This window comes from Streptomyces europaeiscabiei, from assembly GCF_036346855.1.
Classification (GTDB): domain Bacteria; phylum Actinomycetota; class Actinomycetes; order Streptomycetales; family Streptomycetaceae; genus Streptomyces; species Streptomyces europaeiscabiei.
Genome location: NZ_CP107841.1, coordinates 4,018,730 through 4,249,415 on the forward strand (window position 1 = coordinate 4,018,730; position 230,686 = coordinate 4,249,415).

Genomic DNA, 230,686 nt, shown 5'->3' on the forward strand with positions numbered 1-230,686 from the left:
GCGCGTAGTCGTCCGTGATCGACGCGCCCACGCGCGAGAAGCCCTTGGCAGTCCAGGCGGCGTCCGCGCTCTCCGCGTTGTCCGAGAAGAGGACGGAACCGTCGGCGGTCACGGCGATCGAGTCGGCCGCGAAGCCCTTCGGGGCCACGCCGCCGTCCGTCGCGTAACGGAAGCGGAGGTCGAACTTCTTGCCCGCGTAGGCGTTCAGGGAGTACGACAGCTTCTTGTACGTGGCGGAGGAACCGGTCAGCGCGGGCTTGCCGCTGGCGTCGCGCGGGATCGCCGCGCCGTCCACCGTGCCGTCGATCGTGGTCCAGTTGGCGCCGCCGTCGGTCGACACCTCGGTGTAGAGGTAGTCGAACTCGGCCTCGATGTCGTACCAGCCGTCGAGGGTGAGCGCAGCGGACGACTTGCCCGTGAGGTCCACGGAACGGGTCAGCGTGTTGGAGAGGTTGTCACCGCTGCCGCTCCACCACTGGGTCGAGCCCTGCGCCGGCTCGACGATCTCGGTGGCGACCTTCTTCTTGGGCAGCTCGACCACGAGGGCCTGCTTGTCCTTGCTGTTGTACTCCGCGACCCCGAGCTTGTGCCGCGACTTCGTCGCCGCCTTCGCCGTGTCGTAGTCGAGCCAGCCGAGCTGCAGCTTGTCCCAGGCGGTCATGTCGCCGGGCAGGTCGCCGATGGCGTCCTTGCCGGTGCCGAGCCAGGAACCGGACGACATCAGCGTCCAGAAGCCGGTGGAGTTGTCACCGCCCGCGGTGTCGTAGTGGTCCGGCAGACCGAGGTCGTGACCGTACTCGTGGGCGTAGACACCGAGTCCGCCGTTCTCCGGCTGGACGGTGTAGTCGCCGACCCAGATGCCGGTGTCGCCGATCTTGGCGCCGCCGAGCTTGTTGTCGGCCGGGCCCGTCGCGCCCGCGTTGGTGCCGAACGCGTACCAGCGGTGGGCCCAGATGGCGTCCGTGCCCTGCGCGCCGCCGCCGGCGGACTCGTCCTCACCGGCGTGCACGACCTGGAAGTGGTCGATGTAGCCGTCGGGCTCGTTGAAGTCGCCGTCGCCGTCGAAGTCGTAGCGGTCCCACTGGTCGAACTCGGCCACGTCCGCCTTGATCTCGGCGTCGGTGCGCCCCGCTGCCTTCTGCTGGGCGACCCAGGACGTGACACCGTCGCTGACGATGTTCCACACGCTGGAGCAGTTGGTCTGACCGCAGGCGTTGTTGCCGTAGCGGGCCTCGTTGTAGGGGACCTTGACCCAGTCGGAGACCTCGCCCTCGACCGAGTAGCGGCCCGAGGACTGCTTCTCGTAGTACTTCTTGACCGACTCGTCGTTCTTGCCGGTGCCGAAGTAGAGGTCCTGGAAGTACTTCTGGTCGTAGTCCGCCTGCCAGGCCGTGGAGTTGTCCTTGGCCCGGTCCGGCTCGGCGATCTGGTTGTGCAGCGGGCCGGCGGTGCCGCCGTAGCGGCTGTCGATCTGGTCGCCGAACTCGACGAGGATCGTGAAGATCTTGTCGGTCTTCTCGCGGCCGAGCTCGACGTACTTGCTCTTGCCCTTCTTGCTGTCCAGCTTCACGACCTGCGAGCCGTCACGGTCCTTGACCGTGGCGTCGCCGGATATGACCTGCTGCAGGGCCTCCTCGCGCTGGGCCTCCTGAGTTTTGCTCAGGGGGCCGTCGAGGTTGTGCTCGTCGGCGTGCTCGTGGTCCGCCGGGTCGTGCCGGTCCACGGACGCCGCCGGTGTGGCGTCCGCTGCCTGCGCCACCGTGAGGGCCGACATGGTCGCCGCCGCAGTGGCGACCGCGACACCGATGGCGGCCGCTCTGAACGTCCAGGGTCTACTGGTCACTTGAGGTCCTCCCCCGCGTCCGTTCGCGCGGACGGGGATGGTCCTGTGTGGAGGAATCCGCGCGCGGTATACGCGTGTAGTCAAGTGACGTCATTCGATCGGAGTTTCGAGATAAAAGACAGATCTTGACTTGAACAGGTCAAGTGCATTAATAGGCGTCTACAGGAAGCGCTTGTTCGTTATGCGGACGTTATGTGTATCGCTCACATGTCCCTCGAACCGGCGCGCATGCGCGGCCCGTTGCCGAACCCCATGAATCCGTGCGCCCCCTGTGCACCCGGCACCGTGCGTCAGGTCACGCTTACCCGTCGTTCCACTCGGGCACCCTGGCGAATAGAGTCGATTGGCGGAGCGCCGGACGTCGGTGAAAGCCAGCCGACGGCACTGCTTCACCTTTGATTCGTATCCGCAACCTCCCCTTCATCGTGAGAGGCACGGGGAGACCCCACCCGAGGACACGATTGCCATGCCTCGTCCGACGACCGCACAGCTCGCCTACGGCTCCTGCACCGTGATCTTGTCCACCCTCGCCATGCTGCTGCTGTCACAGACGAGTTCCGGCGCGGGCATCGCGGTGATCGCCCTCTCCGCCCTGGCCCTGGGCCTGCTCGTCGCGCTGACCGTGCCGCTGCCCAAGCCCGCGCCCGGCGCCGCCGCGCGCCGCCCCCGCGCATCCGTCGTCGCCGCGGCCCCGGCCCCGGCGGCCGTGGAGTCCCCGATGGTCCGGGAACCGGTGCACGAGTCCACGGGCTCCTGAACCGGCACTCGGTGACAGCTTGCTGAAACGCTTCGGCGGGCCCGGGGACCAAGATCCCGGACCCGCCGTCGCCGTGCCGCCCGCCGTCGCCGTGTCACCGCCGTCGCCGTGTCACCGCCGTCGCCGTGCCGCCCGCCGTCGCCGTGTCGGCGCGCGCGCTGCAGGCGCCTCCGCTCAACCGGTGCTGACCACCACCGTCTTCGCCGCCTTGTCGTGCAGACCCTGCTTGTAGGGCTTGTCGAAGAAGCTCCAGCCGCCGGCGATCGCCGTCCAGATACAGGCGCAGCAGAAGGCGAAGGGGATCCACAGCACGGCCGCGCGGATCAGCGCGGTCTGTGTGGAGGGCGTGGAGCCGTCGTTGAGGTTCGCCACCCGCAGCTTGAACAGCTTCTTGCCGAGGGTCTGGCCGTTCCTGACGGTGAAGAACGTGTCGTACGCGATGTAGAGGATCGCGGCGAGCGCCTCCTGGGCCAGGGACTTGCCGAACTCGAAGTCGTCCGAGTCCACCGAGTACTGGCTGATCCTGAACGCCCACGCCAGCAACCCCACCACGATCGCCACCAGGATCATGTCGAGGATCCGGGCCAGCACCCGCTTGCCGCTGTCGGCGAGCGGCGGCATGCCCGAGAGCGGGTCGTTGGGGTACTGCCCGCCTCCGTAGGGGTCACCACCGTAGGGCGGGGGCTGACTGCCGTACGGCGGCGGCTGGCTTCCGTAGGGCGGCTGCTGGCCGCCCCCGTACGGCGGCGGCTGCTGGGGCGGGGGGTCGTACGGAGAGCCGCCGCCCTGGTGCGGAGGGGGCTGCTTCCTGAACTGGTCGTCGTCCGGGGACTGACCGGAGCCGAAGGGCGGCGGTTCGGTACTCATGGCCCGAGTCGACCGCGAACCCCCCGGCTCCGCATCCGGCACGGGGCCGTACGGGGTACGCGGTTCCGTACGGGCCCGTCCCGCCCGTAACCGCTACCTGCCCGCCACGAACGTGTGCGCCGCCTTGTCGTGCCAGCACTGGCGCCACGGCTTGTCCCACACGCACCACAGGACACCGATCACACCGATGCCGAGCAGCCCGGAGACGGTGTGGACGAGCCAGCGGCGCAGGGAACTCCCGAACGACGGGGGCTCGTGGCCCTCGATGTCCCGGACGTCGATGCCGAGCAGCCTCTTGCCGAGGGTGCGGCCCCACTTGGCGGTGGGCAGCACCTCGTAGAGGGCGCTGACGACGAACAGGACGCCGAGGACGATGCCCAGGTAGACGGAGGTCGTGCCGTCGACCAGCCAGACGGTGACCTTCTCACCGGAGAGCTTGGCCGCGTCGATCTTCTCGTCGATGTGGTCCATCGCCTTCGTGCCGAACGGCACGGCGGCCGCGGCCGTGACGGAGCCGACGACCAGAGTGTCCACGAGCCGGGCGGCCAGCCGTCTGCCGAGGCCCGCGGGCCTGGCCTCCGACTGCCGCCGGGCGGCCGCCTGGAAGGGGTCCTCCACCACCGGCTTCCACGGCGCGACCAGCTGCTCCTCCTCGCCCCCGGCCAGCCGGTGCACCTGCTGGGCCCAGGAGGGCTGCCCACCGCCGATGCCGACGGCCATGGGAGCCTCGGCCGACTGTCGGGCGGCGGCCTGCTGGGGCAGGCCCGGTGCGGGCTGGGCGGTCTGCGGGGCGGGCACGGCCGACTGCGACTGCGGGGCCTGCTGGGCCTGCTGGGCCTGCTGAGGGAAGGCGCCGCCGAACGGGACCTGCTGCGGCTCCGGTTGCGGCGGGCCCGGGGAGACCGGGGCGGCCGGAGCGACCGCCGCCGGAGCCGGAGCCGCCTGGGCCGTGCCGCCCGCCTGCGGACCCTGCTGCGGAGACTGCGGCCCCTGCTGGGGGCCGGACGGTGCCGGCGGCGTCGAGGGCGTGGCGGACTGCGGGGCGAGGCCCAGTGCCTGTTGGGCGGCGACCTGGGCAGGGGTCAGGGGCGCGCCGAAAGCGGCGGGGGACGCGGGCGCGCCCCCGTCCTGCTGTCCCGCGCGCGAGGCGGACGGACCGAACGCCATGGTGCCGTCCGACTGCAGGGGGTCCACTCCCTCGGCGGACTGAGGCCGGCGGAACACCACCGTGCCCTGCGGGGCCCCTGCTTCCTCGTCGGCCGCCGGCGGGATCGTCGCCGTACCGTCCGTGCTCGCCGTGCGCCCGGGGTCGCCGCCGTCGGCGAAGCCGTCGCCCGCGTCCGCCGCGAGGGAGACCCGGGGGTCGCGCGGGTCCGCGCCGGCGGTCGAGCCCCAGGACACCCGGCGGTCCTTGTCGCCACCGAAACCGGTCTGGCGGGAGCGGTCGGCGCCCCACGCGGAGGCGGGCTCGGGGCGGATGCCGTGCAGGGCGTTGCCGGAGGCCGAGCGGGCCGCTTCGCCGTCGGGCGCCGGGTCCTCGTCGAAGAAGTGCGGGCCCGTCTCCTCCATGGCACCGGACGGGCCGGAGCCGGACGGCGGAGCGAGCGGCTCGCCGTCGGAGGGAGCCGGACGGCTCGTACCCGGAACCCAGGCCGCACCGTTCCAGTACCGGACATATCCAGGAATGGACGGGTCCGGGTAATACCCTTCGCGGGGCCTGTCGTCGCCGGGGGCCGGGGTTGGGGCGCTCATGTCCGTCGTCCCGTATCTGCTCGTGGGTTTGGTGGAGGGCATCCACATCTACCAGACGCCGGCCCGTCCCATGACCGCTGCCTCCGGACCCGCCCCATTCACGCACGGATCTGCTACGGGCGAAGAGGGCCGCCGGTCACCGGGAGCCGCTCGGCGAACCCGTCGGAAAAAAGTTTCGCGAACCCGCGTAATGCTTCGGGGCCCTGGCCCCTCTCACTCGTACGGGCCCGCGCACAGGGCCCCTCTACGAGAGAGGAACGATCACCATGCGGCACACCGTCGTGGAGCGCGAACTGGAGCTCGGACTCGTCCTGTCGCCCGAGCGCAGCATCCCCGTACCGGCCAAGCTCGGCTTCCGCAGCGACGACCCGTACGCCGTCCACATCACCTTCCACGTCAACTCCGACCGCCCGGTGCACTGGACGTTCGCGCGGGAACTGCTCGTGGAGGGCGTGTTCCGGCCGTGCGGGCACGGCGACGTGCGGGTGTGGCCGACGAAGGTGTCGGGCCGGAGCGCCGTACTGATGGCGCTCAGCTCGCCGGACGGGGACGCGCTGCTCGAAGCGCCGGCCGCCGCCGTGTCGGCCTGGCTGGAGCGGACCCTGCGGGTGGTGCCGCCGGGCTCGGAGTTCGACATGCTGCGCATCGACGACGGCCTGGCCGAACTCCTCGCCCAGTGAGGCGCGTGCCTCGGAACCGAGGGAATCGGCACCGAGGGGGTCAGAACAGTTTGCCCGGGTTGAGGATGCCCAGCGGGTCGAAGGCCGACTTCACCGCCCGCTGCATCTCCATGCCCACCGGGCCCAGCTCCCGCGCCAGCCACTCCTTCTTGAGGATGCCCACGCCGTGCTCGCCGGTGATCGTGCCGCCGAGTTCCAGGCCGAGGGCCATGATCTCGTCGAAGGACTCGCGGGCGCGCCGTGACTCGTCGGGGTCTGCCGCGTCGAAGCAGACGGTGGGATGCGTGTTGCCGTCGCCGGCGTGTGCGCAGACCCCGATGGTCAGGTCGTACTTCTCTGCGACACGCTCCACGCCCTCGATCAGCTCGCCGAGCTTCGAGCGCGGCACGCACACGTCGTCGATCATCGTCGTGCCCTTCACCGCCTCCAGCGCGGTGAGCGACAGCCGCCGTGCCTGGAGCAGCAGTTCGGACTCGGCCGCGTCGTCCGCCGGTACGACCTGGGTGGCGCCCGCGGCCTCGCACAGCGCCCCGACGGCGGCGAGGTCGGCGGCCGGGTCCGGGGTGTCGAAGGCGGCGAGGAGCAGCGCCTCGGTGGTCTCCGGCAGGCCCATGTGCGCGAGGTCGTTGACGGCCTTCACCGTCGTACGGTCCATGAGTTCGAGCAGTGAGGGGACGTGCCCGCCGGCCATGATCCGGCACACCGCGTCGCAGGCGGCCGCCGCCGACGCGAACTCCGCGGCGAGCACCAGTTGCTCGGGCGGCTGCGGCTTGAGCGCCAGGGTCGCCCGTACGACGATGCCGAGCGAGCCCTCCGAGCCGACGAAGAGCCGCGTGAGGTCGTAGCCGGCGACGCCCTTCGCGGTGCGCCTGCCGGTGGACATCAGCCGGCCGTCGGCGAGCACGACGTCCAGGCCGAGGACGTATTCGGCGGTCACCCCGTACTTCACACAGCACAGCCCGCCGGAGGCCGTACCGATGTTGCCGCCGATCGTGCACATCTCCCAGCTGGAGGGGTCCGGCGGGTACTGGAGGCCGTGCTCGTTGACCGCGCGGGAGAGCGTCGCGTTGATGACGCCGGGTTCGACGACGGCGATGCGGTCGACGGGGTTGATCTCCAGGATCCGGTCCATTTTCGTCAGGGACAGCACGACGCAGCCCTCGGAGGCGTTCGCGCCGCCGGACAGGCCCGTGCGGGCGCCCTGCGGGACCACCGGGACGCGCAGTTCCGTCGCGACCCGCATGACGTGCTGCACCTGTTCGACGGTCCGGGGCAGCACGACGACCGCCGGGACGCCCGCCTCGCAGAAGCTCGCCATGTCGTGTCCGTACGAGGCCGTGACGTCCGGATCGACGAGGACCGCCTCCGGCGGCAGGCCACTCAGCAGACGGTCGACGAGGTTGCCGGTCGTCTCGTCGCTCGGGGCTTGGATACGGCTCATCGAGATCCCTCCGTGGATACCCCGGCCTTCGAGGCGGGGGCGGAAGTCAAGATCCAAGCTTCACACTCGCAGCCATCGGTGTGAACCCGTCGGCGCGAGCGTTCGGGGGTACGGGATGTGGTCGTCGTATTGACGCACAGTGGGCGGCATGGCTGTGGAGAACGAGCGGCGGGCGGCGTGGCGGTGGGTCGCCGGGTGGGCACAGGGGCCCGGGCGGGGGCCAGGGCCGGGGTGGAGGGTGGCCGCGGCTGTCGTCGGGTGTTTCGTGCTCGGGGGTGTGCTGATGGTGGTGCCGCCGGACGGGGGTGGCGCCGGCGGCGGGCGGGCGGCACGGGTGGTGGGTGCGGCCGGGCCCGAGGGGCGGCGGGCGGGGGCCGCGATGGCGGCCGGGGTGCCCGCCGCTCTGCCCGAGGTCGTCGCGACCGTCCGGGAACGTGAGGCCCGGGTGCGGGCCCGTCCGCGTGACCACGCCTCATGGGCGGTGCTCGGCGTGGCGTACACCGAGCGGGCCCGGCGGACCGGCGTCGTCGCGGACTATCCGAGGGCCGGACGCGCCCTGCGCACCTCGCTGCGTCTGCGGCCGAACGGCAACGCGGACGCCGTCGAAGGCCTGGCCGCCCTCGCGAACGCCCGCCGCGACTTCCGGACGGCGCGACGCTGGGGCGAGGAGGCCGTACGGGTGTCGCCGGCCCGCTGGACCTCGTACGCCCTGCTCATCGAGGCGTACGACGGGCTCGGCCGGTACAAGGCGGCCCGCGCGACCCTGGACAGGATGCTCGCCGTGAACTCCGGGCCGGCGGCTCGGGCGCGGGCCGCGCAGGTCTACTGGGACCAGGGGGCGCGTGAGGACGCGGCCGCGGCGATCTCGGACGCGGCGGCCGCGGAGACGACGGCGGCGGGACCGTCGGCCGCGGGTGCCGTGTGGTGGGCGCTGGCCGGGGAGCTGGCCTGGGAGCGAGGGGAGGCGGAGGAGTCGTTGCGGTACTGCGCGGCTGCCGGGAGCGAGCCGGAGGCCGACGCGTGCCGGGGGCGGGCGCTGGCCGCGCTGGGGCGGACGGCGGAGGGGGTGCGGGCGTACCGGGTGGCGCTGTCGCGGCGGCCGTCGGCGCGGGTCGCGTTGCGGTTGGGCGAGTTGTACGCGTCGCTGGGGCGGGCGAAGGAGGCGCGGGAGCAGTACGGGGTGGTGCGCACGCTGGTGGCGCGGTCCGCCGCGGCCGGGGTGAACGAGTCGCTCGTCCTCGGGGCGCTGGAGGCGGACCACGGTGATCCGGAGGAGGCGGTGCGGGTGCTCCGTGCGGAGTGGGAGCGACAGCCGAGTCCGCGGGTTGCGGACGCGTTGGGGTGGGCCTTGCACCGGGCGGGGGAGGACGGGGAGGCACTGGGGTTCGCACGGCGGGCCACCGACCGGGCGCGGGGCGGGGCCGTGCGCAGTGCGGCTTACGCCTGTCACCGGGGGGCGATCGAGCGGGCCTTGGGCCTGGCGGCCCCGGCCCGGCGGCATCTTGCCGAGGCTCGGCGGCTCAATCCGTATTTCTTGGGGAGTGGAGGGTGGTTCGCGTGAGGGGGTGGGGGGGGCCGGTTCGTTGGCGGGTGCGGGTTCGGTGGGGGCTGGTCGCGCAGTTCCCCGCGCCCCTGAAAGATCAGGCCCTGCGGGCCTGAAAGGGCGAGGAGACGGCGGGGCCTGGAAGGCTAGGGGTCTGCGGGCCTCGAAGGCGACGAGACGGTGGGCCCCGAAAACAACAGGCCCGCAGGCCCGGAAAGCGACCAGACAGCGGGCCCCGAAAACAACAGGCCCGCAGGCCCGGAAAGCGACCAGACAGCGGGCCCGAAAGCGACGGGGCCCTCAGGCCTGGACAGCGACGGGCTTGCGGGCTGCCTGGGAGACGGCGGGACGGTGGGCCTGGAAAGCGTGGGGCTCAGCCCCTGCTTTCCAGGGGCGCGGGGAACTGCTTTTCAGGGGCGCCGGGAACCGCGCGACCAGCCCCCACCGGACCCGCAGTCGCCCGATCACAGTCAGCCCCGACCTGTTGGGCGCCCGGTCACAGATTGCCCCGACCTGTTGGGCGCCCGGTCACAGATTGCCCCGCTTCTCCTGCTCCCTCTCGATCGCCTCGAACAGCGCCTTGAAGTTGCCCTTCCCGAACCCCATCGATCCGTGCCGCTCGATGATCTCGAAGAAGACCGTCGGCCGGTCCTGGACCGGCTTGGTGAAGATCTGCAGCAGATACCCGTCCTCGTCCCGGTCCGCGAGAATCTTGAGCTCGCGGAGCGTGTCGACCGGTACGCGGGTGTCGCCGACCCACTCTCCCAGCGTGTCGTAGTACGAGTCGGGCGTGTTCAGGAACTCGACGCCGGCCGCCCGCATCGTCCGTACCGTCCGGACGATGTCGTTCGTGTTGAGCGCGATGTGCTGGACGCCCGGGCCGCCGTAGAACTCCAGGTACTCGTCGATCTGGGACTTCTTCTTGGCGATGGCGGGCTCGTTGATGGGGAACTTGACCTTGAGGGTGCCGTCCGCCACGACCTTCGACATCAGCGCGCTGTACTCAGTGGCGATGTCGTCGCCCACGAACTCCTTCATGTTCGTGAAGCCCATGACGCGATTGTAGAACTCCACCCACTCGTTCATGCGCCCGAGCTCGACGTTGCCGACGCAGTGGTCGATGGCCTGGAAGGTGCGGTGGGCGGGCGGCTCGACCATGGGGTCGGCGGCGACGTAGCCGGGGAGGTACGGGCCGTCGTAGCCGGAGCGGTCGACGAGGGTGTGCCGGGTCGTGCCGTACGTGGCGATCGCGGCCAGGACGACCGTGCCGTGCTCGTCCTTCACCTCGTACGGCTCGGTGACGCTGCGGGCGCCGTGCTCGATGGCGTAGGCGTACGCGCGGCGGGCGTCCGGGACCTCGATGGCGAGGTCGACGACGCCGTCGCCGTGCTCGGCGACGTGCTCGGCGAGGAAGTGGCCCCAGGTGGTGGCGGGTTTGACGACCGAGGTGAGGACGAACCGGGCCGAGCCGTTCTCCAGGACGTAGCTCGCCGTCTCGCGGCTGCCGGTCTCGGGGCCGGAGTAGGCGACGAGGCGCATGCCGAACGCGGTGGAGTAGTAGTGGGCGGCCTGTTTGGCGTTGCCCACGGCGAAGACGACCGCGTCCATTCCCTTGACCGGGAAGGGGTCTGCCTGCCGTGCGGTGTCGGGGACGTGGTCTGTGTGCGCGGAGGTGGCTGCCATGGCCGCAGACTCCTCCCGTATCCACAAGGTGCGCAACAGTTCGTGATTCTGCTGGACAATCTGCTCAGCGGAGAACCCATACTCCCGCTTGTTCTGTACAGGGTGACCATCCCGGGAGGTCTCATGGCGATCGATCATCTGGACGGGCGGCTGATCGTCCTGCTCGCGCGCGAGCCGCGGATCGGGGTCCTGGAGATGTCACGGCGGCTGGGGGTCGCGCGGGGCACGGTGCAGGCCCGGCTCGACCGGCTTCAGTCGAATGGCGTCATCCGCGGATTCGGGCCCCAGGTGGATCCGGCCGCACTCGGCTACCCGGTCACGGCGTTCGCGACGCTGCAGATCAGGCAGGGTCAAGGGGCGGACGTACGGGCCCACTTGGCGACCGTGCCCGAGGTGCTGGAGCTGCACACGACGACCGGCAGCGGGGACATGCTGTGCCGGCTCGTGGCCCGTTCGAACGCCGATCTCCAGCGGGTGATCGACCGGGTCGTCGGTTTTGATGGCATCGTCCGGGCCGCCACGGCGATCGTCATGGAGAACCCCGTTCCACTGCGGATCATCCCGCTGGTGGAGCAGGCGGCGCTCCGCGAGTGAACAGCGCAGGGGCCCCGGAGATGACGATCTAGCCGACCCTGGGGGTACGTGCCGGTGAGCTTCTGGGAGTACGTCGGCAGCTACCACGAGAAGCTGCTGTTCGACGCGTACCAACACGCCAGTGCGGTGTTCCAGTGCATGGTCGTGGCCACGGTCGTCGGGGTCCTGATCGGTGTCGTCACGTACCGGCGGGAGTGGGCCGCCGGGCTCGCCACGACCACCACCGCCACCCTCCTGACCATCCCCTCCCTCGCCATGATCGGCCTGCTGATCCCGGTGGTGGGTCTCGGTGTGGCCCCGACGGTGATCGCCCTGACGCTGTACGGGCTGCTGCCGGTCGTGCGGAACGCGATCGTGGGCCTGCGCGGGGTCGATCCGGCGCTGGTGGACGCGGCGAAGGGCATCGGGATGTCCCGGCCCCTGCGGCTGCTGCGGGTCGAACTGCCGCTCGCCTGGCCGCCGATCCTCACGGGGATCCGGGTCTCCACACAGATGCTGATGGGCATCGCCGCGATCGCCGCGTACGCCTCCGGGCCGGGCCTCGGCAACGAGATCTTCCGCGGTATCGCCTCGCTGGGCAGCGCGAACGCCCTCAACCAGGTACTCGCGGGCACGCTCGGCATCGTCGCCCTCGCACTAATGTTCGATGCCGCGTATGTGCTGATCGGGCGGCTGACGATTCCGAGGGGGATCCGTGGCTGATGACGGCACGGCGAAGGTGGCGGGCACGGCGAAAGTGACGGGCGCTGCGAAAGCGGCGGGCACTGCGAGAGCGGCCGGTACGGCGAGAGCGGCCGGTACGGCGAGAGCGGCCGGTACGGCGAGAGCGGCCGGTACGGCGAGAGCGGCCGGTACGGCGGGGGCAACGGAGGCGGCTGGGGCCACGGGTACGGCTGGGGCAACGATCGAGTTGGTCGACCTCAGCAAGCGGTATCCGGGCAGCCGTCACCCGTCCGTCGACAGCGTGACCATGCGGATCGGCGCGGGCGAGACCGTGGTCCTCGTCGGGCCCTCCGGGTGCGGCAAGTCGACGACGCTCAAGATGATCAACAGGTTGATCGAGCCGTCCAGCGGCTCCATCCGGATCAACGGCGAGGACGTCACCCGTATCGATCCGGTCGGGCTGCGGCGCACAGTGGGCTATGCCATCCAGTCGTCCGGCCTCTTCCCGCACATGACCGTCGCCCAGAACATCGCGCTCGTGCCGAGGATGGTCGGCTGGTCCGCGTCGCGGGTGAAGACCCGGGTGACGGAGATGCTGGACCTGGTGGGCCTCGACCCGGGCGAGTACCACGACCGGTATCCGCGTCAGCTCTCCGGGGGCCAGCAGCAACGAGTGGGCGTGGCAAGGGCGTTGGCCGCCGATCCGCCCGTCCTGCTGATGGACGAGCCGTTCGGGGCGGTGGACCCGATCACCCGCGGCCACCTCCAGGACGAACTGCTCCGGCTCCAGCGCGAGCTGCGCAGGACGATCGTGTTCGTCACCCATGACTTCGACGAGGCGATCAAGCTCGGCGACCGGATCGCGATCCTGCGGGAGCGGTCGCACATCGCGCAGTTCGACACCCCGGAGGCGATCCTCGCCGGCCCGGCCGACGACTTCGTCTCCGGTTTCGTGGGCGCGGGCGCCGCCCTGAAGCGGCTCCACCTGACGCGCGTACGGGATGTCGAGGTGACCGGCTGTCCGACGGTCACCCCGGGCGAGCCACTGCCACAGGTCCTCGACCGGCTGCGGGCCGACGCCACCGACGAGGTGCTGCTCCTCGACCGGAACGGACGGCCCTCCAGGTGGCTGCGGCGCGACGACCTGTTGCGCGCCAAGGGGTCGCTCGCGCGGGCCGGGACCCCGGTGCGCACCACCGTGACCGGGGACGCCACCCTGCGGGACGCCCTGGAGGCCGTGCTGACCGACAACACGGGACGGGTCGCCGTCACCGGGCGGCACGGGGAGTACACCGGCGTCGTGGACATGGAGACCCTGCTCGGCTCCGTCCGCGGGCTCATGGAAGCCGACCGGCTGGACGCACTGGAACGCCATCACCGACTGGAGGAGACCCGCACCGGGCGGAAGCCCTCCGAGCGGACGCCCGCCGACGGGGAGAGCGACGGAGGGGAGGGGGCGCCATGACCGCCGCCGAGATGGGCTCCACCACCGGGGAGGCCACGTCCGGAGAGGCGGGCTCCGCGCTGGAGGCCGACGCCACCGCAGACGAGGCGGACTCCGCGATCAGGGTCGACGCCACCACCGAGACCGACTCCGGCATCAGGGCCGACGCCACTGCCACCGAGGCGGACTTCGCGTCCGCGCCGGGCTTCGTGTCCGCACCGGACGACGTCTCCGCACCGGACGACGTCTCCGCTCCGGACGGCGTCTCCGCACCTGGCCGGACCTCCAGGCCGGCCGCTTCACCCGCGACGGGAGCGGTACCTCCCGCCGACGGGACTTCACCCACCGACGAGACCCCTCCGCCGGACACGGCCCCCGCCCCCAGGGTGACCTGGCAGAAGCTGACACTGCTGCCCTCCGTCCTCGTGGTCGTCCTGCTCACCACCTGGATGTGGTTCCAGCAGGCCGAACTGGACGCGATCTCCTCGAACGCCCTGTCGAACGGGCAGGTGTGGCAGGCCCTGTGGCAGCACATCCAGCTGACCGCGATCTCGACCTTCTTCGTGCTGATCATCGCGATCCCGCTGGGCGTCCTGCTGACCCGGGACGCGTTCCGGAAGGCCACCCCGGTTGCCATGACCGTCGCCAACACCGGTCAGGCCGCCCCGGCCATCGGCCTGCTCGCGCTGCTGGTGATCTGGCTGGGCATCGGCCGGGAGGCGGCCCTGATCGGCATCGTCGTCTACGCCGTCCTGCCCGTCCTCTCCAACACGATCGCCGGCCTGAAGGCGAACGACCCGACCCTCCTCGAAGCAGCCCGGGGCATCGGCATGTCCCCGGCGGAGGTGCTCGCCCGCGTCGAACTCCCCCTGGCCGTACCGCTGATCCTCGCGGGCGTACGGACGGCCCTCGTCCTGAACGTGGGCACGGCGACCCTCGCCACCTTCGGCGGGGGCGGCGGCCTCGGCGTACTGATCACGACCGGGATCACCAACCAGCGCATGCCCGTCCTCGTGCTCGGCTCGATCCTCACGGTCTGCCTGGCCCTGCTGGTCGACTGGCTCGCCTCGCTGGCCGAACTGCTGCTCCGGCCACGGGGGCTGGAGGCTGATTCGTGAGCCGGCGGACACCTCTCCTGCCGGCGCTGCTGCTGGTGGCCGGCTGCGGGCTGACCAGCGGCTCCCCCATGACCGACGACGTCCTGCCGGGCTCGGTCGGGCAGGGCCGGCCTCTCGACGACGCCGACCTGACCGTCACCTCCAAGGACTTCACCGAGAACCTGATCCTCGGCGCCGTCATGGGCATCGCCTTCCAGGCGGCCGGCGCGGAGGTGCTCGACCGCACCGGCATCCAGGGGTCGTTCGGCGCCCGGGAGGCGGTGCGGAGCGGGGACGCGGACGCCATGTACGAGTACACGGGCACGGCCTGGATCACCTACCAGGGCAACAGCACCCCCGTCACCGACCCGCGACGGCAGTGGGAGGCGGTGCGCGACGCCGATCTGGAGAACGGCCTGACCTGGCTCCCGCCCTCCGCGCTCAACAACACCTACGCCCTCGCCCTGAACCGCGCCCACTCCGCCGAATACGGCACGAAGACCCTCTCCGAAGTGGCCCTGCTGGCGGCGAAGGAGCCGGGGGCCGTCACCCTGTGCGTGGAGAGCGAGTTCGCCAACCGCGCGGACGGACTGCCGGGCATGCAGAAGGCGTACGGGATGAGCCTGCTCACCCGGAACATCACCCAGATGGACAGCGGGATCATCTACACCCAGGCGGCCAAGGGGAGTTGCCTGTTCGGGGAGGTCTACACGACCGACGGGCGCATCGCGTCGATGAAGCTGACCGTGATGGACGACGACCGGAAGTTCTTCCCCAACTACAACGCGGCCCCCGAGATCAACTCCGCGACGCTGAAGGAGTGGCCGGAGATCGCCGACGTCCTCGCGCCCATCACGAAGAAGCTCGACAACGACGTGGCACGCGAGCTGAACGCCAGGGTGGACGTCGACGGGGAGGATCCGCACCGGGTGGCGTTGGAGTGGATGGTGGCGGAGGGGTTCGTGCGGGAGGGGTGAGTTGGTGGAAGCTCCGCCGGTCGGCGGCTGTCGATCAGCGGCCGGGATCAGCCGCTGGATCGGCGGATTGATTCAGCAGTTGGATCCAGGAATTGGATCCAGGAGTCTGATCGAGCGGTCTGACCCAGCGGTCTGATTCAGCGGTCTGATTCAGCAGCTGGGTACGGAGCCCTTGCCCGTCTCCAGCGCCACGAGCGAGCCGACCGCACCCTTCAAGGTCGTCACCGGGATGAGCCGCAGCCCCTTGGGCAGTTCGGCCTTCGCGTCCGAGCACTCGGCCTTGGGTACGAGGAAGACGGTGGCGCCGTCGCGACGGGCCGCCTGGGTCTTGAGGGTGACCCCGCCGACCGCGCCGACCCGGCCGGCCGTGTCGATGGTCCCCGTCCCGGCGATGACGCGACCGCCCGTGAGGTCGCCGCCGCTGCCGTCGCCGTCGAGTTTGTCGACGATGCCGAGGGAGAAGAGCAGGCCCGCGCTGGGACCGCCGACATCGGCGAGCCGCAGGGTGACCTCGATGTCGCCGGAGTCCTCGCCGAGGTAGGCGAGAGCCGCCTCGGTGGCCGTGTCCTGGGACTCCTTCATCTCGGCCGCGTTGTACTCCTGGATCTCCTCTGCGGTGTCGCCGCTGGGGTAGACCGCCTCGCGCGGCATGACGGCCTGGTCCGTGCGGAACCAGCCGTCGAGCACGTCGCCGAGCCCGACGCGGGTGTCCGGTCCCGTCGCCTCGATCGTCGTCATCCGCAGCTGCCCACTGGTCTTCCGGGCCTCCGCGCCGCTGATCGTGATCACCGGATCGCCCTTGTTCTCGCCCAGCACGTTCGCCGTCATCCCCGGCTGCGCCACGGAGAACGGCAACGGCGCGAACACCGCCGTGGCGAGCAGCCCCACCACGGGCAGGGCGCATACGGCTACGGCCACGGGACGCGAAAGGCTGGAGAGACGAGAGAGCACGGGGTCAATCTAACGTGAGGGGCACTTCCGGCCAGGGGGCGGTGGCACCCGCGGGCGGGAGCCGGCACGGTGGGCCGGCGGGTCTCAGTTGACGTCCACGTCCTCGAAGAGTCCGAGGAGATGCGTCAGCACCCGTACACAGGCGTCGACGTCGGCCCCCGTCAGCTCACCGCTCGCCTGCTTCAGCAGCACGCTCTCCCGGGCCACCAGCGCGTCGATGGTCGTACGGCCGACGTCGGTCAGCCGGATCAGGGAGGAGCGCTGGTGCGCGGGGTTCGGGATGGCCTCGACGAGGTCCCGCCCCGCTGCCTCGTTGACCATCCGCTGCACGAACTGCCTGCTCAGCGCCAGCGTCCGGCCCATCTGCGGCACCGTCATCGGCCGCCCGCCCATGCGCAACAGCTCCAGCACGGCACGTACACCGACGGGGAACCCCTCCTTCCGCTCCTTCAGCTCCAGCGCGCGGGTCGTCCGCCGGTAGAGGGGGCCCAGGACGGCGAACACCTCGGACAGCCGCCCGGCGAGCACGTCGGGCGGCAGCGGCTCATTGTTCTCTGTCACGGGGTCATTCTCTTCCACGCTCCACCACCGAGCAGAATGACAACCCAGTTGTCATCACCTCCTCATTATGACACCTTAGTTGTCATGACTGATGTCTCACAGGTACCCACGCGCACGTTTCAGTCCGACGACGGTCCGCTCGCCTACCTGGACGTCGGTTCGGGCACCCCGCTCGTACTGCTGCACGGCAGCTTCACCGATCACCGCATGTGGCACGATCTGGTGCCCGCCCTCGCGGCCGGTCACCGCGTCATCGCACCGGACGCCCGAGGGCACGGCGCCTCCGCCAACGCGAGCATGCCGTTCCGCCTCACCGACGACCTCGCCGCGCTCCTGCGCCACCTGGAAACGGGCCCGGTGGTCCTGATCGGCATGTCGATGGGCGGAGGCACGGCCGTCGACACGGCACTGGAGCATCCCGGACTCGTACGCGCCCTCGTCGTCAGCGGTGTCGGCACCAGTGAGCCCGAGCACACGGACCCGTGGACCAAGGACAGCGTCGCCCGCTACTACGGCACGCTGATGTCCGGCGACATCGAGGGCTGGCTCGACGTGGTCGGTGAGGCAGTCGCCGGCCCGCACCGCGCGGTCGACGACGTGGACCCCGAGATCGTGCGGCGCGTACGGGAGATGAGCCGCGCCACCGCCGCCAAGCACACCGTGGGCGAGACGGACTGGCACGTCCCGGTGACCGACACCTGGGCCCGCGCCGCCACCATCACCGCCCCCACCCTCGCCATCAACGGCGCCCTCGACGCCCCCGACCTCATCGCCATGGCCGAACGCCTGACCAGGACCGTCGCGGGCAGGGGCCGTGCAGTCTCGATCGAGGGCACCGCCCACTACGCCAACATGGAACAGCCGGACACGTTCAACAAACACCTGCTGGACTGGCTGAGCACGCTGGACACCGAGACGGAGTGACCGCGGCGGCCGAGCCGCCCCGCGTCACCGCAGCGCGTCGGCCACCTCTCGGGCCGCGTCCATGACACGCGGCCCGACCCGCTCCGGCACCGCGTCGGCCAGCATGACGACTCCCACGCTGCCCTCGACCCCCGTCACCCCGAGCAGGGGCGCGGCGGCCCCGCTGGCCCCCGCCTCCAGCTCCCCGTGCGTGAGCGCGTACCCGGGCCAGTCCCCCGGCTGCAGCCGACCCGACAGGATCGCCCGCCCCGCGGCGCCCCGGTCCAGCGAGTGGCGGAAGCCCGCCCGGTACGCCACGTGGTAGTCCGTCCACGTCGGCTCGACGACCGCGACGGCCAACGCCTCGGTCCCGTCGACGAGAGTGAGATGGGCGGTCGCCCCTATGTCCTCGGCCAACGACCGCAGGGCGGGCAACGCGGCCTCCCGCACCAACGGGTGCACCTGCCGCCCGAGCCGCAGCACCCCCAGCCCGACCCGGGCACGTCCGCCCAGGTCACGTCGTACGAGGGAGTGCTGTTCCAGGGTCGCGAGCAGACGGTACACAACAGTTCGGTTGACCCCGAGCTTGTTGGAAAGCTCGGTGACGGTCAGCCCGTGATCGGTGTCGGCCAGCAGCTTGAGGACACGCAGTCCCCGATCAAGCGTCTGAGAAGTCTCCGCGGTCACGACGCCCACTCCTTCGTGGTGAGGGCGGCGACCCCTGTCACGGCTGATGCGTCACCGGTCCCGTTCGGCGTCGCGCTACAGAGGCCGCCGATCGGCTGAACCCGGATGATCCGGGCGGAGTCGCTTCACGGCTGCGCTCCGCGGCGGCGCTGCCACGGGGCGTATGCGTAGCGGGACAGTAGACGAGCGGGTTCGCTGAGCGGAAGACTCCGTCCAGAATCCGGGCAGTGTCCGGTACGGACTACTTCGATTTGTCGCACTATGTACGGGCGCACCACCCGAGGCGCACCACCCGGGGCGCACTCCCCCGGAACTCAGCGCGGACTCCCCCGAAGCTCGGAGCACACTCCCCGGCCTCGGAGCACACTCCCCGAAGCTCGGAGCGTCCTCCCCGGCCTCGGAGCGTCCTCCCCGGACGTCACTTCATCCGGGTGGCCCACTCCTGCACCTTGGCGATGCGCTGCCGCAGCTGCCCCGCCGTGGCCTCGGCACTCGGCGGTCCACCGCACACACGCCGTACCTCGGTGTGGATGACACCGTGCGGCTTGCCGGTCTGATGGGAGTACGCGCCGACCATGCCGTTGAGCTGTTTCCGCAGCTCAAGCAGCTCCTTGTGGGTGACGACGGGCCGCCGTTCGGCCGGCAGCTCCACCAGGTCGGCCTCGGAGTCCGGCCTCTTGCGGCTGTGCGCGATCTGCCGGGCCTGCCGCTTCTGGAGCAGCAACTGCACCTGGTCCGGCTCCAGCAGCCCCGGAATCCCGAGGTAGTCCTGCTCCTCCTCGCTCCCGGGGTGGGCCTGCATACCGAACTCGGCGCCGTTGTACATGACCCGGTCGAACACGGCGTCGGACTCCAGCGCCTCGAACGGCAGCATGTCCTGGTCGCCGGTGTCCTCGTCCTGCTCCCTCTCCGCCTCCGCCAGGAGCTTGTCCTCCTCGGCGTACGGGTCCTCCTCGCCCTCCTTCTTCGGTTTGTCGAGGGCGTGGTCCCGTTCCACCTCCATCTCGTTGGCGAAGGTGAGCAGGTCGGGGATGGTCGGCAGGAACACGGACGCGGTCTCGCCGCGCCGCCGGGACCGTACGAAACGTCCGACGGCCTGGGCGAAGAAGAGCGGGGTGGAGATGGTGGTGGCGTAGACCCCCACGGCCAGCCGGGGCACGTCGACGCCCTCGGACACCATCCGCACGGCGACCATCCACCGGTCGGTGCCGGCACTGAACTCGTCGATACGGTTCGAGGCGCCCGAGTCGTCGGACAGGACGACCGTCGCGCTCGTCCCCGTGATCTCGCGGATCAGCTTGGCGTAGGCGCGGGCGGAGTCCTGGTCGGTGGCGATGACGAGCGCACCGGCGTCCGGGATGCCCTTCCTGACCTCGGTGAGCCGCTGGTCGGCGGCGCGCAGCACACTCGGCATCCACTCACCGCGCGGATCGAGGGCCGTACGCCAGGCCTGGCTGACCGCGTCCTTGGTCATGGGCTCGCCGAGGCGCGCGGCGATCTCGTCGCCCGCCTTGGTCCGCCAGCGCATGTTGCCGCTGTAGGAGAGGAAGATGACGGGCCGCACGACGTTGTCGGCGAGCGCGTTGCCGTAGCCGTAGGTGTAGTCGGCGGACGACCGCCGGATCCCGTCCGTCCCCTCCTCGTAGGCCACGAAGGGGATGGGGTTGGTGTCGGAACGGAAGGGTGTACCGGTGAGCGCTAGCCGCCGGGTGGCGGGCTCGAAGGCCTCCAGGCACGCTTCGCCCCAGGACTTGCTGTCGCCCGCGTGGTGAATCTCGTCGAGGATGACGAGGGTCTTGCGCTGCTCGCTGCGATTGCGGTGCAGCATGGGCCGCACACCCACACCCGCGTAAGTGACGGCGACCCCGTCGTACTCCTTGCTGAGCGGCCCCGCGCTGTACTCCGGGTCCAGCTTGATCCCTATCCGCGCCGCGGCCTCGGCCCACTGCTTCTTCAGATGCTCCGTGGGCGCCACGACCGTCACCTGCTGCACGACGTGGTGGTGCAGCAGCCAGGACGCGAGCGTCAGCGCGAAGGTGGTCTTCCCGGCGCCGGGGGTCGCGACCGCGAGGAAGTCCCGCGGCTGCTCCTGGATATACCTCTCCATCGCCCCCTGCTGCCAGGCGCGCAGCTTGCTGGCCGTACCCCATGGGGCGCGGCCGGGAAAGGCGGGAGAGAGGTGGTGGTTCGAGGAGGAGGTGGCGGTGGTAGTCACGGTCTCCGGTCTGGGGGTCGAGCGGCTCGGCGGGTAGCCCCGGGCGACTCGCGCAGCGACCCACCCGCCTCGGCTACGTATGACAACCGGGCCACCCTACCGGCGCCCCGCTTCCGCCAACGCGCGAACGGGACCGGGTCGGCCGCAGATGGGACTCAGCTCACATCGGCTGCTCGGCAAGCTCCCGCAGAGCCTCGGAGATGACCTTGACCTCGTCCATGTCACCGGTGGCCACGGCGATCACAAGCCGTTCGGCGGCGTCGATGTCCGGCCGGAGCTGCACGTCGTTCATGGCGAGGAAGACGACACAGGATGTCCAGGCCGTGCGCTTGTTCCCGTCGACCAGGGGATGGTTGATCACGAGCGACTGCAGGAGTGCCGCCGCCTTACCGAACGCGTCGTTGTACGCCTCCTGCCCGAACATCGAGGCCGAGGGGCGGTGCACGGCGGACTCCAGGAGACCCACGTCCCGTACGACGACGTTCTGGTCATCGACGGCAAGCTCGGCGATGGCCAGGACGTCCTCGGCCGACAAGTAGACGTATGTCACTTGAGCCGCTCCAACAGCTCGGCCCACTTGACGGTCTGCTCCTTGGCGGCCTTGCGAACGAGGGCCTCATGAGCCGTCCTTGCCAGGTAGTCATCCACCGCCTTGAGCAGTATGGCGTGCATGCTTGTTCCCTCCTCCTCGGCACGCAGCTTCAGAGCTTCCGTCTGATCGTCACGAAGGCGCAGGTTCATAGCCATACCAAAACGGTACCACTGGAGAGGGGTCAAAGTGGTACCACTCTCAGGTGGAAGTGGCCCGCAACCGCGTAGTCACCCAAGCCCCCACCAGCGCCACCCCCGCCATCGGCAGGAACACCGCGACGAAGGCGGCCGGGTGCGAACCGGCGCCGGAGGCCGTGGTGCTGGTCGTGTGGGCGACCGTGCCGCCGCCCAGCGCGGCGAAGGCGGCGCCTCCCCCGGCGAGGAGGAGCGCGTTGGAGAGGCCGTCGGACATCTGGAGGGCGGCGGAGTTGGTGCCGGCCTGTTCGGGGGCGGAGAGCTGGAGCAGAAGGACGCTGGTGGAGGAGATGACGAGCCCCATCCCGAAGCACCCGAAGGCCCACGCGACGGCCACGGTCCACACGGGCACGGAGTGGATCAGCGCACCCGGCAACGTGGTGATCGCCGCCGCGACCAGCACCATCCCCACCGTCATCAGCCGCTCCCGGTACGGCTCCACCCCAGCACGCGCCTGCAGCCACGACCCCAGCGCCCAGGTCCCCCCGCCCGCCGCGAGCGAGAACCCGGCGAGCGTCGGCGACAACCCCCGCTGTGTGACCAGCATCAACGGCACGAACGACTCGGCCGCCACGAACGACCCCGCGGCCACCCCACGCAGCAACACCACCGACGGCAGCCCCCGCACCGCCCGGTACGTCCCCCGCGGCAACAGCCCCAGCACGGCCGGCACCAGCAGCCCGGCCCCCACCACAGCCGGTACCAACGACCACCACCGCAGATCCTGAGCCGCGTACTGCAACAGCCCGGCCCCGAGCGAGATACCGAAGGCGAGCCGGATACGGCGACGGCCGACGGAGGGGGCGTCGGCGACCCGCGCCGCCGCCCCCTCGGTCGTCACCGGACCGGAAGCCCTCCGCCGTATCTGGGGCAGTGCCAGCCCCAGGGGCAGGACGACGAGCACCGGAATGCCCACGAACACCCAGCGCCAGCCCAGCTGTTCCGTCACCGCGCCCGAGACGAGGGGGCCGACCACGGACGGGACGACCCAGCTCGCCGCGAAGGCCGCCATGATCGACGGCTGCAGCCGCTCCGGGTACGCGCGCCCGACCACCACGTACAGTGCGACGATCACCAGCCCGCCGCCGAGCCCCTGCACGGCCCGCCCGAGGACGAAGAGCCACATCGCCCCTGCGGTCCCCGACAGCATCAGACCGGCCGCGAAACCACCGATCCCTGCCGTCAGCGCCCCCAACGGCCCCCGCCGGTCAGCCCACTGCCCCGCCAGCACCATCCCGAACAGGCTCGTCGTGAAGTACGCCGAGAACGCGAACCCGTACACCGCGATCCCGTCCAGCTCCCGCGCCGCGACCGGCATGGCCGTGCCGACCGCCATGGCCTCGAACGCGATCAGCAGCACGACCGAGACGATCCCGATACTGAGCCCCCGGTAGGAGCGGCTCAGCACGCTTTCCTCACCGTCGGGAACAGTGGGCGGGACAGGGGTCAACGTGACGGCTGTGCGACGCGGTTCGAGGTCGGCCATGCCCGCCAGCGTAAGAGGCAACACCGACATTCGCCCCTGTCCGAAGTCCCCCACCACCCGGGACCTTCGTCGTACGCCCCGCCGTTCATGAACGGCGTGTGGCAGTCCCGTTGCAGCACCTCCGCGCCCCTTGAGCCCTCCCCCGGGACCCGCCTACGGTCTTCACATCGAGTCCGGAGCGACAGGCACGACAGCCCTGACGCTTTCGACCCGGCCGTGTGCCCGAGTGGTTTAGGGACTCGCCTGCAAAGCGAGTTACGTGGGTTCGATTCCCGCCACGGCCTCCAGCACGATGTGACGGCCGACCGCTGTTCAGTGGTCGGCCGTCTTCGTGTGCCCGCGGTCTCAGAGGCCCGCGCAGGCCTTGTTGCGCAGCGTCTCCACCCAGCAGCCCGTGGCTGTCCCCTCGCGCTTCTCGCGGTGGAGGAGCCAGAGGGTGAAGGCGAGGGTGGAGATGTCGGCGCCGAGGGGGCAGAGCGCCGACTCGGGCTCGCTCCAGTTGAGGATCGCGCCTGTCGTGCCGTCGACGACGAGGCTGTCGCCCTCGACGAAGTGGCCGAGGCGGATCAGGTGGGCGGCGCCGGCCGGGAGCCGCTCGGGGGTGGACTCACCGGGGCGTTCGTTCGCGTGGTACTCGGCGAGGGTCTGCAGCGGGATGTCCGTGTCGAGCTGGAAGAAGCCGTGGTTCTCGGGCAGGCCCATGTTCCGCAGGAAGCGGCGGGTCGGCTCGTGGGTGAGCGTGGCCGGGAAGTCGAAGTCCTCGAAGCGCCACACCGCGCTCTGGCCGAACTCCTCGTCCAGCAGCCGGGCGGGCAGGTCCAGCTCCAGTCCGGAGTGGGTGACCGGTCCCCCGGTCAGCACCGCCAGGTCGTTCAAGTGGTTCAGATTGTTCAGGTCGTTCAGGTCGTTCAGGTCCGTCAGGCCCATTGTCCCCATCGTCATTGTGCTCATGGCTCCCCCCGGCACATGGTCCGCAGCGTGCTTCCCCCGTGGGGATGCGGCGCCGCCGAGCGGTCGTTCTCCCCACTGCCGAGAACCATACGCCGCCCCACTGACAACGCCCGACGTACACGCGAACACGCACCTCAGGGGCTACGCGGGGATCCGCTCACGCACCCCTACGCGCCCGTCACCACCACCGCCGCCTGCGGCCGGATCGGGAGGCGGTTCACGGGGCGCCCCGTGGCCGCCCGGACCGCCGCCGCGATGGCCGCCGGAGACGTGACCACCGGTACCGCGCTGGCCGCCTTCGCGCCGAAGGGGGCGATGACGTCCCGCTCCTCGACCAGTTTGACGATCTGGATGTCGGGGGTGTCGAGGGCGGTGGGCAGGGCGTAGCCGGTGAGGTCGGGGTGGCGGATGAGGCCTCGGGGGGTGCGAAGGTTCTCCGTGAGGGCCACGCCCACGCCCTGGGTGACACCCGCCTCGATACGCGCGGCGAGCTGCGTCGGGTTGAGGATCCGGCCGACGTCCTGGGCGACGGCAAGCTCCACGACCCGTACGGAGCCGAGCTCGATGTCTACGTCCACGACCGCGCGGATCGCGCAGAACGCCAGGCCCACGAACGCGTCGCCCTGGCCGGCGCCGTCCAGCGGTTCGGTCGGATGGGGGCGGCACTGGGCGGTGGCCCAGAGTTCCTTGCCGTCCAGTGCCTCCGCGACCGTGGTCGACAGCACACCGTCGTACGACGTGATCTTGCCGTCGGTGATCTGCAGCAGCTCCGTGGACATGCCGAACTTGTGCGCCAGGGGCTGGAGCAGCTGTGTGCGGACCATCTTGGCCGCCCGTTCCACCGCGCCGCCCGAGACCCAGGTGTGGCGGCCTCGGCAGCTCGGGCCCGCCGGGGGCTGGTCGGTGTCGACCTGGGCGATGTGGACCTCGTCGATGCCCAGGGTCTCCTGGACGATCTGCCGGGCGAGGGTGGAGAAGCCCTGGCCGGTGTCGACGGCCGCGCACAGGACGGTCGCGATGCCGTCGTGGACCTTCACGGTGGCCGTGGAGACCTCGTCCGCGCCCTCGGCGCCGAGCATGTGGACCATGCCGAGGCCGTAGCCGACGCCGCGCCGGACGGCACCCGGCTCGCCCGCGCCCTCGGGACCGCCCGGGAGCAGCCACTCCTCCTCGGGGCTGTCCTTGGGGAGGGCCGGCAGCGGGAACTCCTGGACGGCCTGGAGGAGTTCGGCGACCGGGGCCGGGCAGGTCACCGACTGGCCCGTCGGCAGCACGTCTCCCGTGGACATCACGTTGCGCATGCGCAGCTCGGCCGGGTCGATGCCCAGCTTCTTCGCCAGCTTGTCCATCTGGGCCTCGTACGCGGCGCAGACCTGCATGGCGCCCTCGCCGCGCACATGGCCGGAGGGCGGGTTGTTGGTGCGTACCGCCCAGCCCTCGATGAAGGCGTTGGGGACGACGTACGGGCCGCAGGCGAACGAGACGGCGGCTGCCAGCGCCTCCGACGAGGTGTCGGCGTACGCGCCCGCGTCGAGGAGGATCTGCGCCTCGACCTTGACCAGCCTGCCCTCGGCGTCCGCGTGGTGCCGGTATCTCAGCAGGGTGGGGTGCCGGTGGGCGTGGCCGAGGAAGGACTCCTCGCGGGTGGCCGTCAGCTTGACCGGGCAGCCCGTCTTCAGGGCCAGCAGCCCCAGCGGGAGTTGGAAGCCCTGGTCCTCGCGGTCGGCGGTGGCGCCGGGGACACCGGTGACGACGATCTTGACGCGGTCGGGGACCAGGCCGTAGCAGGCGGCGGCCGCGTCGCGGTCGGTGTGCGGGTCGGTGGAGGCCACGTACAGCTCGACGCCGCCGTCGGGACGGGGCACGGCGAGGCCTGCCTCGGCGCCGATGGGGGCCGGGTCCGCGCGGCCGATGCGGTACTGGCCCTCGACGACGATCTCGCCGGCCGCGTCCGGGTCGCCGTGGCGCAGCGGGATGTGGCGGATGAGGTTGCCGTCGGGGTGCAGGGGCTCGGCCTCGAAGGCCTGCTCCGGGTCGATCACCGGGTCGAGCACCTCGTACTCGACGATGACGGCGGCGGCGGCCATGCGCGCGGTGTCGGGGTGGTCGGCGGCGACGGCCGCGATGGGCTCGCCGTGGTGGCGTACGACCTCGGAGGCGAACAGGGGCCGGTCGGCCTTGCCGCGGCCGTGCAGCGAGACTCCCGGCACGTCCTCGTGGGTGATGACGGCCCGTACGCCGGGCATCTCGCGCGCGTGGGACGTGTCGATCGACACGATGCGCGCGTGCGGGTGCGGCGAGCGGAGCACGGCGGCCCACAGCAGGCCCTCGGCCCACAGGTCGGCCGCGTAGGGGAAGGTGCCCTCCGACTTGGCGCGGGCATCGGCGGACGGCAGGTTCGCGCCCAGGCCGTGCGGCAGCTGCTCGGGGGGCTCGGCCTCGCCGGAGCCCGCGGACGTCGCGATGACGGTTTCGTTGCTCACGCCTGGCCTCCGTCCTGGCCGAACGACCGGCCCTGACCGCCGTACGAGTCGTCCGGGCCGCCGAAGGACTGCCCTTGGCCGCCGTAGGTGTCGCCCTGACCGCCGCCGAACGACTGGCCCTGGCCGCCGTACGAGTCGTCCGGGCCGGTGAACGACTGGCCCTGACCACCGTAGGTGTCGCCTTGACCGCCGCCGAACGACTGGCCCTGGCCGCCGTACGAGTCGTCCGGGCCGCCGAAGGACTGCCCCTGGCCGCCGTAGGTATCGCCTTGACCGCCGCCGAACGACTGGCCCTGGCCGCCGTACGAGTCGTCCGGGCCGCCGAAGGACTGGCCCTGACCACCGTAGGTGTCGCCCTGACCGCCGCCGAACGACTGCCCCTGACCGCCGTACGAGTCGTCCGGGCCGGTGAACGACAGCCCCTGACCGCCGTAGGACCGGTCCGGGTCGTGCGGTGGCGATGCTCCCTGGGAGTCGTACGCCGCCGTGTTGACGCCGCCCGCGCCCGGGCCCGCCTGGTGCGGGATGCGTGCCTCGTCGGTGTCCGCGGCGGCCTCGTTCTCCGCGGCCGAGTGCGCCTCGCGTTCGGCGACGACGTCGCGGACGGCCGCCAGGACGCCCCGGTAGCCGGAGCAGCGGCAGAGGTTGCCGCAGAGCGCCTGGCGGGTCTCCAGGTCGCTGGGGGCGGGGTTGCCCTCCAGGAGGTCGTGCAGGGTCATCGCCATGCCGGGCACGCAGAAACCGCACTGCACGGCACCGCACTTGGCGAGGGCCCGCTGCACGTCCGAGGGCTGCCCGTCGGCGGCGAGGCCCTCGACGGTGCGCACCTCGCTGCCCGCGGCGGTGACGGCGGGAACCAGGCAGGACGCCACGAGCCGGCCGTCGACCTGGACGTTGCAGGCGCCGCACTCGCCCTGTGAGCAGCCGTCCTTGGCGCCCGCGAGGCCGAGCCGCTCGCGCAGCACGTAGAGCAGCGACTCGCCGATCCAGGCGTCGCTGACGGGCCGCTCCGTGCCGTTGACGCGCAGGAGGAAGGAGGCGAGGGGGTGGTCGTCGTGCGGGGGCGGGGCCGGGGCGGGCTCGTCGGCCGACGCCGGGTCGCCCTCGCTGGTCCCGGCGGCAGTGGCGGCAGCGGCCCCGGACGTCTCAGGAGCCGTCTCCGGTGCCTCGGGCCGTTCGCCGCTCTTCGTCTCCGCGTCGGCCTCGCCGATCGGCTCAGCGGGCTCCTGGGCGGCTTCCGGGGTCTGCCCGGCGGTCTCGGGGGCGGGGTCGGCGTACGCCTCTCCAGGGTCCGCGGAGGGCTTCCCAGGGGCCTCCGGGGCCACGCCTGCCGCGCTCTCCCCCGGCGTACGGCTGCCGGTCGCGTGCTCGTCGGGCCGGTGCTCGTCGGCCGGGGGCGGCGGCGCGGTCCACGCCGTGCCGATCTGTTCGGTCGCCCAGGGCGCGGCGGCGCCGCCGGGAAGCGTGGCGGGCGGGTTGCCGCCCCACTGCTCGACGAGGGCCGATGTGCTGAACTCACCGGATTCGTCCGGAAGATCACCCCCCGCGACCGGAATCGACCACTCGCCGGTCACATCGTGACCGGGGGCGGTGCCTTCCTGTGCGGCCGGCTCCTCGAACGTCCACTGCCCGGTCGAGCCCGGGTTGTACGTGAAGCCGTCCTGCGTCGGGGGCTGCGGCTGCCCGGCGTTCGGGTCGTGCCACTGGTCGCCCCCGGCCGGCATCGCCCACGTGCCCGGAACGGACGGGTCGGTTCCGGCGGTGTGGGCCGTGTCCCCCACGTGCGCGGTGTTCGCAGCTATCTGCGGCGGCACATAGCCGTGGCCGGGCGCGGCCAGCGGGCTGTCGGCGGCGAGCAGCGCGTCGATGCCCCCCTCGGGGAGCTGTACGAAGGTGGTGGCGCCGTCGTCGTAGTCGCCCTGCGGCAGCCGTTCCCAGCCGCCCTGGCCTCCCTGCTGCGGGGTGCTCTCTCCGTGCTGGTCGTCGCTCACGACAGTGCCCTCCCCAGTGCTCGTCGGGCCAGCGCGGCGACGGTGCGCCGCAGGTGCAGTACGGCGGGCGGAAGCGGTGGTACGGAACCGTCGACCTCGGGGGCCGGGTCCGGGATGCAGGCGGCCGCCACGTACTCACCGAAGGCCTGCAGCGCCTCGGGGACGAGGGTGCGCTGGCCGTCCCAGTCGATCAGCCGACCGACCCACGCCTCGGCGTCCAGGGGGCGCAGCGGCATCGGTGCTATGGCTCCGACGGCGCACCGCACCCCGCGCCGGGCGGGGTCGAGGACGAGAGAGACGGAGGCGACCGCGCGGCCGGGGCCGGTGCGGCCGGTGGCCTTCAGGAAGACCTGGGGCGCGTGCAGCAGCGGCACGCGCACGAAGCCGATGAGTTCACCGGGTCGCAACATTTCCATGCCGGCCAGCAGGTGCGAAACGGGCATCTCACGGCGGGCCCCGCCCGGGCCCGCGATGATCAGCGTGGCCTCCAGGGCGGCCAGCACGGGCAGCGCGTCCCCGGTGGGGGCGGCCGTCGCGATGTTGCCGCCGAGGGTGCCGGCGTTGCGGATCTGCGGTGGTCCGGCGGCGCGCGCGGCTGCCGCGAGCGCCGGAATGAGCGCCGCGAAGTCCGGGCGCCCCATCCGCGCGTGCGTCAGTCCGGCACCCAGCAGGGCGTGTCCGTCCTGGTACTGCCAGCCGCGGATCTCGCTGATCTTGCCGAGGCCGACCAGCGCGGCGGGCCTGAGCTGCCCCGAGTTGACCGCGGCCATGAGGTCCGTGCCGCCCGCCACCGGAACCGCCCAGGGCATGGCGGCGAGGGCCGCCACGGCCTCGTCCAGCGAGCCGGGCAGGGTCACGGCCTGCGCCGCCTGCGGTGCGTGCGTGGTCAAACCGGCTGCCCCTTCCCGCTGCCCCACCTGGTCCGCCTGTGTTGCCGTACGGTACGTGCTGACAGGGCGGACGTGGCAACTCTGGCACATTCTCGCGAGGCCCGAACGCGGGGGTCCGCCAGGAGGCGTTCGTCCACCTCGCCCGGGAGGTGGTCCGTTTTGGCCAGGCATCACCCATAGGCGCGAATTAACACACATGGCGCCACTTTCACCTCTTGCGCCTCTTGTTCCCACTGCGGTCACCGTCGCAGGGCACGCGCTTTCGGTCCTACGGGTTCGCGGTCGCCTCACACGTTCGGGGGCCTTCCCTCGATCGGACGTCCGAGCACGCCGGGTCTCCGCTGCCATGGACGCGGACCCGAGGGCGGCCGATATCCGACCCCCAGGGCGTCAAGTCGCAGGTAGTGGGCCGTCATCCGGCGCTCGAAGTCGGCGAAGTCACGCTCAGCGGGTTCCGGCAGCCGGCTCCAGGCCACCTCGGCGAAGGCCACCAGGCGCGGGAACGTCTGGTAGTCCACGCGCGCGGGGTCCTCCATCACCTCGGTCCACACATTCGCCTGGGTGCCCAGCACATGCCGTGCCTCGTCGGGCGTCAACTCCGGTGGTACCGGCTCGAACCGGAAGACGTCCTCCAGGGTGCGTACGAAGCCGATGGGCACCGGCTCGTCGGGGCCGCCGTCCTGACGGTGGTCCAGATACACCTGCTGCTCGGGGCACATGACCACGTCGTGGCCCGCGCGGGCCGCCGTGATACCGCCCGCGTAGCCCCGCCAGGACGACACGGCCGCCCCCGGCGCGAGGTTGATTCCTGTCGCCTCGCCTCCGGGTGCTCTGATCCCCTGTCGATTCCCCCGGCCCGAGGCCGGGGGCGCCCCCACCTCGTCGGGCGGTCGTCTCGCTGCCTCTTCCTCGTCGTCGTCGCTTTCGGCAGGGGCGCGCCCTTCGGCTCGGCTCCCGCCCTGCAGGATCTCGTCCCATCCGATCAGGCGACGCCCTCGCGCGGTCAGCCAGTTGCCGAAGTGCCGGACGAACCACGACTGCAACTCGTCCTCGTCCGCGAGCCCCAGCTCCCGGATGCGGGCCTGTGCGGTGGCCGACTCCTTCCACTGGTCCTTGGCGCACTCGTCGCCGCCGATGTGCACGAACGTCGACGGGAACAGCTCCAGGACCTCCTCGAACACCCCCTCGTAGAAGTGCAGGGTGTTGTCGGTGGGGGCGAGCACGTTCTTGCTGATGCCCCAGGTGTCCCAGACGGTGAGGGAGGTCGTGTCGATGACATCGGTGTTGCCGAGTTCCGGATACGCGGCGATGGCGGCCTGGCTGTGTCCCGGGATGTCGATCTCGGGGACCACGGTGATATGCCGCTCGGCCGCGTAGGCGACGATCTCGCGGATGTCGTCCTTCGTGTAGTGACCGCCGTGCGGTTTCTCCTCCCAGAGGGGTGATGCGCGATGGCCGGATTTCGTGCGCGCCCGCCAGGAGCCGACCTCCGTCAGCCTCGGGTATCGCTCGATCTCGATCCGCCAGCCCTGGTCGTCCGTCAGGTGGAAGTGGAGGACGTTGAGTTTGTGCGCGGCCATCAGGTCCAGATAGCGGAGGATCTGGTCCTTGGGGAGGAAGTGCCGGGCGACGTCGAGCATGAGACCGCGCCAGCCGAAACGGGGGGCGTCCTCGACGGTCTGGTGCGCGATGCCGTACGTGATCCCCGGGCGGACCGGGGCGCGCCGGAACGCCTCGGGGCCGAGGAGTTGACGCAGGGTCTGGGCGCCCCAGAAGACCCCCGCCGGGCCGCCGCCCCGGATCTCGATGCCCCAGTTGGCGACGACACCGAGCTTGTACGCCTCCGGCTCCAGGCTCTCGTCCAGGCGCAGCCGCACCGCGTCGCGCGCGTCCTCGGGGCCGGGCGGCAGCGACAGCCCGAGGGCCGCGCCGAGGGTCGAGCGCAGCCAGCGCTGCGTCCCCTCCGTGCCCGGTGCCCCCCACAGGGTGGTGTTCTCGTCGAGCGATACGCCGCAGCGCATGGGCCCCTCGACGGCGAGGGGCGCCGGAATCAGGTCCGTTTTCGTCACGTCAGTCCTTGACCGCGCCGCCCAGTCCGGAGACCAGTCGTCGCTGTACGAGTACGAAGAAGATCAGCACCGGAACGGTCATCACCGTGGACGCCGCCATCACGCCGCCCCAGTCCGGCTCTTCGGGCTTGTAGAACACCAGGAGGGCCATCGGCAGGGTCGACTGGGAGGTGTCGCTGATGATGAACGACTTGGCGAACAGGAAGTCGTTCCAGGCGGAGATGAACGAGAAGACGCTGGTGGCCACCAGCCCCGGGAAGACGAGGGGGAAAAGGATCTGCCAGAGGAATCGGGAACGGCTCGCCCCGTCGAGGTGGGCCGCCTCCTCCAGCGCCTGGGGTACGGCCTTCACGAAGCCGCGTAGCATCCAGATCGCGAACGGCAGCGAGAAGGCGATGTGGGGCAGGATCAGCGCGCCCAGGGTGTTGAGCTGGCCGAAGTCCCGCATCTGGAAGAAGAGCGGGATGGTGAGCGCCTCCACGGGCACCATCTGGGCGACCAGGAACATGATGAGCAAGGTGGTCCGGAAACGGAAGCGGAATCGGGTGACCGCCGTCGCCGCGAGAAACGCGATCAGCGCCGAGACGACCACCACCGTGCAGGCGACGACAAGGCTGTTGACGAAGTAGCGACCGAATTCCTGCTGCCCGAAGACCCGCCGGAAGGCATCAAGAGTCGGCGCGAGGGTCCAGGGCCGCGGCTCGGCCGACTCGATCTCACCCGCCGGCTTGAACGCGCTCAGCACCATCCAGTAAAGCGGGAACGCCACCACGACCGCGATGACCAGGGCTGATGCCTCCGCCGCGAGCCGCCAGGGCCGCCGTACGAAACCCGACGAATTCACAGCTCCTCCCGTTGTCCGCGCAGCAGTCGCAAATACACCAGGGTGACCGCCAGCAGAATCACCAGCATCACCACGCCGATCGCCGAACCGAGGCTGTACTGGGAGGACGCGAAGGCCTTCTGGTAGGCGTACACGTTCAGTACGAGGTTCTGGCCCGCGATACCGCCGCCGCCCGTCATCACATAGATCTGGGTGAAGACCTTGAAGTCCCAGATGATCGACTGAATGGTGACGACGACGAGGATCGGCCGCAGCATCGGCGCGAGGACCGACCGCCAGATCCGCCACTGCGAGGCACCGTCCAGGGCCGCGGCCTCCAGGACCTCGGAGGGTACGGAGCGGATGCCCGCGTAGACGGTCACCATCACGAACGGGAAGGAGCACCACACCACTTCGAGCAGGACGAGGAAGAAGGCGCTGTAACGCCCGTACGTCCAGGAGTGGTCGCCGAGGCCCAGGATCCGGTTGACCGGGCCGAAGTCCGGGTCGAACAACAGCAGCCACACCGTGGAGCCCGTGATCGCCGGGGTCGCCCACGCGCCCAGCGCCGCCAGCATCAGCGCGAGGCGCGGCACGGCCCGTACTCGTGTCAGCAGCACGGCGAGCGCGCACCCGACGGCGAGCGTGGAGACCACACAGGCCGCCGCGAACACGACCGTGGTCAGCAGGACCTGCCAGAACTGGGGATCGCCGAACAGTTCGGCGTAGTTCCCGAAGCCCTGGAAGGAGGTCGGTTCGCCGCCGCTGACCTGGGCCTGGGTGTATTCGAGGAGCGAGATCAGGCCGAGCTGATAAACGGGGTAGACAAGAAGCCCACCAAGGACGACAAGGGCGGGGGCGAGATAGAGCCATGGAGTCCACCCACCCCCGCCCCGCAAGGGGCGCGGGGAACTGCGCGAGAAACCACGACCCACCCGAGGCCGCCCACGCTCAGCACCCCCCACCCCAGTGGGCGCCCCCCGCTCAACCAGCGGAGCTGAACGCATCGTTCATCTGCTTCGCCGCGTCCTTCGACGCCTCAGCCACGTTCTTCTTGCCGCTGACGACCTCCTGGAACATCGTCGGCAGCACCAGCGACGCGTCGATCTGCGCCCACGCCGGGGACGCGGGCACGAACTTCGTCCCGGAGGACAGCGTCCTGACGAACGGCTCGATGAACGGCTCCTCCTTGGCCGCCTCGGCGCGTACGTCGGTGTACGTCGGCAGGAAGCCCATCGCGTCGAAGAGTTCGCCCTGGGTCTCCTTGGACGCCAGCCGCTTCATCAGGTCGACGGCGAGGGTGCGGTGCGTGGTGCTCTTCAGGACGCCGACGTTGTTTCCGCCCGCGAACGCGGGGGCCACCGAGCCGGGCTTCACTCCCGGCAGCGGTACGACGGCGTACTTGCCCTTGACCTTGCCGGCCTCCACGGCCGCGTGGCTGAAGTCGCCGCCGATCGCCATGCCCGCCTTGCCGGCCGCGAACGCGGTGACCGTGTCGTTGCCGCCCATGCTCGCGCACTTGGCGGCGGGACAGTTGTCGTCCCCGAACAGCGAGGTGTACGCCTCGATGCCCTTCCGGGCGGCCGCGCTGTCGATCGTGGAGGCGTACGAGCCACCCTTGCCCTCGGCAATCTCGCCGCCATTGGCCCAGACGAAGGGCATCGCGCCGTAGGTGTAGGCGCCGCCGACGACGAGCCCGTACAGGTCGGGCTCGGCGGCGCGGATCTTCTTCGCGGTGGCGGTCAGCTCATCGAGGGACTTCGGGGCTTCGAGACCGAGTTCCTCGAAGACGTCGGTGCGGTAGTACAGCGCGCGCACGCCCACGAAGAAGGGCGCCCCGTAGACCTTGCCGTCGACCGTCACGGAGGTCCTGGCGGTCGGGTCGGAGTCCTTGGCGTCGGACCAGTCGTTGAACTCCGTGGTGACGTCGGCGAGTCCGCCGTCCTTCACATAGCCGGCCGTGTCGGTGTTGCCGAACTCCATGAGGTCCGGGGCGCTCTTCGGGTCGTTGAAGGCGGCCTTGATGCGCTGGGCGCGGGTCTCGACGGGGATGTACTCGACCTTCACCTTCGCGCCGTCGTGCGCCTCCTCGAAGGCGGAGAGCACCTTGTCGACGACCTTCTGCTTCGGCTCGTTGCTCACCTCCTGGAAGAGCCAGACCCGGAGGGTGCCGGTCGTCTCGTCCTCCCCGGAGGACGAGTTGTCGGAGGTCTGGGGGGCGCAGGCGGTCAGCCCGGCGAGGGCCAGGGCCGCTACGGGCGTGGCGAGTCTGGCGGCGAACTTCATGAGCGGGTCCTCCGGAGGGGGGAGCGGAGCGTTGCAACATGTGCAACGTGCGTTTTGCTCTCTACAACACCTCGGAGGCTAGGGAGTACATGACAATGCCCACAAGAGGTCTCAACCACCTTGTGACCGGCAGAAGCACTCCGTGCAACGCAACGATGGCCGCGCGGGGCCGGGAATGGGGGAATTCAGTGATCGACGGCCGAAAACGAACAGCGGCCGGCACTCGTCGCGCCGACCGCACCCACACACACCGAAAACCGCACCCAGGCATGACAAGACCGCGGCACCCGCACCACAGGCACCGCGGCCTTCACCCGAACGATCCGGCGCACCGCACCCGGGGGTACGGCCGGACCTCCGGCTACTGCTTGCCGTCGCCCTTGCCACCCTGGTCGCCGCCGGCGCCGAGGGACTCGAAGATCTCCTTGCACATGGGGCACACGGGATACTTCTTCGGGTCACGGCCCGGGACCCACACCTTGCCGCACAACGCCACGACGGGCGTGCCGTCGAGGGCGCTCGCCATGATCTTGTCCTTCTGGACGTAGTGGGCGAAGCGCTCGTGGTCACCGTCACCGTGCGACGTCTGCGGCGTCGGCTCGACGAGGGTCCCCGTACCAGTACCGCGCTCGGGCTCAAGAGTGCTCATGACTGCAAGGGTAATCAACTGCCGGGGAGTGTGGGTCCCTGGCTTGCACAACGGGCGTCCCTGATGGTGACGCCGTGTTCGCGGCCGGCCCCGACCCGTCGGCGCGATGGCGCGGCAGGGGCCGGCGACTCGGCCCCCCGTCGCCACAAACCCCACGCGCGGACACGGATGTTGCGGGAGCTGCTCCCGGTCCGCATGATCAACGAATCCACAGGACCGGCGCTCGATGTCGCGTACGCGTCGCAGCGGCCTCCGTAGCAAGCACGCAGGGCCGCCGCCGGTGCGACATCCGCACAGAACCGCCGCCAGTACCGACACCCACACAGAACCGCCGCCGGTACGGCATCCGCACAGAACCGCCGCCAGTACCGACACCCACACAGAACCGCCGCCGGTACGGCATCCGCACAGAACCGCCGCCAGTACCGACACCCACACAGAACCGCCGCCGGTACGGCATCCGCACAGAACCGTCGCCAGTACCGACACCCACACAGAACCGCCGCCAGTCCCGAAGCCTGCGCGGGGTCGTCCCGGTGCGACGTCCGCACCGGTTTCGGCTGCAGCCGACCTCCACCACCAGATTCATGCCCGAGCCGCTGAAGAGAGTGGTCCATGGCCATATTCGCTCTTCGCACCCGTGCCGGACCCGTATCGGTGGCGAAGGCCCTCTCAGTTGAGCGAAGCGTCGTCCGGGTACGTGGCCACCATCGCGAGTTCGCTGCGCTGGCGGCGCAGGACCTCGCGCCAGAGTCTCTCCGGGCAGGGCGAGGAGACGTCACCGGGTTCGGACTCGACGACGTACCAGGCCCCCTCCACCAGTTCGTCCTCCAACTGGCCGGGGCCCCAGCCCGCGTACCCGGCGAAGATGCGCAGCGAGCCGAGCGCGGACGCCAGCAGCTCCGGCGGGGTCTCCAGGTCGACGAGGCCGATCGCGCCGTGCACGCGCCGCCAGCCGAGCGGGGCCCGGTCCGCGGAGCCGCCGCCGGGTATCACCGCCACCCCCAGCGCCGCGTCCAGCTGCACCGGGCCGCCCTGGAAGACGACCCCCGGTTCGCCGGCGAGTTCCGCCCAGCCCTCCAGGATGTCGGCGACGCCGACCGGCGTCGGCCGGTTCAGGACCACGCCGAGCGAGCCCTTCTCGTCGTGGTCGAGGAGCAGCACGACAGCGCGGTCGAAGTTCGGGTCCGCCAGGGCGGGCGTGGCCACGAGCAGCCGCCCTGTGAGCGAGGACACCTCGGTCATGCCAGACATGATCCCGCATCCTGCCCGCGCGTGGGGAGCCAATGCCGGTAGCGGTGTGAACGCAGCTCACGGCAGGGGGAAGCAGGCGGGGCGCACGGCCGCGACGGTGACCCCGTGTGGCCGGTGGTGAACGGTTCGTGTTGTGGCAAACCCATGACGTGGCTGAGAGGTCCTTGGGCTTACGGAAGGGGGGTGGGCGGCGATTACGCTAGCTCTCCGGCCCACGCCGCGCCGGTCCCCGCACAACGGGTCCACCGGCCGTCCGTCCACGCCGGAAAGCCTCTGCCCAACTCCACGGAACGCGAGATCCATGACCGTCAACGGCTCTGACGACGTACTGCTTGTACACGGCGGCACCCCGCTCAGTGGCGAGATCCGTGTCCGCGGTGCGAAGAACCTCGTACCCAAGGCCATGGTCGCCGCGCTGCTCGGCAGCGGTCCGAGCCGGCTGCGCAACGTGCCCGACATCCGCGACGTGCGGGTCGTGCGCGGGCTGCTGCAGCTGCATGGCGTAACGGTCCGCCCGGGTGACGAGCCGGGCGAGCTGGTGATGGACCCGACGAACGTGGAGAGCGCGAACGTCGCCGACATCGACGCCCACGCGGGCTCGTCGCGCATCCCGATCCTGTTCTGCGGCCCGCTGCTGCACCGGCTCGGCCATGCCTTCATCCCCGGTCTCGGCGGCTGCGACATCGGCGGCCGGCCGATCGACTTCCACTTCGAGGTGCTGCGGCAGTTCGGCGCGAAGATCGAGAAGCGTGAGGACGGGCAGTACCTGGAGGCGCCGCGGCGGCTGCGCGGCACCAAGATCCAGCTGCCGTACCCGTCGGTGGGCGCGACCGAGCAGGTGCTGCTCACGGCCGTCCTCGCGGAGGGCGTGACGGAGCTCGCGAACGCGGCGATCGAGCCGGAGATCGAGGATCTCATCTGCGTCCTGCAGAAAATGGGCGCCATCATCGCGATGGACACCGACCGCACGATCCGCATCACCGGTGTGGACTCGCTCGGCGGCTACAACCACAAGGCGCTCCCGGACCGCCTGGAGGCCGCCTCCTGGGCGTCCGCGGCGCTGGCGACCGAAGGCGACATCTACATCCGGGGCGCCCAGCAGCGCTCGATGATGACGTTCCTGAACACCTACCGCAAGGTGGGCGGTGCCTTCGAGATCGACGACGAGGGCATCCGCTTCTGGCACCCCGGTGGCCAGCTGAAGTCGATCGCGCTGGAGACGGACGTCCACCCCGGCTTCCAGACCGACTGGCAGCAGCCCCTGGTCGTGGCCCTGACGCAGGCCACGGGCCTCTCGATCGTCCACGAGACGGTCTACGAGTCCCGCCTCGGCTTCACGTCCGCGCTGAACCAGATGGGCGCGCACATCCAGCTCTACCGCGAGTGCCTCGGCGGTTCCGTCTGCCGCTTCGGCCAGCGCAACTTCCTGCACTCGGCCGTCGTCTCCGGCCCCACCCGCCTCCAGGGGGCCGACCTGGTCATCCCCGACCTCCGCGGCGGCTTCTCCTACCTCATCGCCGCCCTCGCCGCCCAGGGCACCTCCCGGGTCCACGGCATCGAACTCATCAACCGCGGCTACGAGAACTTCATGGAGAAGCTCATGGAGCTGGGCGCGAAGGTCGAACTGCCGGGCAAGGCACTCGGCTGAGCAGTGCCCCGTGAGGGGCGGGGGGTGTGACACCGCGGGGCGCGGCCGGCTGTGGCGCGCCCCGCAGCCGCGTCACGGCGCGTCTCCCGCACGACGATGGGGGCGGCACCTGGTTTCCCAGGTGCCGCCCCCATCAGGCGTTCCACGCGCCGTACGCCATCCCGTGGGACGGAGACGGCAAGGTTACTTGCCCTTGGCCGCTTCCTTGAGCTTGCTGCCCGCGGAGACCTTCACGCTGTAGCCGGCCGGGATCTGGATCGGGTCGCCGGTCTGCGGGTTACGAGCGGTGCGAGCGGCACGGTGGGTGCGCTCGAAGGTCAGGAAGCCGGGGATGGTGACCTTCTCGTCGCCCTTGGCGACCACGTCGCCGCAAACCTCGGCGAACGCGGCCAGCACGGCGTCGGCGTCCTTGCGAGTCACCTCGGCGCGGTCGGCCAGCGCGGCCACCAGCTCACTGCGGTTCATGTTGTTACTCCCGTGTTCTTCTTGCCGTTGAGGCGGACCGGGTCCGTCGTCAGACCCTCGCGCCCAGAAACGCATCCTGCACTCACCTGCGGCGGGAAAGCCAATCCAGCACCCCTGGGAGTCACACGACCACCCTTGGGAGTCGCGACAGGCCTGAGCTTGGCCGCCACACTAAAGGGCGGCACAAGCCCTCCGGCCCCGCGACGCGCCGATGGGGCGGGGCGTGGCAACCGTCACAGCGCGGGCTCAGGCCGACGCCGCCGCCTTCGCGGCCTCGCGCACCGCCCCGGCGACCGCGCCCGCGACCTTGTCGTTGAAGACGCTCGGGATGATGTAGTTCGCGTTCAGCTCGTCCTCGGTGACGACGTTCGCGAGGGCGGTCGCCGCGGCGAGCATCATCTCGGTGTTGACGGTGCGGGACTGGGCGTCGAGAAGACCGCGGAAGACGCCCGGGAAGACCAGCACGTTGTTGATCTGGTTCGGGAAGTCCGAGCGGCCGGTGGCCACGACAGCCGCCGTCTGCCGGGCGACAGCGGGGTCGACCTCGGGGTCGGGGTTCGCGAGCGCGAACACAATCGCGTTGTCGGCCATGGCGGCCACGTCGTCGCCGTCGAGGACGTTCGGGGCGGAGACACCGATGAACACGTCGGCCTCGCGCACGGCCTCCTTGAGCGTGCCCGTGAGGCCCTCGGGGTTGGTGTTGTCCGCGATCCAGCGCAGCGGCGAGTCGGCGGCGGCGTCGACGAGGTCGGCGCGGTCGCAGTGCACGACACCGTGGATGTCGGCCACGACGGCGTTCTTCACACCGGCGGCGATGAGCAGCTTGAGGATGGCCGTACCGGCCGCGCCGGCGCCCGACATGACGACGCGGATGTCCCCGATCGCCTTGCCCGCGACGCGAAGTGCGTTGGTGAGGGCGGCGAGGACGACGATCGCCGTGCCGTGCTGGTCGTCGTGGAAGACGGGGATGTCGAGGGCCTCGCGCAGGCGGGCCTCGATCTCGAAGCAGCGGGGCGCGGAGATGTCCTCGAGGTTGATGCCGGCGAAGCCCGGGGCGATCGCCTTGACGATCGTGACGATCTCGTCGGTGTCCTGGGTGTCCAGGCAGATCGGCCAGGCGTCGATGTCGGCGAAGCGCTTGAAGAGGGCCGCCTTGCCCTCCATGACCGGCATGGCGGCCATCGGGCCGATGTTGCCGAGGCCGAGGACCGCGGAGCCGTCCGTCACGACCGCAACGGTGTTGCGCTTGATGGTCAGGCGCCGGGCGTCCTCGGGGTTCTCGGCGATCGCCATGCAGACACGGGCCACGCCCGGCGTGTAGATCATCGAGAGGTCGTCACGGTTGCGGATGGGGTGCTTCGACGCCATCTCGATCTTGCCGCCGAGGTGCATCAGGAACGTACGGTCGGAGACCTTGCCGAGCGTCACGCCCTCGATGTGGCGCAGCTGCTCGACGATCTCGTCGGCGTGCGCGGTGGAGGTGGCGGCGATGGTGACGTCGATGCGGAGCTTCTCGTGGCCGGATGCGGTCACGTCGAGGCCGGTCACCGAGCCTCCGTGGGACTCGACGGCTCCGGTGAGCTGGGAGACCGCGGTTCCGCTCGCGGGCACCTCCAGCCGGACCGTCATCGAGTAGGAGACGCTGGGCGCCGTTGCCATGGCCGACTTCCTCTGCTTTCGCTGCTACTGCGTTTGCTGCGTTTTGCGGTCCGATCGTCGCACCTACCGTCGGGTAGGCGTTAGCCGTCCGGGGTTGAGAACGTTTTGTTCTCAACGAGAAGAGGTCCACGTCACATTCGACGTGGACCTCTCTCGCTGTTCAGTGGCACCGACCCGCCATGCTCGCCTCGCGGCAAGTGGTCGCTCTGAGCGACGAAGGTTGGGCCCGGGGGCTTGGATCGAGCCGGTGCCACACCCAGGCTAACAAACAGATCCCGTAAGGCCATTCCCGTACGGCAAGTTGTTTTTGGGGCGCCTTGGAGCCCGGGAGGCAGGGGGTGCGTCGGCGGGTGCGGGTTGCTCGCGTCGGTTCCCCGCGCCCCCGAGAACGCCGGGTGCGACCCAGGTCGTTCTCGGGGGCGCGGGGAGCCGCGCGACCAGTCCTCACCCGGCCGCAGCCGCAATCAGTCGCGCAACAGGTCGGGGACGCCCTTCTCGTCCGGGTCGTCCCGCTCCCCCGACACCAGCGTCAGTTGTTGCGTCGCACGGGTGAGGGCCACGTACAGCACCCGTAGCCCCGCAGGGGACTCGTCGGCGATCTCCGCCGGGGAGACGACCACCGTGGCGTCGTACTCCAGGCCCTTCGCCTCCAGGCTGCCCAGGGCGACGACGCGGTCGCCGAGGCCGGCCAGCCAGCGGGCGGCCTCGTCGCGGCGGTTCATGGCGACGACGACGCCGACCGTGCCGTCGACGAGGTCCAGCAGGCGCGCGGCCTCCGCGCGGACCGTGCGGGCCAGGGATTCCCGTACGGCGGTGACGAAGCGCGGCTCGACGCCCGTGGAGCGGACCGCCGACGGGGACTCGGAGCCCGGCATGGCCAGCGCGAGCACCTTCGCCGCCAGTTCGGCGATCTCGGCCGGGTTCCGGTAGTTGACCGTCAGGGTGAAGCGGCGGCGCGGGCGGCTGCCCAGGGCCTCGTCACGGGCCTCGGCCGCCTCGTCCGGGTCGGACCAGGACGACTGGGCGGGGTCCCCCACGACCGTCCACGTGGCGTGGCGTCCGCGACGGCCCACCATCCGCCACTGCATCGGGGTCAGGTCCTGCGCCTCGTCGACGATGACGTGCGCGTACTCGGTCCGCTCCTGCGCCAGCCGCTCGGCCCGCTCCCGCTGGGTCTCCTCGCGGACGGGCATCAGCTCCTCCAGGCCCGTGAGCTGGTCCAGGGGATCGAGATCGCGCTTCCTCCTGGGGCGGGCCGGGAGGCCGAGGACGGCCTGCAGTTCGTCCAGCACGGCGACGTCGTGGACCGAGAAGCCGTCCCGTTTCAGGGAGCGGGCGACCCGGCGGACCTCACCCGGGTTGAGGATGCGCCGGGCCCAGCGTCCGAGGCGGCGCTCGTCGGCCATGGCCGCCAGGACTCCGCGCGGGGTCAGCTCGGGCCACCAGGCGTCGAGGAAGGCGATGAAGTCGTCCTCGCTCGTGATGTCCTCGTCGAAGGAGGAGCGCAGTTCGGCGGCCAGTTCCGGGTCGCTGTGGCGGCCCTGCGCCCCCGACCGGGCCCACAGGGCGTCCAGGAGGAGCTTGCGGGCGCGGGGGCGCAGGAGGTTGACGGGGGCCGTGCCGCCGAGCGCGTTCTGGCGGATGCGGTCCAGTTCGGGCGCCTCCAGCTCGATACGGCGGCCGAAGGCGACGACCCGGAGGCGGGTGGGCACGTCGCCCGACTCCAGCGCGCCCCGCGCGGCCTTCCGCAACACCTTGAGCATGCGGTACGAGCCCTTGGCGCGGGCCACGGCCGGGGAGTCGTACAGCGTGGCCTCGGCGCCGCCCGTGTCCTCGGCCAGTGAGCCGATCGCGCGGATGGCGACCTGGCCCTCCTCGCCGAGGGACGGCAGGACGCCCTCGGTGTACGCCACCAGCAGCGGGGTCGGGGAGACGATCAGGATGCCGCCCGCGTACCGGCGCCGGTCCTGGTAGAGCAGGTACGCGGCGCGGTGCAGGGCGACGGCCGTCTTGCCCGTCCCCGGGCCGCCCTCGACGTACGTCACGGAGGCGGCGGGGGCGCGGATCACCAGGTCCTGTTCGGCCTGGATGGAGGCGACGATGTCGCGCATGGTGTGGCTGCGGGCCTGGCCGAGGGCGGCCATGAGGGCGCCGTCGCCGATGACGGGCAGCTCGCCGCCGTCGAGGAAGGCCTTCAGCTCGGGGCGCATCAGGTCGTCCTCGACGCCGAGCACCTTGCGGCCCTTGGAGCGGATGACCCGGCGGCGTACGACCCGGCCGGGGTCGACCGGGGTCGAGCGGTAGAAGGGTGCGGCCGCCGGGGCCCGCCAGTCGATGACCAGCGGCGCGTAGTCGGAGTCCAGGACGCCGATACGGCCGATGTGGAGGGTCTCGGCGATGTCGGCCGTGTTGTCGGGACGGACGGTGCCCTCGGCCGGTTCGACGGCGGTGTACGCGCCGTCCGGGCCCTTCTTGCCGTCCTTGCCGAGCAGCAGGTCGATACGGCCGAAGAGGAAGTCCTCGAACTCGTTGTTCAGGCGGTTGAGGTGAATGCCCGCCCGGAAGACCTGGGCGTCCCGCTCGGCGAGCGCGCCGGGGGTGCCGACCTGACCGCGCTGGGCCGCGTCGTTCATCAGGAACTCGGCCTCGTGGATCTTCTCCTCAAGACGCCGGTACACCCGGTCCAGATGTTCCTGTTCGACGCCGATCTCCTTCTCACGTACCGAATCGTGAGCGGAGTCGAGCGTTTCCTGCTGAACCTGAGCGGCCACCCGGGCCCCCTTCTGACGTGCTGGGCAGCCGTCTACCGTACGCGAAAAGGACCCCGACAGGCTATGTGCCCGACCGGGGTCCGTTCGCCGCTTGTCTCAATGTGTCACGCCTTGACCGAGACGAGCTTCTTCCCACTGAAGGTCAGGACCTCGAAGTGGTCGATCTGGTCCGGGGTGAAGGCGGCACCGCCGTGGGTGTAGAGCGGGTTTCTGGCCTGCTCCGTCTTGGCGTTCTTGATGCCGTAGCCCCACTTCGGGACGGACCAGGAGGTGACTGTCTCGCGCTCGCCGTTCTTGCCGACGGCGATGAGCGAGCACTTCTCCGGACCCTTGACGTTCTTCAGCTCCAGGACCGCGTGCGTGCCCCAGGCCTTGGACTCCATGCCGATCGTGGCACTGACCTGGGTGGACGCGTCGGTCCCCGAGACCTTGTCCGCCGCCGACATCTTGATGAAGGCCTCCTGGGCCGGGCCGGACGCCACCGGCGGCTCCTCGTCCCCGCCGCCCGTCGTCGCGAACACCGCCGTCGGACCGCCGACGATCAGGGCCACGCCGGCCGCCAGCATGAAGAAGTTGCGTCGGGTCTTCTTCGCGCGGTGCTGGACGACCTCGCCGACCAGCCGGTCCGCGAGTCCGGTGGTCGGTTTCGCGGACAGGGACTCGCCGATCGCCGGTGTGCCCTGGGAAGCGGGCAGGTCCGCGAGCGCGGCCAGCATCGGTTCCATACCGGCCAGCTCGTCCAGCTGCTGGCCGCACCATTCGCACGTGGCGAGGTGCATCTCGAACTGGGTGGCCTCGGTGTCGTCCAGTATCCCGAGGGCGTACGCGCCGACGGTTTCATGGATGTTGTCACCGGAACCTTGGGCTCCTTGCACAGACCCGGGCATTCCCGGTCCATACCCCCCGTAGATGTTGCTCATGCCGTCACCCCGCGCTCCTCTAGAGCCAGCTTCATCGACCGCAGGGCGTAGAACACCCGGGAGCGGACGGTGCCACTGGGGATGCCAAGCGTCTCGGCCGCCTCATTGACCGTACGCCCTTTGAAATAGGTCTCGACCAGGACCTCCCTGTGGGCAGGGGTCAGGTCGTCCAGCGCGTCCGACAGTGTCATCAGCCACAACGCCTTGTCGATCTCGTCCTCCGCGGGGATGACCTCCAGCGGCGACGGGTCGACCTCCTGCGGCCGGGCCTGCCGGCTGCGGTGGCCGTCGATGACGATGCGACGTGCGACCGTCACCAGCCAGGGGCGTACCGATCCGGTCGCTCGATTGAGCTGACCGGCGTTCTTCCAGGCCCTGATGAGAGTTTCCTGCACAACGTCCTCGGCACGCTGGCGATCGCCCGCGACCAGACGCAGCACGTACGCGAGCAAGGGTCCAGCGTGCTCGCGGTACAGCGCGCGCATCAGCTCCTCGTCTGGCTCTGAGGGCTGTGATGCGCGATGACGGGCCCTGTGCGGGCGTTCATCGGCCACAGCGGAATCCTTGCGCACGGCTACCTCCGGTGTCCGGGGGTTCCCCCAGTCGGTCGCTCACATCGGGATACGTAGGTAATCAGTTGTGTGTTCAGAGTTGAGCCACAACTTTCTCGATTCAACTGGGTGCGGGCGGGGCAGGTGGGGGACAAGTGCGTCCATATCCGTTGTTAAACCGGCACGCATGGACGGGAATTGTGAAGGCACCCAAGTCATGATGTGAAAAACAGCACTGCTGCTTCTTTACGGAGGTAGGGGGTTTGACCAACTGGCGCGCCGGGTAAGGCAGATGGGCATTTCTGCGCCAACGGGGAGAAGTAGGGCGCGAGAGGCGTGCCTTGAGGTGGGCTAGGCGCGGGCCAGGGCCGCTCGGCGGCGGTGGCGGGCCACGCGTTCGCGGTTGCCGCAGATCTCGCTGGAGCACCAGCGGCGGCGTCGGCCGCGGGAGGTGTCGACGTACACGATGGGGCAGTTGTCGCCCGCGCACCTGCGCAGGCCTGCGCACGCCACGGGGTCGGTGAGCAGCTCCACGGTGTCTCTGGCGATCAGGGCGAGCAGGGCGGCGCAGTCGGGGGTGTGGTCCAGGGCGCGGGTGAGCGTGCCGTCGTCCGTGCGGACGGCCCGCAGGGCCGGGGTGGCCGCGCGGGCCAGTTCGTTGACCCTCGCCAGGGAGATGTCGAAGGGGCGGGAGTCGGGCTTGCGGTCCGGTTCGCCCCGGACCAACTGGCCGATGTGCCCGCGGAGTTCCCGGAAGCCGACGAGCCAGGGCGGGGCGATGTGGTCGAGGGGGGTGCCTTCGGGGACCAGGCCGGCCGCGGTGATCCACCCGCGCAGTCGGTCCGCCGAGTCGAGTTGTTCCTCGGGGTGGGTGGTCGCGAGGAAGTCCAGGCAGAGGTGACCGCAGTCGAAGCGGGGGTCATGTGCCATGCGCCTGTCACCGCCTTGGGGTGCCGACCGGCAGGGGTGCGTCTGAGGGGTACGTACCCCTTACCTTGCCCGGCCGCGCCCGAGGGTGGAACCCTCCGGGGGGTGGCTGGATCCGCTCGCCCCCGCCGCCCCTGCCCGTCCCTCCCCCACTCTCGGCTTCGCCCGAGCGGGAGGTGCCCGCATCCAGGGGCTGCGCCCGTTCGACCCCCAGCCGCGGGTCCGGGGGGCCGGTCGGGCAGTTTCCTCGCGCCCCTTGAGGGCCTACGGCCCCTCAGGCGCGAAGAGCACGGGGCGCAGCGCCTGCTTCTCGGGGGCGCGGGGAACTGCGCGACCAGCCCCACGAACCCGCGGACGAACAACCCTCACGCGTCGTACTTCGTGTCCGCTGCCGGGTCCAGGGCCAGGCGGTAGCCGCGTTTTACCACGGTCTGGATCAGTTTCGGGGTGCCGAGGGACGTGCGGAGGCGGGCCATCGCCGTCTCGACGGCGTGTTCGTCGCGACCGGAGCCGGGGAGTGCCCGCAGGAGGTCCGAGCGGGGGACGACCCAGCCCGGCCTGCGGCACAGCGCCCGCAGCAGGGACATACCGGCCGGGGGGACGGGGCGGAGGTCGCCGTCGACCAGGACCGCGTGGCCGCGGATCTCCACACGGTGGCCGGCGATGGGCAGGGTGCGGGCGCGCCCGGGAAGTTCCTGGCAGAGGAGCTGGACCAGGGGGCCGAGGCGGAAACGCTCGGGCTGGACCGTGTCCACGCCGTGGGCCTGGAGTGGGAGGGCCGTCACCGGACCCACGCAGGCGGGGAGGACGTCGTGGTTGAGGGCGTTGAGCAACTCCGGGAGCAGGCCCCGGTCCTCGGCGCGGGAGAGCAGGGACGCCGCCGCCGGGGCGCTGGTGAAGGTGAGGGCGTCGAGGCCGCGGCCGACCGCCGAGTCGAGGAGGCGGTCCATGGGGGTGATGTCCTCGGGGGGCATCCAGCGGTAGACGGGGACCCCCACGACCTCCGCTCCGGCGGCGCGCAGGGACTCCACGAAGCCGGGGAGCGGTTCACCGTGGAGCTGGATGGCGATACGGCGGCCTTCGACACCCTGCTCCAGCAGCCGGTCGAGTACCTCGGCCATGGATTCGGAGGAGGGGGACCACTCCTCGGTGAGGCCGGCGGCCCGGATCGCGCCCTTCACCTTCGGCCCGCGTGCCAGGACTTCGACCCCCCGCAGCCGGTCGAGGAGGGCCTCGCCCAGGCCCCAGCCGTCCGCCGCCTCGATCCAGCCACGGAATCCGATCGCGGTCGTCGCCACCACGATGTCGGGTTGCAGGTCGAGCAGGTCCTTGGTCGCGGCGAGCAGTTCGCTGTCGTCGGCGAGCGGCACGATGCGCAGGGCGGGGGCGTGGAGGACGGCGGCTCCGCGGCGCTGGAGGAGCGCTCCGAGTTCGTCGGCCCGGCGGGCGGCCGTGACCCCCACGGTGAACCCCGCGAGTGGCCCGTGTTCCGTCTGCACTGTCCGATCCATCCGATCCATCAGAACCGTCCTGTCCGGTCGATCGGCTCGATCTGATCGCTGGGTCGCTGCTGTTCGTCGTACATGGCTCTCGTCCCGCAGTCGAGTCGTTGCACTCAGTCGATGCACTCGGTGATGCACCGATTGGTGCGCCCACATACCGAACGAGCCTGTCAACGGCGCGTGACAGGCTCGGTTCGGGTTGATGTCGCTGGTGTTACGTCACTCGTGTCAAGGCATGGGCGATGTCACACCTCGGCGTAGCTGAGCTGCGGCTTCGCCTCCGTCGTGGCCGTCTTCGCGGAGGTGTTCGAGGCCGGGCGCCGAAGGTATACGGCCCAGGTCACCGCGAAGCAGACACCGTAGAAGGCGAGGAAGCTGACGAAGGCGCCGGTGCCGGAGCCGACCGTGAGGAAGGACTGGCGGAAGGCCAGGTTGATGCCGAGGCCGCCGAGTGCGCCGACCGCGCCGATGATGCCCATGGTGGCTCCGGAGAGGCGGCGTCCGTAGGCCGCGGCCTCCTCGCCCTCCAGCCCCTTGGCGAGGGCCTTGGCCTGGAAGATGCCCGGGATCATCTTGAAGGTGGAGCCGTTGCCCAGACCGCTGAGGACGAAGAGCACGATGAACGCGGTGGTGAACAGCGGCAGCGACTTCTGCATGGAGGCGATGACGATGACGCCGGTGGCGCCGGCCATGGCGACGTAGTTCCACAGGGTGATCTTGGCGCCGCCGTACTTGTCGGCGAGCGCGCCGCCCACCGGCCGGATCAGCGAGCCGAGCAGGGGGCCGATGAAGGTGACGTACGCGGACTCCAGCGGCGTACGGCCGAACTGGGTCTGCAGGACGAGGCCGAAGGCGAAGCTGTAGCCGATGAAGGAGCCGAAGGTGCCGATGTAGAGGAAGGACATGATCCAGGTGTGGGCGTCCTTGACGGCTTCCTTGGCGGCGCCGGTGTCGTTCTTCAGCTCCGCGATGTTGTCCATCTTGACCCAGGCCAGGACGGCGGCGATCACGATGAAGGGGATGTAGACCCCCAGCAGGACGCGCGGACCGCCGCCGGCCCCGATGACGGCGAGACCGATGAGCTGCACGACCGGGACGCCGATGTTGCCGCCGCCCGCGTTGAGGCCGAGCGCCCAGCCCTTCTTCCGCAGCGGGAAGAAGGCGTTGATGTTGGTCATGGAGGAGGCGAAGTTGCCGCCGCCGATACCGGCGAGCATCGCGCAGATCAGGAACGTGTTGAACGAGGTCCCCGGCTCCATCACGAGGAACGCCGCGACCGTCGGGATGAGCAGCAGGCTCGCGGAGACGACCGTCCAGTTGCGTCCGCCGAAGAGCGCCACCGCGAAGGTGTAGGGGATGCGGACGATGGCGCCGACCAGCGTGGCCATCGAGACGAGGAAGAACTTGTCGGCCGGCGTGAGCCCGTACTCGGGGCCCATGAACAGCACCATCACCGACCAGACGGTCCAGACGGAGAAGCCGATGTGCTCCGAGAGGACCGAGAAGATCAGGTTGCGGCGGGCGACCTTCTCGCCGGTCTCGTTCCAGAAGGCCTCGTTCTCGGGATCCCAGTGCTCGATCCAGCGGCCTCCCCTGCTTGGTGCGGGGGCAGTGCTCGGGGCTGTCATGACGCCTCCACGTTCTCCGGACTCAGGTGGTGCGATGCGGTGATGAGGGGTGATGAGTCCCGAAGGTAGGGAGGGCGCGTTTCCTGTTCTGTGGCACCGGGTGACCGGAAAGGAACTTCGCTCTCACGTATGCGCGGACCGGCCGGTGAGGAATCGGTGAGCAGGGCGTCATACCTCGTGGTCACGCCACCTTCGGCGCGGCCCTCATGCCAATGTAGGCGCACCGCGTGCCGTCGCTCAGCGTGGCGAAGACCACAGGCATCCAGTCCTCCGCGAACGAGGCGCCGCCGCCCGACCCGGCGAACACCGTGTCCGACAGGGGTACGAGGTCCATCTCCAGGTCCGGCGAGTAGCCCACCATGCCGTCGACGAAGGCGTAGGTGAGATGCGGTGTGCCGTTCCTCTCGCCGATCGTGATGACGACCCCCTCCCTCTTGTACGTACCGGCCCAGGGCGTGATGTCGACGGCGGGCGGCTCGGCGGCCGGGGCGAACGGCGCGGGCATCGTGATCCCGGCCAGCTCCGCCATCAGCTCGCGCAGCAGGTCGGCGTAGAGGAGACGGGACGAGCCGCCGTTGGTGAGCAGCGCGACGGCGACGCCCTCGGTCGGCACCACCCGGAGGAAGGCGTACTGCCCGGTCGCGGCGCCGTCGTGCCCGTAGCCCGGGACACCGTCCCAGTCGTACAGCGTCCAGCCGAGCCCCCAGCCGTCCGCGCTGACCGTCCACTTGTCGGGTACGTCGGTCTCGCGGGCCTGCATGGCCGCCACGGTCCGGGGGCGGAGGATCCCGCCGCCACCGTCGAGGTGGGCCTTCGCGTACCGGACCACGTCACCGGCGGTGGCGAGCACCCGGGCGCCCGGACCGGCGGCGCGCGGCATCATGTCCCAGACCGGTGCCGGGACCTGGGTCCCGCCCTCCCCCGCCATGTGCCCCATGGCCGCGCGGAACGGCAGCGCCTCCTCCGGCAGCGTCATGGTGTGCGCGAGCCCGAGCGGCGCGAACACCCGCTCCTTGAGTGCCTGGTCCCAGGTCAGGCCGGTCAGCACCTCGACGATCCGGCCGAGCACGACGTACCCGATCCCGCTGTACGACACCGCCGTACCCGGCGGGCAGTCCATCGCCACGCCCTTCGCGGCCTCGACGTACCTGGCGATCGCGTCGTCGCCACGCCCGGTGTCGATGTGGAAGTCGCAGGTCAGGCCGCTGGTGTGAGACAGCAGCATGCGGGGTGTGATGACCTCGGTGGCCGCCGGGTCGACCGTCGCGAACTCCGGCAGCACCCGCACCACCGGGACGTCCAGGTCGAGTTCACCGGACTCCACCAGCTGCATGACGAGTGCGGCCGTGTAGACCTTCGCGATCGAGCCGAGCTGGAAGACCGAGTCCGTGGTCGCCTCGACGCCGGTCGCCCGGCTCAGCACACCGCTGGCCAGCTCGTGGACCTCACCGTCGACGAGGAAGGCGAGGGTCGCGCCGGGCACGTCGTGGGTGGCGCGGAGGGTGTCGAGGCGGTGCTGCCAGTGGGCGAGGTCGGGGGTGGCCTGCTGGGACATGGCGTTCTCCTTCGGGTGGCAGGGAATCGGAGCCGCCGCCGTACGCTGTGCGGCGACAAGGAACACTGTACGCACTGCGAACACTGTGCGCAAGGCCGTACGGCGTTCCTTCCCTGGCACGGAAAAGGGCCGCGCACGACTGCTGTGCACGGCCCTCGAGCGGGGGGTGTGTCAGAGGCGGGTCGCGAGGCCGTCCAGGATCCACTGGAGGCCGTGGTCGAAGTTGTCCTGGACGACGTCCGCCGACTCGGCTCCGGCCTGTTCCGCGTACCGGCGGCTCAGGTGCGGGTGGTCGCGGGTGGCCCGCTCGATGGCCGGGCCCACCTGCCGGGTCCAGTCCTCGGGGCTCCGTCCGCTGCGGGCGAGCATGGTCAGCCAGGCCGCCTCGGTGGTGGTCATGCCGAGGACGTACGCGAAGAGGATGCGTACGGCGTGGTCCGCGCGGTCGAGCGTGAAGCCCGCCGTGTGCAGCATGGCGAGCATGCTCTCGGTGAGCCGCAGGGAGTTGGGGCCCAGGGAGACGCCGACCTCGCCCAGCATCGGGGCGATCCAGGGATGGCGCAGGATCGTCGCGCGGATGCCGTGCGCACAGCGGGCGGCGGCGGCCCGCCAGTCCTGGGCGGCCTCCGGGCCCGGTACCTCCATCTCGCCGTAGATCCGGTCGACGAGCAGTTCGATCAGCTCGTCCCTGCTCGCCACGTGCGAGTACATGGAGGTCGCGCCCACGTTCAGCCGGGCACCCAGGCGGCGCATGCTCAGCGCGTCGGCACCCTCCTCGTCGAGCAGCCGGACGGCCTCGGCGACGATCAGATCCCGGGTGAGCGCGGGCCGCTCACGCCCGGGGCGTCGGGGGCGGGCCCAGACGGAGGGGATGACCGCGGCGGTCGGATCGGCGGGGGTCTGCGGGTTCTCGGGCATGACGGCGCCACCTCCCGGCTTCGACGGACATGACGGTGCGTGCAGCGTACGTCCCCCCGCACGCTGTACGAGTGCCACGCGCACCTGCGGCAGCTGATCGGCGACCGGGGCATCGCCGGGCAGGCGAGGCCGGGCAGACGAGGCCGGGCGAGCTGGGACAGGCTGCGCGTCCCGCGCGTCTGAACGGAGGCTGAGGACAACGATGACGATGACCGACTCGAAGACCGACTCGAACCGCAGAGCGGTACGTACGGCGATCCAGGCCCTGTTGGCGGTGGCGACCGCCCTCCCGCTGCTCGCCGACACCCCGGGAGTGGCCGATCTCCCCGGCTACTCCACGCTGGTGGTCGCGGCCACCGCGCTGAGCCGGCTGATGTCCATGCCGTCGGTGGACCGCCTTCTCCCACCGTGGCTCAAGGCCGGATCCGGAGGGGCCGTCGATGGTGGGCAGTGATGAACGGGCCTCCGTGGCACTGGAGTTGGAGCGCCTGCGCAGAGCCGTGGACGTCGGCTTCGCCACCACCCGCGGCGACCTCGCCCTCCTCCTCCAACGCGCCGACCAGACCGACAAGACCCTCTCCGAGCACGAGGACCGCCTGGACGCCCTGGAACGCTCCCGCTGGCCCCTGCCGTCGCTGGCCGCGGTGACCTCGTGCGCGGCCCTGGCCGTGACGGTGTGGTCGACGACGAGCGGAAAGTAGACCCACAGCAAGGGGGTGGGCCGGTGACTCCGGCCCACCCCCACTTGGTCGTGGAAGCGTTCAGCCGTGTTGCCAGGGCCGGAGCGCGCAGACGTCCCAGGAGAAGCGGCGCAGACGCGCCTGCTCGACATGCGTGGCAGTGTCGCCGTAGGTGGTGTTGAGATGGCGCCCGAGAACGACGACGGCCACACTGCCCGCACCGGAGGACTTCAGAGCTGCCGCTGCGGACTGAACGTGGTGGCCGGTGGCCCAGGTGTCGTCGATGAGCAGGACGTTCTCACCCCAGAGCGCCGACGCGATGTAGCGCGACGGGGAAGCCGTGCGGCCGAGGGTGGCCGCGTCCGGCGTCGGGGTCAGCAGGTCTCGGTGGCGGTCGCGGGTGACGCCGACGACATCGGCCACCATGGTGCGCAGGGGATGGCCTTCGCGCCCGCTGGTGCTGGGAACAGTGGTGACCACGCTGAAGCCGGGGACCGCGCAGTGGGCCGCGACGCAGACTTCGTGCAGAGCGAGGAAACGCCACAGGACGGCCGCAAGGCCCATCTGGAAGTACTGCCGCTGGGGCCCCGTGGTGTTCTTGTACGCCACAGCTCATTGGCGTACTGCTCGTTCTTGAGGGCCCCGGCTCACCGGGACCACGGCGTCGGCAACCCCCACACCGAGGATCTTTCTGACCTTGCCACACTGCCAGCAGGTGGGATAGCCAGGTTTCGCAGGACCTCGGCATACCTGACACACACTCGTGTCCGGCAGTAAGGGGTGAACCAGGAAGTTGGCGTAGCGGGCGGACAGCCCTTCAACGGTTGCCACCCGGATCCGCCGCCTACGCCCAGGTCAGCTCGCCCGTGGCGGGGACGAGGGAGTCGAGGTGGTCGAAGACGTCGGCCGGGCCGTCGACGACGGTCGTGTTCGGTCGACTCGCGTACTCCCTGGCCCATTCATGAGTCATGAGAGAGCGCATGAGGAAGACCCTGCGGCCGTGCTCCAGGGCGAGACGGGCCTGCATGCGAGCCCCGCTGCGGTACGCCGCCTCGACCACCACCGTGGCCAGGCTGTAGCCGCTCATCACAGCGTTGCGCATGGGGAACGACGCCTTCGAGGGCGGCGCGGAGGGCCAGAACTGGGAGAGCACCAGTCCTCGCTCGGCGATCTCCCGCTGCAGGCCGGCGTTCTGCGCCGGGTAGGCGTGGCGCAGGCCGGTGCCGACCACCGCGACCGTCCGGCCGCCGACCGCGAGTGCGGTCCCGTGTGCCGCCGTGTCGATCCCGGCGGCCAGGCCGCTGACCACCGTGACTCCGCGTTCGGCAAGTCCTCCTGAGATGGCGCGAGCGTGGGCGATTCCCTCGGGCGTGGGGGTGCGAGTGCCGACGACGGCGACCCGCAGGTCGTCCTCGACAGCGGTGCCGCGCAGGAACAGGAACGGCGGCCGCTGGTGGACCAGCCGCAGGTAGAGCGGATAGCCCTCGTCAAGGATCGTCACCAGGCGCATGCCCTCGCGCTCCCATGCGGCGATCTCCGTGGCGACGGCTTGCAGATCCACGGTGGGCTCGGTGTCGAACAGAGCACTCTGGCCCGAGGCGTCGAGCGCGCTCTCCAGGACCTCGCGGGCACTACCGACGGTCTCGATCTGGTCGGTGAGCTCGGGCCAGGGGCGGTCGCCGCGCCGCAGCAGTGCGACGAGGGCGGCTCGCTCCAGGTCCTGGTCCATGGCCCGAGTATAGGGACGGCTTCCTGACCGCACGCCCGGCGGAGGAGGGGCGCCGCACCGGCCGAGGGTCACTCCTACGACGCACGCGGCGCGGTCCGTAGTCAGACGGCTACGCATCCGGACTCCACCCCTGCCCCACCCAGCTCGAACCACATCAGCTTCCCCCCACCCCTCCCGAGGCTCCCGCCCTCCACCGGCCAGCACCCCCATCGGTCGGCGCACTGGCGGATGAGGAAGAGGCCCCGGCCGTGGTCGATGTCCGTCGAGGGTGAGCGTGGGACCGGCGCGGCGTCCGGGTCGTCGAACGGAGGTGGGACGTACGCGCTGTGGTCCCAGACGAAGACGCGCAGGCGCCCGCCGCCGAGGGCGACCAGGCGTACGGAGGAGGGACCCTTCGTGTGCTGGTACGCGTTGGTGACCAGCTCCGAGGTCAGCAGCTCGGTGACGTCGACGATCTCGTGAAGGCCGTGACTCGACAGGATCGCCCGCACGGTCACGCGGGCGATACGGGCGGCCCGGGGGTCGCAGGGCAGACGAAGGGCGTACTTCCAGCATTCGGGCGAACGGGAGTCGAGCGGGGATACGGTGACCATGAACGCCTCCGGGGAGGAAGGGGACTTGGGCTCGCTCAACGGCCGCGGCTCAGCGGTGGCAGTGCCTGGGGTGGTGCGCTTCCGGCTTACGGACGGGGCCAGTTGGGCGGTACGTGTCCACCGTAGGACAGATGGTTAGATGGATCTAACCAAAACAACTGAAAGCATCAGCGCTTCACTCTTGTGAGGGATGCACACCGCTGAGGGGAGACGTCTTGCCGCCCACGAACAGTCCGACGCTGCGCCAGCGGAGACTGGGCGCCGAGCTGCGCAAACTCCGCGAGCGCGCGGGACTCACCGCGACCGGTGCCGCCACACTCCTTGGGGTCAACCAGGCGCGCGTCAGCATGATGGAGACCGGCCGCACCCCCATCAGCGCCGACCGAGTGCGCTCCATGGCCCGGGCTTACGACTGCTTCGACGCGGCGTACGTCGACGCGCTGGCAGCGATGACCGGACGGCGGACGCGTGGCTGGTGGGAGGAGTACCGCGAACACCTCCCGGCCAACTTGGTCGACCTCGTGGAGCTTGAGCATCACGCGGCCTCACTGCGGGTGGCCCTGTTCGTCCATGTTCCCGCGCTGCTCCAGACCACCGAACACGCCCGGGCGCTCTTCCGGACAGTGGTCCCACCACTGCGGCAGTACGAGATCGAGCACCGTCTGACTCACAGGATCAAGCGACAGGGAATCCTCTACCGGAGCAACCCCACCCCGTATCTGGTCACCATCCACGAGGCGGCTCTGAGGATGGGATTCGGCGGCCGAGCCGTGGCCGTCGAACAGCTCAGGCACCTTGTCGACATGAGCGAACTCCCCCATGTCACCATCCGGGTCATCCCCTTCGGCGATGCCAGCTTCCCGGGCGCGGGGCAAAGCATCACCTACGCCGCCGGACCCGTTCTCCAGGTTGACACTGTGCAGTTGGACAGCCACCACGGTTGCGAGTTTCTGGACAGTGAGGCCCAGCTCGCCAAGTACCGATCAGTGATCGACGGCCTGGAGGCTTGCGCCCTCGCGCCGGAGAAGTCGCGAGATCTGATCCACAGCATCGCGAACGACCTGTGAAAGGCACCGGCATGTCCAGACTTCACTGGCAGAAGTCCACCTATTGCGGCGACGCCTCCAACTGCGTCAACCTCGCCGCCGCCCCCACCGGACACATACTCCTCCGCGAGAGCGACACCCCCACCACCATCCTCACCACCGCCCACGCCCCCCTCCGCTCCCTCATACAGACCCTCAAGGGAGCGGAGGCGCAGAAGAAGGGTCAGCCCGACGCATCGCCCACATAGCTGAGCGTGTCCGTGCCGCCGGCCTCCCAGGTGATGACCACGTCGTTGCCGGAGCGGCGGACCGTGGCGAAGGTGATGTCGTCGTCACCGACGTCCTTCGAGGCCAGGGGGGCGAGGGCCATACGGAAGTTGTTCTCGTCACGGTAGGTGCCGACGCCCGACATCATGCCCTTGCTGCCGACCATGTCGATGTAGGAGAGGAGGTGCTGGCCCTTGTTCTCCCCGGTGGTCTCCTCGGCGCGGATCGTCAGGGTCCTGAGCTCGTCGTCCTGCCACTGGCCCTCGACGCCCGTTGCGGGGGCAACGCTCGAACCACCGTCGTCCAGACCGCCGTCGGGCGTGTCACTGGCCTCGTCCGTGGCCTCGTCGGTGGCCTCCTCCGTCTCCGACGGGCTCTCGGACTCGCCCGCCGACGCCGACACGCTCTGCCCGGGCTTGGCCGTGTCGTTCTCGTCCCCGTCGCTGGTGAGGAGGAAGATGCCACCGCCGATCACCGCGAGCGCCGCCACGGCGGCCACGATGATCAGCGCGACTTTGCCTCCGCTACCACCGGAGGGCGGAGGCGGCGGATAACCCCCGTACTGCGGGCCGTAGTTGGGCGCCCCCGGCATGCCCGGCGCCCCGTACTGCTGTTGCGGAGCCGTCGGGTACGGCTGCTGCGGAGCCGCCCCGTACGGCTGCTGAGGAGCCGTGGCGTACGGGTTCGGCGGCTGGCCGGGGACCTGGCCCTGGACCGGCGGGGGCCCACCGGGCGCCGGCGGGGGCGTGTAAGGCCCCGGGTACGGCTGCTGCGGCGGCTGGGCGCCGTAACCGTCGTACGGCGGCTGGCCGGGGGGCTGAGTCATCGGCGGGTGTCACTCCTTGAGTCGCTTCGGCGAGGCAAGAAGTGCGAGAACGCCTGCCTCCAGCCAGCCCAACATCCACCACCCGCCGAGTCGTACGCAAGTGCGTATCCCGGTTGGTTACGCGGTCAATACATGACCGACCACCCGCAAGTGACCGCCCGCGTCAGGGCCTTCCCCCGGCCCTCCCAGGATCCGCACTCTTCGGCCACAGTCGAGGCCTGCGCCGGGCGGCCAGATCCTCCGCCCAGCCGAACGCGACGACGCAAGCGACGACCAGCAGCCAGGTCAGGACCAGTACCGGCCAGACGCTCTCCAGCAGCCACGGGGCGTTCTGTTCGAGGAACACCACGTCCCACAGCCGGTCCCACTGGGTCTCGGCGATCATGATGCAGGTGGTGTGCCAGAGATAGATCGTCACCGCGCGGGAGTTGAGGAAGGTGACCACCCCGTCCCAGCGGCGCAGCCGGGGCGGCCACTGCGGCCACGACGGGCTGAAGTGCAACAGCAACGCCACCACCGCGACGGACCACAGGGACTGGGCGAACGGCATGTCGTCCAGGTCGTTGCCGGCGCCGTAGTCGTGGCGCAGGGCGTACCAGAGGCCGATCAGGGCGACCACCGGGGCCACGGACGGCACGACGTACCTCGGGAGGCGCTTGAGGGTCCCCTCGTGGTGGGCCATGCCGAGGATCCAGCAGGCGCCGAAGGTGGTGAAGTCCGTCAGCCCCGAGGAGATCCGCTCGCCCGGCAGCTCCAGCAGGCCCAGTTCGAGCACCCCGGCCAGCGCGATCGGCGCGAGGACCGTCACCACCGGCACCTTCCGCAGCGCGCGAAGCAGCACCGGGGAGAGGACGACGAACCAGATGTAGGTGCGGACGTACCAGAGGGGTCCGGCCAGTTCCACGGCCCAGTCGGCGCCGATGAAGCCGTGCACCCCGGGCAGGCCGTCGGCGTACGGCGGCTCGCTGACCGGGAGGATCCAGAACGTGAGGTGGAACCACCACCAGAGGGGATGCCAGTACGGATCCGGCCCCCAGCCCTGGGCCACCATCCCCGTCACGCCGACGACGCCCAGCAGCCACACCGGCGGCAGCAGCCGGCGGAGCCGGCCCCTGACGACGTCCAGTGCCGGGCGCTTGAGCGAGCGCGCCATGAGGTTGCCGGCGAGCGCGAACATCACGCCCATGGAGGGGAAGACGAGCGGCAGCCAGCTCCAGCCCGCGAGGTGGTAGAGCACCACCCGGAAGATGGCGAGGCCCCGGAGAAGGTCGAAGTAGCGGTCCCGGCCGGGCGCGGGTGGCGCCGACGGGGTCTGCGGGGTGGAATCCTGCGTGAGCGTGCTCATCCGACCGGCCTCCGCTCGCCGCCTGCCCGCTGTTGAGGCAGAGACGGCTCCTGCGGCGCACCGGGCAGCCCCACGGCCCCCGTCCGCCGCAGCTTCTGCCAGCGCAGCCGGCCGCCGATCAGTGCCGTGATCCACGACTGCAGCAGGACGACGTACATGAGCTGGCGGTAGAGGATCTGCTGGAGCGGGAGCGAGATCAGATGGGTCATGCGCTCCTTGTCGAGGTGGAACGCCAGCGCGGCGCACACCACCTGGACGACCAGGACGCCCAGCCAGGCGCCGATCGTCTTCTCCGTCGGCCCGAAGATCAGCCCGTAGAGCAGGAACACGTCGATGAGCGGGGCCAGCAGGGGCGCCACGACCATGAACAGCGACACCAGCGGCAGGCCCACGCGCCCGAAGCGTCCCGACGCGCCGCGGTCGAAGATCGCGCCCCGGTGCTTCCAGATCGCCTGCATCGTGCCGTACGACCAGCGGTAACGCTGCGACCACAGCTGCTGGACGGATTCCGGGGCCTCGGTCCAGGCCCGCGCGTTCTCGGCGTACACGACGTGCCAGCCGTCGCGGTGCATGGCCATGGTGATGTCGGTGTCCTCGGCGAGGGTGTCCTCGCTCATGCCGCCGACGCGTTCGAGGGCCTCGCGCCGGAACGCCCCGACCGCGCCGGGGATCGTCGGCATGCAGCGCAGGATGTCGTACATCCGGCGGTCGAGGTTGAAGCCCATCACGTACTCGATGTGCTGCCAGGCGCCGATCATGCTGTCGCGGTTGCCGACCTTGGCGTTGCCCGCGACCGCGCCGACACGGGGGTCGGCGAAGGGCTGGACCAGCTCGCGGACGGTGGACTGTTCGAAGACCGTGTCGCCGTCCATCATGACGATGATCTCGTGCCGGGCGTTGGCGATGCCCCGGTTGAGGGCGGCGGGCTTGCCCGCGTTGAGCTGGCGTACGACGCGGACGCCCGGCAGGTCCTTGCCCAGCTCCTCGACGATGCCGGCCGTGCCGTCGCTGGATCCGTCGTCGATGACCAGCACCTCGATGGGGTGGTCGCTCGCCACCAGCGAACGGACCGTCTTCTCGATGCACTTGGCCTCGTTGTACGCCGGGACGAGCACCGACACCGGTTCCGTGACGGGCCCGTTCGGACCCCAGCGGAAACCGCGTCGCCTGACCTTGCGGGCGTGCGCGATCGACAGGATCAGCATCAGGCCGAAGCGGGCGAGGACGAGGACGCCGACGACCGCGAGGGCGACCACGAGGACGCTCGTCGTCTTCTCCGAGACCTGCACCAGCGTCACCCAGACCTTGCCCTTCACCAGGCCGAGGCCCGTGACCGGGGTGTGTGCGCTGGGCGCCTTCAGGGCGCCGGTCAGGGTGTCGAACTTGTAGCCCTTGACCTGGAGTCCACTGATGTACCGGTCCAGCGCGGCGACGGTCTGCGAGCGGTCGCCGCCTGCGTCGTGCATCAGCACGATGTGCCCGTCACCGAGCTCGGGCGTGGCCCGGCGGATGATCTCGTCGACTCCGGGGCGGGCCCAGTCCTGGCTGTCGGTGTCGCTGACGACGGTGATGTAGCCGCGGCTGCCGATGTACTGCGTGACCGGCCAGGTCCGGTTGTCCATGCGCGCGGAGAACGAGGAGTACGGCGGCCGGAACAGCGAGGTGCGGATGCCGGCGGCGCCCGCGAGCGCGAGCTGGTTCTGGGACAGCTCCCAGTCGATGCGGTCCTTGCCCTGGAGCGAGAGGTCCGGGTGGTTGAAGGTGTGCAGGCCGATCTCGTGGCCCTCGTCGACCATCCGCTGGACCAGGTCCGGGTAGCGCGAGGCCATCGTGCCGGTGATGAAGAAGACGGCCTTGGCCTCGTGCTTCTTCAGCATGTCGAGGACCTTGGGGGTCCACTGGGGGTCGGGCCCGTCGTCGAACGTCAGGACCAGCTCGTAATCGGGGATGTCGAGGCTGATCTGGCGGCCCGAGCGGGTGTCGATCACGGGCCCGCCCTTCAGTATCTTCTTCGGCACCCGGTCGTTCGCCACCGGCGGCCCGACCCGGTGGTCCGCGAGGATCTCGCTGTGCACGTATCCGCGCAGCATCAGCATGGCCATCAGGGCGAGGAGCAGCACACAGGGCAGCAGATGGCGCAGCGGCACCCGCCGCCCGGAACGCTTCTGCCTGCTCTTGCGCGGGCTCTTCCGCGAGCGCTTCGAGGAGCCGTTCGCCGAGCCGCCGGCCGTGCTCGCAGCCGTACTGCCGGGCGGGTTGTCCACCGTGTCGCCGGCCGTGCCGCCCTCGGGGCTCTTCGGTGAACGCGGTGAGCGGGTAGGGCGCTTGGCGGCACGCGAAGGCGTGCCGCCGCGCTTGGAGCGGGTCATCAGGCGGGGCTCTCCGGGTTCTGCGGGCTCTGCGGGCTCGACGGCTCCTGCGGGCTCGACGGTTCCTGTGGGCTCTGCGAGGTCTCCGGCGTCGACGGGGCGGGCTCGACGGGCGCCGGGGACGCCGGACCGTCGGCGACGGTGTCCGTGCCGGAGTCCGGAGCGGAGCCCGGGCCGGGGCCGCCGGTCTCGGAGGGCGAGGGTGAGGGCGGGGGCGAGGCAGAGGGGCTGGGGTCGACCTTCGGCGGCTCGGGCGCGGAGGGGGACGGCTCGGGGTTTTTCACGCCGTCGCTCGGCTTCGGCTTCGGCGTCACCCCGGCACTGGGCCCGGCCGACGGCTTGGCACTGGCCGACTTCTCCGGCTGCTTGGCCCTGCCCGACGAGCCGGTCGGGGACTTGGCGGCGGGCGAGGACGTCGCCCCCGTACGGCCTCCGCCCGGACCCGCGTCCGGTGCGAAGCCGTCCGCCTCGTCGGACCGGTCGTCCGACTCGGCAGGCAGCGGAGGTGTGTCCACCTTGCCCGCCGGCTTGTCGTCCTTCTGCATCGGCACCGGCAGCCAGGGGGCGTCCGAGTTGCCCGACACCAGCGTGCCGACGATGACCACGGCGTACGCCGCGCAGGCGGTGCCGACGGCGATACCCAGCCGCCGGTACATGTTCCTGCGCCGGCCCGACTCGTCGACGAAGACCGGCCCGTCGGAGTCCTGCCCGGCACCCGCCGCGTCCCCGTCCTTGCCCGCGTGCCTGCCCGGTCCCTCGTCCACTTCGCGCCCCACGCCGTCGAGTTGCACGGTCACCTCGTGCGGATCGTGATTGCGTCCCGGCTGGTCGGGCTGCTCCCAGGGCGCCGGGACGACACCCGGCCGTCCCGCCGCGTCCGGGGCACCGGGGGCCCCGGAGGCGGTCGGCTGCCGAGGCACTCCGGTGCCCGGCTGCCCGGAGATCCCCGCCTGGCCGGAGGTCTCCCTCCCGTGGCCCCGCTCCGTCCGGGACACCGCTCCCGTTCTGTCGGCGGCCTCGGGCCAGACCACCTCGCTCCCGGAGCCACTACCACCACGGCCTCGACCGAGGCCTTCGACTTCGCCATCGGTCCGCTTCGGCTGAAAGCCCTTCGGCTGAATGCCCTTGGGCCAGTTCTCGACGTGCACGCACTTCCCCCCACGGGATCGTTCAGGTGCGTGTTCGATGCCGGACTGTCGCACTTTCCTGTACCGGACCGGACCCCCACCCGATCCGGGGCGCCCCGCCCATCACACACACCCGGGCCCCGAATGTAGGGGTGGGAGAGATGTATATGTGTGTGATGTCAGGTGAAGGTCATCATGATGAGTGCATCTGTGACCGGAATCCACCCGTCCTCCTGATATGACAGCCATACTTCCGCCCCCGCCAACTCGGCGGCGGCCCGCCGCAACGCGTCGAGCCCCGGATGCGCGAACCCCTTCCGCCACACCAGCGAGACGGGCGACAGCGGTACGGGGTCGACGAGCGGCCGCGCCACCGTGCCGGGCATGGACGGGAAGTCCACCACCGCCAGCACCGGTGACCTCGTCCTGGCCATGATCCGCTGGAACTCCTCCTCTCCCACGGCCAGCGGGGCGGGCGCCGCGACCTCGATCCCCCGCCCCTCGAACAGCCGCCGCGCGAGCTCCGTCCACTCCGGCGTACGCGGATTCCCCGCGCCCGCGTACACCCGCTCACCCGCGAGTTCCGCCAGTGGTACGGCGTCCAGCCCGGCCAGCCGGTGATCCTCGGGCAGGATCACCGTCATCGGCTCGTACCGCACCGGCTGCTGTGCGAGCCGCGCCCGCACCGCCGGTTCGAGCCCCGCGAACCTCCCGAACGACACGTCCAGCCGCCCCGCGAGGATCTCTGCCGCCGCATGGGTCAGCCCGCTCTCGTACCGCGCCATCAGCTCCAGCTCCGGCACGATCTCCCGGGCCCGGCGCAGCACCCGCGCCCCCGTGGCCAGTCCCGGCGAATTCAGATCCACCAACAGGGGCCGCACCGGCCGGAACGCCGCCACCAACTCCTCCTGTGCCTCCAGCACGCGCCGTGCATGAGGCACCAGTCGCTCCCCTTCCCCCGTCAACGCCACCTGCCGGGTACTCCGCAGAAACAGCTCCACCCCCAACTCCCGCTCCAGCCGCCGGACATCCCGGCTGAGGGCCTGCTGGGCGACATACAGCCGAGCAGCGGCCCGGGTGAAGTGCAGCTCTTCGGCGACGGCGAGGAAGGCACGGAGGAGGCGGGGATCGATGGCCTGGGCGGCAGCGGACATCCGGCGAACTTACAACCGGGGTGCGTGAATGGCCACGGAGTAGGTGTTGGACGGTGGATCAGGGGCCGGGCGACCGTAAGGGCATGCCCACTCCCCCGCCCGAAAGGGCCCACTCCTCAAGACCCCGCCCAAGGGGCGCAGCCCCTGCCCTTCAGGGTCGCGGGGAACCGCGCGACCAGCCACAACCGACCCGCACCCGCCGACGAACCCGCACCCCCACCCCCTCACGCGCCCCTACCCCCTACCGCACCCTGTTCCGGACCGACGGCACCCGCGGCCCCTACCGCACCCTCTTCCTGACCCCCGGCGCCCGAGCCTTCACCCTCGGCAACCTCATAGCCCGCCTCCCCATGGGCATGTTCAGCGTCAGCGCGATCCTCATGATCGCCGCCTCCCGGGACTCCTACGCCCTGGCCGGCGCGGTGGTCGCCACCGGCCTCGCCGCCACCGCCCTGGTCGCCCCCTGGACCGCCCGCCTGGTGGACCGTTACGGACAGGCCAGGATCGCCGTCCCCGCCACCGCCCTCGCGTCCCTCGGCAACCTCTCCCTGATCGCCTGCGCCCACTGGAACGCCCCCGCCTGGACCCTCTTCGTCTCCTACGCCGCCACCGCCACGGTCCCCAACACGGGCGGCATGTCCCGAGCCCGCTGGGCCCACCTCCTGAAGGACGACCCGGCGGCCCTGCACACCGCCAACTCCTTCGAACAGGCGGCGGACGAACTCTGCTTCATGCTCGGCCCGGTCCTCGCGGCCTTCCTCTGCACCACCCTGTTCCCCGAGGCCGGCACCCTCGTCGGCGCCGTCCTCTGCATGACCGGCGTACTGCTCTTCGCCGCCCAGCGCACCACGGAACCGCCCCCCACCGGCCGGACGACCGCGAGGTCCCCCCTCCGCAGCCCCGGCATCCCGCCCCTCCTCGCCGTCTTCCTCGCCACCGGCGCGGTCTTCGGCTCCCTGGAGGTCGTCACCATCGCCTACGCGGACGCCCGGGGCCACGTCTCGGCGGCCGGCGTGATCCTCGGCCTCCAGGCGGCCGGCTCCTGCGTGGCGGGGCTCGCCTACGGCGCCCTGCGCGTGACGGGCCCAGCGCCACGCCGGTTCCGCCGCTGCCTGGCCGCGATGACCGCCCTGATGGCCCTCCCCTGGCTCACCGCCACGGCCACCGGCTCCCTCCTGCTTCTCGCCCCGGCCCTCCTCCTCGCCGGCATGGCCACCGCCCCCACGATGGTCACCGCCATGGCCCTCGTCCAGCACCGCACCCCCGCAGGCCGGTTGAACGAGGGCATGACCCTCGCCGTCACCGGCCTGCTCGGCGGCATAGCGGGCGGATCGGCGCTGGGCGGCTGGGTCGCGGAGCACATGCCGGGAACCGGCACGGCGGGCTTCGCGGTGCCGGTGGCCGCGGCGGCCTCGGCACTCCTGATCGCCTCGGCGCAGCGCCCGACCGTACGCCCCGGTGTTCGACGATCCGAACATCGCACGAATTCCCGTCCGCCCCATTGACGCACCCGCAGCCCGCCCATACCTTCCGTCGAAGCGCTTCGACGTCGGTCATCGAAGCGATTCGACTACACCTTTCGACGATCCATCCGACTCCCCCGGAGGCACTGGATGTTGACGGCACGAAGGCGTACGGCAGCGGCTGCGGCGGCTCTCGGCGGAGCCCTGCTCCTGACCTCCTGCGGCGGTTCGGAGAGCGGCGACGACGGCGGGACCCTCCGCCTCTGGCACTACGAGGGCCCCGACAGCGCGATGGGCGTGGCCTGGAACGCGGCGATCGAGGAGTTCGAGAAGACCCACCCGGGTGTCGAGGTCGAGTTCGAGGAGAAGGGCTTCGAACAGATCCGCAAGACCGCCCCGATGGTCCTCAACTCCTCCGACGCGCCCGACCTCATGGAGTACAACAAGGGCAACGCGACCGCCGGACTCCTCTCCAAGCAGGGTCTTCTCACCGACCTCACGCCGGAGGTGAGCGAGCGCGGCTGGGACAAGAAGCTCAGCGCGGGCGTCCGTACCACCAGCCAGTACGACGCCGACGGCGTCATGGGCTCCGGCAAGTGGTACGGCGTGCCGAACTACGCCGAGTACACGATGGTCTTCTACAACAAGGAGCTCTTCGACAAGCACGGCATCGCCGAGCCCACCACCCTCGCCGAACTCACGGCCGCCATGGACGAGTTCGTCGACGCGGGCATCACGCCACTCGCCAACGCCGGCGCCGAGTACGTGGCGCAGCAGTACCTGTACCAGCTGGCGCTGAGCAAGGCGGACCGCGCCTGGGTGGACTCCTACGAGCTGTACAAGGGCGAGGCCGACTTCCATGACGCCGCGTGGACGTACGGGGCGGAGACCTTGGCCGAGTGGGTGGAGAAGGGATACATCAGCGAGAAGTCGACCGGGACGAAGGCCGAGGACGCGGGCGTCTCCTTCATCCAGGGCAAGGCGCCGATCCTGTTCTCGGGGAGCTGGTGGTACGGCCGGTTCAAGGCGGAGAACCAGTTCGACTGGGGCACGTTCCTGTGGCCGGACACCAACCTCACCCTCGGCTCCGGCGGCAACCTCTGGGTCGTCCCGAAGGGCGCGAAGAACAAGGAACTCGCCTACGACTTCATCGACATCACCATGTCGGAGAAGATCCAGAACCTGCTCGGCGACAAGGGCGGGGTCCCGGTGGCCGCGGACCCGGCCGCCATCACCGATCCACAGGCCAAGAAGCTGATCGCCGACTTCAACGCCCTCTCCGAGAAGGACGGCCTGGCCTTCTATCCCGACTGGCCCGTCCCCGGCTTCTACGACGTCCTCGTCTCCGAGACCCAGAAGCTGATCACCGGCAGTGCGGACCCGGACGCGTACCTGGACGCGATCGGGAAGGCGTACGAGAAGGACGTACCGGAGCGATGACGGTGACCGTGGAGAGAGGGGCCGCGGTCGGCAAGGAGGGGCGCACCGGCCGCACACGCCACCCCCGCGGCCCCCGTGACTCCTACGCGCTGTTCCTCCTCCCCGGCGCCCTCGCCTTCTTCGCCGTCGTCATCGTCCCGTTCCTGATGAACACGGGGGTGAGCTTCACCGACTGGCAGGGAGTCGGCACCCCGGAGTGGTCCGGCCTCGCCAACTACCGGGAGCTGCTGGGCGACTCGGCCTTCTGGGCGTCGTTCCGGCACAGCCTGTTCATGGTGGTCGCCATGGCGGCCGTACCGACCGCGCTCGGACTGGTCCTGGCCGCCGCCCTGTTCGACTTCGTCGGCAAGCACTTCGGCAGCCGGGTCACCGCCGTGCTGCGCGCCTGCTTCTACCTCCCCCAGGTGCTGCCGATCGCGGTCGCGGGCATCGTCTGGAGCTGGATCCTCGCCCCCGAGAACGGCTCCCTGAACGAACTGCTGAAGACGGTCGGTCTGAGCGGATGGCAGCAGGACTGGCTCGGCGACCCCGACCTCGCCCTCTACACCGTCATGGCCGTGATGGTGTGGGTGCAGCTCGGCTTCCCGCTGGTCGTCTTCATGGCGGGGCTGCAACGCGTCGACCCGGCCCTGTACGAGGCCGCCGAGCTGGACGGCGCCGGCTGGTGGCGCCGTTTCCGCCACATCACACTGCCGCAGATCCGGCCCGAGATCCATGTCGTCCTGCTGTGGTGCACGATCGCCGCGCTCAAGGTGTTCGGCGCGGTGTACGTCCTGACGAAGGGCGGCCCCGGCGGCGCCACCGACGTCCCGTCCTACTTCTCCTTCACCACGTTCTTCGAGAAGACCCAGGTCGGCTACGGCGCCGCGATCTCCACCGTCCTGACCGTGATCGTCCTCGCCCTGGCCCTGATCGGTCTGAGGCTCCAGACGCGCGCCGAGGACGCCGAGGAAGGGACCCGCGTATGACCGCCGTCCGCCGCTACCCGGTCCTCGTGGCCCTCTGCGTCGCCGCCCTCTTCATGATCGTCCCGTTTCTGATCGTGGCCGTGAACGCGGTGAAGTCCCCGGCGGAGTACTCCCGGGGCGGCCCGCTCAGTCTCCCCGACGGCCTCTACCTCGACGGGCTGAAGGACTTCTGGGAGCGGGTCGACTACAGCCGAAAGCTGTTCAACTCCGTGCTGATCAGCGGCTCGGTGGCGGTGCTGGCCGTCGTCCTGTCGGTGCTCAACGCGTACGCGATCGGCATCGGCCGGCTGCGGGGCCGTACCTGGATCCTGGCCTTCTTCGTGCTGGCGAACATGCTGCCTCAGGAGGCGCTGGTCTACCCGGTGTACTTCCTCTCCAAGGAAGCCGGCCTGTACGACACCCGCCTCAGCGTGGTCATCGTCTTCACGGTCGTCCAGGCGGCCTTCGGCACCTACCTCCTCTCCGCCGTCCTCGGTCGGTTCCCCCGCGAGATCGTCGAGGCGGCCCGGATCGACGGTGCGAACAGGTGGCAGATCCTGTGGCGGATCGTCGTCCCCGTCAGCCGCCCCACTCTCGGCGTGCTGCTGGTCTTCTTCTTCATCTGGACCTGGAACGAGTTCCTGCTCCCCCTCGTCATGCTGATCTCCAACGACAACCAGACCGTGTCGGTGGCCCTGGGCGTCCTCCAGGGCCAGCGTCTGATGGACGCCACGATGACCAACGCGGCGGCCCTGCTCGGCCTGCTCCCCGCTCTCGTGTTCTTCCTCCTCTTCCAGCGCACGCTCACCCGCGGCATCGCCGTGGGAGCCGTGAAGTGAGCCGTGAAGCAGGCCGTGACGTAAGGAGACCCCCCACATGAAGTTCACCGACGGCTACTGGCTGCTCCGCGAGGGCGTCACCGCGGCCCACCCGGTCGAGGTCCTCGACGTCACCGCCACGGACGGCGGCGCCCTGGAGGTCCACGCCCCGACCCAGCCCATCCGCCACCGCGGCGACCTGCTGAAGGGACCGGTCGTGACGATCAGCGCCCACGCCCCGATGCCCGACGTCATCGGCGTCACGTTCACCCACTTCGAGGGCGAACGGCCACGCGGCCCTCGGTTCGAGCTGACGAGCGATGAGTTCACCCCCCACACCTCCTACGACGACGAGCACGCCACCCTCACCGCCGGAGAGCTGTCGGTCCGCGTGTCCCGCACCGGCCCCTGGCACGTCGACTTCCTCGCCCACGGCCGCACCCTCACCACCAGCGGCCCCAAGTCGATGGGCATCATGCGCGAGGCGTCCGGCGCCCACTACCTCCGCGAGCAGCTCAACCTGGGCGTCGGCACCTCGGTGTACGGCCTCGGCGAACGCTTCGGCCCGCTCGTCAAGAACGGCCAGGTCGTCGACGTCTGGAACGCCGACGGCGGCACGGCCACCGAACAGGCCTACAAGAACGTGCCGTTCTACCTCACCGACGCGGGCTACGGCGTCTTCGTCGACCACCCCGGCAAGGTGTCCTTCGAGGTCGCCTCGGAGGTCGTGTCGAGGGTCCAGTTCAGCGCGGAGACGCAGCAGTTGACGTACTACGTCATCTACGGCCCGACCCCGAAGGACATCCTCCGCAAGTACACGGCCCTCACCGGCCGCCCGGCTCTCCCGCCCGCCTGGTCGTTCGGTCTCTGGCTGTCGACCTCCTTCACCACCTCCTACGACGAGGAGACGGTGACCTCCTTCATCGAGGGCATGCGGGAGCGGCGGCTGCCCCTCTCCGTCTTCCACTTCGACTGTTTCTGGATGCGCGAGTTCCAGTGGTGCGACTTCGAGTGGGACCCCCGGGTCTTCCCGGACCCGGAAGGCATGCTGGCCCGCCTCAAACGCCGCGGCCTGCGCATCTCCGTGTGGATCAACCCGTACATCGCCCAGCGCTCCCCGCTCTTCGCGGAGGGCAGGGCGCTCGGCCATCTGCTCCGCAGACCCGACGGCAGCGTCTGGCAGTGGGACCTCTGGCAGCCCGGCATGGCCCTGGTCGACTTCACCAGCCCGGCGGCCCGCGAGTGGTATGCGTCGAAGCTGGAGGCGCTGCTCGCCCAGGGCGTCGACTGCTTCAAGACCGACTTCGGCGAGCGGGTCCCCCTGGACGTGACCTGGTCCGACGGCACGGACCCGGAGCGGATGCACAACTACTACACCTACCTCTACAACCGCACGGTCTTCGACGTCCTGCGCAAACACCGGGGCGAGGGCGAGGCGGTGCTCTTCGCCCGCTCGGCGACGGTCGGCAGCCAGCGCTTCCCCGTCCACTGGGGCGGCGACTGCGAGTCGACGTACGAGGCGATGGCCGAGTCGCTGCGGGGCGGGCTGTCGCTGGGGCTGTCGGGCTTCGGGTACTGGAGCCATGACATCGGCGGCTTCGAGGGCACCCCGACCCCCGCGCTCTTCAAGCGGTGGATCGCCTTCGGCCTCCTGTCCTCCCACAGCCGACTGCACGGCTCGTCGTCGTACCGGGTCCCCTGGCTCTTCGACGACGAATCGGTGGACGTCCTGCGGAAGTTCACCCGCCTGAAGCTCAGCCTGATGCCCTACCTCCACGAGGCCGCGCGCACCGCCCACACCGAGGGTGTCCCGATGATGCGCGCGATGGTGCTGGAGTTCCCGGACGACCCCGGCTGCGCGCATCTGGAACGCCAGTACATGCTCGGCCCCGACCTCCTCGTGGCCCCCGTCTTCAGCGACGAGGGTGACGTCACGTACTACGTCCCCGAGGGCACCTGGACCCGCTTCCCGACCGGCGGCACGGTCACCGGCCCCCGCTGGGTCCGTGAACGGCACGACTTCAGAAGCGTGCCGCTCCTGGTCCGTCCGGGCACGGTCGTCCCGGTCGGCGCGGTGACGGACCGCCCGGACTACGACCACGCAGACGGGGTCACGCTGCACGCGTACGGCCTCGAACACGGGGCCCAGGTCACCGTGCCGGTGGGCGACGTGACCTTCACCGTCGTACGGGAGGGCAAGGTGCTGCGGGCGTCGTGCGGCGATCCGAGGGCGCCGTGGGGGCTCGCGGCCGGTGACCGGGAGGTCCGGGCGGAGGCGGGCACGGGCTTTCTGACGATGGACCTGGACGGGGAGTCGGATTCCCAGGGAACGAGGTCGGTGTGACGGTGAAGATCACGGACGTGGCCCGGCACGCGGGCGTCTCCCCCAGCACCGTCTCGTACGCCCTGAGCGGCAAGCGGCCGATCTCGGCGGAGACGCGGGAGCGGGTCGAGGCGTCCATCCGCGAGCTGGGTTACCGTCCGCACGCGGGCGCCCGGGCTCTGGCCAGCAGCAAGTCGAACGTGCTGGCGATGGTGGTGCCGTTACGGGCCGGGATCAATGTGCCGGTGGTCATGCAGTTCGCGGTCTCGGCGGTCACGACGGCCCGCGCGCACGACCACGACGTGCTGCTGCTGACGCAGGAGGAGGGCGAGGAGGGCCTGCGGCGGGTGGCGGACACGGCACTGGTGGACGCGTTGATCGTGATGGACGTCCAACTCCACGACCCCAGGCTGCCGTTGCTGCGAACCCTGGACCGCCCGTCGGTACTGATCGGCTTCCCCGCCGACCCCTCCGGCCTGACCTGCATCGACCTGGACTTCAGGACGGCGGGCGAGCTGTGCGTGGAGCATCTGGCCGGCCTGGGGCACCGGGTCGTGGGCCTGATCGGCTCGCCGCCCGAGGTCTACGTCCGCCAGACCTCCTTCGCCCAGCGCGTCGTCCAGGGTTTCACCTCGGCCGCCACCCGCAACGGCATGTCCTCCACGGTCCACCCGTGCGAGGCCACCCCCGCGGCCGCCCGAGCCGTGGCGGAACGTCTGCTGCGCGAACAACCGGCCCTCACGGGCGTGGTCGTCCACAACGAGGCGATCCTGGACCCCCTCGTCGACGCCTTCGAACACCTCGGTCTCCGCGTCCCGGCCGACCTCTCGGTCACCGCCCTCTGCCCGGACGAGCTCGCCGCGAACCTCCGCGTCCCCCTCACGTCGATCGCCATCCCGGCGGCCGAGGTGGGCGAACAGGCGGTCGCCCTCCTGATGAAGAAGCTGGCCGGCGCCCCCGTACCCGAGGCCACCCTGCTGCCGCCCCGCCTGACCGTCCGGGCGAGCACGTCCCGCCGGGTGACGGGGTGAACGCATACGGGGTCAGGAAATGACGAAAGCCCCGCTGCTGTGTCGCAGCGGGGCTTTCGCCCACATGGGAATTGTGGAGATGGCGGGAATCGAACCCGCGTCCAACGGTGAGGAATCAGGGCTTCTCCGTGTGCAGTTCGCTGTGATTTTCTCAGCCCCGGCGATCACGCGAACAAGTCGCCGACGGGCTCAGTCACTGTTAGATTTCCCTCTTCACCCCGTGACCGGGATCAAGGTTTAGTCCCCTAGCTGATGCCAGGATCCGGGTCGGGAACACCCCCGGGCTGACACTCCCTTTAGTAAGGAGCAGTCGCTTCGCTACCTGAGATCAGGCGGCGAGAGAGAACTGCTGCTTGGGAGAATCGCTGTTGGAATTGGCGATTATTTTTTTCGGCCTGTGGTTTACGAGATCGTGGCCGCTTCCTCGACACGCTTCCCCTGCTTCGACATCCGCTGTCGAAACCGATCATCCCCATGTTGTTTTTTCAATGTCCTCCGAGGAGGAGTCCCCCGAGGAGGACTTGTCGCACCCGCTGTGAGGTGCAGTGCCATCGTACGTGACCAACGCGAGCGCGTGCCACCGTATTCCCCGTGGCTACGCGTCGCGCTGCTTCCGCTTCGCCGCCGCGATCGCGCGGTCCGACTCCCGCCGGTCCTGCTGCTCCCGCAGCGTCTGCCGCTTGTCGTACTCCTTCTTGCCCCGCGCGAGAGCGATCTCCGCCTTCGCCCGGCCGTCCTTGAAGTACAGCGCGAGAGGGATGATCGTGTGGCCGGTCTCCTGCGCCTTGGACTCCAGCTTGTCGATCTCCTCGCGGTGCAGCAGCAGCTTCCGCTTGCGGCGCGCGGAGTGGTTGGTCCAGCTGCCCTGGTGGTACTCGGGGATGTGGGCGTTGTGCAGCCACGCCTCACCCCGGTCGATCTGGACGAAGCCGTCGGCCAGCGAGGTCCGGCCCTCGCGCAGCGACTTGACCTCGGTCCCGGTGAGGACCAGCCCGGCCTCGTAGGTGTCGATGATCGCGTAGTCGTGCCGGGCCTTCTTGTTCTGGGCGACGATCTTGCGCTTGCCGCCCTTCTCGCCGTCCCGGCCCTTGGCGGCCGTCCCGCCCTGCTTGGGCTGGGACTCCTTCGGTACGTACATTCCCTTGCTCATAGTGCCGCCCATTTTCGCACTACGCGGGGGGTCAACGGGAAGCCGATTAACGGGAGCGGCGACCGGGGGAACGCGAGGGAGGCGGGCAGGAGCGCGCGAGGCGGCGGAGGCGGCTACTGCCCGAGGCCGCTGAGCACCGTCTCGGCCCGCTGCAGGGCGTCCTCGTCCGCCTCCAGGTCGGGCGTGATGCCGCTGCCGTCGACGCCCCGGCCGGAGGGGGTGCGGTAGTGGCCGACGGTCAGTTCGGCGACGGATCCGTCGGGGAGGCGGCTCGGCATCTGCACCGAGCCCTTGCCGAAGGTGCGGGAGCCCACGACCACCGCACGGCCCCGGTCCTGGAGGGCTCCCGTGAGCAGCTCGGCCGCGCTCATCGTGCCGCCGTCGACGAGCGCGACCAGGGGTCTGGTGGTGTCGCCGCCCGGCTCGGCGTGCAGGGCCCGCTGCTCGCCGTTGACGTCGTAGGTGGCGACGAGGCCGCCGTCGAGGAAGGCGGAGGCGGCGGTGACGGCCTCGGAGACCAGGCCGCCGGAGTTGCCGCGGAGGTCGAGGACGAAGCCCGCGGCGTCGGAGGACTGCTCCACGGCGGCTCGTACGACGTCGCCGGAGCCCTTGGTGAACGCGTCGACCGTGATGACGCTGACCCCGCCGGCGGTGCGGCTCACGGTCACGTCCTCGGTGGAGAGACGGGCCCTGCGCAGGGTCTCGTGCCATGTCCGGGTGCCGCGCCGCAGCTCCAGCGACACCTTCGTACCGGCGGCCGCGCTCTCGGGGGTGCCGGTGTTCCCGGCCCCCTCGTCGATCGCGTCGCCGCGGAGTAAGGAGACGACCTCGGTGACCGGGCGCCCGTCGACCTTCTCCCCGTCGACGCCGACGAGCCGGTCGCCCGCGCGGATCCCGGCGCCCGCCGCGGGCGAGCCGTCCTGCACCCGGGCCACCTCGATACGGCCGTCCCGCCGCAGCCGGGCCCAGAGGCCGACGCCGGTGTACTCGCCGTCGAGGGCCTCCTCGAACTGCTCGTACTCGCCCTCGGAGTAGACGGCGCCCCACCGGTCTCCGCTGCGGCTGACGGCCCGCTCGGCGGCCTCCACGGGGGACTCGCCCTCGGCCATGGCCTCGGCGGCCGCGTCGGCGACGTCCTGCTCCCTGTCGGCCGGGGCGGAGCGGGAGGGGTTGGCGACGGCCGTCGTCCCGCCGCGCGGATCGTCGAAGCAGCCGGTCGCGGCGCCCGCCGCGAGCACACTCGCGAAGACCAATGTCAGGGCGGCCCCGCGGCCGATGCGGCGGGGCTGGGAGAACAGGTCGCGGCCTGACATGTCGGCGAGTCTAGGACAACGCGAAGGGCCGCACCGGCGCTCGCCGGTACGGCCCCAGGGGCATGCGTCACACCTTCAGGTACTTGCGCAGCGCGACGAACGCGGCAAGCGCCGGCATCAGGAAGCTCACGGTGAGAATGAGCGGCAGCTTGACGAGGACGGCGTCCCAGCCGACGAAATTGATCAATGGCAGGTTCTGGGACAGTGCCACTCCGTTGTCGATCACGAAGTACTGGCCGAGTGCCAGGAAGGCGCAGGCGACCACGCCGCCGATGATCCCGGCGACCGCGGCCTCCATGATGAACGGCGCCTGGATGTAGAAGCCCGAGGCCCCCACGAGCCGCATGATCCCGATCTCACGGCGACGGCTGAACGCCGAGACACGCACCGTGTTGACGATCAGCAGCAGCGCCACGATCAGCATGACCGCCATCACTCCGCGCGCCGCCAGGTTCAGGTACCCGAGGAGCCGGAACAGGTTGTCCAGGATGCCCTTCTGGTCCTGCACCGACTGCACGCCGTCACGGCCGTTGAAGGCGCTCGCGATGACCTGGTACTTCTCCGGGTCCTTGAGCTTGATGCGGTACGACTCCTGCATCTGGTCCGGCGTGAGGCTGCTGGCCAGGGGCGAGTCGCCGAACTGCTCCTTGTAGTGCTTGTACGCCTCGTCCTGCGACTCGTGCTCGACGTTCTCGACGACCCCCATCTTGTTCAGATCAGATTTGATCTGGTTCTTCTGCTGGGTCGTGACGGCGCCCTTGGCGCAGTTGGGGTCGGACTCCGCGTCGCTCTTGTTGCAGAGGAAGACCGACACGTTGACCTTGTCGTACCAGTAGCCCTTCATCTGGCTGACCTGGTCGCTCATCAGCAGCGATCCGCCGAACAGGGCGAGGGAGAGGGCGACGGAGACGATGACCGCGAAGGTCATCGTGAGGTTGCGGCGGAGACCGACACCGATCTCCGACAGGACGAACTGGGCGCGCATGGCGTTCCGCTAAGCCTTTCCGTGGACTGGGGCGGTCAGTGCTGGTAGCCGTAGACGCCGCGTGCCTGGTCGCGGACGAGGCGGCCCTTCTCCAGCTCGATGACGCGCTTGCGCATCTGGTCCACGATGTTCTGGTCGTGGGTGGCCATCACCACGGTGGTGCCCGTCCGGTTGATCCGGTCGAGCAGCTTCATGATGCCGACGGAGGTCTGCGGGTCGAGGTTGCCGGTGGGCTCGTCCGCGATGAGGAGCTTGGGCCGGTTCACGAAGGCCCGCGCGATGGCCACACGCTGCTGCTCGCCACCGGACAGCTCGCCGGGCCTGCGCTCCTCCTTGCCGCCGAGACCGACCAGTTCCAGCACCTGCGGCACGGACTTGCGGATCTCGCCGCGCGACTTGCCGATGACCTCCTGGGCGAAGGCGACGTTCTCGCCGACCGTCTTGTTCGGCAGCAGCCGGAAGTCCTGGAACACCGTCCCGAGCTGGCGGCGCATCTGCGGCACCTTCCAGTTGGACAGGCGCGCGAGATCTTTGCCCAGGACGTGCACCTGTCCCTGGCTGCACCGCTCCTCCCGGAGGATCAACCGCAGGAAGGTGGACTTTCCGGAGCCGGATGACCCCACGAGGAACACGAACTCGCCCTTCTCGACCTCCAGGGACACATCCCTGAGTGCGGGGCGGGTCTGCTTGGGGTAGACCTTGGACACGTTGTCGAATCGGATCACGGATGCACCACAAGCCGTCGGGAATGGATGACGAGACTGTACCGTCCCCGGCCCGCCAAGAGGCGCGGGGAACTGCGCGACAAGCCCCCACCGGCCCGCAGCCGCGCGACATGGGGCGACCCTCCCCTTTCCGAGGCCCCCGCGCAACCTCCGGAGGAACCTGGCACAGTGGTGTGGAGGAACGGTCCGGTTCCACGAAGCGTTGAGGTATGTGTGAGGCCATTGCAAGGAGGGCGAGGCGCATGACGTACGACCGGTTGGTGTGCGCGAACTGCGCGTCCCCCGTCGCCGAGGGCCGCTGTCATGTGTGCCGGGCCAGCCGCGAGCGGCTCCAGCAGGAGAACCCCTTCGCGAACCTGAGCCCCGTGACCCTGATCGCCCTCCTGGCGATCCTGATAGCGGCGGTGGCGCTGCTGGCGCATCAGACGGCATAGAGCGGCTCAGACGTACGACGAAGAACGACGAAGGCCCGGGGCTGGCTGCCCCGGGCCTTCGTCGTACGTCTGTGTGTGGCTGTGCCTGATCGCGAACGGTCAGGCGGTGGCGCCGCGGCCGTCCATCAGGCGCGGCAGCAGACGGAAGCCGATACCGCCGGCGATCATGGTGGCGGCGCCGACCAGCAGGAACGTGGTCTCGGTGGCGCCGGTCTCGGCCAGCTCGCCGCTGCCGGCGCCCTGGGCCTCGGTCTCCGAGCCGGTGTCCGTGAGGGCCGAGGAGCCCTCCTCCTGGACGACCGCGTCGTTGCCGCCGCCGTCGGGGTCGGTGCCACCGGAGGTGTCACCGCCGGTGGTGCTGTTGCCGCCCGTGCTGCTGGCGTCACCGGTCGTGCTGGTGCTGTTGGCGTTGCCGGTGCTGTTGGCGTTGCCGGTGCTGTTGGCGTTACCAGTGCTGTTGGCGTTACCAGTCGTGGTGGGGTCACCGGTCGTGCTCGTCGTGGTGGGGTCACCGGTCGTGCTCGTCGTGGTGGGGTCACCGGTCGTGCTCGTCGTGGTGGGGTCACCGGTCGTGCTCGTCGTGGTGGGGTCACCCGTCGTGCTCGTCGTGGTGGGGTCACCCGTCGTGCTCGTCGTGGTGGGGTCACCCGTCGTGCTCGTCGTGGTGGGGTCACCCGTCGTGCTCGTCGTGGTGGGGTCACCCGTCGTGCTCGTCGTGGTGGTGGTACCGGTGGTCGTAGAACCCTCGGTCACACCGATGCTGGTGCCCTCGGTGTCGTTGCCGGTCTGGACCGAGACATCAGCTTCGACCGAACCGCCGTCGTCGGTGCTGACACCGACACCGACGCCGAGGTCCAGCGCGGAAGCGGCACCCGCGGCGGTCAGTGACGCGCCAGCGGCGATCACGGCACCCGCGGCTATTCGCGCAACGCGGATCCGTGTCTTCTTCGTCATATGGCTGCTACCCCCAGTAGCTCATCAGTGAATGGAGCAGAGCGCCCGGGGCCGCGATCAACGGGAGCAGTCGGTTGGGTCGAAGTCCCCCGGTTCACATGCGCCCCAGTAATGCGCATGCCATGCGCCAGCCTTCCCAGTTTTCGCAGCAACGTCAAGGTCGTTGCGTACGCGATGTCCCGTTCACCGCATTTGACCCCGGCAACGACATGTGAGTGTGACGTAAGACCCAGACATCCCCGCACAGACAAGGCAACCGCCTTCCATTGGAAGGCGGTTGCCTTGTCGACAAAGCGCTGAATTGGGCCGCTCTACTTCTCCTGCTGCTTGCGCCAGCGAATTCCGGCCTCCAGGAAGCCGTCGATCTCGCCGTTGAACACGGCCTCGGGGTTGCCGACTTCGTGGTCGGTGCGGAGGTCCTTGACCATCTGGTACGGGTGCAGGACGTACGAACGCATCTGGTTGCCCCAGGAGTTGCCGCCGTCGCCCTTGAGGGCGTCCATCTTGGCCTGCTCCTCCTGCCGGCGCCGGTCGAGGAGCTTCGCCTGGAGAACGTTCATCGCGGACGCCTTGTTCTGGATCTGCGACCGCTCGTTCTGACAGGAGACGACGATGCCGGTGGGGAGGTGGGTCAACCGCACCGCGGAGTCGGTGGTGTTGACGCCCTGGCCGCCGGGCCCGGACGACCGGTAGACGTCCACCCGCAGCTCGGTCTCGTCGATCTCGATGTGGTCCGTCGTCTCGACCACGGGCAGGATCTCGACACCGGCGAAGGAGGTCTGCCGCCGCCCCTGGTTGTCGAACGGCGAGATCCGGACGAGCCGGTGCGTGCCCTGCTCGACGGAGAGCGTGCCGTAGGCGTACGGCACCTGCACGGCGAAGGTGGTGGACTTGATGCCCGCCTCCTCCGCGTACGAGGTCTCGTACACCTCGGTCTTGTAGCCCTTCTGCTCCGCCCAGCGCAGGTACATCCGCTGCAGCTTCTCGGCGAAGTCGGCGGCGTCGACGCCACCGGCCTCGGCGCGGATGTTGACGAGGGCCTCGCGGGAGTCGTACTCGCCGGACAGGAGGGTGCGGACCTCCATCTCGTCCAGCGCCTTCCGGACGGAGGTCAGCTCCGACTCGGCCTCGGCGCGGGTGTCCGGGTCGTCCTCCTCCTCGGCCATCTCGAAGAGGACACCGAGGTCGTCGATGCGACCGCGCAGCGCCTCCGCCTTCCTGACCTCGGCCTGGAGGTGGGAGAGCTTGCTGGTGATCTTCTGCGCCTCGTCCGGGTTGTCCCACAGGGACGGCGCGGCCGCCTGCTCCTCGAGCACGGCGATGTCTGCCCTCAGCTTGTCGAGGTCCAAAACGGCCTCGATCGACTCCATGGTCGAGGAGAGGGACTTCAGCTCTTCGGATACATCGACGACTGCCACGCCCCCAGCCTAACGGCTCCGCCGGGCGGGCCATGCGGGGTGCGCCCTCGTCGGGCCCTTGCCGTGGGGCCGGCGCCGGGTGGGTTCCTCGGCCGCGGGTGCGTGGGGGCTGATCGCGCAGTTCCCCGCGCCCCTGAGAAGCAGGGGCTGCGCCCCGTGCTTTTCGACCCGCGCGACCGTTGTCCTTCAGGCCCGCGGGGTCTGGTCTTCAGACCTGCGGCGCCCGGTCTTCAAACCCGCGGGACCTGGTCTTCAAACCTGCGGCGCCAGGTCTTCAAACCCGCAGGACCTGGACTTCGAACCCGCGGAACCTGGTCCTTCAGACCCGCAGGACCTGAACTTCGAACCCGCGGAACCAGGTCTTCAAACCCGCAGGACCTGAACTTCGAACCCGCGGAACCTGGTCCTTCAGACCCGCAGGACCTGAACTTCGAACCCGCGGAACCAGGTCTTCAAACCCGCAGGGCCTGGACTTCGGACCCGCGAGGCCCAGTCCTTCGAACCCTCGGCGCCTGGTCTTTCAGGGGCGCGGGGAACTGCGCGATCGGCCACGGCGGGCCCGCACCCGCCTGATCACAGTCGTCCCCGAGTGATCAGGCGCCCTAAGGACTCAAGGGTTTCCCGGCGCCGAATTCTTCGTGTCGGAGGGCGCACCACCGTCATCGTCCCCGGAGGTGGCCGCCCACGCCCCCACCCCCACCGCCGCGATCAACACCACCGCCGCCGCGCCCAACGTGATCCGTCGCCGTCGGACCACACTCCCCCGGTTCCGCGCCGACCCCGGCCGAGGCGCCCCCGCCGCCCGGGGCACCCGCGCGGTCCCCCGCGCACCCCCGGCCAGCTCGTCCGGCCCCGGCACCCGCATCGACGTGTGCGTGTCCCGGTTGGAATCCGGCTTGGCCCCCGGCACCAACGGCACCGCCCCCCGCCGCACCCGCTCCCGCGGCGCCTCCGCCTCGGCGGGCGCCTCCTCGTACTCGTCGCCGGACTCCGTCCCGGGTTCGTCGACGTCCAGCGGCGGCATCCCCGCCAGCAACGGCAGTTGTTCCCGCAACCGTGCCGCCAGCTCGGACGCCCGCAGCCGCGAGGCCGGCGCCTTGGCGAGGCACTGCACGAGCAGTTGCCACAGCTCCTCGGGAATGCCGGGCAGCGGGACGACCGTCTCGGTGACGTGGCGGCGCAGCACGGCACCGGGGTGCCCGCCGCCGAACGGGGTGAAGCCGGCGAGCAGCTCGTACAGCACGGTCGCCAGGGCGTAGATGTCCACGGCCGCGCGAGGCGGCAGGCCCTCGACGATCTCGGGGGCGAGATAGTCCGGCGTACCGATGATCTTCGTGGCGCGGGTACGGCGGGGCGAATCGATCAGCTTGGCGACGCCGAAGTCGGTCAGGAGGGCCGGGTGGGCGCCGCCGGGCCCCAGCGGGCCCTGCATGTCCAGCAGCACGTTCTCCGGCTTCACGTCCCGGTGGACGACCCCGGCCGCGTGGGCCGCCGCCAGGCCGTCCGCGATGTCGGCAACTATGGCGACCGCCGCCTCGGGGGCCATGCGCCGCTCCCGGTCGAGGCGGGTGCGCAGATCGGTGCCCCGGACGAGGTCCATGACGAGGGCGAGGTCGTTGCCGTCGACGACGAGGTCGCGTACGGAGACCACGTTCGGGTGGTCGAGGCCCAGCAGCGCGGTGCGCTCCTGGACGAAACGGCCGACGAGTTCCTGGTCGGACGAGAGGTCCTCGCGCAGCAGCTTGATCGCGACGGGGCCCTCCGGGCCCTCGCCCAGCCACACCGTTCCGGCGCTGCCCCGCCCCAGAATCTGGTTCGCGGTGTACCGGCTTCCGATCTTCCGTCCCAAGACTGCTCCTACAGGCCGCGTGTTGGCGACAAAGCTACGCGCCCCGGACCCCAACCTTCACCGCCGAGGCGGAAATCACCCCTCAGATATCGACAAATCCCCAACCCTGGCGACGAGACACCATCAACCGCACCACGCGGGCTGCCAAGGCCGTGGGTGACTGCGCCCCTTCAGGGGCGCGGGGAAGAGCCCGACCGCCTCCACCGGCCCGCAGCGGCTCACAACCGCCGCCGAGACCGAAGCAGGCCGGGGCCAGGGTCCAGGCCGCGGGGTCAGGGGCCAGGCCGGGGTCAGGAGCCAGCGCCGGGGTCATTGCCCGGGGCTCGACCCCCGGGCCCGCGTCACTGGCCCGTGCCGTTGTCCAGCTCGCGGAACCACTTGGCCGCCTCGCCAGCCCAGTCGGTGAGCTGGCCCCACCAGCTCTGGCCGGTGCCGATCCACCCCTGGAGGGGTGTGAACTCCCAGATCAGCCAGCCTCCGACGAAGAAGAGGACGATCATGAAGAAGCAGCCCTTGAGGCAGCCGAGGCCCGGGATGCGCATCGGGTTGGCGCTGCGCCGACGCGGCTCGCGCGGCGGCCGGGGCTCGCGCTGGGGCCGCGGCGCGGGCTGCTGGGGTTGCGGCGCCGGCGCGTGCCGCTGCGGCTGCGGCTGCCGACGCTGAGGCTGCGGCGGCGGGGGCGCGGGGGCGTACGGCTGTTGCTGCTGCGGGTGGCCGTACCCGGGGCCGGGGCCGCCCTGAGACCCGCGCTGCTGCCGGCGCGGCGGCTGCTGCGGGGGGCGCTGGGGCTGCTGGGGTTGCTGCTGCGGAGGCTGCTGCTGACGGTTGGCCTGCCGCTGGGGGCGGCGGCGCAGCGGGTCCTCGCTGGGGTCGAGGTACTGGACCTGGGTCTGCTCGTTGCGGTCGCGGGCCGCGCGGAGCTGGTTCTGCCAGGGGTGCGGCTGCTCGGGCTGCTGGCCCCCCGGGTCGTGCGGCGGCACCGGCGGCATGACGGAGGTCGGGTCGGCGCCGGAGGTGTGCGGGAGCACGGTCGTGGGGTCGCCCGAGCCCGCCGGGCCCGAGGTGTGCGGGAGCACGCTGGTCGCACCGTTCGGGTCGTACGCGCCCGCGCCGTGCGGCAGCACCTGCGTCGCGTCGGCCGAGCCGAACGGGTCCGGGGCCGCGCCCGGGACCTGCGCCGGGGCGGGGTCGGGGGCGAGAATGTGGCCCACGCCGTCGGCGGCGGCGATCTGCATGGAGTTCGCGTGCACGCCGACGCCCTCGGCGACGATGCGGAGCGCGCGGGCGAGGTTGACGGCGCTGGGCCTCTCGCGCGGGTTCTTGCGCAGGCAGCGTTCGATGACCGTCCACAGCGGGTCGGGGACGGTGGACGGGCGGCGCGGCTCGGCGCTGAGGTGCTGGTGCAGCACTTCGAGCGCGGACTGGCCGTTGAACGGGGGGCGCCCGGTGACCAGTTCGTACATCAGGATGCCGGCGCCGTAGATGTCGACGGCGGAGGTCTGCGGCTGGCCCTCGGCGGACTCGGGGGCGACGTACGCGGGCGTGCCGACGAACTCACTGGTCCGGGTCAGGCCCGGGGAGTCGGCGAGGCGGGCGATGCCGAAGTCGGTCAGCATCGGGTGCATCTGGCCGCCGTCCTGCTTGAGCAGCACGTTGGCGGGCTTCAGGTCGCGGTGGACGACGCCGTCGGCGTGGCTGACGGCGAGCGCGTCGGCGACCTGGGCGGTGAGCAGGGCCGCGCCGACGGGCGTGAAGGGGCCGTTCTCCCGGAGGTACCGGTGCAGGTCGGGGCCCTCGATCAGGTCCATGACGAGCGCCAGCAGATCGCCCTCGACGACGAGGTCCCGCACCCGCACGATGTTGGGGTGGGTGAGCCGGAGCAGCACGGAGCGCTCCCGCAGGAACCGCATCACGATGTCCGCGTCGCTCGCGAGCTCTTCCTTGAGAACCTTGATCGCCACGGTCTCGCCGGGGTGGCCGGGCACGGCCGCCTCGGCCCCCGCGGTCTCCCGCTGGCGGGCGCGCCAGACAGTGCCTGTGGCGCCGCGTCCAATGGGCTCCTCAAGGAGGTACTTGCTCCCTACCGGCCGCACGTCATGCGCTCCCTGCTGCTTGCTTGCCTGGTCACGCCCTGGAGTCCCGCGGACGTTCCGACCCACTGTAGTGCGGCCGTCCTCGGTACCGGGCTGTCGTCTTCCTGACTCTTCCCGCCTGTATTGCTGTGACTTGTTCCGACTTGCTGTGTGCTGCCTGTCGGTGTCCGTGTCCGCGAGTACGTACGGGTACCCGTGTGCGTTCGATGGAAAGACGCTCACCCGTGGGTGGTTGGTTGCCCGGCACGGACGTGGGCGGTTCCGGATACGGACGTACGCGGTTGTCGATACGGACGTACGCCGTTCCCGATACGGACGTGACCGATCTCAAGTGATCAACTAGCGGCCACTGGTCAGGCACTTTTGGGGGCAGAGCCGACCAATCAAGATCACTTGGCGGTGGGCGGCGGGCGTGTTGTCCGTGGCAGGTGCGAGGATGCCTCCAGTACTGGCCGACGTGCCCGTGAGCGGTGGGGGAAGTCTGCGGTGGGGACCGCGCAGTCTCGTCCTCGCCGTCGCGGGTGCCCGCGCGGAAGGGATCGCTGACGGCGATGCAGATCCGGCTGACCGTCGTAGACCCGCTGGGACCGATCTCGGAGCCGCGAGGACGTGCCACGGCCTGCGACGTGCTGGTCACGGCGCCCGCCGGGACGGCGCTGGCCGCCGTGGCCTCGGGCCTCGCCTCCGCCGTCGGCGAGGGCGGTGCGGAGCGACTGGAGCGCAGCCGGGAGGTGGGCGGCGGGCAGGTCGTGCTGTACGCCGGTGCCGAGCGCCTCGACGCCCAGCGCTGCACCCTGGGCGAGCCACCCCTCATCGACGGCGCCGTGCTCTCCCTGGGCGCCCCCTCCGAGTCGGGCCCCGAGGTCGACGAAGCCGCCGCGCAGCTGCACGTCGTGGCCGGCCCCGACGCCGGCGGTGTCCATCTGCTGCACGGCGGCAAGATCCACATCGGCCGCTCCGCCGACGCCGACGTCCCCCTCGACGACCCGGACGTCTCCCGCCTCCACTGCGCGGTCACCCTCTCCGCCGACGGCCGCGTCTGCGTCGTCGACCTCGGCTCCACCAACGGCACCACCCTCGACGGCACCCGTGTGGGCGACCGCCCGGTCCGCCTCGCTCCGGGCGCCCTCCTCCGCATCGGCGAGTCCGCCCTCCGCCTGGCCTCGTCGTCGGGGGCACGGGGGATAGCGACGGCACCCGACGGGGAGGGCCACATCCGGGTGACGGCCGCGGTGCGGACGCCGGGAGGCGCCGGCTCCGGTTCGGCGGGCAGGGGTTCAGGGGCCGAGAGCGGCTCCGGCGGGGTGACGCGTTCGGCCGCGGGCGGACCCGGGGCCGACGATCCGGGGCACGGTCGCGCCGAGCGGCGGACCGTGCCGGGGCAGGGCGGCGTGCCCGGGATCGAGCGGACGGCGGGAGGCCCGGGGTCCGCCACGGACGCCCCGGGGCGGGCGACCGCCTCCGGTACCGGTCAGAGCGCCGTGCACGAGGGGGCGGCGTACGCGGGCGGGGCACAGGCCCATGGCCGCGTCGGCGACGGCCGCGATGCCCGCGGCAGCCATGAGCCCCGCGAGGCCGAGGATTCCCGCGGGTCCGGCGGGCCGGGGCTGCCCACCGGAGCCGGTGGGCCGGGCGGCGCCGGTGAGTCCGGTGCTCCCCACGGCCCCGGTGGTTCCGAGGGACTCGATGGTTCCGACGGCCCCGGGGGCTCCGGGGGCGCTCGTGGCGCGGGCGATTCCCGAGACGTCGACGGGCCCGTCGAGTCCGGTACGCGCAAGGGCACTCCCCTGCGGGGCACGGATGTACCACGCGGGTTGCGTAAGCGGGGCGGGTTCGGGGCCTGGGCTCGGCGGCTGACCGGGGGACGGGGGCAGGCGGGGGCCGAGTACGACCCGTACGAGTACGACGCGGAGTACGACGAGGCCGAGCGCGGGGCGATGGCCTCGGTGCTCCCGGCCGGCGGGGAGCGGCTGCCGGAGACATGGCCGGATCCCGCCGCGCTGCTGCTCACCGCGCTCGGGCCGGGCGCCCGGCTGTGGGAGCGGGGACCGGGCCACCCGGAGGCGCTGACCGTGCGGCTGGGTACGACGGACCGGGCGGCGCCGGACGGATCGGGACTGTTGCCGGCGGTGCCGGTGACCACCGGGCTGCGTGAGGTCGGCGCGCTGGGGCTGGCCGGGCCGCACCCCCGGCTGATGGGGGTGACCCGCGCGGTCGTGGCGCAGCTCGCCGCCCTGCACTCCCCCGACGCCCTGGAACTGGTCCTGATCAGCGCGGACCGCTCCCGCTCCGCCGAGGAACGCACCGCCGACTGGTCCTGGCTCGGCTGGCTCCCCCATCTCCGCCCCGCCCACGGCCAGGACTGCCGCCTTCTCCTCGCCTACGACCGCGAGCAGACGACGGCCCGTCTGGACGAGCTGCTCCGCCGCGTGGAGGACCACGCGGCGGACACGGCGGGACACGCACCCGGGAGCACGGCGGGCGCGGGCGACGGTCGTACGGCGGGCGCAGGGGCCAGGAGCCACCGGTCCGGGGAGACCGGGGGCCGCACGGCCGGGTGTACGCCAGAGGCCGGGGCCGGAGCTGGATCCGGAGCTGGATCCGGAGGCCTCGCGGGCCATGGGGTCGATCGCGGTGGGGCGGTGCACGGGACGGCCGAGGGCGGCTCCGCCCGGCGGGCCGCGCGTCGACCGTCGTGGGCCAGGGAGGACGGACCGGCGGGAGGTGGCTTCGCGGGGCCGTACACGGTGGTGATCGTGGACGGGGACCCCGGGGGCGCCGATGTGCGGGAGGCCGTGGTGCGGCTGGCGCAGGAGGGGCCCCTCGCCGGGATCCATGTCGTGTGCCTCGCCGAGACGGAGTCCGCGTCACCCGCCTCACCGGTGACGGAGACGTACTCGGCGGCCTGCGAGGTCTCGCCCGCGTTCCGCGCGTGCGGGGCCGTCGCCCTGCTCAGCGGTGACGTCGCCACGGCGCTGCGACTGCTGCGCGTCGCCTCCACCGGGTACGGCACGGGAACCCTTTCCGGGGCATCGGGTCCGGCCGGCTCCGGCCGTGCGGGGACCATGCGCCCCGCGTCCTCCGCCGACCACGCGCGCGGTACGGACGCCGACGCCGTGTCGAGCCGCCCCCGCCCCGACCACTCCGGCCGTTCCGAGGCCGCCCGCGGCTCCGCCCAGGCGGACCCCGCCTCGGTGAGCCGTACCCACACCCACATCGACCTCGGGGGGAACACGTTCTCCGGTGCCGACGAACGGACGCATCCCGGCACCCAGGACATCACCTCGTTCGACCCGGACGAGGCACCCGGACTGTTGAACCACGGCACGGTGGCCACGCTGGACGCCGTGTCGGTGGCATGGGCGGAGCGGTTCGCGCGGGCGCTGGCACCGTTGCGGACGGACGGGGCGGCCGGGGACCGGCAGGCGCGGGTGTCGGCGCCGCTGCCGCAGTCGGCACGGCTGCTGGACGAGCTGGGGCTGGCGCGGGCCACACCGGCGTCGCTGATGGCCCGGTGGGCGGACGCCGCCGACGACACGGCGGCGCTCGGCGGGCGGGCCTGGGCCGTGCTCGGCGCGGGGCCGCGCGGGCCGGTCTCCGTGGACCTCGTCGCCGAGGGCCCCCATCTGCTGATCGAGGGGCCGGTCGGCAGCGGTCGTACGGAGCTGCTGCGGTCCGTCGCCGCGTCGCTCGCCGCCGCCGAGCGGCCCGACCGGCTGGGCATCGCCCTCGTGGACGGGCGGGACGGCGGTGCCGGTGGCGCCGCCGGTGCCGGTGGCGGCCGGGCCGGGGAGGGGCTGGGGGTCTGTACGGACCTGCCCCATGTCGGTACGCATCTCACGGCCAACGACCCTGTCCGGATGCGGGAGTTCGCGCAGTCCCTGATCACCGAGCTGAAGCGTCGGTACGAGTTGCTGGGCGGGCTCGGGTTCGTGGAGTGGCACACACGGCGTGAGGTCTCGGGGCGTATCGTCCCGCAGCGTTCGGCGAAGTCCGGGACGGCGACGCCCGGCGTTCCGGGGGCGAAGTCCTCGGGGCCGGGGGCCTCCCAGGCGGTATCGGCCGGGGCCGCCGACCTCGACTCGTCCTCCAGCTCCACACTTCGACTGCGGCCGGCGGCGAGCCGCAGGAACACCGACCAGGACGGCAGGGGAGCCGCGGGGAACCCCGCCTCGGAACTCCCCCGGCTCGTCGTCGTCGTCGACGACCTCGACGCCCTGCTGTCACCCCCCTTGGGTTCCACGGGGCGGCCGGCGGCGGGGTCCGTCGTACGGGCGCTGGAGGCGGTGGCCCGGGAGGGCGAGCGTCTCGGTGTGCATCTCGTCGCCACGACCGCCGTCGGTGGGCGTGCGGGCGAGAGTGAGCTGGGGCGTGCGGCGGGCGGACGCGTCGTCCTGAGCGCGCCGATGCCGGGGCCGGACGAACCCGTCCCCGGCCGGGGGGAGTTGCTGGGCGAGGGGGGCCGCACGACCGCGTTTCAGGCGGGCCGTGTCACGGGCCGCATCCCGCGCACCGCGACCCTCCGCCCGACCGTCGTACCGCTCGACTGGGCGCGGATGGGCGACCCGCCGGCGCGGCGCCCCGTCCGGGAGTTGGGGAACGGCCCCACTGATCTGGCGCTGCTGGCCAGCGCGTTGGACCGCGCGGCGCGGGAGGTCTCGGCGGCGGACGTACCGTCCCTGCTGTAGAGGCACCTGGCGCCGGGCCGGAAGTGAAAGGCGCTTGCCTGCGCCGACAGGGGCCGCAGGCTCCTGAAGGGGCGCGGGGAACTGCGCGAGCAACCACCGTAGGCGGGAAGCCGCCAACGACGAAGCACCCCACGGCGAAGATGTGCCCGGCGCCCCCGCGGTCCCGCGCCCCCGAGGTCCCGCGCCCCCCACATGGTCACGACGCGGTCACGATCGCGACGTTGACACGGCAGGCGCCCTTGCCGCCCCCGAGCACGCGGCGTAGACCAGAGCGCACGGGACAGCGCTCTACGTTCGACGACGCACGGAGAACGGGGTCAGAGATGCGCAACATCCACCGCATTCGTCGCATTGTTCGCACACGCAAGCCCAATCCCCTCGGCAAGCCCACTCATCCCCCCACGTCCAAAGCCCTCGTGGCCCTCGCCGCAGGCGCCCTCGCCCTCTCGCTCACCGCGTGCGGCGGTGACGACAGCGGCGACCAGGGTGACCAGGGCGGCAAGGGCAACGACGGCGGCGGCAGCGAGGCCACCGTGCAACTCCCCAAGCTGGACGGCCAGAAGCTGGAGGTCGCGGCGGTCTTCACGGGCCCGGAGCTGGACAACTTCCAGAAGGTGCTGGACGAGTTCGAGAAGCGCACCGGCGCCTCGGTGACCTTCGTGCCGACCGGCAACAACACGTCCACGTTCCTCGGTACGAAGATCGAGGGCGGCAAGCCGCCGGACGTGGCGTTCCTGCCGCAGGTCGGCGTGTTACACCAGTTCGCCGAGAAGGGCTGGGTGAAACCGCTCGGGAGCGAGGCCCAGGCACAACTGGACAAGAACTTCTCGGACGGCTGGAAGGACCTCGGCGCATACGAGGGCAAGCAGTACGGCGTCTACGCGAAGGCCGCCAACAAATCCCTCGTCTGGTACAACACCGCGGCCTTCGAGGCGGCGGGCATCACCGAAGAGCCCAAGACGTGGGACGAGTTCCTGCAGACCGCGCAGACGCTCTCCGACGCCGGCTCCCCCGCCGTGTCCATCGGCGGCGCCGACGGCTGGACGCTCACCGACTGGTTCGAGAACGTCTATCTCTCGCAGGCGGGCCCGGAGAAGTACGACCAGCTCGCCAAGCACGAGATCAAGTGGACCGACCCCTCCGTCAAGGACGCCCTCACCACGCTCGCCCAGCTGTGGGGCAAGGACGACCTGATCGCGGGCGGGGCGTCCGGCGCGCTGCAGACGGAGTACCCGAAGTCGATCACGCAGACCTTCGGCGGGGACACCCCGGCGGGCATGGTGTTCGAGGGCGACTTCGTGGCCGTCACCATCAACGGTGACACGGACGCCAAGATCGGCACGGACGCCAAGGTCTTCCCGTTCCCGGCGGTAGGGGACGCCTCCCCCGTGGTCACCGGCGGCGACGCGGCCGTGGCGCTGAAGGACGGCAAGGGCGCGCAGGCGCTGCTCACCTTCCTCGCCTCGACCGACGCGGCGGAGATCTGGGCGGCGCAGGGCGGCTTCCTGTCCCCCAACAAGGAGATGGACGAGGCCAGTTACAAGGACGACGCCACCCGGGAGATCGCCAAGGCGCTGCTCGCGGCGGGCGACGACTTCCGCTTCGACATGTCCGACCAGGCCCCGGCGGCGTTCGGCGGCACACAGGGCGTCGGCGAGTGGAAGGACCTGCAGGACTTCCTGAAGAGCCCCGACGACGTGGCCGGTGCCCAGAAACAGCTGGAGACCGACGCGGCGAAGGCCTACGGGAACGGCTGACGGCGACCTCATGCCGTCCGCCGTGACGAAGACGGCGGGAGGCGCCGGCGCGCTGCCGACGCCCCCCGCCGCACCGCGCAAGAGCGTGACGGGCACCCGGCTGTGGGTGGCGGTGCTGTTTCTGCTGCCCGCGCTGGTGCTGCTCGGCGCGCTCGTGGTCTACCCGATCGGGTACTCGGTCTGGCGGAGCCTGTTCGATGCGGACGGCTCCGGCTTCGTCGGCCTCGACAACTACGCGGAGATCTTCTCCGACGACTCCACCCTCGTCGCCGTACGGAACACCGCGATCTGGGTCGCGGTGGCCCCGGCGCTCGTCACCGCGCTCGGGCTGATCTTCGCGGTGCTGACCGAACGGGTGCGCTGGGGAACGGCGTTCAAGCTGATCGTCTTCATGCCGATGGCGATCTCGATGCTCGCCGCGGGCATCATCTTCCGGCTGGTGTACGAGCAGGATCCGAGCCAGGGCGTCGCCAACGCGGTCGTGACGTCCGTGCACGACGTCTTCGCCGACGAGTCCGTGTATCCGAAGGCCCGGCCCAACGCCCAGGTGAGCGATCTACGGGCGTCCGGCGGGGGTTCGTTCACCACGGAGGGGACCGTGCGGGCGGGCAGCCCGGCGCTCCTCCCACTCGTCGGCATCGCGCCCAACCGCCTGCCCGGCGACGCGCAGGACGCCGAGGCGGCCACCGGCGACGGTGTCACCGGCACCGTCTGGCTGGACTTCCGGCTCGGTGGCGGCGGCGAGAAGGGGGCCGTCGACTCGGGTGAGAAGGCGCTGAAGGGCGTCAAGGTCGAGGCGGTGAAGGACGGGAAGGTCGTCGCCACCGCGACCAGCGGCTCCGACGGCACGTTCAGGCTTCCGGAGTCGGCCGACGGGTCTCGACTCAGGCTGCCCGGCTCGAACTTCGCGGCGCCCTACAACGGCATCGACTGGCTCGGCCCGGCCCTCGTCACCCCGGCCGTCATCGGGTCGTACGTCTGGATGTGGGCGGGCTTCGCGATGGTGCTGATCGCGGCGGGCCTGGCCGGCGTCGACCGCAATCTGCTCGAAGCGGCCCGGGTGGACGGGGCGAACGAGTGGCAGGTGTTCCGCCGGGTCACGGTCCCGCTGCTCGCGCCGGTCCTGGTCGTCGTCCTCGTCACGCTGATGATCAACGTGATGAAGGTGTTCGACCTCGTCTACATCATCGCGCCCCAGCCCACCCAGGACGAGGCCAACGTCCTGGCCCTGCAGCTGTACCTGGTGTCGTACGGCGGTGGGGGCGACTTCGGTCTCGGCAGCGCGATCGGTGTGGTCCTGCTGCTGCTCGTGCTGCCGGTGATGTGGGTCAACATCCGGCGCCTCAGGAAGGAGCGCCAGCGGTGACCGCTCTCGAAACCCCCGCGCCCGCGCCGAAGACTCCGGCGCGCGAGGCGCCCGCACGCGCCGAACGCTCCGTCGCCGCCCGGCTCGCGAGCGGCGCGGCGGGCGGCGTGCTGCGCGTGTTCCTGTTGCTGGTGGCCCTGTTCTGGCTGGTGCCGACCTTCGGGCTGCTGGTCTCGTCGTTCCGCGACCCGACCGACATCTCCGCCTCCGGGTGGTGGAAGGTGTTCACGGCTCCGGCCCAACTCACCACCAACAGCTACGAGTCGCTGCTCGAGAACGACGGCATCACGGACGCCCTGTTCAACACCATCTGGATCACGGTGCCGGCGACGCTGCTGGTCGTCCTGATCGGCGCGATGGCCGGATACGCCTTCGCCTGGCTGGACTTCAAGGGCCGCGACTGGTGGTTCATGGCCGTGGTGGGGCTGCTGGTGGTACCGGTACAGGTGGCGCTGATCCCGCTGTCCGGGCTCTTCCGGGACCTCGGGATCTTCGGCGACATCATCGGCGTCGTCCTCTTCCACGTCGGCTTCGGACTGCCGTTCGCGATCTTCCTGTTGCGCAACTTCTTCGCGGAGATCCCGCGTGAGCTGCTGGAGGCGGCACGGCTGGACGGGGCGGGCGAGGTGCGGCTGTTCGCGACGGTCGTACTGCCGCTGGCCGCCCCGGCGTTGGCGTCCCTCGGGATCTTCCAGTTCCTGTGGGTGTGGAACGACATGCTGGTCGCGCTGGTCTTCTCCAGCTCCGGCTCCCAGCCGCTGACCGTCGCACTCCAGCAGCAGGTACGGCAGTTCGGCAGCAACATCGAGGTCCTGGCGCCGGGGGCGTTCATCTCGATGGTGATCCCGCTGGCCGTGTTCTTCGCGTTCCAGCGGCAGTTCGTGTCGGGGGTGATGGCGGGTGCGGTGAAGTAGCGGCAAGGGCGCCCAATGACTCGGGAGTTGGGCGTGCGGTGGCGGGTGCGGGTGCGTGGGGGCTGGTCGTGCAGTTCCCCGCGCCCCTGAGAGCAGGGGCTGCGCCCCGTGCTTTTCAGGGGGCCCACCGGCCCGCCGTCTTCCAGGCCCGCAGGGCCTGGTCTTTCAGGGGCGCGGGGAACTAAGCGAGAAGCCCCACCGGACCCGCACCCGCCCGACACCCCCAGCCTCCGAGCTACCAGGCGCCCCCTGCCCGGCGGAGCCCCTCCGCGTGAACAAACCCCGCACGCCCACGAGTTCACGCCTGTGCGCCCCCAAGCCCCGCGGATATCCCCCGTATGGAATACACCGCGTAACCAAATCATCCCATCGGCCGTTTCCGGGCAGTATGCCCGCGCCGACCCATGGATGTCCTCCTTGCCCAGGTTCAGTGTCATCGTTCCCGCGTACAAGGTTCAGGCGTACCTGCGCGAATGCCTGGATTCCGTGCTGTCCCAGTCCTTCACCGACCTCGAACTGATCGTCGTCGACGACGCCTCCCCCGACAACTGCGGCGCGATCGCCGACGAGACCGCGGCCCGCGACCCCCGGGTACGGCGCACCGTGCGCCTGTGGGAGAACGCGGGCCCGGGTGCCGCCCGCAACAAGGGGATGGAGTACGCGAGGGGGGACTACCTTCTCTTCCTCGACGGCGACGACACGTTCACGCCGGGCGCACTCCAGGCGATCGCCGACCGCGTCAAGGAGACCGGCGAACCGGACGTCCTCGTCCACGACTTCGCTCGTATCTCCTGGTCGGGCGAGTCCGTCCGCAACGAACACGCCCTCCGACTCACCGAGCAGGGCCCCGCCCCCTTCCGTCTGGACGAGCGTCCGGGCCTGCTGAGCGTCCGCCCGGCGGTGTGGAACAAGGCGTACAAACGGGAGTTCGTCGAGGACCACGACTTCCGGTTCCCGCCGGGCATCTACGAGGACACGGCCTGGACGTACCCCGTCCTGATGGCCGCCGATTCCGTCGCCACCCTCGACCGGGTCTGTGTCCACCACCGCCGGCGCCACCACGGCAGCCTGCTCGGGACGACCACACGCGGTCACTTCGACGTGTTCGAGCAGTACGACCGGGTGTTCGCGTACGTCGACGAGCGGCCGGAGCTGGCGCAGTGGCGTCCGGTGCTGTTCCGGCACATGGTCGACCACCTCACCTCCGTGTTCTCCCAGCGCCACCGGCTGCCGCGCGAGGCGCGCACCGAGTTCCTGCGCACGGTCCGCGCGCACTGCGCCCGCTACCGCACTCCGGGCGCCCCCGTCCGCGCCCGCGCCCGGCTCCGGTACGCGCTCCTGCGGATCGGCAGCAGGCACGTCTACCGCGCGCTGTGGGCCGGGGCGCGGCTGGGCCGGGGTGCCGGACGCCTGGCAAGGGGCCTGGCCGGGCTCTTCCGCGCGGCCGGACTGCGCCTTCACTACCGCGTCCAGCGCCTCCTCCCGCTGCGTGCCGACCGGGCGGTGTTCGCCGCGTACGACGGCCGGGGCTACGCCTGCAGCCCGGCCGCGCTGGAGAACGCGTTCCGTACGTACGTCCCCGGGATGCGCACCTCGTGGGTCGCTCGTCCGGAGTACCACCACACGCTCCCGGTGGCGACCCGGCGGGTGCTCCCCGGCTCGATGGCGTACTGGACGGCGCTCGCCCGCTCCAAGTACCTGGTCAACAACGTGGACTTCGACCGACGGCTGGTCAAGCGGGCCGGTCAGGTGCTGCTGCAGACCCAGCACGGCACCCCGCTCAAGCGCATGGGTCTCGATCTCCAGGACCGGCCGGCGGCCGCGCGTGGCACGGACTTCGCCGCCGCGCTGCGCGGCAGCGACCAGTGGGACTACGTGCTGTCCGGGAACCGGCACTCCACGCTCGTCTGGGAGCGCGTCCACCCGTCCGCGTACACGACCCTCGAATACGGCACCCCACGCAACGACGTCTTCCTGAGGGCCAATTCGACGGACGTGGCCCGGGTGCGCGAACACCTCGGTATCCCCGAGGGCGCGGTCGCCGTCCTGTACGCCCCCACACACCGCGACTACCGCCTCTCGCAGCGCGCCCATCTGGACCTGGAGCGGGTGCTGCGCAAGCTCGGGCCGCGTTTCGTGGTCCTCGCCCGCGCCCACCACGCGTACGACTCCCCGCTGACGGACCTGGCGCACGGCCGCCTCCTGGACGTCACCGGTTATCCGAGCGTGGAGAACCTGTGCCTCGCCTCGGACGCCCTGGTCACCGACTACTCCTCCCTGATGTTCGACTACGCCAACCTCGACCGGCCGATCGTGATCCACGCCGAGGACTGGGAGGCGTACGAGGCGGCCCGGGGTACGTACTTCGATCTGCGCTCCTTCCCGCCGGGCGCGGTCGCACGCAGCGAGGACGAGCTGATCGACATCTTCGCCACGGGGCACTGGCGTGGCTCGCGGTCGGCGCAGCTGCGGGCCGCGTTCCGTGACCGTTTCTGTCCGTACGACGACGGACGGGCGGCGGAGCGGGTGGTGCGGCGGGTCGTGCTGGGCGACACCTCCGCGCCCGGCTTCGTACCGCCGGCCGACCGCCACCCGGTCCCGTCGGCCGCGGCGGCGCGCCCGTCGTCCCCGCTGGCCACCGTGCCGGGGCCCGACCTGGGCAACCTTCCGTCGGCGTAGCGGCCTTTTCCCTCGCCCCCGCCGCCCCTACCCGTCCCATCTCCCAGGGGCTGCGCCCCTTCGACCCCCAGCGCGGGCCCGTCGTGGTTGCTCGCGCAGTTCCCCGCGCCCCTGAATGGCGCAGACCCCTTAGGGCGCGGGGAACTGCGCGACCAGCCCCACCCGCCCGCAGACACATCACGCGGCCCCCGAAAGGAAAGAATGCCCCGCTTCAGCATCATCGTCCCCACGTACGGTGTCGAAGGGCGTCTGTCACTCGCTCTGGAGTCGGTTCTCGGTCAGCCGTTCGGTGACTTCGAGCTGATTCCGGTGCATGAGGTGGCGCCGGACTCACCGGCGGGGGCGGTCAGCAGCGCGTACGCCGCGAGGGACACCCGGGTGGCCCCCGTCGAGTCGCCGCCCTCGGGCGGGCTGAGCGCCGCGCGCAACGCGGGACTGTCGGCGGCGCACGGGGCGTACGTCCTGTTCCTGGACGGGGACGACACGCTCGCGCCGGGCGCGCTGCAGGCGATCGCGGACCGGCTGGGCGAGGCCGGCGACCCCGATGTCCTGTATTTCGCGCACGAGCGCGCGCACTGGTGGGAGGGCGGTACGACCGTCGTGCGCCCGACCGGTCCGCAGACCCCGGCGTGGAGCGCGGCCTACCGCCGGGACTTCCTCACCGAGCGGCAACTCATCTTCCCCATCGGCCACTTCACCGACCTCGGCTGGAGCGGCCTGGTCGCGCTCGCCGCCGACCGTACGGCCGAACTGCGGGACACGGTCTGCGTCCGGCACCTGCTGCGCCGGCAGGGCAGCCGGCTGCACGCGCCCGGCGAGCAGCAGCTCGAACTGCTCGACCAGGTGGAGCTGGTGCTCGCCAGGGCCACGGCCGAACGGGGCGTGTCGGAGGCGTTGTTCGAGCAGTTGTTCGCGGTCGTGCTGCGGAGCGCCGCGCGCCCGGAGCGGCTGCCCGTGCACCACCGCCGCGCCTTCTTCCGCCGCGCCACGCACCTGTACCGCCACTACTGCCCGGCCGGCTTCCACCCGCCCGGCGGCACCCTCGGTGTGCAGCACCGGCTGCTCGCGACCGGCTCGTACGCCGGCTTCCGGGTCCTGTCCGCCGCCGACCGGGCGGCGGCCGGAGCCCTGGCCGCGCTCCCCCGCCCGCGCGCGCCCCTGACCCGCGCCCTGTACGCCGCCCAGCGTCGCCTTCCGCTGGACAGGAACCTCGTCGTGTACCACGGGTACCGGGACCTCGGTGTCGGCTGCGACCCCACCGCCGTCCATGCCAGGGCCCGCGAACTCGCCCCGCGCCTGCGCTCGGTGTTCCTCGTCGAGCCCGACGCCGTGGACGGTCTCCCCGAGGACGTCGAGTACGCCGTCATCGGCAGTCCGCGCCACTGGCAGGTCCTCGCCCGCGCCAAGTACCTCGTCGGCGACACCGACTTCGCGGACGCCGTCGTCAAGCGCCCCCGCAGCGTCCACGTCCGGACCCACCACGGCACCCCGCTGCGGACGACGGGCCTGGACCGGTTCCCGTACCCGGTGGTGGCCGCCACGTCCGGCGGTTTCACCGGCCTCCTCGAGCAGGTGGACCGCTGGGACTTCGGTCTCTCCGCCAACCGGCACTCCACGGAGACCTGGGAGCGGGCCTTCCCGGGCACGTACGAGCAGCTGGAGTACGGCTCTCCGCGCAACGACGTCTACTACACGGCGACGGCCGAGGACGTGGCGCGCGCCCGGCGCGAACTGGGTGTGCCCGAGGGCAAGAGGGCCCTTCTCTACGCCCCTGCCCACCGCGGCCACGACACCGGCCATGCCCCGGATCACGCCATCGATCACGCCACCGGTCATGAGGCCCGGCTCGATCTGGACGCGTTCCGCGAGGCGGTGGGCGAGGAGTTCGTGGTGCTGCTGCGGGCGCCCCACTTGCACGGCGCCAGGACACCCCGCAGGACCGACGACCGGATCATCGACGTCACCGCGCACCGCTCCACCGAGGACGTCTGTCTCGCCGCCGACGCGCTGATCACCGACCACTCGTCCCTGATGTTCGACTACGCCAACCTCGACCGGCCGATCGTGATCCACGCGCAGGACTGGGACGTCCACCGGGAGACCCGGGGCGCCTGCTTCGATCTGCCGGCCGCGCCGCCCGGTCATGTGGCCTGTACCGAGCGGGAGTTGGCGGACCTGTTCCGCGACGGCTCGTACGCGGACATGGAGGCCGACGCCCTGCGGGCCGGTTTCCGGGAGCGGTTCTGCCAGTTCGACGACGGGCGGGCGGCCGAGCGGGTCGTACGGCGGGTGTTCCTCGGCGAGCGGCCGGAGGCGCTGTCGCCCGTCGTGCCGCTCGCCGAGCGGACCCCGGCCCCGGCGCCCACCGCCGCGACCCTCGTGAGGAACTGACGGACATGCCCCGCTTCACTGTCATCGTCCCCGTCTTCGAGGTCCGGGGCTTTCTGCGCGAGTGCCTCGACTCGGTCCTGCAGCAGTCGTACCGGGATCTGGAGGTGATCGCCGTGAACGACTGCTCGCCGGACGGCAGCGGCGAGATCCTCGACGCGTACGCCGCCCGCGACCCACGCGTACGGGTGCTGCACCTGCCCGCGAACGTGGGTCCCGGCCGCGCCCGCAACGCCGGACTGCCGTACGCCACCGGGGACTTCGTCCTCTTCCTGGACGGCGACAGTACTCTCGCCCCGGGCGCCCTGCGCGCGATGGCCGACCGGCTGGACGAGGCCGGCGATCCCGATGTGCTGGTGTTCGACCACGTCCGCACGTACTGGTGGGGCGAGACGCGGCGCAACACGCTCGCGCACCTCCTGACCACAGCCGGCGAAGACACCTTCACGGTCTCCGAGTACCCGGAGATCCTCGACCTGCCGACGGCCGTGTGGAACAAGGCCTACCGGCGGGAGTTCGTGGAGGCGCACGGCTTCCGGTTCCCGCCGGGCCACTACGAGGACACGCCCTGGACGTTCCCCGTGCTGTTCGCCGCCGGGCGGATCGCCACGCTGGACCGGATCTGTGTGGCCCATCGGCAGCGGCGGCTGGGCGACCTCCTCTCCACCACCGGCCGACAGCACTTCGACGTGCACGACCAGTACGAGCGGGTCTTCGATTTCCTGGACTCCCGCCCTGAAGCGGCGAGTTGGCGGCCCTATCTCCGGGACAGGATGGCGAGGCACAGCCTGGACGTTCTCGGCGGGCCCGACCGGGTGCCGTCGGGCGACCGGGCCGAATTCTTCCGGCGGACGGCGGAGCTGTACCGGAAACACCGGTCGGACGACGGTCCCGTGGCGCCCGACTACCGGGTCCTGGAGGGCGGTTGGACCGCCTACCGCGTCCGGCGACAGGCCACCAGGGTGCGTACCGCGCTCGGCGTACACGGGGAGCGTGTGCGGGCGGCCGGTGCCGGGCTGATCGGACGGGGCTGGTCACTGGCCCACGAGCGGCTGCCGCTGGACCCGAACCTGGCCCTGTACTCGGCGTTCTCGCACCGAGGCGTGCTCGGCGACCCGGCGGCCGTGTACCAGGCCGCCCGTGACCTCGCGCCGCACATCCGCGGGGTGTGGGTGGTGCGGCCCGAGCGGGTGGCGACGCTCCCTCCGGGTGTCGAGTACGTGACGCCGGGCTCGCCCGAGCATCTGCGGACGGCCGCACGGGCGACGTACTTCGTCAGCAACGCCGCCTGGCCGGGCACCCTCACCAAGCGGCCGGGCAGTGTGCACGTCCACACCCATCAGGGGACCCCGCTCAAGTTCATGGGCGCCGACCTGCTCCACAAGCCCGGTGCCCGGCTCGGTGTGGACGTGCCGGAGATGCTGCGCGGGGCCGACCGCTGGGACCACAGCCTCGTCGCCAACCGCCACTCCGAGCTGGTGTGGAGCAGGGCGTATCCGTGCGGCTTCACCTCGCTGCGGACCGGCAGCCCGCGCAACGACGTCCTCGTGAACGCCGGGCCGGACAGCGGCGCGGCCGTCCGGGAGCGGCTCGGCATCCCGGCCGGCCACACGGTCGTGCTGTACGCGCCCACGCCCCGCGACTACCGGCGGGGCGGTCATGTCGAACGCTTCGACCTCGCCCGGTTCGCCGCCGACCTGCGCCGCAGCCTGGGCGAGGCCCACACCCTCGTCGTACGGCTGCACCCGTCGCTCGCGGACGGTCCGGCGCGCGGGTCGGGGCTCGCCGAGCTGCACCGGCGGGGGGTCGTCGTGGACGCGACGGACGAGCCGCACGTCGAGGAGCTGATGCTCGCCTCCGACGTCCTGGTCACGGACTACTCGGCCCTGATGTTCGACTACGCCAACCTCGACCGGCCGGTCGTCGTCCACGCCGACGACCGGGACTCCTTCGCGGCGAGCCGGGGCATGTACCTGGACATCACCGCCGACCCGCCCGGCCATGTGTCCCGCTCCTACCGTGAACTGGCCTGGCTGTTCGACTCCGGGCGGTGGCGGGACACGGAGTCGGCGCGGCTGCGGGCCGGCTTCCGGGAGCGGTACTGCGAGTTCGACGACGGGCGGGCCGCCGAGCGGGTCGTACGGACGCTGATGCTGGGTGAGCGGGCGGTGGCGGTGCCCGCGCCGAGGTCGGTCGCATCGGTGACGAGCAGCGGCTTCGTGCTGTCATGAGGGCACGGTCATGAGGGCACGGTCATGAGGGCGCGCGCGTGGGTGCTGCTGCTCGCCGCCGGTTTCGCGCTGCTCCAGTTCGCGAGCGTCACCGGGCGCGCCACCCCCGACACCAGGAACTACGTGTCGTACGCCCTCAGTCTGGGCGGCGCGAGCATGCGGGAGTCGGCGGCCGGGACCATCGACCACTACTGCGGGAGCCGGGCGGCGACGGCCGAGCGGAACCAGCGTGTGGACGTGGTGCGGCTGCGTGCGCCGAGCCCGGCCGCGCGGGTCGCCGAGGAGTGCCGCCGGGAACTGTGGCGGAAGGTGGACCGGCGCCTGGCGGCCGGGCAGACCGGCGGCCACATCGCTCCCTTCACCTCGGAGCGGTTCCAGCGGATCTTCGAGGTGCGGCCCGGGTATCCGGTGCTGCTGGCGCCGTTCGTCGCGGTGTTCGGAGTCGTGTGGGGCGTGTGGCTGGCGAGCGTACTGATCGCGGCGACCGGGGGCGTACTGGCCTTCCTCGTCCTGCGCGCCGTCCGCGCCCCCACCCCCGTCGCCCTCACCGGCCAGGCCCTCTACTACGTCCTCCCGTGCGGCGCGACAGCCATGCGGCCCATGACCGAGGGGCTGTTGCTGGCCCTGACGCTTGCGGCACTGTGGGGGTGCGCGCTGGCGGCGGAGGGGCGGGTGCGGGCGGGGGTGCTGCTGGTGGGCGGTGCCCTGTCGGCGCTGTTCACGGTGAAGCACTCGCAGGCGCTGTTCCTCGGGGTGTGTCTGGTGGGGGCGTGCGCGGTGGTCGCCGTGCGGCGCGCACGCGGTGGTGCACGAGAGGGGCGCGGGCCGGTCGAGCCGTGGGTGCGGGCGGTCGGGGCGGTGTCGGCGGGCGCGGTGGTGTGCACGCCGGCGCTCGCCGGGCTGCTGCACTACCCGACGTCCACCGAGAGCCTTCAGGACCTGCTCACCGACCACTTCACCCGCCCCGACCGGGCCCGGCCGTGGCCGGAGTTCCTGGGTCTGGAGTTCGACTTCTGGGTGGAGTGGGGGCGTCGGCAGCTGACCCAGCCGTTGCTCCCGGCCGCGCTGGTGGCGGGCGCGTGGGGTGCGCTGCGGCAGCGGCCGGTGTTCGGGTGGTTCGTGCTCGCGGGCGCGTTCACGGGGATCCTCAACCAGGCCGGGCACCCGGACATCACCATCTGGGGCGACCGGCTGATCGTGGTGGCGTGGCTGCTGCCGGTACTGGGGCTGCCCCTGCTGCTGGAGCGTGTCACGGCACCCCGAAGCTCACTCGATGTGGTGACCGCGAGCTGAGCCGTTGACCCATATATCAATACAGGGAATACACGGCAAATGCCCCATACAGCCCAGGCCGATCACAGTTCCGGTGCCGAATCCGGTTCCGGTTCCGGTGCGGATGCCGAATCCGGTGCGGAAGCCGGTTCCGGTGCGGAAGCCGGTTCCGGTGCGGAAGCCGGTTCCGGTGCGGAAGCCGGTTCCGGTGCCGGTTCCGGCTCTCTGGACGCCGGCGGTGCTCCCGGTCGGTGCCGCCCGCGTATCGCGCTCGGGGCCACCGCCCTGCGCGGCGGCCGTACCTGGCTGACCCGGCGGCCGACCCCGTATCTCGTCGTGGGCGGGCTGTTCTGGCTGGTGATGACGCTGGCGTACTGGCGGGTGCCGCTGTGCTGCGACGCCGGTCTGCACGCGGCGGTCGTCGAACGGCTCCGCTGGGACCTGCTGAACCCGGCCCACCCGACCGCCGCCCTGCCGGGCGCGGGCAGCCCGTACTACTCCCCGTACGCCGTCGCCCAAGGCGTCCTCGCGCGGCTGACCGGACTGAGCGGCTGGTCTCTGCTGAAGCTCGCCGGGCCGGTGAACCTGCTGGTACTGCTCACCGGGATCGGCCGTTTCGTGCGCGTGCTGACGCCCCGGCCGTGGGCGCCGGTCCTCGCACTGCTGTTCCTGACGTTGCTGTGGGGCCCCGAGCGGGTCCCGTGGAGCGGCGGCCTCGGGCTGATGTCGATGACGACGGACCTCGGCCATCCGTCGTCGTTCGCCATCGGGCTGACGTTCTGGGCGTGGGCCTGGACGGGGGCACGCGCGCGGGGCGGCGGGTGCGAGCGGCGGGTGCGGTACGTCGGGCCAAGCGGCCTCGGCGGCGCGGGGGCGTACGCCGGGCTCGGCGCGCTGTACGGGCTGATCCTGCTGGTCCATCCGATCACGGCCGCGGCTTCGGCGGCCGGTGCCCTGGCGATCGTGGCGGCCTGGCAGCGCGGGTGGCGGGGCCCGCTGGTGGGGCGCTGGGCGCTGACGGGAGCGGCCGCCCTGGCGGTCGCGGTCCCGTGGCCCTACCACGACGTCCTGTCGCCGGCCGGAGGCCCGGTCGTGGACGGCATCCACCTGCTCCGCCACGAGGACATGGCCGGGTATCTCTGGCCGACGCTGCTCGGGCTGCCGGCGCTGTGGGCGCGGGGACGCCGGTCCCCCAGGGATCCGCTGGTGCTGATGTTCACGGCGGAGTGCCTGGCGGTGGCGTACGGCTGGGCCGACGGGCACCACGCGTACGGCCCGGTGCCGGTGCTCGCGGCCGTGGTCGCGCAGTTCGCCCTGGCGGTGGAGCTGGCGGCGCCCCGGCCGTGGGGGTGGGCACGGCGCGCGCTGGGGGGTGCGGCGGCCGCGGGGGCGTGCGCGGGGTTTCTCACGGTGCACGCCGGGGCGGTCGTACCGGCCGCGCTCGACCCCGTCGGCTTCGAGCAGCCGCCGCGGTGGCCTTCGTACGAGTGGGCGGCGCGGCAGGTGCGGACGGGAGAGGTACTGATCACCGACGGGTACTACGCGGGGCGTGCGCTCGCGGGACACGGGGTGAACCTGGTGGCACCGGCCTGGCCCGATCCCGCGCTGGAGGAGACGGAGCGGGTGCGGCGGTACGCGGATGTCCGGGCGTATCTGGATCCCGCGTCCTCGCGCGCGGGGCGTGCGCGGGTCGCGCGGAGGTATCAGGCGAAGTGGCTGCTGCTGACTCGCCGACGCAAGGTGCCGGAGGAGGCGGTGGTCGTGGACTGGAGTCCCGAGACCGGGGAAGTGCTGGCGCGGATCGCTCCGTAGGGGGTGGTTCGGAGCGATCCGCGAGGTGACGGCCGGCGGGGTCCTGTCGCGCCGGCGCGGCGGAGCCGCGTACTGATACAGCGCCGCCGAAGTGCGGGCCTTGGCCCTCCCGGACCGCCGGAACTACTCGACGACCAGCTCGACCGGGATGTTGTTGCGGGTGGCGTTGGAGTAGGGGCAGACCTGGTGGGCCTGCTCGACGAGCTTGCGGCCGGTGGCCTCGTCGACGGTGTCGGGGAGTTCGACACGGAGGGTCACCTTCAGGGCGAAGCCCTCGCCCTGCTTGCCTATGCCGACCTCGGCGGTCACGGCGGCGTCACTGACGTCGACCTTGGCGGCGCGGCCGACGAGGCCGAGGGCGCTGGCGAAACAGGCGGAGTAGCCGGCGGCGAAGAGCTGCTCGGGGTTGGTGCCCTGGCCGTTGCCGCCCAGCTCCACCGGGAGGGCCAGGTCGAGGTCGAGCTTGCCGTCGTTGCTGACGGCGCGACCATCGCGGCCGTGGGTGGCGGTGGCGACAGCGGTGTAGAGCGCGTCCATGGGAGAACCATCCCTTTCACAGGTCATGTCACGTCCGGCGGTCCGGTCCGACCGCCGTTCATGGACTCAAGTAGAGCACACAATTCAATTGCCTACAACTAAATGGCGGACAGGAGTTACCCTGGACCCATGACCACGAGTGCCGCCCCCATGCCCGAGGGGATCTCCGAGGAGGTCTCCGGGCAGGTCTCCGAGGAGGACTTCCTCCGTCTCGACCGGCAGATCTGCTTCTCCCTGCACGCCGCCTCGCGCGCCTTCAACAGCGTCTACCGCGTGGTCCTGAAGGACCTGGGGATCACCTATCCGCAGTACCTGGTGATGCTGGTGCTGTGGGAGCAGGGCGAGCTGCCCGTGAAGAAGCTGGGCGAGCATCTGCGACTCGACTCCGGAACCCTCTCGCCGCTGCTCAAGCGCCTGGAGGCGGCCGGTCTCGTACGGCGTGAGCGCAGCGCCCGCGACGAGCGGTCGGTGGTGGTGCGGCCGACCCGGGAGGGCACCGCCCTGCGGGAGCGCGCGCTGGCCGTGCCGCGCCGGATCGTCTCCGCGACGACCTTCGACATCGACGAGATCCGCGAGCTGCGTGACCGCCTGGACCGCCTGACGGCCGCGCTGGACGAGGCGGCCCTGGAGGAGCCGACGGCCTAGCCTCACCCCGCCCGGCGATCGATCCGAGCCGTTCGGCCGGATCCAGCCACCCGGGCGCACCGACGGAATCCCACAACCCCGAACGGAACCCCGACCTCCCGCGCACCATCTTCCCCACGGGGCCGCGAAGCCGCCCTTAAGGGAAGATTGCACACATACCTCTCACAGGTGCGGGGCAACATGGCTCTTCAGCAGGCGCAGGTCTCCGTCGTCGTCATCGGGTACGACGACGCCGCCCACGTGGCGGACGCCGTGCGCTCGGCGCTCGCCCAGGGGCCGGCGGTCCGTGAGGTGATCGCGGTCGACGACTGTTCGACGGACGGCAGCGGGGAGCTGCTGGAGCGGCTGGCCGAGGACGAGCCCCGCCTGCGGGTGCTGCGGCGCCGGTCCAACAGCGGCGGCTGTGGCACCCCGCGCAACGACGGGCTGGACGCCGTGACCGCGCCGTACGTGATGTTCCTGGACAGCGACGACACGCTGCCGCCCGGTGCGGTGGACGCGCTGCTGGGCGCCGCCCTGGAGTACGACGCGCCGGTCGCGTCGGGGCTGTGCGTGCGCAGGGAGCTGCCGTCCGGCCGGGAGACCCCCTGGCAGCCCGAGCTGTACGCCCGGCGCACGCTGGTGCAGCAACCGTCCCAGCGCGTGCGCCTCGTGCACGACACCCTCTGCGTCAACAAGCTCTACCGCACCTCCTTTCTGCGCGATCGCGCGATCCGCTTCCCCGAGGGCCGCTTCCCGTACGAGGACTTCGTGTTCGGCGCGCGCGTGCTGGCCGCCGCACCGCGTGTCGCACTCGTCCCCGAGCCGGTGTACGTCTGGAACGTGCGCCGCTCGGCGGCCCGGCTGTCCATCTCCCTCGACCGCTCCGGCATCGCCAACTGGCGGGCCCGGACACAGGCCGACCGCCTGTCGTACGACATCCTGCTGGGCGCAGGCGAGAAGCAGCTCGCGCGGGCCACACGGACGCGCTTCCTCGACCACTCGCTGCGGATGTACGCGCGCGAGCTGGACCTGCGCGGCACGGAGTACCGGCGTGAGTGGTGGGCCCTGACGCGCGCGCACCTGGCCTCCTTCGACGAGGGCGACTTCGTGTCGGCGCCCGCGCCGGGCCGGGTCGTCGCCCGCGTGATCCTCGCCGCCGAGGAACCACGCGACCTGGCCCGCCTGAAGGAGATCGCGGCCCGCCCTGCGCGGCTGGCCCCGCCCTACGCGCGCGCGGGCGACGGCTCCCCCGTCTGGTCCGCCGACCTGCCCCAGGTGGAGCTGGACCACCTCCTCGTCCGCCCCGTGCACCTGCTGCCCGCCGCCGTCGACGCGGAACTGCGGCCACGCGCGCGGGGGACGGTGCTCCGACTGCGGCTGCACGAGCTGTACGGGCGGATGGCGGAGGCGGGGCCGCAAAGCGTGGAGGTGGAGTTCAGCGAGCGGGAGGACGGGCGGGTGGGGTTCACCGGCTCGGCCTCCCTCGTGGCCGAGCCGGACTTCGACAGCTGGACGGCCGAAGTCCCGCTGGACCTGGCCGCGCTGGGCAGCGGGACCTGGGACCTCCGGCTGCGGCTGCGCTTCGCGGACGGCGGCCACCGGGAGACCACCGCGCACGCCCTCGCGGGCGCCGGGCTGCTGCGCCGGAGCGCACTGCCGAGCACACGCCACGGAGTGCTCCTCGTACAGCCGTACGCCACCCACGCGGGGGCGCTCGCGATACGGCTCGCGCCCGGTTGGCGAGGCTTGACCGAAGTCGTACGCCGTCGCCTCAAACGCCTGCTTCACTGAAGGCCGACCTGATTGCACCTGCATCATCGCCATGACCATCATCACCATGGCATCGCCATGACTACGAGGGGACGGTCGTCCATGACCTGGCTGATCACCGGTGGCGCCGGATACATCGGGGCGCACGTGGTGCGCGCGATGATCGACGCGGGCGAGGAGACCGTCGTCTACGACGACCTGTCCACAGGGGTCGCCGAACGGGTCCCCGAGGGCGTGCCGTTGGAGATCGGCTCCACCCTCGACGGTGAGCGGCTGGCCCGGGTGATCCGGGACCGTGGCGTCACCGGCGTCGTCCACCTCGCGGCGAAGAAGCAGGTCGGCGAGTCCGTCGAACGGCCGCTGCACTACTACCGGGAGAACGTCGAGGGCCTGCGCACCCTGCTGTCGGCCGTCACGGACGCCGGGGTCACGTCCTTCGTCTTCTCGTCCTCCGCCGCCGTGTACGGCATGCCCGACGTGGACCTCGTCACCGAGGAGACGCCATGCCTGCCGATGAGCCCGTACGGCGAGACCAAGCTGGTCGGAGAGTGGCTGGTACGGGCCACGGGCCGGGCGACCGGCCTGTCGACGGCCTCCCTCCGCTACTTCAACGTGGCGGGGGCAGCGACCCCCGAACTCGCCGACACCGGCGTCTTCAACCTCGTCCCCATGGCCTTCGAGAAGCTCTCCGAGGGCGCCCCGCCACGGATCTTCGGCGCCGACTACCCGACCCCCGACGGGACCTGCGTCCGGGACTACATCCACGTCGTCGACCTCGCGGAGGCCCACGTGGCGACCGCGCGGCGGCTGCGCGAGACGCCGGGCACGGACCTCACCCTCAACATCGGGCGCGGGGACGGCGTCTCCGTGCGCGAGATGATCGACCGCATCAACACGCTCACCGGCCACGACCTGCCACCCGTGGTCGTCGACCGGCGGCCCGGCGACCCCGCGCGCGTCGTCGCCTCGGCGGACCGGATCGCGGCCGAGCTGGGCTGGAAGGCGCGGTACGGCGTCCAGGACATGATCTCGTCGGCGTGGGCGGGCTGGGCGCTGAACCACCCGGCCAGGTAAGGGATGTGACGGGATTGACGCATCGCGGGAACTGTTCGGTGCCGTTTGCGCGTGTGTACTGAGGGAAGCGAACAACGAGTACGAGAAGTACTCCGAGTAGTACAACGAGAAGTACAACGAGCAAGCGACGTACGACGTATCCGACAGGGGCGTTACGGGGGTAGCGACGATGCCGGCATGGGACATCGATCCGATCAACGTGCAGACCACGCTGAACTCGACCGGTGAGGCGGCGGGCGGTCTGGAGAAGGCCGCCAACTCGCTGGTGTCGAACATGGCGAGCGCGGCGGAGTCGGCCGGTACGGCCGTGCCGGGCGGGCAGTTCAACGGGCCCATGATCGGGCCGGTGGCCACGGGCACCCCGCGCGTGCCGGTCGGCCCGGTCGCGGCGGCGCTGAGCAAGTACCTGCAGGAGCGGCAGCAGAAGCTGGCGTACATGGCGCAGCGGACCATCGACTCCGTACAGGGCGCGGCCAAGGCCACCAACGCCTATGTCACGGGCGACCTGGACATGGCCGCCGTGCAGCAGGCCAACGCCCTCAAGGCGACGGTGGTCCCTCCCCCGCCGGGTGTCGACGGCAACGGGGGGCAGGGGCCGAAGTGAGCGACGACATCCCCGTCATCCCGGAGGAGGTCCCCGAGTTCACCGGCAACCTGGAGCTGCTCGACCAGAACATCGCGGGCGTCCGCTCGGCCGGCACCTCCCTGAAGGACTCGGGCTCGGCGATCCACACCCGCTTCGGCGGCCTCTCCGCGTACTACAAGGCGCCCGAGGCGGAAGCGCTGTTCGCGACGACCGCGCCGGTGGCGGCCAAGGGCGAGGAGTTCGCCACGGAACTGGAGACCGTGGCCTCCGCGCTGGACACGTACGCCGCGGCCGTCGGCCCCCTCAAGCAGAAGTTCGACCAGCTCCGCCAGGACGCGATCGCCTTCCGCAACAAGATCGAGGGCGACGACGAGTGGCGGGCCGACGGCGACCTCGTCGAGGAGAACAACAACCGCCGCTCGGACATCAACGCCGCGTACGCGGCCTTCCAGGCCGCCGAACGCGACTGCTACAACAAGATCGTCGCGCTGGTCGGCGGCGAGGCGCTCGTCGTCAACGACGGCTCGGACAAAGAGAACATGTACGGCTACCGGGGCGAGGACCTCAACAACGCCGGCGGTCTGCCCTGGGGCGACCCGGTCGAGGAGTCCAACCCCTGGTACTACGTCCACGAGCACGTCTGGGACTTCGCGGTCGGCTTCGTCGTCGACGGCGTGTGGGGCACGATCAAGGGCCTCGGCACACTGGTGGGCTTCAACGGCTGGGACGCGGCGGGCCAGGCCTGGGTCGGCCTCGGCAAGCTCGCCACGGGCATCCTCATCACCGCCGTACCGGTGGTGGGCACGGCGTACTGGCTGGCTCCCGACGACAAGCTGCCCTCCTGGCTGCGCGACTCCCGTACGGCCGTCGTGGAGACCGGCAAGGCGCTGATCGCCTACGACGAGTGGGGCAAGAACCCGGCCCGGGCGGCCGGGGCGGTGACCTTCAACGTCGTGACCACGATCTTCACGGGCGGCGCGGGTGGAGCGGTCTCCGGCGCCGGCAAGGCGGGCGCCATCGCCAAGGCCATCTCCTTCGCGGGCAAGGCCGGCAGGATCGTCGACCCGATGACGTACATCACCAAGGGCGTCGGCGCGACGGCGGTGAAGATCAGCGACGTCATGGCGAGCCTGCGCGGCATCACCGACGGCACGCACATCAAGCTCGGCGAGGGCACGTACCGGATCGCCGACGCGCCCAACATCACGGACGATCTGCCGGCCGGCCTGACCCCCGAGAACAGCGTCCGCATGGAGACGCCCAAGGGCGAGGTCGTCTACCTCGACACCGACACCCTGCTCGTGCACAACGCCGACGGCACGGTCCGGGAGTCCCTTGACGGCATCAAGCACGAGGGCACGGCGGCGGAGCGGGGCGTCGATGTGTCGCGGTCCGAGCCGGAGTTGGTGGGGGCCGGGGCGAAGGTGGGCGACGGCGGTACGGCTGTGGGGCGGGTCGGGGACGACGGCCTGCCGGGCGGGCGTACGGACAATCTGCCGGGCGGGCGCGGTGACAACCTGCCGGGTGGCCGCGCCGATGACCTGGGCCGGGGGCCGGCCGGGAGTCATGAGACGCCGGGCGGTGGCGGTCGTGGCGAGACGCCGGGCGGCGGGACCGACGGACCCGGCAGCGGCGGTACCGACAGCCCCGGTGGCGGCGACGGCCCGGGTGGTGGGCCTCCGCAGGATCCGCCGGGCGGCGGCACGGGTGCCGCCGACGACGGGGCGAACGACCCCGGCGGCTGGGAGCGGCAGGACGGCGACCCTCAGCCGTTCGAGCGCGGCGGTCAGCTGGAGGACCGGGTCCGTCAGGAGATGCGGGGGACGAAGGTCAAGCCCGGCGACCTGGAGCGGGTGCTGGACAACCTGGCCGGTCATCCCGCCGGCCGGGAGATCGCCGAGACCATCGCGTCCGGCCGTTTCGACGGCGCCACGGGTTTCGACCAGACGGTCTCCAGCCTGGCCCATGCGGACAAGATGTCCGGTGGCATCGAGCAGTTGCGCTTGGGCAACCGGCTGTACGAGAGCGGCGTCCGCGACATCTCCTTCGAGGTCAAGGGCGGCTTCGACATCAAGCCCGGAGTCAGGACCGGCGAGGGCACGGACCTGGACGTCATGGCCCGGGACGCGGCCGGCAACGTCCACGGCTACCAGTTCAAGGAAGTCGCGAACCCCAAGAGGACCGTCAAGAAGATCTTCGACAACATGCAGCAGTTGGCGCAGTCCGGTGCCGACTTCAAGACTTTCGTGGTCGACACGAAAGGCACGATGGCCGACCATGCGGCCATGAGGACGGCACAGCGGCTCACCGAGGTGTACGGGAAGACCAACGTGCAGTTCATCATCCGTGTCGAGGACGGGGTCATGCGGATCCCGCCCGACGGTACGTTCATGCCGGAGGCAGCACTGTGATCGCCAGCACCCCTGTCGCCCGCTGGACCTGGGGACGCGACACCGAGAACGGAAGTGATGTCACGGAGTGCCTCCAGGCCCTGCTCGGCGCGTATTCCGTTCTCGCGCGGCACCGGCTGGCCGTCGGCGCTCCGACGGTCCATGTGTCCGTCCACGAGGCGGGCGGCTCGGACAACCGCCTCTTCGAGGGCGACCTCCCGCTCGGCGAGGTGCCGTCCGCCGCCGACACGGTCCGGACACTGACTGCCCGGATCGAGGGGGAGCTGCGCCCCGGCGAGATCGGTGCCGTGTACGCCGACATCGTCTGCCATGGCGTCGTGCGGGCCCCCGACGCGGACGGCGAGACCCACGAGGAGCGGCTGTTCGTGCTCGGTGCCTCGGCCTTCCTGGACTACGTCACCGCCGACCTCAGGACCTTCTCGGACGCCTGGATGCCGTACGACCTGGAGGGGCGCCCTCAGGCCGGCGTCCACGCCGCGAACTACCCACGGCTGGCCGCAGCGCTGCGCGACCTGTCCGAGGTGCTGGACGCGGAGATCGACCCGGACGACCCGACGTACTTCGGCAGGCCGACCGAGACGGGCGTCGACAACTTCTTCGAACCGGACGGCTCCCCCTCCGACGTGTGGTCCCGTTTCGAGATCCCGAGGCGCACCGAGGTCTTCCGGCACGGACCCGTCTTCGACTCCGTGGGCTACAAGCGGTCCAGGGCCGGGCAGGTCCGGTACGTCCCGGTCGTCGCCGACCACGGCGGCGTCCTCGGCTACCTCTGGGCCTCGGACGCGGACGCCGCCGCCAGCTTCGAGCCCCGCGAGGCGGCCGGGGAAGAGGCCCGCAAGGCAGGCCTCGTCTGGCTCGACCGCCTGCACGAGTCGTACGAGCACGGCCTGACCCCGACCGAGGCTCTCACCGCCTGCGCCCGCACGCCCGCCGACCCGGTCGCCGGCCACATCCCCCCGACTGCCGAGCCCCGCTCCCTCCCGCTGGACGACCTGCGCGAACTCGCCGGGCACGGCGACTGAACCGTCACGGGACGGTACTGAGTCACGGTGGTGAGTGACGGTGGTGAGTGACGGTGGTGAGTGATGTCAACGCTCCTCCGCTCCCGCAGCACGTGCGCGTCATGGACATGGGAACTCGATGGCTTCGTGCCCGCCGGCCTGAGATCCGCGCTGTCCGTGGCGGCCCGGATGTCCGCCGTGCTGCGCGAGCACGAGCTGCTCGTACCCGACAGCCTCGAAGGGGACTGGTTCGTGTACGGCAGCGGCGGCACCGGGCTCATCACCCGCATGTCGCTCCAGGGGCCGATCGACGACGAGGACGTACCCTCACGCGTCGAGCGGAGCCGTCCCGCCGGCTTCCCCGACGCGTCGGTGGGGAGCATCCTCGTCATGGGCGCCGGGACCTGGCTCGACGCGACGGGCGAGAAGCGCGGGGAACACCGGCTGGTCGAGCTGACGGTAGCCCCCGACGCACCCGGGATCTGGGCGGAACTGGCCGTCTTCCACGACATCTGGGGCCCGTTCGACTTCCGGGGCGAGCCGCATCCGGACATCGAGCGACAGAACGCCCCACGCCTCACGGCAGCCCTCCGGTCCCTCGACGCGCTGCTGGGCGTCCCCGCCGAGCCCGGCGAGCCGACGTACTTCGGCTCCGCCGAGGGTCACGGCATCAAAGCCCCGGACGTGATCGCCGGCCGCGGCCCCGACCTGACCGACCTTCTCTGACCGCCCTTCTCTGACCCAGGCACGCCGCCGTGCCCCGCGTCGCCGATGTACGCGGCGCGCGGCCGGCCGTGCACCGGGGGCTCACCCCTCCCCCGGTGCCCGTCGACCCGCAGCGGTCCTTCGTCGCGGTCCCCGGGTCGGCCGTGGGCGACGTGCTCGTCGTGTCCTTCGAGTTCGGGCCCCCGAAGGGGCGTTCTCGGCGTGCTTCCCCCCCTCCCCCCCAAGCCGACCACGCCGGTGAGATGTGCGGAGGTGGTGGCCGGGATCCGGCGAAGCCACGGCCGACACGCGGATGGCCATCCCCCGCCGGGGAACGCTTGTCGAACACGGCGGGCTCCAACCTCCCGACGTCATCGCGCGCTTCCGCCGCTAGGCCGTGACCACGGTCATGACCCAGGGGCCTGACGGCCCTCGGTATGACAGCCCTCGGTCATGACGGCCCTCGGTCATAACGATCCTCGGTATGACGGCCCTCGGTCATCGCCCGGTTCGTAGCCGCTGATGACGTACTCGGCCTCGTCGTCGATCGCGTTCTCGTCCTGGTCCAGGGTGATCCGCGAGGGACGCCCGTCGGGGGCGTACTCCACCTCCGCCGTGTCCGCCTGCTCGTCCCAGGCCTTCTCCAGCCGGTCCAGCAGTTCGCCGATCTTGGGGATCCGATCAGGTCCCTGCTCCACCATCCACCGACTGTCGTCGTCGAGGCCGACGGCCTCGGCCACCTTTCCGTCCCGGACCGTCACGCGGAAGGTCCCCGCCAGGACCTGCGACGTCGACGTGAGTGTGTAGACGTACGAGGCGGGCTCGTGCCACGTGATCTTGTTCTGTGCCGTGGTGCCCTTCGCCGAGGCCTTCCCGGTCGATTCGGGAGACGTCTCGCCGTCACAGGCGGCACTCGCCCCCACCGTCCCCGCGATCAGCGCGGCGGCTAAGAACACGGAACGAGCACGGAAGCGTACGACAGTCACGGCGACCCCATTCCTGAGCGGTTGGTGACTATGACGCCGCCCGCCTCCGGAACGTTCGGTTCATTCACAATCCCCGCCCCCGGTGCCGCCCCGCACCGACGCCCCTACAACGCCCGCAACGCCGCTGCCGTAGCCCGAGTCAGACTCTCCAGATACCCCTTCGGCAGCTTCGGCGCCCGCACGACCACCGACCGCCAGTACAGCGGCCCGGAGATCACGTCCAGGGCCAGGTCCTCGTCCACGCCCTGCCGGACCTCGCCCCTCGCGACCGCGGCCGCGAGGATCCCGGTGGCCACGCTCTGCTGGCCCTCCCGCAGCGCCTTCTGCATGGCCTCGGCGATCTCCGGGTTACGGGCGGCCTCGGCCTGGAGGTCGGGGATGATCTGGCCGGCGACCGGGTGGCGCAGGGCGCGGGACGTGACCTCGTAGAGGAGACGGAGGTCGCCCTCCAACGAGCCCGTGTCCGGCATCGGCAGGCCCTGGACGGCCACCGCCGAGACGAGGTCCAGCACCAGGTGCAGTTTGGAGCGCCAGCGCCGGTACACCGCCGTCTTGCCGACGCCCGCGCGGCGCGCGATCCCCTCGATGGACATCCTGGCGTAGCCGACGGCCGCCAGTTCCCCGAAGACCGCCGCCCGGATCGCCTCGGTCACGTCCTCCCGGAGCACGGCCGCCCCGGCGGGGGCCCGGCGGCGCGGCCGTGGCGGCGGCTGCGCTTCGGAGGGGTCGGCGTTCGTCGTCATGCCCCACAGCATAGGGCGTGACGACGAAACGGTTGCGTTCCGACGTCGAATCGGCTTACCCTCACGTTGCGACGATACGGTCCCGTCCCGACGTAAGAGCAGGGCAAGGGCGGCGTAAGAAGCATGAGACGCCGGCAGTCGAACCGCCCGGCAGCGACACAGTCGGACAGCCCGGCACGCGGGACGCCCCCACTAGCGAAAGCAGCGGATGTGAGCCAGGTCCTCCACACACCGCCACCCCCCACGGCGGCCGACCCCCAGGCCGCCCCGGCCGTCCCCGCCGCCCCGGGCGCCCCCGCCGAGACCCCGGCCCAGCTCGCCGAGCGGTACGGCCTCAGCGTCAGCGGGGCCCGCCCCTCCCTCGGCGCGTACGTACGGCAGCTGTGGGCCAGGCGGCACTTCATCACCGCCTTCGCCACGGCGAAGCTGACCGCGCAGTACAGCCAGGCGAAGCTGGGCCAGGTCTGGCAGATCGCGAACCCGCTGCTCAACGCGGCGGTCTACTACCTGATCTTCGGTCTGCTCATGGGCACCAAGAAGGGCGTGCCGGACTACGTCCCGTTCCTCGTGACCGGCGTGTTCGTGTGGACCTTCACCCAGAGCTCGATCATGGCGGGCACCCGGGCCATATCCGGCAGCCTCGGCCTGGTCCGGGCCCTGCACTTCCCCCGGGCCTCGCTGCCCCTGTCGTACTGCCTGCAGCAGCTCCAGCAGCTGCTGTTCTCCATGGCCGCGCTGGTCGTGATCCTGCTGGCGTTCGGGGTGCCGGTCGCCCTGTCATGGCTGCTGATCGTCCCCGCGCTGACGCTTCAGTTCGTGTTCAACGCCGGGGTCGCGATGGTGATGGCGCGGATCGGCGCGAAGACCCCCGACATCTCGCAGCTGATGCCGTTCGTGCTGCGTACCTGGATGTACACGTCGGGCGTGATGTTCAGCATCGACCACATGCTCGACGACCGGAACATCCCGGCCTTCGTCCATCTGCTGCTGGAGTGCAACCCGGCCGCCGTCTACATCGACCTCATGCGGTTCGCGCTGATCGACAGCTTCCACGGGAGCCAACTGCCGCCGCACGTCTGGGCGATCGCCGCGGGCTGGGCGCTCCTCGCGGGCGTCGGCGGGTTCATCTACTTCTGGAAGGCTGAGGAGACGTACGGCCGTGGCTGACATCGACACCATCACCCCCACCTCCACCGTTCCGGGCGCGCGCCAGGAGGCGGCCCCGGACGTTCCCGCCGAACTCGTCCCCACCGTCGTCGTCGACGGCGTCGACATCGTCTACCGCGTCAACGGCACCGGTGCCGGGCGCGGCACCGCCACCGCCGCGCTCAACCGCATCCTGCGGCGGAAGAAGTCCGAGAAGGCGGCCGGTGTGCGCACGGTGCACGCCGTACGGAACGTGTCCTTCACCGCGTACCGGGGCGAGGCCATCGGGCTCATCGGCACCAACGGCTCCGGCAAGTCGACCCTCCTCAAGGCCGTCGCCGGGCTGCTCCCCGTCGAGAACGGCCGTATCTACACCGACGGCCAGCCGTCCCTGCTCGGCGTCAACGCGGCCCTGATGAACGACCTCACGGGTGAGCGGAACGTCCACCTCGGCGGGCTCGCCATGGGGATGTCCCGGGAACAGGTGAAGGAGCGGTACGAGGAGATCGTCGACTTCTCGGGCATCAACGAGAAGGGCGACTTCATCACGCTCCCCATGCGCACGTACTCCTCCGGAATGGCGGCGCGGCTGCGGTTCTCCATCGCCGCCGCCAAGGACCACGACGTGCTGCTGATCGACGAGGCCCTGGCCACAGGTGACCGCTCCTTCCAGAAGCGGTCCGAGGCGCGGATCCGTGAGCTGCGGAAGCACGCCGGCACGGTCTTCCTCGTCAGCCACAACAACAAGTCGATCCGGGACACGTGCGACCGGGTGCTGTGGCTTGAGCGGGGGGAACTCCGTCTGGACGGACCTACGAACGAGGTGTTGAAGGAGTACGAGAAGTTCACCGGCGGGAAGAATTGACTTGCTCCTCGGGCTGAAGCCCGAGGATTCCGGCCTTCTCGACCGAAACCTGTGCCGCTACGCGGCACGGTTTCCGGTCGGGATTCCGTGGCTTCCTGTTTCTTCGCGCTGTGCCAGAACGAGTTCTGGTCTTACCGGCGCTCCGCAGGCTGTTACCGCCAGTCCGGCGGCCGTCTTCACGTTGAGTGCGGCATTGTGGTCCCGGTCGTGGACGGTGCCGCAGGCGGCACAGGCCCATTTTCGGACGTTGAGGGGTTTGGGTCCGTCCTTGACGCCGCAGGTGGAGCAGGTCTGACTCGTCGGCTCGAACCGGCCGATCTTGATCAGGGTCCGTCCGTACCGTTGCGCTTTGTACTCCAGCATGTTCACGAATGAGGCCCAGCCGGCGTCGTGCACGGACTTGGCCAGCCGGGTGCGTGCCAGTCCTGTCACCGACAGGTCCTCCACGGCGATCCCTTGGTTCTCGGAGATCAGCCGGGTGGAGAGCTGGTGGTGGAACTCGTGGCGTGCGTCGGTGACCTCGGCGTGGGCGCGGGCGACCTTCAGCCGGGCTTTTTCGCGGTTCTTCGAACCTTTCTGCTTGCGGGACAGTTCCCGCTGGGCCTTCTTCAGTTTCTTCTCCGCGCGGCGCAGGAACCGCGGGGAGTCGATCTTCGTGCCGTCGGAGAGCACGGCGAAGTGCGTCAGGCCCAGGTCGATGCCGATGGTCTCGTCGGTGTCGGGCATCCGGGCTGCGTCGGCGGCGGGGTCGGTGTCGATGACGAACGAGGCGAAGTACCGCCCGGCGGAGTCCTTGACCACGGTGACCGAGGTGGGGGTGGTGGGCAGAGTGCGGGACCACTTCACCTTCACCGCCCCGATCTTCGGCAGGTTCAGCCGTCCGCTGCCGGTGATTTTCCAGCGGGCGTTCGCGGTGAACCGGATCGACTGGCGGGTGTCCTTGCGGGCCTTGAACCGCGGCGGGCCGGTCCTGGGCCCCTTACGGGTCCCCTTGAGGGAGGCGAAGAAGTTGCTGTAGGCGGTCTCGGCGTCGCGCAGGGACTGCTGCAGGACGACCGCGGAGACCTCGCCGAGCCAGGACCGCTCCACGGTCTGCTTCGCCTGGGTGATCAGCCGTGTGGACAGCTCGCCGATCTTCGGAAACGGCTTCCCGGCCCTGCGGGCGCTCTCGCGGGCGTACACGGCGTCGTTGAACACGACGCGGGCGCACCCGAACGCCTTCGCCAACGCCCTCTGCTGGCCGGTGTCCGGGTACAGCCTGAAGGCGTACCGGAGCTGCATGACGGCCACGCTACATACTTGGGTTATGGGTGAGATGCAGAGGATCAGAACTGGTAGGCACTGTGCTTTCGTGATGCACGTTCACTTGGTCTTCGTAACCAAGTTTCGACACAAGGTGTTCGCCGATGTTCATCTGACGCGCATGGAGGAGATCATGCGGTCGGTGTGTACGGACTTCGAGTGCGAACTGGTGGAGTTCAACGGCGAGGACAGCCACGTCCACCTGCTGGTGAACTTCCCGCCCAAGGTCGCCGTGACCAAACTGGTCAACTCCCTCAAGGGTGTCTCCTCGCGCCGCCTGCGCCAGGAGTTCCCCGACCTCGTACGCCACTACTGGCGGGCCAACAAGCTGTGGTCGGGCTCCTACTTCGCCGGCACCGTCGGCGGCGCCCCGCTCTCCGTGGTCAGGCAGTACATCGAGCAGCAGAACCGGCCGGTGTGAGCACAGCCCGGCTCCGCCGCGGCGGGCCGTCATGACGCTTCGCGCCATGAGTGACGCATGTGCCATCTCCGGCTCCGCCGGAACAGACGCGGCGACGCTCCGCGTCGCCATCGTCAGATTCGCTTCACCCCCGGCGTGAACGCCGAGGCACTGCGAATGAATCCCGGTAGCACCGGGGACGGCGCGGGAGGCAGGCCTACCTCTCCAGGAAGGCGAACAGAGCCTCCCACCTGTCCACGATCTCCTCCGTCCCGTACCGCCGGATGTTCTCCCTCGCCCTGTCGCCCATCCGGTCCCGCAGACTCTTGTCGGTCATCAACAGGTCCAGCTTGCGGGCCAGTTCGCCGGTGTTGCCGGGGGCGACGAGGAGGCCGTCCTCGCCGTCGCGGACTATCTCGTGGACACCGGGGGCGCAGTCGAAGGCGACGCAGGGCACGCCCATCGCCATGGCCTCCATCAGGGCGAGGGGGAAGCCTTCGCCCCGGGACGTGAGGGCGAACACCGAGCCGCCGCGCAGGGCGCCCGGCACGTCGTTCGTACGGCCCATCCAGGACACCGAGTCGTCGAGGCCCAGTGCCGTGCACTGCTTCCTGAGCAGTTCCTCGTCCTCGCCGGAGCCGTGGACGAGCAGGGTCCAGTCGGGGTGGCGGGGGGCCACCTCGGCCCAGGTGTCGAGGAGCATGTCGACGCCCTTCTCGTCGCTGAGCCGGCCGATGCTGACGACGGCCTTCCCGGTGCGCGGCGAGGGCACTTCCGGCACCCAGGGCACGGCGTTGGGCAGGTACGAGGCGTTGTTGAGGCCCTCGCCGATCCACAGGTCGGCGTCCTCACGGGTGAGGACGAGCATGCGGTCGACGTCCCGGTAGTGCTTCAGCACCCGATGGAAGCGCGAGGAGCGCCGTGCCGTCTCGAAGGACTCGTGGCTCATCCCGATGACGGTCAGACCGGCGGTGTCGGCGAGCTTCACCCACTCCATCGCCCACACCTGGGTCACGACGACGACCCCGCCGGGGCGCGCCGCCCGGAAGAGACCGCTCAGCACGGCGGCCCTGTCCCGCATGCTCGCGTCCCGCGCCCGACCGGGTCCCGGCGGCTGACCGTCGTACAACCTGGTGGTGGAGTACGGGAGTTCGCCGAGGTCGTGGGGGTCCTCGGGGGTGGTGATCCCGATGACGTGGACGCGGTGGCCGCGCTCGGTGAGGAGACGGGCCAGGTGATGGGACCAGCTGGTCACGCCGCCCATCTCGTCCACGCTGTTGGACACCAGGAAGACGTCCCGCGGCCCCCTCGCTCCTGCCTCGTCCCGCCCGGTCACTTGTGCCTCCACTCGGAGAAGAACTGGTCGACGACGCTCTGGGCCGCCGTCCCCTTGTCGTACTCGCCGAAGGCGGCCGTGAACCGCTCCCGCGCGGCGGCGTACTTGAGCGTCTGCTCGTCCAGCGACATCGACCGCAGGACGGAGTGCAGCTCGTCCTCGGTGCGCACGATCGGGCCGGGCGCCCGTTCCGGCAGGTCGAAGTAGGTGCCGCGGCCCTCGTGCACGTACTCCTCGTAGTCGTGGGTGAAGAAGAGCATCGGGCGGTCCAGCAGCGCGTAGTCGAACATCACCGACGAGTAGTCCGTGATCAGCGCGTCCGCGAGGGCGAGAACGGGGGTCACGTCGTGGTGGGCCGAGACGTCGATGACCCGGCCCCGGACCGACGGCGGGAGCACGACGTGGTTGAGGTAGTGGGCGCGGACGAGGAGGACGTACTCGTCGCCGAACGACTCGGCGAAGCGCTCCACGTCGAAGGGGAGCGTGAAGCGGCGCTGTCCCTGGTGCCGGAAAGTGGGGGCGTAGAGGAGGATCCTCCTGTCCGCAGGGATGCCCAACTCCGCTGCGAGCGATGGGCGTTCGGCCGCTCCTCTCGCCCGCACGAGCGCGTCGTTGCGCGGATAGCCGACCCTCAGCAGCACCTTCTCCCGCAGCCGGAAGGCCTTCGCCAGGGTGCGGACGTCGTGCTCGGAGCGGATCAGGAAGTGGTCGAAGCGGTCGAGGGTGCGCTGCTGTTCGGCCTGCTCGGCGCGGCTCTTGAGCTTCCAGCCGGGCTCGTCGAATCCCATGCGCTTGAGCGCGGAGCCGTGCCAGGTCTGGATGTAGGTCGTGCCGGGGCGCTTGGTCAGCTTCAGCGGGAAGCTCTGGTTGTCGATCCAGAACTCGGCGCGGGCCAGCGCCCGCAGATACGGCAGTGACCAGCGGCGGACGAGGGTGGCGTCGGCGGGGAAACCCTCCGGGCGGCCCGTGTACGACCACACCGCCTCGAAGTCGAGGCCCTGGCGGCGCATCTCCTCGTAGATCGCCCGCGGGCTGTCGCTGTACTGCCGGCCGAGATGGCTCTCGAACACCACCAGGCGCCGGCGCATCGGCATGCGCCGGAAGACCTCATGGTAGAGACGGATCTTGCTGTCTCCGGAGGCTGCCCTCTTGCGTAGCGTCCTCGCCCTGCGATAGCCCGACTTGGCGAGCCGGCCGGGCGTGCCACGGAGCCCCCGGGTGACGAGGACGGTGGCCTTCTTGTCGGGGACCAGCCGGAACGCGAGGTGGCCGCGGGCGGAGACCTGCGGCTCGACCCGGTCGGCGACCAGTCGCGTAAGGCGCGGGCGGACCGGCAGCGCGCCGGTGGCCAGGCCCGGTTCGGCGGCCGTGAGCCGGCTGGTGGTGCGTTCGCCGTCGACGTCCAGGTGAAGACGGACGTCCCAGACCGCGTCCACGATGCCGAGCGGACGGAGCGTCTTCGAGATGTCCGCGGTGGCCTGCCAGGTGACGTACGGGCCGTCGTGCCCGACGGTCGCCACCGGCACCCGGTAGGTCCAAAAGCGCACGCCGGGACGGCGGGCGTAGAACTCCAGCTCGGCGGTGAGCCGGGCGCCGGGCGGGATGATCCCGAGGGGGTTGGTGACGCGCCCGGCGAGCCGGACGCCGCCGCTGCCCGTCTCCTCGTACCGCGTCAGCTCGTCGCGCAGGAACAGCTTCCCGACCGGGCGGGCGTGGTAGCCGAGTTCCGTGACGTCCAGGACGCGGCGCGCGAACTCCCCTTCCTCTCCGGGGGAGTCCAGGTGATCGGCGCACCAGTAGATCCGGCCGTCGCGTTCGGCGAGCGGTGCGGAGACCTTGTCCCGGTTGGTGAGCGTGTCCACGGCGGGCAGCAGGTTGTCCCAGTCGCTCATCCGCAGCAGGTAGGCGCAGATGGCGTGGATGGGCTCGACCTCGTCGTACGCGGACGGGTCGACCGACGCGAGATAGGCGCGGGCCAGCTCCGCGAACTCCCGGCGGTAGGCCGCGTCCCGGAAGGGCAGGTCACGCAGGTGCAGCACCAGGTCGTGCTTGAGGAACTTGACGTCCTTGTGGAACTTCAGCTCCTCCATGCCCTTGTCGGCGAGGAGCCGGTCCACCCGGCGGTGGATCTCCATGCGGTGCGCGAAGTTGGCGATCTCGGCCCGCCGGTTGCTGATCGAGGCCTCGGCCTTCCCGGAATTCTGGACGACGTTCCAGTCGTAGACCCGGTTGGGGATCAGGGTGATGCGGCGGGCGGCGGCGTACGCCTGGGCGGAGAAGAAGAGGTCCTCGTAGTGGATGCCGACGGGGAACAGCAGGCCGTTGTCGACCAGGAAGTCCCGGCGGTAGCACTTGTTGGTGGACAGGGTGTCGTAGACCAGCAGGTCGGGCAGCTCGGAGATCGAGTCGAGGGTACGGGTGCGGGTGTACAGCCACGGGTACCACTTGACCTCCTTCCGTGTGCGCGTGTCCACGTGGACCCGGACGCAGAGGCCGGAGACGAGGTCGGCGCCGGTGGTCTCGGCGGCCTCCAGCAGGTTCCGGCAGGCGTTGCGCTCCAGGACGTCGTCGCTGTCGAGGAAGAGGACGTACTCGCCGCGGGTCTCACGGATGCCCTGGTTGCGGGGCGCGCCGCAGCCACCGCTGTTCTTGGGGAGCCGGTACGCCCGTACGCGGCCCGGGTGCTCGACGGCGAGGCGGGCGGCCACCTCGTACGAGCCGTCCGTGCTGTGGTCGTCGACGATCACGACCTCGACGCTCCTAAGCGTCTGCTCCAGCACCGAGCGGACGGCCGTGGGCAGCCTGGCCTCGTCGTTGTAGACGATCACGACGACGGACATCGCGGGTCGCTGGTCCACGTCCGCGCTCACCCCATTCATCCCGTTTCACTGCTTCTCCTACCCTCTATAGACCGTGGTGCGGTTGAGGGCCACTTGGGTAGATGTCCGCGCGGGTGCACGGGTTGCCTCATCCGCCACCACCGCGGCCGTCCCGCGATACGCTCCGGAGACAGGCGTGAGCGGAGGGGGCGGTCGATGCGCGGGGTGGTGCCTGAGCCGCTGCGGGTGGAGGATCCGCGGGAGATCGCCGGGTATCCGCTGTACGCCCGGATCGGTGAGGGCGGCATGGGTACCGTCTATCTCTCCCGCAGCCGGGGCGGCCAGCCGGTCGCGCTGAAGCTGGTCCGCCCGGAGTACGCCGTCAGTCCCGCCTTCCGTGAGCGCTTCGCCCGCGAGGTGGCCGCCGGGCGCCGCGTCTCCGGCTACCACCTGGTGCCGATCGTCGACCACGACGCCGGTGCGGAGCGGCCCTGGCTCGCCACCCACTACGTCCCGGGCGTCCCGCTCGACCAGGCCCTGGAGACCCACGGCCCGCTCCCCGTCCCCACCGTCCTGCAGCTGCTGGCCTGCGTCGCGTACGCGCTGGACGCCGTGCACACCGCCGGGGTGATCCACCGGGACGTCAAGCCCGCCAACCTGCTGCTCGCGGCGGACGGGCCCTGGCTGCTCGACTTCGGCATCGCGCGGGCGGCGGGCGCGGCCACCCTCACCACCGCCGGACGCCTGATCGGCACCCCGCGCTACATGTCCCCCGAGCACGCCCTCGGCCGCCGGGTCACCTCCGCGTCCGACGTCTTCGCGCTCGGCCTGATCGCGGCGGTCGCCGCCACCGGGCACCACCCGTACGGCCGCGGCAACCCTCTGGCCATTGCGACCCGTATCGCCGCAACCGACGTCGCCCCGCCCGCCCTGGACGGTGTCGACCGCCCCCTCCTCGACGTCGTCCGCCGCTGCCTCACCGCCGACCCGGCGTCCCGCCCCTCCGCCGCCGCCGTGGCCGAGCACTGCGCCGGCGCGGCCCGCCGGGACGTCCGCGACTTCACTTCCTGGCTGCCGGGCCCCTTCGCCACCTCGGTGACGATCATCGAGACAGCCTTCCGCACCCTGTCCCTGACGGAGGCTCCGACGACGCCGGCCCCACGGCTCTCGGAAGCGCCGACGGCCCGTCAACTCCCGTCGACGGCCCCGATCACCGTGCGGGACGAGGAGTGGCGCCGCAGGGTCCGCCGGGAGCCATAGGGTGCGTTGGCGGGTGCGGGTCCGGTGGGGCTTCTCGCGCAGTTCCCCGCGCCCCTGAAAGACCAGGCCCCGCCGGCCTGGAAGACGGCGGGCCTGGAGGACAGCGGGGCTGGAGGACAGCGGGCCGCTGGGCTGAAAAACACGGGGCGCAGCCCCTGCTTTTCAGGGGCGCGGGGAACTGCGCGACCAGCCCCCACCGAACCCGCACCCGCCGACGCACTCCAGCCACCCCACCCCGTCGCCCCCACAGCCACACGGAACCGCAACACCAGACCCAAGTGTCATAAGTGCCGTATAAGCTTCGAACCGCTCCAAGTGCCCAGCACCGGCACGGGAGTTCGGCACCGTACCGGGGGAGGCTCCCATCAACACCAGCACCGGCGACATCCTGAGCCCGCTGGGACCGCAGGACCCGCGAGAGACAGCCGGCTATCACCTGCAGGCCCGCATCGGCGAGGGCGGCATGGGCACGGTCTACCTGTCCCACACCCGCGGCGGTCAGCCCGTCGCCCTGAAGGTCATCCGCCGCGAGTACGGCCAGGACGCCGACTTCCGCCGCCGCTTCGAGCAGGAGGTCCAGGCGGCCAGGCGCGTGCAGGGCTACCACATCGTCCCGGTCGTCGACCACGACACCACCGGCGAACTCCCCTGGCTGGCCTCGGCGTTCATCGCGGGCATCCCCCTGCACGACGCCCTGGTCGCCTTCGGCCCGCTCCCCCTGCCCGCCGTGTTCCAGCTGGTCGGCTGCGCGGCCCGCGCCCTGGCCTCCATCCACGCGGCCGGCGTCATCCACCGCGACCTCAAGCCCAGCAACATCCTGCTGGGCTCCCAGGGTCCGTTCGTCATCGACTTCGGCATCGCCCGCGCCGCCGACGCCACCCACCTGACCCAGTCCGGCGGCCTGATCGGCACCCCGCAGTACATGTCGCCGGAGCACGCCCTCGGCGAGCAGGTCACCCCGGCGACCGACGTCTTCTCCCTCGGTCTGATCGCCGCCGTCGCGGCCACCGGACGCCACCCGTACGGCGACGGCGGCGCCATCACCATCGCCGCGCAGATCGCCAACACCGCCCAGCGGCCGCCGAGACTCGACGGGTACGACGAGCGGTTGCGCCCCCTGCTGGAGCGCTGCCTGACCGCCGACCCGGCCGCCCGCGCCGGCACCGAGGAACTGGCCGCGCTCTGCCAGGAGTCGGCGGGCCGTGGCCTCGGCGACTTCACCGGCTGGCTCCCGGCACCGCTCACCGCCGAGATCGCCCGCCGCGAGCAGTCGGTCCAGAGCCCGCCGCAGCCGACGGCACCCGAGATGCCCGCCGCACCTCCGGCCGCCCCACCGACCACGGCCCCGGCCCCGGCGGCACAGGGAACCGCACCGGGCACCACCCAGGGCGCGCCCCAGCCGGGCCAGGCCACCGGCTTCGGCCCGCCGCCCCAGACGCAGCCCCCCGGCTACGGCTACCCGCCGCCGGCGACGGACACCTACCACCTCACCCCGCAGCCCGGGGCGGGCCAGGCCCCCGCCCCGGCCAAGAAGAGCCGCCGAGGGCTGAAGGCGGCCCTCGTCGCCCTGGCCCTCGTCCTCGTGGCCGGCTCGGGCGCGGCAGCCGCGGTGTACGTGCTGAACGGAAGGGACAAGGACGGCACCGAGGCGAGCGACACGAAGGGCAGCGGCAAGGGCGACGGCACGGGCAAGGACAAGGGCACCCCGGCCCCCGCTCCCACCGACGACGACGGAAGCGGCGGTGGCGCCGGACAGGACGTCGCCGACCCCTCCGAGTCCGCCACGGTGTCCACGGACACCAAGTTCACCCTGGCCTTCGAGAATCAGTCCTTCGTCCTGCGCACGCCCGCCGAGAACTACACCTACATCGACCTGGACCGGCCGAGCATCGACATCAAGGCCGAGATGAGGGACGAGGCACGGGAGATGTCGATCCAGAACGGCCAGTGGAGCTTCGAGACCACGATGGGCAAGAGCAAGGGCCGCACCCTCCAGCAGTGCCGCACGGGTGCGGACACCGACGCCCTGCCGTCCCTCGTGGGCCCCGACGACTTCGGCAAGGACGGGATCATCCCCGAGGGCTCCCTCCTCTGCACGGTGACCAAGGACGGCAACCTCGCCCTGTACGAGATCACCAAGCTGACCCCGGGTGAGTACAGCTGGGAAGTACCGAGCGTCGAGGGCAAGCTGACGCTCTGGAAGAAGAGCGGCGAGTAGCCCCGGCGGCACGCACACGAAAGGGGGCGCCCCACAGCCGTGGGGCGCCCCCTTCGCCGTACCGCTACGAGTGCGAGCGCAGCAGCGTCCTCATCGTCCGCATCGCCACCGACAGGTTGGCCAGATCGAACGCGTCGGAGCCCTGGATCTCCTCCAGTGTCGTGCGCGCCCGGCCCAGCAGTGCCGCGTTCTTCTGCTCCCACACCTTGAAGCGCTGCTCGGGTGTGGAGGAGCCGTTGCCCGCGGAGAGAACCTCGGCGGTGAGGGACGCGTGGGCCGCGTACAGGTCCTCGCGGATCGCCGCGCGGGCCATGGACTGCCAGCGGTCGGCGCGCGGCAGGTCGATGATGCGGTCCATGAGCTGGGTGATGCTCAGCCGGTCGGCGAGGTCGTAGTACACCTCGGCGACCTCCATCGGCGTCCGGCCGACCCGGTCGGCGACGGCGACGATGTCCAGCGTCGGGAAGGCCGAGGAGAAGCCCGCGACCCGGGTGGCCAGCTCCTCGGGGACCCCGCCGCCCGTCAGCTCGTCGTAGATCTTCTGGTACCACTCCAGGTCCGCGCCGCGCAGCAGCTTGGGCAGCTCGCCCCAGACCAGGTGCACGCCCTCGGAGAAGAACGCGATGGTCTCGGTGAGCTGGAGCGGCTGCGGCCGGTTGTTGAGCAGCCAGCGCGTGCCGCGTTCGACGAGGCGGCGGGAGTGCAGCCGGATCCGGGTCTGGACGGCCGCGTCGACCGTGTTGTCCAGGCCTTCGACGCCGTCCCACACCTCACCCGACCCGAAGATCGCACGGGACGCGGTCTGTGCCCGGACGATCTCCTCCAGCGAGGCCCCGGTCTCCTCCCGCAGCCGGTGCAGGAAGCTCGTACCGCCCGTGTTGACCGTGTCGTTGACCAGCAGGGTCGTGACGATCTCACGGCTCAGCGGGTGGCTGTCGATGTGCTCGGGGAACCGCTCGCCCAGCGCGGCCGGGAAGTACGCGTGCAGCAGCTTGCGCAGGTAGGCGTCGTCCGGCAGCGAGGTGTGCAGCAGCTCCTCGGCGACCGTGATCTTCGTGTAGGCGAGGAGGACGGCCGTCTCGGGGCCGGTGAGGCCCTGCGCGGTGTTGAGCCGCTCACGGATCTGCCGGTCGCTGGGCAGGAATTCGAGCGCGCGGTCGAGGTGGCCCTCCCTGACCAGGTGGCGCATGAAGCGCTGCTGGGCGTGGAGCATGTCCGGGGACTGGGCGAGGGCGTTGGCGATCGCCGTGTTCTGCGCGTAGTTGTTGCGCAGGACGAGGTGGCCGACCTCGTCGGTCATCTCGGCGAGCAGCTTGTTGCGCTGCTTGACCGTCATGTCGCCGTCGGTGACCAGGCCGTTGAGCAGGATCTTGATGTTCACCTCGTGGTCGGAGGTGTCCACGCCCGCGCTGTTGTCGATGGCGTCGGTGTTGACCCGCCCGCCGGTCTGCGCGAACTCGATCCGCCCCAGCTGGGTCAGGCCGAGGTTGCCGCCCTCGCCGACGACCTGGACCCTGAGGTCCCGCCCGTCGACCCGGATGGCGTCGTTGGCCTTGTCGCCGACATCGGCGTGCGACTCGGTCGACGCCTTCACGTAGGTGCCGATGCCGCCGTTCCACAGCAGGTCGACCGGCGCCCGGAGGATCGCCTTCATCAGGTCGGCCGGGGTCATCTTGGCGATCTTGTCCTCGATGCCGAGGACGTCCCGGATGTGGCCGTTGATCGGGATCGCCTTGGCCGTACGCGGGAAGACACCGCCGCCGGTGGAGATCAGATCGGTGTCGTAGTCGGCCCAGCTGGAGCGGGGCAGCTCGAAGACGCGGCGGCGCTCGGCGTACGAGGTCGCCGCGTCCGGGCTGGGGTCGATGAAGATGTGCCGGTGGTCGAAGGCGGCGACGAGCCGGATGTGCTCGCTGAGCAGCATGCCGTTGCCGAACACGTCACCGGACATGTCACCGATGCCGACGACCGTGAAGTCCTCGGACTGCGTGTCGACACCCACCTCCCGGAAGTGCCGCTTGACCGACTCCCAGGCGCCACGGGCGGTGATGCCCATGCCCTTGTGGTCGTACCCGGCGCTGCCGCCGGAGGCGAAGGCGTCCCCGAGCCAGAAGTTGTAGTTCTCGGCGACCCCGTTGGCGATGTCGGAGAAGGTCGCGGTGCCCTTGTCGGCGGCGACGACGAGATAGGTGTCGTCCTCGTCGTGGCGTACGACGTCGGCGGGCGGTACGACCTCGCCCGCGACCATGTTGTCGGTGATGTCGAGGAGCGCGGAGATGAAGGTCTTGTAGCTGCGGATGCCCTCGGCCAGCCACGCGTCCCGGTCCACCGAGGGGTCGGGCAGCTGCTTGGCGACGAAGCCGCCCTTGGCGCCGACGGGCACGATGACGGTGTTCTTGACCATCTGCGCCTTGACCAGGCCCAGGATCTCGGTCCGGAAGTCCTCCCGCCGGTCCGACCAGCGCAGCCCGCCGCGGGCGACCTTCCCGAACCGCAGGTGCACGCCCTCGACCCGCGGCGAGTACACCCAGATCTCGAAGGCCGGACGCGGTGCCGGCAGGTCGGGGATGGCCTGCGGGTCGAACTTCATGGAGACGTAGTCGTGCGGCTTGCCGCCGGCCGCCTCCTGGAAGAAGTTCGTGCGCAGCGTCGCCTTGATGACGGTGAGGAAGGACCGCAGGATCCGGTCCTCGTCGAGGCTCGCCACCTGGTCGAGCGCCGCGTCGACCTCTTCGAGGAGCGCGTCGACGATCTCCCGGCCCGCCCGCTGCCGGTCCGGCGACATCCGCGCCTCGAACAGCGACACGAGCAACCGGGTGGTGTGGACGTTGTTGCGGAGGGTGTCCTCCATGTAGTCCTGGCTGAAGGTCGACCCGGCCTGCCGCAGGTACTTGGCGTACGCGCGCAGCACCATGGCCTGCCGCCAGGTGAGGCCCGCGCTCAGCACGAGCGCGTTGAACCCGTCGTTCTCTGCCTGCCCGGTCCAGGTGGCGGCGAAGGTGTCCTGCACCCGCTCCCGGGCGTCGTCCCCGGCATGGTCCACGCTGCCGGCCTGGGGCCTCGGCATGCGCAGCCCGAAGTCGTAGATCCACGCGGTCGTCCGGTCCGCGCAGCGCAGCTCGTACGGCCGCTCGTCGATGACCTCGACGCCGATGCGGTTGAGGACGGGCAGCACCGCGGAGAGCGAGACGGAGCCGCCCTTGCGGTAGATCTTGAAGCGGCGCTCGTCGGGCGCGGCGCCCACCGGCTCGTACAGGCTGAGCTCGAAGTCCTCGTCCTGCTCCAGCGCTTCGAGGCGCACGAGGTCCGCGACGGCCGAGCGGGGGTTGTGGTCGGCCTTGTACCCCTCGGGGATGGCATTGGCGTATCGGCGCAGCAGTTCGGCGGCCCGCTCCTCGCCGACCTCGGTGTTGAGCGCCTCGGCGAACCCGTCCGACCAGGACCGGGCGGCCTCCACCAGCTTGGCCTCCAGGCGGTCCTTGTCGGCGTCGCTGAGGTGCGGCAGCTCGGTGCCGGGCTGGACGCGGACCACGAAGTGCAGCCGGGAGAGGATCGACTCGGTGTTCATGGCGGTGAAGTCGACGCTGATGCCGCCCAGTTCGTCCTTCAGGATGTCGATGATCCTGAGGCGTACGCCGGTGGTGTAGCGGTCGCGCGGCAGGTAGACGAGGGCGGAGTAGTAACGCCCGTACTCGTCCTGACGGAGGTAGAGCCGCAGTCGCCGGCGCTCCTGGAGGTAGAGCACGGAGGTGACGATGGACCGCAGCTCGTCGGCGGAGGTCTGGAACAGTTCGTCGCGCGGGTAGGTCTCCAGGATCTGGAGCAGGTCGCGCCCGTCGTGACTGTTGGGTGAGAACCCGGCGCCCTTGAGGACGTCGTCGACCTTGCGGCGGACGACGGGCACCCGGCGTACGGACTCGGTGTAGGCGGCCGAGGAGAACAGTCCGAGGAAGCGCCGCTCACCGACCACGTTCCCCTCGGCGTCGAACTTCTTCACGCCCACGTAGTCGAGGTAGGACGGCCGGTGGACGGTGGCCCGGCTGTTGGCCTTGGTCAGGACGAGGAGCTTGTGCTCCCGGGCCTTGGCGCGGGCGTCGGCGGGCAGCCGCTCGAAGGAGGAGCTGACGGGGTGGTGGTCGTGCCCGGCGTGGTGCGGGTCGGAGCGCAGGATGCCCAGCCCGGTACCGGCGACGGCGGCCAGGGAGTCGTCCTCGCGCAGTTCGTACTCGCGGAAGCCGAGGAAGGTGAAGTGGTCGTCGGCGAGCCAGCGCAGCAGCTCGCGGGCCTCCTCCACCTCCTGTTCGCGCAGGTCGTCGGCGGTGTGCTCGGCGGGCAGCCCGTCGGCGATACGGACCGCCGCGTCCCGCATCTTCTCCCAGTCCTCGACGGCCTCGCGGACGTCGGACAGGACGCGCAGCAGATCGTTGTTGATCTGCTTGAGGTCCGCCCGGTCGGTCTCGCGGTCCATCTCGACGTGGATCCAGGACTCGATGTGCGCGTCGTGCGGCAGCGTCTCACCGGCGGCCACGGCCGCGGCCGCCGCGGCGACGGCGGCCGGTTCGATGACCAGCTCGACGAGCTTGCCGGTGACGTCCCGGCGTACGACGACCTGCGGGTGGATGACGACGTGGATGCCGCGCCCCTGCCGTGACAGCTCGTTGGTCACGGAGTCGACGAGGAAGGGCATGTCGTCGGTGACGACCTCAACGACGGAGTGGCTGCACGTCCAGCCGTTCTCCTCGACGGTCGGGGTGTGGACCCGGACATTGGCCGTGCCCTGGGGGCGGTTCTCGGCCAGCCGGTAGTGGGAGTGTGCGGCTCCGAAGACGTCGACCGGGTCACGGCCGCTCAGGTCCTCCGGGGCGGTGTGCAGGTAGTAGCGCTGGAGGAACGCGAGCACGGTGTCGTGGTCCGGGATGCCGGACGTACTCTCGCTCGTCGTCCCAGTCGGTAGATACCCCCCGACCGGGCTGTTCTCAGCTACCCGGGCGGCCCGTTCGAGCAGCTCGGCCTTGGCTTCGTCCAGCTTGGTCTGCATTGTCCTCTGGCTCCTGTCGCGCGCCGTTGCGAGACGTAGAAGGAAGTACGAACTCGTCCCCTCCGACGCGCCACCACGACACGGGGTGTCCGGTCTGCTTCGACGCTATGCCGCAGGGTGAGATGAGCGGGGGGTAATCAGCCATTCTCGGTACCCGACAGGGATGTGACGCTGCTCTCGACACCGTCCGACCAGTGGGTGTACCCGGCGTCCCGGGAGCCCTGGTGGCTCCCTCCCGCCCGCGAGGACCAGCGACCGCCGCCCGGACACGGATGTCGTCCGTGTGCACCGGGCGCAGGGCAGGGACTACGAGGTCCCCGCGAGTTATCGCGCTGATCACGCCACAAGGCTATCCCTCCGGACGGGGGGCACGTCATGAGCCGTATGTGTACAAAACAGGGGGTCGAACTTTGACGTTCTGCACAGTACCCATCGCGCACTTTTGAGCTTACCTCCGCGCAACCGAGCTTATACGCGCTTTCCCCGGACCCCGAATCCGCACCCCCCTTGGTGAAACCCTCACCCGGATGCTCGTTGCCCAGGAAGCCCTGGCCCTGTACGGGGAGGCCCCGCCGGAGCCGGCTCGAACCCGGCCGCGCACGCGGCCCGGCTCGACCCCGGCCGCGTGCGCGGCGGTGCCGCACTCCCGAGGGGGAGCCCTCCATGACGGCCAAGACAGGGGCGTCGCCGTCGTCGTCCCCGGCGGCCGGGCCTCGGAGTACCTCCGCAACGACCCCGAGCCGCATCATGGACCGCTTGCTCGCCGCCGCCGTGGACACCTCGCACGGCAGCCGCGTCACCGCCGCGCCCGCCCTCGAACCCGACCCACAGGCCGCCTGGCTCGACCTTCGGGGACGCCGCGACCGTCGCCGACGGCACCCTCGTGACGCAAGGGGGCGGGGCGGGGCAGGGCAGACAGGGATACGGAAGGGTGCTGACCGCCTGGGCCGTTTCTGACGGCTCTTGAAGCCGTTCGTGAGCGGTCACGGACGAGTCCCGTGAGGCGGCCGGCGCCTCACGAGTCTCCTCGCGCGGCGCCGATCGGCCGGATGATCTCCGACCAAGAGCCATCAGAAGCGCCCTAGGCGGCCAGTCGCTCGGCCTCCGCGACGGCCTCCTCCAGGGTGTCCACGACGGGCACCCCGACCCACTCCAGACTGGCTCTGCTGTGGGAGCCCCCGGTGTAGAGCACGGCCTGCGCTCCCACATGCCGGGCGGCGACGGCGTCATCGGCGGCGTCCCCGATCACGACGGTCCGTCTCGGCTCCACACCCACGAGCCGGCGCAGATGCCGCACCATGTGCTCGGCCTTGCTGCCCCCGGAGGGCCCGGTCCGCCCGTCGACCCGAACGAAGTGCGGTTCGATCCCGAAGCCCCGGACCAGCGGAACCAGTTCCTCGTGCACATACATGCTGAGAATCGACTGACTGCGCCCCGCCGAAAGCCAGTCCGCGAGCAGCGCCGGCACGCCCGCGGTCAGCCCACAGGCCACCCGATGCTCCGTGTAGTACCGGTGGAAGACCACATCCATGGCCTCCCACTCCTCATCCGTGGGCAGCCGCCCGATCAACCGCTCATAGAACTTCGGCACCGGCACGCAGTACAGCTCCCGGTACCGCTCCAGCGTGATCGGCTCGATCCCCAACTCCGCGAACGCCGCGTTCGTCGCCCCGATGATCGCCTCGTTGTCATGGAACAAGGTCCCGTTCCAGTCCCAGACGATATGCGCCCCGACTCCGTTCATCCCCATACCCAAAACGTACCCTTCACCACCGACAACCCATTCCCAGCCACCACCCAGGCCGTACCTGCCTGCGGGCAATCGCGCCGCTAAGGACGGCACGGGCGAGCGCAGCGACACCCGGCAAACACCGGCGAACGAGAACCGCCCCAGCCCCAGCCCAAGCGGGGGGCGCCACGACCATCGCCCCACCGAGAAGGCACCCAGACCACACACGACTGCGGGCAATCGCGCCGCAGCCCAGCAGGCCAACACCTTCCAAAACACGGCCAAACGGCGGCACGGGCGAGCGCAGCGACACCCGGCAAGCACCGGCGAACGAGAACCGCCCCAGCCCCAGCCCAAGCGGGGGGCGCCACGACCATCGCCCCACCGAGAAGGCACCCAGACCACACACGACTGCGGGCAATCGCGCCGCAGCCCAGCAGGCCAACACCTTCCAAAACACGGCCAAAGGACGGCACGGGCGAGCGCAGCGACACCCGGCAAGCACCGGCGAACGAGAACCGCCCCAGCCCCAGCCCAAGCGGGGGGCGCCACGACACCACCCCCGGCCGGAACGCTCAGCCCCCCAGCCCCACCAGGTTGGGAATCTCCTGCGTCGCGTACCAGAGCAACTCGTGATCGTCCGCCCCGTCCACGATGAACTGCGCGTCGTCGTCCCCCTGATCCGCCGCCCCCAACGCGTCCGCGGCCTCCCCCACCTCCCCCTCGGCCTCCGCCGAGTCCACATGCACCGCCGCGGCCTTGCCCAAGGACACCGGCCCGGCAACCCGCACCTCTCCGAGCGCCACCGGATCGAGCCCCCGGTCAGGATCGGCCACCGCGTCCCGGTCGGCCACGTCCAGGGCTACGACGACCCGCCGCCGAGCAGCTCCCGGATCCACGGCAACCAGCCGCAACGACGCGAGCGCCGCCCGGTTCAGCGCCGCGTACTCCAGCTCCTCGATGTCGTCGGAGAGATACCACTCCCGCAGAGCCGGCGTGACGGCGTACGCGACGAACGCCCCCTCCCCCAGCTCACCCGTCTTGTACGCCTCGGCGAGCCCGGGAAGGGTCAGGGGGACGTAGACGCGCATGGCAGGCCGCTTTCGTAGTCGTGATCTCGGAACGCCTCGGAGTGTTTCCGCGGCTCGCTCCAGCGGCTCGGTCCAGCGATGCGTCCCGGTTCGCCGCAGAGGTCCCCGCGAAGCCTCCGGAGGGCCTTCAGGATACGTGCGGGCGTCCCCTTTCGAGCCCCCGCCCAACCCTCCGGACGCGTCCACCCAGGGCCCGCCACCTCACCCGGCACACCCCCGCCCCTCCCGGCCCGAACCCCCTCACCGTCACCCTGATAGGTGAACATCGGGCAGCCCCCGGCAGCCTCCCGCGCTCCTTGCCACGACCCCCTCCGGCCTCGTACAAGATCCCCATCGCCAAGTTACCGACTGGTACCCGCGGCCTCACCGACGAACGGGGATTTCCATGAACAAGGTCATGACCAGGACCAAGCGCAACCCCGGCACCCGCCCACCCGTCCGCCACGACACCCGCCGTCCCGGCCGCACCCCGGCCCGCACGGCGCCCACCCCACCCCTCGCCGGACCCGTCTCCCACCCCCGGCCCACCGACCGCTTCGCCGACCTCCTCCTCTCCGTACTGAGCGGCCGCCGCCCGGTCCACAGCATGCTGCGCCACACCGCGGGAAGGGCTTACGACGAACTGGCCTGGCTGGCCGAACGCGGCACCCTGCGCACCCCTCACGGCGCCCACCCCGTCGTCCGCGACATCGGCTACTACGTGGCCGGCCCTGGCTCCCTGGAGGTCTTCGCACGCATCGGCGCGGGCGACCGCCTCCGCGCCATGGCCTTCCGCCTGGAACACGGCCCCGACCACCGCTGGCGCTGCACCGCGGTGGAACTCGGCGGCCCCAGGCTCCCCCACTCCGACGACGACTGAGCAACGGCCCACGGCAGCCCCCGGCCGAGAACACGAAGGGCCGGGCACCCGAAGATGCCCGGCCCCTCAAAGCCTCACTGCCTACAGCTCACACTCACCCCGCGGGGAACGTACGCATGCCGCATGCCGCACGGAACGCGCTCGCCCCCAGGGGAGCAACCTCACTTCTTACGGCGGCGGCTGGTCTTCCCCTGCTGCTTGCGGCGCTCCGCGCGGGTGAGGCCATCGGCCTCGGAGCGAACGGGCTCGTCCTCGGGAAGGTCTCCCTCGACGATGCCGCCCTCGCCGTCGACGGTCGGCGCGGAGAAGTGGAGGCGGTCACGGCGCTGCGGGGCCTCCAGGCCCTTGGCACGGATCTCCGGCCGGGAGGCACCCGCCTGGGCCGGCACCGCGTCGCTCTTGTCCAGGGACGGCTTCGTGTCCTCGACCGGGACCTCCTCGACCTGCTGCTCGACCTGGACCTCCAGGTTGAACAGGTAGCCGACGGACTCCTCCTTGATGCCCTCCATCATCGCGGTGAACATGTCGAAGCCCTCGCGCTGGTACTCGACCAGCGGGTCCTTCTGGGCCATCGCGCGCAGGCCGATGCCCTCCTGGAGGTAGTCCATCTCGTAGAGGTGCTCACGCCACTTGCGGTCCAGCACGGAGAGAACGACCCGGCGCTCCAGCTCACGCATGATCTCGGAGCCGAGCTGCGACTCACGCGCCTGGTACTGCTCGGTGATGTCGTCCTTGATGGACTCGCCGATGAACTCGGCGGTCAGCCCGGCCCGGTCCCCGGCTGCGTCCTCCAGCTCATCGACGGTGACCTTCACCGGGTAGAGCTGCTTGAAGGCGCCCCACAGCCGGTCGAGGTCCCACTCCTCGGCGAAGCCCTCGGCGGTCTCGGCGGTGATGTACGCCTCGATGGTGTCGTCCATGAAGTGCTGGATCTGCTCCTGCAGATCCTCGCCCTCCAGGACGCGGCGCCGCTCGCCGTAGATGACCTCACGCTGCCGGTTGAGGACCTCGTCGTACTTGAGGACGTTCTTCCGGGTCTCGAAGTTCTGCTGCTCGACCTGCGACTGGGCCGAGGCGATCGCTCGGGTGACCATCTTGTTCTCGATCGGGACGTCGTCCGGCACGTTCGCCATGGACATCACGCGCTCGACCATCTGGGCCTTGAAGAGCCTCATCAGGTCGTCGCCCAGCGACAGGTAGAAGCGGGACTCGCCGGGGTCGCCCTGACGGCCGGAACGACCACGCAGCTGGTTGTCGATGCGCCGGGACTCGTGCCGCTCGGTGCCGAGGACGTAGAGCCCGCCGAGGTCCTTGACCTCCTCGAACTCCGCCTTGACCGCTTCCTCCGCCTTCGCGAGGGCCTCGGGCAGGGCGTGGGCCCACTCCTCGATGTGCTCCTCGGGGTCGAGGCCGCGCTGGCGCAGCTCCGCCTCGGCGAGGTCGTCGGGGTTGCCGCCGAGCTTGATGTCCGTACCGCGGCCGGCCATGTTGGTGGCGACGGTCACGGCGCCCTTGCGGCCGGCCTGGGCGACGATCGTCGCCTCCCGGTCGTGCTGCTTGGCGTTGAGCACCTCGTGCTGGACGCCGCGCTTGCTCAGCTGCTGGGACAGGTACTCGGACTTCTCGACCGACGTCGTACCGACGAGGATCGGCTGGCCCTTCTCGTGCTTCTCGACGATGTCGTCGACGACCGCCTCGAACTTCGCGACCTCGGTGCGGTAGATCAGGTCGGACTGGTCCTTGCGGACCATCGGCCGGTTGGTCGGGATCGGGACGACGCCGAGCTTGTAGATCTGGTGGAACTCGGCGGCCTCGGTCATCGCCGTACCGGTCATGCCGGACAGACCGGGCTGTTCCTTGCCGTTGTGGTCGTGGCGCTTGTAGAGGCGGAAGAAGTTCTGCAGGGTGATCGTGGCGAGCGTCTGGTTCTCGTCCTTGATGTCCACCCCTTCCTTCGCCTCGATCGCCTGGTGCATGCCCTCGTTGTAGCGGCGGCCGGCGAGGATACGGCCGGTGTGCTCGTCGACGATCATGACTTCGCCGTCCATGACGACGTAGTCCTTGTCCTTCTTGAAGAGCTCCTTGGCCTTGATGGCGTTGTTCAGGTAGCCCACCAGAGGCGTGTTCACCGACTCGTAGAGGTTGTCGATGCCCAGCCAGTCCTCGACCTTGGAGACGCCGGACTCGTGGATGGCGACCGTGCGCTTCTTCTCGTCGACCTCGTAGTCGCCGGTCTCCTCGATGCCCTTGAGCGGCTGGCCGGGCTCGCCCTTCTTCAGGCGCGTGACCAGCTTGGCGAAGTCGCCGTACCACTTGGTGGCCTGGTCGGCCGGGCCGGAGATGATCAGCGGCGTACGGGCTTCGTCGACGAGGATGGAGTCGACCTCGTCCACGATCGCGAAGTTGTGGCCGCGCTGGACGAGCTCGTCCTGGGACCACGCCATGTTGTCGCGGAGGTAGTCGAAGCCGAACTCGTTGTTCGTGCCGTACGTGATGTCGCAGGCGTACTGCTCGCGGCGCTGGGCCGGCGTCATGTTGGCGAGGATGCAGCCGACGCTCAGACCCAGGAACTTGTGAACGCGGCCCATCATCTCGGAGTCGCGCTCGGCCAGGTAGTCGTTGACCGTGATCAGGTGGACGCCCTTGCCTGACAGCGCGTTCAAGTACGCGGGCAGCGTGCCGACGAGGGTCTTGCCCTCACCGGTCTTCATCTCGGCGACATAACCGAGGTGCAGGGCGGCGCCGCCCATCATCTGCACGTCGTAGTGGCGCTGGCCGAGTGCGCGCTTGGCGCCCTCGCGCACGGTGGCGAACGCCTCGGGGAGCAGGTCGTCGAGGGTCTCACCGTCGGCGTACCGCTGCTTGTACTCCTCGGTGAGGGCCCGCAGCTCGGCGTCGGAGAGGTCGACGAAGTCCTCTTCGATGGAGTTGACCTGGTCCGCGATGCGGTGCAGCTTGCGCAGGATTTTGCCTTCGCCTGCACGCATGATCTTCGAGAGGACGGACACGGGGGTTTGTCTCCTTGCCGGTCGGGCCTGGGGAGGGTCGGTTCAATGACAGTTGGCAGACTTGAATCACAGCTTGAGCAACGGCCATCGTAAGCGAGGACCCCGCCGTGCCGGGAGGTCTGGCAGTGACAGCTACCAGGACAACGGGCAGGCGTTGCGGATGGTGCCGCGTTCCACCCACGAAATGCGCGATTTGTGACCGCCTCGCACACCGCACCCCCTCACCGTCCGCGGAACGGCCTCGCACGGGATGGTGCCCTTCCGCCGCACCGAGCAGAATCGCCCGATGGAACCCGTCACCCTGACCACCGAGCGTCTGCTGCTGCGCACCGTGGACCGGCGCGACACCGACACGGTGTACGCGGCTGCGCAGGACCCGGACATCCAGCGCTGGACCACGATTCCCTCGCCGTACCTGCGCGAGCACGCGGAGGGTTTCGTCGAGCGGGCCGTTCCCGAAGGCTGGGCCACCGCCTCGATGTTCACCTTCGGCCTCTTCCTCCCCGCCGGGGAGCTGGCGGGGATGCTCGGCATCACCATGCGCTCCCTCGGCACCGGCGAGATCGGCTTCTGGGCCACCAAGGAACACCGCCGCAACGGCTACATCACCGAGGCCACCCGCGCCGCCGCCCACTGGTCCTTCACCGCCCTCGCCCTCGACCGCCTCGAATGGCGCGCCGAAGTGGGCAACACCCCCTCCCGCTCGGTCGCCGAGCACACCGGCTTCACCCTCGAAGGCACCCTCCGAGCCGCCCTCAACAACAACGGAGTCCGCCGCGACTGCTGGGTAGCCTCCTTGCTCCCCTCGGACCTGGGCCTGCCTTCGGCGGCGCCCTACCTACCGGCACGGGGATGAGCCACCTGCCGTAGCTGCGAGGAGCCATGCCACTTCTGTCGTGGTCACGGGCCAACGCGCCGCTCTGTCATGGTCACGGGCCAACGCGCCGCTCTGTCATGGTCACGGGCCAACGCGCCGCTCTGTCATGGTCACGGGCCAACGCGCCGCTCTGTCATGGTCACGGGCCAACGCGCCGCTCTGTCGTGGTCACGGGCCATCGCGCCGCTGGGGCGGCACGGGTGGGCGCAGCGGCACCTCGTAAGCGCCGAGCCGCGCACCCAAATCCCGCCCAGTACCACCACCGGGCGCCCGAGACCCCCTGCTCAAGCCACGTTTTCCCAGCTCAGCCCCTCTTGTCAGTCCCCTCCCCTACCCTGCGGAGCATGACCTCCCTCCCGCGCCCCACGACAGAACTCACCGCAGACGAGGCCCGCCGCATCGCCCTCCGGGCTCAGGGCTTCCTCGGCGCCCCGGACCGCAGATCCGGCGTCCGCGGCGTCCTGCGGCACCTGGGCGCGGTCCAACTCGACACCATCTCGGTCCTGGCCCGCTCCCACGAACTCATCCCGTACGCCCGCCTGGGCGCCGTGGGCCGCACCACGGTCGACAACGCCTACTGGACGACCGCGCCCCCCGGCGCGCCTTCGGCACGACCACACGCCTTCGAGTACTGGTCCCACGCCGCCTGCATCCTCCCCATCGAGGAATGGCCCCACTTCGCCTTCCGCCGCCGCGCCTACCGAGCCCGCCCCCACTGGAACCACCAACTCCCGGACGACGCCTACGACCGCGTCATCAAACAGCTCCGCACCGAGGGCCCCCTCACGGCCACGGAACTGGGCGGCGCGAAGCGCACCAGCGAATGGTGGGACTGGTCCGGCGAGAAGGTCGCCGTCGAACGGGCCCTGATGTACGGCGAGGTGGTCTGCGTGGAGCGCCGCGGCTGGAAGCGGGTGTACGACCTCGCGGAGCGCGCCGTCCCGGACACCCTGCTGCACGACGACCTGGACGACACCGAGTGCGTACGCCGTCTGGTCCGCCTGGCCGGCGAGGCCCTCGGCGTCGGCACCCGCGCGGACATCGCCGACTACCACCGCCTCAAGGGCGAGCAGTTCGACGCGGTGGTCGCCGACTCGGGCCTGGTCCCGGTGACGGTGGAGGGCTGGGCCAAGCCCGCCTGGGCCGACCCGACGGCCCTGGCCACACCCCCGCGCGGCCGCCACCGCACCACGCTGCTGTCCCCTTTCGACTCCCTGATCTGGGAACGGGCCCGCACAGAGCGGATCTTCGGCTTCACCCACCGCCTGGAGGCCTACGTCCCCAAGCAGAAGCGCGTCCACGGCTACTTCGCGATGCCGGTCCTGTCCGGCGGCCGGCTCGTCGGCCGCGTCGACCCCGCCCGCGACGGCCGCACACTGGTCGCCAAGCAGGTCACCCTCGACGGCCCCAAGGCGATCCCGGCCGTGGCCCAGGCTCTCCTGGAAGCGGCGACCTGGGTGGACTGCTCGGACGTACGCGTGGAGCGAGTGGACGCCCCGGAACTACGGGAGCCTTTGGTACGCGCCCTGACGTGAGCCCGGGGTGTCGTGGCCTAGCGGATCTCGAGGATCTTCTCCCGCATCGCGTACACCACAGCCTCCATCCTGGAGTGCAGCTGCAGCTTCTCCAGGATGTTGCGCACATGGTTCTTCACGGTGTTCTCGGAAATGAACAGCTCCTTGGCGATGTCCCGGTTGTTCATCCCGGTCGCCACGAGCTTGAGCACTTCCAGTTCCCGGTCCGTCAGCCGCGGTGCCGGCACGAGGCGCCGCTCGTCGGTCCGCTGAATCATGGACTTGAACTCGGTGAGCAACTTCGACGCCATCGAGGGGCTGATCTGCGACTGCCCGTCGGCGACCGCGCGAATGGCCGTGGCCACCTCGTCCGTGGAGATCTCCTTGAGGAGATAACCGGTCGCCCCCGCCTTGATCGCGTCGTAGAGGTCGGCCTCCTCGTCGCTGATCGTCAGCATGATGATCTTCGCGCTGGGGGCCACCTCCTTGATGGAGGTGCACGCCTCGATACCGCCGCGCTTGGGCATCCGTACGTCCATCAGCACGATGTCGGGCAGCAGATCCGCGGCCTTGTCGACCGCCTCCGCCCCGTCACCGGCCTCGCCCACGACCTGGATGTCCTCCTCGGCGGCGAGCACGATCTCCAGACCGCGGCGGAAAAGCGCGTGGTCGTCCACGACGAGGACCCGGATCGGCTCCTTGCGCGAGGAGCCCGCGGAGGAGCCCATATCGACGGAGCCGTCGTCGGCATCCTCGTCACGCATCGGTCCGAAACTGCTGTCCGCCATCGTTCCTCCCCCTGAAGGCCGTGGCCCGTGTTTCTGTGCCATCGCCAACCCAAGGCAACGACCCCCCGGTTGAGGCCGGTTCGGCCATGATTCCATGCCCGGCCCGCACTGCGGTGACAGAGCGGGCCACAAGGGGTCGCACACCGGTGCCCCTGGGGGCGCACGAGCGCTCCAGGGGCACCGGCTCAGCTGTCACCCGGCACGCTCAGCCGCCGAGCGCGCCGCCCGCGGCGTCCGAATGCGCCTGGGCGACCATCGGGTCCGTGCTGAGGTGGATGACGCCGTAGTCGTAGGCGTGCCGCCGGTAGACGACGCTGGGTTCCTTGGTCTCGGAGTCGACGAAGAGGTAGAAGTCGTGCCCGACCAGCTCCATCTCGTACAGAGCCTGGTCGAGGGTCATCGGGGAGGCGACGTGGGTCTTCTCGCGGACGATCAGGGGGCCTTCGCCCTTGACCTCCAGCGAGCCGATCTTCTTCGTGGGCACGTCTTCCGGCTTGTCCTCGTCGGCGACGTATCCGTTGCCGTTGAGGGTCGCCACGCCGGGGACGTGGTCCGCGACCTCCGCCGCGGTGAGCCTGCGCGCGCCTCGGCGCGTGTAACGCTTGTCGTGCTGCTTGCGCAGCCGGGCTTCCAGCTTGTCCGCCGCCAGGTCGAGCGCCGCATACGGATCGCTTGCCGCTGCCTCGGCCCGGATCACCGGCCCGCGGGAGTGGAGCGTGATCTCCACCCGGTCACTGCGGTCGGCCTGTCGGGGGTTGGGCTCCTTGGACACCTCGACGTCGAGGCTGATCACCTTGCCGTCGAGCTTCTGGATCTTCTCCAGCTTCAGCTTCTCGGCCACGTGCTTGCGGAACCGCTCGGGCACCTCGGTCTTGCGGCCCTTGACGACGATGTCCACGCAGAACTCCGTTCCCGGATCGCTCCGCTCCACTGGCGGAGCATCTCCCTTGTGCACCAGGTTCCGGTGACTCCCGGAACCGCGGACTCGGTGACTTCCACCTCCTCCTCCCCCGTGGACAAGATCTCCACCCACCAGCGCGGGGTGATTCGGAAAAGCCGCAGCGCAGCATTCGGATATGTGGTGAACGGCCGGGGCCATTCCCTCACATCCGAACATATCTCGCTCGGACGGATGTCGTCACCCTCTACCGAGCCGTACCTCCGTTCAGGTGAATTGGCCCTTTCACTGCCTGCAACGACGCAAGTTCTCTGTCAGTTCCGGTTTATTTGGAAAGAGTCCGGCGGCGCGGCGACCACCGCCGCGCTGATACCGTCTCCGGCGCTGTCCGCGCCCGTCATTCCCGTCACCCCTCGTGTTCGTACCGCCTCCTTTGCCGTTCGTTCCGCAGCGGATCGCCTCGGCTCGGCCGCCCACCCGTCCCGGGCCGCCCGCACCGCCCGCGCCGCCTCCGCGAGCGAGGCACCCGTCGTCATCAGGTCGTCCACGAGCACGACCACCCCGCCGCCCAGCAGCCGGGTACCCCCGGCGGGCACCTCCAGGGCACCCGCGAGGTTGTCCAGCCGCTGCCGGGAGTCCAGCCCCGACTGATCGGCCACGGCCCGCCGCTGCCGCAGCACCCCGGCCACCCGGGCCGACGTCCCGGTACGCCGCAGTTCCCCGGCGGCCGCGAGCGCGATCCGCCGCGCCGGGTCGTGCCCACGTGCCCGCACCGCCCACCGCGCGGACGGCACCGGAACCAGCAGCACCGGCCCGTCACCACCCGCCCGTACGGCCCCTGCCAAGGCCGTGCCGAGCGGTCCGGCGAGCCCCAGCGCACCCCGTTCCTTGTGCGCGATCAGCGTCGCCCGCACCGCGTCCTCGTACGGTGCCGCAGCGTGCACCACGGGCAACCCCGACGGCTCCGGCACCGGTCGCACCCGGCACGGCCCGGCCCCGGTCAGAGCCGCGCGGCACTCCGGGCAGAGCACCGCGCGAGGCCTCCCGCAGCCTCCGCACTCGGCCGGCAGCACCAGATCCGTGAAGTCCCGCCACCACCTCCGCATGCCCACACTGTGCCAACGCATGCGAGGCCCTGCCACCCCTGTGGACAACCGCTTGTGGACAACTCACCGCATCCACAGAGGGGTCCTCACCCACACGAATGACAAGTGCTCGAAAAAGACCGAGTGCCCTCACAAGATGACCGAACGGCACCTCCGGCCTGGACGCCCAAGCCCCTCACCACGCCAAGCCCCCGGCGCCGGAGTCCACAAAGCGCACAGCCCACAGCCCACACATCCGACGGACACGGTGGCCCGCCTGCGGCTCACCCCCGCAGAGCCCCCAGCCTCACCGGACACACCGCAGCCCCAGGCCGCACCTCACCCACCAGGTGAGATGCACCCCGTTCGCCTCACGCACCGCACGCACCGGAAACGCCGGACGCACCGCCCGCCCCGGCCCTCACCCCGGATAGACCGGCGCCGACCCTTCCTTGACCACCGTCTGCCACTGCGCCCCCGGGGACAGCCGGACGATCCCGTCGGCCGAGTGTGCGACCAACGGCTGGCTTTCGTCCTCGGACGCTGCGATCTCCTCCACGCCGGTGAGCGCGGAGGGCCCGGAGCCCGGCATCGGGGAGCCGTCGACGCGGACGTACCGCATCTGCTGCACGCCGCCGTGTTCGCGCCCCACGACCACGAGTTGACTGTCGCCCGCCCACGACATGGCGGTGACGTCCTCCAGGTCCTGTGTCACGGACCGCAGCTCGACGATCGAGACGGTGGTGCCCTCCGCGTCGGCATCCCGCTCGATGCGCCCGATGTACAGCGCCCGCTTGCCCTTGCTCTCCAGGATCAGCGCGACCCGCACACCGTCGGCGGCCACCCGCACCGCCTCGATACGCCCGTCGAGGTTGGGCGTCCTGACCTCCAGCGGCTCACCCATGCCGTCCGCCAGAACCAGCAGCCGGGGGTTCTTGGGGTCGCGGTCGGCCACCCACAGATCGCCCCGCCCGTCCCAACTGGGCGTCGTCAGCCGGTCCTTCGCGGTGGCGCCGGTGCTGCGCACCACCGGGTCGCCGAGCGTGCCACCCGCTGTCAGCGGCGTCACGTACAGATCGCTCCCGTCGGCCGACACGCCGGCCGCCCGGTCCTCACCACGCGACACGGCGGCGGCCCTCAGCTGCTTCTCGCCCTCACCGAGTGCCCCGGGAACGGCCGTCGGCGTGGTCACCGAGTCCCGCTCGGACAGCCGTACGAGCTTGTGGTCGCCGTCGATGAAGTACTCGTACGCCGCGCTCTTGCCGGAGCCGTGCGCGGCGACGACGTCGGTCTGCCCCTCGCGGAACACGCACAGTTGTGCACCGGTCGACCCCTGCAGCTCCACCTCCTCCACGCCCGTGGGCATGTAGTCCTGGAGGGTGAAGAGAAGTTGCGCGGCCATCTCCTCGCATCGACTGTCCGAGACGCGGTCGGCCTTCTTGTTCAGCGGCACGACCAGCTTGTTCTGATCGTCGGGCGTCAGCGCACGGGTGCCCTTCTTCAGGGCCGTACCGGAGGGGAAACTCGTCCTCGCGACCGGGTTGAGCCATCTGGTGGGGCCCTTCAACAGGTCCCGGACCACCTGGGTCACCGGGTCGACCTGGCTGCGTACATAGACCGGGTCGGCGACTGTCCCCGGCTCCCCCGACTGCGCGGCGGAGGTGAAGTAGTACTTGTTGATGGACTTGTAGTTACGCTCGAAGTCAGACCTGCCGAGCACCACACCCTGCGGCAGCCGGTCGATGCGCCACTGCTTGGTGTCCTTCACGCGCGTGAGGTGCACGGTCTTGCGGTAATCGCCGCTGGTGGGCCTGTACGCGTGCTGCCCATCGACCCGGGCGACGTTCTTGCCGGACAGCTCGTACCGGTACTCGTCGGTGTCGGGTCCCTCCCCCGTGACCGGGGTGTAGGGAGTGGTGGGCGCCTCGGCGAGGACCGTGGTCGACTCGCCCGGATCCCATTCCTTGAGGGCCTTGCCGGTCAGGTACTTGCGGGCGGTCTCGTATTCCAGGTCGTCGCTGGTCAGAGCCTCCAGGAAGCCCTGCACGATCTCCTGCGGCTCGGCGTCGTCGGCGGGCGCCAACGCGAAGACCCGCACCTTCGAGTCCTGCCTCGGGGTGGACTCGACGTCGCGCATGTCACCGCTGTCCGGCATCGAGGCGCACCCCACCAGCAGGACGGCACTGATGCCGAGAGACCCGATACGCGCAGTCGCCCGCACCGGACGCCTGCGGCCGCGTTTCGCGCGGTCAGCGCCCACGGAATACCTCCCCCTGCTCGTGCTGCCGCTCCGAATCGCTGTCCGCCGACCTCTCCTCGGCCCGTCCCTCACGGTCGTCGGGCCGCCGCGCGGGCTGCGCCGGGGGCGGTGCCGCGGACGGCGTGGCGGGCCGGGGCACCACGCGCGCGCCGTTGCCCGGCAGCGCCGTCGGGTCGGCCGTGGGAGCCTGTCCGGCGCCCGGCCGGGGCCTTATGGCCGCCCTCGCGGCCCCGTGCTCACCAGCCTGGACCGGCACCGTGGCGAGCTTGCCGCCACCACCGAGCGGCAGACCGGCGTCATTGAGTCCACGATTGCGCCGGGAGTCCTTCGGCTCCAGGGGTATCGGGGACCCGCGCAGCGGCTCGTCCGCCGTCCTCGGCAGGGTGAGCCGGAACTGCGAACCGCCGCCCGGCTCGCCCCACGCCTGCAGCCAGCCGCCGTGCAGCCGGGCATCCTCCAGGGCGATGGACAGCCCCAGTCCCGTACCACCGGTGGTACGCGCCCGTGCCGGGTCCGCCCGCCAGAAACGGCTGAACACCCGCGTCGCCTCCCCCGGCTTGAGCCCCACGCCGTAGTCCCGCACCGCGACCGCGACCGCACCGCCCGCCGCCGCGAGCTTGACCACGACGTCCTTGCCCTCACCGTGCTCCACGGCGTTGACCACGAGGTTGCGCAGGACCCGCTCCACGCGCCGGGCGTCGGCCTCGGCCACGACGGGCTGCTGGTCCCCCACCACTCGTATCCGCGTCGCCTTGCGCTCGGCGAGCGGCTCGGCCCCACTGACGACCTTCCGCACGACCGCGCGGAGGTCTATCGGCTCGGCCTCCAGGGCCGCCGCGCCCGCGTCGAACCGGCTGATCTCCAGCAGGTCCGCGAGCAGCGACTCGAACCGGTCCAACTGGTCGGCGAGCAGCTCGGCCGACCGCGCGGTCACCGGGTCGAAGTCCACGCGCGCGTCATGGATGACGTCCGCCGCCATCCGTACGGTCGTCAGCGGCGTACGCAGCTCGTGAGACACGTCGGAGACGAACCGCCGCTGCATCCGTGACAGGTCCTCCAGCTGCTGGATCTTCAGCTGCAAATTCTGCGCCATCTTGTTGAAGGCCTCACCGAGCCGCGCGATGTCGTCCTCGCCACTGACCTTCATCCGTTCCTGCAGCCGCCCGGCGGACAGCCGCTCGGCGATCCCGGCCGCCATCCGCACCGGCGTGACGACCTGCCGCACCACGAGCCAGGCGATGGCCCCGAGCAGTACGACGACGAACAGCCCGGCCGTCGCCAGCGTTCCCTTGACCAGGCTCAGGGACTTCTCCTCCTGGGTGAGCGGGAAGAGGTAGTACAGCTGGTAGGGCTTGCTGTTGGGATCACTGACCTGCTTGCCGATGATCAGCCCCGGCTGGGACTCCTGGCCGTTGTCGTAGTGGATCCGCGTGTAGCTCTGGACCGCGCCGGTGCCGTCGTCGACCCGCTCGCGCAGCTCCACGGGCACACTGAGGTCCCATTCCACGCCCCCGGAGACACGAGGTCCCAGACCCCCGGCGTCACTGTCGGCGGAGGCGGGGCTGAGCGTCACCACGTCGAACGCGCCCTGGCCGCCGCTGGAGAGCGAATTCACCAGGTTGGTCATCCACTCGCTGACGTTCTGCACACGGTCGCCGCCCGGCTCCACGCTGTCGTTCCCCGCCGCGCTCGCCTCGCTGTCCGCCCCCTGCTCGGCGACCGTGAAGCCGCCGGTGGCCTGGCTCTGCGAGGCCTTGACCTTGGCGTCCAGCAGTCCGTTACGGACCTGCCCGATGACGACGAAGCCCAGCAGCAGCACGACGCTGAGCGACATCAACAGGGTCGTCACGACGATCCTGAGCTGGATGTTGCGCCGCCACAGCCGCATCACGGGCAGCAACGGGCGGCGCACCCAGCGCATGAACAGCCTCAGGACCGGGCTGCCCTGGACTCCACCTTGCAGCAACCCGCCCCCGAGGAGACGCCCCCAGCGGGAACCCGACGTCCTCCGGCCGACAGGCCGCCCCGTGCGGGTCCCCGGCTGGCCGGGCGCCGAAGCGGCACTGTCACCGGACATGTCAGCTGGGTCCTGCCTTGTATCCGACACCACGGACGGTCACCACGATCTCCGGCCGCTCCGGGTCCTTCTCGACCTTGGAGCGCAGCCGCTGCACATGAACATTCACCAGACGGGTGTCCGCCGCATGGCGGTACCCCCAGACCTGCTCCAGCAGGACCTCCCGAGTGAACACCTGCCACGGCTTCCGCGCCAGCGCGACCAGCAGATCGAACTCCAGCGGCGTCAGCGCGATCGACTGCCCCTCACGCTTCACCGAGTGCCCGGCCACATCGATGACCAGGTCACCGATGGCGAGCTGTTCCGGCGCCGGCTCCTCCGACCTCCTCAGACGCGCCCGGATCCGCGCAACCAGCTCCTTCGGCTTGAACGGCTTCACGATGTAGTCGTCCGCGCCCGACTCCAGGCCGACCACCACATCGACGGTGTCGCTCTTGGCCGTGAGCATCACGATCGGCACCCCGGACTCCGCCCTGATCAGACGGCACACCTCGATCCCGTCCCGGCCCGGCAGCATCAGATCCAGCAGCACCAGATCCGGTTTGGCCTCACGGAACGCGGCCAGCGCCTTGTCGCCGTCGGCTACGAAAGACGGCTCAAAACCTTCACCACGCAACACAATGCCGAGCATCTCGGCCAGTGCGGTGTCGTCGTCGACGACAAGGACTCGTCCCTTCATGAATGCCATCATCCCATTAACTAAATCGTTACCTGGCGTGACCTGTCACACAGCTCGGCAAGCGCATCAGCGGTCACGGGCGACACAGCCCCCTCCTCGGTGACGATCGCCGTCACCAACTCGGGCGGCGTCACGTCGAACGCCGGGTTGTACGCCTGGGTCCCCAGGGGTGCCACCGCGATCCCGCCTCCCGCCTCTGCTCCCGCCACAGGCGCCTGAGGTGCCGTGATTTCGGTCACCTCATGCCCCGCGCGCTGTTCCACCTCGATGGACGCCCCGTCGGGGGTGTCCGGATCCACTGTCGTCACCGGTGCCACCACGATGAACGGCACGTGGTGATACCGAGCTAGCACCGCGAGCGGGTAGGTCCCCACCTTGTTCGCCACCGAACCGTCGGCGGCGATCCGGTCGGCACCCACCAGCACCGCGTCCACCTCCCCTGCCGCGAACAGCGAGCCCGCGGCATTGTCCGTGAGCAAGGTGTACGCCATTCCGCTGCGCGCCGCCTCATAAGCGGTCAGCCGGGCACCCTGCAGCAGCGGCCGCGTCTCGTCCACCCACAGCCGCCGCAGCCGCCCCGACCGGTGCGCCGCGAGCGCCACCGCGAAGGCCGTGCCCTCACCACCCGACACCAACGCCCCGGTGTTGCAGTGCGTGAGCACCCGGTGCCCGCCGCCCGGCAGCAGCTCGTCCAGCAGCGCCAGCCCGTGCGCGGCCATGCGGGAGCTGGCCTCGGCGTCCTCCCGGTGCAGCGCCCGCGCCGCGGCGAGCGCCGCCTCGGCGGCCAGCTTCTGGTCGCCCGCCCGGCCGAGCTCGGCGCGGTGCGCGGCCCGCGCCCGACGCACACCGACCGCGAGGTTCACCGCGGTGGGCCGGGCACCCTCGAGCGCCTCGGCGGCGTCCTCCACGTCGAACCCGCGCACTGCGGCGAGCGCGACGCCGTACGCCCCGGCGATCCCCAGCAGTGGCGCCCCGCGCACGGCGAGCGAACGGATCGCCTCCACCAGGGCGGGCGCGTCCGTGCACACCAGCTCGACCTCCTCGGCCGGCAGTCTCGTCTGGTCGAGGAGGACCAGGACGGGGCCTTCGGGGGGCTCGTCCCATCGGATCACGGGTATCCCGGTCGGCCGGATGTCGTCGCCGGATCGCGCGTACTGATCAGCCATGCGGTCAGTCTGCCCCGTATCCATCGGACAATTGAAGGTACGCAGCACATACGGCCCCCGGTCACTTCCAGGACACCGCGTGGCACGATGGGCGCCAACCTGGCGCCGCGACCCGCGGACGGGCACCGTGAAGGAGCGACGATGAAGGACACTCCGGGCTGGGCCTCGCCCGGATCCGCCCCCTCGGGCGGCCAGGAGCCGGACCAGCAGGGCTCCGCGGAGCCGGTGGACCGCACCGGCGCCGACCGGGCGCAGCCGACGGACCAGAGCGGCGCGGACCAGGCGCAGCCACCGTCCAAGTGGTCCAAGGATCAGCCGCCGCCCGCCCAGTGGTCCGCTCCGACCCCGCAGGCCCCCGGCCAGACCCCGCCACCGCCACCGCCCGTCCCGGGCTGGGGCGGCCACCCGGGTCCCCAGCACCCTGGCCCCGGAGCGCCCGGCCACCCCGGCTACGGCGCCCCCGGCCCCGGCTACGGAACTCCCGGGTGGGGAGGCGGCTGGGGCGGGCCCCCGCCCGCCGCCAAGCCCGGTGTGATCCCGCTGCGCCCGCTCGGCATCGGCGAGATCCTCGACGGCGCGGTCTCCACCATGCGCACGCACTGGCGCACGGTCCTCGGCATCTCCCTGGCCGTCGCGGTCATCACGCAGATCGGGGTGATCCTGCTCCAGGGCCTCGTCCTCAACGACACCGCGAGCACGGACGCCCTCAGTGACCCCACTGCCACCCCCGGCGAACTGAGCCGCGCCCTGGGCGACACCCTGCTGAGCACCTCCGTCGTCATGGTGATCTCCCTGCTGGGCACCATCGTCGCGACGGCCCTGCTCACGACCGTGACCAGCCGTGCCGTCCTCGGCAAGTCGGTGACCACTGTCGAGGCCTGGCGGGACGCCCGCCCGCAGCTCCTCAGGCTGGGTGGCCTGACCATCCTGCTGCTCCTGATCGCCGGCCTGATCATGACCGTGGGCGTCGTGCCCGGCATCCTCCTCGCCGCCGGAGGCTCCACCGGCGGGGGCGTACTCCTCGCCCTCTTCGGCGGACTCGGTGCCTTCGTCCTCACCGTGTGGCTGATGATCCGCTTCTCGCTGGCCTCGCCCGCCCTGATGCTGGAGAAGCAGGGCGTACGGAAGTCGCTGGGCCGCTCCGTCAAGCTGGTGCGCGGCTCCTGGTGGCGGGTCCTCGGCATCCAGTTGCTCGCCGCGATCATCGCCTACGTCGTCGCGTCGATCGTCGTGATCCCCTTCTCCTTCGCGGGCGCGGCCCTGGACGGGGACGGCATCTCCGGCCTCCTCGCCACCGGCGGCACCGCCCTCGGCTGGACCTACCTCGTCATCAGCGGCGTCGGCGCGGTGATCGGATCCACGCTCACCTTCCCCATCAGCGCCGGCGTCACCGTGCTCCTCTACATCGACCAGCGCATCCGCCGCGAGGCCCTCGACCTCGAACTGGGCCGCGCCGCCGGTCTCCAGGGCTACGGCGACGCCCCGGGCGCCACTCCGGGGAGCTGATGGGGTGAGACTGTCGGGGGGAGCACTGACAGCCGTACCGATGTCGTGGCGCTCGGCGGACGAGCCGCCCCTCACCCTCCCGCGCGACCCCGCGCGGGAGGCCGCCCGGCGCGAGCTGTCCAAGGGCATGTACCACGAGAACGACCCCAGTTGGTACGAGCGCGCCATGGACGCCTTCTGGGAATGGCTCGACAAGGTGTTCGGCGCCGCCTCGGCCGCCACCCCGGGCGGCATGCTCGGCCTCGTCGTCATCGTCCTGGCCGTACTGGCCCTCCTGGGAGCGCTGTGGTGGCGTCTCGGGACCCCGCACCGCGCCCCCACCTCGTCCACCGTCCTCTTCGACGACCGCCCCCGCAGCGCCGCCGAACACCGCGCCACCGCCGAGGCGCAGGCCGCCCAGGGCCACTGGAACCAGGCCGTCCAGGAACGCATGCGCGCCGTCGTCCGCTCCCTGGAGGAACGCGCCCTGCTCGACGTACGCCCCGGCCGCACCGCCGACGAGGCGGCCTCCGAAGCCGGCTCGGTGCTCCCCGCCCACGCGGACCGACTGCGCGCCGCCGCCCGGGACTTCGACGACGTCACGTATGGCGGCCGGTCCGCGGCCGAAGGAACGTACCTCCGGCTCGTCGCCCTCGACGCCGACCTGGAACGCACCAGGCCCACGCTGGCGAGCAGCGCCGCCAACACCGCGAGCACGGCCCCCAACACCCGCCCGGGAGCCGCCGGATGACCACCGAGGCCTCGCTCCCGTCCACCTCGGTCTCGCCCACGGCCCGCCAGGTGTGGACCCGAGCGCGCGGTGTCGTGCTCGCCGCGGTGATCCTCCTGGCGGCGGCCGCGGTGATCGCCGTGATCCGCTCCGGCGCCGAGCACGGCCGCCTGGATCCGCGCTCCGCCGACACCGACGGCAGCCGCGCCGTCGCCGAACTCCTCGACGACCGGGGCGTGTCCACCCGGCTGGTCACCACCCTCGACGAGGCGAGCACCGCGGCCGGCCCGGACACCACCCTCCTGGTCGCCGTCCCGGACCTGCTGACCGACTCCCAGCAAAGCCGCCTCCACGCGGCGACCGAGGCCTCCGGCGGCCGCACGGTCCTCGTGGCCCCCGGCTCCCCGTCCGTGAGCACCCTGGTCCCCGGGGTCACCGCCGACTCCGCCCTCAGCCTGGACTCCACGCTCAGGCCCCGCTGCGAGCTGCCCGCCGCCCGCCGCGCGGGCAGCGCCGACACCGGCGGGGTCCGCTACCACGTCGTCGCCGGTACCGTCGGCACCTGCTACCCCGAGGACGGACTGCCCACCCTGGTGCGCGTCCCGGCAACCGAGGGGGCCGGCGACACCGTCGTCCTCGGTGCCCCCGACATCCTCCTCAACAGCAGCCTCGACGAGCAGGGCAACGCCTCCCTCGCCCTCCAACTCCTCGGCTCGCGCCCCCATCTGGTCTGGTACCTCCCCTCACTCTCCGACGACTCGGCCCCGGACGCCGGCAACCGCAGCTTCTTCGACCTGCTCCCCTCGGGCTGGATCTGGGGCACCCTGCAACTCTTCTTCGCCGGCGCCCTGGCCGCCCTCTGGCGGGCCCGCCGACTCGGCCCCCTCGTGCCCGAGAAACTCCCCGTCGCGATCCGCGCCTCCGAAACCGTCGAAGGCCGCGCCCGCCTCTACCGCAAGGCCGACGCCCGCGACCGCGCGGCCGCCGCTCTTCGCTCCACAACCCGCACGCGCCTCGCCCCCCTCGTCGGTGTCCCCGTCTCCCGGGCGCACACGCCCGAGGCCCTGCTCCCCGCCCTGTCCGCCCACCTGCACGGCGACGGACAGCCCCTCCACGCCCTCCTCTTCGGCCCGCCGCCCAGCGACAACAGGGCCCTCATCGCCCTCACCGACCACCTCGACGCCCTCGAAAGAGAGGTACGCCGTTCATGATGGACCCGACCACTGACAACGCCGGGACCACCGGGGACCCGGGCACCGCCCGAGCCTCCCTGGAGGCCCTGCGCGCCGAGATCGCCAAAGCCGTGGTCGGCCAGGACCCCGCCGTGACCGGCCTCGTCGTCGCCCTCCTCTGCCGCGGACACGTCCTACTGGAAGGAGTCCCCGGAGTAGCAAAAACGTTGCTCGTCCGCGCCCTCGCATCCGCACTCGACCTCGACACCAAGCGCGTCCAGTTCACCCCGGACCTCATGCCGAGCGACGTCACCGGCTCCCTCGTCTACGACACCCGCAGCGCCGAGTTCTCCTTCCAGCCCGGCCCGGTCTTCACCAACCTGCTCCTCGCCGACGAGATCAACCGCACCCCGCCGAAGACCCAGTCCTCCCTGCTGGAGGCCATGGAGGAGCGCCAGGTCACGGTCGACGGCACCCCACGCCCACTCCCGGACCCGTTCCTGGTCGCCGCGACCCAGAACCCGGTCGAGTACGAGGGCACGTACCCCCTGCCCGAAGCCCAACTGGACCGCTTCCTCCTCAAACTGACGGTCCCGCTCCCGTCCCGTCAGGACGAGATCAGCGTCCTCACCCGCCACGCCGAGGGCTTCAACCCGCGCGACCTGCGCGCCGCCGGCGTACGCCCCGTCGCGAACGCGGCCGACCTCGAAGCCGCCCGCGCCGCCGTGGCCAAGACGACGGTCTCCCCCGAGATCACCGCCTACGTCGTCGACATCTGCCGCGCCACCCGTGAGTCCCCGTCCCTCACCCTTGGCGCCTCCCCCCGAGGCTCCACAGCCCTCCTGGCGGCCTCTCGCGCCTGGGCCTGGCTGACGGGCCGCGACTACGTCATCCCCGACGACGTCAAGGCGCTAGCGCTCCCGACCCTCCGCCACCGCGTCCAACTCCGCCCGGAGGCCGAGATGGAAGGCGTGACGGCCGACTCGGTCATCAACGCGATCCTCGCCCACGTTCCCGTCCCCCGCTGATGGCCCCGACCGGACGCGCTGCGCTCCTCGCAGCCCTCGGCGCCCTCCCCGTGGGCATCTGGGAGCCCAGCTGGACGGGCATTCTCGCCGTGAACGCACCCTTGGCCCTGGCATGCGCCTGCGACTACGCCCTCGCAGCGCCGGTGCGCCGCCTGGGCCTCCTTCGCTCCGGCGACACCTCCACGCGCCTGGGCGAGACCGCTGACGTCACCCTCACGGTCACCAACCCCACCAACCGCCCCCTGCGCGCCCACGTCCGCGACGCCTGGCCTCCCAGCAGCTGGCTCTCCGGCTCCGAAGTGGCCGCGTCCCGGCACCGCCTCACGATTCCCCCGGGCGAGCGTCGCCGCGTCACCACCCACCTGCGTCCCACCCGCCGAGGAGACCGCCAGGCGGACAGGGTCACGATCCGCTCGTTCGGCCCCCTCGGCCTCTTCGCCCGCCAGGGCAGCCACAAGGTCCCCTGGACCGTACGCGTGCTCCCCCCGTTCACCAGCCGCAAGCACCTGCCGTCCAAGCTGGCCCGTCTGCGCGAACTCGACGGCCGCACCAGCGTTCTGACCCGGGGCGAGGGCACGGAGTTCGACAGTCTCCGCGAGTACATCCCCGGCGACGACACCCGCTCCATCGACTGGCGCGCCACGGCCCGTCAGTCCTCGGTGGCGGTACGCACCTGGCGTCCCGAACGCGACCGTCACATCCTGGTCGTCCTGGACACCGGCCGGACCTCCGCGGGCCGTGTGGGTGACGCCCCCCGCCTCGACGCCTCCATGGACGCGGCCCTGCTTTTGGCCGCCCTCGCCTCCCGCGCCGGCGACCGCGTGGACCTCCTCGCCTACGACCGCCGTGTACGAGCCCTCGTCCAGGGCCGCACGGCGGGCGACGTCCTCCCGTCCCTGGTCAACGCCATGGCCCCTCTCGAACCCGAACTCGTCGAGACGGACGCCCGAGGCCTCGCAGCCACCGCACTGCGTACTGCGCCTCGCCGGGCCCTGATCGTCCTTCTCACCACCCTGGACGCGGCCCCCGTGGAGCAAGGTCTTCTTCCCGTCCTGTCCCGCCTCACCCAGCGCCATTCGGTCCTGGTGGCCTCGGTCGCCGATCCGCATATCGCCCGCATGGCCCACTCCCGAGGCACGACGGACGCCGTCTACGAGGCCGCGGCAGCAGCCCAGGCCCGAGCGGACCGCCATCGCACCGCCGAACAACTCCGCCGCCATGGCGTCACGGTCGTCGACGCCACTCCGGACAACCTGGCACCGGCACTGGCGGATGCCTATCTGTCACTGAAGGCGGCCGGCCGCCTCTGAACCATCAATTCTTCTGCTTCAGGGTCGAGGAAAGGCCCAACATCTGGAAACGCAAAAAGGCCCACACCATAAGGTGTGGGCCTTTCGCAATATTTGTTCGGCGGCGTCCTACTCTCCCACAGGGTCCCCCCTGCAGTACCATCGGCGCTGTAAGGCTTAGCTTCCGGGTTCGGAATGTAACCGGGCGTTTCCCTCACGCTATGACCACCGAAACACTATGAAACACTCAACCGCACCATCCCCCGTGACCAAACAAGGGAATGGGGTTGTTCGTGGTTTCAGAACCAACACAGTGGACGCGAGCAACTGAGGACAAGCCCTCGGCCTATTAGTACCAGTCAACTCCACCCGTTACCAGGCTTCCATATCTGGCCTATCAACCCAGTCGTCTACTGGGAGCCTTACCCCATCAAGTGGGTGGGAATACTCATCTCGAAGCAGGCTTCCCGCTTAGATGCTTTCAGCGGTTATCCCTCCCGAACGTAGCCAACCAGCCATGCCCTTGGCAGAACAACTGGCACACCAGAGGTTCGTCCGTCCCGGTCCTCTCGTACTAGGGACAGCCCTTCTCAATATTCCTGCGCGCGCAGCGGATAGGGACCGAACTGTCTCACGACGTTCTAAACCCAGCTCGCGTACCGCTTTAATGGGCGAACAGCCCAACCCTTGGGACCGACTCCAGCCCCAGGATGCGACGAGCCGACATCGAGGTGCCAAACCATCCCGTCGATATGGACTCTTGGGGAAGATCAGCCTGTTATCCCCGGGGTACCTTTTATCCGTTGAGCGACGGCGCTTCCACAAGCCACCGCCGGATCACTAGTCCCGACTTTCGTCCCTGCTCGACCCGTCGGTCTCACAGTCAAGCTCCCTTGTGCACTTACACTCAACACCTGATTGCCAACCAGGCTGAGGGAACCTTTGGGCGCCTCCGTTACTCTTTAGGAGGCAACCGCCCCAGTTAAACTACCCATCAGACACTGTCCCTGATCCGGATCACGGACCCAGGTTAGACATCCAGCACGACCAGACTGGTATTTCAACGACGACTCCACAACCACTGGCGTGGCCGCTTCAAAGTCTCCCAGCTATCCTACACAAGCCGAACCGAACACCAATATCAAACTGTAGTAAAGGTCCCGGGGTCTTTCCGTCCTGCTGCGCGAAACGAGCATCTTTACTCGTAGTGCAATTTCACCGGGCCTATGGTTGAGACAGTCGAGAAGTCGTTACGCCATTCGTGCAGGTCGGAACTTACCCGACAAGGAATTTCGCTACCTTAGGATGGTTATAGTTACCACCGCCGTTTACTGGCGCTTAAGTTCTCAGCTTCGCCACACCGAAATGTGACTAACCGGTCCCCTTAACGTTCCAGCACCGGGCAGGCGTCAGTCCGTATACATCGCCTTACGGCTTCGCACGGACCTGTGTTTTTAGTAAACAGTCGCTTCTCGCTGGTCTCTGCGGCCACCCCCAGCTCAAGGAGTAAATCCTCTCACCAGTGATGGCCCCCCTTCTCCCGAAGTTACGGGGGCATTTTGCCGAGTTCCTTAACCATAGTTCACCCGAACGCCTCGGTATTCTCTACCTGACCACCTGAGTCGGTTTAGGGTACGGGCCGCCATGAAACTCGCTAGAGGCTTTTCTCGACAGCATAGGATCATCCACTTCACCACAATCGGCTCGGCATCAGGTCTCAGCCACATGCACGACGGATTTACCTATCGCACGGCCTACACCCTTACCCCGGGACAACCACCGCCCGGGATGGACTACCTTCCTGCGTCACCCCATCACTCACCTACTGCAAGTCTGGTCCGTCGGCTCCACCACTTTCCTTTCCCCGAAGGGTCCGGAACGGCTTCACGGACTTAGCATCGCCTGGTTCAATGTTTGACGCTTCACAGCGGGTACCGGAATATCAACCGGTTATCCATCGACTACGCCTGTCGGCCTCGCCTTAGGTCCCGACTTACCCTGGGCAGATCAGCTTGACCCAGGAACCCTTAGTCAATCGGCGCAAACGTTTCTCACGTTTGTATCGCTACTCATGCCTGCATTCTCACTCGTGAACCGTCCACAACTCGCTTCCGCGGCTGCTTCACCCGGCACACGACGCTCCCCTACCCATCCACAGCGGGCGTTGGCCCTCATGCTGTATGAATGACACGACTTCGGCGGTACGCTTGAGCCCCGCTACATTGTCGGCGCGGAATCACTAGACCAGTGAGCTATTACGCACTCTTTCAAGGGTGGCTGCTTCTAAGCCAACCTCCTGGTTGTCTGTGCGACTCCACATCCTTTCCCACTTAGCGTACGCTTAGGGGCCTTAGTCGATGCTCTGGGCTGTTTCCCTCTCGACCATGGAGCTTATCCCCCACAGTCTCACTGCCGCGCTCTCACTTACCGGCATTCGGAGTTTGGCTAAGGTCAGTAACCCGGTAGGGCCCATCGCCTATCCAGTGCTCTACCTCCGGCAAGAAACACACGACGCTGCACCTAAATGCATTTCGGGGAGAACCAGCTATCACGGAGTTTGATTGGCCTTTCACCCCTAACCACAGGTCATCCCCCAGGTTTTCAACCCTGGTGGGTTCGGTCCTCCACGAAGTCTTACCTCCGCTTCAACCTGCCCATGGCTAGATCACTCCGCTTCGGGTCTTGAGCGTGCTACTCAGTCGCCCTGTTCGGACTCGCTTTCGCTACGGCTACCCCACTCGGGTTAACCTCGCAACACACCGCAAACTCGCAGGCTCATTCTTCAAAAGGCACGCAGTCACGACGCACCGAGTAAACTCGATGCGCGACGCTCCCACGGCTTGTAGGCACACGGTTTCAGGTACTATTTCACTCCGCTCCCGCGGTACTTTTCACCATTCCCTCACGGTACTATCCGCTATCGGTCACCAGGGAATATTTAGGCTTAACGGGTGGTCCCGCCAGATTCACACGGGATTTCTCGGGCCCCGTGCTACTTGGGTGTCTCTCAAACGAGCCGTCAATGTTTCAGCTACGGGGGTCTTACCCTCTACGCCGGACCTTTCGCATGTCCTTCGCCTACATCAACGGTTTCTGACTCGTCGACCAGCCGGCAGACTGATCAAGAGAGATCCCACAACCCCGTACACGCAACCCCTGCCGGGTCTCACACGTATACGGTTTGGCCTCATCCGGTTTCGCTCGCCACTACTCCCGGAATCACGGTTGTTTTCTCTTCCTGCGGGTACTGAGATGTTTCACTTCCCCGCGTTCCCTCCACTTGCCCTATGTGTTCAGGCAAGGGTGACAGCCCATGACGACTGCCGGGTTTCCCCATTCGGACACCCCCGGATCAAAGCCTGGTTGACGACTCCCCGGGGCCTATCGTGGCCTCCCACGTCCTTCATCGGTTCCTGGTGCCAAGGCATCCACCGTGCGCCCTTAAAAACTTGGCCACAGATGCTCGCGTCCACTGTGCAGTTCTCAAACAACGACCAACCACCCGTCACAACCCGCTCACGCAGATTTTTACCGGGGCCGGCACTGAAGGCAGCCATACGGCCATACCCTCAGACACCCAACAGCGTGCCCGACCGGTCCTCCGTCCGAAGATCATGCTTTCCACACTCTTACGAGCAGTACTCACAGCCTCCGGCCCGTGAACCGGCCGAATAATCAACGTTCCACCCATGAGCAACCACCGCAGAACATTCGCCTGCGTTATGGCCCTGGACCACCGGGCAAGCCCGGCAGCCTAGATGCTCCTTAGAAAGGAGGTGATCCAGCCGCACCTTCCGGTACGGCTACCTTGTTACGACTTCGTCCCAATCGCCAGTCCCACCTTCGACAGCTCCCTCCCTTACGGGTTGGGCCACCGGCTTCGGGTGTTACCGACTTTCGTGACGTGACGGGCGGTGTGTACAAGGCCCGGGAACGTATTCACCGCAGCAATGCTGATCTGCGATTACTAGCAACTCCGACTTCATGGGGTCGAGTTGCAGACCCCAATCCGAACTGAGACAGGCTTTTTGAGATTCGCTCCGCCTCACGGCTTCGCAGCTCATTGTACCTGCCATTGTAGCACGTGTGCAGCCCAAGACATAAGGGGCATGATGACTTGACGTCGTCCCCACCTTCCTCCGAGTTGACCCCGGCAGTCTCCTGTGAGTCCCCATCACCCCGAAGGGCATGCTGGCAACACAGAACAAGGGTTGCGCTCGTTGCGGGACTTAACCCAACATCTCACGACACGAGCTGACGACAGCCATGCACCACCTGTACACCGACCACAAGGGGGCGACCATCTCTGGCCGTTTCCGGTGTATGTCAAGCCTTGGTAAGGTTCTTCGCGTTGCGTCGAATTAAGCCACATGCTCCGCTGCTTGTGCGGGCCCCCGTCAATTCCTTTGAGTTTTAGCCTTGCGGCCGTACTCCCCAGGCGGGGAACTTAATGCGTTAGCTGCGGCACCGACGACGTGGAATGTCGCCAACACCTAGTTCCCACCGTTTACGGCGTGGACTACCAGGGTATCTAATCCTGTTCGCTCCCCACGCTTTCGCTCCTCAGCGTCAGTAATGGCCCAGAGATCCGCCTTCGCCACCGGTGTTCCTCCTGATATCTGCGCATTTCACCGCTACACCAGGAATTCCGATCTCCCCTACCACACTCTAGTCTGCCCGTATCGAATGCAGACCCGGGGTTAAGCCCCGGGCTTTCACATCCGACGCGACAGACCGCCTACGAGCTCTTTACGCCCAATAATTCCGGACAACGCTCGCGCCCTACGTATTACCGCGGCTGCTGGCACGTAGTTAGCCGGCGCTTCTTCTGCAGGTACCGTCACTTTCGCTTCTTCCCTGCTGAAAGAGGTTTACAACCCGAAGGCCGTCATCCCTCACGCGGCGTCGCTGCATCAGGCTTTCGCCCATTGTGCAATATTCCCCACTGCTGCCTCCCGTAGGAGTCTGGGCCGTGTCTCAGTCCCAGTGTGGCCGGTCGCCCTCTCAGGCCGGCTACCCGTCGTCGCCTTGGTGAGCCGTTACCTCACCAACAAGCTGATAGGCCGCGGGCTCATCCTTCACCGCCGGAGCTTTCCACACTCATCGGATGCCCGAGAGTGTTGTATCCGGTATTAGACCCCGTTTCCAGGGCTTGTCCCAGAGTGAAGGGCAGATTGCCCACGTGTTACTCACCCGTTCGCCACTAATCCCCACCGAAGTGGTTCATCGTTCGACTTGCATGTGTTAAGCACGCCGCCAGCGTTCGTCCTGAGCCAGGATCAAACTCTCCGTGAATGTTTACCCGTAATCGGGTCGACACCACGAGAGCGGAACAGTCAGGCGGAATAAGCCCGACCGTTCACAGCGTCCTCGCTGTGTTTTACTTCAAAGGAACCTCGACCACCGAAAAGTTTCGGCGGACGGGGTATCAACATATCTGGCGTTGATTTTTGGCACGCTGTTGAGTTCTCAAGGAACGGACGCTTCCTTTGTACTCACCCAAGCTACTCTCGGGCTTTCCTCCGGGCAGTTTCCCTTCGGTCTTGCGTTTCCAACTCTACCAGATCCGTTTTCCGATCCGTTTCCGGTCGAAATTCATTTCCAGTGGCCGTTGGGGGCCTTGCCTAATTGATTGCCCTGCGGCTTTCTTTCGGCGAGTCCGACTTTATCAGAAGCTTTTGGCCGGACTGACCGGCCACTTGTTCTGAATCATCGGGTGGGCTCACTCGGGAAATCACATTCACGAGAAGCCGATAGATTCTCACTGTCACCTGGGGCATATCCACCTCTAGGCAACTGTTCTAATCTACCTCCCCACACGCACCGTGTCAACGGCTCTTGCGGGAACGAAGAGGAGACTAACAGCCCGACGGGGGTGAACGCACATCAGGCGGCTGTGGGGACCGCGGCGCTGCGTTCGTGCTCCTCGACGTCGCCCGTGTCACCGGCCCGGACGGCGCGTCCGCCCAGGACATAGACGTAGGTGAGGAAGGCGAGCTCGGCGAGGACGCCGATGCTGATGCGGGCCCAGGTCGGCAGGCCGGAGGGGGTGACAAAGCCTTCGATGGCGCCAGAGACGAAGAGAACCAGCGCCAGGCCTATCGCCATGCCCAGGGCGGCTCGCCCCTCCTCGGCCAGGGCCGAGCGGCGTGTGCGGAGGCCTGGGTCGATCAGGGTCCAGCCGAGGCGCAGCCCCGTGCCGGCGGCAACGAAGACGGCGGTCAGCTCCAGCAGTCCGTGCGGGAGGATCAGGCCGAGGAACACGTCGAGGCGGCCGGCCGAGGTCATGAGGCCGATGCCGACACCCAGGTTGAGCATGTTCAGGAGCAAGATCCAGAGGACCGGCAGGCCCAGGAAAATGCCCAGGACCAGGCACATCGCGGCGGCCTGCGCATTGTTCGTCCAGACCTGGGCTGCGAAGGAGGCGGCGGGATGGCTGGAGTAGTACGTCTCGTACTGGCCGCCGGGGCGGGTCATCTCGCGCAGTGCGTCGGGGGCCGCAATGGTGGCCTGGACCTCCGGGTGCGTGCCGATCCACCAGCCGAGGAGCACGGCGACGAGGGTGGAGAGCAGTGCGGTGGGGACCCACCAGTGACGGGAGCGGTAGACCGCGGCGGGGAAGCCATGCGTCAGGAAGCGGGTGACGTCGCGCCAGGAGGCCCGTCGGTTTCCTGTCACGGCGCTACGCGCGCGTGCCACCAGTTGGCTGAGGCGCCCGGTGAGCTGAGGGTCGGGAGCACTCGACTGGATCAGTGAGAGATGGGTGGCCGTGCGCTGGTAGAGGGCGACGAGTTCGTCGACCTCGGCACCGTCGAGGCGGCGCTGGCGGCGGAGCAGGGAGTCGAGGCGGTCCCACTCGGCACGATGGGCGGACACGAAGACATCGAGGTCCATCGGGTGTGCTGCTCCTCGTCCCTCTCATACTGCGTGCCGACTTGTCGTACTGGTCGTACTGCGGCGCGATGTGACCTCAGCTTGGCAGACTGGCCACTCTCGGGGCAGGTCAGGGGATGAAACCGGAAGGACTACGGGTGTGAGTGAGCTAGTGACGGGCGAGGCGGTGGCGCTGGAGCTGCGTCCCGCGAAGCTGCCGAGCCGGGCGCTGGCCGTGCTGCTCGACCTGATCGTGGCCATGGTCGTGTACCTCGCGGTGGTCCTGATCCTGGTGCTGTCGACGGCCGGCCTCGACGAGGCCGCGCAGACGGCGATATCCATCGCGAGCTTCCTGCTCGTCCTGGTGGGCGGGCCGATCGCGGTGGAGACGCTGAGCCATGGACGTTCGCTGGGGAAGCTGGCGTGCGGGCTGAGGGTGGTGCGGGACGACGGAGGACCGATCCGGTTCCGGCACGCGCTCGTGCGTGGTGCGGTCGGGGTGGTCGAGATCCTGATGACCTTCGGGGTCGTCGCGTGCATCGCCTCGCTCGTGTCGGCGCGGGGGCGGCGGCTGGGTGACGTGTTCGCTGGGACGCTGGTCGTGCGGGAGCGGGTGCCGGCCGGGCAGACGGCGTTCGTGCCTCCGCCGCCGCCCTGGCTCGTGGGGCAGTTCTCCCGGCTCGACCTGTCCGCCGTTCCTGACGGGCTGTGGCTGGCCATCCGCCAGTACCTGACGCGGATGCGACAGCTGGACCCTCATGTCGGCGCGGCGATGGCGGAACGTCTCGCCTCGGACCTCGCGGCGCGGACGGGTGCTCCGGCGCCGTACGGGGTGCCGCCGGGCGCGTATCTGGCGGCCGTGGTGCACGAGCGGCAGGCGCGGGATGCTCGACAGGCGTTCGGGGGCGCGGCCGGTGTGGGGGGCGTGCCGAATGCGGCGGGTGCGGTCGCAGGGGGTGCGGCCGTGGGTGGTGTCGTGCCGGGCGCGCCGGCCGGTGGGCCCGGCTGGGGTGGGCCGGTGGCACAGCCTCCGGTCGCTCCGGTGTACGGACCGCCCGAGGCATATGCGGACCCTGCCCCGCCTTCGGGCGCCCCCGGGTATGTATCGCCTGGGGGAGTCGCAGGTGCTGGTCATGGGGCTGGTGTGCCCGGCGTGGCTGTGCACGGGGCACCGGTGGTCCCCCAGTCTCCGCACGAGCCGCCTGCTGAGCGGCCGAGCACCGGGTTCGCGCCGCCTGCGTAGGCCATGGCCCCGCCGCCGAGCCGCTGCCGGGCGGGCATCGGTGTCAGTCGTACGGCGACTTCAGCCGAACGTCGACGGCGGTGTTTCCAGGTGTTCCAGCTCGATTCCGGGTGCCGCCAGGACGACGTCGCCGGCGAGGTGAACGGTGTGCCGCTCGCCCGTGTCCAGGGCTGTGACCTGGTATGTGTCCACGGTCAGAGGGCCGTTGTCAGTGGCGTGTGCTTCTCTTTCGATCAGAGCCCAGGACTGGTCAGAGGTGCGCGGGGCGAGGACCGGGTCGGTGAAGGCGACGAGGCGTACGCGGGTGGCGGGCGCGGAGGGGGTGAGGCGCAGGAGGCGTGCCGTGGCGATCAGGAACGCCGGGGAGGTGCCGGTGAACGCATGGGCGCGGACATTGCCTTCGGTGGCCTCCGTGCCGGTGGGGTCGGTGCGGACCCAGGTGACGCCGTCGAGGGCGGCGCCGCGGACCTGCCAGCTCGCGGCGTGGAGTTCGAGGCGGATGGGGCGGCCGAGTTCGTCGAGGGCGAGGTCGACGGAGCCGACGTGGTCGCCGGACGGAGCGGTCAGCTGGGAGACATAGCGCCAGCCGGACGGGCCGGGCGCGCAGTGGAAGTGTTCTTCTGCGAGGAGGGTGTGGTCGTGCGTGTCGTGAAGTGAATACCGGCCGCGAGGCATGGGGGTCCTGGGTCTTGACGGGCTGGTCCGGCCGGCGAGCGGGGCGCGGGCCGAACGGGCAGGCCCCCGGCACGGGGGTGCGGGGGCCTGCCCGGGAGTTGCGGCCGGGACGGGTGCGTCTGTGCACGGACGCACCCGTCGCCGGGCGGATCAGTAGCGGTAGTGGTCCGACTTGTACGGGCCGTCGATCTCGACGCCGATGTACGAGGCCTGCTCCGGGCTGAGCGTCGTGAGCTTCACACCGAGCGCGTCGAGGTGAAGGCGGGCGACTTTCTCGTCGAGGTGCTTGGGCAGCGTGTAGACGCCGGTGGGGTACTCCTCGGGCTTGGTGAACAGCTCGATCTGGGCCAGCGTCTGGTCCGCGAAGGAGTTGGACATCACGAACGACGGGTGACCGGTGGCGTTGCCCAGGTTCAGCAGGCGGCCCTCGGACAGGACGATGAGGACCTTGCCGTCCGCGAACTTCCAGGTGTGGACCTGGGGCTTGACCTCGTCCTTGACGATGCCGGGGATCTTCGCGAGGCCGGCCATGTCGATCTCGTTGTCGAAGTGGCCGATGTTGCCGACGATGGCCTGGTGCTTCATCTTGGCCATGTCGGCGGCCATGATGATGTCCTTGTTGCCGGTCGTGGTGATGAAGATGTCGGCCGTCTCGACGACCTCGTCGAGCGTGGTGACCTGGTAGCCGTCCATCGCCGCCTGCAGAGCGCAGATCGGGTCGATCTCGGTGACGATGACACGGGCGCCCTGTCCGCGCAGGGACTCCGCGCAGCCCTTGCCCACGTCGCCGTAGCCGAAGACGACCGCGGTCTTGCCGCCGATGAGGACGTCGGTGGCGCGGTTGATGCCGTCGATCAGGGAGTGGCGGCAGCCGTACTTGTTGTCGAACTTCGACTTGGTGACGGCGTCGTTCACGTTGATCGCCGGGAACAGGAGGTCGCCGTCGCGCTGCATCTCGTACAGGCGGTGGACGCCGGTGGTGGTCTCCTCGGTCACGCCGCGGATCTCCGAGGCGAGCTGGGTCCACTTCTGCGAGCCCTCGGTGATGGTCCGGTCGAGGAGTTCGAGGACGACGCGGTGCTCGTCGGACTCGGCGGTGTCGGCGGAGGGGACCTTGCCTTCCTTCTCGTACTGGACGCCCTTGTGGACGAGCATGGTGGCGTCGCCGCCGTCGTCCAGGATCATGTTCGGGCCGCCGGTGGGGGTGTTCGGCCAGGTCAGCGCCTGCTCCGTGCACCACCAGTACTCCTCCAGGGTCTCGCCCTTCCAGGCGAAGACCGGGACGCCCTGCGGGTTCTCGGGCGTGCCGTTCGGGCCGACCGCGATGGCGGCGGCGGCATGGTCCTGGGTGGAGAAGATGTTGCAGGACACCCAGCGGACCTCGGCGCCCAGGGCGACCAGGGTCTCGATCAGGACGGCGGTCTGCACGGTCATGTGCAGCGAGCCCATGATCCGGGCGCCGGCCAGCGGCTGAGTTGCGGCGAACTCCTTGCGGATCGCCATCAGGCCGGGCATCTCGTGCTCGGCGAGGGTGATCTCCTTGCGGCCGAAAGCGGCCAGGGAGAGATCGGCGACCTTGAAGTCCTGTCGGTTGTCGACAGTCGTCATTGCGGGCTGCTCCTCGGTGTCGGGTCGAGGGTGGGTAGGGCTGGTCTGCGCGGCGGCGGACACAGGGGTGCCCCGAAGAGGACACAGGCATGCCCGCGTGCGCGCAGCGCAGTCCGTCGGAGGCCCTCTCTCCCTCGGCCGGTCCCCGGTGGGACCGCCCGACCGCCATCAGCAGCGACGTCTGGCTCCGTCCCAAGCTACACCGGTCGGCCCGGCCCGCCCCAGTCTTCCTGCGTACGGATCAGGCCGAAGGGGCGGAGAGTAGGGAGATCCTTGGACCTGGGACGGGAAACGTGTGGGGCCCGCCGCGTTGGTTTCGCGACGGGCCCCGGTGTCCTGCTGAATGCCGGTGAGTCAGTGTTCGGTGGTGGGCGCCGGGCCGCCGGGGGCGGCCTCGGGGTCGGCGCCCTTGGCGGCCTCCGCCTCGCTGTAGATGTCGGGCTCCAGGTAGATGACGCGGGCGATCGGGACGGCCTCGCGGATGCGGGCCTCGGCGGCGTCGATCGCGTTGGCGACCTCGGTGGCCGTCTCGTCGTGCCGGACGGCGATCTTGGCGGCGACCAGCAGCTCCTCGGGGCCGAGGTGGAGCGTGCGCATGTGGATGATGGCGGGGACCGTGTCGCCGTCGACGATCGCGGCCTCGATCTTCCTGACGTCCTCCACGCCGGCGGCCTCGCCCAGGAGCAGCGACTTGGTCTCGGCGGCCAGGACGATCGCGATGAGGATGAGCAGGACACCGATGCAGAGCGTGCCGATGCCGTCCCAGACGCCGTCGCCGGTGGCGAGGGCCAGGCCGACGCCGCCGAGGGCGAGGATCAGACCGACGAGCGCGCCCAGGTCCTCAAGGAGCACGACCGGGAGCTCGGGGGCCTTGGCGTGGCGGACGAAATCCTTCCAGGACTGGGTGCCGCGGAGCGTGTTGGACTCCTTGATGGCGGTTCGGAAGGAGAAGGTCTCGGCGATGATCGCGAAGACGAGGACGCCGACCGGCCAGTACCAGTTCTCGATCTCGTGCGGTTCCTTGATCTTCTCGTAGCCCTCGTAGATGGCGAACATGCCGCCGACGGAGAAGAGGACGATGGAGACGAGGAAGGCGTAGATGTAGCGCTCGCGGCCGTAGCCGAAGGGGTGTTGCGGGGTCGCCTCGCGCTGGGCCTTCTTGCCGCCGAGGAGGAGCAGGCCCTGGTTGCCGGAGTCGGCGAGGGAGTGCACGGACTCCGCGAGCATCGATGACGAGCCGCTGAAGACGAACGCCACGAACTTCGCTACCGCGATCGCGAGGTTGGCGGCGAGTGCCGCCACGATCGCCTTGGTGCCGCCTGACGCGCTCATGTGTCCGAGGTGTCCCTTCGCCTACGCATATGTCTGTGCATGGGCATGGGTACCCACGCTTCCGTCCGTCACCGGCCGGGCTTTGCCCGCCTTTTGCAGGGGGCATTGTTGCAGCCCGGTCCGGCGCCGGTGCGCCAGGCTGTGGATCAGAGGTGGTTCAGGCCGCTCGCGCGACGTCTTGCGCCGCTCAGGCGACCACGGTGGCGCGGAACAGGGTGCCCGGTCCGGACACCTCGGCCTTCTCGTCCGCCGGTACGAAGACGGACTCGCCGGGGGCGAGCGTGTGTTCGCCCGCGCGGACCGAACCGGCCGTGCAGAGGAGGATCTGCGGGGTGGCGCGGGTGAGGTCGTGCGGGGCGGTGGCCTCGGGGAGAACGAGGCGGGAGAGGCGGAACTCGTCGATGGGGGTCTCGTAGACCTCCTCGCCGTCGGGGGACGCCTCGGGGCGCAGGACGCCGGGGTCGGTCGCCTCGAAGCGGACGATGCGCAGGAGTTCGGGGACGTCGACGTGCTTGGGGGTCAAGCCGCAGCGCAGGACGTTGTCGGAGTTGGCCATGATCTCTACGCCGAGGCCGTTCAGGTACGCGTGCGGGATGCCGGCGCCCAGGAACAGGGCTTCGCCGGGCTGCAGGCGTACGTGGTTGAGGAGCATGGCGGCGATGACGCCGGGATCTCCGGGGTAGTGGTGGGCGATGTCGGCGTAGGGGGCGTGGGCCCCGCCGAGGCGGGCGCAGGCGTCCGCGGCCTCGGTGACCGTGTGGGACATGTCCTCGGGGTCGGCGCTCAGGACGGCGGTCAACACCTCGCGCAGTGCGGCCTCTTCGGGGTGGGCGTGCAGGAGGTCGACGTACGGCTTGAGGGAGTCGACGTCGAGGGCGGCGAGCAAGGCGGCGGCCTGGAGCGGGGCGCGGAAACCGCACAGGCCGTCGAACTCCGTGAGGGCGCAGATGAGTTCCGGCTTGTGGTTGGCGTCCTTGTAGTTGCGGTGGCCCGCGTCGATCGGGATTCCGCGCCGCTCCTCGTCCTCGTAGCCCTCCCTGGCCTGTTCGAGGTCGGGGTGGACCTGGAGGGAGAGGGGGGCGCCGGCGGCGAGGAGCTTCAGGAGGAACGGGAGGCGGGGGCCGAACTTGGCGACCGTCTGGAACCCCAACTCACGTTCCGGGTCCTCGTCGATCACCTCGGTGAGGGGGCCGCGCCCGGTGCGCGAGGGTGCGCCGGGGTGGGCGCCCATCCACATCTCCGCCTGCGGCTCGCCGGTGGGGGCCACGCCGAGGAGCTGCGGGATGGCGGTGGTCGAACCCCAGGCGTAGGGGCGGACGGTGTTGTCGAGGCGGTCCATGGTGTGTGCTTCTCCGTAGGTGGGGAGCCGGCCGAGGCCCCGGTCAGGGTCGGGCTCCGGTAAGGGTCAGGCTCCGGAAGCGAGCGACAGGTAAACGGCGGCGAAATCCGTGATGGCGATCATCTCCGCGAGGGTTTCCAGGTCGCTGCCTTCCTCGGGTTCCAGCTCGCTGATCGCGGCGTCGTGGCCGAGGGCCAGCTCGCGAGCTGCCGGGACGGCGCTCAGACCGCCGGTCGGGCGGTCTCGGACGAGCACCACGCGCGCGTGCAGGACGGGTGCGTCCTCGACGCGGTCGCGGAAGAAGTCGTCGGGGTCGGCGTTCGCGGCGAGCGGGCCGGTCAACAGCACCGTGTGTGAGGCAAGGGCCTCTGGGAGCTGGGCGGCGAGGGCGGGGCGGCCCGCCAGTTCGGCGAGCGCGGAGGCGAAACGACGACCCACCGGTCCCGCGGTCTGGCCCTCGGTCCAGATCAGCGGGAGCACGTCGGCCAGCTCGGCGGCGAGCGTCTTGGCGGGGTTGCTGTAGGTGGCGATCGCCGGGCCACAGCGCTCGGCGACCCGGTCGAGTCGGTCGGCGACCTTCTGCAGGGCCTCCGGCGGGGCGTCGACCAGGCCCGTACGGTCCAGCAGCGCGAGCATCGGGGTGAGCAGCGCCCACAGGACTCCGGGGGCGGCGGCGCCGAGGGGCACCTCCTGCTCGTACGGGGCGGTCGCCATCGGTACGAAGAGGCCGTGGGCGGCTTCCACCGCGTCGGCCACAGGGGTGCCGGCCGGGGCGACCGCGACGACCGTGCTGCCACGGCGGTACGCCTGTTCGACGAGGATCGCCAGACCTGCTTCGCTGCCGTCCGCGGTGGCGACCAGGAGGAGGTCGACCGGGCCCGCCCAGCCGGGCAGCTCCCAGCGGAGGGCGCCCGCGGCGGGGGCCACGCCGGTGGGGTGGAGGCGGGTGATGGGGCAACTGGACCCCGCGAGGGCGCCGAGCAGGTCGGCGACGCCCGCGGAGGCCATGCCGGGGCCCGCGATCAGGAGGCCGCGGGGGCGGCCGTCCGGTTTCAGGTCCGGGATGCCGGCCTCGGTGCCGAGGCGGATGGCCGTACGGACCCTGGCGCCGGCCTCGGCGGCGCCGCGGAGCAGGTCGCGGCGGTCCGCCTGCGACAGGGCTTCGGGGGTGTCTAGCAGCGATTCGTCGAGCATGGGCGGCAGCCTCCGATCGCCGGGTGCCCTTTTCACCTGTACGCCGGGTCTTCCCGGCTCGTGCGGGGTTACGCCTCGCGGGAGAGTTCGATCGCGTGGGTCACGCGGGGCGGCGGGCCTCGTCGACGAGGAGTACGGGGATGCCGTCCCGGATCGGGTAGGCGAGGCCGCATTCCTGGCTGGTACAGGCCAGCTCGGTGTCCTCCTCCGCTAGGGGGGCGTGGCACGCCGGGCAGGCGAGGATCTCCAGGAGGCCGGCTTCGAGCGCCATGTCGGGTCCCTTCGGGGGCGGGTTCGTGCGGTGCGGCCTGGTCAGAGTACCGCCGTGGAGGAGTTGGCGCCGGGGTTGGGGTCCGGTGCTGTTGCGCCCCTGTCGCCCCTGCCCGTCCCATCCTCAGGGGCCGGCGCCCCCTCGACCCCGCACGCCTTCCGGCTCGGAGGGTGCGGGTTCGTGGGCGGGTTGTGTGCGGCGTTCCCGCAGTCCTCGCGCCCCTGGGAGCGCTGGGCGGGGCCCTGCCCATCCGTGCTCACGCTCTGATGATCCCCAGTACCTCGTCGCGGATCTTGGCCATCGTCGTCTCGTCCCTCGCCTCCGCGTTCAGGCGGAGCAGCGGTTCCGTGTTGGACGGGCGGACGTTGAACCACCAGTCCATCGAGGAGACGGTGAGGCCGTCGAGGTCGTCGAGGGTGACGTCCTCCCGGTTCTCGTACGCGGAGCGGACCGCCGCCAGGCGGTCCGTCTGGTCGGCGACCGTGGAGTTGATCTCGCCGGAGCCGGAGTAGCGGTCGTACTGGGCGACGAGGCCGGAGAGCGGGCCGTCCTGGCCGCCGAGGGCGGCGAGGACATGGAGGGCGGCCAGCATGCCCGTGTCGGCGTTCCAGAAGTCGGCGAAGTAGTAGTGGGCGGAGTGCTCGCCGCCGAAGATCGCGCCGGTTCTGGCCATCTCGGCCTTGATGAAGGAGTGGCCGACACGGGTGCGCACCGGCGTGCCGCCGTTCTCCTTCACCACCTCCGGAACGGACCAGGAGGTGATCAGGTTGTGGATGATCGTGCCCCTGCCGCCGTGCTTGGCGAGTTCGCGGGAGGCGACCAGGGCCGTGATCGCGGAGGGCGGGACGGGGTTGCCCTGCTCGTCGACGACGAAGCAGCGGTCGGCGTCGCCGTCGAAGGCGATGCCGAGGTCGGCGCCCTCCGCACGGACCCGCTTCTGGAGGTCGACGATGTTCGCCGGGTCGAGGGGGTTGGCCTCGTGGTTCGGGAACGTGCCGTCCAGTTCGAAGTACATCGGGACCAGGTCCAGCGGCAGGCCGGCGAAGACCGTCGGGACGGTGTGGCCGCCCATGCCGTTGCCCGCGTCGACGACGACCTTCAGGGGGCGGGTGGAGGTCAGGTCGACGAGGCCGAGGAGGTGCGCCGCGTAGTCCTCCAACGTGTCCCGCCGCGTGATCGTTCCAGGCGTCGCGGCCGGTCCCGGGGCACCCGACTCGGTCCAGCCCTCGACCAGTTCGCGGATCTCGGTGAGGCCGGTGTCCTGGCCGACGGGGGCGGCGCCCGCGCGGCACATCTTGATGCCGTTGTACCGGGCGGGGTTGTGGGAGGCCGTGAACATCGCGCCGGGCAGGTTCAGCGCGCCCGACGCGTAGTACAGCTGGTCCGTCGAACAGAGGCCGATCTCGGTCACGTCCACCCCGAGCGCCGCCGCCCCGCGCGCGAAGGCACGCGACAGGCCGGGCGAGGAGGGCCTCATGTCGTGGCCGGTCACGATGGCGTCCGCGCCGGTCACTTGCACGAAGGCCGCCCCGAGGAGCTCGGCCAGGGTCTCGTCCCACTGGTCCGGGACCACCCCTCGTACGTCGTACGCCTTCACGATCGTCGACAGATCAGCAGCCACGGACACATCCTCCTGAAGTCCTCACCCGGTCACCCAAACTACCCGCCCGAGCCGACAGGCGGCTGTGTGACCTCAGAGAACGCCCCCCGCGAGACCGATGGCCGCGTAAGCGACGGTCCGCCTCTGCGGCGAGATCATCCTGCTGAGGAGCCGCCGGAGCCGTTGGCGAGGCGCGGTTCGGGACCGTGGTGACGGTCGGCCAGGTGCGAACATCGCCCCTACGTGACTTTCATACCGTTTCACCTGATTTCAGGAAGGTTTGGCCGTATGGCCGGGTCGCTCCGGCCTTCACCACGCGCATCCGGGCGGCGAAGAAGAGTGCCATCTGCTTACGTACGGGGCGTGGGCGTGGGCGTGCGGGACTTCGCCTGGCGGGCACTGGTTCGTCTGCGTCGAGGTCCTCGTTGCGCCCGCCGGGGTACGGCTGCGAGGGCGGCCCGCACCCAGCAAGGTGGCGCAGATGTGGGCGAGTTGCGCGGGGACGTGACCGGAGGCGATGAACCGGCCGACGGCGAAGGCGGACCCCGCGCCAGGGCGGGTGCCAGGTTCTGTGCAGCCCGCGCTGCCCGTCGACGCGCCAGACCACGAGCCAGACCAGGACCAAGGTGCGCCACGAGGGCGAGCAGCGGCATCCTGCCGCCGACCACGAATGCGACGGCGACCAGAAGCAGTTCGATGACCGAGCGAGGGTGACGACCGGTGTGCCCATGGCGTCGAAGGTGACGCGCGCGTGGGCGACGAGGGTGACCACGTCGGCCTCTCCGGTTCGAAGCCGAACGCGCCGAAGCCGAACGCACACACGATCGGGGAGAGAACGGAACGCGGCCCCTTGGGTGGCGTCGGCGCACGCACGCCGCCGAGCAGGGCAGGACAGGGCCAGAAAGAGGACGGGGCGAAACCGTGTGAACGAAACAAGCCACGACGGGGGACGAGTGACCGCGGGGCATCACAACGGTCCCACTCAGGGCGTCAGTTGCCAGGCGGGCGCAGGGCTCAGTTGTCGGGTGAGCGCAGCACCCGGAGATGGCCGCGGCGGGCGACCTCCATCGGGTCCGCCCTGCGCGGGCCGCCGCCGGCCTCCGCGGCGCGCTGCTGCGGGCGGGCCGCCTCACGCACGGCGTTGGCAAGCGCTTCCAGGTCGTCACCGCTGGGGCGCGCGGGAGCCGAGGCGTCGAGCAGCCGTACGACCTCCCAGCCACGCGGCGCGGTGAGGCGCTCGGAGTGCTCTGCGCACAGGTCGTAGCAGTGGGGTTCGGCGTAGGTGGCGAGAGGGCCGAGGACCGCGGTCGAGTCGGCGTAGACGTACGTCAGCGTCGCGACGGCGGGGCGGCCGCAAGCGGTGCGCGAACAGCGACGTACAGGGCTCACGACGTTGGACGGTACCGCACTCTTGAGCGGGCCGCGACGACTCTCCACCAGGTCACTCCACCGTGTCGCGGCGTGAAACGCCCCACACGCCCCTCCGAACCCACCGCGTTGACCTGCGGGTAACCCCTCGTCCAGGATGCCGAACGGGCCGGAATTCAGTCAACTTCCGGCACAAACCATGCTAATTGACATGAGCTCACCGGCCTCGGAGAGGTATGGAATCGAGCCCAACCTTGGCTGGAATGGTCATCCTGCGACATGCCGTACGACCCACCGGGCACCGTCGCGCGGCGAGCCGGTTGGACGTGCCGGGTCGGCCGTGCCAGGTCAGGGGCGGCGGGTCGGTGTGTGCCGCCAGGGGTGTGGAGCCGGGCGGGCGGGACTTGTGGGGACTACGCTTCACAGGTGATGGACAACCTCGTACCGCCCCGCGCCGCCTCCGCACCCGGGCCCCGCCGCCGAGATCGGCACGGCAGGGGGATGCGCGGGCCCATCGCGCCGCCTCAGGTCCCGCTCGCGGCGAGTCGTGCGGAGGTGTTCGCGGATCTCGTTCAGGACTCCGTGGAGCGGCTGGAGCGGCGGTTGCCGCAGCTGGCGGACATCGACTTCCTCGTGCTGGAGGTGCCTCGGCTCGACGGGCCGGTGGACGGGGCCTGGAACGACGAGGCCGTGCCGCTCGGGGGGACCGTCGCGGCGCGGGAGGGGCGGCCGGCTCGGGTCGTCGTCTATCGGCGGCCGGTGGAGATTCGTACCAAGGGGCGCGACGAGCGGGCCGCACTGGTGCATGAGGTCGTGGTGGAGCAGGTGGCCGAGTTGCTGGGGCTCAACCCGGAGACTGTGGATCCTCGGTACGGGGAGGACTGACGCCGGGGTGCGCCCGGGAAGGGTTTCGCCCCCGCCGCCCCGTCCCGTCCCTCCCCCACTCTCGGCTTCGCTCGAACGGGAGGTGCCCCACCAGGGGCTGCGCCCCACCGGACCCCCGGCCGCGGGTCCGGTGGGGGCTGGCCGCGTAGCTCCCCGCGCCCTGAAAAAGCAGGGGCTGCGCCCCGTGCTTTTCGGCCCGCAAGGGCCGTGGCCTTCAGGGTCGCGGGAACTGCGCGAGCGACCACGATCCACCCGTACCCGCCGACGCACCCCGATCCTCCGAACTCTCCCGTGAAGGAACTACCTCTGCAGGATCGAGAGGTCCTGTTCCGCCTCCGGGACGGCTACCGTGCCTCGGTCGTCCGGGAGGGTCTGGATCGTGAAGGCGGGGACGGTGTCGAGCTTGGATTCCAGGATGCGGGAGGCGTAGACGGCGCCGCCCGAGATCGGCTCCACCGTGAGGGCGTACGTGCCCTTGAGGCCGCTCGGGGCGGGCATGTCGATGTTCTGGGTGGTGCCGGCCTTGATCGTGAAGGTCTTCGTCGTGGGCTCGCCGCCGCCGCTGCCGGCGGACGCGGTGACCTTGACCTTGGCCGCGCCGGTCGGGGCGGTGAGGGCGAGGGTCGTGCCCTTGGCGCGGTTGTCGGCGACCGTGGCGCGCGCGCCGACCGGGCGGGTCGCCGGGATGAAGGCCGTCTCCTGGTTGTCGCCCTTGCCGCGGACGACGCGGAGGGCGGCCACCACCGGGACCGACTGATCGGTGGGGGTCAGGAACAGGGAACCTGCCTCGCCGCGCGTGATGTCGCCCAGGTCCGCGGAGGCGGTCATGCCCGCCTTGACGTGCAGCGTCTCGTTGCCGGCCGGGGTGATCGAACCGTTGGGCGAGGCGAGGCGGAGCTTCAGGTCCGCGTCGGTCTCGCCGGGGGTGAAGGCCACGAGGGTCACGGAGGTGGCGTCCTTCGGGATGCCGGGGAGGACGAGGCTGCCGGCCGGGTCGGCCGCGGCGGCCAGCCAGTCGCCGCCCAGCTTGTCGTCGAGAGCCTGGACCGCGGCGGCGACCCGGCCGCTGCGGACGCTGACGTGGACGGTGAGGCCGGCCTCCTTCGCCGCGGTGAGCGTCGACAGCAGGACCGGCTCGGCGGCGCGGGGCTGGACCGTGATGCCGTCCCCCACCGTCGACTTCAGGGCGCCGTCCTTGCCGTAGAGCTCGATGTCGACGACGGCCGCCGAGTCGTCCGGGTTGACGAGGTGGACGTAGTCCGTGCGGCCCGCGGCCGTGCTGACGCCCGGGAACCAGAACTCCGTGTCCGGGGCGGTGCAGTTGACGCCGAGCAGGCCGCGGCCGGTGCCGGCGGCGACCTCGGTGGTCTCCTGGACCGTCCAGCCGGGTGCGAACTTCCCCTCGGCCGTGCCGATCAGCGCGGGCGAGTCGCCTCCGTCGGTGCTGCCGGTGACGGGTTTACCGGGCTCCTTGACGTCGACGACCGGCTTGGCGGCCTTGTCCTTGTCGCCCTTTTGGTCCTTGTCACCCTTGTCGGGGTCGGCGGAGCCCCCGCCCGCCGCGACGAGTTCGGCGCTGCCTTCGCCGCCGGTGCCCTCGGTGACGGGGGTGAAAGAGGTGTACGCGGTCTCCGCGAGGTCCGAGGTGCTCGGCTGGGGGCAGAGCAGACTCGTGCGCTGCACGGGCAGTTGGGCGGCCGCCTTCGCGGTGGTGTCGCCGCCGGAGGCGTCGGGGGCGCTGAACGCGGCGAAGCCGGTGACGGCGGCGAGGGCGGTCGTGCCGGCGATCAAGGACAGGGTCGTGCGGTTCACTGCTGGCTCCCGTCGGGGCGCTCACTGTCGGCGCCGGTGCCGTGCGACGGGTCGTACGTCGCGTCGTAGCCCTGGGTGTACGTCGGGTCGTACGAGGCCGTGTTGCCCCCGTAGGAGGCGTACGGGTCGTACTGGCCGCCTTGGTAGGGGTCGGCTTGGTAGTGCTGCTGCTGGTCGTACGTGCCCGCCGGGTACTGCTGGGCGCCCTGGTACTGCTGGTCGTACTGGCCGTATTCGGCGCCCGCGCCCACCTGGTTCGCGGCGTCCCACTGGCCGTAGGCCGGCTGCTGCGGGACGGGAGCGGCGAACGGGGTCTCCTCCGGAGACGGAGGCAGGCCGGGGTCCGTGGACTGTTCGGCCTCGGCCTCGGCCTCCGCCTGGGCGCGCAGGCGGCGGGCTCGGCGGCCGTCACCGGTGACGTCCTGGGCGGGTACGGCGACGGGCTCGTCGGGGAGGTCGTCGTCGACGTCCCGGCGGCGGCCGGGCAGGGCGAGGACGACGAGGACGACGGCGAGTGAGCCCTGGGCCCACAGCCAGCCGGTGTGGCTGACGGGGACGTCGAAGGTGACGTCCAGCCTGCCGCCGTCCACGGGCAGCTGGAAGCCCTGGGCCCAGCCGTCGACCGTGGTCGGGGTGAGCGGCTTGCCGTCGAGGGTGGCGGTCCAGGACTCGTCGGCGGTGTCGGCGAGGCGCAGGACGCGGCCCGAGCCGCCGGCCGGGATGGTGGTGTGCACGTCGACGGGGCCCGCGGCGACCGCCTTCGGGTCGCCGGAGGAGGTCTCGACGGTGACTCGGGCTACCTGGCGGTCCACCCGCCACAGGGCGCTGCCGTCCTGCTGGCTGAGGCGGCTCAGACCGGGCGTGGCGTCCAGGACGCGGCTGACCTCGCGCGGTGCTCCCGGCCGGACGAGGACGTAGCGCACGGCGAAGCCGCCGAGTTCGTCGGTCTGGTCGGCGCCGGAGCCCGCGACGAGGTTGGCGACGACCTTGTCGAGCTGCTTGTTCTTCCCCGCGGCGGCGGTGAGTTCGGCGTCGCCGAGACGGACGCCCGAGCCGCGGACCAGGGTGTAGCCGACCTTGGCGGTGGAGTCGCTGTCGAGGACCAGGGTGCGGGCCTGGTCGCGGGTGCCGCTCTCCTCGGCGACGAACGCGGGCACCTGGACGGGGTCGCGGCGCTCCAGGGGGCCGTCGGCACCGCCGAGCACCCATCCGGCGGCGGCCAGCAGCGGGCCGACGGCGGCGGCGAGCGCGATGAGCACGGCCACCGGCTGCCGCCAGCCGAAGCTCTGCTCGGCCACGCGGTGGCGCGCCCCGTCGGCGCCCAGGGTGGCGGCGGCGAGGAGCGCGATGCCGTAGACGAGGGTCGCGGGGCCGGCCCAGGTCGAGCCGTTGGAGAGGACCGCGAAGACAAGCGCCAGCAGGGCGGCCGTCCATGCGGTCCGGATCGCCAACTGCCGTTCCGCGCGGAGCAGGGCGGCCAGCGCGGCGAGGACGACGCCGATGAGGGTCAGCCCGCCGACCGTGCCGGGCCCGCCGGGGCTGATGCCGAGCAGATCGGTCGCCGTGGCCGTGCTGCCGCCGTACTCCAGACCGGCCTCCTCGAAGAAGCCGAACGGCAGCAGCGTCAGTGACCAGGGGGCCAGGATCAGCAGCGGGGTGGCCAGCTGGGCGAGGAAGCGCGGGCCGTAGGCGGTGATCTCGCGGCGGCGCACGGCGAGGAGCCCGAGGCCGAGGAGCAGCGCGATGGGCCACACGATGGGGGTGAACGCGGTGGTGATCGTCAGCAGCAGCGCGTACGCCCAGGTGGCGCGCCAGCTGCCGCGCGCCCCCGTGCTGTTGGTCAGGCCGCCGGCCGCGGCGCCCGCGCGGGCGATGAGGGGCAGCAGGATCGCGAGGACGGCGGTGCCGATGCGGCCGGTCGCGAGCGCGCCGGTGACGGCGGGCAGGAAGGCGTACACGACGGCCGCCCAGGCGCGCAGCAGCCGGGACTCGACCAGGGAGCGCGAGGCGAAGTACGCGGTGAAGCCGGCCAGGGGCACGGACGCCACGAGGAGCACGGTGACCGCGAGCCCGGCGGAGCCGAACAGCAGGGAGGCCAGCATGGCCACGATCGCCAGGTACGGCGGCGCGGCCTCGGCGCCGCCCGCGCCGACCGGGTGCCAGCCGTCCAGGTAGCGCGACCACAGCTCGGCGGAGTCGGCGGGGGCGGGCAGCAGGGTGCCGCCCGCGAGCGCGCCGCCACCGAGCAGTTCACGGCAGGCGACGAGCGAGGCGAGCAGCAGGAGCGCGAAGAGTACGGGCCCGGGTGCGCGCGCGATGCGCTTGAGCCGGGCGAACTGCTCGACCTGCAGGAAGTCGGCGTCGTCGTCGCCGGGCCCCGACTCGACCGCGCCGCCGTGCCGTCCGGCCTGGGGGGCCTCGGCGTCGGAGGTGCCGAACAGATCGCCCGCGACCTGTTCGACGGTGGCCCGGACGGTCGCGCCGGGTGGCGGGAACAGCGGGCGCAGCTCGCCCTTGTCCAGCTGCGAACGGCCTCGCCTGCGCCGCCCGGCGATGATCCGCTCGGGTCTCAGCAGCACGCTCAGCAGGCCGCGGATCTCGTCGACGGCCTGTCCGGGGACCTTGCCGACGAGGTACGCGACAGTCCTGACCAGGGTGCCCAGGACGATGCGCAGCAGCACCCAGGGCAGCTGGGCCGTACGGGAGTTGACGAGGAGGGTGTAGATCGCGCCCGCCTTGTCGACCATGTGCGGGGAGGCGGAGCCGCGGCCCGCGCAGTCGACGGTGCGGCGCTCTCGCGAGGACGCCTCGGCGTGCCGTACGACGGCTTCGGGGGCGACGAGGACGCGGTGCCCGGCGGTGGTGGCGCGCCAGCACAGGTCGACGTCGTCACGCATGAGGGGCAGGCGCCGGTCGAAGCCGCCCAGTTCCTCGAAGACGTCGCGGCGGATCAGCATGCCGGCGGTGGACACGGCGAGGCTGGGCTTGACGTGGTCGTGCTGGCCCTGGTCCTGTTCGCGGCGGTCCAGGCCGGTCCAGCGGCGGCCGGAGTTGGCGATGGTGACGCCGACCTCCAGGAGCTGACGGCGGTCGTACCAGCCGCGCAGCTTGGGGCCGACGACGGCGACGTCGTCCCGGCCCAGCTCGCGTTCGTTCTCCACGACCCGCAGCATCTGGGCGAGGGCGTCGGGCTCGGGGGCGCAGTCGTCGTGCAGCAGCCACAGCCACTGGACCGGTTCCCCGTGGGGGAGCTCCGGCATGTCGTACGCGTCGTCGCGCCAGCTGCGGGTGACCGGGTCCCAGCCGCTGGGGCGCCTCAGGTACGCCAGGTCGTCCTGGGTGAGGACGCCCGCGCTGCGGTTGGCCTCCTCGACGGCCTGGCCGAAACCGGTCCGTCGGGCGAGGTGCAGGACGCGGTCCGCGCCCAGGGCGTCGGAGAGGAGCTGGGCGGAGTCGTCCGCGCTGCCGGTGTCGGCCGCCATGGCACTCTGCACGGGGCGCTCCTGGCCGAGCAGCCCGGCGAGCGCGTCGGGCAGCCAGCGGGCGCCGTCGTGCGCGACGAGGACCGCGGTCACCACGTGACGTGGGAACTCAGGAGTGGCAGCGTCTTGGTGGGCTGAGGTGTGGCTGTGCACGGACATCGAGGTACGGGCCCCGGTTCGGTGGACTGCGGTGGACGTCATTTGTGTCCGGCGGGGACAGCGGGACGTCTCGGACGAGGGCCCACACTAACGGCAATGCAAAAGGGGCGGCGCGGAGCGCCTCGGTGAGGGGTGGTGGTCGGGAGACGGGCGGGCACAGCGGCCCGCCGCCTGTGGACAACCCACGTGCGACGGGCCGTACGTGTTCGGTTGTTCCTGTTCGACTGCTCCGGGACGGGTCGGATGTTCCGGCTCGGGGTCAGACGGCTGCCTTCTTGAGGCGGCGGCGCTCGCGCTCCGACAGACCGCCCCAGATACCGAACCGCTCGTCGTTGGCGAGGGCGTACTCAAGGCATTCGGAGCGGACCTCGCAGGCGAGGCAGACCTTCTTGGCCTCGCGGGTCGAGCCGCCTTTCTCGGGGAAGAAGGACTCGGGATCGGTCTGGGCGCACAGCGCGCGCTCCTGCCAGCCGAGTTCTTCGTCCGCGTCGTCGACCAGCAGTTGCTGCACGAGCTCGGTCATGTGCGCCCCTCGTCCGTCTTTCGCGTCCCCGTCGTGCGGCCGTTACCGATTTCGGCTGAACGACACGAGTGAAATTACAAGTGTGCTGCTACGGGCGAGTCAAGCCGAGATCTGCTATTGAGCCCCTTATTCACTCTGCGGAACCAAGGCTTTGCGGAAAGTGTTCAAATCGGCATAAACCATGACAGCAGCCTGGCGGCAGGCGGGAGTTCCGGGTGGGGTGCTCCTTCCCTTACGAGGAAGGACGCCCAGGAGTTCGATCTCGTTCCGACTCGTTCGAGCCGACTCGCTCCGGACGCGCCCACGACCCTCCACACACGCGCCGACGGCTTGCCCGGTTGGACGCCATGTCTCCCCGACACCCCAGGCACAAACCTTTCACCGCACGGATGCACCGAAAGAGGTGAATCGGCATCCACATACCGGACGTGAAGTTGACAGCGGAGGTGTGAACCGCTGTGCTTGTGGGCATGCTCGCGAACTTGGCACTCACCTCGACCCGCTCCGCCGGGTCCCTCGGTGCTGCTCGCTGTAGCTGTTGCTGTTGCTGTTCCAGCTGTTGAGCCTCACGCGCTCCGGCTGCCACTGAGCCCGACCCGGCTCGGCCGCTGTCCCCATGGGCCCGGAAACGGGCACCCGTACCGCCCGCGACCCGGGCGGACGGTACGCGACACCCCGCCCTCCCCCACGCACTCTCCGTCGAGGACCTCCCCACTTCATGAACAGCGACAGCGACCTCCAGATCGCCGGCGACCTTCTCGAAGTACCGCACCTCCTCCAGGCGCCGCGCCAACACCCCGTCACCGTGGCCGAGTTCGCCGGACTGGCCCGTTCCCTCGCCGACGACCGCTCCCGGTGGGAGCACCTCGTCGAGTACGACGCGACCACGCGCTGGTACCACCGGCTGCTGACCGGTCCCGGGTACGAGGTGTGGCTGCTGTCCTGGGTGCCGGGGCAGGGCACCGGACTGCACGACCATGGGGGCTCCTCCGGCGTACTGACGGTGCTCGACGGCACGCTGACCGAGCGCACCGACCGGGGCACGCGCGTGCTCGGCGCGGGCGCGCAGCGCGTGTTCGCGCCGGGTTACGCGCACGAGGTCGTCAACGACACGCTGGAACCGGCCATCAGTCTGCACGTCTACTACCCGGGGCTGACGGACATGCCGATGCACGCAAAGGCCTGCGCGACGGAGGCGGCGACCGTCACGGCCTGACCGTGACCGTGGGAAACCGGCCGTGGTCGCGGGCGGGCGACCCGTTGTCGTACCCGCCTGCGAGACTTGCTCCCATGCGCATTGTGGTTCTGGCAGGCGGCATCGGTGGTGCCCGGTTCCTGCGTGGTCTGAAGCGGGCCGTGCCGGACGCGGACATCACGGTCATCGGCAACACCGGGGACGACATCCACCTCTTCGGTCTGAAGGTCTGCCCGGACCTCGACACGGTGATGTACACGCTCGGCGACGGCATCAACGAGGAGCAGGGCTGGGGCCGGGCCGACGAGACCTTCCACCTCAAGGAGGAGCTCGCGGCGTACGGCGTCGGGCCCGAGTGGTTCGGACTCGGCGACCGGGACTTCGCCACGCACATCGTGCGGACGCAGATGATCAGTGCCGGGTTTCCGCTGAGCGCGGTCACCGAGGCGCTGTGCGACCGGTGGAAGCCGGGCGTGCGGCTCATCCCGATGACCGACGACCGCGTCGAGACCCATGTCGCCGTCGAGCAGGACGGCGAGCGCAGGGCGATCCACTTCCAGGAGTACTGGGTGCGGCTGCGGGCCTCCGTGCCGGCCGAGGCGATCGTGCCGGTCGGCGCCGAGCAGTCGAAGCCGGCGCCCGGGGTGCTGGAGGCCATCGCCGAGGCGGACGTGATCCTCTTCCCGCCGTCCAACCCCGTCGTCTCCGTCGGCACCATCCTCGCCGTGCCCGGCATCCGGGAGGCGATCGCCGAGGCCGGGGTGCCGGTCGTGGGCCTCTCCCCCATCGTCGGTGACGCGCCCGTGCGCGGTATGGCGGACAAGGTCCTCGCCGCCGTCGGCGTCGAGTCGACGGCCGCGGCCGTCGCCGAGCACTACGGCTCCGGACTGCTCGACGGCTGGCTCGTCGACACCGTCGACGCGGGCGTCACCGAGCGCGTCGAGACCGCCGGGATACGGTGCCGGGCCGTGCCGCTGATGATGACCGACCTGGACGCGACGGCGACGATGGCCCGCGAGGCGCTGGCCCTGGCGGAGGAGGTGCGGGGAGCGTGAGCGAGGAGAACATGGGCGAGGTGCGACCCGGTCCCGGGTACCGGGTCTGGGCCCTGGCCGGCATCCCCGAGGTGCAGGAGGGGGACGACCTCGCCAAGCTGATCGCCGCGGCCGAGCCGGGACTGGTCGACGGGGACGTGCTGCTCGTCACCTCCAAGATCGTGTCCAAGGCGGAGGGGCGGCTCGTCGAGGCGGCCGACCGGGAGGCCGCGATCGACGCCGAGACCGTGCGGGTGGTGGCGCGGCGCGGAGCGTTGCGGATCGTGGAGAACCGGCAGGGCCTGGTGATGGCCGCCGCCGGGGTCGACGCCTCCAACACGCCCTCCGGGACCGTGCTGTTGCTGCCCGAGGACCCCGACACCTCCGCGCGGGCGATCCGGGACGGCATCAGGGACACGCTCGGCGTCGAGGTCGGGGTCGTCGTCACCGACACGTTCGGGCGACCCTGGCGCAGCGGGCTGACGGATGTCGCCATCGGGGCAGCCGGCGTGCGGGTCCTCGACGATCTGCGGGGCGGCACCGACGCGCACGGCAATCCGCTCGGCGCGACCGTCGTCGCCACCGCCGACGAGCTGGCCGGCGCCGGTGACCTGGTGAAGGGCAAGGCCGCCGGGCTGCCCGTCGCCGTCGTCCGGGGGCTGGGGCATGTCGTGGCCGAGGACGACGGCGAGGGGACGCGGACCCTGGTCCGGGGGGCGCGGGACGACATGTTCCGGCTCGGCACCTCCGAGGCCGTACGGCTGGCGGTGACCCAGCGGCGTACGGTCCGGGCGTTCACGGACGAGCCGGTCGACCCCGGGGCGGTGCGGCGGGCCGTGGCCGCCGCCGTGACCGCGCCGGCGCCGCATCACACGACACCGTGGCGGTTCGTGCTGCTGGAGTCCGAGGAATCGCGGGTGCGGCTGCTCGACGCCATGCGGGACGCGTGGATCGCGGATCTGCGGCGGGACGGCAAGAGCGAGGAGTCCGTCGCGAAGCGGGTGCGGCGCGGGGACGTGCTGCGCGCCGCGCCGTATCTGGTGGTGCCGTGTCTGGTGATGGACGGGGCGCATTCCTACGGGGACGCGCGGCGGGACGCGGCCGAGCGGGAGATGTTCGTGGTCGCGGCCGGGGCCGGGGTGCAGAACTTCCTCGTCGCGCTGGCCGGGGAGCGGCTCGGGTCCGCGTGGGTGTCCTCGACGATGTTCTGCCGGGATGTCGTGCGGGGGGTGCTGGGGCTGCCGGAGGGGTGGGATCCGATGGGGGCGGTGGCTGTGGGGCATGCGGCCGGGTCGCCTCCGGCTCGGGGTGAGCGGGATGCGGAGGCCTTCGTCGAGGTGCGGTGAGGTGGGTTGGTGCGGTTGGTGCGGTTGGTGCGCCTACGGTTCGAGGGTGGTCGGGGTCGGTGGGCGGGTGCGGGTTCGTTGTGGTTGCTCGCGCAGTTCCCCGCGCCCCCAAAAAGCGTCATGGCCGCCTAGGCTCATAAGGCACCGCTCTCGCACTGCACCACTTTCATAGACCGCCGCATCACTTCCAGGACCTCATCGTGGCCGGACGTTTCGTTCAGCGGCCCACTCGTACGACTGTGCGGGGTGGGCAGGTCGTCGTGCCTGGTGGGGTACCTCGGCAGGCCGCCGCGGCGGGGAAGCGGCGGACCTGGGTGCCGGAGGGTGCGCTCGATCCGGGGCTGGTGCTGGGGCCCCTTCGGCGGGGGCCCGGGGATCCGACCTTCCGGGCGACTCCGGACGGGTCCGTGTGGCGGGCCTGTCGTACGCCGGCGGGGGCCGGGACTCTGCGGGTCGCCCTGCGGGACGGGGTCGTCGAGGCGGAGGCGTGGGGGGCCGGGGGTGAGTGGCTGCTCGACCGGGTGCCTTCGCTGCTCGGGGCGTCGGACGAGCCGGACGTCTTCGTGCCTCGGCACCGGGTCGTGGCGATGGCCTGGCGGCGGCGGCCGGGGTTGCGGCTGACGCGGACCGGGCTGGTGCTGGAGTCGTTGATCCCGTCGGTGCTGGAGCAGAAGGTCACGGCGGACGAGGCGTATCGGGCGTGGCGGTTGCTCGTACGGAAGTTCGGCGAGCCGGCGCCGGGGCCCGTTCCGCCGGGGATGTCCGTGATGCCCACGGCCCGGGAGTGGGCGTTGATTCCGTCCTGGGAGTGGCATCGGGCCGGGGTCGACGACAAGCGGGCGTCGACGATCCTTCGGGCGGTTCGGGTGGCGGGGCGGCTGGAGGAGGCCGTGGGGATGTCGCCGGTGGATGCGCAGGCGCGGCTGGAGCTGGTGCCGGGGATCGGGCCGTGGACCTCGGCGGAGACCGTGCAGCGCAGTCATGGGGCGGCGGATGCCGTGACCGTGGGGGATCTGCATCTGCCGGGGATCGTCGGGTTCGCGTTGGCGGGGGATCGGGATGCGGACGACTCGGTGATGTTGGCGTTGTTGGAGCCGTATGCGGGGCAGCGGCATCGGGCGGCTCGGTTGATCCTGTTGTCGGGGAAGGTGCCGGCTCGGCGGGCGCCGCGGATGCCTCGGGGGGACATCGGACGGTTGTAGGTCGCCCCCGCCGCCCCTACCCGTCCCGTCCCCAGGGGCTGCGCCCCTTCGACCCCCAGTGCGGGTCCGGTGGTCTCACGCAGTTCCCCGCGCCCCTAAGGGCCGCAGGCCCTTTCAAGGGGCGCGGGGAACTGCGCGGCGCCCCCACCGCCCGCGGTTACTGGTCCGACGAGAAGCGGAGCGCTCCCGTCGGGATCTGGGCGTCGCACCAGACCCGGACGCCGGTGCGGAGTTCGTTGTCGGCGCCGACGATCGCGCCGTCACCGACGACGGCGCCGGTGAGGACGGAGCGTTCGCCGATGCGGGCGCGGGCTCCGATGAGGGAGTCGGTGATCACCGCGCCGGGTTCGACCACGGCGCCGGCCAGGACCGTGCTGCCGAAGACACGGGCGCCCTCTCCGACGAACGCGCCCTCGCCCACCACCGTGCCGCCGGTCAGCTTGGCGTCGCCCGCGACCCGGGCGGTGGGCAGGACGAGGCGGTCGCCGCAGCGGCCGGGGACGGCGGGGGACGGGGCGCGGCCCAGGACGAGGTCCGCCGAGCCGCGGACGAAGGCCGCGGGGGTGCCGAGGTCCAGCCAGTACGTCGAGTCGACCATGCCCTGCAGATGGGCGCCCGCGGACAGCAGGTCCGGGAACGTCTCCCGTTCCACCGAGACCGGACGGCCCGCCGGGATCGTGTCGATGACCGAGCGGCGGAAGACGTACGCCCCCGCGTTGATCTGGTCGGTGACGATCTCCTCGGGCGTCTGGGGCTTCTCCAGGAAGGCCAGGACACGGCCCGTCTCGTCGGTGGGGACGAGGCCGTAGGCGCGCGGGTCCGTCACCTGGGTCAGATGGAGGGAGACGTCCGCGCCGGTCGTCCCGTGGGTGGCGACCAGGCGGCGGATGTCCAGGCCGGTGAGGATGTCGCCGTTGAAGACGAGGACCGGGTCCTCGGGGCCCGAGTGGAGGTGCGAGGCGGCGTTACGGATCGCGCCCCCCGTGCCCAGGGGCTCCTCCTCCGTGACGTACTCGAGGTGGAGGCCGAGGGCGGAGCCGTCGCCGAAGTGGGGTTCGAAGACCTCGGCCAGATAGGAGGTGGCGAGAACTATGTGGTCGACTCCCGCGGCTCTGGCTCTCGCCAACTGGTGCGTGAGGAAGGGGACTCCGGCCGCCGGGACCATGGGCTTCGGAGTGTGCACCGTGAGCGGACGCAGCCGGGTGCCTCTGCCGCCGACCAGGAGGATCGCTTCTGTCACCTGTCGTCTCTGCTTCCTGCCGGGACCGGCCGAACTGTCATTCGACCGGCCAGTGTATGCAGACCGTTCCATGGCGCCTTCGCGGCCTTGCGGTTGGCCGCCGACGTGCGGTGGGGCACGTCAACGGTGGAGTCCGTCGAGGGCACGGCGAATGCGCCCTCGACCTGTGCTGCGGGTCGTGTCCGGCATGGCCTCAGCCGGTCACTCGTTCCGGCCGGGGCACGCGCCCCGGTTCCCTCCATCATCCTGTCGCCGCGCTACCGGCCTTGGTAGCGGGCTGCCTCCGTGCGGGCCGTGCCGAGTTTTCCGTAAAGGCGCCCCCCCGGGCACTCGGTCGCGAACCCGTCCCGATGGCCGGAGATCACGTGCAACAGCACCTTCTTGCCTTTTGCGTAGAGATTGCCACCACCTGAAGTGAGGTATGTCTTGCCCTTCGGGTTCGCCCCGTAAAGACCGAGTTTCCAGGCTGTTAGTTGCGCGATCCCCTTGACCGCCACCGCAGGCGGCTTGGTGGTGCCGTAGCTGCCGAGGACCGCGATGCCCATGCTGTTCGTGTTGAAACCGAGGGTGTGGGCGCCCATGACGGCCTTCGCGACGCCACCCGCGCGGCCCTCGTAGATGTTTCCGCACTTGTCGACGAGGAAGTTGTAGCCGATGTCCCGCCAGCCACTGCTCACCACGTGGTAGCGGTAGATACTGCGGATGACGGAAGGGGCCTGCGCGCACTTGTAGTTGTTGCCCGACGCCGTGTGGTGCACGAAGGCCGCGCTGACGCGCTTGGTGTAGCGGAAGTCGCGCTCGCGCAGCTTCTCGTCGGCGCCCCAGCCGGCCCGCGTGACGATGCGCGGACGCGGCCCGATGTACGGCTTCACCCCGGGCACCACGTTCGCCAGCCGCTCCTCCGTCTCCTTGCGCGACAGCGCCGGGATCGCGGTGGCGCCGAGCGGCGCGAGGTCGGCGTTGACTGCGGAGGCGGCGGCCGACTCGGCGGTCAGCGCGCCCAGCCGCGGAGCGTCCACGGGGGTGCCGACGGGCGGGGGGTCGGCCGCGTGCACGGCGCCCGGTCCCGCCGCACCCTCCGGGGCGCCGGAGCCCGGGTCGACCAGCTCCAGACGTAGGCCGTCCGGGAGCATCTGGACGCCCGGAGCGGTCGTACGGCCCTGGGTCTCGGCGCGTACGCGCACCTCGACGCCGTCCGAGTCGCCGACCCACAGCGGGGCGGTGGAGCCGCGCACACGGCCCGAGGAGCGCTCGGCCGTGTCCGGGTCGGCGGCGTGCTCGTGGTTGTGTGTCTCGACGTCCTGCCAGCCGGACCAGCGGGCGGTGTCCTTCGCACGGGCACGGACCTGGACGCGGCCCTGGAGTTCGGTGTCCGGGTTGTCCCAGACGACGCCGACCAGGGAGAAGGACCGGACGTCCCGCTTCCCGAGGCCCTGCTCGGCGGCGGCCGGGCCGAGGTTCCGGTCCGCCCCGAGGGGGACGAGGGGGAGCGACTGGGTGCTGCCGGACGCGGGCGCGAGCGCGAGGGAGCCGGTCGGGGCCGGGGTTCGCGCCAGGGCCTGGGTCGCCGTGGAGGACGAGTCCGTCGGGGTCGCCGCGGAAGCCGCCGCCGGGAGTGCCGCCGGGAGGGCGAGTGCCGCCGCACAGGTGACGCCGATCGAGGACGCGAGGAATCGTGATCTACGCATGCGTCCGATCCTGGACATAGTCATACATATCTGTCCATCGCGGAATTGACGGGCTGTCGGCTCCGCTCCGCCGAACCGGTGGCGTTTCCGGTCCGCCCCGGGAGTGCGGGCGGACGGTCCCCGCGTACGCTTACGCGGGTGAACGCCACCGACCGCACCCCTGCCGACCTGCTGCGATCCGCGCTGGCCGCGGATCCCGCGCGCCCCCTGGTGACCTTCTACGACGACGCCACGGGCGAGCGGGTCGAATTGTCCGTGGCCACCTTCGCCAATTGGGTGGCCAAGACCGCGAACCTCCTTCAGGACGAGTTGTCGGCGGAGCCGGGCGACCGGGTCGCACTGCTGCTGCCGGCGCACTGGCAGACGGCGGTGTGGCTACTGGCGTGTTCGTCGGTGGGGGTGGTCGCCGAGGTCGCCGGGGATCCGGGGGCGGCCCACATCGTGGTCAGCGGGCCGGACACGCTGGACGCGGCGCGGGCGTGCTCCGGGGAGCGGATCGCTCTCGCGTTGCGGCCGCTCGGGGGGCGGTTCCCGCAGGCCCCTGAGGGTTTCGCCGACTACGCCGTCGAGGTGCCGTCGCAGGGGGACCGGTTCGTGGCGTACGCGCCGGTGGATCCCGAGGAGGCGGCGTTGGTCGTGGCCGGGCGGGAGTTCAGCGGGGCGGAGGTCGTGGAGCGGGCTCGGGCGGAGGCCTCCGGCCTGGGGCTGACGGGACCTGGGTCCCGATTGCTGTCAGGGCTCGGGTACGACACGTGGGAGGGGCTGAACGCCGGGTTGTACGGGCCGCTCGCCACCGGGGGGTCCGTGGTGCTGTGCCGGCATCTTGGGCAGCTGGGCGAGGATGCGCTGGCCAAGCGGGTCGAGAGTGAGCGGGTTACTTCCGTCTCGCGGTGACGCCGGGTTGTACGGGCCGCTCGCCACCGGGGGGTCCGTGGTGCTGTGCCGGCATCTTGGGCAGCTGGGCGAGGATGCGCTGGCCAAGCGGGTCGAGAGTGAGCGGGTTACTTCCGTCTCGCGGTGACGCCGTGCGGGGTGAGGTCGTTCGGCGACTGCGGGTCACGTGTGGTTGCTCGCGCCCACACGGCTGAGCCGCGTATGCCCGGCCCCGCCCCCCTGGGCCGTTTCTGACGGCTCTTGGAACCGTTCGTGGGCGGTTACGGACGAGTCCGGTGAGGCGGCCAGCACCTCATGAGTCACCTCGCGCGGCTCCAATCGGTCGGATGATCTCCGGCCAGGAGCCATCAGAAGCGCGCTGAGGGCACGGGTGCCCTCAGCCCCTTTCGCAAGGCAGCACTCCATCCCCCGTTCGGCCTAGCCCCGGCCGCCCCCGCACCCCCACCCGAGCCATCGTCGTAAGAGCAACGACTCGCTCGTACGCCGTGAGGGGTGGCCGGAAGTGGACGACGTCGGAGGCAGGGCGCGTGGGCTGGGGCCCGGTGTGGGTGGTTCACCCACCGGGCTCGGGCCCGGACGTCGTCGGCGGCGGCGGTGGGTGCGGTGGGTCGGCGCCGGGGCGGTACTGGTGGTCGTGGGAGCCCTGGGGCTGGGGTGGGCGGCGTACCAGAAGCTGGACGGGAACATCACGGCGGACCGGACGGCGGCGGACGAGCTGGCGCGGTTCGAGAAGGAACGGCCGACGGCGCTGGTGCGGGGCGCGCAGAACATCCTCGTCATCGGGTCGGACTCGCGGTCGGGGGACGGGAACGGCGAGTACGGGCGGGATTCGGGGACCGAGCGGTCGGACACGACGATCCTGCTGCATCTCGCGGCGAACCGGCGGAGCGCGACCGCGGTGTCGCTGCCACGGGATCTGATGGTGGACGTGCCGAGTTGCCGGCGGGCGGACGGACGTCGCACCGAACCGGTGTTCACCATGTTCAACTACGCGTTCCAGGCCGGCGGCTCGGCCTGCACCATTCGGACGGTCGAGCGGATGACCGATATCCGGATCGACCATCACGTCGTCGTGGACTTCAGCGGCTTCAAGGAGATGGTCGACGCCGTCGACGGGGTCGAGGTGTGTCTCACCGAACCCATTCACGACCAGCAGGCCAGACTGCGGCTGCCCGCGGGCAGGGTGAGGCTCGACGGCGAGCAGGCGCTCGGGTATGTGCGGGCCCGTAAGTCGCTGGGGGACGGCAGCGACACGGAACGGATGGACCGGCAGCAGCGATTCCTCGCGGCGCTGGCCACGAAGGTGCGCAGCAATGACGTACTGCTGAATCCGGTGAAGCTGTATCCGGTGCTGGACGCGGCCACGTCGTCACTCACCACGGACCCTGGACTGGCGAGTCTGCGCGGGCTCTACGACCTTGTGCGCGGTCTGCGCACGCTCCCCATGGAAAAGGTGCAATTCCTGACCGTTCCCCGGAAGTCGTATGCGTATGACGCCAATCGTGATGAGCTCGTCGAACCGGCCGCGCGGAGCCTTTTCGCACGACTGCGCGCCGACGCACCCCTGGCGGTCGCGCGGGAACTGCCCGGCAGGAAGCGGGAAGGGCGTACGGAAGAGCTTTCGGGAAGCCTCTCCGGGACACCGGATCCGATGCCGACTTTCAGCGGCAGCACGGCCGCGGAGGAGGGCTGCGAGTGACCCGAAGGGGTTCCTCAGGTAAAGCCCGCGTCAACACCAGGAACAAATGCTCTAGGAAATGGGCAGATTGCCCAGTTGTAGGGGCGTGCAATTTGTCACCGCCGTCGCTTGACGCCTGATCGGGCGGCTAGTGTGAGCGATCCGGTGCGCAGGCCTTCTCGGCCACGCACCACTTGCATCGAGACCCGAGCGTCTTTTGAGGGGGAAGGCGCCGCGTGGCCCCGACGGAGGAATCAGACAACCGTGGACGCGCAAGGCCGTGGGCGGGCGGACGACATCGACCCCGCAGACCAGTGGGTACTCAATCCGAGCACCGGTGAATACGAACTGCGACTGAGCCCTTCCGCACCGCAGTCGGCGGTGCCGAGGCCGCGTCGGGCAGCGCCCGCCGCGGCGGGGGCCAGGGCGACGGCGGGCGCGTCCGCGCGTTCCGCGTCGGCGGGCACCGACACCCGGGAGATCCCCGAAACGCTGCCGGGACCCCGGCGTCGGCGGGGCACGCCCGAGGAGGACCCGCTGCCGGGCCGCCGGGGCGGCCGGGGCAGGACCAAGAAGCCCAAGAAGTCGACGGCCAAGCGGATCCTGGTGTGGACGGGCGGCACGCTGGCCTTCGTGCTGGTCGGGGTGTCCGCCGCGGGCTACCTCTACTTGCAGCACCTCAACAACAACATCGACAAGATCCCGGACGACGACGCGGGCACCGGCGGCTTCAGCAAGGACCGGGCGATCAACCTGCTGGTGATCGGCACGGACAAGCGGACCGGCGCGGGCAACGAGAGCTACGGCGACAAGGAGAGCGTCGGCCACGCCGACACGACGATCCTGCTGCACGTCTCCAAGGACCGGACGAACGCGACCGCGATGAGCATCCCGCGCGACATGATCGTGGACATCCCGGACTGCCTCACCACACAGGAGGACGGCTCCAAGAAGAACATCCAGGGCACCTCCAACGTCCGGTTCAACACGAGCCTCGGCCAGGACGGCCGCACCCCGAGTTGCACGATGCGCACGGTCACCGAGCTGACCGGGATCAAGCCCGACCACTTCATGGTGGCCGACTTCAACGCGGTGAAGACGCTCTCCACGGCCATCGGCGGTGTCGAGGTCTGCCTGGAGAAGGACATCAAGGACTCCAAGTCCAAGCTCGACCTCACCGCGGGCAAGCACACCATCGAGGGCGAGCAGGCGCTGGCGTTCCTGCGCACCCGCTACAGCGTGGGCCTCGGCAGCGACCTGAGCCGGATCGAGCTGCAGCAGCAGTTCCTCAGCTCGATGATCCGCCAGATGAAGTCCGAGGACACGCTCACCGACCCGAAGAAGGTGGTGGACCTCGCCGAGGCCGCCACCAGCGCGCTGTCCGTCGACTCCAAGATCACCAACATCCAGAAGCTGGCCTCGCTCGGCAAGGAGGTCGGCAAGGTGAAGACGAAGAACATCACCTTCACCACCGTGCCGGTCGTCGACAACACCGACGGCGCGACCGTGCTGCCCACGCCGCAGAAGGCCGAGCAGCTGTTCTCGACGATCCGGAACGACATCTCGCTCACCGAGGTGAAGAAGCAGGCCAAGGAGAAGGAGGCCGCGAAGCTCAAGGGCACGCGTGCCAAGGCCTCCGAGGTCAGGGTCAGCGTCTACAACGGCGGCGCCGAGGCCGGCAGCGCACAGGCCACTCTCAGCTGGCTGCAGAATGATGTAGGCGTGACCAAGTCGAGCCAGCTCGGCAACGCCGACAAGACGTTGTCAAAGACCACCCTCGCGTACGACCCGGGCCAGGCCGACCAGGCTCGCAAGCTGGCCGACCTCATGGGTCTGTCCGCGTCCGCGCTGAAGCCCGGCAAGGGCAACAGCGAGACCAACGCGCAGGGACTGCCCTCGATGGTGCTGACCCTGGGCAAGGACTTCGAGGGAGCCGGGGTGCCGCTGAGCGGGACGTCCGCCGCGGACCTGGACGTCGAGAAGAGCACCGCGGACAAGGAAAAGTGCGCCAGTTGATGACCTGACGGGGTCGTGGCGCGTCTTACCGGACGCGAGTGCAGCAACAAGGTCTGGTGACTTGCCGGGCGGGCGCGGGGACGCGCCCGGCCGGTCTGTTCTGAATGTCGTCGCAATGCCTTAGGGCGGCCGGTGCCGCCGTACCGACCTGTGTCCGCATGTCATCCGGTCGGAACGTATGACGCGTTCAACAGAACATGAGTACATCCGAGTTGGGGTCTCGACAGTCCAACAGGAGGCGGGGACGGCCCCGCCACGGCAGGGTGGGGAGGGGCAGGGAGATGGTACGGAGTGACGTGCGCGGGGACGGGGGGCGACCGCGTGTCGATGAACCCGGCGAACAGGACGAGGACCTGAGACCGCAGGGCGGCTCGGACGGTGACGCGGACGTCAAGGTCCCGGAGCAGCGCAGGGGGACCCGCCGCAACGGCGGCGGCGGTGGCGGGCGGGGGCGCACGAAGACCGCCGCGAGGCCCCGGCGCAGACGGGTGCTGCGCTGGTCGGCGACGATTCTGGCGGTCGTGATACTCGGCACCACGGGTGCCGGCTATCTCTACTACCAGCACCTCAACGGCAACATCAAGAAGGAGAAGCTGAACCTCGGCGAGACGAAGATCGCCGAGCCGACGCCGAACGCGGCCGGGCAGACCCCGCTGAACATCCTGATCATCGGCTCGGACGCGCGGGACAGCGAGGAGAACCAGAAGCTCGGCGGCGCCAAGGAGAACTTCAACGGCCCGCCGCTGGCCGACGTCCAGATGCTGCTGCACCTGTCCGCCGACCGCAGCAACATGTCGGTCGTCAGCATGCCCCGCGACACCCTGCTCGACATCCCCAAGTGCACCGACCCGGACAGCGGCGAGGTGTACGGGGCGCTCACCCACGCGATGACCAACCAGTCGCTGGAGCGCGGCGGCCCGGGTTGCACGGTCGCCACCTGGGAGAAGCTGACCGGGATCCGTATCGACCACTTCATGATGGTCGACTTCTCCGGTGTGGTGTCGATGGCCGACGCGATCGGCGGTGTGCCGGTGTGCGTGGACGCCAACATCTACTCGCACACCAGCGCGGGCAAGGGCTCGGGGCTGAAGCTGGAGAAGGGCACCACGTTCATCAAGGGCAAGCAGGCCCTTCAGTGGCTGCGCACCCGGTACGGCTTCGAGGACGGCAGCGACATCGCGCGCGCCAAGGCGCAGCACCAGTACATGAACGCGATGGTCCGCGAGCTGCGCGAGAACGCCACGGTCACCAACCCGAACAAGCTGCGCAAGCTCGCCGAGGAGGCCACGGACGCGCTCACCGTCGACGAGGGCCTCGGCGACGTGGCGAAACTCCTCGACCTCGGCACGGAGCTGCGCAAGGTCGAGCCGGCCCGGATCACGATGACGACGATGCCGTTCACGTACGTCGGCCCGCGCGTCGTGCCCAAGGAGGGCGACGCGGAGAAACTGTTCCGGCTGGTGCGCGAGGACATCGCGCTGGACGGCAAGGACAAGAAGAAGACCACCACCGAGGACGCGACCGCCGACGACCCGGCGGCGGCGAAGGACGAGATCGGTGTGCTGGTGCAGAACGGCACCATGACCTCCACCCTCGCCCCGGTCGCCGGCCGCGCGCACACGGTGTCCCAGGCGCTGGTCGAGGAGGGCTTCGCCAAGTCCTCGTCCGACGCGACCACCGCGGTCGTCGAGGACAGGACGGTCGTGCGCTACCCGAGCGCCGAGCTGGAGGGCGACGCCCAGGTGGTCGCCAAGGCCCTCGGCATCCCGCTGAGCCAGGTCGAGAAGTCCACGAACGTCAGCGGCGTCACGCTCGTCGTCGGCGCCGACTGGCGCGAGGGGAACACGTACAAGGCCGAGAAGGAGGACGACACGACTCCGAAGTCGGCGGACGCCCTCAACGGCGCGAAGACGGACGCCTGCATGGAGGTCGACCCGAACTTCACCTGGTAGCCGTCGTCCACACGCAAGTCGTCGTACACGCCTCGGGCCCCTCTCGATCGAGAGGGGCCCGAGGCGTACGTCCCGCGCGCTCAGCTCTCGGTGAGCACCGCCGGGCGGCGGGACGCGATGACCTTCTTCGCCAGGGACTTGGGGCTGGTGAGGAAGCCGAAGCCCCAGGACATGTGCATGGTGGCGAGGGCGACGGGGATCTGGAGCCGGGCCTTGAGCGGCAGCCCCCTGCCCGCCGGGACCGAGCCCGCGGCGATCGCTGCGAGATAGCCGCCGGGGATGACGTAGCCCAGCGGGGTCAGCAGGCCGCCGACCAGGACGCCGGCGACGATCGCGCACACCGCCGCCGGGGGGGCGAGATAGCGCAGGTTGATGGAGCCCTCGTGGTAGCGGGCGACGACGTGCCGCCAACGCCCGTAGTCCTTGTACTGCTTGGCGAGCGCCTTCACGCTGGGCCGCGGCCGGTACGACACCCGCAGCTCGGGCGAGAACCAGATGAGGCCGCCCGCCTCACGGATCCGGAAGTTCAGCTCCCAGTCCTGGGCGCGGATGAACTCCACGTTGTAGCCGTCCTGCCGCTCCAGTGCCTCGCGCCGGAAGACGCCCAGGTAGACCGTCTCGGCCGGGCCGGCCTGCCCGCCCGTGTGGAAGGCGGCGTTGCCGACGCCGATCTTCGAGGTCATGGCGGCGGCGACCGCGTGCTCCCAGTCGTTCTCGCCCTCGGCGTGCATGATGCCGCCGACGTTCTGCGCGCCGGTCTCCTCCAGGAGCCGTACGGCGGTGGCGATGTAGTTCGGCGAGAGGATGCCGTGGCCGTCGACACGGACCACGATCGGATGGCGGGAGGCCTTGATCGCGGCGTTGAGCGCGGCGGGCGTACGGCCGGTGGGGTTCGGGACGGTGTGAACGCGCGGGTCTTCGGCCACGAGTTCGGCGGCGATCTCGTCCGTGCGGTCCTTGGACGGACCGAGGGCGATCACGACCTCCATCTCGCCGGCGTACTCCTGCGCGAGGATCGCTTGGACGGCTCCGCGCAGATGCCGCTCCTCGTCGAGGACGGGCATGATCACAGACACGGCGGGGAGCTGCACGTCGGGCTTGGCGTTCATAGAAGGCTCACGTTACCGCGAACGGGGGACACGAACGCGCGCCGCCCGGTCGCGTGGACGGGGCACGGATCCCGGGGCCCTACGGTGCTCACGGTTCCCTGATGACTTCCCCTGACCGGTCTCGCGGAGGTGTCCCCCCGTGTCCACACCGCCCCGCCGCCCAGCCCGCCCGCAACCCGGCCCTCCCGTCCGCCCCCGGCGGCGGAGCTGGGCCATGCGGGCGGTGACCACGCTCTCCGTGGTGGTACTGGCCGCCGCGGGCATCGGGCACGCGGTGGTGACCCGCCTGGACGGCGAGATCACCCGGGTCGACGCCTTCAAGGACATGAAGAACCGCCCCGCGGCGGGCCACGGCATGAACGTCCTGCTGGTCGGCACCGACGGCCGCGACCGGATCACCGAGGAGGAGCGGCGGAAGTACCGGCTGGGCGGCGCCCCCTGCCACTGCACGGACACGATGATGATCGTGCACATCTCCGAGGACCGGGAACGCGCGAGCATCGTGAGCCTGCCACGCGACTCGTACGCCGAGACGCCCGCGCACACCGACCGCGCCACCGGCAGGACGCACAAGGGCCACCCCATCAAGCTGAACGCGGCCTACGCGGAGGGCGGACCGCAGCTCACCGTGCGTACGGTCGAGCACATGACCAAGGTGAAGATCGACCACTACGTCGAGGTCGACTTCACCAGCTTCATGCGGACCGTCGACGTCCTCGGCGGCGTCAGGATCTGCACCACCCGCCCCCTCAAGGACTCCTACACCGGCCTCGACCTCAGCGCCGGCGCCCACGAGCTGGACGGCGGCCAGGCCCTCCAGTACGTCCGCTCCCGGCACGCCGACGGCTCCTCCGACCTCGGCCGTATGCAACGCCAGCAGCGCTTCATGGCGTCCCTGATGTCCCAGGCCACCTCCTCCGGCGTCCTGCTCAACCCGATGAAGTTCCGCGACATCACACAGGCCGTCCTCGGGTCCGTCCGCGCCGACAAGGAGTTCGGCACCGGCGAGCTGATCGACCTCGGCCGCGCGATGCGGAACCTCAGCCCCGCCTCCTCCGAGTTCACCACCGTGCCCATCGGACGGATGGGGTACGCCGTGAAGGGCCTCGGCTCGACCCTCAAGTGGGACGACGCCAGGTCCGCCCGCCTCTTCGAGGCCCTGCGCGACGACCGCCCCCTCGCCCCCTACAAGGCGCGCGGCACGTACACCCTCGTCGACGTCGCCCCCCAGCAGATCCGTGTCCAGGTCGAGAACGGCACGGCCGTGCCCGGCCTCGGCAAGAAGGTGGACCGCGCGCTGGCCGCCACCGGCTTCCGCACCACGAGGATCCCGGTGAACGCCCCGCAGCAGGACGTCCGCCGCACGGTCGTCGCCTACGACCCCCGCTGGGACCGATCCGCCCGCTCCCTCGCGACCGCCCTCCCGGGCTCGGAACTGCGCCCGGTCCGCGCCCAGGGCCCCACCCTCAGGGTGATCGCCGGCACGGACTTCGAGCAGGTCCGCAGGGTGCGGGCGGAGAACCCCGGGCAGGGCGAGTCGGCGGTGGTGAGGGGCGACCAGGTCTCCTGCTCGTGAGACCTGCGGTCGTCCTAGGCGGCCGACCCCCTACAAAACCGTGCAATTTGTGTCAGCTTCGCTACAGCCCTGCCTTTGTTTTTCATCGACCCTTGTAAAGGGCACAGCCCTACCCGGCACACTGGGCGCATGAACGATTGGCCCGAGGGATGGTCCGGCAACAACCGCGGCGGCGGCTACGGACACGGCAACGCGAGCGCACAGCCCGACGGGGCGCGCGTGATGCGCCCGGTCCGTCGCGGCCAGTCGGCACCCCCTCAGGGAGGCGTGCCCCAACAGCCGTCGTACGGCGACTCGTACGCCGACGGCCACGGCAGCGGACCCGACCAGTACGGCGGCGGGTACAACAACGACTACAACACCGGCCAGGTCTACGGCTCCGGTGGCACCGGCGGTCCGGGCGGCCACGGCGGCGGTCGCGGTGAGCGCCCCGCGCCGGACTGGCGGCGTCGTATCAAGGTGACCGCGATCACGGTCACCGTGGTGCTGCTCGCGACGACGATCGGCACGTACTTCTGGGCCGATTCCAAGCTGAACCGCGAGGTCGACCTGTCGAAGGTCATCGACCGGCCGGACGCGGGCGAGGGCACCAACTACCTGATCGTCGGCTCCGACAGCCGTGAGGGTCTGTCCGACGACCAGAAGAAGGAGCTCCACACCGGGTCCGCCGACGGCAAGCGCACGGACTCGATGATGATCCTGCACACCGGCTCGAACGGCCCGACGCTGGTCTCGCTGCCCCGTGACTCGAACGTCGAGATACCGACGTTCGTCGGCTCCGAGTCCGGCAAGACCTTCAAGGGCACCGGACGCCAGGTGAAGTTGAACGCGGCGTACGCGGAGGACGGGCCCGAGCTGCTGGTCCGCACCGTCGAGGCCAACACGGGTCTGCACATCGACCACTACGTGGAGATCGGCTTCGCGGGGTTCGCGAACATCGTCGACGCGGTCGGCGGCGTGGAGATCGACATCCCCAAGGGCGGTCTGAAGGACACCAAGTCCGGCGCGAACTTCGAGGCGGGCAAGCAGACCCTGAACGGCGAGCAGTCCCTCGCCTTCGTCCGCACCCGCTACGCCCTCGCGCGCAGCGACCTGGACCGTACGAAGAACCAGCAGAAGTTCCTTGCGGCTCTCGCCAGTCAGACGGCGACGCCGAGCACGGTGCTCAACCCGTTCAAGCTGTACCCGACGATGAGCGCGGGTCTGGACACCCTGATCGTCGACAAGGACATGAGCCTGTTCGACCTGGCCGACATGTTCTGGGCGATGAAGGGCGTGACGGGCGGCGACGGCAAGTCCATGAACATGCCGATCTCGGGCAACGCCGGCAACGGCAACCTCCAGTGGGACACCACGAAGGTGAAGCAGCTGGTGGAGCAGTTGAAGAACGACGAGACGGTGACGGTGACGGGCAACTGACCCCGCGCGACCAAGAGACCGAGGGGCATCCTGTGACGGGGTGCCCCTCGGTCTTTTCGGTCGTGCGGGGTCAGGCGGTCGCGCCCGCCATCGTCCGGCACATCTCGGAGCAGCGGCGACACGCCTCGGCACATCGCATCAGCTGTTGATCGTCCGGCATGGACATACACGCCTCGGCGCACATGTCACAGGCGCGGGCGCACATCGCGCACATCTCGGCGGCCAGCGGCGAGCGGCGCATCATCATGTCCGCGCACATACGGGTCATCTCGGCGCAGTCCATCAGGGCGCGCATGATCTGCATCTGGGCCTGACCGCCGGCCTGCATGCAGGAGCTCATGGTCTCCTCGCACATGCTGTGGCACGTCATGCAGGCGTTGACGCAGTCCTGCATCTCCTTGCTCATCGTGGTCATGGCTCCGGCGTGCTGCGTCATGGCTCCTCCTGGGGTGGTGGGAGCGGGGTCCGGGACGGACCCCGTGCACTTCCGTCCTACGCCTCCCCGCCCCCGCCCGCCATCGGGCGGACGGAAACAATCCGCCCCATACGTCCCGTACGACAACAGCCCCCGGCGGATGCCGGGGGCCGTGTACGGATTGCGCCGAAGGGATTACGGCAGGTTGCGGGCCATGACGATCCGCTGGACCTGGTTCGTGCCCTCGTATATCTGTGTGATCTTCGCGTCGCGCATCATGCGCTCGACCGGGTAGTCACGGGTGTAGCCGTACCCGCCGAGGAGCTGGACGGCGTCCGTGGTGACCTCCATGGCGACGTCGGAGGCGAAGCACTTGGCGGCGGCGCCCTGGAAGGTCAGGTCCTTGTCGCCGCGCTCCGACTTGGCCGCGGCCTGGTAGGTCAGGGCGCGGGCGGCCTCGATCTTCATGGCCATGTCGGCGAGCATGAACTGGATGCCCTGGAAGTCGGCGATCGGCTTGCCGAACTGCTTGCGCTCCTGGACATAGCCCTTGGCGTAGTCGAGGGCGCCCTGGGCGACACCGAGGGCCTGGGCGGCGATGGTGATCCGGGTGTGGTCCAGGGTCTTCATCGCCGTGGCGAAGCCGGTGCCCTCCTCGCCGATCATGCGGTCGGCGGGAATGCGGACGTTGTCGAGGTAGACCTCGCGGGTCGGGGAGCCCTTGATGCCGAGCTTCTTCTCCGGGGCGCCGAAGGAGACGCCCTCGTCGGACTTCTCGACGACGAAGGCGGAGATGCCCTTGGAGCGCTTCTCCGGGTCCGTGACGGCCATGACCGTGTAGTAGTCGGAGACGCCCGCGTTGGTGATCCAGCGCTTCACTCCGTTGAGGATGAAGTGGTCGCCGTCGCGGACCGCGCGGGTCTTCATGCCGGCCGCGTCGGAGCCGGCGTCCGGCTCGGAGAGGCAGTACGAGAACATCGCGTCGCCCTTGGCGAGCGGGCCCAGGTACTTCTTCTTCAGCTCCTCGGAGCCGGAGAGGATCACGGGCAGCGAGCCGAGCTTGTTGACGGCCGGGATCAGGGAGGACGACACGCAGGCGCGGGCCACCTCCTCGATGACGATGACCGTGGCGAGCGCGTCGGCGCCGGCGCCGCCGTACTCCTCGGGGACGTGCACGGCATGCAGGTCGCCCGCGACCAGCGCGTCCAGCGCCTCCTGCGGGAAACGGGCCTCCTCGTCCACGGCGGCGGCGAAGGGCGCGATCTTCGCCTCGGAGAGGGAACGGATCGCGTCACGGAGCATGTCGTGCTCCTCGGACGGGCGGTACAGGTCGAAATCAGCCGATCCGGCCAAGGTCTCTCACGCTCCTGACGCTAACTACCGTTAAGTAACTCAAATTTTAGTGGTCTGTCCACGCGAGTGATACGTGAGCTTGACGACAGGCCGCCACACCCGGGGAATCTGCCCGGTGAAGGGCTCGAACACGCCCCGACTATGCTCGTGCAGCGCGCAGGACCAGAGCATGTTTGTCATCCCACGGCCGGACATCCCAGGAGCACTCCATGGCCCTCAAGATCACCGTGATCGGCACCGGCTATCTCGGCGCGACACACGCCGCGGCCATGGCCGAGCTGGGGTTCGAGGTGCTCGGACTCGACGTCGTCGAAGAGAAGATCGACATGCTCCGGCGGGGCGAGGTCCCGATGTACGAGCCGGGCCTGGAGGAGCTGCTGCGCAAGCATGTCGCCGGCATCGAGGGGTCCAGCGGGCGGCTGCGCTTCACGACCGACTACGCCGAGGTCGCGGCCTTCGGCGACATCCACTTCGTCTGTGTGAACACCCCGCAGCGGCACGGCGAGTACGCCTGCGACATGTCGTACGTCGACGCCGCCTTCGCCTCGCTCGCCCCGCATCTGACGGGCCCCGCCCTCGTCGTCGGCAAGTCGACCGTGCCGGTGGGGTCCGCCGACCGGCTGGCCGCCTATCTCGCCGAGCACGCGCCGGCCGGAGCGGACGCCGAGCTGGCCTGGAACCCGGAGTTCCTGCGCGAGGGCTTCGCCGTGAACGACACGCTGCACCCCGACCGGATCGTGGTGGGCGTGCGGAGCGAGACGGCCGAGAAGCTGCTGCGCGAGGTGTACGCGACGCCGGTGACCGAGGGCTCCCCGATGGTCGTCACCGACTTTCCGACCGCCGAGCTGGTGAAGACCGCCGCGAACTCCTTCCTCGCCACCAAGATCTCCTTCATCAACGCCATGGCCGAGGTGTGCGAGGCCGCCGGGGGCGATGTCGCCAAGCTGGCGGAGGCCATCGGGCACGACGACCGGATCGGCAGGAAGTTCCTGCGGGCCGGCATCGGCTTCGGCGGCGGCTGTCTGCCGAAGGACATCCGGGCGTTCATGGCCCGCGCCGGCGAGCTGGGCGCGGACCAGGCGCTGACGTTCCTGCGCGAGATCGACTCCATCAACATGCGCCAGCGCGGTCAGATGGTGGAGCTGGCCCGCCAGGCGCTGGGCGGCGGCTCCTTCCTGGGCAAGCGGGTCGCCGTGCTCGGCGCCACCTTCAAGCCCGACTCCGACGACGTACGCGACTCCCCCGCCCTCAACGTGGCGGGGCAGATCCACCTCCAGGGCGGCCAGGTCACCGTCTACGACCCCAAGGGCATGGACAACGCCCGGCGGGTCTTCCCGACCCTCGGGTACGCCGACTCCGCGGTCGCGGCCGTGCGGAACGCCGACATAGTGCTGCACCTGACGGAGTGGCGCGAATTCCGCGAGCTGGACCCGGCGGCGCTGGGCGAGGTCGCCTCGACACGGCTCGTGCTGGACGGCCGCAACGCGCTGGACCCGGAGCTGTGGCGCCGGGCCGGGTGGACGTACCGGGCGATGGGGCGGCCGACCGCCTAGAGCGGTTTCTGCGGCGTGGGGCCGGGCCCCCGTGCGGGCGACAGAGGTGACGCCGTTCCGGCCGAGGCTCAGTCGGCCGGAACGGCGTCTTCCCGCATTCTCCACCGTTCCGGCGGCCGGCGGGGGCGAAGCGCTTACTTCGCTCGGTAGCGGCGCATCTTCGCGCGGGCGCCGCACACCTGCATCGAGCACCAGCGGCCCCGTCCGGCCGGGCTGCGGTCGTAGTACGCCCAGTGGCAGTCGGGGGCCTCGCAGGCCTTGAGGCGTTGCCAGGTGCCCGCCGTGAGGGCCTCGGCGACGGCCGCGGCCACACGGGAGACGAGGGGCGCCGGGTCGGCGGCGGGCCGCAGGCTCGCGGAGCCGTCCCCGGCGGAGATCGCGACGATCAGGGGTGCGGCGGCCAGGAGTCGGCCGAGCGGGGTCACCGGGCGGTGCGGTGCGTGGCCGGCGTGGGCCAGCAGGGTCGCCCGGAGGGACTCCCGCAGGTCGCGTACGGCCGCGATGTCCTCGTCGGCCGCCAGGCCGAGGCGGGCCCGGCCTTCCGGAGTGTCCAGGGCATCGGCGCCCGTCTCCAGATCCAGCGTGTTCACCAGGCTCTCGACGAGGGCCAGGCCGCCGGGGGCGGACGCTCTCTCACTCATGCCGTGACGTTACCTCTTAAAGGGATGCATGAGGTAACCGTTACTGGTTACTCTCTTCTGCAGGTAACCGATGTCACGCGCAGGAACGAGCAAGGAGAAGGCCATGGCCATCGCCAAGCTGGATGTCGTCGTTCTGGACTGTCCCGACCCGGCCGCGCTCGCCGGGTTCTACGCCGAGGTGATCGGCGGAAAGGTCAGCGGGGAGGGGGACTGGGTGGACCTGGAGGTGCCGGGCGGGGGCGCTCGGCTGGCGTTCCAGCGGGCGCCGGGGTTCGTGGCGCCTCAGTGGCCCTCGGCGGAGCGGTCTCAGCAGTTCCATCTCGACCTGGACGTGGCGGACATGGACGCGGCGGAGAAGGAGGTGCTGGCGCTCGGGGCGACGGTGCTGGACGCGGAGGACCGTGAGCGCGGATTCCGGGTGTACGCGGATCCTGTGGGGCATCCGTTCTGTCTCTGCCGGGGCTGAGTACGCCGTAGGGGGTGGGGGCCGCAGCGTGTTCGGCGGCTGCGGGTCGTCCGTCGTGGTTTCGCGCGCAGTTCCCCGCGCCCCTGAGAACAGGGGCGCGGGGCGGCGGACTACGCGTCCAGGTCTCCGATCCTCGCCGTCGAGGCCTCTCGGCGGTCCCGTGCCGCCCTCGATGTGAAGTCGGCGGTGCGGAGGACTCGTTGGACGTTGCCCCAGGTGAGGAGGGCGAGATCGGTTTCGGACCAGCCTCGGTGCATGAGTTCGGCGACGAGGTGGGGGTAGCAGGAGGCGTCGGTGAGGTCCTGCGGGTGGGCGGCTCCGGAGTCGTAGGTGCCGGAGAGGCCGACGCACTCGGGGCCGGCGATCGCGCGGACGTGGTCGAGATGGTCGGCGACGTCGCGGACGGACGGGCCGGTCTGCTCGGCGGTGAGCGGCACCATGCACAGGCCTCCGGCCTTGCCCAGCGCGGCGAGGAGGTCGTCGGAGAGGTTGGCGGGGTGGGGCCGCAGGGCGCCGGCCGCCGAGCGGGTGCACACGACCGGGGCGCGGGAGAGCGCGAGCGCCCGGCGGACGGTCGGCTCGGAGGCGCCGGAGAGGTCGGCGAGGACGCCGATGCGGTTCATCTCGCGGACCACCTCCTCGCCGAACCTGCTCAGCCCGGACTCGCCCGCCCAGGACGCTCCGGCGAGGGTGAGGGTCTTCAGGCCGAGCGCGTTCAGGGCGCGCAGGATGCCGAGGGAGTCGCCGATCGCCGGGGCTCCGGCGGGGCCGAGCAGCACGGCTACGCGGCCGCAGTTGCGGGCGTCGGTGGTCTCCCCCGCGGTGTGCACGAGCCGCAGGCCCTCGGGGTGGGCGTGGACGACCGTCCGGACCAGGTCCAGTTGCTCCAGGGTGGCGCCGACGGCCCGCTCACCCGTCAGGCCCTCCGGAAGGTGCAACGACCAGAACAGCGCGCCGATGTGGCCCTTGCGCATCCGCGGCACATCGGTGTCCACCCCGCCCTCGCCCAGTTCCAGGTCGTACCGGGGCAGCTGACGCAGCACCCAGGGCAGCCCGCTGTAGCCGTCGGCGACGGGGTGCGCGACCAGGAAGGCGTGCGCCTCGGCCAACTCGGAAGAGGGCTCGGCGGTCCCGGCCACGGAGGCGTCGTCGGCGGCGGCGACGGGTGAGGTGGCGGCTGCACGACCGCCCTCGGCGGCGCGGGGGGCGGCATCGGTTCGGCCGCCGGCCGCTCGGCCGTCCTCGGGGCGGGTGCCGTCGGGACGGTCGTCGTCCGCTCCGTCGCCGTCGGGTCGGCTGCCGTCGCCGGGGGCTATCGGCTCCGCCACCGGCGGCCGGTGGCCGCGTTTCGACTTGGGCTTCGTACTGGTGGTGGGGGGCGTGTCGAGTTCGCCGGCCTCCCCTGCGGCTTGCAGTTCGTCCTGCAGATCTGCCATGGCAAACCTCCGTAGCCGTTGGGTGATCGCAGTACTCGTCACCGTGCCACGGAGGCCACTCGCCTTCCTGGTGGGTGGGGCGTTCGGGTTGTACGGCGGCGGCCGGGCCGCCGTACTCCACCCGGGTGAGGCCCCGGGCGCCCGCACGCGCCCGGTGTCACCCGTCCAGCTGCACGAGCGTCGCGTTCGACGGACCCGTACGAGCCTGGAGGTCCCGGGCCACGTCCTCCGCCGCGCCCAGCACCCGGACCGCGTTCCGCCAGGTCAGCTTGGCGAGGTCGGGCCGGGACCAGCCGCGGTCGAGAAGCTCGGCGATCAGGTTCGGGTAGCAGGAGACGTCGCCCAGGCCGTCCGGGGTGAAGGCCGTGCCGTCGTAGTCGCCGCCGATGCCGAGGTGGTCGACACCGGCGACCTCGCGCATGTGGTCGAGATGGTCCGCGACCGTGGACACCGTGGCGACCGGACGGGGGGTCCGCTCCTCGAAGGCGCGGTGGACCGCCATCGCCTCGGGGGTGGTGTCGAGGTGGTGCAGGCCGTGGGCCCGCATGTTCTCGTCGGCGGCGGCCGTCCAGTCCACGGCGGCCTGGAGCACGAACTTCGGCACGAACGTCACCATCGCCACTCCCCCGTTGGCCGGGAGCCGCTCCAGGACGTCGTCCGGGATGTTGCGGGGGTGGTCGCAGACGGCCCGCGACGACGAGTGGGAGAAGATCACCGGGGCCGTCGACGTGTCGAGCGCATCGCGCATCGTCGTCGCCGCCACGTGCGAGAGGTCGACGAGCATGCCCTCGCGGTTCATCTCCCGGACGACGGCCCGGCCGAAGTCCGACAGGCCGCCGACCGCCGCCGCGTCGGTCGCGGAGTCCGCCCAGGCGATGTTGTCGTTGTGGGTGAGCGTCATGTAGCGGACGCCCAGCGCGTACAGCGCCCGCAGGGTGGCGAGGCTGTTGTCGATGGAGTGGCCGCCCTCGGCACCCATCAGGGAGGCGACACGGCCCTCGGCGCGGGCCGCCTCCATGTCGGCGGCGGTCAGCGCGGCGCGCAGCTCGACGGGGTATCGGTCGATCAACTGTCGCACGCAGTCGATCTGTTCGAGGGTCGCGGAGACGGCCCCCGGCAGTGCCTCGGCATGCGAGGGGACGTACACCGACCAGAACTGCGCCCCGACCCCGCCCGCGCGCAGCCGTGCCAGGTCGGTGTGGAGAAAGGCGCTCTGGTCGGTGGCGATGTCCCGCGCGTCCAGGTCGTAGCGGACCTGCTCGCGCAGCGCCCAGGGCAGGTCGTTGTGCCCGTCCGCGACCGGGAACTCCCGCAGCAGCTCCCGGGCCGCCTCCAGTGATGCCATGTCCATGCTCATACCCATGCCCCCCGTGTCCCCCGTGATCCCCGTCATCGCGTTACGTCTACTTCCCGAAGCCGAAGCCGTTGCCGGCTCCCTCGACCTTGGTGCGCAGGCGCTTGCCCTTCTCGGTGGCCTGGTCGTTCAGCTCCTGCTGGAACTCGCGCATACGGCCGAGGAGTTCCTCGTCCTGCGTGGCCAGGATGCGCGCGGCCAGCAGACCGGCGTTGCGGGCCCCGGCGACGGAGACCGTCGCGACGGGCACACCGGCCGGCATCTGCACGATCGACAGCAGGGAGTCCATCCCGTCGAGGTACTTCAGCGGCACGGGCACGCCGATCACCGGCAGCGGGGTCACGGACGCGAGCATGCCGGGCAGATGGGCGGCGCCGCCCGCGCCCGCGATGATCACCTTGAGGCCACGGCCCGCGGCCTCCTCTCCGTACGCGATCATCTCGCGCGGCATCCGGTGCGCGGAGACGACGTCGACCTCGTACGCGATCTCGAACTCGTCGAGTGCCTGCGCGGCGGCCTCCATGACGGGCCAGTCGGAGTCCGACCCCATGACAATGCCGACCGACGGAACAGAGCGCGCGTCAGCGCTCGTTGAGGGGTGGTGGTCGGGCGACGGGAGGGCGGGGCTCATTCGGTGATCGTGCCTCTCAGGTAACCGGCAGCGTGACGGGCGCGCTCCAGCACGTCGTCGAGGTCGTCGCCGTAGGTGTTGACGTGACCGACCTTACGACCGGGCTTCACGTCCTTGCCGTACATGTGGATCTTGAGCTGTGGGTCGCGGGCCATGCAGTGCAGGTACGCCGAGTACATGTCGGGGTAGTCGCCGCCGAGGACGTTGACCATGACGGTCCACTTCGCGCGCGGGCGCGGGTCGCCCAGCGGCAGGTCGAGGACGGCCCGTACGTGGTTGGCGAACTGCGAGGTGATCGCGCCGTCCTGGCTCCAGTGGCCGGAGTTGTGGGGGCGCATGGCCAGCTCGTTGACGAGGATGCGGCCGTCGCGGGTCTGGAAGAGTTCCACGGCCAGGTGGCCGGTCACGTCCAGTTCCTTGGCGATGGTGAGGGCCAGTTGCTCGGCCTTGAGGGCGAGGGCGGGGTCGAGGTCGGGGGCGGGCGCGATGACGGTGTCGCAGACGCCGTTCACCTGCCGAGACTCCACGACCGGGTACGCGACGGCCTGGCCGTGCGGCGACCGTACGACGCCCGCGGCCAGCTCCCGTACGAAGTCGACCTTCTCCTCCGCGAGGACCGGGACGCCGGCGCGGAAGGGCTCGGCGGCGTCCTCGACCGACCGGACGACCCACACGCCCTTGCCGTCGTAGCCGCCGCGGACCGTCTTGAGGATGACCGGAAACCCCTCGCCCTCGGCGGCGAAAGCGGCCACGTCGTCGGGGTCCGCGACGATGCGGTGCCGTGGGCAGGGCACGCCGATCGCGTCGAGCCTCGCGCGCATCACGCCCTTGTCCTGGGCGTGCTGGAGCGCGTCCGGCCCCGGGCGCACGGGGATGCCGTCCGCCTCCAGGGCGCGTAGATGCTCGGTGGGTACGTGTTCGTGATCGAAGGTGATCACGTCGCAGCCCTGCGCGAACGCACGCAGCGTGTCGAGGTCGCGGTAGTCGCCGATGACGACATCACCGACGACCTGCGCCGCGGAATCCTGAGGGGTGTCACTGAGGAGCTTGAACCTGATGCCGAGCGGGATGCCCGCCTCGTGTGTCATACGAGCGAGCTGGCCCCCGCCGACCATGCCGACTACCGGGAACGTCACGCCCCCAGGGTATCGGCCACGGAATCGGCCACTCCCCGGTGCCCGATTTCCCCGCCCTTTTCCCCACTGGACCGCCCCTGGACCTCCCCCGTGTCGCGGCTGTGAGCTTCCGCACAGGCATTGCCCAGGGGCGCTGGTTAGCATGGCTGAACCAGTGGTTTTCGACCGAAGATCAACTCATTTCGGACGGAGCAGCAACCGGCTGACCACCGGCACGACACCGACCGGACCGAGCGACGGGGGCCGCACACCATGGGAAGTACCACCTCGGGGCCCGATACGAAGCCCCGCAGCGCCCTGCGCCGCCGGATCGACCTGCTCGTACGCGAGGTCGCCAAGTTCGGCGCGGTGGGCGGTGTGGGGCTGTTGGTGAACCTCGCGGTCTTCAACCTCGTGCGGCACACCACCGACCTGCAGGTCGTCCGGGCCAGCGTCATAGCGACAGTCGTCGCGATCGCGTTCAACTACGTGGGCTTCCGCTACTTCACGTACCGGGACCGTGACAAGAGCGGCCGTACGAAGGAGCTGTCGCTGTTCCTGCTGTTCAGCGCGGTCGGGCTGGTGATCGAGAACGGGGTGCTCTACACCGCCACGTACGGCTTCGACTGGGACAGCCCCCTGCAGTCCAACATCTTCAAGTTCCTCGGCATCGGCATCGCGACACTCTTCCGCTTCTGGTCGTACCGCACCTGGGTGTTCCGGGCGCTCCCGGCCCGCGAGGCGGTGGCGAGCGCGGAGTCGTTCCTCGAAGCCGGAGCCGCCCACCCGCCCGCGGTCACAGGCAAGCGCCGCTAGACGGCCGCGCCCCTTCAGGGGCGCGGGGAACTGCGCGAACGGCCACGGACGGCCCACGGTCGCCGTCCGACGTCCCGGAGCCACGGCACGTCCGCGCACGCCACCCGTACCGAGCCGCCGAGCCGCCGAGCTAGCGAACGGGCCGGTCACCGCCGGACGGCGTCCGCACCGGCGTCCGCGAAAGGAACAGCCCGAACACCGGCGGCTGCGCCTGGAGCATCTCCAGGCGCCCCCCGTCGGCCTCCGCGAGGTCGCGCGCCACGGCCAGCCCGATGCCTGTCGAGTTGTGCCCGCTGATCGCCCGCTCGAAGATCCGTGCCCCGAGGTCGGCGGGGACGCCGGGCCCCTCGTCGGTGACCTCGATCACCGCCTGGTTCCCGGTGACGCGCGTGCGCAACGCCACCGTGCCGCCGCCGTGCATGAGCGAGTTCTCGATCAGCGCGGCCAGCACCTGCGCGACCGCGCCCGGCGTGCCCACGGCCTGGAGATGCCGCTTGCCCGAGCTGACGACTGCCCGGCCTTCACCGCGGTAGGCCGGCCGCCACTCCTCCAGCTGCTGCTTGATGACCTCGTCGAGCTCGAAGGAGACGGCGGAGCCGTTGCGGGGGTCGCGGGAGTTGGTGAGGAGCCGCTCCACGACGTCCGTGAGGCGCTCGACCTGGGTGAGCGCGATGTGCGCCTCCTCCTTCACCGTGGCGAGATCGTCGGTGAGGGTGATCTCCTCCAGGCGCATGGACAGCGCGGTCAGCGGCGTACGCAGCTGGTGGGACGCGTCCGCGGCGAGGCGCCGCTCGGCGGTCAGCATGCGGCCGATGCGCTCGGCGGAGGAGTCCAGCACGTCGGCGACCCGGTCCAGCTCCGGGACGCCGTACCTCTTGTGGCGGGGGCGCGGGTCGCCGGAGCCGAGCCGTTCGGCGGTCTCGGCGAGGTCGGTGAGCGGGGAGGCGAGGCGGTTGGCCTGGCGTACGGCGAGGAGGACGGCGGCGATCACGGCGAGCAGGGCGACCGCCGCGATGATCAGCAGCGTACGGCCGACCTCGCGGCTGACCGACGAGCGGGACTCCTCGACCGTGACGACCTCGTCCTTCTCGCCCTTGGCCTCGTGACGGATGACGTCGCCGACGGGCTTGTCACCGATCTCGATCGGGGTCTGGCCGGGGATCTCGATACGGGCGTAGCGCTCGTCCCCGACCTGGTCCCTGAGGACCTCCGCGGTGATCCGTTCGTCGCCGATGATGCGGCTGTCCACGATGCTCGTCAGTTGGACCGCCTCGGACTCCACGCGTTCCTGGGCGCTGTTGCTGATCGTGCGGGTCTCGACGATGACGAGGGAGACGCCGAAGACGGCGATGACGACGAGGACGACGGCGAGTGTGGACTGGATGAGACGGCGACGCACGGTTGCCCTCCGAGCGGGGCGGGGTTGTTCTGGGACCTTCGATTGTGCGGCACCCGGCGCCCGAGGTGGGGCTGGGGTCAGGGACGCTTACCCGCGTGTGCACGGGTGCCGCCGCACCCGCAAGGGGCGAAGCCCCCGAAGGGGCTCGGGGAACCGCGCGGCCGGCCGCAACCCATCCGCAGCCGCCGCGCACCCCCGAGCCGCTGGGCGCCCGGCCTCACCGACCGGCGTCAGTTCTTCTCGAACCGGAACCCGACCCCTCGCACCGTCGCGATGTACCGGGGGTTCGCCGCGTCGTCGCCGAGCTTCTTCCGAAGCCAGGAGATGTGCATGTCGAGGGTCTTGGTCGACGACCACCACGTCGTGTCCCAGACCTCGCGCATCAGCTGGTCACGGGTGACGACCCGCCCCGCGTCGCGCACGAGCACCCGCAGCAGGTCGAACTCCTTCGCGGTGAGCTGCAGCTCCTCGTCGCCCATCCACGCCCGGTGCGACTCGACGTCGATCCGGACCCCATGGGTGGCAGGCGGCTGCGCCGGCTCCGTGGCGCCGCGCCGGAGCAGGGCCCGCACGCGGGCGAGCAACTCGGCGAGCCGGAAGGGCTTGGTGACGTAGTCGTCGGCGCCCGCGTCGAGGCCGACGACGGTGTCCACCTCGTCGGCGCGCGCGGTCAGGATGAGGATCGGCACGGTGTGGCCCTCGGCACGCAGCCGACGGGCCACCTCCAGGCCGTCCATCCCGGGCAGCCCCAGGTCCAGGACGACCAGGTCGACGCCCCCCTGCATTCCGGCGTCCAGCGCGGTGGGTCCGTCCTCGCGGACCTCCACCTCGTACCCTTCCCGGCGCAGTGCGCGAGCCAACGGCTCCGAGATGGACGCGTCGTCCTCGGCGAGCAGTACACGGGTCATGGGGTGATGGTAGTCCGCCGAGAACCGCAGGTGGAGGGTGATCGGCAAGCACGATTCACACCTTTGTCCAACGGTTCCCTTACTTCCCGGGGGCATGATCCACTGCGGCGGGCGTTTCGTCCCCCCGGCGGTGAAGATCGCCGACGTTGCCGGGCGTCGTGTGAAGAAGGCGGTCCGGTCCGGTGCGGATCACGCGCCGATCCCGCGATCATGGCGTGAACATGGCGCGACCACACCGCACGACGCGTGGTTACACCCTGCGTCCACACGGGCGAACCTGTGAATGACCTTCGAATGCACACTCACACTTGCCTTCTTACCTGTGATCCGCCTCTCAAGGCCTTTCTTTTCCCGCAGTCTTCTGGCGTATGGTGACGGAACGCCTGTAGCAACACGTGAGGGCCTTTGGCGGTATATGTGCGCTGAAGGTCTCTTTTGTGTGCGGAACCGATCTGTGGCCGGGCCCCGAACACGCGGGACGCATCGTCGCGTCGACGCGCGCGGAGGGGCGTGGATCCCGGCGGCCGCCGTCCGCCGCCCCGTGACCCGGGGCGGACTCCCGTGGGCGTGGGTGGACGTCCCGGCCCGCCGCTGCCGGCCGCCTCCCTCCACCGGGCGTGCGCCCCCACGTGCGCCGTCCCGACCTGCAAGGAACGACCATGGCGTCCAGCCTGACGAAGGACTCGGCCGGCCGGGGAACCCCCGGCACCGAGGGCACCTTCTTCGGCCACCCCCGCGGACTGGCCACTCTCTTCATGACCGAGATGTGGGAGCGGTTCTCCTACTACGGCATGAAGGCCCTCCTCACCGTCTACCTGCTCTCCGGCGGCCCCGACGCCGGCAAGGGGAGCATGGGCGGCGGCCTGGCCATGGACCTGGCCACCACCACCACGATCGTCGCCGTCTACTCGGCGATGGTGTATCTGCTCGCGATGCCCGGCGGCTGGCTCGGCGACCGTGTCTGGGGCCCCCGCAGGACGGTGACGATCGCCGCGGTCACCATCATGTCCGGGCACCTGGTGCTCGCCCTGCCGGGCGGTCAGGCACCGTTCTTCGCGGGCCTGGCGCTGGTCGCCGCCGGCTCCGGTCTGCTGAAGGCCAACATCTCCACGATGGTGGGCCATCTGTACGACGGCCCCGGCGACCCTCGGCGCGACGGCGGCTTCACGATCTTCTACATGGGCATCAACGCGGGTGCCTTCTTCGCCCCGCTGGTCATCGGCACCGTCGGCCAGGAGGTCAACTGGCACCTCGGCTTCGGTCTGGCCGCGGTCGGCATGGCCGTCGGCCTCGCCGTCTTCCTCGCCGGCAGCCGGACCCTGAGCCCGACGAGCGACATGGTCCCCAAGCCTCTGGCGGCCGAGGAGCGTGCCTCCTGGCTGCGCAAGGGTCTGCTCTGGCTGGCCGTCGCGGCCGTCTTCTACGGCGCCGTGGGCCTCAGCGGCCACTTCACCCTGAACTGGGCGATGATCCCGCTGACCGTCATCGGTCTGGTCGTCCCCGCCGGTGTGCTGCTGCGCATCAAGCGGGACAAGGAACTGACCACCGCCGAACAGTCGAAGATGACCGGCTACATCTGGTTCTTCGTCGCCGCCGCCGTGTTCTGGATGATCTACGACCAGGGCGCGTCCACGGTCCAGGCCTTCGGCTCGAACGGCGAGAAGGTGGCCGGCTCGCTGCTCGGCTTCGAGTTCCCGACCTCCTGGTACCAGTCGCTGAACCCGCTGTTCATCATGGCGCTGGCCCCGGTGTTCGCCTGGCTCTGGCTGTGGCTGAACCGCCAGGGCAGGGAGCCGAGCACGGCCGTGAAGTTCGCCATGGCCCTCGTGCTCATCGGCGTCTCGTTCTTCTTCTTCCTGATCCCGCTGGGGATGGCGGCGGACGGCACCCTGACCAGCCCGATGTGGCTGGTGGGCATCTACTTCATCCAGACCGTCGGTGAGCTGTGCCTCTCCCCGGTCGGCCTGTCGGTGACGACGAAGATGGCCCCGGCCAAGTACGCCAGCCAGATGATGGGCGTGTGGTTCCTCGCGGTCACCGCGGGCGACTCCGTCACCGGCCTGCTCTCCAATCCCGCCGTCGGCGGCTTCGACCTCAGCGGCACCGGCATGGTCGCCGTCGAGGCCACCCTCGCCGTCCTCGCCGGCTTCGCGATCCACATGTACCGCAGGAAGGTCAGAGCCCTCACGGGCGACGTCAACTGACCCCGACACCCGCCGATCCGCGGGCAGGGCCGCCACACCCGGAGGTGCGGCGGCCCTTTCCCGTCTCCGCCATGGATGTGTCCTCCTGCCTCACGTGGACGGGTGGCCCTGCCTCACGTGGCGGTGCCCTCCCGCCACACGTGGACGGGTCGCCCTGCCTCACGTGACGGTGCCCTCCCGCCACACATGAACGGGTCGCCCTGCCTCACGTGGATGTGTCCTCCCGCCACACGTGGACGGGTCGCCCTGCCTCACGTGACGGTGCCCTCCCGCCACACGTGGATGTGTCCTCCCGCCTCACATGAACGGGTCGCCCTGCCTCACGTGGATGTGTCCTCCCGCGTCGAGGAGAGCCGCGCAGCCCGTGTCTCCCCGGGATCGGTGTCCGGTGTGAACCACGGCAGGGCCGAGGTCGTGCGCGAGGGGGACGGCGTACGGGGTTGCGCGTGTGCGGCGGTCGAGGGGCTCGGCCTGGGCACCCACACGGGAAGTCCGGGCATCCGTGGCCTCCGCCGCCTCCGTTCGGGGGCCTCGCGCCCCGGCCGTACCCGGTCCACCGCGGCCATCCCGATCCGGAACAGCGCCGCCGGTACGACGAGGCACAGCATCAGCCAGAAGAGGATGACGCCCCAGGGCCGACCCACGGTCCACGGTTGTTCGGCGAGGACCTTGCCGCCGTACGTGAGCGAGACGGTGTAGTCGCCGTGGGCCCCGGCCGCGAGGTCCACGGGCAGGGTGATCCGGGCCTTGCGGCCCGGCTGGATCGTGCCGCGCCACCGCTGTTCCTCCCACCGTGGCGCGAACACGCCGTGGGAGGTGCCGACCCGGAAGACGGGGTTCTTGACGGGCGAGGTGCCGACGTTGCCGACGGTGAAGACCAGTTCACGGGCGGGCGGCGCCCCGAACCAGGTCAACAGCCCGCCGGAACCCTTCAGCCGACCGTCCGTCAGGAGCGAGAGCCGTCCGCCGGTCGCATCCTGCGGCAACGGCTCGACCGAGTGCCCGGCGACCTGGAAGACCGCGTCGGCCGCCGCCTTCGGGCCCGTGATGGTCGAGACGTGCACGACGCACGGACACGGCACCGGTGGCTCGGCCACCGGCAACTCCCGGCGGAAGCCGCCCTTGCCGTCGGCGGTGACGGCCCGCCCGTCGGCGTTGGCACAGGAGTCGGTGCCGCCGGGCACCCCCCGCGACGGTGTGGACCGACCGCAGATCAGCACCATCAGGATCGCCTTGGGCCGCCAGCCCTCACCGGTCACGGTGACCGAACCACCGGTTCCCGCCTGCGTCTTGGACAGCTTCACGGTCGGCTTGTCCGCAGCTTGCGCGGACCCGCCGCCGAAGGGTGCCACGAGCACCACGACGAGGGCGAGCACCGCCGTGAGCACCCTCGCCGAGTACGAGGTCGAGCGCAGGGTCGAGGTCAAGGACGAGCGCAGGGTCGAGGACGAGTAGGTGGTCGGGTACGAGTAGGTGGTCGGGTACGACGCCGGGATCCGCCGCCTTCTGCTCACGTTCCGGCTCCCGTCAGCGACGTACCGCCTGATTCCTGCGTGTCACCCACAGCACCCCCGCCGTGCCCGCGAGCAGCACCGTGCCGCCGAGCGTGCCGAGCGCGACCGCCGAGTCGAGAGGCCCGGTCTGCGGCAGCTCACCGCCCGAGCCACCCGAGCCGCCCGAGCCGCCGGTGTCGGAACCGCCCCCCGTACCGCCCGAGGCGCCCTCGCCCGCAGCGGTGACGTCGAGAGTCAGCGACGGGCCGGGATCGTTCCCCGGTGTGCAGGTCGTCACCGTGCCGAGGGCCTTGATGGTGAGCACACCCGCGGTGAACTCGACCTTGCCGGTCTTCCTCGGGGTGTACGTGCCGCTCAGGTCATTGATCTTGATCGGTGTGTTGGCCGGAAGCGCCTCCTGGTTCGCCGGCCCGGTCACCGTGAGCGTCCCGTTGTCGGCCCCGCCCAGCTCGATCGTGGCGCTCGGCGTCATCGAGCCCTTGCCCAGCTCGACGGGGCTGGACGACACGCCCTTCTGCCACGACATCGTGATCTTGTAGCCGTCGCCGCTCTCGACACCCTTGATGTCGATCGGCGACACCGCGGACTTGTCCCCGATCGGCGTCTTGCAGTTGTACTCGACATCCACGACCTCGGCATGGGCCACCGGGGCGGCCATCAGCACCGCCGCGCCGGCCAGGGCCGCGAGGGAGGCGAGCGCGGCGGTTCGTTTCTGGTACGTCCGGTACGGCACCTCGGCACCCCACATTCTGACGGAACATCAGATCGGCGGCTCAAGTTACGCCGGGGCCCGTGGAGAAGGAAGACACACGCAGGTGTCGGATGAGTGTCGATGAACCGGGGGCGGTCTTACGACGATCGGCCCCCCGGGAAACCCGAGCGGCGAGGGGCTGCGGCATCTGCGGCTCCGCCGCGTGGGCGCGGTCGACGCACGCCGGACCCGCAGCCGCCGTCACACCACGCCCCGGCGCTCAGGCAGGTGCCCCCAACTCGGCCCACACCGTCTTCCCGGCCGCCCCGGGAGCCCGTACGACCCCCCAGTCCAGACAGAGCCGCTGCACGATGAACATCCCGTGCCCACCCGGCCGCCCGGCCCGGTGCGGCGTCCGCGGCGACGGAGTCCCCGCGCCCCGGTCGGACACCTCGATCCGCAGCACCTTGTTGTCGCACGCGATCCGCAGCTCGGCCGGGCCCTCCGCGTGGAGACACGCGTTGGTGACCAGCTCGGACACCACCAGAAGGACGTCCTCCGCCGCGGCCCGCTGATCCGCGGTCGCGGCCGGCAGCCACCCCCACGCGTACAGCGCCTGGCGGGTGAAGTCACGGGCGAGCGGCACCACTGCGCTCTCACCCTCGAAACTGAGCCGACGGGACTGACGACTCACGGCGGGGGCCGGGTCCCCGCCGGGCGACCCGGAAGCGCCGCCGGCACCCGGTTCCGGGCCGCGGTCGCCCGGCGAGAAAGGCCGGGTGGTGCTCATCAGCGCTTCACCTCACCGATTCACCAGTTCACGATTCAGGACTCGTCTAGGGTGCGGGACGAACGCCCGCGGTACGTGCCGTTTTCTGCTGTCATCCGTTGCGCCATCCGTACTTCCGTCGCACTTCGTCGTACTGCCGAGCCGCTGCCGAACTGCCGCCGGACCATTGCCCGGCCACCGCCGTACACCCCGCCACCCGTCCACGCCCCGTCACCGAGCCGTTTCCGGGCCACCGCCGACCCTTTCGCCGACACGTTCAGGATGTCTCCTGCCCGAGCGAACCGTCAGAACACCCATGTTTTCGGCACAGAACCTGTGACGCGAACAACCCGCCGGTCCGGATGGGGCACCCGAGGCGGCCTCGAAGGTGTGAGCGACCGGCCCGACGGCTCCGACCGGCCGACTACACCCCTTGGCGGGGGGGCCAGGGCCGGGCGGGACAGGCCCTAGTCGCCCAGTGCCGCTTCGAGGGTGTCGTGGACGGTGAACACCGCGTCCGCCCCCGTGATCTCGAAGACCCGCGCCACCGCCGGGAGCATGCCCGCCAGATGGACGCCGCCGCCCGACGACTCCGCCTTGAGCCGGACGCCCAGTAGGACGTTCAGCCCGGTGGAGTCGCAGAACTCCAGGCGTGAACAGTCCACCACCAGACGCGTGAACCCCTTTTCCAGGCAGCTCTCGAGTGGCTCACGCAACAGATCGGCGGTGTGGTGATCGAGCTCACCCGCCGGGGTCACGACGGCGCTGGAGCCCTCTTCCCGCACCTCGACCTGTAGTCGGCCCGACTGTGCGCTGCCGACCGTCCCACGGTCCATGCCGTCTCTCTCCCGACCGTCGTGACTGCTGACTCGCCCTCGAACACTACGCCTTCTCCACACTCCCCGACACCCGAACAATCCCTTGAAAAGGGACATTTCGGCACAGGATGCACTTGCGACGACGTCGTGAAACCGGGTAGGGCTAGTAGTGACACCAATCGACACGGCCGGCTTTGGAGGCGCCGCACACCGCAGTGCACGTATGGGCATCGGCGGCCATATGCCGAGAACGATGGAGGACATCATGTCACCCCGGCTCGACGAATCGCATACCCAGAGGGCGACGTCGGCATCCGCCCCTGAAGAGACGCAGGACGAATTCGCCCACGATCCGGGTGAGGGGCTCGCCGACCTGCCGGAGATCCCCCCGTTCGACGAGGTGGGGCCGGTGGACGCACGGGCGTTGTCCAAGACTCTCTTCGAGCGGCTGCAGTCCCTCGAGGAAGGCACGTACGAGTACTCGTACGTGCGCAACACCCTCGTCGAACTGAACCTGGCTCTGGTGAAGTTCGCCGCCTCGCGGTTCCGCTCGCGCAGCGAACCCATGGAGGACATCATCCAGGTCGGCACGATCGGCCTGATCAAGGCGATCGACCGCTTCGAACTGAGCCGGGGCGTCGAGTTCCCCACCTTCGCGATGCCGACCATCGTCGGCGAGATCAAGCGTTTCTTCCGCGACACGAGCTGGTCCGTGCGGGTGCCGCGCAGACTCCAGGAACTCCGGCTCGACCTGGCCAAGGCCGGCGACGAGCTGGCCCAGAAGCTCGATCGCGCTCCGACGGTGGGAGAGCTGGCGGAGCGCCTCGGGCTGACGAACGACGAGGTCGTCGAGGGCATGGCGGCGTCGAACGCGTACACCGCCTCGTCGCTGGACGCCCAACCCGAGGAGGACGACTCCGAGGGCGCGCTGGCGGACCGGATCGGTTACGAGGACCACGGGCTCGAAGGCATCGAGTACGTCGAGTCCCTGAAGCCGCTGATCGCCGGACTGCCGCCGCGCGACCGGCAGATCCTTTCCCTGCGGTTCGTGGCCAACATGACGCAGTCCGAGATCGGGGACGAGCTGGGCATCTCCCAGATGCACGTCTCCCGGCTGCTGTCCCGCACGCTGGTACGGCTGCGCAAGGGGCTGACGCTGGAGGAGTGAGCGCGTGGCGGCGCCGAGCCGTCGGTGACGGCGCCGTCGACGATGACAGAAGTCGGCCGGGTACGCCAGGAGTTGCGACACTCCTCCCGTACCCGGCCGAAATGTTCCCGGCCCGCCCATTGTCTCGCCCCCTTACCGCAAGAAACCCCTTCCCCCCGGTTCACCTTCCGTCACTATGGTCACGCGCCAGACTGTTCGGTATCCCAGAAGCCGACTGGCGGACACGGGGGTGCGAGGAGGCACGAGGATGACTCGGGCTCGGGACGAGCGCCCCGGCGACGACGACAGCCATGAGAAGCGCCAGGACACCGGCGCTCCGGGCGCACGCCCCGACGACGGGTCCGAGCACCGGCACGCGACTGCGTCCGACGCGCGGCTCACCGCGCTGTTGCGCGCCGATACGCCGACCGCGTACACGGCCCTGCGCGAGCTGCGCGAACGCCACCACCCGTCGGTCCTCGCCTACGCCCGGCTGTGCGCCGCGAGCGAGTCCTCGGCACGGGAGCTGGCGACGCAGGCGTTCACGGTCGCCACCCGGGAGACGGCACGCGGCACCGAGCCGCCCGTCCCCTGGCGCCACCAACTGCTCCTGCTGGCCTTCCGTGTGGCCGCCACCTGGACCACGGACGAGCATGCGACCGGCCTCGCCCCCACACTGCGCTCCGTGCTGGACGCGGCGGGCCCCGACGGCCCCGTCCCGCCCCTGCTCGCGGCGTTCCAGTTCCTGCCACCCCGCCCCCAGGGCCTCATCTGGTACGGCGTCGTGGAGCAGGAACCGGACGACCGTACGGCCGTGCTGCTCGGCCTCACCCCCGACGACGTGACGTACAAGCGGGAGTCCGCGCTCCAGGCCCTGCGCCAGGCCTGTCTCAGAGTGCGCCTCGCCGCCTCCGACGACCCTCGCTGCCAGGACTTCCGTCGGCTGATCGAGGAGTCCGTACGACCGGACACCCCCCGCCACAGCCCGGACCTGCACAGCCACATGGAGTACTGCGCGTACTGCACCGGCGCGTACGAGGAGCTGTGCGCCCTGCGCGACAGCCCGCGCGCGACGCTCGCGGAGGGGCTGCTGCCTTGGGGCGGTACGGCGTACACGCGGGGCGGGCGTGGGGCGCGGGGCGGCGCGGGTGCGCGGAACGGAGCCGACGCGCGTGGCGGCGGCCGGGCGAGCACCGGAGTGGAGGCCGCTGAGGATTTCGCGGAGCCGGAAGCCGGGACGGAGACGGGGGCGGGCGCGGGCGCGGGGACCGCGGCAGGCTCCAGAGCGGGCGGTTGGGCGGGAGCGGCGGCTGCGACCGCCGCCGCGGCGGAGGTGTGGGCGGAGTCCGGCCTTGGTTCCGGCTCCGGCAGCGGCAGCGGCTTCGACGCCGGTGGCAGGGATCGCGCGGTGGACGGGGTGGGGGCGGAGGCTCAGGGCGGTGCGTGGGCCGGGGCCGAGGCGTGGGCAGGTCCTGGCGGCGGTGCGCAGGCCGGCGTGGCAGCCGGGGCCGGGGCGGCGGCCGGTTCGGGGGCCGACATGGCAGCCGCGACCGGGAACAGGGCCGAGGCCGGGGCAGCGGGCGGAGCCTGGGCGGCAGGGGTCGACAGTGGCGCCGGGGCGCCGACCGGGGCCGAGGCAGGGGTGCCGGGGGCCCGATGGTCGTCGTCCCGTCGGATCGTGCTGACCTCGGTGGCCCTCGGAGTGGCACTGGCTCCGCTGCTGGCGTTCCTCGTGTTCTCGGGCTCGGTGGGCTCGTCGTCCGACGACGGGGCGGGTTCCGTCGGCACGCCCGCGGCACCGCCGTCGGGCGCTGTGAACCCGACGGTCCCGGCGAGCCCGACACCGTCCCCGACCCCTTCGGACACCGAGAGCCCTTCGAAGCCCCCGGAGAAGGAGAAGCCGACGAAGAGCCCGAGTCCGAGTCCGTCGAAGTCGGGTCTCCCGACGCCCTCGCTGCCGTACGGGCCACCGCTGAACGGTGCCTACGCCCAGGTGGTGAACATCGCCTCGGGACTGTGTCTGGACATCCGGGGCGAGCTGGCGAAGGGCACCGACGTCGTCACGGCCACCTGCACCTCGCGCGCCACCCAGCGCTGGCGCCTCGACTCCCGGCGGAACGCCCTCCAGTCGTTCGCCGACCCCGACCTGTGCCTCGACAGCCGTGGGGCGACCGACGACGGTGTGGGCGTCTGGGAGTGCGACTCGCTCGACGGGGACAACGGCGACAACCTCAGGTTCGAGGTCGACTCCCGGGGTGTGATCCGCCCGGCGATCGCGCCGGGGCACGCCGTGACCCCGGACGCGCTCGGCTCCGTCGCCTTCGCCGAGGCGTCGGGGCGCGACGGCCAGCGGTGGCGGGCGGGGGCCGGACCCGCCCACGCCTGAGGCCACCCACACCTGAGGCCACTCGCTTCCGCAGCCACCGCGACAGAGGCCGCAACGCCCCGGCGCGGCCGGTCAGACCACGCGTACGCCCCTGCGCCATACGCCCGTGACCAGCGGAACTCCCGGCCGGTAGGCGAGGTGGACGTGGCTGGGCGCGTCCAGCAGCGCGAGATCGGCGTACGCGCCCGGCGTGAGGCTGCCGACGTCGTCGCGGCGGAGCGCCCGCGCACCCCCCGCCGTGGCCGACCAGACCGCCTCGTCCGGCGTCATCCCCATGTCCCGCACCGCGAGCGCGACACAGAAGGGGACGGACGAGGTGAAGGACGACCCCGGATTGCAGTCCGTGGAGAGGGCAACGGTGACGCCCGCGTCGAGGAGGCGGCGGGCGTCCGGCCACTGGGCGCGGGTGGAGAACTCGGCGCCGGGGAGCAGGGTGGCGACCGTCCGGCTGTTCGCGAGGGCGTCCACGTCGACGTCGGTGAGGTGGGTGCAGTGGTCCGCGCTCGCCGCGTCCAGTTCCACGGCGAGCTGGACGCCGGGGCCGTACGAGAGCTGGTTGGCGTGGATACGCGGGTGCAGGCCCTTGGCCCTGCCCGCCGTGAGGATCGCGCGGGCCTGGTCGCCGTCGAAGGCGCCCTTCTCGCAGAAGACGTCGATCCAACGGGCGTACGGGGCGCAGGCGTCGAGCATCTCGCCGGTGACGAGGGCGACGTAGGCGGCGGGGTCCTCGGCGTGGTCCGGGGAGACGATGTGGGCGCCGAGATAGGTGACCTCGTCGGTGTGGGCGGCCGCGATGCGCAGGGCCCGCGCCTCGTCCGCGACGGTCAGGCCGTAGCCGGACTTCGTCTCGAAGGTGGTCGTGCCCTGGCGGAGGGCCTCGCGGAGGTAACGGGTGAGGTTGGCCTCCAGTTCCTCGTCGGTGGCGGCACGGGTGGCGGCGACGGTCGTACGGATGCCGCCCGCGCTGTAGGCCCGGCCGGACATGCGGGCGTTGAACTCGGCGGTCCGGTCGCCGGCGAAGACGAGGTGGGAGTGGGAGTCCACGAAGCCCGGGATCACCGCCCGCCCACCGGCGTCGACGCGATTGTCAGTGGCGGGTGCTTTGCTTTGATCACCGGTCCACGCGATGCGTTCACCGTCGATGACGACGGCCGCGTTCTGGATCAGTCCGAGGGGGGATCTGTCGCCGAGGGAGGGGTCGTTGGTGACCAGGGCAGCGATGTTGGTGATGAGCGTGCTCGCGGTGCTCGCTGAATTGGCGGGGCTGACGGTCGTCGGGCTGCTCATGGCGTCCTTGGTGGCCTGGTCGGCGGTGGGTTCGGGGGCCGAGGCCGGCCCGGACGGGCGGGTGGGGGTCATCCGCGCAGTGCTTCGACGGCGTCCGCGAGGGCTTTCGGCACATCCGGTACGAGCGCGTGCACCCCGTCCCGTACGACGTGCCGACCTCCCACCACCGTGTGCGACACGTCTGCTGCCGACGCGGCGAATACAGCCGTCTCCGCGCCGAGCCGTGGAAGCGGCCCTGCGGTCCTGACCGAGTCGAGCGCGATCGTCGTGAAGTCGGCGAGCGCGCCCGTCTCCAGGGCACCGGCGTCGTCCCAGCCGATCGCCGTGTGGCCGTCGGCCGAGGCCGCCCGCAGGAGGGCCGCCGCCGTCCAGTGACCGCGCGTACGGGTGCGCAGCCGCTCGTTCAGTTCCATGGCGCGCGCCTCTTCGAGCAGGTCGATGACGGCGTGGCTGTCGGAGCCGAGGGAGAGCGGGGAGCCCGCCCGTTGCAGGGCGACGGCCGGTCCGATGCCGTCCGCGAGGTCCCGTTCGGTCGTGGGGCACATGCAGGTGCCGGTGCCGCTGTCGCCGATGAGGGCGATGTCCTCGTCGGTGAGGTGGGTGTTGTGGACGCCGGTCGTGCGGGGGCCCAGTACACCGTGGTCGGCGAGGAGTTGGGTGGGGGTGCGTCCGTGTGCCTCGTGGCAGGCGTCGTTCTCCGCCGTCTGCTCCGACAGGTGGACATGCAGCGGGGCCCGCCGCTCCTCGGCCCACCGCGCCACGGTCGCCAACTGCCCGGCGGGCACGGCCCGTACGGAGTGCACGGCCGCACCGATCCGCGCGTGATCCCGGTCCTTGAGAACTGAACAGCGTTCCGCCCAGGCCTCGGCCGTACCGTCGGAGAAGCGGAGCTGGTGGTGGTCGGGCGCCTTGCCGAAGCCGGCGGAGAGGTAGGCCGTGTCGAGGAGGGTGATCCGGATGCCCGCCTCGGCGGCGGCCTCGACGAGGGCCTCCCCCATGGCGTTCGGGTCGGCGTACGGGGTGCCGCCCGGGGCGTGGTGCACGTAGTGGAACTCGCCCACCGCCGTGATCCCGGCCAGCGCCATCTCCGCGTACACGGCCCGCGCGAGGGCGTGGTAGGTGTCCGGGGTCAGCCGGTCCGCCACCCGGTACATGACCTCGCGCCAGGTCCAGAAGGTGCCCGAGCCGACCTGGACGGTGCCGCGCAGGGCGCGGTGGAAGGCGTGGCTGTGGGCGTTGGCGAGGCCGGGCAGGGTGAGGCCGCGCAGGACGACCGCGCCCGGGGGCGGGGTGGGCGTCCCGCCGCGGACGGCGGTGATGCGGCCGGCTCGGGGGGTGCCCTCCGCGGCCACGGTCAGGGTCACGCCTGGCTCGACATGGGTGCCCAGCCAGGCGTGTTCGAGCCAGTAGGTCGTCTCCGTCACCTGCGGGCCAGCCCTTCCAGTACGTCGGCGAGCGCTCTCACCCCGGCCAGGCAGTCGTCCTCGGCGGCGTGCTCGGCCGGGGAGTGCGAGACGCCTGTCGGGTTGCGCACGAACAGCATGGCGGTCGGGACGGTCCCGGAGAGGATGCCGGCGTCGTGTCCGGCGCCGGTCCCGAGCACCGGCACCTTCAGACCGGCCGTGTCCCGGCCCAGGATGCGGGCGATCTCGTCCCGCAGCGCGTGCTCGAACTCGACGACGGGGGTGAAGGACTCCCGGACGATGTCGAGCTCGATCCCGTGCTCCTGGGCGTAGTCGCGGGCCGCCTCCTCGATCGCGCCGACGACCGTGTCCAGGGTGGCCTGGTCCTCGGCGCGGGAGTCGAGCCAGCCGCGCACGAGGGACGGGATGGCATTGACCCCGTTCGGCTCGACCGAGATCTTGCCGAAGGTGGCCACCGCCCCGGCGAGCCGCGCCTCGCGCCGGGCCGCGAGCACGGTCTCCGCGTAGGACAGCATGGGGTCCCGGCGGTCGACGAGCCGGGTCGTCCCGGCGTGGTTCGCCTCGCCCCGGAAGTCGAACCGCCATCGCCCGTGCGGCCAGATGGCACTGGCGATCCCGACGGCGTCCCCGGACAGGTCCAGGGCCCGCCCCTGCTCGACATGCAGTTCGACGAACGCCCCGATCCGCGCGAGCCGTTCCGGATCGGGTCCGATGCCCTCCGGGTCGTACCCGGCGGCCTCCATCGCCCGCGGCAGCGTGACCCCGTCCCCGCCGGTCAGCCGTCCCGCCTGCTCGACGGTCAGCTGCCCGGCGGTCAGCCGTGACCCCACGCAGGCCAGCCCGAACCGCGCGCCCTCCTCGTCACCGAAGTTGACGATGGCGAGGGGTTTGTCGAGCCGGGCGCCCCGGGCTCGGAGTTCGTCGAGCGCGGCGAAGGAGGACACGACGCCGAGGGGCCCGTCGAAGGCCCCGCCGTCGGGCACGGAGTCGAGATGCGACCCGGTGACCACGGCGTCCCCGGCGGCGGGGTCCCCGAGCCAGGCCCACTGGTTCCCGTTCCGGTCGACCTCGTGGGCCAGCCCCCGGTCCCGGGCCTGCTCCTCGAACCAGGCCCGGCAGTCCGCGTCGGCGGCGGTCCAGGCGAACCGGCGGTATCCACCGGAGTCGGGGTGACGGCCGATGGGCTTGAGGTCGCGCCACATCTCGTGGAAGGAGGCACCGCCGGTGACGGGGCCCGCCCCGCCACCACCCACTACGGGCCGGGTCCGGGTCACGCGTCGCCGCCCTCGCGCATCGGCACCCGTACGCCCCGGTCGTCGGCGACGGACTCCGCGATGTCGTAGCCCGCGTCGACGTGCCGGATCACACCCATCCCGGGGTCGTTCGTCAGCACCCGGCGGATCTTCTCCCCGGCCAGCTTCGTGCCGTCGGCGACCGTGACCTGACCGGCATGGATCGACCGGCCCATGCCCACGCCACCGCCGTGGTGCAGGGACACCCAGGACGCGCCCGACGCCACGTTCACCATCGCGTTCAGCAGCGGCCAGTCGGCGATCGCGTCGGAGCCGTCGAGCATGGCCTCGGTCTCGCGGTAGGGGGAGGCGACGGAGCCGCAGTCGAGGTGGTCGCGGCCGATGGCGAGCGGCGCGGCCAGTTCACCGGAGGCGACCATGTCGTTGAACCGCTCGCCGGCCTTGTCCCGCTCGCCGTAGCCGAGCCAGCAGATACGCGCCGGGAGGCCCTGGAAGTGGACGCGTTCCCCGGCCATCTTGATCCAGCGGTGGAGGGACTCGTTCTCGGGGAAGAGGTCGAGCATCGCCTTGTCGGTCTTGGCGATGTCGGCGGGGTCGCCGGAGAGGGCGGCCCACCGGAAGGGGCCCTTGCCCTCGCAGAACAGTGGCCGGATGTAGGCGGGGACGAAGCCGGGGAAGGCGAACGCCCGCTCGTAGCCGGCGATCCGGGCCTCGCCGCGGATGGAGTTGCCGTAGTCGAAGACCTCGGCACCCGCGTCCAGGAAGCCGACCATGGCCTCGACGTGCCGGGCCATCGCCTCTCGCGCGCGGGTGGTGAACCCGGCCGGGTCCTTCGTCGCGTAGGACGCCATGTCGTCGAAGTCCACGCCCACCGGCAGATACGCCAGCGGATCGTGGGCGGAGGTCTGGTCGGTGACGATGTCGATGGGGGCGCCCATGGCGAGGAGCCGGGGGACGAGGTCGGCCGCGTTGCCGAGGACGCCGATGGAGAGGGGGCGGCGGGCGTCACGGGCTTCGACGGCCAGCTGGAGGGCGTGGTCGAGCGAGTCGGCCTCCACGTCCAGGTAGCGGTGTTCGATACGGCGCTCGATGGCGCGCGGGTCGCAGTCGATACAGATCGCGACGCCGTCGTTCATGGTCACGGCGAGGGGCTGGGCGCCGCCCATGCCGCCGAGACCGGCGGTGAGCGTGATGGTCCCGGCGAGGGTGCCGTCGAACTTTTTGGCGGCGACGGCGGCGAAGGTCTCGTAGGTGCCCTGGAGGATGCCCTGGGTGCCGATGTAGATCCAGGAACCGGCGGTCATCTGGCCGTACATGGTCAGCCCGAGCTGTTCCAGCCGACGGAACTCCTCCCAGTTGGCCCAGTCGCCGACGAGGTTGGAGTTGGCGATGAGGACGCGGGGCGCCCATTCGTGGGTCTGCATGACGCCGACGGGGCGGCCGGACTGGACGAGCATGGTCTCGTCCTGCTTGAGGGTCTGCAGGGTGCGGACCATGGCGTCGAAGGAGCGCCAGTCACGGGCGGCCTTGCCCGTGCCGCCGTAGACGACGAGCTTGTCGGGGTGCTCGGCGACCTCGGGGTCGAGGTTGTTCTGCAGCATGCGCAGGGCGGCTTCCTGCTGCCAGCCCAGGGTGCTGAGTTCCGTACCGCGCGGCGCTCGAACGGGGCGGGGTCCTGACACGGTCTGCCTCCTCGCTATACAGCAACTATTCACATCCTGGCCTGATGAATAGAGCTAGTCAATACGGCGGTAGGGCCAGCGACGGCGCGCCGCGGATGTTTGGCTGGACACACTGGCCCATGGGCGCGGACGACTACACGACAGCAGGGGAAGAGAGGGGAGACGTGACGAACGGGACCGTGGGGGACGGGTCGGCCGGGGGCCGGGCCCACCCGCAGGACGAGGAGGACAGCGAGCGCACGCTGCGGCTGTTCGACACCGACGGCGAGCGGGCCGCCCGGCGGGACGAGGCCGTGCGGGCGGCGGTGGAGCAGGGGCTGCTCGGCCCCGGCACCCCGGTAGTCGCGCTCCTCGACGTGACCGGGATCCGGGCCTCGGCGGGGGCGCTGCGGAGGGCGTTCGACGCGGTGACGGCACCCGGGACGCCCGTACTGCACGCGTTCGCGGTGAAGGCGACGCCGCTCGTGCCCGTACTGCGGCTGCTGCGCGAGGCGGGGATCGGCGTGGAGGTGGCGAGTGCCGGGGAGCTGGCCCTGGCGCGGGCGGCCGGGGTGTCGCCGAAGCGGACCGTGCTCGACTCGCCCGCCAAGACCCCGGCCGAGCTGCGGGAGGCGCTGGCGCTGGGTATCGCGGTCAACGCGGACAATCCGCAGGAGCTGGGCCGCATCGACGCGCTCGTCCGGTCGGCCACCACCCGCTCCCCCATCGGCATCCGGGTGAACCCGCAGGTCGGCAGCGGTGCGATCGACGCGCTGTCCACGGCGACGGCCACGTCGAAGTTCGGGGTGGCGCTCCGGGACGAGGGCGCCCGCGAGTGGGTCGTGAGGGCGTATCTGGACCGCCCCTGGCTGAGCCGGCTGCACGCGCACACCGGGTCCCAGGGGATGCCGCTGTCGCTGATGACACGGGGGATCACCGAGACGTACGAGCTGGCGGAGGAGATCAACCGTCGGATCGGGCGGCAGCAGATCGACACGATCGACATCGGCGGCGGGCTGCCGGTGAACTTCGCGTCGGAGGCGGCGACACCGACGTACGAGCAGTACGCGCGACTGCTGGCGGAGGCGGTGCCGGGGCTGTTCGACGGGCGGTACGGGCTGGTGACCGAGTTCGGGAGGTCGCTGCTCGCGAAGCACGGGACGATCGTCGCCCGCGTGGAGTACACCAAGAGCGCGGGCGGGCGGGCCATCGCGGTCACCCATGCCGGGGTACAGGTGGCGACGCGGACGGTGTACGCGCCGGGGGCATGGCCGTTGCGGATCGCGGCGTACGACGGGAAGGGCCGGGTGAAGAGCGGGCCGGCGGTGGTGCAGGACGTGGCGGGGCCCGCCTGTTTCGCGGGGGACCTGCTGGCGGAGGGGCGTTCGCTGCCGCTGTTCGAACCGGGGGACTACGCCGCCGCGTTGGACACCGGCGCGTATTGCTTTGCGCACCACTACGCGTACAACTCTCTGCCGCGGCCCGGGATTTACGGGTATGCGCCCGGGGAGAGGGAGATGCGCTTCGCGGTGGTCCGGAAGGCGCAGACCGTGGAGGAGATCGTGGCGGAGGCGGGGGGAGTCGAGAGGTCGGGGCTGCTGGGGCTCTGACACGCGCCTTCGAGTTCGGGCGGGAACTGTGGGATGGCGGCTACGGGTTGGTCGTGGCTGGTCGCGCAGTTCCCCGCACCCCTGAGAATCCATGGGCGCCCGGCAGCAGCAACTGCTCCCCTCCGCACGCCCCTCAAGCCCCCCAGAATGATTGACGCCCGGTGCCTCGCCCGCGCCCGGCATGCGGGTCGGCCGCATATGCCCACCTCAGCGCACCGCTACGCGCCTGGACCCCAACAGCGGTGAAAACCAGGCAAGTCGACCCACCTTAGTCACCTCTCCGCATGTTCCGCTGGAAAATGCCAGATCCCTCACCCCTCGCGCACACGTTGCGTAGCGTCTGCGTCACTCAGCCGAACCGCAGGCAGGAGGGGAGCCACGGTGCCCGGAATCGACGAGTGTCTGGTGGAGGCCATGAGGCTGCCCGGTGCCTTGGGCGCCTCGGTGGTCGACTGGACCAGCGGGCTGGCGCTGGGCACGGTCGGGGAGGCACCCGGCGGTGACCACGAGACGACCGCGGCGGAGGCGGCGGAACTGGCGCGGCTGGCGGCGGAACACCGGGCGTTCGCGCCGGAGGAGGGTTCCGACTGGTCCGGGGCGGATCTGCCGGTCGAGGACCTGATCGTCAGCAACCGGGACACGTACCACGTGCTGCGGTTCGTACGGACGACGTTCGACAGCAGTGTGTTCCTGCATCTGTGGCTGGCCCGTTCGGACGGCAACCTCGCGCTGGCCCGGATCCGGCTCGGGGAGATGGCGGGGCGGCTGGTGCTGGCATGAGCGTGATCACCACACCGGCGCCTCCGCCGACCGTGCGGGGCGAGCACTTCCGGCAGGCCGTCGCCCCGATGCTGCGCCGGCTCGCCGCCGAGCGGGCCACCGGCGTACTGCTGCGCGAGAGCGGTTCGCTGTATCTGTCCGAGGGTGAGGTCGTCCATGCCGAGAGCCCCCGCTCGCCGGGCCTGGACGTGCTGCTCACCACCGGCGGCGTCCTGGACGGCGACGGCTGGCGGGAGGCGGTCGACACGGCCGGGGCCGGGCTGCGGGTCGGGCGGTTCCTCGTGGACAGCGGGCGGGTCACCCGGGGCGCGCTGGAGCTGTGCCACGCGGGGGCACTCTTCGACGCGGCGTACTTCGTGCTCGGCCCGAGCAGCGCGCAGGCCAGCTTCCGTTACGGGGCCGCGCACTGGCTGGGACCGATCCGCCCGGTGCCGGTGGCCGCCGTGGAGCGTGAGGCCCAGCGCCGCCGCGACCTGCTGCACCGCATCTGGCCCGACCCGGCGACGGACGAGGCCCCGCTGGTCAGGGCCGTCGGCCTGGACGTCCCACCGGTCCCGGCCCGCCAGGGAGCCGTGCTCGGCCAGGTCAACGGTGTCCGCACGGCCGCCGAGATCTCCCTGACCCTGGGGCGCCCGGCCTTCCACACCCTCGTGGACGTACGGCGTCTGACGGCCGCGGGCCTCATATCCGCGACCCGGCACAGCCCGGGGAGAACCCCGCCGATCCCGACCGGCCCGGACCACGTCCCCGCCACCCGCCAGGGGCTCGCCCCCGTCACCCACCCCGGCCTCGCCCCGTCGGCCGACCCGGACCGTGACACGGCTGCCGGACCGGCGGCCGGCAGCGAGGTATCGCCCCCCGCCCCACCTTGGCCGCTCACCACCCCAGACCCCGACGTGGCTCTACTGCAAAGGCTCAGGGATGCGCTGGAGGCCCTTTGAGCGGCAGCGGGAGCGTCCCGCCGAGAGGAGACTGATCATGGCCGCGGAGGCCGAAGTCCTCGACGAACTGCACCGGTTGAGGGCCCGTGTACCCCAGTTGACCGGCGCGCTCGCGGCCAGTGTGGACGGGCTGGTCCTCGCCCACGACACCCCCGGTGTGGAACCGGAGGGCCTGGCGGCACTCACCGCCGCCGCGCTCGGCGTCGCCGTACGGATGACGGACACCGCCGGCCGGGGCGAGCTCCGCGAACTGCTGCTGCGCGGCGACCACGGCTATGTGGCGACGTACGCGGCGGGTTCCTCCGCCGTGTTGACGCTGCTGGCCCAGGACCGGGTCAACGTGGGCCGGCTGCACCTGGAGGGCCGCCGCGCCGGCGGCCGTATCGGCGAACTGATGGACGCCCTGCCCCGGCAGGACGACACGGCCACGGCCAACGCCCGGTCGGCCGCCAGGAACCCGGCCCGGTCCGTGGCCAGGACCGCGAGCGCGGCCACGCCCTCCGCCACGACCGCCGCCTCGTCCCAGACACCGGCCAAGGCCACGGTCAGGTCGACCATGCCCCGCCGGACCCCTCGCGCCACCACCCCACGCACCACCCCCCGAACCGCTCCCAACGCACCTACCACCAATGAGAGTTGAAAGGACACCGCACACCATGGCCAACACCGAGACCGCGTTGAAAGAGGCCCTCGCGTCCATCGAGGGCGCGACCGGCGCCGCCCTGGTCGACTACACCAGCGGCATGGCACTGGGCACGATCGGCGGCAGCAAGGGGTTCGACCTCACCGTCGCCGCCGCCGGGAACACCGACGTCGTCCGCGCCAAGCTGCGCACCATGGAACACCTCGGCCTCAAGGGCGAGATCGAGGACATCCTGATCACCCTGTCCGACGCTTACCACCTGATCCGCCTGATCACCGGCCGTGGCGGCAACGGCCTCTTCCTCTACCTGGTCCTCGACGCCAAGCGGGCCAACCTGGCCATGGCCAGGCACCAGCTGAAGCGGATCGAGGCGGAGTTGGAGGTCTGACCCGTCCGACACCGCGGCTCCGGCGGCGCACCCCACCCGGGGAGCGCCGCCGAGCACGTTCCCCGGCGGGATCCGGGCCCGGCCCCGATACACCTACCCCGCACACCCGTGCGAACGCCGCCTCTCCCCCTCCGCTACCGTGTCCGCCCTGACCAGGAGAAGAGGATGACGGTGGGAAGAGCGGTACGGGGGACGGTGCTGGCGCAGGTGGCCTTGCTGGCCGGGGTGCTGACCGGGTGCTCGGGGTCGGCGGAGGACGGTGACGCGAAGCCGTCGTCGAGCGCCGCCAAGTCGGCGAAGGCGGAGGCCGGGCGGGGGTCGGAGTCGTCGCAGGACGCCGTCGAGAGCGGCGGCAGCGTCGGCGCGGCCGGTTCCGCCTGCGAACTGCCGGTCACCTTCGACACCGCCGAGAAGTGGCAGCCGGAGGCTGTCGAGACCGGGGCGCCCGACGGCGGGAGCGGTTCCGAGGAGGACGCGCTCGCGGCCGAGCTGGCCGAGGGGCTGCTGCACCAGGGCCCGTTCACCGCCGCGTGCGAGATCGACGCCAAGCCGGCCGGGAACATCGGCTTCCTCCGCGTCTGGACCGGCGAGGCAGGCGCGAAGGAGGGGGACGCGGAGGCGCTGCTGAAGGAGTTCGTGGCGGCCGAGGGCAACACCAGCAAGGCGAAGTACAGCGCGTTCACCTCGGACTCCGATGTCTCCGGCGCCGAGGTCACGTACCTCTACACCAGCGAGGCCCTGGAAGAGACCAAGAAGGAGCGGGCCTTCGTGACGGTCACCCCGGACGGGCCCGTCGTCGTCCACCTCGGAGGCCTCGACACCCAGGAACACGAGGAGATGCTCCCGGCGTACGAGCTGGCCAAGCGAACCTTGAACACCGCCTGACGAGCCTCTGAGCTGTGGGAATCGGTTGCGAACCCGTCCACGGCCCACGACCGGGCAGACCTCCCCCGACGGATCACCGACCAACGCGGGCGGGCGGTGAACAGGCTGGTCCGGCGGACACCCGGCGAACCCTGACGCACGGGCTGGGCTACTCCCCGCGGACACCCGGCAAGCCCTGACGTACAGGCCGGGCTACTCCCCGCGGACACCCGGCAAGCCCTGACGTACAGGCCGAGTCCGGCCCCGACGCAGGGAACCGCCCCTACGCCCGCCGGCCGCCCCCGGGCGCCGCGTCCCCCGCGCCGGGGCCGGTGACCCGGTACGCGGCCACCCGCTTGCCCGTCGGCCGGCCGCCCCGCGCGGACAGCCAGTCCACACGGACCCACAGGAGCCGGCCGGTGCCGACTTCGTGGCGGCCGAGCCAGGCAGCCCTGAGGCGGAGGCCGGTGCCGAGTCCGGCGAGGAGCATGCCGCCCGCCGCGGGGAGCGCGAAGGACGAGCCGAGGGCGGCCGCGAAGCCGAGCAACAGCCACCAGCGGTGGCCCCGGCGCCAGTTGCGGAGGGTCACGGCACGGTCCTGGAGGACGTCGTGCTTCCCGGCGCGCACGGCTGAGCGCGCCGGTGCGAGATACCGGCCGCGCCGCGTCCACGCCACCGCGCCGGCGGCGACGAGGAACAGCGCCGCCCCGGCCAGCACCCCGATCCGCCGCCCGGTCAGCCCCGGGGGCAGGACGCCGACCCCCGCCGCGACCACTCCCAGCCACCACAACGGGGCCGCCCCGGCCCGCACCACGACGGCCACCCGAGCAAGCCCCTGCCCTCCGCGCGCCACTCTCCCCGCCTCCCGTGATCCCCAGGTGTACGACAGTCGCGGGCACGATAACCAGCGAACGTGAAACGCGCCTGAGAATCGGGAACCCCACCCGGCCGGAAGGGCTACTCCACGAACAGGCTCCGCTGCGCGGCCTTCGCGTCGAACTCCTCCAGGCGGGCCTGGGCCTGGGGCAGGTCGTCGCACATGGCCTCCAGGAGCACCCGGCCCAGCAGCATCGGGGCGCAGGCGGTGTCGAAGGCCAGCCCGGTGCCGACGGCTGCGGGCAGCAGCAGGTCGGAGACCTTGGCGACGGGCGCGAACGCGGAGTCGGCGACGGTGACGACGAAGAGCCCCGCCTCCTTGGCGTACGCCAGGGTCTCGACGACCTCGCGCGGATGCCGGGGCAGCGCGAAGCAGAGCAGGGCGGTCGCGCCCGCCCGTACGGCCGCGTCGACGCGGTCGTGGAGCATGCTGCCGCCCTCGTGCAGCAGCCGTACGTCGGGGTGGACCTTGGCGGCGAAGTAGGCGAAGCCGTACGCCTGGGAGGCCGCGGCCCGCAGTCCGAGCACCGGCAGCGGGCGGGAGGCGGCCAGCAGTCGCCCGGCCCGCGCCACCGGGCCGGGGTCGGCGAGCACCTCGGCCAGATGCCGCAGGTTCTCGATCTCGGCCTCGACGGCCTGCTGGTACTCGTTGTACGCGGTGGTGTCCGGGGCCGGCTCGGCGGGCGCGACGTCCCGCAGATGCCGGCGCAGTGCCGGGTAGCCGTCGAAGCCCAGCGCCACCGCGAAGCGCGTCACGGACGGCTGGCTGACCCCGGCCAGCTCGGCCAGCTCCACGCTCGACAGGAACGGCACGTCGGCCGCCCGCCGCACCATGCTGTGGGCGATGCGCCGCTGCGTGGGCGTCAGCCGGTGCCCCTCGAAGAGCGCCTGCAGCCGCGCGGCGGGACTGTCCGTCACGCCCGTGCCCTTGTCCGCGCTCATGACGCGCTCCCCCTTGGCGGGTCCGTCCGGACGTCCGTCCAGATCTCGGTGAACCGATCGAGCAGTACGGCCGCCGCGTTCACGTCCGCCGTCAGCGGCCGGTCGGCCGGGTCCGCGTCGAGCACGGTCTCGGCCAGTTCCAGCGCCCGCCCGACGGGCAGTTCCGGATCCGGCCGCAGGTCCCGCTGACGCAGGGCCCGCACGGCGGCGACGAGTTCGCAGCCGACGACGAGCCGGTACGCGCCGCATGCGCGCAGCGTCTGCCGTGCGGCGAGCGAGGCGAAGCTGGCCTGTTCCTCGACGCCCCGGGAGAGTACAGCGTGGCCGAGCGACGCGGGTGCGGAGAAGGCCCGCAGGTCACCGAGGGCGGCCCCGGCGGCGTACTCCAGGATCATCACGCCCGACGAGGCGGGCTCGTGGTCGGCGAGGAAGGGGCGCAGCCGGGTGTACGCGGGTTCGTTGAGCGAGGAGAGCCGGGACGTCGACAGCCGGGCCACCTGTGTCACGGCGAGTCTGAAATGGTCCAGGGCGAGGGCTAGTTGTGCCTGGTAGAAGCCGCCGTGGTGGTAGGCGGCCAGGTCCTCGGGGCAGATCAGCGGATTCTCCGCCGCAGCGTTGATCTCGACTTCCAGGACGCCCTGCAGCGCGTCCGCCGCGTCCAGCGCGGGCCCGTGGATCTGCGGCAGGCACCGGAAGCCGTACGGGTCCTGGATCCGGCCCAGCGGCGGCGTGGGCCGGTCGGCCGCCCCGATCAGCTCCCGCATCCGCCGCGCCACTTCGCTCGACCCCCGGTGGGCACGTGCGAGGTGCACGGGCGCCGCGTACGCCTCGTGCGAGCCGTCCACGGCGAGCAGTGACAGCGCGGCGACGACCTGGGTGGCAGCGATCAGCCCGCGCAACTCGTGGAGCGCGAGCGCGGCCTGTCCGAGGGTGAGCGCGTTGCTGCTGATCAGTGCGAGGGCGTCGTTGTTGTCGAGCGGCTGCGCCTCGGGGACACCGGAGCCGGACCCGAACCGCGCCCCGGCCGCCCCTCCCGTTCCCGGCCCCCGCCAGGGGTGCTCCCCCGCCAGCGCCAGCCCCATCTGGGCCAGCGCCGCGATGTCGCCCGTCCCGACCGACCCGAACTCGTTCACCACGGGGTACGCGCCGCTCTCCAGCGCCTCGCAGAGCGCCGTGACCACGCTCGGCCGGAGTCCGGCGCCGCCCGCGAGCAGTTGGTTGGCGCGTACGGCGAGCATGGCCCGTACCTGCCGGGCGGGCAGCTCCTCCCCGATGGCCCCGGCGTGGCTGCGCAGCAGCCGCAGACCGTGCTCGGCGGCGGCCTCGGTGGGCACGTCCTCGCTGCGGTTGGCGCCGACGCCGGTGGAGCGGCCGTACACGCGTCCGGTCGCCGCGATCTGCCGGGCCGCGTCCCAGGACTCCTCGACCCGCCGCATCGCCTCGCTGCCGGGCACGGGCCGCGCGATCCCGTCTGCCAGCCGTACGACATCGGCGACACCGACGGCACGCCCGTCGAGGACGACGAGACCGGCCGGAACGGCCGGAACGGCCGCCACGGCGACCGCGGGGGCGTCCGACGCGCCCACGATCCGAGAGGACATCACCCGCAGCCTCCAGCCCCGAGCCGATACACCGAATATTCAGACACCGAGAACTCTGCATGAGCCTATACAGGCCAGGCAAGAGACGCCGATGGAGCGGTCGCTGGAAATGCTTCCTCAACGGGTGTCCGTCCGCCGCCGCTGTGCGAGAAGCAGTGGTTGGTCCGGCTGATGCTCGGTTCAGCGGTGTCAGCCGACGCTCAGCCGATCGGTCTCAACTGACGCTCAGCCGATCGGTCTCAACTGACGCTCAGCGGTCTCAGAGGATGTCCATGACGGTGAAATGCCGCCGATACCGCATGCCCTCCCCAGTGCCGCGCAGCACCCAGAAGGCGTCCAGGTCCCGCTTCTTCCCGTCCAGGAAGCCGGGGGCGCCGAACACCACGTCCAGGTGCTTGTCACCGTCGGTGTCGAGGAGCGGGCCCACGACGGCGATGCGGTTGCGGGTCGGCCCCGGCCCGCGGCCGGGGTGTCGCTCCCGGGGACGCCGGGGCCTTCGAGGTTCACCGCCCGGACGGCCTCGGCCTTCGCCGCGAGGCGATCGGGGACCAGCCAGACCACACCGTTGCTGTCGTTGCCGACGGGGAAACGGGCAGGGCGGTCGACGCGGAAACCGACGGGCAGCGTGCGGGAGAACCAGCGCGCCAACAGGGGGGCTAACCCCAGTGTCAAGCGACCCCAGGCTCCCTACCGTGAACGGCATGACCGGTATGGATGCCCGTGACGCACAGCTCGGGGACCCCGAGCTGAAGAAGGAACTCGCCGCCACCCTGCACGCCCGCAGAGAGCTGGGCGAGGACTACGAGTCCGCGCTCGTCGACTCGTTCCTGGAGAAGGTCGACCAGCGCATCGACGGCGCGGTGGACCGCCGGGTCAGGCGTCAGGTCGCCGAGCAGCAGATGGTGGTGGCCCGTGGCAGCCGTTCCCCCAAGTCCACCGACACCTGGGGCGAACGCTACGGCTTCGGCGTCGTCTCCCTCGTCGTCGCCATCCCCCTCTCCGGCATCGGCGGCGCCGTGGCCGAACTCCCCGGCCTCTTCGTCACCTGGGCGGGCATCGTGGGCGTGAACATGGCCTGGGCCCTGCGCGGTTCCTCGGCCCTGCGCCGACGCGGGGGCAAGAGCGGGGACTCGGACTGGGAAGCGTGACTCGTCCTTCAGCGACGAGCACCGCAGCCATGGATCGAGGAACCACGACGGCGACCGGCCACGCCCGCGAGAGCGGCGGCGGTTCAGCCGCGTAGGAGTGCTATGCGCGGGGACCGCCGCACCCCCGTGTGACGGGGGGCGGGACGACGGCGGTCCCCGCGAGGGACGCGGGCCGGGTCAGGACCGGGCTTACGCGTCCTTGGCGTCCATGGAGGTCCGGGAGCCGCTCCGGAGGTCCTTGGCGCCGTTTCGGTCGTCGGCCGGGGCGGGGAGCCGCTCCCGCCCTGCCGACACCCACTAATCTGCCGGACCCGTGTTAAGCGA

The 230,686-nt window shown here is 70.8% G+C and carries 177 protein-coding genes, 1 tRNA gene, 3 rRNA genes and 1 other RNA gene (1 of these 182 only partly in view); 77 read left to right on the forward strand and 105 right to left on the reverse strand.

Going from position 1 to position 230,686, the window contains the following annotated elements; genetic code table 11:
* Positions 1 to 1,843: the 5' portion of an immune inhibitor A domain-containing protein gene (locus tag OG858_RS17400; RefSeq protein ID WP_179200931.1), read on the reverse strand. The gene continues 512 nt to the left of window position 1, outside the view; the window shows 1,843 of its 2,355 coding nt (coding positions 1–1,843); its start codon is at positions 1,841 to 1,843; its stop codon lies off the left edge, out of view.
* A gap of 466 nt (positions 1,844 to 2,309) precedes the next feature.
* Between OG858_RS17400 and OG858_RS17405 the strand changes: the two genes are divergently transcribed.
* Positions 2,310 to 2,600, forward strand: coding sequence for a hypothetical protein (locus OG858_RS17405; RefSeq protein ID WP_086748010.1), 291 nt, complete (start codon positions 2,310 to 2,312; stop codon positions 2,598 to 2,600).
* Positions 2,601 to 2,774: 174 nt separating this feature from the next.
* Here the strand turns inward: OG858_RS17405 and OG858_RS17410 are convergent, their stop codons facing one another.
* Positions 2,775 to 3,467 carry an RDD family protein gene (locus tag OG858_RS17410; RefSeq protein ID WP_086748011.1) on the reverse strand — a complete coding sequence of 231 codons (693 nt, stop codon included), beginning with the start codon at positions 3,465 to 3,467 and terminating at the stop codon, positions 2,775 to 2,777.
* A gap of 93 nt (positions 3,468 to 3,560) precedes the next feature.
* A complete protein-coding gene (locus OG858_RS17415; protein ID WP_086748017.1) occupies positions 3,561 to 5,219 on the reverse strand; it encodes an RDD family protein in 1,659 nt (552 codons plus the stop codon).
* A 266-nt stretch (positions 5,220 to 5,485) separates the two neighbouring features.
* On the opposite strand from OG858_RS17415, the gene OG858_RS17420 reads away from it, so the two are divergent.
* Entirely contained in the window at positions 5,486 to 5,899 is a 414-nt protein-coding gene (locus OG858_RS17420; protein ID WP_086748012.1) for an SsgA family sporulation/cell division regulator, read from the forward strand.
* Between the two features lie 40 nt (positions 5,900 to 5,939).
* On the opposite strand, the gene OG858_RS17425 is transcribed toward OG858_RS17420, so the two are convergent.
* Positions 5,940 to 7,346, reverse strand: coding sequence for an FAD-binding oxidoreductase (locus OG858_RS17425; protein ID WP_408059477.1), 1,407 nt, complete (start codon positions 7,344 to 7,346; stop codon positions 5,940 to 5,942).
* Positions 7,347 to 7,488: 142 nt separating this feature from the next.
* Between OG858_RS17425 and OG858_RS17430 the strand changes: the two genes are divergently transcribed.
* Positions 7,489 to 8,901: a tetratricopeptide repeat protein gene (locus OG858_RS17430; protein WP_328544731.1), complete on the forward strand. Its 1,413-nt coding sequence runs from the start codon at positions 7,489 to 7,491 to the stop codon at positions 8,899 to 8,901.
* 510 nt (positions 8,902 to 9,411) lie between these two features.
* Here OG858_RS17430 and hppD read toward each other — a convergent pair.
* On the reverse strand, positions 9,412 to 10,566 hold the full coding sequence (hppD, locus tag OG858_RS17435) for a 4-hydroxyphenylpyruvate dioxygenase (protein ID WP_328544730.1): 1,155 nt from the start codon (positions 10,564 to 10,566) through the stop codon (positions 9,412 to 9,414).
* A 123-nt stretch (positions 10,567 to 10,689) separates the two neighbouring features.
* Between hppD and OG858_RS17440 the strand changes: the two genes are divergently transcribed.
* From OG858_RS17440 to OG858_RS17460, 5 genes are all read left to right on the forward strand, one after another.
* Positions 10,690 to 11,160 carry an Lrp/AsnC family transcriptional regulator gene (locus tag OG858_RS17440; RefSeq protein ID WP_173531508.1) on the forward strand — a complete coding sequence of 157 codons (471 nt, stop codon included), beginning with the start codon at positions 10,690 to 10,692 and terminating at the stop codon, positions 11,158 to 11,160.
* 54 nt (positions 11,161 to 11,214) lie between these two features.
* Entirely contained in the window at positions 11,215 to 11,862 is a 648-nt protein-coding gene (locus OG858_RS17445) for an ABC transporter permease (protein ID WP_086750944.1), read from the forward strand.
* A gap of 202 nt (positions 11,863 to 12,064) precedes the next feature.
* Positions 12,065 to 13,288, forward strand: coding sequence for an ABC transporter ATP-binding protein (locus OG858_RS17450; protein ID WP_328545328.1), 1,224 nt, complete (start codon positions 12,065 to 12,067; stop codon positions 13,286 to 13,288).
* Between the two features lie 188 nt (positions 13,289 to 13,476).
* Positions 13,477 to 14,385 carry an ABC transporter permease gene (locus OG858_RS17455; RefSeq protein WP_328545327.1) on the forward strand — a complete coding sequence of 303 codons (909 nt, stop codon included), beginning with the start codon at positions 13,477 to 13,479 and terminating at the stop codon, positions 14,383 to 14,385.
* A 68-nt stretch (positions 14,386 to 14,453) separates the two neighbouring features.
* On the forward strand, positions 14,454 to 15,341 hold the full coding sequence (locus OG858_RS17460) for a glycine betaine ABC transporter substrate-binding protein (RefSeq protein ID WP_328545326.1): 888 nt from the start codon (positions 14,454 to 14,456) through the stop codon (positions 15,339 to 15,341).
* A 150-nt stretch (positions 15,342 to 15,491) separates the two neighbouring features.
* Here OG858_RS17460 and OG858_RS17465 read toward each other — a convergent pair whose 3' ends face one another.
* The gene (locus tag OG858_RS17465) at positions 15,492 to 16,259 is read right to left on the reverse strand and encodes a S16 family serine protease (RefSeq protein WP_060905120.1); all 768 of its coding nucleotides are present in this window, start codon (positions 16,257 to 16,259) and stop codon (positions 15,492 to 15,494) included.
* Between the two features lie 117 nt (positions 16,260 to 16,376).
* Positions 16,377 to 16,853, reverse strand: a complete 477-nt coding sequence (locus OG858_RS17470) for a MarR family winged helix-turn-helix transcriptional regulator (protein ID WP_328544729.1) — start codon at positions 16,851 to 16,853, stop codon at positions 16,377 to 16,379.
* A gap of 84 nt (positions 16,854 to 16,937) precedes the next feature.
* Here OG858_RS17470 and OG858_RS17475 point away from each other — a divergent pair, with 84 nt between their 5' ends.
* Complete coding sequence (locus tag OG858_RS17475; RefSeq protein WP_327748845.1) at positions 16,938 to 17,777, forward strand: alpha/beta fold hydrolase; 840 nt, start codon at positions 16,938 to 16,940, stop codon at positions 17,775 to 17,777.
* Between the two features lie 24 nt (positions 17,778 to 17,801).
* Here OG858_RS17475 and OG858_RS17480 read toward each other — a convergent pair whose 3' ends face one another.
* The 5 genes from OG858_RS17480 to OG858_RS17500 form a co-directional block, all read right to left on the reverse strand.
* On the reverse strand, positions 17,802 to 18,443 hold the full coding sequence (locus OG858_RS17480) for an IclR family transcriptional regulator (protein WP_328544728.1): 642 nt from the start codon (positions 18,441 to 18,443) through the stop codon (positions 17,802 to 17,804).
* A gap of 418 nt (positions 18,444 to 18,861) precedes the next feature.
* Entirely contained in the window at positions 18,862 to 20,658 is a 1,797-nt protein-coding gene (locus OG858_RS17485) for a DEAD/DEAH box helicase (RefSeq protein WP_086750663.1), read from the reverse strand.
* 160 nt (positions 20,659 to 20,818) lie between these two features.
* Positions 20,819 to 21,208, reverse strand: coding sequence for a type II toxin-antitoxin system death-on-curing family toxin (locus OG858_RS17490; RefSeq protein WP_037703576.1), 390 nt, complete (start codon positions 21,206 to 21,208; stop codon positions 20,819 to 20,821).
* The gene (locus OG858_RS17495; protein WP_037703578.1) at positions 21,205 to 21,405 is read right to left on the reverse strand and encodes a ribbon-helix-helix protein, CopG family; all 201 of its coding nucleotides are present in this window, start codon (positions 21,403 to 21,405) and stop codon (positions 21,205 to 21,207) included. Before OG858_RS17495 ends, OG858_RS17490 begins: the two co-directional genes overlap by 4 nt.
* A gap of 43 nt (positions 21,406 to 21,448) precedes the next feature.
* Positions 21,449 to 22,930, reverse strand: a complete 1,482-nt coding sequence (locus OG858_RS17500) for an MFS transporter (protein ID WP_086750666.1) — start codon at positions 22,928 to 22,930, stop codon at positions 21,449 to 21,451.
* Between the two features lie 212 nt (positions 22,931 to 23,142).
* On the opposite strand from OG858_RS17500, the gene OG858_RS17505 reads away from it, so the two are divergent.
* Positions 23,143 to 23,217: transfer RNA gene (locus OG858_RS17505), tRNA-Cys, on the forward strand.
* Between the two features lie 58 nt (positions 23,218 to 23,275).
* On the opposite strand, the gene OG858_RS17510 is transcribed toward OG858_RS17505, so the two are convergent.
* The 10 genes from OG858_RS17510 to OG858_RS17555 form a co-directional block, all read right to left on the reverse strand.
* The gene (locus OG858_RS17510; RefSeq protein ID WP_256960928.1) at positions 23,276 to 23,881 is read right to left on the reverse strand and encodes an SUKH-4 family immunity protein; all 606 of its coding nucleotides are present in this window, start codon (positions 23,879 to 23,881) and stop codon (positions 23,276 to 23,278) included.
* A gap of 167 nt (positions 23,882 to 24,048) precedes the next feature.
* Complete coding sequence (locus OG858_RS17515) at positions 24,049 to 26,364, reverse strand: xanthine dehydrogenase family protein molybdopterin-binding subunit (protein ID WP_319064970.1); 2,316 nt, start codon at positions 26,362 to 26,364, stop codon at positions 24,049 to 24,051.
* Entirely contained in the window at positions 26,361 to 28,355 is a 1,995-nt protein-coding gene (locus OG858_RS17520) for a 2Fe-2S iron-sulfur cluster-binding protein (protein WP_328544727.1), read from the reverse strand. Before OG858_RS17520 ends, OG858_RS17515 begins: the two co-directional genes overlap by 4 nt.
* Entirely contained in the window at positions 28,352 to 29,245 is an 894-nt protein-coding gene (locus tag OG858_RS17525) for an FAD binding domain-containing protein (RefSeq protein ID WP_086751666.1), read from the reverse strand. The genes OG858_RS17520 and OG858_RS17525 overlap by 4 nt, the downstream gene beginning before the upstream one ends.
* Positions 29,246 to 29,532: 287 nt before the next feature.
* Positions 29,533 to 31,314, reverse strand: a complete 1,782-nt coding sequence (locus OG858_RS17530) for a beta-N-acetylhexosaminidase (RefSeq protein ID WP_319064972.1) — start codon at positions 31,312 to 31,314, stop codon at positions 29,533 to 29,535.
* Position 31,315: 1 nt separating this feature from the next.
* Positions 31,316 to 32,158, reverse strand: a complete 843-nt coding sequence (locus OG858_RS17535) for a carbohydrate ABC transporter permease (protein WP_086754134.1) — start codon at positions 32,156 to 32,158, stop codon at positions 31,316 to 31,318.
* Positions 32,155 to 33,144 (reverse strand): carbohydrate ABC transporter permease, encoded by a 990-nt coding sequence (locus OG858_RS17540; protein ID WP_328544726.1) that lies wholly within the window; start codon positions 33,142 to 33,144, stop codon positions 32,155 to 32,157. Before OG858_RS17540 ends, OG858_RS17535 begins: the two co-directional genes overlap by 4 nt.
* The gene (locus OG858_RS17545) at positions 33,122 to 34,423 is read right to left on the reverse strand and encodes an extracellular solute-binding protein (protein WP_328544725.1); all 1,302 of its coding nucleotides are present in this window, start codon (positions 34,421 to 34,423) and stop codon (positions 33,122 to 33,124) included. The genes OG858_RS17540 and OG858_RS17545 overlap by 23 nt, the downstream gene beginning before the upstream one ends.
* Positions 34,424 to 34,784: 361 nt before the next feature.
* Positions 34,785 to 35,072: a DUF3039 domain-containing protein gene (locus OG858_RS17550; protein WP_037703589.1), complete on the reverse strand. Its 288-nt coding sequence runs from the start codon at positions 35,070 to 35,072 to the stop codon at positions 34,785 to 34,787.
* 672 nt (positions 35,073 to 35,744) lie between these two features.
* Positions 35,745 to 36,317 carry a YqgE/AlgH family protein gene (locus tag OG858_RS17555; protein WP_086750626.1) on the reverse strand — a complete coding sequence of 191 codons (573 nt, stop codon included), beginning with the start codon at positions 36,315 to 36,317 and terminating at the stop codon, positions 35,745 to 35,747.
* A gap of 310 nt (positions 36,318 to 36,627) precedes the next feature.
* Here OG858_RS17555 and murA point away from each other — a divergent pair, with 310 nt between their 5' ends.
* A complete protein-coding gene (gene murA, locus OG858_RS17560) occupies positions 36,628 to 37,974 on the forward strand; it encodes a UDP-N-acetylglucosamine 1-carboxyvinyltransferase (protein ID WP_037703591.1) in 1,347 nt (448 codons plus the stop codon).
* Positions 37,975 to 38,157: 183 nt separating this feature from the next.
* On the opposite strand, the gene OG858_RS17565 is transcribed toward murA, so the two are convergent.
* The 10 genes from OG858_RS17565 to OG858_RS17610 all read right to left on the reverse strand — a co-directional run bounded on the left by OG858_RS17565 (position 38,158) and on the right by OG858_RS17610 (position 50,870).
* Positions 38,158 to 38,439, reverse strand: coding sequence for an HU family DNA-binding protein (locus tag OG858_RS17565; protein WP_037703592.1), 282 nt, complete (start codon positions 38,437 to 38,439; stop codon positions 38,158 to 38,160).
* A 246-nt stretch (positions 38,440 to 38,685) separates the two neighbouring features.
* Positions 38,686 to 40,098 (reverse strand): NAD-dependent malic enzyme, encoded by a 1,413-nt coding sequence (locus OG858_RS17570; RefSeq protein ID WP_319064975.1) that lies wholly within the window; start codon positions 40,096 to 40,098, stop codon positions 38,686 to 38,688.
* Positions 40,099 to 40,562: 464 nt separating this feature from the next.
* Positions 40,563 to 42,869: a HelD family protein gene (locus OG858_RS17575; RefSeq protein WP_086746154.1), complete on the reverse strand. Its 2,307-nt coding sequence runs from the start codon at positions 42,867 to 42,869 to the stop codon at positions 40,563 to 40,565.
* Between the two features lie 104 nt (positions 42,870 to 42,973).
* Entirely contained in the window at positions 42,974 to 43,756 is a 783-nt protein-coding gene (locus OG858_RS17580; RefSeq protein ID WP_179200735.1) for an anti-sigma factor family protein, read from the reverse strand.
* 29 nt (positions 43,757 to 43,785) lie between these two features.
* On the reverse strand, positions 43,786 to 44,361 hold the full coding sequence (locus OG858_RS17585; RefSeq protein ID WP_013003188.1) for a sigma-70 family RNA polymerase sigma factor: 576 nt from the start codon (positions 44,359 to 44,361) through the stop codon (positions 43,786 to 43,788).
* Between the two features lie 330 nt (positions 44,362 to 44,691).
* Positions 44,692 to 45,270, reverse strand: a complete 579-nt coding sequence (locus OG858_RS17590) for a CGNR zinc finger domain-containing protein (RefSeq protein WP_086746152.1) — start codon at positions 45,268 to 45,270, stop codon at positions 44,692 to 44,694.
* A 362-nt stretch (positions 45,271 to 45,632) separates the two neighbouring features.
* Positions 45,633 to 46,787, reverse strand: coding sequence for a uroporphyrinogen-III synthase (locus tag OG858_RS17595; protein WP_086747787.1), 1,155 nt, complete (start codon positions 46,785 to 46,787; stop codon positions 45,633 to 45,635).
* Positions 46,788 to 47,014: 227 nt separating this feature from the next.
* Entirely contained in the window at positions 47,015 to 48,397 is a 1,383-nt protein-coding gene (locus OG858_RS17600) for a nitrate/nitrite transporter (RefSeq protein WP_086747786.1), read from the reverse strand.
* A 181-nt stretch (positions 48,398 to 48,578) separates the two neighbouring features.
* Positions 48,579 to 49,952: a serine hydrolase domain-containing protein gene (locus OG858_RS17605; protein WP_107482300.1), complete on the reverse strand. Its 1,374-nt coding sequence runs from the start codon at positions 49,950 to 49,952 to the stop codon at positions 48,579 to 48,581.
* A gap of 171 nt (positions 49,953 to 50,123) precedes the next feature.
* A complete protein-coding gene (locus OG858_RS17610; RefSeq protein ID WP_086747785.1) occupies positions 50,124 to 50,870 on the reverse strand; it encodes a TetR/AcrR family transcriptional regulator in 747 nt (248 codons plus the stop codon).
* Positions 50,871 to 50,909: 39 nt separating this feature from the next.
* On the opposite strand from OG858_RS17610, the gene OG858_RS17615 reads away from it, so the two are divergent.
* Genes OG858_RS17615 through OG858_RS17625 form a run of 3 tightly spaced genes read left to right on the forward strand, consistent with a single transcriptional unit; the run spans position 50,910 to position 51,571 of the window.
* Positions 50,910 to 51,053, forward strand: a complete 144-nt coding sequence (locus tag OG858_RS17615; protein ID WP_327724152.1) for a hypothetical protein — start codon at positions 50,910 to 50,912, stop codon at positions 51,051 to 51,053.
* A 25-nt stretch (positions 51,054 to 51,078) separates the two neighbouring features.
* A complete protein-coding gene (locus tag OG858_RS17620; protein ID WP_086753199.1) occupies positions 51,079 to 51,324 on the forward strand; it encodes a hypothetical protein in 246 nt (81 codons plus the stop codon).
* Positions 51,311 to 51,571: a hypothetical protein gene (locus OG858_RS17625; protein ID WP_086753197.1), complete on the forward strand. Its 261-nt coding sequence runs from the start codon at positions 51,311 to 51,313 to the stop codon at positions 51,569 to 51,571. Before OG858_RS17620 ends, OG858_RS17625 begins: the two co-directional genes overlap by 14 nt.
* A 60-nt stretch (positions 51,572 to 51,631) precedes the next feature.
* Here the strand turns inward: OG858_RS17625 and OG858_RS17630 are convergent, their stop codons facing one another.
* The 3 genes from OG858_RS17630 to OG858_RS17640 form a co-directional block, all read right to left on the reverse strand.
* The gene (locus OG858_RS17630) at positions 51,632 to 52,159 is read right to left on the reverse strand and encodes a phosphoribosyltransferase (RefSeq protein ID WP_256960990.1); all 528 of its coding nucleotides are present in this window, start codon (positions 52,157 to 52,159) and stop codon (positions 51,632 to 51,634) included.
* Between the two features lie 235 nt (positions 52,160 to 52,394).
* Positions 52,395 to 53,279 carry a DNA-processing protein DprA gene (locus OG858_RS17635; protein ID WP_327743934.1) on the reverse strand — a complete coding sequence of 295 codons (885 nt, stop codon included), beginning with the start codon at positions 53,277 to 53,279 and terminating at the stop codon, positions 52,395 to 52,397.
* A gap of 101 nt (positions 53,280 to 53,380) precedes the next feature.
* On the reverse strand, positions 53,381 to 53,872 hold the full coding sequence (locus OG858_RS17640) for an ATP-binding protein (RefSeq protein ID WP_319263704.1): 492 nt from the start codon (positions 53,870 to 53,872) through the stop codon (positions 53,381 to 53,383).
* Between the two features lie 215 nt (positions 53,873 to 54,087).
* On the opposite strand from OG858_RS17640, the gene OG858_RS17645 reads away from it, so the two are divergent.
* Complete coding sequence (locus OG858_RS17645; RefSeq protein ID WP_319064983.1) at positions 54,088 to 54,939, forward strand: helix-turn-helix domain-containing protein; 852 nt, start codon at positions 54,088 to 54,090, stop codon at positions 54,937 to 54,939.
* An 11-nt stretch (positions 54,940 to 54,950) separates the two neighbouring features.
* Complete coding sequence (locus OG858_RS17650; protein ID WP_328544724.1) at positions 54,951 to 55,166, forward strand: DUF397 domain-containing protein; 216 nt, start codon at positions 54,951 to 54,953, stop codon at positions 55,164 to 55,166.
* Here OG858_RS17650 and OG858_RS17655 read toward each other — a convergent pair.
* The 5 genes from OG858_RS17655 to OG858_RS17675 all read right to left on the reverse strand — a co-directional run bounded on the left by OG858_RS17655 (position 55,142) and on the right by OG858_RS17675 (position 62,006).
* Positions 55,142 to 56,011, reverse strand: a complete 870-nt coding sequence (locus OG858_RS17655) for a hypothetical protein (RefSeq protein WP_086751752.1) — start codon at positions 56,009 to 56,011, stop codon at positions 55,142 to 55,144. The two genes, OG858_RS17650 and OG858_RS17655, sit on opposite strands and share 25 nt — an antisense overlap.
* Positions 56,012 to 56,174: 163 nt before the next feature.
* Complete coding sequence (locus OG858_RS17660; protein ID WP_086751751.1) at positions 56,175 to 57,356, reverse strand: acyltransferase family protein; 1,182 nt, start codon at positions 57,354 to 57,356, stop codon at positions 56,175 to 56,177.
* Positions 57,353 to 59,725: a glycosyltransferase gene (locus OG858_RS17665; protein ID WP_086751749.1), complete on the reverse strand. Its 2,373-nt coding sequence runs from the start codon at positions 59,723 to 59,725 to the stop codon at positions 57,353 to 57,355. The genes OG858_RS17660 and OG858_RS17665 overlap by 4 nt, the downstream gene beginning before the upstream one ends.
* Positions 59,725 to 60,756, reverse strand: a complete 1,032-nt coding sequence (locus tag OG858_RS17670) for a hypothetical protein (protein ID WP_319064986.1) — start codon at positions 60,754 to 60,756, stop codon at positions 59,725 to 59,727. The genes OG858_RS17665 and OG858_RS17670 overlap by 1 nt, the downstream gene beginning before the upstream one ends.
* 275 nt (positions 60,757 to 61,031) lie before the next feature.
* A complete protein-coding gene (locus tag OG858_RS17675) occupies positions 61,032 to 62,006 on the reverse strand; it encodes a LysR family transcriptional regulator (RefSeq protein WP_086754493.1) in 975 nt (324 codons plus the stop codon).
* 83 nt (positions 62,007 to 62,089) lie between these two features.
* On the opposite strand from OG858_RS17675, the gene OG858_RS17680 reads away from it, so the two are divergent.
* From OG858_RS17680 to OG858_RS17705, 6 genes are all read left to right on the forward strand, one after another.
* Complete coding sequence (locus tag OG858_RS17680; protein WP_327743938.1) at positions 62,090 to 63,511, forward strand: MFS transporter; 1,422 nt, start codon at positions 62,090 to 62,092, stop codon at positions 63,509 to 63,511.
* A 108-nt stretch (positions 63,512 to 63,619) separates the two neighbouring features.
* Positions 63,620 to 64,909: an ABC transporter substrate-binding protein gene (locus tag OG858_RS17685; protein WP_319319576.1), complete on the forward strand. Its 1,290-nt coding sequence runs from the start codon at positions 63,620 to 63,622 to the stop codon at positions 64,907 to 64,909.
* On the forward strand, positions 64,906 to 65,877 hold the full coding sequence (locus OG858_RS17690) for a carbohydrate ABC transporter permease (RefSeq protein ID WP_086749050.1): 972 nt from the start codon (positions 64,906 to 64,908) through the stop codon (positions 65,875 to 65,877). The genes OG858_RS17685 and OG858_RS17690 overlap by 4 nt, the downstream gene beginning before the upstream one ends.
* Complete coding sequence (locus OG858_RS17695) at positions 65,874 to 66,695, forward strand: carbohydrate ABC transporter permease (RefSeq protein WP_086749051.1); 822 nt, start codon at positions 65,874 to 65,876, stop codon at positions 66,693 to 66,695. The genes OG858_RS17690 and OG858_RS17695 overlap by 4 nt, the downstream gene beginning before the upstream one ends.
* Positions 66,696 to 66,732: 37 nt before the next feature.
* Positions 66,733 to 69,018, forward strand: coding sequence for an alpha-xylosidase (gene yicI, locus OG858_RS17700; RefSeq protein ID WP_086749052.1), 2,286 nt, complete (start codon positions 66,733 to 66,735; stop codon positions 69,016 to 69,018).
* Positions 69,015 to 70,028 (forward strand): LacI family DNA-binding transcriptional regulator, encoded by a 1,014-nt coding sequence (locus tag OG858_RS17705; protein ID WP_086749053.1) that lies wholly within the window; start codon positions 69,015 to 69,017, stop codon positions 70,026 to 70,028. The genes yicI and OG858_RS17705 overlap by 4 nt, the downstream gene beginning before the upstream one ends.
* Positions 70,029 to 70,099: 71 nt before the next feature.
* Here the strand turns inward: OG858_RS17705 and ssrA are convergent.
* From ssrA to ftsE, 5 genes are all read right to left on the reverse strand, one after another.
* Positions 70,100 to 70,502, reverse strand: a transfer-messenger RNA (tmRNA) gene (gene ssrA, locus OG858_RS17710).
* 121 nt (positions 70,503 to 70,623) lie between these two features.
* Positions 70,624 to 71,166 (reverse strand): SsrA-binding protein SmpB, encoded by a 543-nt coding sequence (gene smpB / locus OG858_RS17715; RefSeq protein ID WP_086749054.1) that lies wholly within the window; start codon positions 71,164 to 71,166, stop codon positions 70,624 to 70,626.
* Positions 71,167 to 71,291: 125 nt separating this feature from the next.
* Positions 71,292 to 72,491 carry a S41 family peptidase gene (locus OG858_RS17720; protein ID WP_086749055.1) on the reverse strand — a complete coding sequence of 400 codons (1,200 nt, stop codon included), beginning with the start codon at positions 72,489 to 72,491 and terminating at the stop codon, positions 71,292 to 71,294.
* A 67-nt stretch (positions 72,492 to 72,558) separates the two neighbouring features.
* Entirely contained in the window at positions 72,559 to 73,476 is a 918-nt protein-coding gene (gene ftsX / locus OG858_RS17725) for a permease-like cell division protein FtsX (RefSeq protein ID WP_086749056.1), read from the reverse strand.
* Positions 73,477 to 73,511: 35 nt separating this feature from the next.
* On the reverse strand, positions 73,512 to 74,201 hold the full coding sequence (gene ftsE / locus OG858_RS17730; RefSeq protein WP_005486827.1) for a cell division ATP-binding protein FtsE: 690 nt from the start codon (positions 74,199 to 74,201) through the stop codon (positions 73,512 to 73,514).
* Between the two features lie 242 nt (positions 74,202 to 74,443).
* Between ftsE and OG858_RS17735 the strand changes: the two genes are divergently transcribed.
* A complete protein-coding gene (locus OG858_RS17735; RefSeq protein WP_037703643.1) occupies positions 74,444 to 74,635 on the forward strand; it encodes a hypothetical protein in 192 nt (63 codons plus the stop codon).
* 99 nt (positions 74,636 to 74,734) lie between these two features.
* Here OG858_RS17735 and OG858_RS17740 read toward each other — a convergent pair whose 3' ends face one another.
* The 4 genes from OG858_RS17740 to OG858_RS17755 all read right to left on the reverse strand — a co-directional run bounded on the left by OG858_RS17740 (position 74,735) and on the right by OG858_RS17755 (position 80,949).
* Entirely contained in the window at positions 74,735 to 75,589 is an 855-nt protein-coding gene (locus tag OG858_RS17740) for a hypothetical protein (RefSeq protein WP_328544723.1), read from the reverse strand.
* 311 nt (positions 75,590 to 75,900) lie between these two features.
* The gene (gene prfB, locus OG858_RS17745) at positions 75,901 to 77,007 is read right to left on the reverse strand and encodes a peptide chain release factor 2 (protein ID WP_046708933.1); all 1,107 of its coding nucleotides are present in this window, start codon (positions 77,005 to 77,007) and stop codon (positions 75,901 to 75,903) included.
* Positions 77,008 to 77,617: 610 nt separating this feature from the next.
* Complete coding sequence (locus OG858_RS17750; RefSeq protein WP_319064992.1) at positions 77,618 to 78,856, reverse strand: serine/threonine-protein kinase; 1,239 nt, start codon at positions 78,854 to 78,856, stop codon at positions 77,618 to 77,620.
* 341 nt (positions 78,857 to 79,197) lie between these two features.
* Positions 79,198 to 80,949, reverse strand: a complete 1,752-nt coding sequence (locus OG858_RS17755) for a serine/threonine-protein kinase (RefSeq protein WP_327743944.1) — start codon at positions 80,947 to 80,949, stop codon at positions 79,198 to 79,200.
* Between the two features lie 551 nt (positions 80,950 to 81,500).
* Here OG858_RS17755 and OG858_RS17760 point away from each other — a divergent pair.
* The 9 genes from OG858_RS17760 (at position 81,501) to OG858_RS17800 (ending at position 100,056) form a co-directional block, all read left to right on the forward strand.
* Entirely contained in the window at positions 81,501 to 85,637 is a 4,137-nt protein-coding gene (locus tag OG858_RS17760) for an FHA domain-containing protein (protein ID WP_327724160.1), read from the forward strand.
* A 323-nt stretch (positions 85,638 to 85,960) separates the two neighbouring features.
* Positions 85,961 to 87,394 carry an ABC transporter substrate-binding protein gene (locus OG858_RS17765; RefSeq protein ID WP_319064996.1) on the forward strand — a complete coding sequence of 478 codons (1,434 nt, stop codon included), beginning with the start codon at positions 85,961 to 85,963 and terminating at the stop codon, positions 87,392 to 87,394.
* A 10-nt stretch (positions 87,395 to 87,404) separates the two neighbouring features.
* A complete protein-coding gene (locus OG858_RS17770; protein ID WP_373420914.1) occupies positions 87,405 to 88,760 on the forward strand; it encodes a carbohydrate ABC transporter permease in 1,356 nt (451 codons plus the stop codon).
* The gene (locus tag OG858_RS17775) at positions 88,757 to 89,674 is read left to right on the forward strand and encodes a carbohydrate ABC transporter permease (RefSeq protein ID WP_086753009.1); all 918 of its coding nucleotides are present in this window, start codon (positions 88,757 to 88,759) and stop codon (positions 89,672 to 89,674) included. The genes OG858_RS17770 and OG858_RS17775 overlap by 4 nt, the downstream gene beginning before the upstream one ends.
* A 408-nt stretch (positions 89,675 to 90,082) precedes the next feature.
* Entirely contained in the window at positions 90,083 to 92,353 is a 2,271-nt protein-coding gene (locus OG858_RS17780; protein ID WP_327724162.1) for a bifunctional glycosyltransferase/CDP-glycerol:glycerophosphate glycerophosphotransferase, read from the forward strand.
* A gap of 201 nt (positions 92,354 to 92,554) precedes the next feature.
* A complete protein-coding gene (locus OG858_RS17785; protein ID WP_328544722.1) occupies positions 92,555 to 94,744 on the forward strand; it encodes a bifunctional glycosyltransferase/CDP-glycerol:glycerophosphate glycerophosphotransferase in 2,190 nt (729 codons plus the stop codon).
* Positions 94,745 to 94,749: 5 nt separating this feature from the next.
* Positions 94,750 to 96,972, forward strand: a complete 2,223-nt coding sequence (locus tag OG858_RS17790) for a bifunctional glycosyltransferase/CDP-glycerol:glycerophosphate glycerophosphotransferase (protein ID WP_086752372.1) — start codon at positions 94,750 to 94,752, stop codon at positions 96,970 to 96,972.
* Between the two features lie 24 nt (positions 96,973 to 96,996).
* Positions 96,997 to 98,265 (forward strand): hypothetical protein, encoded by a 1,269-nt coding sequence (locus OG858_RS17795; RefSeq protein WP_327743947.1) that lies wholly within the window; start codon positions 96,997 to 96,999, stop codon positions 98,263 to 98,265.
* Positions 98,266 to 98,304: 39 nt separating this feature from the next.
* Entirely contained in the window at positions 98,305 to 100,056 is a 1,752-nt protein-coding gene (locus OG858_RS17800; protein ID WP_328544721.1) for a hypothetical protein, read from the forward strand.
* A gap of 123 nt (positions 100,057 to 100,179) precedes the next feature.
* On the opposite strand, the gene OG858_RS17805 is transcribed toward OG858_RS17800, so the two are convergent.
* Positions 100,180 to 100,593, reverse strand: coding sequence for an organic hydroperoxide resistance protein (locus OG858_RS17805; protein WP_037703658.1), 414 nt, complete (start codon positions 100,591 to 100,593; stop codon positions 100,180 to 100,182).
* Between the two features lie 129 nt (positions 100,594 to 100,722).
* On the opposite strand from OG858_RS17805, the gene OG858_RS17810 reads away from it, so the two are divergent.
* The 7 genes from OG858_RS17810 (at position 100,723) to OG858_RS17840 (ending at position 108,788) form a co-directional block, all read left to right on the forward strand.
* The gene (locus tag OG858_RS17810; protein ID WP_086753491.1) at positions 100,723 to 101,238 is read left to right on the forward strand and encodes a MarR family winged helix-turn-helix transcriptional regulator; all 516 of its coding nucleotides are present in this window, start codon (positions 100,723 to 100,725) and stop codon (positions 101,236 to 101,238) included.
* 180 nt (positions 101,239 to 101,418) lie between these two features.
* Positions 101,419 to 103,011, forward strand: coding sequence for a glycosyltransferase family 2 protein (locus tag OG858_RS17815; protein ID WP_319268134.1), 1,593 nt, complete (start codon positions 101,419 to 101,421; stop codon positions 103,009 to 103,011).
* A gap of 81 nt (positions 103,012 to 103,092) precedes the next feature.
* Positions 103,093 to 104,064 (forward strand): UDP-glucose 4-epimerase GalE, encoded by a 972-nt coding sequence (gene galE / locus OG858_RS17820; RefSeq protein WP_328544720.1) that lies wholly within the window; start codon positions 103,093 to 103,095, stop codon positions 104,062 to 104,064.
* 169 nt (positions 104,065 to 104,233) lie between these two features.
* Positions 104,234 to 104,668, forward strand: a complete 435-nt coding sequence (locus OG858_RS17825) for a DUF6507 family protein (protein ID WP_086752635.1) — start codon at positions 104,234 to 104,236, stop codon at positions 104,666 to 104,668.
* Positions 104,665 to 107,061 (forward strand): hypothetical protein, encoded by a 2,397-nt coding sequence (locus OG858_RS17830; protein ID WP_319268131.1) that lies wholly within the window; start codon positions 104,665 to 104,667, stop codon positions 107,059 to 107,061. The genes OG858_RS17825 and OG858_RS17830 overlap by 4 nt, the downstream gene beginning before the upstream one ends.
* The gene (locus tag OG858_RS17835; protein ID WP_086747156.1) at positions 107,058 to 108,083 is read left to right on the forward strand and encodes a hypothetical protein; all 1,026 of its coding nucleotides are present in this window, start codon (positions 107,058 to 107,060) and stop codon (positions 108,081 to 108,083) included. Before OG858_RS17830 ends, OG858_RS17835 begins: the two co-directional genes overlap by 4 nt.
* Positions 108,084 to 108,146: 63 nt before the next feature.
* On the forward strand, positions 108,147 to 108,788 hold the full coding sequence (locus OG858_RS17840) for a hypothetical protein (RefSeq protein WP_319321656.1): 642 nt from the start codon (positions 108,147 to 108,149) through the stop codon (positions 108,786 to 108,788).
* 446 nt (positions 108,789 to 109,234) lie between these two features.
* Here OG858_RS17840 and OG858_RS17845 read toward each other — a convergent pair whose 3' ends face one another.
* Together OG858_RS17845 and OG858_RS17850 are read right to left on the reverse strand one after the other, a co-directional pair.
* Positions 109,235 to 109,753, reverse strand: coding sequence for a DUF6174 domain-containing protein (locus OG858_RS17845; protein ID WP_319065004.1), 519 nt, complete (start codon positions 109,751 to 109,753; stop codon positions 109,235 to 109,237).
* Positions 109,754 to 109,857: 104 nt separating this feature from the next.
* A complete protein-coding gene (locus tag OG858_RS17850) occupies positions 109,858 to 110,496 on the reverse strand; it encodes a TetR/AcrR family transcriptional regulator (RefSeq protein WP_046708682.1) in 639 nt (212 codons plus the stop codon).
* 210 nt (positions 110,497 to 110,706) lie between these two features.
* Here OG858_RS17850 and OG858_RS17855 point away from each other — a divergent pair, with 210 nt between their 5' ends.
* Both OG858_RS17855 and OG858_RS17860 read left to right on the forward strand, forming a co-directional pair.
* Positions 110,707 to 111,663 (forward strand): ABC transporter permease, encoded by a 957-nt coding sequence (locus OG858_RS17855; protein ID WP_319065005.1) that lies wholly within the window; start codon positions 110,707 to 110,709, stop codon positions 111,661 to 111,663.
* Between the two features lie 10 nt (positions 111,664 to 111,673).
* The gene (locus OG858_RS17860) at positions 111,674 to 112,507 is read left to right on the forward strand and encodes an ABC transporter ATP-binding protein (RefSeq protein WP_408059478.1); all 834 of its coding nucleotides are present in this window, start codon (positions 111,674 to 111,676) and stop codon (positions 112,505 to 112,507) included.
* A gap of 57 nt (positions 112,508 to 112,564) precedes the next feature.
* On the opposite strand, the gene OG858_RS17865 is transcribed toward OG858_RS17860, so the two are convergent.
* Entirely contained in the window at positions 112,565 to 113,788 is a 1,224-nt protein-coding gene (locus tag OG858_RS17865) for an RNA-guided endonuclease InsQ/TnpB family protein (RefSeq protein WP_319268120.1), read from the reverse strand.
* Positions 113,789 to 113,813: 25 nt separating this feature from the next.
* On the opposite strand from OG858_RS17865, the gene tnpA reads away from it, so the two are divergent.
* Positions 113,814 to 114,230, forward strand: a complete 417-nt coding sequence (tnpA, locus tag OG858_RS17870; RefSeq protein WP_319268117.1) for an IS200/IS605 family transposase — start codon at positions 113,814 to 113,816, stop codon at positions 114,228 to 114,230.
* A gap of 196 nt (positions 114,231 to 114,426) precedes the next feature.
* On the opposite strand, the gene OG858_RS17875 is transcribed toward tnpA, so the two are convergent.
* Both OG858_RS17875 and OG858_RS17880 read right to left on the reverse strand, forming a co-directional pair.
* Positions 114,427 to 115,545, reverse strand: a complete 1,119-nt coding sequence (locus OG858_RS17875) for a glycosyltransferase (protein WP_086750914.1) — start codon at positions 115,543 to 115,545, stop codon at positions 114,427 to 114,429.
* Positions 115,542 to 118,424, reverse strand: coding sequence for a bifunctional glycosyltransferase/CDP-glycerol:glycerophosphate glycerophosphotransferase (locus OG858_RS17880; protein WP_328544719.1), 2,883 nt, complete (start codon positions 118,422 to 118,424; stop codon positions 115,542 to 115,544). The genes OG858_RS17875 and OG858_RS17880 overlap by 4 nt, the downstream gene beginning before the upstream one ends.
* Positions 118,425 to 118,580: 156 nt before the next feature.
* On the opposite strand from OG858_RS17880, the gene OG858_RS17885 reads away from it, so the two are divergent.
* Together OG858_RS17885 and OG858_RS17890 are read left to right on the forward strand one after the other, a co-directional pair.
* Positions 118,581 to 119,624, forward strand: coding sequence for a serine/threonine-protein kinase (locus OG858_RS17885; protein WP_179201272.1), 1,044 nt, complete (start codon positions 118,581 to 118,583; stop codon positions 119,622 to 119,624).
* 463 nt (positions 119,625 to 120,087) lie between these two features.
* The gene (locus OG858_RS17890) at positions 120,088 to 121,842 is read left to right on the forward strand and encodes a serine/threonine-protein kinase (protein ID WP_456243135.1); all 1,755 of its coding nucleotides are present in this window, start codon (positions 120,088 to 120,090) and stop codon (positions 121,840 to 121,842) included.
* A gap of 64 nt (positions 121,843 to 121,906) precedes the next feature.
* Here the strand turns inward: OG858_RS17890 and OG858_RS17895 are convergent, their stop codons facing one another.
* The 3 genes from OG858_RS17895 to OG858_RS17905 all read right to left on the reverse strand — a co-directional run bounded on the left by OG858_RS17895 (position 121,907) and on the right by OG858_RS17905 (position 129,700).
* Positions 121,907 to 126,880, reverse strand: coding sequence for an NAD-glutamate dehydrogenase (locus OG858_RS17895; protein WP_086746346.1), 4,974 nt, complete (start codon positions 126,878 to 126,880; stop codon positions 121,907 to 121,909).
* A gap of 1,081 nt (positions 126,881 to 127,961) precedes the next feature.
* Positions 127,962 to 128,630: an HAD family hydrolase gene (locus OG858_RS17900; protein WP_319065006.1), complete on the reverse strand. Its 669-nt coding sequence runs from the start codon at positions 128,628 to 128,630 to the stop codon at positions 127,962 to 127,964.
* Between the two features lie 554 nt (positions 128,631 to 129,184).
* Complete coding sequence (locus OG858_RS17905; protein WP_319065008.1) at positions 129,185 to 129,700, reverse strand: DUF6912 family protein; 516 nt, start codon at positions 129,698 to 129,700, stop codon at positions 129,185 to 129,187.
* Between the two features lie 385 nt (positions 129,701 to 130,085).
* Here OG858_RS17905 and OG858_RS17910 point away from each other — a divergent pair, with 385 nt between their 5' ends.
* Positions 130,086 to 130,559, forward strand: a complete 474-nt coding sequence (locus OG858_RS17910; protein ID WP_319065009.1) for an Rv3235 family protein — start codon at positions 130,086 to 130,088, stop codon at positions 130,557 to 130,559.
* A gap of 161 nt (positions 130,560 to 130,720) precedes the next feature.
* Here the strand turns inward: OG858_RS17910 and secA are convergent, their stop codons facing one another.
* The gene (secA, locus tag OG858_RS17915) at positions 130,721 to 133,567 is read right to left on the reverse strand and encodes a preprotein translocase subunit SecA (protein ID WP_327724168.1); all 2,847 of its coding nucleotides are present in this window, start codon (positions 133,565 to 133,567) and stop codon (positions 130,721 to 130,723) included.
* A 286-nt stretch (positions 133,568 to 133,853) separates the two neighbouring features.
* On the opposite strand from secA, the gene OG858_RS17920 reads away from it, so the two are divergent.
* Together OG858_RS17920 and OG858_RS17925 are read left to right on the forward strand one after the other, a co-directional pair.
* Positions 133,854 to 134,423, forward strand: coding sequence for a GNAT family N-acetyltransferase (locus OG858_RS17920; RefSeq protein WP_086751859.1), 570 nt, complete (start codon positions 133,854 to 133,856; stop codon positions 134,421 to 134,423).
* Positions 134,424 to 134,788: 365 nt separating this feature from the next.
* Positions 134,789 to 135,979 (forward strand): winged helix-turn-helix domain-containing protein, encoded by a 1,191-nt coding sequence (locus OG858_RS17925; RefSeq protein WP_086751852.1) that lies wholly within the window; start codon positions 134,789 to 134,791, stop codon positions 135,977 to 135,979.
* Positions 135,980 to 135,996: 17 nt separating this feature from the next.
* On the opposite strand, the gene OG858_RS17930 is transcribed toward OG858_RS17925, so the two are convergent.
* The 7 genes from OG858_RS17930 to mtnA all read right to left on the reverse strand — a co-directional run bounded on the left by OG858_RS17930 (position 135,997) and on the right by mtnA (position 144,911).
* Positions 135,997 to 136,746: a response regulator gene (locus OG858_RS17930; RefSeq protein WP_086751850.1), complete on the reverse strand. Its 750-nt coding sequence runs from the start codon at positions 136,744 to 136,746 to the stop codon at positions 135,997 to 135,999.
* A 205-nt stretch (positions 136,747 to 136,951) separates the two neighbouring features.
* Positions 136,952 to 137,644 (reverse strand): ribosome hibernation-promoting factor, HPF/YfiA family, encoded by a 693-nt coding sequence (gene hpf, locus OG858_RS17935; RefSeq protein WP_373420891.1) that lies wholly within the window; start codon positions 137,642 to 137,644, stop codon positions 136,952 to 136,954.
* 314 nt (positions 137,645 to 137,958) lie between these two features.
* The gene (locus OG858_RS17940) at positions 137,959 to 138,750 is read right to left on the reverse strand and encodes a ComF family protein (protein ID WP_086751857.1); all 792 of its coding nucleotides are present in this window, start codon (positions 138,748 to 138,750) and stop codon (positions 137,959 to 137,961) included.
* 400 nt (positions 138,751 to 139,150) lie between these two features.
* Positions 139,151 to 140,989 carry an LpqB family beta-propeller domain-containing protein gene (locus OG858_RS17945; RefSeq protein ID WP_327724169.1) on the reverse strand — a complete coding sequence of 613 codons (1,839 nt, stop codon included), beginning with the start codon at positions 140,987 to 140,989 and terminating at the stop codon, positions 139,151 to 139,153.
* The gene (mtrB, locus tag OG858_RS17950; protein WP_327743951.1) at positions 140,979 to 143,066 is read right to left on the reverse strand and encodes an MtrAB system histidine kinase MtrB; all 2,088 of its coding nucleotides are present in this window, start codon (positions 143,064 to 143,066) and stop codon (positions 140,979 to 140,981) included. Before mtrB ends, OG858_RS17945 begins: the two co-directional genes overlap by 11 nt.
* A 1-nt stretch (position 143,067) precedes the next feature.
* Positions 143,068 to 143,757: a two-component system response regulator MtrA gene (gene mtrA / locus OG858_RS17955; protein WP_189823911.1), complete on the reverse strand. Its 690-nt coding sequence runs from the start codon at positions 143,755 to 143,757 to the stop codon at positions 143,068 to 143,070.
* 8 nt (positions 143,758 to 143,765) lie between these two features.
* The gene (gene mtnA, locus OG858_RS17960) at positions 143,766 to 144,911 is read right to left on the reverse strand and encodes an S-methyl-5-thioribose-1-phosphate isomerase (protein WP_327743952.1); all 1,146 of its coding nucleotides are present in this window, start codon (positions 144,909 to 144,911) and stop codon (positions 143,766 to 143,768) included.
* A gap of 141 nt (positions 144,912 to 145,052) precedes the next feature.
* On the opposite strand from mtnA, the gene OG858_RS17965 reads away from it, so the two are divergent.
* Genes OG858_RS17965 through OG858_RS17985 form a run of 5 tightly spaced genes read left to right on the forward strand, consistent with a single transcriptional unit; the run spans position 145,053 to position 150,636 of the window.
* Entirely contained in the window at positions 145,053 to 146,417 is a 1,365-nt protein-coding gene (locus OG858_RS17965) for a glycerophosphoryl diester phosphodiesterase membrane domain-containing protein (protein WP_319065013.1), read from the forward strand.
* 40 nt (positions 146,418 to 146,457) lie between these two features.
* Positions 146,458 to 147,147: a DUF4129 domain-containing protein gene (locus tag OG858_RS17970; RefSeq protein ID WP_086749906.1), complete on the forward strand. Its 690-nt coding sequence runs from the start codon at positions 146,458 to 146,460 to the stop codon at positions 147,145 to 147,147.
* Positions 147,144 to 148,337 carry a DUF4350 domain-containing protein gene (locus tag OG858_RS17975; protein ID WP_327743953.1) on the forward strand — a complete coding sequence of 398 codons (1,194 nt, stop codon included), beginning with the start codon at positions 147,144 to 147,146 and terminating at the stop codon, positions 148,335 to 148,337. The genes OG858_RS17970 and OG858_RS17975 overlap by 4 nt, the downstream gene beginning before the upstream one ends.
* Positions 148,337 to 149,326, forward strand: a complete 990-nt coding sequence (locus tag OG858_RS17980; protein WP_086749904.1) for an AAA family ATPase — start codon at positions 148,337 to 148,339, stop codon at positions 149,324 to 149,326. Before OG858_RS17975 ends, OG858_RS17980 begins: the two co-directional genes overlap by 1 nt.
* Positions 149,326 to 150,636: a DUF58 domain-containing protein gene (locus tag OG858_RS17985; RefSeq protein ID WP_086749903.1), complete on the forward strand. Its 1,311-nt coding sequence runs from the start codon at positions 149,326 to 149,328 to the stop codon at positions 150,634 to 150,636. The genes OG858_RS17980 and OG858_RS17985 overlap by 1 nt, the downstream gene beginning before the upstream one ends.
* 95 nt (positions 150,637 to 150,731) lie before the next feature.
* On the opposite strand, the gene rrf is transcribed toward OG858_RS17985, so the two are convergent.
* The 4 genes from rrf to OG858_RS18005 form a co-directional block, all read right to left on the reverse strand.
* Positions 150,732 to 150,848: ribosomal RNA gene (gene rrf / locus OG858_RS17990) — 5S ribosomal RNA — on the reverse strand.
* Positions 150,849 to 150,944: 96 nt separating this feature from the next.
* Positions 150,945 to 154,070 (reverse strand): 23S ribosomal RNA (locus OG858_RS17995).
* Positions 154,071 to 154,384: 314 nt separating this feature from the next.
* A 16S ribosomal RNA gene (locus OG858_RS18000) occupies positions 154,385 to 155,910 on the reverse strand.
* Together the 16S, 23S and 5S rRNA genes form the textbook arrangement of a ribosomal RNA operon.
* 591 nt (positions 155,911 to 156,501) lie before the next feature.
* On the reverse strand, positions 156,502 to 157,509 hold the full coding sequence (locus tag OG858_RS18005) for a stage II sporulation protein M (protein WP_086746671.1): 1,008 nt from the start codon (positions 157,507 to 157,509) through the stop codon (positions 156,502 to 156,504).
* 139 nt (positions 157,510 to 157,648) lie between these two features.
* Between OG858_RS18005 and OG858_RS18010 the strand changes: the two genes are divergently transcribed.
* Entirely contained in the window at positions 157,649 to 158,731 is a 1,083-nt protein-coding gene (locus OG858_RS18010; protein WP_179200792.1) for an RDD family protein, read from the forward strand.
* A gap of 60 nt (positions 158,732 to 158,791) precedes the next feature.
* Here the strand turns inward: OG858_RS18010 and OG858_RS18015 are convergent, their stop codons facing one another.
* The 8 genes from OG858_RS18015 to OG858_RS18050 form a co-directional block, all read right to left on the reverse strand.
* Positions 158,792 to 159,406 (reverse strand): hypothetical protein, encoded by a 615-nt coding sequence (locus OG858_RS18015; protein WP_319067954.1) that lies wholly within the window; start codon positions 159,404 to 159,406, stop codon positions 158,792 to 158,794.
* 150 nt (positions 159,407 to 159,556) lie between these two features.
* Positions 159,557 to 161,014 carry an adenosylhomocysteinase gene (ahcY, locus tag OG858_RS18020; RefSeq protein ID WP_327743957.1) on the reverse strand — a complete coding sequence of 486 codons (1,458 nt, stop codon included), beginning with the start codon at positions 161,012 to 161,014 and terminating at the stop codon, positions 159,557 to 159,559.
* Between the two features lie 354 nt (positions 161,015 to 161,368).
* Positions 161,369 to 162,346 carry a cation diffusion facilitator family transporter gene (locus tag OG858_RS18025; RefSeq protein ID WP_086746675.1) on the reverse strand — a complete coding sequence of 326 codons (978 nt, stop codon included), beginning with the start codon at positions 162,344 to 162,346 and terminating at the stop codon, positions 161,369 to 161,371.
* Positions 162,347 to 162,533: 187 nt separating this feature from the next.
* Positions 162,534 to 163,685 carry a mannose-6-phosphate isomerase, class I gene (gene manA / locus OG858_RS18030; RefSeq protein WP_327748824.1) on the reverse strand — a complete coding sequence of 384 codons (1,152 nt, stop codon included), beginning with the start codon at positions 163,683 to 163,685 and terminating at the stop codon, positions 162,534 to 162,536.
* 66 nt (positions 163,686 to 163,751) lie between these two features.
* Complete coding sequence (locus OG858_RS18035; RefSeq protein WP_086746677.1) at positions 163,752 to 164,879, reverse strand: SIS domain-containing protein; 1,128 nt, start codon at positions 164,877 to 164,879, stop codon at positions 163,752 to 163,754.
* A gap of 100 nt (positions 164,880 to 164,979) precedes the next feature.
* Positions 164,980 to 165,150 carry a Trm112 family protein gene (locus tag OG858_RS18040; RefSeq protein WP_078935499.1) on the reverse strand — a complete coding sequence of 57 codons (171 nt, stop codon included), beginning with the start codon at positions 165,148 to 165,150 and terminating at the stop codon, positions 164,980 to 164,982.
* A gap of 256 nt (positions 165,151 to 165,406) precedes the next feature.
* A complete protein-coding gene (locus OG858_RS18045; RefSeq protein WP_328544718.1) occupies positions 165,407 to 166,771 on the reverse strand; it encodes a phosphomannomutase/phosphoglucomutase in 1,365 nt (454 codons plus the stop codon).
* A 993-nt stretch (positions 166,772 to 167,764) separates the two neighbouring features.
* The gene (locus OG858_RS18050; protein WP_319262477.1) at positions 167,765 to 168,187 is read right to left on the reverse strand and encodes a DUF3499 domain-containing protein; all 423 of its coding nucleotides are present in this window, start codon (positions 168,185 to 168,187) and stop codon (positions 167,765 to 167,767) included.
* 360 nt (positions 168,188 to 168,547) lie between these two features.
* On the opposite strand from OG858_RS18050, the gene OG858_RS18055 reads away from it, so the two are divergent.
* Positions 168,548 to 169,003 carry a metallopeptidase family protein gene (locus tag OG858_RS18055; protein WP_079024057.1) on the forward strand — a complete coding sequence of 152 codons (456 nt, stop codon included), beginning with the start codon at positions 168,548 to 168,550 and terminating at the stop codon, positions 169,001 to 169,003.
* A 300-nt stretch (positions 169,004 to 169,303) separates the two neighbouring features.
* On the opposite strand, the gene OG858_RS18060 is transcribed toward OG858_RS18055, so the two are convergent.
* The 3 genes from OG858_RS18060 to OG858_RS18070 all read right to left on the reverse strand — a co-directional run bounded on the left by OG858_RS18060 (position 169,304) and on the right by OG858_RS18070 (position 174,979).
* Positions 169,304 to 170,815 carry a DUF5719 family protein gene (locus OG858_RS18060; RefSeq protein ID WP_327724172.1) on the reverse strand — a complete coding sequence of 504 codons (1,512 nt, stop codon included), beginning with the start codon at positions 170,813 to 170,815 and terminating at the stop codon, positions 169,304 to 169,306.
* Positions 170,812 to 174,456, reverse strand: a complete 3,645-nt coding sequence (locus OG858_RS18065; RefSeq protein ID WP_328544717.1) for a glycosyltransferase — start codon at positions 174,454 to 174,456, stop codon at positions 170,812 to 170,814. The genes OG858_RS18060 and OG858_RS18065 overlap by 4 nt, the downstream gene beginning before the upstream one ends.
* A gap of 259 nt (positions 174,457 to 174,715) precedes the next feature.
* A complete protein-coding gene (locus tag OG858_RS18070) occupies positions 174,716 to 174,979 on the reverse strand; it encodes a WhiB family transcriptional regulator (RefSeq protein WP_003975777.1) in 264 nt (87 codons plus the stop codon).
* 718 nt (positions 174,980 to 175,697) lie between these two features.
* On the opposite strand from OG858_RS18070, the gene OG858_RS18075 reads away from it, so the two are divergent.
* The 4 genes from OG858_RS18075 to OG858_RS18090 all read left to right on the forward strand — a co-directional run bounded on the left by OG858_RS18075 (position 175,698) and on the right by OG858_RS18090 (position 179,756).
* Positions 175,698 to 176,195 carry a cysteine dioxygenase gene (locus tag OG858_RS18075; RefSeq protein WP_319262471.1) on the forward strand — a complete coding sequence of 166 codons (498 nt, stop codon included), beginning with the start codon at positions 175,698 to 175,700 and terminating at the stop codon, positions 176,193 to 176,195.
* Between the two features lie 74 nt (positions 176,196 to 176,269).
* Positions 176,270 to 177,229 (forward strand): 2-phospho-L-lactate transferase, encoded by a 960-nt coding sequence (gene cofD, locus OG858_RS18080; protein WP_086746690.1) that lies wholly within the window; start codon positions 176,270 to 176,272, stop codon positions 177,227 to 177,229.
* An 11-nt stretch (positions 177,230 to 177,240) separates the two neighbouring features.
* Positions 177,241 to 178,554, forward strand: a complete 1,314-nt coding sequence (locus OG858_RS18085) for a coenzyme F420-0:L-glutamate ligase (protein WP_327726034.1) — start codon at positions 177,241 to 177,243, stop codon at positions 178,552 to 178,554.
* Between the two features lie 200 nt (positions 178,555 to 178,754).
* Positions 178,755 to 179,756, forward strand: a complete 1,002-nt coding sequence (locus tag OG858_RS18090; RefSeq protein ID WP_319067943.1) for a DNA-3-methyladenine glycosylase family protein — start codon at positions 178,755 to 178,757, stop codon at positions 179,754 to 179,756.
* 157 nt (positions 179,757 to 179,913) lie between these two features.
* Here the strand turns inward: OG858_RS18090 and manB are convergent, their stop codons facing one another.
* Positions 179,914 to 180,996: a mannose-1-phosphate guanylyltransferase gene (manB, locus tag OG858_RS18095; RefSeq protein ID WP_086751253.1), complete on the reverse strand. Its 1,083-nt coding sequence runs from the start codon at positions 180,994 to 180,996 to the stop codon at positions 179,914 to 179,916.
* A gap of 257 nt (positions 180,997 to 181,253) precedes the next feature.
* Entirely contained in the window at positions 181,254 to 182,702 is a 1,449-nt protein-coding gene (locus OG858_RS18100) for a peptidoglycan recognition protein family protein (protein WP_086751255.1), read from the reverse strand.
* A 120-nt stretch (positions 182,703 to 182,822) separates the two neighbouring features.
* Between OG858_RS18100 and OG858_RS18105 the strand changes: the two genes are divergently transcribed.
* From OG858_RS18105 to OG858_RS18125, 4 genes are all read left to right on the forward strand, one after another.
* Positions 182,823 to 183,578, forward strand: coding sequence for a TIGR03089 family protein (locus OG858_RS18105; protein WP_086751256.1), 756 nt, complete (start codon positions 182,823 to 182,825; stop codon positions 183,576 to 183,578).
* Between the two features lie 502 nt (positions 183,579 to 184,080).
* Positions 184,081 to 185,277 (forward strand): LCP family protein, encoded by a 1,197-nt coding sequence (locus tag OG858_RS18115; RefSeq protein WP_319067940.1) that lies wholly within the window; start codon positions 184,081 to 184,083, stop codon positions 185,275 to 185,277.
* A gap of 243 nt (positions 185,278 to 185,520) precedes the next feature.
* Positions 185,521 to 187,272 carry an LCP family protein gene (locus OG858_RS18120; RefSeq protein WP_319067939.1) on the forward strand — a complete coding sequence of 584 codons (1,752 nt, stop codon included), beginning with the start codon at positions 185,521 to 185,523 and terminating at the stop codon, positions 187,270 to 187,272.
* 281 nt (positions 187,273 to 187,553) lie between these two features.
* On the forward strand, positions 187,554 to 189,224 hold the full coding sequence (locus OG858_RS18125; protein WP_319262462.1) for an LCP family protein: 1,671 nt from the start codon (positions 187,554 to 187,556) through the stop codon (positions 189,222 to 189,224).
* An 80-nt stretch (positions 189,225 to 189,304) separates the two neighbouring features.
* Here OG858_RS18125 and OG858_RS18130 read toward each other — a convergent pair whose 3' ends face one another.
* Positions 189,305 to 190,333: a glycosyltransferase family 2 protein gene (locus OG858_RS18130; protein WP_319067936.1), complete on the reverse strand. Its 1,029-nt coding sequence runs from the start codon at positions 190,331 to 190,333 to the stop codon at positions 189,305 to 189,307.
* A gap of 139 nt (positions 190,334 to 190,472) precedes the next feature.
* Between OG858_RS18130 and OG858_RS18135 the strand changes: the two genes are divergently transcribed.
* Positions 190,473 to 191,909 (forward strand): LCP family protein, encoded by a 1,437-nt coding sequence (locus OG858_RS18135; RefSeq protein WP_319067935.1) that lies wholly within the window; start codon positions 190,473 to 190,475, stop codon positions 191,907 to 191,909.
* A 129-nt stretch (positions 191,910 to 192,038) separates the two neighbouring features.
* On the forward strand, positions 192,039 to 193,328 hold the full coding sequence (locus tag OG858_RS18140) for an LCP family protein (protein ID WP_086748292.1): 1,290 nt from the start codon (positions 192,039 to 192,041) through the stop codon (positions 193,326 to 193,328).
* Between the two features lie 70 nt (positions 193,329 to 193,398).
* Here the strand turns inward: OG858_RS18140 and OG858_RS18145 are convergent, their stop codons facing one another.
* Together OG858_RS18145 and OG858_RS18150 are read right to left on the reverse strand one after the other, a co-directional pair.
* Positions 193,399 to 193,764 carry a four-helix bundle copper-binding protein gene (locus OG858_RS18145; RefSeq protein ID WP_086748291.1) on the reverse strand — a complete coding sequence of 122 codons (366 nt, stop codon included), beginning with the start codon at positions 193,762 to 193,764 and terminating at the stop codon, positions 193,399 to 193,401.
* A gap of 174 nt (positions 193,765 to 193,938) precedes the next feature.
* Positions 193,939 to 195,096: an acyl-CoA dehydrogenase gene (locus OG858_RS18150; RefSeq protein ID WP_086748290.1), complete on the reverse strand. Its 1,158-nt coding sequence runs from the start codon at positions 195,094 to 195,096 to the stop codon at positions 193,939 to 193,941.
* A 209-nt stretch (positions 195,097 to 195,305) separates the two neighbouring features.
* Here OG858_RS18150 and OG858_RS18155 point away from each other — a divergent pair, with 209 nt between their 5' ends.
* Positions 195,306 to 196,649, forward strand: coding sequence for a UDP-glucose dehydrogenase family protein (locus OG858_RS18155; protein WP_319067932.1), 1,344 nt, complete (start codon positions 195,306 to 195,308; stop codon positions 196,647 to 196,649).
* 134 nt (positions 196,650 to 196,783) lie between these two features.
* Here the strand turns inward: OG858_RS18155 and OG858_RS18160 are convergent, their stop codons facing one another.
* Entirely contained in the window at positions 196,784 to 197,290 is a 507-nt protein-coding gene (locus OG858_RS18160; protein WP_319067930.1) for a CGNR zinc finger domain-containing protein, read from the reverse strand.
* Positions 197,291 to 197,393: 103 nt separating this feature from the next.
* Here OG858_RS18160 and OG858_RS18165 point away from each other — a divergent pair, with 103 nt between their 5' ends.
* Positions 197,394 to 197,756, forward strand: a complete 363-nt coding sequence (locus OG858_RS18165) for a VOC family protein (RefSeq protein ID WP_319067929.1) — start codon at positions 197,394 to 197,396, stop codon at positions 197,754 to 197,756.
* Between the two features lie 110 nt (positions 197,757 to 197,866).
* Here OG858_RS18165 and OG858_RS18170 read toward each other — a convergent pair whose 3' ends face one another.
* From OG858_RS18170 to OG858_RS18185, 4 genes are all read right to left on the reverse strand, one after another.
* Entirely contained in the window at positions 197,867 to 199,192 is a 1,326-nt protein-coding gene (locus OG858_RS18170) for a dipeptidase (protein WP_327748819.1), read from the reverse strand.
* A gap of 157 nt (positions 199,193 to 199,349) precedes the next feature.
* Positions 199,350 to 200,537, reverse strand: a complete 1,188-nt coding sequence (locus OG858_RS18175; protein ID WP_086754023.1) for a dipeptidase — start codon at positions 200,535 to 200,537, stop codon at positions 199,350 to 199,352.
* A 58-nt stretch (positions 200,538 to 200,595) separates the two neighbouring features.
* Positions 200,596 to 201,096, reverse strand: coding sequence for a 5-(carboxyamino)imidazole ribonucleotide mutase (purE, locus tag OG858_RS18180; RefSeq protein WP_046708388.1), 501 nt, complete (start codon positions 201,094 to 201,096; stop codon positions 200,596 to 200,598).
* A gap of 77 nt (positions 201,097 to 201,173) precedes the next feature.
* Positions 201,174 to 202,313: a 5-(carboxyamino)imidazole ribonucleotide synthase gene (locus tag OG858_RS18185; RefSeq protein WP_086747409.1), complete on the reverse strand. Its 1,140-nt coding sequence runs from the start codon at positions 202,311 to 202,313 to the stop codon at positions 201,174 to 201,176.
* Positions 202,314 to 202,565: 252 nt separating this feature from the next.
* Between OG858_RS18185 and OG858_RS18190 the strand changes: the two genes are divergently transcribed.
* Positions 202,566 to 203,108 carry a GtrA family protein gene (locus tag OG858_RS18190; protein ID WP_086747408.1) on the forward strand — a complete coding sequence of 181 codons (543 nt, stop codon included), beginning with the start codon at positions 202,566 to 202,568 and terminating at the stop codon, positions 203,106 to 203,108.
* 130 nt (positions 203,109 to 203,238) lie between these two features.
* Here the strand turns inward: OG858_RS18190 and OG858_RS18195 are convergent, their stop codons facing one another.
* Together OG858_RS18195 and OG858_RS18200 are read right to left on the reverse strand one after the other, a co-directional pair.
* Positions 203,239 to 204,507, reverse strand: a complete 1,269-nt coding sequence (locus OG858_RS18195) for an ATP-binding protein (protein WP_086747407.1) — start codon at positions 204,505 to 204,507, stop codon at positions 203,239 to 203,241.
* A 230-nt stretch (positions 204,508 to 204,737) separates the two neighbouring features.
* Positions 204,738 to 205,415 carry a response regulator transcription factor gene (locus tag OG858_RS18200; RefSeq protein WP_086747411.1) on the reverse strand — a complete coding sequence of 226 codons (678 nt, stop codon included), beginning with the start codon at positions 205,413 to 205,415 and terminating at the stop codon, positions 204,738 to 204,740.
* 659 nt (positions 205,416 to 206,074) lie between these two features.
* Between OG858_RS18200 and OG858_RS18205 the strand changes: the two genes are divergently transcribed.
* On the forward strand, positions 206,075 to 207,619 hold the full coding sequence (locus OG858_RS18205) for a peptide MFS transporter (protein ID WP_328544716.1): 1,545 nt from the start codon (positions 206,075 to 206,077) through the stop codon (positions 207,617 to 207,619).
* A gap of 320 nt (positions 207,620 to 207,939) precedes the next feature.
* Here the strand turns inward: OG858_RS18205 and OG858_RS18210 are convergent, their stop codons facing one another.
* The 4 genes from OG858_RS18210 to OG858_RS18225 form a co-directional block, all read right to left on the reverse strand.
* Positions 207,940 to 208,995 carry a hypothetical protein gene (locus OG858_RS18210; protein ID WP_328545323.1) on the reverse strand — a complete coding sequence of 352 codons (1,056 nt, stop codon included), beginning with the start codon at positions 208,993 to 208,995 and terminating at the stop codon, positions 207,940 to 207,942.
* Between the two features lie 151 nt (positions 208,996 to 209,146).
* A complete protein-coding gene (locus tag OG858_RS18215) occupies positions 209,147 to 209,881 on the reverse strand; it encodes an LPXTG cell wall anchor domain-containing protein (RefSeq protein ID WP_319067924.1) in 735 nt (244 codons plus the stop codon).
* A gap of 223 nt (positions 209,882 to 210,104) precedes the next feature.
* Entirely contained in the window at positions 210,105 to 210,614 is a 510-nt protein-coding gene (locus OG858_RS18220) for an ATP-binding protein (RefSeq protein WP_086747404.1), read from the reverse strand.
* 446 nt (positions 210,615 to 211,060) lie between these two features.
* Entirely contained in the window at positions 211,061 to 211,429 is a 369-nt protein-coding gene (locus OG858_RS18225; RefSeq protein ID WP_086747403.1) for an STAS domain-containing protein, read from the reverse strand.
* 235 nt (positions 211,430 to 211,664) lie between these two features.
* On the opposite strand from OG858_RS18225, the gene OG858_RS18230 reads away from it, so the two are divergent.
* Together OG858_RS18230 and OG858_RS18235 are read left to right on the forward strand one after the other, a co-directional pair.
* Entirely contained in the window at positions 211,665 to 212,579 is a 915-nt protein-coding gene (locus tag OG858_RS18230; RefSeq protein WP_037692975.1) for an RNA polymerase sigma factor SigF, read from the forward strand.
* 247 nt (positions 212,580 to 212,826) lie between these two features.
* Positions 212,827 to 214,944 (forward strand): RICIN domain-containing protein, encoded by a 2,118-nt coding sequence (locus OG858_RS18235; protein ID WP_319067922.1) that lies wholly within the window; start codon positions 212,827 to 212,829, stop codon positions 214,942 to 214,944.
* 72 nt (positions 214,945 to 215,016) lie between these two features.
* Here the strand turns inward: OG858_RS18235 and hutI are convergent, their stop codons facing one another.
* From hutI to hutU, 4 genes are all read right to left on the reverse strand, one after another.
* On the reverse strand, positions 215,017 to 216,303 hold the full coding sequence (gene hutI, locus OG858_RS18240) for an imidazolonepropionase (RefSeq protein ID WP_319067921.1): 1,287 nt from the start codon (positions 216,301 to 216,303) through the stop codon (positions 215,017 to 215,019).
* The gene (locus tag OG858_RS18245) at positions 216,300 to 217,655 is read right to left on the reverse strand and encodes a formimidoylglutamate deiminase (RefSeq protein WP_319067920.1); all 1,356 of its coding nucleotides are present in this window, start codon (positions 217,653 to 217,655) and stop codon (positions 216,300 to 216,302) included. Before OG858_RS18245 ends, hutI begins: the two co-directional genes overlap by 4 nt.
* Positions 217,652 to 218,857 (reverse strand): allantoate amidohydrolase, encoded by a 1,206-nt coding sequence (locus OG858_RS18250; protein WP_107482390.1) that lies wholly within the window; start codon positions 218,855 to 218,857, stop codon positions 217,652 to 217,654. Before OG858_RS18250 ends, OG858_RS18245 begins: the two co-directional genes overlap by 4 nt.
* 68 nt (positions 218,858 to 218,925) lie before the next feature.
* Complete coding sequence (hutU, locus tag OG858_RS18255) at positions 218,926 to 220,590, reverse strand: urocanate hydratase (protein WP_327748817.1); 1,665 nt, start codon at positions 220,588 to 220,590, stop codon at positions 218,926 to 218,928.
* Positions 220,591 to 220,709: 119 nt separating this feature from the next.
* Here hutU and OG858_RS18260 point away from each other — a divergent pair, with 119 nt between their 5' ends.
* From OG858_RS18260 to OG858_RS18285, 6 genes are all read left to right on the forward strand, one after another.
* A complete protein-coding gene (locus tag OG858_RS18260) occupies positions 220,710 to 222,179 on the forward strand; it encodes a type III PLP-dependent enzyme domain-containing protein (RefSeq protein WP_319067917.1) in 1,470 nt (489 codons plus the stop codon).
* Between the two features lie 381 nt (positions 222,180 to 222,560).
* Positions 222,561 to 222,959, forward strand: coding sequence for a hypothetical protein (locus tag OG858_RS18265; protein WP_086754262.1), 399 nt, complete (start codon positions 222,561 to 222,563; stop codon positions 222,957 to 222,959).
* Positions 222,956 to 223,900 (forward strand): hypothetical protein, encoded by a 945-nt coding sequence (locus OG858_RS18270; protein WP_327743969.1) that lies wholly within the window; start codon positions 222,956 to 222,958, stop codon positions 223,898 to 223,900. The genes OG858_RS18265 and OG858_RS18270 overlap by 4 nt, the downstream gene beginning before the upstream one ends.
* A 37-nt stretch (positions 223,901 to 223,937) precedes the next feature.
* Entirely contained in the window at positions 223,938 to 224,540 is a 603-nt protein-coding gene (locus OG858_RS18275; protein ID WP_319067914.1) for a roadblock/LC7 domain-containing protein, read from the forward strand.
* Positions 224,541 to 224,556: 16 nt separating this feature from the next.
* Positions 224,557 to 224,931 (forward strand): roadblock/LC7 domain-containing protein, encoded by a 375-nt coding sequence (locus tag OG858_RS18280; RefSeq protein ID WP_005485738.1) that lies wholly within the window; start codon positions 224,557 to 224,559, stop codon positions 224,929 to 224,931.
* A gap of 165 nt (positions 224,932 to 225,096) precedes the next feature.
* Positions 225,097 to 225,816 (forward strand): lipoprotein, encoded by a 720-nt coding sequence (locus OG858_RS18285; protein ID WP_319322236.1) that lies wholly within the window; start codon positions 225,097 to 225,099, stop codon positions 225,814 to 225,816.
* Positions 225,817 to 226,078: 262 nt separating this feature from the next.
* Here the strand turns inward: OG858_RS18285 and OG858_RS18290 are convergent, their stop codons facing one another.
* The 4 genes from OG858_RS18290 to OG858_RS18305 all read right to left on the reverse strand — a co-directional run bounded on the left by OG858_RS18290 (position 226,079) and on the right by OG858_RS18305 (position 229,641).
* Entirely contained in the window at positions 226,079 to 226,648 is a 570-nt protein-coding gene (locus OG858_RS18290; RefSeq protein ID WP_327724177.1) for a hypothetical protein, read from the reverse strand.
* A gap of 104 nt (positions 226,649 to 226,752) precedes the next feature.
* A complete protein-coding gene (locus tag OG858_RS18295; RefSeq protein WP_086748934.1) occupies positions 226,753 to 227,613 on the reverse strand; it encodes a MurR/RpiR family transcriptional regulator in 861 nt (286 codons plus the stop codon).
* Entirely contained in the window at positions 227,610 to 229,214 is a 1,605-nt protein-coding gene (locus tag OG858_RS18300; protein ID WP_319262434.1) for an aromatic amino acid ammonia-lyase, read from the reverse strand. The genes OG858_RS18295 and OG858_RS18300 overlap by 4 nt, the downstream gene beginning before the upstream one ends.
* A 259-nt stretch (positions 229,215 to 229,473) precedes the next feature.
* A complete protein-coding gene (locus OG858_RS18305) occupies positions 229,474 to 229,641 on the reverse strand; it encodes a hypothetical protein (RefSeq protein WP_179201391.1) in 168 nt (55 codons plus the stop codon).
* 274 nt (positions 229,642 to 229,915) lie between these two features.
* Between OG858_RS18305 and OG858_RS18310 the strand changes: the two genes are divergently transcribed.
* Positions 229,916 to 230,362 carry a hypothetical protein gene (locus OG858_RS18310; protein WP_319067909.1) on the forward strand — a complete coding sequence of 149 codons (447 nt, stop codon included), beginning with the start codon at positions 229,916 to 229,918 and terminating at the stop codon, positions 230,360 to 230,362.
* Positions 230,363 to 230,686: the final 324 nt, after the last annotated feature.

Excerpts from the sequence above, each read along its gene's own strand:
- OG858_RS17885 (WP_179201272.1), top strand. The coding sequence starts at position 118,581 with ATGCGCGGGGTGGTGCCTGAGCCGCTGCGGGTGGAGGATCCGCGGGAG.
- OG858_RS18070 (WP_003975777.1), bottom strand. The coding sequence starts at position 174,979 with ATGACCGAGCTCGTGCAGCAACTGCTGGTCGACGACGCGGACGAAGAA.
- OG858_RS17970 (WP_086749906.1), top strand. The coding sequence starts at position 146,458 with ATGTCGTGGCGCTCGGCGGACGAGCCGCCCCTCACCCTCCCGCGCGAC.
- OG858_RS17895 (WP_086746346.1), bottom strand. The coding sequence starts at position 126,880 with ATGCAGACCAAGCTGGACGAAGCCAAGGCCGAGCTGCTCGAACGGGCC.
- galE (WP_328544720.1), top strand. The coding sequence starts at position 103,093 with ATGACCTGGCTGATCACCGGTGGCGCCGGATACATCGGGGCGCACGTG.
- OG858_RS18295 (WP_086748934.1), bottom strand. The coding sequence starts at position 227,613 with ATGAGCGCGGACAAGGGCACGGGCGTGACGGACAGTCCCGCCGCGCGG.
- OG858_RS17905 (WP_319065008.1), bottom strand. The coding sequence starts at position 129,700 with ATGCGCGTCTACGTCCCCCTGACCCTTCCCGGGCTCGCCGAGGCGTAC.
- OG858_RS17865 (WP_319268120.1), bottom strand. The coding sequence starts at position 113,788 with ATGCAGCTCCGGTACGCCTTCAGGCTGTACCCGGACACCGGCCAGCAG.
- tnpA (WP_319268117.1), top strand. The coding sequence starts at position 113,814 with ATGGGTGAGATGCAGAGGATCAGAACTGGTAGGCACTGTGCTTTCGTG.
- OG858_RS17760 (WP_327724160.1), top strand. The coding sequence starts at position 81,501 with ATGCAGATCCGGCTGACCGTCGTAGACCCGCTGGGACCGATCTCGGAG.
- OG858_RS17785 (WP_328544722.1), top strand. The coding sequence starts at position 92,555 with ATGCCCCGCTTCAGCATCATCGTCCCCACGTACGGTGTCGAAGGGCGT.
- OG858_RS17495 (WP_037703578.1), bottom strand. The coding sequence starts at position 21,405 with ATGGCTATGAACCTGCGCCTTCGTGACGATCAGACGGAAGCTCTGAAG.
- OG858_RS17920 (WP_086751859.1), top strand. The coding sequence starts at position 133,854 with ATGGAACCCGTCACCCTGACCACCGAGCGTCTGCTGCTGCGCACCGTG.
- OG858_RS17940 (WP_086751857.1), bottom strand. The coding sequence starts at position 138,750 with ATGCGGAGGTGGTGGCGGGACTTCACGGATCTGGTGCTGCCGGCCGAG.
- OG858_RS17800 (WP_328544721.1), top strand. The coding sequence starts at position 98,305 with ATGCCCCATACAGCCCAGGCCGATCACAGTTCCGGTGCCGAATCCGGT.
- OG858_RS17415 (WP_086748017.1), bottom strand. The coding sequence starts at position 5,219 with ATGAGCGCCCCAACCCCGGCCCCCGGCGACGACAGGCCCCGCGAAGGG.
- OG858_RS18215 (WP_319067924.1), bottom strand. The coding sequence starts at position 209,881 with ATGTGGGGTGCCGAGGTGCCGTACCGGACGTACCAGAAACGAACCGCC.
- hutI (WP_319067921.1), bottom strand. The coding sequence starts at position 216,303 with ATGACCCCCACCCGCCCGTCCGGGCCGGCCTCGGCCCCCGAACCCACC.
- OG858_RS18065 (WP_328544717.1), bottom strand. The coding sequence starts at position 174,456 with ATGTCCGTGCACAGCCACACCTCAGCCCACCAAGACGCTGCCACTCCT.
- OG858_RS17600 (WP_086747786.1), bottom strand. The coding sequence starts at position 48,397 with ATGACAGCCCCGAGCACTGCCCCCGCACCAAGCAGGGGAGGCCGCTGG.
- OG858_RS17410 (WP_086748011.1), bottom strand. The coding sequence starts at position 3,467 with ATGAGTACCGAACCGCCGCCCTTCGGCTCCGGTCAGTCCCCGGACGAC.
- OG858_RS17660 (WP_086751751.1), bottom strand. The coding sequence starts at position 57,356 with ATGAGCACGCTCACGCAGGATTCCACCCCGCAGACCCCGTCGGCGCCA.
- OG858_RS18100 (WP_086751255.1), bottom strand. The coding sequence starts at position 182,702 with ATGTCCAGGATCGGACGCATGCGTAGATCACGATTCCTCGCGTCCTCG.
- OG858_RS17685 (WP_319319576.1), top strand. The coding sequence starts at position 63,620 with ATGTTGACGGCACGAAGGCGTACGGCAGCGGCTGCGGCGGCTCTCGGC.
- OG858_RS17925 (WP_086751852.1), top strand. The coding sequence starts at position 134,789 with ATGACCTCCCTCCCGCGCCCCACGACAGAACTCACCGCAGACGAGGCC.
- OG858_RS18145 (WP_086748291.1), bottom strand. The coding sequence starts at position 193,764 with ATGACGCAGCACGCCGGAGCCATGACCACGATGAGCAAGGAGATGCAG.
- OG858_RS18310 (WP_319067909.1), top strand. The coding sequence starts at position 229,916 with ATGACCGGTATGGATGCCCGTGACGCACAGCTCGGGGACCCCGAGCTG.
- OG858_RS17825 (WP_086752635.1), top strand. The coding sequence starts at position 104,234 with ATGCCGGCATGGGACATCGATCCGATCAACGTGCAGACCACGCTGAAC.
- OG858_RS17540 (WP_328544726.1), bottom strand. The coding sequence starts at position 33,144 with ATGCGTTCAGCTCCGCTGGTTGAGCGGGGGGCGCCCACTGGGGTGGGG.
- OG858_RS18165 (WP_319067929.1), top strand. The coding sequence starts at position 197,394 with ATGGCCATCGCCAAGCTGGATGTCGTCGTTCTGGACTGTCCCGACCCG.
- OG858_RS17975 (WP_327743953.1), top strand. The coding sequence starts at position 147,144 with ATGACCACCGAGGCCTCGCTCCCGTCCACCTCGGTCTCGCCCACGGCC.
- OG858_RS18040 (WP_078935499.1), bottom strand. The coding sequence starts at position 165,150 with ATGGCGCTCGAAGCCGGCCTCCTGGAGATCCTCGCCTGCCCGGCGTGC.
- mtnA (WP_327743952.1), bottom strand. The coding sequence starts at position 144,911 with ATGGCTGATCAGTACGCGCGATCCGGCGACGACATCCGGCCGACCGGG.
- purE (WP_046708388.1), bottom strand. The coding sequence starts at position 201,096 with ATGGGGTCGGACTCCGACTGGCCCGTCATGGAGGCCGCCGCGCAGGCA.
- OG858_RS17405 (WP_086748010.1), top strand. The coding sequence starts at position 2,310 with ATGCCTCGTCCGACGACCGCACAGCTCGCCTACGGCTCCTGCACCGTG.
- OG858_RS18085 (WP_327726034.1), top strand. The coding sequence starts at position 177,241 with ATGGGCGAGGTGCGACCCGGTCCCGGGTACCGGGTCTGGGCCCTGGCC.
- OG858_RS18220 (WP_086747404.1), bottom strand. The coding sequence starts at position 210,614 with ATGAGCACCACCCGGCCTTTCTCGCCGGGCGACCGCGGCCCGGAACCG.
- OG858_RS17840 (WP_319321656.1), top strand. The coding sequence starts at position 108,147 with ATGTCAACGCTCCTCCGCTCCCGCAGCACGTGCGCGTCATGGACATGG.
- OG858_RS18190 (WP_086747408.1), top strand. The coding sequence starts at position 202,566 with ATGGGAAGTACCACCTCGGGGCCCGATACGAAGCCCCGCAGCGCCCTG.
- OG858_RS17675 (WP_086754493.1), bottom strand. The coding sequence starts at position 62,006 with ATGTCCGCTGCCGCCCAGGCCATCGATCCCCGCCTCCTCCGTGCCTTC.
- OG858_RS17900 (WP_319065006.1), bottom strand. The coding sequence starts at position 128,630 with ATGGGGATGAACGGAGTCGGGGCGCATATCGTCTGGGACTGGAACGGG.
- OG858_RS18035 (WP_086746677.1), bottom strand. The coding sequence starts at position 164,879 with ATGCTCGACGAATCGCTGCTAGACACCCCCGAAGCCCTGTCGCAGGCG.
- smpB (WP_086749054.1), bottom strand. The coding sequence starts at position 71,166 with ATGTACGTACCGAAGGAGTCCCAGCCCAAGCAGGGCGGGACGGCCGCC.
- OG858_RS18285 (WP_319322236.1), top strand. The coding sequence starts at position 225,097 with ATGACGGTGGGAAGAGCGGTACGGGGGACGGTGCTGGCGCAGGTGGCC.
- OG858_RS18205 (WP_328544716.1), top strand. The coding sequence starts at position 206,075 with ATGGCGTCCAGCCTGACGAAGGACTCGGCCGGCCGGGGAACCCCCGGC.
- OG858_RS17740 (WP_328544723.1), bottom strand. The coding sequence starts at position 75,589 with ATGACGAAGAAGACACGGATCCGCGTTGCGCGAATAGCCGCGGGTGCC.
- OG858_RS17620 (WP_086753199.1), top strand. The coding sequence starts at position 51,079 with ATGACCGACTCGAAGACCGACTCGAACCGCAGAGCGGTACGTACGGCG.
- hppD (WP_328544730.1), bottom strand. The coding sequence starts at position 10,566 with ATGGCAGCCACCTCCGCGCACACAGACCACGTCCCCGACACCGCACGG.
- OG858_RS18300 (WP_319262434.1), bottom strand. The coding sequence starts at position 229,214 with ATGTCCTCTCGGATCGTGGGCGCGTCGGACGCCCCCGCGGTCGCCGTG.
- OG858_RS17720 (WP_086749055.1), bottom strand. The coding sequence starts at position 72,491 with ATGTCAGGCCGCGACCTGTTCTCCCAGCCCCGCCGCATCGGCCGCGGG.
- ahcY (WP_327743957.1), bottom strand. The coding sequence starts at position 161,014 with ATGACGACTGTCGACAACCGACAGGACTTCAAGGTCGCCGATCTCTCC.
- OG858_RS17765 (WP_319064996.1), top strand. The coding sequence starts at position 85,961 with ATGCGCAACATCCACCGCATTCGTCGCATTGTTCGCACACGCAAGCCC.
- OG858_RS17595 (WP_086747787.1), bottom strand. The coding sequence starts at position 46,787 with ATGGATCGGATGGATCGGACAGTGCAGACGGAACACGGGCCACTCGCG.
- OG858_RS18230 (WP_037692975.1), top strand. The coding sequence starts at position 211,665 with ATGGAGGACATCATGTCACCCCGGCTCGACGAATCGCATACCCAGAGG.
- OG858_RS17440 (WP_173531508.1), top strand. The coding sequence starts at position 10,690 with ATGGCGATCGATCATCTGGACGGGCGGCTGATCGTCCTGCTCGCGCGC.
- OG858_RS17605 (WP_107482300.1), bottom strand. The coding sequence starts at position 49,952 with ATGTCCCAGCAGGCCACCCCCGACCTCGCCCACTGGCAGCACCGCCTC.
- yicI (WP_086749052.1), top strand. The coding sequence starts at position 66,733 with ATGAAGTTCACCGACGGCTACTGGCTGCTCCGCGAGGGCGTCACCGCG.
- OG858_RS18130 (WP_319067936.1), bottom strand. The coding sequence starts at position 190,333 with ATGAACGCCAAGCCCGACGTGCAGCTCCCCGCCGTGTCTGTGATCATG.
- OG858_RS17910 (WP_319065009.1), top strand. The coding sequence starts at position 130,086 with ATGAACAAGGTCATGACCAGGACCAAGCGCAACCCCGGCACCCGCCCA.
- OG858_RS18275 (WP_319067914.1), top strand. The coding sequence starts at position 223,938 with ATGGCCGCGGAGGCCGAAGTCCTCGACGAACTGCACCGGTTGAGGGCC.
- OG858_RS17850 (WP_046708682.1), bottom strand. The coding sequence starts at position 110,496 with ATGACGACGAACGCCGACCCCTCCGAAGCGCAGCCGCCGCCACGGCCG.
- OG858_RS18025 (WP_086746675.1), bottom strand. The coding sequence starts at position 162,346 with ATGAGCGCGTCAGGCGGCACCAAGGCGATCGTGGCGGCACTCGCCGCC.
- OG858_RS17890 (WP_456243135.1), top strand. The coding sequence starts at position 120,088 with ATGGGCACGGTCTACCTGTCCCACACCCGCGGCGGTCAGCCCGTCGCC.
- OG858_RS17430 (WP_328544731.1), top strand. The coding sequence starts at position 7,489 with ATGGCTGTGGAGAACGAGCGGCGGGCGGCGTGGCGGTGGGTCGCCGGG.
- OG858_RS17980 (WP_086749904.1), top strand. The coding sequence starts at position 148,337 with ATGGACCCGACCACTGACAACGCCGGGACCACCGGGGACCCGGGCACC.
- OG858_RS17420 (WP_086748012.1), top strand. The coding sequence starts at position 5,486 with ATGCGGCACACCGTCGTGGAGCGCGAACTGGAGCTCGGACTCGTCCTG.
- OG858_RS18125 (WP_319262462.1), top strand. The coding sequence starts at position 187,554 with ATGGTACGGAGTGACGTGCGCGGGGACGGGGGGCGACCGCGTGTCGAT.
- OG858_RS18015 (WP_319067954.1), bottom strand. The coding sequence starts at position 159,406 with ATGCCTCGCGGCCGGTATTCACTTCACGACACGCACGACCACACCCTC.
- OG858_RS18140 (WP_086748292.1), top strand. The coding sequence starts at position 192,039 with ATGAACGATTGGCCCGAGGGATGGTCCGGCAACAACCGCGGCGGCGGC.
- OG858_RS18075 (WP_319262471.1), top strand. The coding sequence starts at position 175,698 with ATGAACAGCGACAGCGACCTCCAGATCGCCGGCGACCTTCTCGAAGTA.
- OG858_RS17805 (WP_037703658.1), bottom strand. The coding sequence starts at position 100,593 with ATGGACGCGCTCTACACCGCTGTCGCCACCGCCACCCACGGCCGCGAT.
- OG858_RS17770 (WP_373420914.1), top strand. The coding sequence starts at position 87,405 with ATGCCGTCCGCCGTGACGAAGACGGCGGGAGGCGCCGGCGCGCTGCCG.
- OG858_RS17580 (WP_179200735.1), bottom strand. The coding sequence starts at position 43,756 with ATGCCCGGGTCTGTGCAAGGAGCCCAAGGTTCCGGTGACAACATCCAT.
- OG858_RS17690 (WP_086749050.1), top strand. The coding sequence starts at position 64,906 with ATGACGGTGACCGTGGAGAGAGGGGCCGCGGTCGGCAAGGAGGGGCGC.
- OG858_RS17570 (WP_319064975.1), bottom strand. The coding sequence starts at position 40,098 with ATGGCAACGGCGCCCAGCGTCTCCTACTCGATGACGGTCCGGCTGGAG.
- OG858_RS17545 (WP_328544725.1), bottom strand. The coding sequence starts at position 34,423 with ATGAAGTTCGCCGCCAGACTCGCCACGCCCGTAGCGGCCCTGGCCCTC.
- OG858_RS17590 (WP_086746152.1), bottom strand. The coding sequence starts at position 45,270 with ATGGCACATGACCCCCGCTTCGACTGCGGTCACCTCTGCCTGGACTTC.
- OG858_RS17695 (WP_086749051.1), top strand. The coding sequence starts at position 65,874 with ATGACCGCCGTCCGCCGCTACCCGGTCCTCGTGGCCCTCTGCGTCGCC.
- OG858_RS17810 (WP_086753491.1), top strand. The coding sequence starts at position 100,723 with ATGACCACGAGTGCCGCCCCCATGCCCGAGGGGATCTCCGAGGAGGTC.
- OG858_RS17790 (WP_086752372.1), top strand. The coding sequence starts at position 94,750 with ATGCCCCGCTTCACTGTCATCGTCCCCGTCTTCGAGGTCCGGGGCTTT.
- OG858_RS17635 (WP_327743934.1), bottom strand. The coding sequence starts at position 53,279 with ATGGACCAGGACCTGGAGCGAGCCGCCCTCGTCGCACTGCTGCGGCGC.
- OG858_RS18160 (WP_319067930.1), bottom strand. The coding sequence starts at position 197,290 with ATGAGTGAGAGAGCGTCCGCCCCCGGCGGCCTGGCCCTCGTCGAGAGC.
- OG858_RS17460 (WP_328545326.1), top strand. The coding sequence starts at position 14,454 with ATGACCGACGACGTCCTGCCGGGCTCGGTCGGGCAGGGCCGGCCTCTC.
- OG858_RS17985 (WP_086749903.1), top strand. The coding sequence starts at position 149,326 with ATGGCCCCGACCGGACGCGCTGCGCTCCTCGCAGCCCTCGGCGCCCTC.
- OG858_RS17565 (WP_037703592.1), bottom strand. The coding sequence starts at position 38,439 with ATGAACCGCAGTGAGCTGGTGGCCGCGCTGGCCGACCGCGCCGAGGTG.
- OG858_RS18270 (WP_327743969.1), top strand. The coding sequence starts at position 222,956 with ATGAGCGTGATCACCACACCGGCGCCTCCGCCGACCGTGCGGGGCGAG.
- mtrB (WP_327743951.1), bottom strand. The coding sequence starts at position 143,066 with ATGTCCGGTGACAGTGCCGCTTCGGCGCCCGGCCAGCCGGGGACCCGC.
- ftsX (WP_086749056.1), bottom strand. The coding sequence starts at position 73,476 with ATGCGCGCCCAGTTCGTCCTGTCGGAGATCGGTGTCGGTCTCCGCCGC.
- OG858_RS17475 (WP_327748845.1), top strand. The coding sequence starts at position 16,938 with ATGACTGATGTCTCACAGGTACCCACGCGCACGTTTCAGTCCGACGAC.
- OG858_RS17640 (WP_319263704.1), bottom strand. The coding sequence starts at position 53,872 with ATGGTCACCGTATCCCCGCTCGACTCCCGTTCGCCCGAATGCTGGAAG.
- cofD (WP_086746690.1), top strand. The coding sequence starts at position 176,270 with ATGCGCATTGTGGTTCTGGCAGGCGGCATCGGTGGTGCCCGGTTCCTG.
- OG858_RS17555 (WP_086750626.1), bottom strand. The coding sequence starts at position 36,317 with ATGACCGAGGTGTCCTCGCTCACAGGGCGGCTGCTCGTGGCCACGCCC.
- OG858_RS17735 (WP_037703643.1), top strand. The coding sequence starts at position 74,444 with ATGACGTACGACCGGTTGGTGTGCGCGAACTGCGCGTCCCCCGTCGCC.
- OG858_RS17780 (WP_327724162.1), top strand. The coding sequence starts at position 90,083 with ATGTCCTCCTTGCCCAGGTTCAGTGTCATCGTTCCCGCGTACAAGGTT.
- OG858_RS17655 (WP_086751752.1), bottom strand. The coding sequence starts at position 56,011 with ATGACTCAGCCCCCCGGCCAGCCGCCGTACGACGGTTACGGCGCCCAG.
- OG858_RS17795 (WP_327743947.1), top strand. The coding sequence starts at position 96,997 with ATGAGGGCGCGCGCGTGGGTGCTGCTGCTCGCCGCCGGTTTCGCGCTG.
- OG858_RS18225 (WP_086747403.1), bottom strand. The coding sequence starts at position 211,429 with ATGGACCGTGGGACGGTCGGCAGCGCACAGTCGGGCCGACTACAGGTC.
- mtrA (WP_189823911.1), bottom strand. The coding sequence starts at position 143,757 with ATGATGGCATTCATGAAGGGACGAGTCCTTGTCGTCGACGACGACACC.
- manA (WP_327748824.1), bottom strand. The coding sequence starts at position 163,685 with ATGGACCGCCTCGACAACACCGTCCGCCCCTACGCCTGGGGTTCGACC.
- OG858_RS18175 (WP_086754023.1), bottom strand. The coding sequence starts at position 200,537 with ATGGCATCACTGGAGGCGGCCCGGGAGCTGCTGCGGGAGTTCCCGGTC.
- OG858_RS17610 (WP_086747785.1), bottom strand. The coding sequence starts at position 50,870 with ATGCCCGAGAACCCGCAGACCCCCGCCGATCCGACCGCCGCGGTCATC.
- OG858_RS17965 (WP_319065013.1), top strand. The coding sequence starts at position 145,053 with ATGAAGGACACTCCGGGCTGGGCCTCGCCCGGATCCGCCCCCTCGGGC.
- OG858_RS17665 (WP_086751749.1), bottom strand. The coding sequence starts at position 59,725 with ATGACCCGCTCCAAGCGCGGCGGCACGCCTTCGCGTGCCGCCAAGCGC.
- OG858_RS17550 (WP_037703589.1), bottom strand. The coding sequence starts at position 35,072 with ATGAGCACTCTTGAGCCCGAGCGCGGTACTGGTACGGGGACCCTCGTC.
- OG858_RS17510 (WP_256960928.1), bottom strand. The coding sequence starts at position 23,881 with ATGAGCACAATGACGATGGGGACAATGGGCCTGACGGACCTGAACGAC.
- OG858_RS17650 (WP_328544724.1), top strand. The coding sequence starts at position 54,951 with ATGTCCAGACTTCACTGGCAGAAGTCCACCTATTGCGGCGACGCCTCC.
- OG858_RS17625 (WP_086753197.1), top strand. The coding sequence starts at position 51,311 with ATGGTGGGCAGTGATGAACGGGCCTCCGTGGCACTGGAGTTGGAGCGC.
- OG858_RS18005 (WP_086746671.1), bottom strand. The coding sequence starts at position 157,509 with ATGGACCTCGATGTCTTCGTGTCCGCCCATCGTGCCGAGTGGGACCGC.
- OG858_RS17680 (WP_327743938.1), top strand. The coding sequence starts at position 62,090 with ATGCCCACTCCCCCGCCCGAAAGGGCCCACTCCTCAAGACCCCGCCCA.
- OG858_RS18235 (WP_319067922.1), top strand. The coding sequence starts at position 212,827 with ATGACTCGGGCTCGGGACGAGCGCCCCGGCGACGACGACAGCCATGAG.
- OG858_RS17880 (WP_328544719.1), bottom strand. The coding sequence starts at position 118,424 with ATGAATGGGGTGAGCGCGGACGTGGACCAGCGACCCGCGATGTCCGTC.
- OG858_RS18280 (WP_005485738.1), top strand. The coding sequence starts at position 224,557 with ATGGCCAACACCGAGACCGCGTTGAAAGAGGCCCTCGCGTCCATCGAG.
- OG858_RS17815 (WP_319268134.1), top strand. The coding sequence starts at position 101,419 with ATGGCTCTTCAGCAGGCGCAGGTCTCCGTCGTCGTCATCGGGTACGAC.
- OG858_RS17930 (WP_086751850.1), bottom strand. The coding sequence starts at position 136,746 with ATGGCGGACAGCAGTTTCGGACCGATGCGTGACGAGGATGCCGACGAC.
- murA (WP_037703591.1), top strand. The coding sequence starts at position 36,628 with ATGACCGTCAACGGCTCTGACGACGTACTGCTTGTACACGGCGGCACC.
- OG858_RS18260 (WP_319067917.1), top strand. The coding sequence starts at position 220,710 with ATGGGCGCGGACGACTACACGACAGCAGGGGAAGAGAGGGGAGACGTG.
- OG858_RS18055 (WP_079024057.1), top strand. The coding sequence starts at position 168,548 with ATGGACAACCTCGTACCGCCCCGCGCCGCCTCCGCACCCGGGCCCCGC.
- OG858_RS18170 (WP_327748819.1), bottom strand. The coding sequence starts at position 199,192 with ATGGCAGATCTGCAGGACGAACTGCAAGCCGCAGGGGAGGCCGGCGAA.
- OG858_RS18250 (WP_107482390.1), bottom strand. The coding sequence starts at position 218,857 with ATGTGGCGCGACCTCAAGCCCATCGGCCGTCACCCCGACTCCGGTGGA.
- OG858_RS18155 (WP_319067932.1), top strand. The coding sequence starts at position 195,306 with ATGGCCCTCAAGATCACCGTGATCGGCACCGGCTATCTCGGCGCGACA.
- OG858_RS18200 (WP_086747411.1), bottom strand. The coding sequence starts at position 205,415 with ATGACCCGTGTACTGCTCGCCGAGGACGACGCGTCCATCTCGGAGCCG.
- OG858_RS17500 (WP_086750666.1), bottom strand. The coding sequence starts at position 22,930 with ATGGCCGACCTCGAACCGCGTCGCACAGCCGTCACGTTGACCCCTGTC.